Here is a 210,897-nt window from a genome sequence, read left to right on the forward strand (position 1 = left end):
TCTACAAGTCCCATTATCGCTGGTCACAGGGGCATTCGGCTGTCACGACCCGCCCAATCGGCCGGCGGATCCAGGCTCAGCTGGGCATGGTCTGCTCGGGGTGCAGGAGCGGGCACGGCTGCTGGGTGGGGACGCGCGCCACGGCGCGATCGACGGGGACTTCGAGGTGGAAGCATGGATGCCATGGTGACCAGCGCGGCGGGCGGGACCGCGAGCCCCGCGGTGCGGGTGCTCCTGGTGGACGACGAGGCCCTGATGCGCGCCGGTCTCCGCCTGATGATCGACGGCGCACACGGCATCGCAGTGGTCGGCGAGGCGGCCGACGGCGCCGCGGCGCTCGAGCAGGTCCGCTCCCTGACTCCCGATGTGGTGCTGATGGACATCCGCATGCCCCGCATGACCGGCCTCGAAGCCCTGCGGGCTCTGCAGCAGGAGGATGCCGCCCCGCGGGTGGTCATGCTGACGGCCTTCGACACCGACGACTTCCTGCTGGAGGCGCTGCGGGCCGGCGCCGTGTCCTTCCTGCTCAAGGACGCCCCACCCGAGGAGGTGGTCCGCGCAGTGCTCGATGCCGCCGCCGAGCGCCCGCGCTTCTCCCCCGAGGTGCTCTCGCGGCTCGTGCGCCTCGCCTCCGCCGACTCCCCCGGCGGCTCCGGCTCGGTCAGGGGTGCGGCCGACGGGCAGGCCGACGGGCGGGCCGACGGGGCGACGCCCGGGGTGTCACCCGCGCCCACAGGCATCACCGGACGCGAATGGGAGGTGGCCCACCTGGTGGCTCGCGGCCTCCCCAACCAGGAGATCGGCGAGACGCTGTTCATGTCGGTCGCGACGGTGAAGACCCACCTGGGCAGGCTCTATCACAAGCTGCGGGTCACCAATCGGGTGCAGCTGGCGATCCGGGTGCTCGAGCTGGGCGGCTGACTCGCACGCCTCGGCGCGTCGGTGGGAGCCCCGGGGGCGGCGGCGCGACGGGCGGGGCGATCGACCTGCAGCGCTCCGCCCGGCCGCGATCAGTCCTCGGGCAGTGCCGCGAAGTTCGCCTTCGCGTCGTTGTACCAGCCCAGGGACTGTTTGGGGTGCATCCACCGAGACCGCATCTCCTGACGCGCCGCGCGATGGGTCTCGTCGCCGGCCTTGACCGCCGCCCGGAGATGCTTGTCCTGAGCGTGGATGACCTCGTCGGCGGTCTCGCCGCGGTGGCCGAGGTCGCAGGGGCCGCCGAGCTGCTGGCAGGTCATGGTCTTCATGGTGTCGTCCTTCCGTGGTGCGGTTGCTGTCACTGCGTTGACGCACGCCGTGCCGGGAGTGTGACCGCGGCACGTGCTCTCGTCGCGCCGACGCTCTCAGCGCTGCCGAGGGCCGTCACGGCGCACCACCCGCTCCATCACCTCGGGGTCGGCGCGGAAGTCGATGCGCGTCACGCGCCCCTCTACCACGGTGAGATCGAACAGGACCTTCGCCGTGCCTCGGTGGAACCAGGCGGAGGCGGCACGACCATCGATGCCGACGGGCAGGGCGGCCTTCGCCGCGCCGTTGAAGAAGCTCGCCACCTCCTCGCGACCGTCGAGCGCGGCCGGGGTGCCGGCCTCGATGGCCTGCGCATCAGCACGGACCACGGCGTCGGGGGCGAGCAGCTCCAGCAGGCGCCTGAAGTCCCCCTCGCGGGCGGCGGTCATGAATGCATCGACCACCTCCCAGTCGGCGAGCGCGTCCTCGGGCCGCGACTGGGCGATCTTCGCTCGGGCGCGGGAGGCGAGCTTCCGGGCGGCCTCCGGGGTGGTGTCCAGGGCGGCGGCGATGGTGGTGAACTCGAAGCCGAAGCTGTCGTGCATCACGAAGGCTACGCGCTGGTTCGGGCTCAGCCGGTCCAGCACCAGCTGCAGGGCGATACCCACGGTGTCTGCCAGCTCCACATCCTCCGCCGGATCGGGGGCGGTCTCGGCCACCTCGATCTCGGCCTCCGGCACGGGGGTGCGGCGGCGCAGCCGATCCAGGCACAGACGCGTGGTGACGGTGGTCAGCCAGGCAGGGAGGCTCTCGATGTCCTGCTCGGCGGCATCCAGCCGCAGCCAGGCCTGCTGGATGATGTCCTGGGCCTCGACCGGATCGCCGAGCACCCGGGTGGCGAGCGCGATCAGACGCGGTCGTTCCTGCTGGAGCTGCTGGGCGCGCTGCTCTTTGCGCCGGCCTGCGCCTGCCGGGTCATGGGGTGGGTTCGTGGTCATGGGATCGTCCTTCCCGGTGCGCCGACGGCCCGGGCGACCGACGGCTCCTGCCCTGTCGACGCAGCCGACGATCAGAACGTGACGAGCGTGCGCTGGATCCCGCTCCCGGTCACGGGACCTCTGCCTCGATCACCCCCATCATGCTCCAGCACCCGTCCGGGCCTGGTGGTCGCGGCGGCCACGAGCACCCGCACCGAGCTCATGCCCGGGCTCTGGCTCGAGCGCAGAGGCGTTCCCGCGGGAACGCCTCTGCTCGCGCCGTGACCGGGCTGACGCACGAGACGGAGCACCCGTCGGAGCCGACGATCAGGCGAGGCTCAGCACGGCCGCGAGCCCCACCAGCAGCGTGGCCAGGAACAGGTACACCACCCAGCGCGGGATGCCGCCGGGCTTCGCCGTCACGTTGGTGATGTAGATGCCGGCGACAGAGGCGACCCCGAGAGCCGCCGCGAGCAGGATCAGGGCGACGCTGAGGGTGCTCATCGCTCGTCTCCCGAGACGTGCAGCGTGTGCGACATCCGTGGACCTCTTCCGCATGGGTGCCGCGGGCACCGGATGAATACATTGATGAGGACTCCGGCGCAGCGCATGCGGAGACCCTCAATCCGGTCTACGTGTGCCATGACCTGGATATTCCCTCGATAGTGCCGTCTCCACCCCAGTAGGGCCGACGTCACAGCGCCGACGAGGCGGTCTACCGCCCGGCCACCAGCTGAAAGGCGTCAGTCACCGAGGTGCTTGCGGATCGCGCGGATCACCCGGTTGACGATCGGGATGCCGATGAACAGGAAGATCCACCAGGGACCGAAACCACCGATGCCGCCGGAGCCGCCGAAGACCCGCACGGCGATGACCCCGAAGATCACGATCATGAGGAACGGAACCACCCCGCCGAGCAGTCGAGAGAGGGTCGAACGGCCGCTGCCGGAACTCTCACTGCCCTGACCGGTGAAGGCCGACGACCACGGCGAGTCCTCGTCCCCACCCGACGGGAGCGGCCTGTCCCCGGCGCGGTCACCGAAGCGGGGCGCCATCTGCCCCGCGGCGTGCGGATCTCTGCGTCCTCCGAAGTCCGAGTCGCTGTCACCGACGTCCGAGCCGGACCGCTGGTCATCGGACCCGAAGTCGGAGGACCAGCTGCCGGAGCCCGGCGAGTCCGCACCGCCGCCGTCCTCGCCGCCCAGCCAGGACGGGTCCCCACCCGGCCCGTGGTCATCGTTCCCCCCTCGATTCCTCATGTGGTCATGGTAGGCGCACCCACGCGAGAGCTCGGCTCGCCCCGCCGGCCCGATCGGCCACCCCCCTTCCACACCGTCCGGCACGGGCGTAACGTGGAATGCACAGCGTCGAGCGGAGGCTCCGCTTCGCCGCCGTGCACGCCGGTGCGATCATCGCGCCGGCAGCCCCATCGAAGCTCCTGCACGGAGCACACGATCGGAGGAACAGCGATGACCATCGACGGACCTGTGGACCCACCCCTGACCCGAGCGAGCGAGGATCCCGCGCGCGCTCCCGTGCGGTGGGCCGCGATCGTGTGCGGGATCTTCTTCCTCGTCATCGGCTTCGCCGGGTTCGTCCCGGGCGTGACGATGAACTTCAACGGGATAGAGATGGCCCATCGCTCCGAGGCGATGCTGCTGGGCATCTTCCAGGTGTCCGTGCTGCACAACGTCATCCACCTGCTCCTCGGCCTGGCCGGTCTCGCACTGTCGAGGTTCTCGCACTCGGCGCGGCGGTACCTGCTGATCGGCGGCGGGATCTCCGCGGTGCTGTGGATCTTCGGTCTGCTGGTCACCCCGGGCTCGACGACCAACTTCCTGCCGCTGAACACCGCCGATGACTGGGCGTACTTCGCCGTGGCGATCACCATGATCGGACTGTCGTTCCTCCCTCGCGATACCTGACCCGCCCCAGCAGGGGCCGATCGGCGTCGCCGCACGTCGGTCGTTGACCGGTGGCATGCTCCGGCCGCAGCCCGGTGCCATCGGTTCGCTCACCATCGCGTGCGCGGTGCCGATCGGCGCGATATGATGTTTTCATCATGCCACTATCTCGGAGTCAGCGTCCCCTCTACGAGGTCAAGGCCAACCTCTTCAAGGGCCTCGCCCACCCCTACCGGATCCGGATCCTCGAACTGCTCGCCGATGCCGAGGAGGTCTCCGTCGCCTCCCTCCAGGCCGAGACGGAGCTGGAGGCCTCCCACCTCTCCCAGCACCTGTCCGTGCTGCGCCGCCACCACCTGGTGGCCTCCGAGCGCCGGGCGAGCCACGTCTACTACCGCCTGGCCGATCCGCGCATCCGCGAGCTGCTGGCCGTCGCCCGCGCCCTGCTGCTGACCATGCTCGACGAGGACCGCGACCGCCTGGACACCGCACGGAACCTCCCCCAGATCGCCGGGGGGAGCCGGTGACCGCACCCCGCACCTCGGGCACTCCCCCGTCGACCGCCCCCTCGATGACTCAGCGCCTGCGTTCGGCCATGGCGCGCTCCCGCGACCTGTGGCCCGCCCGCGAGGACTACCGCCTGCTGCCGAAGACGTGGCGGAAGGATCTCGTGGCCGGCGTGACCGTGGGCATCGTCGCGCTGCCGCTCGCGCTCGGCTTCGGCGTCAGCTCAGGACTGACCGCGGAGCAGGGGCTGGTCACGGCGATCGTCGCCGGCCTCCTCGCCGCAGTGTTCGGCGGCTCGAACGTGCAAGTCTCGGGGCCGACGGGCGCCATGGTGGTGGTGCTGGTACCGATCGTCGCCAACTACGGCGCGGCGGCGATCGCCGCCGTGACCCTGCTGGCCGGGCTGATGGTGATGGCCACCGGCCTGCTGCGGCTGGGGAAGGTGGTCTCGATCATCCCCTGGCCGGTGATCGAGGGGTTCACCCTCGGCATCGCCTGCATCATCTTCATGCAGCAGGTCCCGCTGATCACCTCCGCGGATCCGGCCGCGCCGGGTGAGCTGAGCTCGAATGCGCTCATCGCCGCCGTGCAGTCGCTGGCCGTGGCCGATCTCGCGCACCTTGGCTGGGCCCTGGGTGCGGTCGCGATCGTGGCCGCCTCGATGCTGATCGCCCCGCGGATCCACCCCTCGATCCCCGGCTCCCTGATCGGGATCGCCCTGGTCGCGGTGCTCGCCGCGCTGGTGCCGACGCCCCTGGCCACGATCGGGGCGATCCCCGCCTCGCTCCCCGCCCCCTCGGTGCCCACGATCGACCCGGCGCTGCTGGGGGTGCTGCTGCCGGCCGCGGCGACCGTGGCCGCGCTGGCCGCGATCGAGTCGCTGCTCTCGGCGCGGGTGGCCGGTTCCATGTCCGACACCGGCGCCTTCGACCCGGACCGGGAGCTGGTGGGCCAGGGCATCGCCTCCGTCGGCGCCGCCCTGTTCGGGGGCATGCCCGCCACCGGTGCGATCGCCCGCACCTCCGTCTCACTGCGGGCCGGAGCCCGCACCCGAGCCGCCTCGATCGTCCACGCCCTGGTGCTGCTGGCGGTGGTCTACGTCGCGGCCGGGCCGGTGGGGATGATCCCGCTGGCGGCGCTCGCGGGCGTGCTGTTCATGACCGCGATCCGGATGGTGCGCCTGGCCACCGTGCGCTCGATCGTGACCTCGACCCGCTCCGACGCCTGGATCTTCACCATCACCGCCCTGGTGACGGTCTCCTTCGACCTGATCATCGCCGTGCTGATCGGGGTGGCCTTGGCGGCGATCGTCGCCCTGCGCGGCGCGGCCCGCACCACCGGGGTGAGCTTGGAGCCGATCCGCGCCGAGCAACCCAGCCCGCTGGACGAGTCGATCACGGCGATCCGCTTCCAGGGACCGCTGTTCTTCGTCTCCGCCGAGCGGGTGCTCGAGACGGTGATGGGGGTGGGCTCGGTGAGTGTGGTGATCCTCCGGCTGGCCCGGCTGGAGCGGGTCGACGCCACCGGCGCCCAGGTGCTCGCCCAGATCGTGCGCGCTCTCGAGCGGCGCGGCATCACCGTGCTGATCAAGGGGGTGCAGGACAGTCACAGCTCGCTGTTCCGCCAGGTGGGGGTGCTGGCCGCGCTGCGTCACCACAAGCACCTGTTCGTGGACTTCGACAGCGCCCTCGAGCATGCCCGCTCGCACGTGGAGCGGGAGCGTGGAAGGGGGCCGATCGATCCTCGAGTTCGCCCGGGCGAAGGCCGGAGCCTGCCGGGGCGGTGACGACGATCGATCACTCTGGCCTCGAGGCCGACAAGTGCGCACTGCAGACCGATGGGGTCGACTCGCACCGGTCTCCAGCGCGCATCTGCCCTCCGTGCGGGAGCAGCGGCGGGCGTTGAGCCGCTGAGCACCCTCTTGCCGGGCGCGGTGATCAGGGCCAGGCTGGGAGGGTGAGCACCCCGGCCGCGCCGCCCGCCACGCTCGAGTTCGTCAGCGTGGCGCACGGTGCGGTGCCCGGCGTGTGCAGCGGGTCGACGTATCGGGCTCGCGGCCTGGAGCCGGGAGTGCATCGCGGTCTCCCGAGCACCACCCTCACCATGATCTTCAGCCTGGACGGCCCAGTGGTGGGCGCACAGGACGTCGCCGCCGGCACAGCGCCCCTGTCACTCCGTGCAGACCTCGTCCTGGCCGGCGTGCACACCGCGCCGGTGCTGATCGAGCAGCCCGCGCATCAGGAGGGCCTCCAGCTGCAGCTCGATCCGCTCGCCGCCAGGGCGTTGTTCGGAGTGCGCGCCGCTGATCTCGTCGGCGGGTTCGACGGCACCGAGGTGCTGGGCCGCGCCGGGCAGGACCTGTGGGAACAGGTCGGGGAGGCCGCTGCGGGGCCGGAGCGCCTGACGCGTATCTCCCGTGACTTCCGCGCCCGGTGCGCCGCCGCGCCGGCCGGTGCCGAGCAGATCCGCCCGGAGCTCGCCGAGGCGTGGCATCTGGTGCTCGCCTCCCGCGGCCGGATCACCGTGGAGGCCCTCGCTCACCAGGTGCTGCTCTCCCCACGACAGCTCCGCGCCGAGTTCACCCACGAGTTCGGGATCGGCCCCAAGAGCGCAGCCCGCCTCGCCCGCTTCGAGGCAGCTCTGGAGAAGATCGCCGGTACCGTCCACGCCGGACGCACCCCGGATCTGGCGGGCATCGCCGCCACGACCGGTTACGCGGACCACGCCCACCTGACCCGGGAATTCGGTCGGTTCGCGGGCACCGCCCCCAGCGAGTGGATTCGGGAAGAGCGCCGAAACCTTCAAGCGGGTGGCCACGGCACGGCGGAGGATTGAGCCATGGACACCACGAGCAGCCCCGGCACCACGCCCCACCCCGCGCCCCGCATCGGCGTTTTCCCCGCCTTCCAGGCCCACGACGCTCGCGCCGAGATCCGCTTCCTGTGCGACGTGCTCGGATTCGTCGAGACCCTGGTGGTCCCCGGCGAGGGCGAGACCGTCGCGCACGCCCAGCTGGACTGGCCCGGCGGCGGCGCGGTCATGCTCGGCACCCACAAGCCCGCCGGGGAGTACCAGCGCGAGCCCGGCACGCTCGGCGCCTACCTGGTCATCGACGACGCCGGCCTCGACGCCCTGGTCGAGCGGGCGCGGCGCTCCGGGGCCCGGATCGTGCAGCCGCTGCGCGCGCCGGCGCACGGGGGTCGTGACGTCACGATCGCCTCCCCGGAGGGGAACCTGTGGAGCATCGGCACCTATCCGGGCGAGCCTGCCGCCACCACGTCCTGACCGACTCTCCCGAGCGGTGTGCCCGAACCCATAAGTCTGGCTTGCCACCTGCGCCTACCATGGAGGCATGGATCCTCGTCGCCTGCTCATCTTCCGCACCGTGGTGCGCAACGGCTCGATCGGCGCCGGCGCCCGTGAGCTGGGCTGGACCCAGCCTGCGGTCTCCCAGCACCTCGCGGCGCTCGAGAAGGAGGTGGGCACGCAGCTGCTGCTGCGCTCCTCCGCCGGGATCACCCCCACCGAGGCGGGCGGTCGCCTGGCCGCGCATGCCGAGGCGATCGCGGCTCAGCTGCACGCCGCGGAGGAGGAGCTCGCGGACATCACCGCTCTGCGCCGCGGCACGGTGAAGTTCGGAACCTTCCCGTCGGCCGCGGCGATGCTGCTGCCGCCGGTGCTGAACCGACTCTCGGAGACGGCGCCGGAGCTGGACGTCACCTTCTCCGAGCTCGAGCCGCCGGATGCGGTCATTGCGCTGCGCGAGGGCGAGCTCGATCTCGCCCTGGTGTTCCGCTACCCCCACTCCGACATCGGGGACGAGGGCACTCTGGAGTGGACGCCGCTGATGGAGGACCGCGTGATGGCGGTGCTGCCGCGCGACCATCCGCGGGCCGCGGATCCCGATCTCACCCTCGGCGACCTCGCGAAGGACCCCTGGATCGCCGGCTGCGAGCGCTGCCGCGCGAACCTGATCTCCAGCGCGCGCCGGGCCGGCTTCTCCCCGCAGGTGCGCCACTCGACCGACGACACGATCGTGGTCCAGCAGCTGGTCCTGCACGGTGGTGGGGTGGCACTGATGCCGGAGACCGCCCTGGAGGCGGCGCCGTCGGCCGATGTGGTGGTGCGGGCGATCCCCGATCTGGACAACCGGATGATCGGCCTGCTGAACCGGCGCGGCGCGCTGGCCATCCCGGCGGTGGGCGCGCTGCGCGATGCGCTGGTGGCCGAGACCACCGAGCGCCTGGCCACGGCGGTGATGATCTGAGCACCGACGAGCCGAGCACGGGCGGCCACAGCTCGCGACCCGTACGGGTCCCGGCGCGGGCCTGGTTACGGCCCGCCCTGCTGCTGGTGGGCGGGCTGCTGCTGGCCGGGGTGCTGATCCTGGCCGAGCAGTGGATCGGCGCCGTGGCGGTCGCCCTGTTCTCGGTGTTCATGGCGTACTGGACCAGTCCGCTGCGCGCCGGCGAGCACACGCCCCTGGCCGCCGCCCTGGAACGGCGCGAGATGGGCACCGCGATCGTGCTGTGGGCGCCGGGCGATCCGCGCTCCTCTCGGCTCCAGGTCGCGTTCCGCTCGCCACGCGAGGACGTGGTGTGGGTGAACGTGCACCGCGACGCGCAGGCGCAGCAGCTGTTGGCCGAGCACGGCGGGGCGGAGGCGCTGCCGCTGGTGCTGGTCGGCGAGGCGGCCCGGCCCCGCGCCACGGCGGGCGAGCTGATGGAGCTGCAGGAGGCCGAGCGGCGCGAGGCCTGAGCCCGGGGTGCCCGCTCAGGCGCCCGGCAGCTCCCCGATCGCCACGCTCCACTCGCGCGCGTCGCGGTCGACGATGATGCGCTCGCGCTTGAAGGGGTCGCCGTCGAGCTTCGCGAGCGCGTCCTCTGCGGAGTCCGCGACGACGATCAGCAGTGCGCCCGGTTCGCCGTCCAGCGCGCCGGCGAGCAGCAGGGTCCCCTCCCGGCGCAGCTCGGAGAGGTGCTCGCGATGCTCGGGCCGGAAGGTGGCGACGCGCTGCGCATCGTCGGTGTAGGTGTACTGGACGGCGAAGATGGCCACGGTCTCTCCCGGAGATGGTCGGAGGCCGACGAGGTGGTGTCGGCCGGTGCTGACCGGTCCATCGTGCCGCATGCAGGGCGCCTCCCGTCGGGCATTCCGGGGAAGGGCGCGGCGGCATACGCACCGAAGGATGGCCCGGACGACAACCGCAGCACTCTTCCGTAATTCCGTATTTACGGATATATTTGCGCCATGGATCCGGACACCGCCTCCTCCCCACAGGATCCCCATGCCCGGCTGGAGGCGCTCGAGGCACGGGTGGCAGCACTGGAGTCCGCCGACACCGCGGCGGAGCAGACCGCACGCTCGGCCCCGCCGCGCCCGCCTGCCGCGGCGAGCGCGGCCGCGACCGCTCCCGAGCAGTCCTCCCCGGAGCCCGTCGAGGATCCGTTCTGGGCGCTGACCTCGCTGAAGGAGCACTGCCCCGCCCCCGGCGCGGTGGTCTTCGCCGGGGCCGTGGACGTGGGTGCCGGGCATCTCGAGTACCAGTGGGGCCGACCCACCGAGCACCTGCTGGCGTCGGACTGGGCCGAGCATGCGGAGACGGTCGCGGCGCTCGGCCACCCCCTGCGCCTGGCGCTGCTGCGCCGCCTGCTGGACGGCGAGCACACCGTCGCCCAGCTCGTGGACGCACTGGAGCTGGCCTCGACGGGCGTCGCCTACCACCACCTCTCCGCACTGCAGGGCGGAGGCTGGGTGACCACGCCGCGCCGCGGCAGCTGGGCACTGGCCACGCCGCGCGTGGTGCCCCTGCTCGCCATCATCACCGCCCTGGAGAAGGGGTGACCATGCCCCCTGAACGACCCGCTGAGGGCACTGGCACCTCGTCCCCCTCTGACATGCCCGAGAACTCCGCTGCGAGCGGCGCACCGGGCTCACGACCGACCAGTCGGCGCACTGTCCTGACCGTCGGCATCCCCGCCGTCGTCGGGATCCTCGGACTGTCCGCGCTGACCAATCCCCGCCCCGCGAGTCTCGGAGACCCCAGGGGAGAACAGCAGCTGACCGAAGCTCTCGCCCCACATCTGGCCGGGCACCGTCGAGTGGCCATCGCCCACCTCGACGGCACTGGCGAGGCGCGCTTCGCCGGCTTCGGGGCCGGGCCGACCGACGAGTTCGAGATCGGCTCGGTCTCCAAGACCTTCACCGGCGCCCTGCTGGCCGAAGCCGTCGACCGCGACGAGGTCACGACGTCCACCACCGTCGTCGAGGTGCTCGGCGAGGAGGCGCAGGAAAGCGAGATCGCCGACGTCACCTTCGCCGAGCTCGCCACCCACACCTCGGGACTGCCGCGCCTCGCCCCCGCAACCTTCGCCGGCTCGATCCTGGCGAACTTCCTGCGGAAGGACCCGTATGCGGGACGCGACGCAGACCAGGTGTTCGCCGACGCGCTCGGCAGCAGCCCCTCCGGGCGGGGAAGCTACGCGTACTCGAACCTCGGCGTCGCACTGCAGGGCCAGCTGCTCGCCCGGGCGGCCGGGACCGACTATGCGTCGCTGCTGACCCAGCGGATCCTCGAACCGCTGGGACTGGGTGGGACCTACGCCCCGATCACCGCCGAGCACCTGCGGGGAACGGCCACTCGCGGCCATGGCGGGAGCGGCCTGCCGCAGGCCCCGTGGACCATGAACGGCAGCGCCCCGGCGGGCGGCATCCGCTCCACCGCAGCGGATCTCGCCACCTACCTGACCGGGACCCTCGACGGCTCGGCCCCGGGCGCGGCCGCCGCCTCCGAGATCCTGGTCGAATCCAGCGCGACCCGGCGCCACGGCATGAACTGGTTCCACGAGGACTTCGGCGACGGCACCTGGCACGTCCACCACAACGGGATGACCGGCGGCTTCGCCGCCTTCGTGGGCTTCACGCCGGCGACCGGCAGGGGGATCGTGATCCTCACCGACACCGCCCGCAGCGTGGATGCGCTCGCGGTGGACGTCCTCACCGGGGAGGTGGTCCTGTGACGAACCTGCTGGGTCTGCTGCCGCTGTTGTCCGCGCTGGTGCTGTCCATCGTGCTGCTGACGTCCGTGGTGGCCCTCTTCCGGCGTCATCAGCATCCGTGGCGGATCTTCCAGCGCGCCATCGGTGGCGCGAGCATCCTCGCGATCCTCGGGGTGATCGGGATCGTCCCGGCTGCGCTGTGGTGGCTGCCGTGGCTGCTCACCCTCGCGCTCACCGCGGGCGTCGTGGTCGCGTGTCGGCGCCTGCTGGTGCGGACTCCTCCCACCGAGCCGACCAGGCGGGAGGCCGCGCACCTCACCTCCCCCGGCCTGCTGAACCTCGGGATCGAGGTGGCCCTCTACCTCGCGCTGCTGGTGATCGCGCTGGTCGCGGGCTGAGCCCGCGGATCCTCGGTGCCGGCGGTGCGTCGCGGCGGCTCTCCGCTCAGCCGCGCAGCGGCAGCCAGTCCAGCACGTCCTGGATGCCCTGGTCCCAGAAGTCCCAGGTGTGCGGTCCCAGAAGTCCCAGGTGTGCGCGCCCGGGCGCAGCCGGGAGGTGAGCTCCACGCCGTGCTGCCAAGCGGCGTCGAGGAACCCTCGGTTCATGCCCAGCAGCTGGTCCTCGGTGCCGCAGTCCAGGAACAGGGCCGGCAGCGCTGCGGGATCGGCAGCGGCCAGCAGGCCGCACAGGTCGTCCTCGGTACCGGTGAGATCGCGTCCCGCCCAGATCCGCTCGGCGAGATGGCCGGTGTTCAGCTCCAGGCTCAGCGACGAGGGATCCAGCGCCCCGGAGAGGCTCGCGGCGGCGGCGAAGCGCTCCGGATGGTGCAGCGCCAGCTTGAACGCCCCGAAGCCGCCCATCGACAGGCCCGCGACGAAGGTGTCCTCCCGGGCGGTGGAGACGCGGAAGGTGCGGGCGATCAGCTGCGGCAGCTCCTCGGCGACGAAGGTCCAGTACGCCTCCCCCACCGCCTCGTCGGCGTAGAAGGAGCGGCGCACCTCGGGCATCACCACCGCGATGCCCTTCTCGGTCGCGTACCGTTCGATCGAGGTGCGCCGTTCCCAGATGGTGCAGTCATCGCTGAGCCCGTGCAGCAGGTAGAGCACGGGCACCCCACGGTCCTCGCGCTCGGGATCGGCCCCGCGGGCGGTCCCGTCCATCCCGATGCCGGCCGCGGCCTGCGGCATCAGCACCACCATCGAGGTGCCCATGCCGAGGGATTCGGCGAAGAAGTCGGTGCGCAGGCGGATCATCGGTCATCGCTCCTGGGTCGGTCGGCGTCGGCGTGCGGGAGGTGCCGTGCCCATTGAACACTCCCCCGCCTACGATGACCGCATGAGCATCTCCGCCCCCACACCGTCCTGGATCCGCGACGCGATCTGCTGGCAGGTCTATCCGCTGGGCTTCTGCGGCGCGCCGCGCGTCCGTGAGGACCTCGGCGGCGAGGGCTACGGCGGGGCCGACGGGGAGAACGTCGTCCATCGCCTGCCGCGGTTGCAGGGCTGGCTCGACCACCTGGTGTCCCTCGGCGCGAACGTGCTGCTGCTGAACCCGGTCTTCGACTCCGTGTCCCACGGCTACGACACCCTCGAGCACCGTCGGCTGGACCCGCGCCTCGGCGACGACGACGATTTCGATGCGCTCGTCGAGGCCTGCCACGCACGCGGGATCCGGGTGGTGCTCGACGGGGTGTTCAACCACGTCTCGGATCGCCACCCGGTGGCGCGCCGCGCCCTCGCCGCCGGTCCCGGCACGGCCGACGGGGACCGGATCCGTTGGTCCGGCAGCAGCCCCTACGGCTTCGAGGGCAACGCCGACCTCCTCGAGATCGACCTGGCCGACGCCGTCATCCAGGACCGCGTCGTGGAGATCATGACCCGCTGGCTGGAGCGCGGGGCCGACGGCTGGCGGCTGGATGCGATGTATGCCGCCGGCGCTGAGGCCTGGGCCCCGATCCTCGAGCGCGTGCGGGCCGCGCATCCCGAGGCCTGGATCCTCGGCGAGGTCATCCACGGCGACTACCCGGGCTTCGCGGACGCCTCGGGCGCGCACTCGATCACTCAGTACGAGCTGTGGAAGGCGATCTGGTCGGGCCTGACCGAGCACAACCTCTTCGAGCTCGCCCACGCCCTGGGCCGCCACCAGGACTTCCTCGACGCCGCGGGGGGCGCGCACCCGCAGACCTTCGTGGGCAACCACGACACCACGCGCATCGCCTCCCAGCTCGCCGACGGCCGCGACCTCGCCGCCGCCATCGCCCTGCTCGCCCTGCTGCCCGGCATCCCCACGATCTACGCCGGGGACGAGTTCGGCGCCACCGGGGTCAAGGAGGAGCGGGCCCGCGGCGATGACGCGATCCGCCCCTGGTTCCCCGGCAGCCCGGGCGAAGTGATCGACGCCGCCGCCTCCGCCGACAGCGGCCCGGGCGGCCCCGACCACCTCACCCTGCTCAAGCCCGAGTCCGCCGAGCGGATCCTCGAGGTGCACCGCCGTATGTTCTCGCTGCGCCGCCGGGAGCCATGGCTCGCGACCGCAACGGTGCGCGTTGACGAGGACTCACTGGAGAACACCTGGGCCCATATCGTGCTCACCCCGCGCAATGGGGGCAGCGGAGCTGACGGAGCCGCAGGGACCGACGAAGGCGCCGGGGCCGGTGACGGTGCCGCGCCCGCGCCGCTCACCCTGGTGCTGAACCTCGGCGACGAGGCCCGACCCGCCCCCGGCGAGGTGCTAGAGACGGTCAGCGGCGCCGGCATGCTCGACGGCGTCGGCCCCGCCGGCCCGGGCGAGGTGCCCGCGCACGGCATCGCCGTGGTGCGGTGAGCAGCCTCTGCGCGCACCACGCACGCACGTCCCCGCACCGCCGTGCCACACATGACCTCATCCGCGAGGGAGGCGTCTCGCTCGGCGAGCACAGGACCCGATCATCCGGGACGACGCAGCACTCCAGCGACCACCCATCGACCCGACGTAGGCTCGGAGCATGAGCACTGCGATCAAGCCCGCTGAATCCGTGAACACCGCCCCCGTCGTCGCCCTCGGGCTGGTCGGCGGCTGGCTGACCGCCCGCGAGACCGGCATCCGCCCCCTCGGCGGTGTGGTGCTCGCGGCCGCCGGGCTGTACGCGGGCCGCACCTGGCTGGCCCGCCGTGGCCCGGCCACCACCGCCGTGCTCGGCGCGACCTACGTGGTCGGCTTCGGCCTCTCCCACCCCCTGGCGAAGAAGCTCGGCGCGTGGCCCGCGGTGGTCACGGTGGCCGCCGTGGCCGCCGGCGCTGCCGCCGTGCTCTCCGACGCCGCCTACGGCGAGTGGATCCCGGGTGAGCCCGAAGACTGAGCCCGTGAACGATGACGTGGTGTCGGCGGCTGCGACCGCGGTGGAGCTGCCCGGACGCTGAGGGTGCCCACCCCATGCCAGGTGCCGCTACGACGCACCCATAACGGCACCTGGCATGGGGTGGAGCCACAGAGGGGCCGCTGGCAGAAGGGCCGCTGCAGGGCGCGGTGCGGCGGGCCGGAGCTGAGTGCGCGACGGCACGATGGCCGCCGCGGCAGCGACAATGCTGCGGGGCGCAGGGCGCAGGGCGCAGGTTGCGGGGCGCAGGTTGCGGGGCGCAGGCCGCAGCGCCGCGGGGCGCGAAACGCGGGAATGCGCTTATCCGCTATCGGTGCGCGAGATAGTTGACTACGCTAAGCCATCGACCCCGACCGTCGGGGCCTCCCGCACCCACCGAGGTTCTCTCTCCCCATGCTCGGCACCATGCGCCGCCTCTGGACGACTGTTCGCCCCATCCGTTTCCGCCTCTACCTGGGCCTGCTCAGCGCCATGATCGCGTCGATCGTGGCCCTGATGATCCCGCAGGTCCTCGAGTTCATCGTCAACCGCCTGGGCACCGACGCGACCGCCGCCACCATCTGGACCGGTGGGGCGATCGTGCTGGGCCTCGGCATCGTCGAGGCCTCGCTGATCTGGCTGCGCCGCACCTTCGCGGTCGCGCCCTCGACCACCGTCGAGAAGCAGATCCGCGTGAGCTTCTACAGGAAGGTCCAGCACCTGCCGGTCACCTTCCATGACGGCTGGGGCTCCGGCCAGCTGCTCTCGCGCATGATGAGCGACATCAGCCAGATCCGCCGCTGGATCGCCTTCGGCATGATCATGGCCGTCACCAACGTGGTCACCATCTCCGTGGGCATGGCCCTGCTGATCCGCTCCTCGGCGACCCTGGCGCTGATCTTCTTCCTCGCCGCGGTGCCGGTGGTCTTCATCGCCTACCGCTTCCACCGCGGCTACTCGGTGCTCTCGCGCCAGTCCCAGGATCAGAACGGCGACCTGGCCACCACGATCGAGCAGTCGGTGCAGGGCATCCGCGTGCTGAAGGCCTTCGGCCGCGGCCCGTCGGCGCTGGAGGGCTTCACCGAGCAGGCCGAGGAGCTGCGCCGCACCGAGGTGCGCAAGGCCACCGCAATCGCCCGCTTCGACATGTTCATGTTCATGCTCCCCGAGCTCGCGCTCGGGATCGCGCTGCTGGTGGGACTGCACCTGACCGCTGCGGGAGACATCTCCACCGGCCAGCTCGCCTCCTACTTCGCGACCGCCACCCTGGTGGTGGGGCCGGTGCGGATGCTCGGCATGCTGCTGGGGCAGGCCGTGAACGCGACCACCGCCCTGGACCGTCACTTCGAGGTGATGGACTTCGGGAACACCATCGCCACACCCGAATCGCCGGCGCCCGCCGACCCCTCGGCCGCGACCGGTGCGGTGCGCCTGGAAGATGTGCACTTCCGCTACGAGGACGCACCCGCTCACGTCCCGGACGTGATCGACGGGGCGAGCCTCGAGATCCGCCCCGGCGAGACCATGGCGCTGGTGGGGGTGACCGGCAGCGGCAAGTCCACTCTGCTGCAGCTGGTGCCGCGGCTGTACGACGTCGCCTCCGGCACCATCACCATCGACGGGGTCGACATCCGCGACATGGACCTCACCGATCTGCGCACCCTCACCGCGGTCGCCTTCGAGGACGCCACCCTGTTCTCCGACTCGGTGCGGGAGAACGTGCTGCTGGGCGCCGACCGCACGCTGTCCGCAGAGCAGGCCGAGGAGCTGCTGCACCTCGCGCTGCGCACCGCGGACGCCACCTTCGCCCTCGAGCTGCCCGACGGGGTCGACACCCGCATCGGCGAGGAGGGCATGAGCCTCTCCGGCGGGCAGCGCCAGCGCCTGGCCCTGGCCCGCTCGATCGCCGCCAAGCCCGCCGTGCTGCTGCTGGACGATCCGCTCTCGGCCCTGGACACCAAGACGGAGGAGACCGTCACCGGGCGGCTGCGGGAGGTGCTCGCGGGCACCACCACCCTGATCGTCGCCCACCGCAGCTCGACCGTGGCGCTGGCGGACCGGGTCGCGCTGCTGGACGGCGGGCGGGTGGTCGACGTCGGCACCCACACCGAGCTGATGGCGAGCTCCGCCCGCTACCGCTGGGTGATCGCCCACCAGGAGGAGGAGCGGCGCCGCGACCAGAACATCGAGACCCTCACCGGCGAGCTCGAGCTCCGCGCGATCCAGGAGGAGGGCCGATGAGCACCCCCACGGTGAAGCACCCGCAGCCGGGCCAGAACGATCCCGAGCACCAGACCTACTCCGACGCCGAGAACACGCTCTCCCGCCAGCGCTCCTTCGCGCTGCTGGGTGAGCTGATCTCCCCGGTCAAGGGACAGTTCGTGCTGATGGCGATCATGGTCGTCATCGCGCAGCTGGCCGTCGTGGCCGGCCCCGCGATCATCGCCTGGGGCATCGACCACGGCCTGCCCTCCCTGATGGCCGGGGACTCCGGCCCCGCGTTCCAGGCCGCAGCACTGGCAGTCGCCGCCGCGATCGTCGGCGGCGTGCTGACCTACGGGTACGTGCGCCAGTCGGTGGTGGTCGGCCAGAAGATGCTGCTGGCGCTGCGGCGCAAGGTCTTCCGCTTCACCCAGCAGCAGGACCTCGAGTTCCACGAGTCCTACACCTCCGGCCGGATCGTCTCCCGCCAGACCTCCGACATGGAGGCGCTGCGAGAGCTGCTCGACTCGGGCGTGAACGTCATGGTGGGCGCCTCGCTGTCGATGGTGTTCACGATCGTGCTGATCGTGACCATGGATCCGGTCACCGGCCTGGTGATGCTGGCGATGCTGGTCCCCTGCGTGGTGCTGACGATCTGGTTCCAGAAGCGCTCCCGCATCGAGTACCGCGCGATCCGCACCCATTCGGCGCGGCTGATCGTCCACTTCGTCGAGGCGATGGCCGGGATCCGTGCGGTCAAGGCCTTCCGCAAGGAGGACCGCAACCAGGCCGAGTTCGATCAGCTCGCCCAGGACTACCGCGACGCCTCGATGCGCTCGATCAACGTCTTCGGCATCTATCAGCCGGCGCTGCGTGTGCTCGCCAACATCACCATCGCCGCAGTGCTGGTGGTGGGCGGTTTCCGGGTGCTGGGCGGCGATCTGCAGGTGGGTGTGCTGGTGGCACTGGTGCTGTACTCGCGGCGCTTCTTCCAGCCGGTCGACGAGATCGCGAACTTCTACAACGCCTTCCAGTCCGCCGTCTCGGCGCTGGAGAAGATCGCGAGCCTCCTGGCCGTGCAGCCGCATGTGCAGGAGCCGGTGAGCCCGATCTCGCTGCCCACCTCGAACGGCCAGGTGGACTTCGAGCAGGTCGCCTTCCGCTACACCGAGGACGGTCCGCTGGTGCTGCAGCCGATGGATCTGCACATCCCCGCCGGTCAGACGATCGCCCTGGTGGGCCAGACCGGGGCCGGGAAGTCCACGGTCGCCAAGCTCATCGCCCGCTTCTACGACACCACCGAGGGTCGGGTGACGCTGGACGGCGTGGACCTGCGGGACATCTCGATGCAGGACCTGAGTCGCAACATCGTCATGGTCACCCAGGAGGCGTACCTGTTCTCCGGCACCGTCGCGGACAACATCGCCCTCGGCAAGCCCGGCGCGAGCCGTGAGGAGATCGAAGCCGCCGCCGGTGCCATCGGGGCCGACGAGTTCATCGAGAAGCTCCCCTTTGGCTACGACACCGATGTGAGCAAGCGCGGCGGGAGGGTCAGCGCCGGGCAGCGGCAGCTGATCTCCTTCGCCCGCGCCTTCCTCGCCGATCCGCGGGTGCTGATCCTCGACGAGGCCACCAGCTCGCTGGACATCCCCTCCGAGCGGATGGTGCAGGAGGGGCTCACGAAGCTGCTCGGCCACCGCACCTCGCTGATCATCGCCCACCGCCTGACCACCGTGATGATCGCGGACCGGGTGCTGGTGGTGCACGGCGGCGAGGTCGTCGAGGACGGCTCCCCCACCGAGCTCGTCGCTCAGGGAGGCCGCTTCGCCGCGCTGTACCAGGCGTGGCAGGACTCGATGTGAGCAGGCGGTGACCCTCTCCACGCCGGACCCGGCGCCCCGCATGCGGGCGGCCTTCCTGCGTGCACTGGGAGGGCCGGAGCAGATCGAGGTGGGCGAGCTCCCCCTCCCCCGTCCAGGGGCCGGTCAGGTGCTGCTGGCCGTCCGGGCCAGCAGCCTCGATCCGGTCGACGCCCTGGTCCGCAGCGGCGCCTTCCCCACCGGGACCCCCTTCCCCTTCGTTCTCGGCCGTGACGCGGTGGGCACCGTGGTCGATGCCGGCGCCGGGGCGGAGGATCTGCTGGGCCGACGGATGGCCACCTCGTCCCTCGGCCATGACGGGCGCCAGGGCGCGTGGGCGGGCTTCACTCTCGTGGAGAGGGAGCGCGCCTATCCCGTGCCGGAGGATGTCGAGGAGGAGACGCTCGTCGCCGCCCTCCACCCGGCCTCGACCGCGCATCTGGCCCTGCACCGCCACGGTCGGCTCGCCCCCGGCCAGACCGTGCTGGTCGGCGGGGGCGGCGGGAACGTGGGCGGCGCCCTGGTCGCGGAGGCCGTCCGCGCCGGGGCGCAGGTGGTGGCGACCGCACGGGAGCGCGATGCCGCTGGGGTGCGTGCCCTCGGCGCGGACCGGTCATCCGTCGGCGCTTGCCCCGGCGCCGGCACGGTCACCACCGTGGACCACACCGCCGCCGACGCCCCCGAGCAGCTGCGGACGCTGCTGGCGGACCGGACGGATCTCGTCGTCGACACCTCGGGCAGGCTCGACCCGGAGCTCGTCGCGGATCTCATGGCCGTGCGCGGCCGCATCGTGGTCATCACCGCACCACCGAGCCCGCCCCGTATCCCGCTGGCCCGGCTCTACACCCGGGACGTGTCCCTGCACGGCTTCGTCATCTCGCGCGCCACCGTCGACGAGCTCGCCGACGCGGCCCGGGGGACGGTGCGCCTGCTGCAGGAGACGCCGTGGCGGCCGCGCCTCGCCGAGAACAGGGACCTGGATGCGGCGCGCTCCCTGCACGAGAGGCTCGATGCGGGCGGCATCGAGGGCCGGGTCGTGATGCGGATCCGCGCGTGAGCGCGTGCGGGCGAGCGCGTGAGGGCGAGCCCGGCCTCACGACGCCCCGGGAGCGACAGAGGGCCCGCCTGCGGACAGTCACGCGAGCAGCGGCACGGACACGCAGGGACGGCGCGGCCAGCAGCACGAGCGGCCGCGTGGGACCAGAAGTCATCCACTGGCGCCGAGCCAGCATGCGGCCGCGTACACAGGGGCGCATGCTGGCGCAGCGCCGGTCGATGCACGACGCCCCGCGCACATCTGCCCTCGCCCGCCTGGCCCTCAGGCGCCCAGCAGCGCTCGCAGTTCCGCGGTGAGGCCCTCGACCTGCACGGGCACGCCGGGCCTGCGGAACGTCCCGGGCGTGGCCAGGAACCGTTGCTCGCAGGTCGTCGGCCCCGGCAGGGTGGACATCTGGGTGCCGTCCTCGACATACCCGCAGGCGCGGGAGACGCCGAAGGATGCCTCGTTGCCGAGAGCCGCCGCGGACTCCGCCCGCTGCGCCCCCAGGTGGTCGAAGGCGAGCACCAGCATCGCCTGGCGCATCAGCGTCCCGAATCCCTGGCCGTGGGCGTCGAGGGTGAGCCAGGAGCCCGAGGTGACGGTGCGCCGTTCGGCGAAGCGCACGGCTGCGATGTCCTGGCAGCCGATCAGGCGGCCGTCGGCCCAGATTCCCAGCGGCAGGGTCCAGTCGCCCGGGGACACCGCGCTGCGCAGGCGCCACTGGAAGCTCAGTGCGTTGCGCACGCGCACCTCGGGCTCTGCCCGGTACCACCCGAACACGGACGGGGACCCCGGGTCCGCGAAGATCGGGCGGTGCAACAGTGCAGCGTACTCGGGCAGATCCGCATCGGTGAGGGGGCGCAGGGTGAGATCGCCGGCCCGCAGCACCAGGCCGAAGGGCGGGTGGAGGATCGTGAGGTCGGGGAGATCGGTCACCGGCACAGGGTAGAGGCTCACGGTGCTCCTGACCTCCCCACTCTCCGCCCTCGGCGCTCTCCCAGGGATCTCGCGTCCCTGGAGGTCCCTAGGCTGTCCTCATGACGACCGACCTGCTGCTGACCGGATTCGAGCCCTTCGACGGGGCGGCGGTGAACGAGTCCTGGGAGGCGGTGCGCCGCGCGACGTCGCTGCTGCGGTCTGCGGGGGTTGCGGTGGAGGTCCTCGAGCTGCCGGTCGAGTTCGGCCGGGCCGGGAACCTGCTCACCGCGGCGGTGCGGAAGCATCGGCCGTCGCTGGTGGTCGCCGTCGGTCTCGCCGCGGGCCGCACGGGCATCACCCCGGAGCGGGTCGCGGTCAACGTGCGCGATGCACGGATCCCCGACAACGCCGGCGCGAGCCCGGTGGACGAGCAGGTCGTCGCGGGCGGCCCGGTGGGCTACTTCAGCACCCTCCCGATCAAGGCGATGGTGGCCGCGCTAGACGGGGTCCCTGGCTCGGTGTCCCAGACCGCCGGCACCTACGTGTGCAACGACGTCTTCTATGCGCTCCAGCATCTGCTGGCGAGGGACGGCGGGCTCGCCGGGATCCGGGGCGGCTTCGTCCACGTCCCCGCGGCCGACGCCCTCGACACCGCCACCACGGGCCGTGGCCTCGCCCGGATGATCGAGGTGGCACTGCGCACCGAGGTCGATGCCTCGCGCGCGGGCGGCGCCGAGCACTGAACGACACCGGGTGTCAATCGGCCCGGCCAGATCGGGACCGTCTCCCTCCGAACGGTGTGCACAGCCGGTGCATCACGGCATCCGTCGGCCGGAAAATGGCGTTCGTCGACCCTGCAGAAAGTGTTGTCCACAGGGTTTTCCACAGCCGTGGACGAATGACAGACATGTAGTTCCGCAGGTGCAGCGGAGAACCCGGGCGTGTCGCCGTCCCTGCCGGCGGAGGCGGACGCCGTCACTCCGCGCTGCCGGGCCGCTGTCGCACGAGCCCACCACGATTCGCATCACTGCAGGTCATGAAGTTGTTGCTGAGCGGTAGTCGAGAACTCGTCGGCCCGGTGTGGCAGCGTTTCCGCAGGTTGCACAGCACGGGTCGCCGCGGTGAGCATGCGCACTCCGGCGGGCGGACCCCGAACTGTCCCCACCGTCCGTCCACAACCGTTCCCCGGTTATCCACTGCAAGATCGTGAAATCCCCAACGGTCCGCAGAGTTATCCCCAATGTTGTCCACAACTGGGGAAAACCACAGCCATGTAGTTCCCCGGTCACCGCACGGGAGGGGCCCGGCCCGTGTTAGAGGGGCCCGTGCTGGAGAGGCCCATTGCGGAGCGGGCCGAGGCCGCCTGCTGGCCGCCCCGGCCCGTCCGGTGCTCGTTCTGCGCCCGCTGCCGGACGCGGGGCTCACTGCCCCAGCACCAGCAGCGTCTTGACCGCGATCACCACCACGCACAGCAGCACCGCGGCCACGACCACCGCCGAGTGCACGAGGGCGGAGCGGCGTGCCAGCGCCTGCCGATCCGTGCCGGGACCGGCCTTGGGTCGCAGGGCGAACATCCCGGCGGTCACCGCGGCGCCGAGCGCCAGGCCGCCCAGGTGCCCCTGCCAGGAGATGCCCGGGACGGTGAAGGTGATGACGAGGTTCAGCCCGATCAGGACGAGGATCTGCATGGTCTGCCCGCCCAGGTGGCGGTTGACGATGAACATGGCGGCGAACAGGCCGAACACGCCGCCGCTGGCCCCGAGGGTGCCGGTGTACCAGGACTGCTCGAGCGAGTTCGCGATCAGGTACACGGCGGTGTGCCCGCCGAGCATCGAGACCAGGTAGACCGCGGAGAACCGGACGCGACCGAGCACCTGCTCGAGGTACCTCCCCACGATCCACAGCGCATACATGTTCAGCCCCAGGTGCAGGATCCCGCCGTGCAGGAAGCCGGCGGTGACGAAGGTCCACGGCATCGCCACCGCGCGGAAGGGCACGAACAGCCCCAGCTGCACGACGAGCTGCGGGACGACCGTCTGCCCGAGGTACCCCAGCACGCACAGGCCGATCAGGGTGTAGGTGACGTACGGGGCGCTCTGGCCGATGCGGGCCCCCATCGCGTTCCGCGGCCGCGTGGAGGCCTGCTGCCGGGAGATCTCCCGCTCGCAGTCCACGCAGAGCACCCCCACCGAGGTGGGGCGCTGGCAGTCCGGGCAGGCCGGGCGCTCGCAGCGCTTGCAGCGCACGTAGCTCACCCGGTCGGGGTGCCGCGGGCACACCGGTGGGGCCTGCGGGTCCGGATTGTCCTCGGCGCTGTAGCCGTAGCTGGGTCGTTCCATGCCCTCATTCCACCACGTGGGCCTGGGCCGTCCCCGAGCGGCGCGGCGGCACCCCGCACGGCGGCGCCCCGGACGGCGGCGTCAGGCCGCGGTGTACGGAAAGGCCGCGAAGAGCTTCTCGAACCGGCGGCGCTGCGCGGGGCTCACCTCTCGCAGCTCCTGAAGCACCAGCGTCCGCCTCCCCGCCGTGCCCCTGCGGCTCCAGAGCCCCACCACCTCGCCGCGGCGCAGCGCCGACCGCTTGAACACCCCGTTGTTGCCGGGGACCAGGGCACGGTGCCGCTCGGGGTCCATCAGGTAGAGCCGGTCGCGGTAGCCGAGCACCAGCTCGTCGAAGCCGGGCAGCAGCAGCTCGCGCATCGTCTCCTTCTCCGCCGCGGCATATTCCTCGGCCAGCCCCGGCCGCCACCACAGCCGCTCGCCGTCCCCTCCGCGGGCCGTCTCGGCGGTGGCGTGGAGGCGGCCGTCCCGGTCCGCGTATCCGCTCTCCAGCTGGGAGGAGACCAGCGGCAGCGCGGCGCGGATCGTCCTCAGCGGAAGCTTCGACCACCAGGCGAGATCCCGCTCCCCCACCGGGCCGTGGCTGATGAGGTACCGCCGGGCGAGCTCGGCCGCGGCGGCGGTCCGCTCCCCGTTGAAGGCACCCTCGAGGCCGCTGCCGGCGGGCAGCCAGGTCTCCGCGAGCACCACCGCGGTCTCCCCGTCGCGCCAGGGGCCGTAGGCGGCGATGCCGGCGGAGATCAGCTCGGACAGCAGGTGGTAGCCGCGACCGCGGTCGGTGCGGATCCCGGCCGCCTCCCAGGCCGCCATCAGCTCCTGGCGCAGCACCCCGCGGCCCTCCCCTGGCACCGACTGCTCCGCGGCGATCTCCTCGAGCACCCGCTGCGCCCGCTGCACGTGGTGGTCCTCCAGCTCGAGCTGCCCGCGCCGGGAGATCGCGGCCCGCAGCGGAGCGGCGGCGCAGAGCTCGGTGAGCCAGGCCAGCGAGTCGGCGGCGACGGCGAAGACGGTGCCGCGCATCGGATAGCCGCGCACCACCTCCCCGCGGTCGAAGGCGGCGAGCACCGCCGCCAGATCACCCCCGGTGCGCAGGGCGAGGGAGGCCATCACCCCCGCCACGTCCTGCCCCTGGTGCGCGCCGAAGGCCCGCGCCGCCGCAGCGGGGTCCGGGAAGCGGGGCTCTCCCACCAGGCCCTGGGCGAGGATCCGGGCGCCGGCGAGGTGTCGCTCAGTCATGGATCGAGCGTACCGGCGGCCGCCCGGACGAGCCGCGGATCCATCGAACGGTTGATCCCTTCGCGCGGCGATCTCCATAGCGTGGAAGCACCCCCACCAGGGGACCGTCAACCGTCCGCCACCAGCGGTCATCTCGCGAAGGAACCACAGTGCCTGCACCCACGCCCGTCACTCATCGCCCCCGGCCCGGCCACCTCGCCGGCGCTGGGTCATCGGCCGACTCCACCGCCCCCACCGGGGTCGTCGGTCGCGTCGGCGAGCGGATCGCCGCGGCGCTCACCGGCCGCCGCTCCGCCTGGGTGATGCTCGCGGTGTGCATCGCGCTGCTCCTGGCCATGGCCGGTGGCCTGCGCGGCGCCGGTCCCGCCGCCGGCATGGATGCAGTGCCGGAGACCTCCGAGTCCTCCCGCGCCGCGGCGATCGCCGACACCATGGAGGGCGCCCGCTTTCAGCCGGTGTTCGCCGTGGTCACCCGCGAGGACGGCGGCGCCCTGACCGAGGAGGACACCGCCGCGATCGAGACGCTGCGCTCCGATCTCGCCGAGGTCTCCGGACGCGAGGCGATCGGCCCCATGCCCGCCGCGGACGGCGCGGCGGACCTGGTCATGACCACGGTCGACTCCGAGGCGGACAACGACGCGATCGACGCGATGATCACGGACCTGCGGGCCGCGGCCGACGACTTTGCACCCGAGGACCTCACGGTATCCGTCACCGGCGGCCCCGCCGTCGGCTCCGACATCCGCGGCGCCTTCTCCGGCGCGAACTTCACCCTGCTCGCGGTGACCATCGCCGTGGTGGCCGTGCTGCTGCTGCTCACCTACCGCTCCCCGATCCTGTGGCTGATCCCGTTGTCGATCGTCGCCCTCGCGGACGGCGCCGCCGGCGCGCTCACCTCGATGCTCGGCGAACAGCTGTCCCTCGCCTTCGACGCGGGCGTGATCAGCGTGCTGGTCTTCGGTGCGGGCACCAACTACGCCCTGCTGCTGATCTCCCGCTACCGCGAGGAGCTGCACCGCCACGACGACCATCGCACCGCGCTGGCCACCGCCTGGGTCCGCACGGCGCCGGCGATCATCGCCTCCAACGTCACCGTGGTGCTGGCGCTGATGACCCTGCTGGCCGCGGTCATGCCCGCCACCCGGGGGCTCGGCATCGCCGCCGCGGCCGGCCTGCTGGTGGCCCTGGTCGCCGTGCTGTTCCCGCTCACCGCGCTGCTCGCGGTGGTCGGCCGCAGGGTGTTCTGGCCCTTCGTGCCGCGAGCCGCGGATACCGCGGATGCCGCCACCGGCCGGGACGACGCCGAGCACGGGCCGTTCGCGGCCGTCGCCCGCACCGTCACCCGCCGTCCCGTCGCGGCCGCCGTGGTCTCGGTGCTGCTGATGGCGGTGCTGGCCACCGGTCTGCTCGGCACCCGGGTCGGACTCGCGCAGGATGAGCAGTTCGCCTCCGCCAACGAGTCCTCCACCGGCTTCGCCGCGATGGCCGAGCACTACGGAGCCGGCGAGAGCGCCCCGCACCAGATCGTGGTGCGCGAGGACACCGACAGCACTGTGGAGGCGGCGATCGCTGTTGCCGAGGCGGTGCCCGGCATCGACCGCGTCTCCGTCTCCGGCACCACGCCGGACGGCTGGGCCGTACTCTCCGCCGTCGGCACCGCCCAGCCCGAATCGCCGGAGGCGTTCGAGGAGGCCGAGGGGCTGCGCACGGCCCTGCACTCCCTGGCGCGCGCCGATGCCCTGGTGGGCGGCACCACCGCGAGCGCCCTGGACGTGCGCGCCGACTCCACCCGCGACCTGCTGGTGGTGGCGCCGATGATCCTCGGCGTGGTGCTGATCGTGCTGATGGTGCTGCTGCGGGCGGTCGTCGCGCCGCTGGTGCTGCTGACCGTGAACGTCGCCAGCTCGGTCGCCGCGATCGGGCTGGGGCTGTGGACCGGCCGGCTGCTGCTGGACATCCCGGCACTGGATGTGACGGTGCCGCTGCTGGCCTTCCTGTTCCTGGTCGCCCTCGGCGTGGACTACACGATCTTCCTGGTCCACCGCGCCCGCCACGAAGCCGCGACGCACGGCACCACCCAGGGCATGGTGCGGGCCGTCGGCTCCACCGGCGTGGTCATCACCAGCGCGGGCGTGGTGCTGGCCGCGGTGTTCGCGGCGCTGGGGGTGCTGCCCCTGGTGGTGCTCGGCCAGCTGGGCCTGATCGTGGGGCTGGGCGTGCTGCTGGACACCCTGCTGGTGCGCACCGTGCTGGTGCCGGCGCTGTTCGCCCTGATCGGGGACCGCATGTGGTGGCCCTCCCGTCCGGCGCGGCGCTGAGGGGCGCCCGGGCCGCGGCACCCGTCACCGGCGGGTGCCGCGGCCCGACTCCGTCGGGAGACGCGAGAGCGCCGCCGGTGCCCCGCAGCCGGCCGGGGCCGGGACTGCCAGGGCGCCGACGGCGCACCACGTCGATGAGCGCTCACGAGCGCTCGAGGATCACTTCTCGATGGTCACCGAGGTGATGACGACGTCCTCGAGCGGACGGTCGCGCATATCGGTCTTGACGGCCTCGATGGCGTCGACGACCTTCTTGGAGTCCTCGTCGGCGACCTCGCCGAACACGGTGTGCTTACCCTGCAGGTGCGGGGTGGGGCCCACGGTGATGAAGAACTGCGATCCGTTGGTGCCGGAGGGCTGGCCGGTCAGCGCATTGCGGCGCTTGCCGGCGTTGGCCATCGCGAGCACGTAGGGCTCGTTGAAGTTCTTCTCGGAGATCTCGTCATCGAAGGTGAAGCCGGGGCCGCCGGTGCCGGTGCCCAGCGGGTCGCCGCCCTGGAGCATGAAGCCCGAGATGATGCGGTGGAAGATGACGCCGTCGTAGAACGGACGGGTGACCTTCTCGCCGGTCTCCGGGTCGGAGAACTCCTTGGAGCCCTCGGCGAGACCCACGAAGTTCTCGACGGTCTTGGGAGCGTGGTGCGGGAACAGCTCGAGGCGGATGTCCCCATGGTTGGTGTGAAGAGTTGCGAACATGCGGTCATCTTCCCATATCGGCCCCTGCGGGCGTCCCGACCGACCGGACGGGCGTGGGCTCCTTCTCATCGACTGTGAGCCCGGATACGCGCTCGCGTTAGAGTTGTGCCACACGGGTCCGTGGCGGTGTCCACCTGCCACGGCCCAGGGACCACCGTCGGCCCGACCCGACGGACTCGATCGAAAGGGGATTCCCATGGCGTTGACGACCAAGCGGGAGGCCAAGAAGGCCAAGAAGCAGGCTGAGAAGACGGTCGACGCGGCCGGCGCGACCGCGCTGCGGGCCGAGAAGGCCGTCGAGGAGCTGCAGAAGCTCGCCGCCACGGTGGGCCCCGTGGTCTCCGAGGGTGCGCGCGAGGCTCGCAGCCGGGCCACCGAGCTGTACGGCCAGTACGCCCCGGAGGCCCAGCAGCGCCTCCGGGAGCAGTCGGACAAGCTCCGCGAGCACTCCGACAAGTTCGCCGCGAACCTCAGCCCTCGCGCCGACAAGCTCCGCTCCGACGTGCAGGACGACTACCTCCCGCGCGCCCGCAAGACGGTGGAGACCTCCGGCACCGTGCTGAAGGCCGCCGTCGACGCGGCGCGCAAGGAGCTCGAGAAGGGCCAGGGCGACATCCGCTCCGCCGTCCTCGAGCCGACGCCGCAGCCGAAGAAGAAGGGCCGCGCCGGCAAGGTGCTGCTCGTCCTGGGCCTGGCCGCCGCCGGTGCCGCCGCGGGCTACATCGCCTGGCAGAAGACCCGTCCGGTCGAGGACCCGTGGGCCCCGCCCGCGGACTTCGCCCGGGCGCACTACCCCGCGTCCGCCGCGGACGAGTCCGACTCCTCGACCGTCTCCGACACCGTCGGCTCGGCCGATGCCGGAGACGTGGCCTCGGCCCTGAAGGGTGAGGACCGCTCCTCCGACGTGGAGCCCAAGGAGGTCAAGGTCGACTCGGATCCCGAGGCCGCCGACGACGACGAGAAGCGCGGCAACCACCGCAGCGACTCCTGACTCCTCGCCTCGGCGCATCACGGAGCATTCCGTGCACGACGGCGCGGTGATCCCGTCCCCGGACGGTGATCGCCGCGCCGTCGTCATGCCCGGCCCCGCTCCGCTCGCACTGCGCACTCCGCGGCTCCATCTGACCCCGGTCGCGGAGCGAGAGCTCGAGGAGCTGCTGGCGCTGCATGCGGATCCGCGCGCCTTCGCCGAGGACCTCACCGAGCCGCTGACCGACCGCGCCCAGATGCGCTGGGTGCTCAGGAGGTGGCGCGAGAGCTGGGTCGAGCACGAAGTGGGCTACCTGTCGGTCCGTGCCCACCGGCCGTCCGCTGCGGCCGCGACCGACGAACTCCCGGCTGCCATGAGGTCGCCCGACGCCGCGATGCCCGGGGAGCTCGTGCCGCTGCCGGGCGGGCTGCTCGGCGTCGTGGGCCTCACCCCGCTGGCCGCGGAGGATCCGACGGTGCTCAGCGCCTACTGGCGGCTGTCTCCCGCAGCGACGGGACGCGGCGTGGCGAGCGAGGCGATGCGGGCGGTGCTCACCCACCCGCAGCTCGGCGGCCGCGCCGGCGGGAGCTGCGGTGGCGACAGGGGCGGCGGGCGCAGCGGAACCGAGATCGTCGCGGTGACGGCCGCCGCCAACCGGCCCTCCCTCGCCCTGGCCTGCCGGCTCGGCTTCGTCCCGGCGCCGCCGGAGCGCCCGGTGCCCGGAGGCCGCGCAGGCGATGTGCTGCTGGTGCTCGGGGGTTCCTAGACTGCACCGCATGCCTGCTGCCACCCCCTTCCGCGGCGCCGGCCGCTACGCCCCCTCCCCCAGCGGCGACCTGCATCTGGGGAACCTGCGCACCGCGATCCTCGCCTGGGTGCTGGCCCGGCGCAGCGGACGCGCCTTCCACCTGCGGGTCGAGGATCTCGACCGGGTGCGCGAAGGGGCCGAGCAGCGCCAGCTCGAGGACCTCGCCGCGCTCGGGATCGACTGGGACGGCGCGGTGGTCCGCCAGTCCGAGCGCGGACCGGCCCACGCCGCCGCGCTCCGCTCGCTGGACGCACAGGGCCGGATCTACGAGTGCTACTGCACCCGGCGGGAGATCCTCGAGGCGCCCAGCGCCCCGCATGCCCCGCCGGGCGCCTACCCCGGCACCTGCCGTGACCTCTCCCCCGCCGACAGGGAGCAGGGCCGGGCGCGGATGCGGGAGCTGCGCCGCGAGCCGGCGCTGCGGCTGCGCGCTGAGGTGCCGAGCTGGCAGGTGCACGACCTGTGGGCCGGGGAGGTGACCGGCACCGTCGATGATCTGGTGCTGCGCCGCGGGGACGGCGTGGTCGCCTACAACCTCGCCGTCGTCGTCGACGATGCGGCGGCCGGGGTGGATCAGGTGGTGCGGGCCGATGACCTGCTCAGCTCCGCCCCGCGGCAGGCGCATCTCGCCCACCTGCTGGGCCTGCCCGAGCCCGGGTACGCGCACGTGCCGCTCGCGGTGAGCACCGCAGGTGCCCGGCTCGCGAAGCGGGACGGCGCGGTGACGCTGCAGGACCGGCGCGAGCGCGGGGAGAGCACGGCGGCGGTCGTCGAGAGGATCGGGAGCTCGCTGGGACTGGAGGGCTGCCACAGCGCGCGCGACGTGCTCGAGCGCTGGGACCCGGCCACGCTCCCGCGGCACCCGTGGACGGTCGACCTGCCGGACTGATGCCGCGCGGCGCGGACCGCTCGCGGGGACCGGCTTCCCGGCGGGGCACGGCCTGGCCCCTCGTCTGTCGCGCCACACTTATTACCAACCAGTAACAACTTTCGATACACGGATGTATCGTGTGCGTCGTGATGTCACTCCTCCGTGCGCTCCTCACCGCCCTCACCACCGTCCTGGGCACGGCACGCGACGCCGTCTTCTCGGCCGCCCGTGCCGTGGCCGATGCGCTCGCCCGCGCCCTCGGAGCGACGGGCCGCGGGCTCTCCACCGTCGGCCGTGGAGCGCTCGCCCTGCTGCCCGGAGAGTGGAAGACGCCGATCGCGGCGCTGTTCGTGACCGGCCTGGCCCTGGTCCCGCTGATCTACTCCGGCAACATGACCTGGTCTTTCCTCGACCCGAGCCACAATCTCGACCAGATCACCGCCGCCGTGGTGAACGAGGACGAGGGTGCCACGGCCACCTCCCCGGACGGCGAGGAGACCAGCCTGGACATCGGCGCGGAGTTCACCGACACGCTGCTGGACCTGGACAAGGACTCGGTGTACCACTTCGTGGAGGTCTCCCCCGGCGAGGCCCGGCGCGGCCTCGCCGACGGCACCTACGGAGCGAGTGTCGAGATCCCCGCGGACTTCTCCGCGCACGTCGCCTCCCTCGGCGGGGACGCCGAGGAGGCGGCGCCCGCCCTGCTCACCGTGACCACCAACGACTCGGTCAACTACGTGGGCGGCAACTTCACCAAATCCGTGGGGACGGCGCTGACCGACTCACTGCGCGCGAGCGTGCTCGAGCAGTACCTGGGTCAGATCTACGTGGGCTTCACGACCATCCACGACGGCATCGGCGACGCCGTCGACGGGGCCGGCGAGCTGAGCGACGGCACCACCACCCTGCACGACGGCACCGGCGACCTGGTCGACGGCAGCACCGAGCTGGCCGAGGGCACGGAAGCGCTGGCAGACGGCAGCGCGGAGCTGGCCGACGGGGCGACCACCCTGCACTCCGGCAGCCTCGACCTGGTGGTGGGCCTGGACCAGCTCAGCACCGGGGCGGTCACCCTGCGCGACGGCACGGCAAGGCTCGATGCCGGTGCTCAGGAGCTCCGCACCGGGTTGGTGACCCTCGATGAGAACGGACAGCCGCTGCGCAGCGGGGCCCAGCAGCTCGCGGCCGGCACCTCGGAGCTCGCCACCGGGGCCGGCACCCTCGCCGACGGCGCCGGACAGGTCGCCGATGGCACCCAGCAGCTCGATCAGACGGTCTCCGCCGCGCAGGAGCGCGCCGAGGAGACCGGCGTGACCTCGGAGAGCGTCCGGCGCGTCAGCGAGGACCTCGTCACCGCGATCGACACCCTCGAGGGCGTCGCCGGGGATCTGCCGGGGCAGCTCGCCGACCCGGTCACCACCGCGGGCACCGTCTCCGAGGCCGCCACCACCCTCGACGAGACCGTGAGCGGCCTCGATGAGGCCGCGCAGGACCTCGACCGGGCCACCGCCGACCGCACCGAGGACGCCCGCGGGCTGCAGGACGGCGCCGCCACGATCGGGCAGGATGCCACCGCGCTGGATGCGGACGTGCAGACCGCGGACCAGGCCGCCACCACGGCCTCCGGGAGCGCCGCCACCAGCGAGGAGGGGGTGCGCGGATACACCGAACAGGTCGAGGATCTCGCTGCGCGCTGCGAGGACTCCGGCGCCGACGCCGCCTTCTGCGAGGAGCTCGCGACCACCTCGGACTCCTCCTCCCAGGTGCGCGGCGACGCCGAGCAGGCCTCCACCGATGCGGATGCCGCCGAGGCGGCCACAGGCACCGCCGCCGAGCGGTCCACCGAGATCGCCGGCACCGCCGCGGGCATGACCGGGTCCGCCCAGGCGATGCTCACCTACCTCGAGGGCCTCTCCGAGACCACCTCGGGCCTCGCCGAGGGAACCTCCTCGCTCGCCGAGAGCACCGGGAGCCTTGCCGAGAGCGCCTCGACCCTCGAGCAGGACCTCACCACCCTGCGCGACGACGCCATCACCGCCGCCCCCTCCCCCGCACCGAGCGCGAGCGCCTCGGATCTCGCCGCAGACCTGACCGAGCAGGCCCGCACCGCGGCCGAGGCCCTCCCCGAGGCCTATGCGACCCTCGAGCAGGGCGCGCAGGACATCCACCGCTTGAACTCCGGTGCCCAGCGGGTGTCCTCGGGTGCCTCCGAGCTCGCCGAGGCGAGCGGCACCGCGAGCGAGGGAGCGGGCGAGCTTGCCGACGGCGTCACCCGCTACACGGACGGGGTGGACACCGCCCGCGACGGCGCCGAGCAGCTGGCCGGCGGCACCGGTCAGCTCGTCGACGGCTCCCAGCAGCTGGCCGAGGGGACCGCCGAGGCCGGCGCCGGTGCGCAGCAGCTCGCGGATGGCGCCGGGCGGCTCGAGGACGGCGCCACGCAGCTGGAGGACGGCGCGACGCGGGTCGACGAGGGCGCGGAGGAGCTGGCCGAGGGCGCGGTCGCGCTCGATGACGGGGCGGGAGAGCTCGCCGACGGTGCGCAGGAGCTGCAGGACGGGCTCGCGGAGTCGCAGGACGAGGTGCCCGCCTACAGCGACGACGAGAGCGAGGCGCTCTCGGAGACCGCCGCGGAGCCGGTGCAGATGAGCCTCGAGCGCGCGCATGATCTGGGCCGCTTCGGCGAGGGCCTGGCCCCGCTGTTCCTCGCCATCAGCCTGTGGGTGGGCGGCATGGCGATCTTCCTGATGATGCCGCCGTTCTCCTCCCGGGCCGCCGCGGCCGGCGCAGGCCCCGTGGGGCTGCTGGCCGGCGGCCTGGCGCCCGCCCTGCTGCTGGGCCTGGTGCAGACCGCCATCGCGGTGGGCGCCCTGCACTGGCTGGTGGGCGTGAGGATGGACGACCTGCCGCTGATGATGGGGCTCGCGGCCCTGACCTCGATGGTGTTCGTGGCGCTGAACCACGGCTTCGGGGCCCTGTTCGGGCCGGTCGGGAAGTTCGTCGCCCTGGTGCTGATCGCCCTGCAGATCTCCGGTGCCGGGGGCACCTACCCGGTCGCGACCCTGCCGCGGTTCTTCCAGGCGATCCACCCGTACCTGCCGATGACCCACGCCGTGGATGCCTTCCGCGGTGCGATCGGCGGCGGCTGGATCGACCCCTCCGGCGCCCTGACCTGGCTGCTCGGCTGGCTCGTGCTCGGTCTCGCGCTCGGCCTGGCCGGCGCCGTGGCCCAGCACCGCCGCGCCCTCGCCGCCGGGCCCCTGGCAGGCGGCGCGGCCGCGGCCTGACCCCGCCCGCGGCTGCCGACCGCTTGCCGCCGTCGCCGGCCTGCCGCCGTCGCCCGCCTGCCGCCGTCGCCCGCCTGCCACCGTCGCCCGCACCGGGCCGTGCGGGGACCTGCCGCCGCACACCCCGTCCGCTCCCGTACGGGTCGGTGGTCGGTGACCGGCGCCAGGGCGAGGGCTATGCCGATATCGCCGTACATGTCGCCCTGACGCCAATACCCGACCAGAGGCCGACGTCCCGCACCGGAGTCTGCACCCGAGTCCGGGCCTGTACCTGCACCTCCACCTGCACCTGCACCTGCACCCGTACTCTGGCACGGGCCGGCACCTACAACCGCACCTGCACCCCAGCCTGGATCTGCACCTGCACCCGAGCCTCAGCCCGCGCCAGTTCTGCGGCCGGGCCCGAGCATGCACCGGTACCCGGGACCTGGATCCGAGCAGGTGAGCCTCTCCTCCCCAGCCCTGCGTCGTCCACAAGGACGATCCAACTCCCCCGTCCTCGCTGCGGCTCACCTGTACTGCTCTGATGAAGATTCCCGGAATCGCGCACCGCTCGGACCTCGCCGGGCTCGGCATCACCGATGCCGCTCGCCGGCGCCTCCTCCGCAAGGGACGGATCATGCGCGTCGGCGCCTGGTATGTCACCGGTGACGCCCCGGAGGAGATCGTGCTGCTGCTGCGACGAGGGGTGCGGCCCAGCTGCGTGACCGCGGCAGAGCATCACGGCCTCTGGGTGCCTCTGCACACGGGCCATCACGTGTACCGGCCGCGCGGCCTCGGGGTCGAGAAGCACGACCAAGGTCTTGCGGAACGCGGCCAGGATCTCATGGAGCACGACCAAGCTCTCGTGGAGCACGGCTCGGAGATGAGGAGCTGGCCGGACCAGGATCCGGTCGCCGAGCTGTCGCTGACCCTCGAGCACGCCGTGCGTTGCCTGTCCGTCCCGGATGCCGCGATCCTCCTCGAGTCCGCGCTGAACCGGCGGAGCATCTCGCGGCACGGGGTGCGGCGGGTTCTCGCCGCGCTTCCCGCCGCGCGTCGCGCGCAGCTGAACCGGGTCACCCCGCTCGCCGAGTCGGGGACCGAGACCGCGGTGAGATGGTGGCTGGAGTCGCTGCACGTACCGGTCACTCCCCAGGTGCAGATCCCCGGAGTGGGAAGGGTCGACCTGCAGCTCGGGGCGAGCTGGATCATCGAATGCGACAGCGTGCGCTTTCACGACAACCCCGAGCAGTACCACCGGGACCGCGCCCGTGACCTGCGCCTCCAGGCTCGACGCTACATGGTCACCCGACTCACCTGGGAGCAGGTCTTCCTCGACTGGGAGGAGACGAAGTCCCAGCTCCTGCAGATACTCCGCCGCCGCGACCACTGCCGCCCGATCGCAGGTTGATGGTCGAGGGCTGGCCCGCACGCGACATGTACGGCGATATCGGCATACTCATCGCTGTGACGCCAATACCCGACCGCCACCACGCCCAGCTGGCGGACGGGCAGGCGGGCAGGCCGGCAGGAGGACGGGCAGGCGGGCTGGCGCGCAAGCAGGGAAGGAGCTCGCGGGCTTGCGTCCGTACGGGTGCGCAGCCCTGGGAGGCGCGGTGCCGCCCCCAGTGCTCAGACCAGTGCGGGAACCGGCTCCGCCGGGCGAGCCGCCGAAGCGCGGGCCCCCTCCGGGCGGGCCCGGGACTCTCCCGTCCGGGTCTCTCCGGTCCAGGCCTCGCCGGCCCCGGCCTCACCGGTCACGGCCTCGCTGGCCCCGGACTGGTCGGTCGCGGCCGGGCGGGGCGCCGGCAGCGCGTCGGCGCGGCCGAGGGAGCGCAGCGTCCAGCCCGCTGCCCGCCAGTGCTGCGGGTCCAGCACGTTGCGGCCGTCGATCATGCGCGGGGCCGTGACCAGGGCAGCGGCGCGCGCGGGGTCGAGCTCGCGGTACTGGCTCCACTCGGTGAGCAGCACGGTCAGCTCTGCGCCCTGCAGCGCGGTGTCGAGATCGGGCTCGAGCTCGGCCAGCTCCTCCATGCGGGGCCGGGCGTTCTCGAGCCCCTCGGGATCGGTGACGGTGACCTCGGCGCCGGCGGCGCGCAGTCGCGTGGCGACATCGAGGGCCGGGGAGTCGCGCACGTCGTCGCTGTCGGGCTTGAAGGCGGCGCCGAGCACGGTGACCCGGCGACCGTGCAGGTCGCCGAGCAGCTCGCGGGCCAGCTCGACCACGCGCCCGCGGCGACGGTCATTGATGGCGTCGACCTCCCGCAGGAAGCCGAGCGCCTCCCCCACGCCGTGCTCCTCGGCGCTGGCGATGAAGGCGCGGAGGTCCTTGGGCAGGCAGCCGCCGCCGAAGCCGACGCCGGCGCGCAGGAACTTCGCCCCGATGCGGTCATCCATGCCGACCGCGCGGGCCACGTCGGTGACATCCGCCCCGGTGACCTCGCACATCTCGGAGACCGCGTTGATGAAGGAGATCTTCGTGGCGAGGAAGGCGTTGGCGGAGGTCTTGACCAGCTCGGCCGCCTCGTACCCCATCACCAGGCGGGGCGGCTGCTTCTCGAGGATGCGGGCGTAGACGCCATCGAGCATCTCGATCGCCTGCTCAGCGGCGGCGTCCTCGGGATCGTGCACGCCGTAGACCAGCCGGTCCGGGTCCAGGGTGTCCTGGACCGCGAATCCCTCCCGGAGGAACTCGGGGTTCCACACCAGCTGCACGCCGTCGAGGTGGGCGAGCCGCTCGCGGAGCAGGCGAGCGGTGCCGGCCGGGACCGTGGATTTGCCGACCACCAGGGTCGGGGCGCCGCTGCGGGACGGCAGCACCTCGGCGAGCGCGTCGACCGCGGTCTCGAGGTGGCTGAGGTCGGCGCCGAAGCCGTCGGCCCGCTGCGGGGTGCCGAGTCCGAGGAAATGCACCTCGGCGCCCGCGAGGTCGGCGTAGTCGGTGGTGAAGCGCAGCCGGCCGGTGGCCAGGCCGCGGGCCAGGATGTCCGCGAAGCCGGGTTCGTGGAAGGGCGGGATCCCGGCCTGGAGCGCGGCGACGCGCTCGGCGTCGATGTCCAGGCCGATGACCTCGTGGCCCAGCTCCGCCATGGAGGCGGCATGGACTGCGCCGAGGTATCCGACACCGATCACGGAGAGAGTGGTGGTGGTCATCGCGACATCGTCCTTTCGAGGTGGGCGGCGGGGCCGCTCAGCGAGGGGGATTCGTCCGCTACAGCGGAGCTGTGGTGGGGGTCGAGGGTGGCTGCGAGGGTCCGGGCCAGGTCGCGCCATCGCGGGCGGAAGGCGTAGACGCAGGCGAGGCGGGCGATGGTGCCGGATTCGTAGGCGGCGAGCGTCTCGGGACCGATGCCGCTGTGCAGGGCCGCCCGGTCGATCTCCTCACGCACCACCTCGGCCTGGTCCGGGGACCACAGGCCCTGCAGCTCGCGCCAGAGGGCGTGGGCGCGCAGGTTCCCGACGTCCAGGGCGGGGTCGCCGAGGGCAGCGGTGTCGACGTCCAGCAGCGCGGGAGGCTCTCCCGGCCGCCACAGGATCTGCTTGTCATGCAGGTCGCGGTGGATGAGCGAGGGCCGCTCGACCCCGTCGACGCGGGCGAGCTCGCGGTGGGCCGCGGCGACGGCCCGGCCGCGGGCCCGCGCACCGGCGGGATCCACGGCGTCGGCCCGCTCGCGCCAGGTGGTCAGCACCGCGGCCTCGGCCTCGGGCCCGTGCACCGTCTCGCGGATCGGAGCCGTCCCGTGCCCGTCGGCGCCCGCAGTCTCGAGACGGCCCCGGGAGGAGCGGACCGCGGCGGACCAGGCCTCCAGGGTCTCGCGCCAGGCGCGACGCCAGCTGCCGTCGGCGAGGGGCAGCCCCTCGTGCACCAGGTGACCGGGCAGCTCGGCGAAGGTGACCGTGTCGTCGTCGGCGGCGAGCACCCGCGCGGTGCGGAAGGGTCCGGCGAAGTCCTCGGCGCGGGCGATGGCCTCCAGCAGCCGTGCGGCGCGACCGGGCCGGACGATCTTCACGTACCGCACCGCGCCGCGCTCCTCGCCATGGCGCACCACGGCCCGTTTCCCGGGGCGGTGGGAGACGATGACGGCGCCGGGACGCGCGGCCAGCACCCGGGCCAGGCCCGGCAGGCGCGGATCGCTGCCGGCCTCGTACACGGTGATCCGACCGGTGGTGGCCTCCAGACGGGCCCCGCGCAGCGGCCCGTCCTCGCGGTCCGCGCGCTCCTCCACCAGCTCCAGCGGCAGGCCGCGGCCGTCGTCCGCCCAGGCGCGGCGCACCGTCAGGACGGTGCCGTCATGCTCGATCCGGGCCGGGACCAGCGGGGCCTGCTCCGCCTCGCGGAGGGCGGGGGCGGGTCCGTCGGCGGCGCGGTCCGGGGCCGGCAGCGGCAGGCGCTCGGGACGCTCCAGCACCGCCTCGGCGAGCGTGAGGCGAGCCTCGACGGCGGGCAGCCAGTCCGAGCCGTATCGCCGCATGGGGTCCAGGGCGGCGGCGAGCAGGGCGCGCGCGGTCCAGGCCGCGAGCTCCTCCGCGGCGGGCAGGGTGCGGTGGCGGGCGTATCCGCCCAGGAACGCGGTGGCCTGCTCCTCGACCCCGGCGAGCAGGCAGGAGGCGAGCCAGGAGCCGAGGTCGGCGCCGGCCGGGCCGAGGCCCGAGCGGTCCAGGTCCACGACCCGCAGCGGCAGGCGGCCATGTCCGGGCACCGCGGTCTCGTCGACGGACAGCAGCACCTGATCGGGGGAGAGATCGCCATGGATCAGCACCTGCGGACCGTCGGCCGGCAGCACGGTGCGCAGGCGCGTGACGAGGTGCTCGATCTGCTGCGCCCGGTGCGGGAGCAGGTCGGCGAGGTCCGCGCTGGTCCCGGAAATCGGGCTGCCGATGCGCGCCGCGGGCAGGGGTCGCCCGGTGACGTCGGCCGCGTGGAGGCGGGCGATGATCCCGCCGAGGCGGGTGGCCGCGGGCATGGACAGCGGGTGGGGGGCGAGCGCGGCGAGGTCCCCGTGGCCCCAGCGCTCGCCGACGAGCACGGCGGAGCGACCGCGCCAGCGGTGCTGCTCGAGGGTGGGCAGCCCCAGCTCGCGCCAGTGGCCGACGACCTGCAGCAGTCCGTCCAGCGGGCGGGAGGCGACGCGGAGCACCTCGCCGGTGCCGGGCAGGAGGAGCACCGCGTGGCGGCCGGGATTGTAGCTCAGCACCCGCGGAGCCGTGCCGCTCTTGTGGCGGCGCAGCACCCGCTCGATCTCTCCGCCCAGCCGGGGATCGCTGTCGATCCCGCCGCTGAGCAGGAACGGACCGTCCCCGTCGGCGGACTCCGCGGCCTGCGCAGAGGCCTGCGCAGAGGCCTGCTCAATAGGGTGCTCGAAGGGGTGCTCGAGCAGCTCGACGCCGTGGCGGGCGGCGCGGGAGAGGAGGTTATGACGCTTGTCGGCGGAGGCGATCAGCTGCACCCAGCCGACGTCCTCGAGGGGCCGGCCGGTCGTCCCCTCGGCGGATCCTGCGGCGCGGTGAGCGACCAGCACCGAGGCGCTGGGCTTGATCCGCACCCGGTCCGGGGTGACCTCGCGGCCCAGCAGCGCGGAGAGCCGGGCGGGATCCAGCACCTGCTCGGCGCCGGGGAGGCGGGAGTGGTCCACCAGCAGCCCCAACGGGGTGTCGTGGGGGTGCACGGACTGCACGGTCGCGGTCATCGGAGGGCCTCCTGGGAGGTCGGGGCGGACGGCACGGGGGCGGTGGGCGCCGAGGGTGCCGACGGGGCGGTGGGCGCTGAGGAGACGGGCGACGGGGCGACGGGCGATACCGGTGCCGGGTCCTCCTCGTCGCTGCGCTGCTCGATCATCCAGCGCGAGTAGCGGGAGTCCGGGTCGGCGGCGAGCTGGGCGGGGGTGCCGTCCTCGAGGATCCGGCCCTCCTCCAGCCACAGCACCCGGTCGAGCCCGGCCACGGTGGTGGCGTCATGGGTGATCGAGATGGTGGTGCGGGAGCGGGCCAGCTCACGGAGCGACTCGTTGACCTGGGCCTTGGCGGCCGGGTCGAGGCCCGTGGTGGCCTCGTCGAGCACGACCACGGGGGCGCGGCGGATCATCGCCCGGGCGATCGCGATGCGCTGGCGCTGCCCTCCGGAGAGGGTGTCGCCGCGGTTGCCGAGGACGGTGTCGTACCCCTCGGGCAGCCCCATGATGAAGTCATGGGCGCCGGCGCGGCGGGCGGCCTCCTCGATCTCGGCGAGGCTCGCCTCCCTCCTGCCGAAGCGGATGTTCTCGCGCACCGACTCGGTGAACAGCACCGATTCCTGCGGGAGGATCGCGACCTGGCGGCGCAGATCCTCGAGGCTCACCGACCGGGTGTCGTAGCCGCCCACCCGGATCCGGCCCTGCTGCGGCTCGTTCAGGCGCAGCAGGTAGGAGACCAGGGTGGACTTCCCCCCGCCGGAGGGGCCGAGGATCCCGACGTGCTGACCGGCCGGGATGTGCAGCGACAGGTTCTCGAACAGCGGGCGGCCGTGTCCGTCCTGAGAGGTGAGGGAGGAGAACTCGACGGTGCCGCGCACGTGCCGCATCTGCACCGGGATCGGGGGATCGACGATCTCGATCTCCTCGTCCAGGAGGTCGGCGATGCGCTCCCCGGAGGCGGAGGCGCGGGCGATGCGGCCGGTGTACTTGGCCATGTCCCGCAGCGGCTTCATGGCGATCTTCAGGTAGGTCAGGAACAGCACCATGTCGCCGGGGCTCATCACGCCGCGCAGCACCTGCAGGCTGCCCACCACCAGCACCGCGCCCTGGGCGAGGCCCACCAGCACGTCGGTCGCGCGCTCGAGTCCGGCGGCCAGCTTCTTGGCCCGGATCCCGGCCTTCATGGCCTTCTCGTTGCCGCCGGCGAACTCATGGGCGACGGTCTTCTCCAGGCCGTAGGACTGGACCACCCGGATCGCGCCGAGCGCTTCGGCGGCGGCGCCGACCAGGGATCCCTCACCCTTGCGGGTGCTGCGGGAGGCATGCACGATCTTCGGGGAGGAGCGGCGCGAGAGCAGCAGGTAGGCCAGGCCCGTGAGGATCACGATCCCGGACAGGAACGGATCCAGGAGCACCATCACCACCAGCAGCGCCACCAGGGTGATGATGTTCCCGATCAGCGGCAGGCCGGCGGTGACCGCGACGTCCTGGAGCCGGCCCACGTCGCCCACCAGGCGCTGGGAGGTGTCGCCGATGGAGGCGCGGGAGTGGTAGCGCAGGGACAGCGCCTGGACGTGGTCGAAGACGCGGGTGCGCAGCTCGGTGGCGATCCGCGCCCCGACCTTCGCGAAGGACACGGTGGCCAGGTAGTTCGAGGCGGCACGGCCGCCGATGATGACGGCGAGCCCGAGGGCGGCGGCGATCACGGTCTGCTCGATGTTCAGCCCCAACGGCGAGGCGTCCGAGGGCAGGTCCGCGCCGAGCGCGGAGGTCACGGCATCGACCGCGTACTTCAGCGGCCAGGGCTCGAGCACCCGGAAGGCGACATCGAGCAGCAGAGCGCTCATTCCCACCAGGCACAGCAGCAGATGGCGCGGCAGGTGCGGGCGGATGATGCGCAGGGTGCGGCGCAGGGCCGAGGGGTCCAGCCGCTCCTTCCTCGGCACCGCCGAGCGGCCCCGCAGGAGGCGCCGACGGGGCTGCGGCGCTCCGGCCTCGCCGCTCCCGCGCTCGGCTCTGCGGGTCCGTCGCCGGCGGAGGAGGTGCGCGACCATCAGGCCACCGCCTCGGTCGGGGCGCCGCTGCTGAGGCGGCCCAGCAGCTGCCGGCAGCGGCTGCGCCAGTCGTGCTCGGCCAAGGCGCTCTCGCGAGCGCTCACGGCGAGGTGGGCGCGGCGGCCGGGATCGGCGGCCAGCTCGTCGAGGGCGGTCGCGAGCTCCTGCACATCGCCCGGCTCGACCAGCATTCCCAGCGTGCCGTTGCCGAGCAGCTCCGGGATGCTGCCGATCGCGGAGGCGACCGTGGGCAGGCCGGCGGCGAGGTACTCGTAGACCTTCAGCGGGGAGAAGTAGTGCTCCCCCGCCGGGTACGGAGCGGCGGCGATGTCGAGGCCGTGGAGGACGCCGGGGACCTGTGCGGGCGCGACGGCGCCGCGGAAGCGGACCCGATCGGCGATCCGGAGCTCGGCGGCGAGCCGCTCGAGCTCGCTCTGCTGGGGCCCGGTCCCGCAGATGTCCAGGCGCAGGCGCTCCTCGGTGCGGGCGAGCGCGCGCAGCAGCAGGTCGGTGCCGTGCCAGGGCTTGAGAGTGCCGACGAAGCCGACGGTCACCGGGGCGTCCGGTGCCGGTGCGGCGAGCGGCCGCGGGGCGGGGGTGATGCGCGTGGTGTTGACGCCGTTGGGGGTGAGGACCACCCGTCCCGGAGCGGCGCCCGCCTCGCGGGTCCACTGCGCGACGGCCTCGCTCACGCAGGAGACGACGCTCGCGCCGTGCAGCTGGCGGCGGGTGGCCGCGAGCGCGCCCTCCTCGTCGGTGAGGCTGCGGTGCTCACGCTGCTCGGCGATCAGCGGTGCGTTGACCTCGAGGATCGAGGGGATCGTTCGGCTGCCGGGATCCGTCGGGGCCGAGAGGCGGGCGGCGGTGTCGGAGAACAGCGAGTAGCGCTCGTAGACCAGGTCGAAGCCGCCGGCGGCGATCTCCCGGGCGATCTCGGCCGCGGCCGCGGCGACGGCCTGCTCCCGCTCGGCGGGCGTGCCCGACCGAAGGCGGTGGCGGTGCACCTCGAGGTCGACGAGATCGGCGGGGACGTCCTGGTCGGTGCGGGTGCAGAACACGATGACCTCGTGGCCCTCGGCGCGCAGTGCCCGGATCACCTCCTGGACGTGCACGGAGGCCCCCTTGGTGCCGAAGACTCCGATGCCGGGGTCGAGCAGGGCGTAGGCGATCCTCATGACAGGCTCCTTCCGGTGGGTGCCGCGGGCTCCGCGAGCGAGGGGGAGGCGGCGGGCGACAGCAGCTGCGTCGTGCTCGGGCGCGGCGTCGGCGCGGCCTCCGGCACCGCCTCGAGCGGCTGGGTGAGGATGTTGCGGTGCGCGGAGCGGGCGACCAGCTCGCGCAGGTGACGGGCCTGCAGGCGGGAGCCGTACTGCGCGACGACCAGCTCGCGCGCCGCGTCGGTGAGGGCGAGCCGGTCGGTGGCGGGGTCCAGCGCCTCACGGACTGCCTCGACCAGCGCCGGGGTGTCGCCGCTGGGGACCAGCCAGCCGGTGCGGCCCTCCAGGATCACCTCGCCGACGGCGGTGACGGAGGCGGCGACGCAGGGGATGCCGGTGGCCATCGCCTCCAGCAGCACCGTGGGCAGTCCGTCGGCGTTGCCGTCGGCCCCGATCACGAAGGGCGCGACGAAGAGGTCGGCCTCCTCCAGCAGGCGGCGCACCTCCTCCTGGGTGCGCGGGCCCAGCAGGTGCACCTGCTGCTGGAGGCCGAGCTCGGTGATGCGGGCGGCGAGGTGCTCGCGCAGCGGGCCGTCGCCGACGATCTCGGCGCGGACCTCCCGGCCCTCCTCGCGGAGCTCGCGGACCACGTCGATCAGCTGGTCGAAGCCCTTCTTCTCGACCAGGCGGCCCACCCCCAGCAGCACCGGCACCGCGGGCAGGGCGCCGCGGCGCCGATAGGGGAAGCGCTCGAGCTCGAGGCCGTTGCGCACCAGCTCCAGGCGGGCGGTGTCGCGGGCGCCGAACCGGGAGCGCAGGTGCTCGCGGTTGTACTCGCTGATGGTGACGGCGTGGTCGGCGTCGCGCAGCTTGCGGGCGAGATCGGCGGGCTGGACGTCGTGGTGGAAGATGTCCTTGGCGTGGGCGGTGAAGGAGTACGGCAGCTCGGTGAGCAGGCTCGCGAGCCGGGCGACGGTGGTGGCCAGCGAGGCGAAGTGGGCGTGCAGGTGCGTGACCCCGTGCTCGCGGGCCAGCATCGCCACGGCGAGCGCCTGCTCGGCCTCGTCGACCCCGGCGGCCACCAGCTCGTGGAGCTGCGCGGACATGCCGCGGGCGAGCTCGGGATCGGTCATCGCCGCCGCCCAGAGCTCCCAGAGGCGGCGCGGGCTGGAGGAGCGGCCCACCTGGATCACGGGGGCCTGCACCCGGGCGAGCTCGGGGTGGAAGCGGGCGTCGGTCGGGGGTCGCAGGGAGAAGATCACGATCTCCTCGCCGGCGGCCTCGCGGGCCAGGATCTCCGAGACGATGAACGTCTCCGAGAAGCGGGGGTACATCTTCAGCACGTAGGCGAGACGTGGTGGTCGGTCAGCCGACATGGCGGGACACCTCCGGGTGGGCGGGGACGGATGCGGGCAGCAGCTCGGCGGCGAGCCGGGCGACGACTCCCAGGCCGTCGAGATCGATGTGAGAGCGGTCGGTGCGGTCGGTGACCGAGCGTCGCCACCAGGCGGTGAGGTCCGCGGCGGTGAGGTTCTCGGGATCGCAGGTCTCGACCGCGCCGACGGCGGCGAGGGCCCGGGCCCGGCGGGGCTGCTCCTGGCGGCGGCGGTGCCGGGGCACCACCAGGGCGGGAGTGTCAGTCGCCATCACCTCGGCGATCGTGTTGTAGCCGCCCATGCAGACCACGGAGGCGGCCTCGGCGATCAGCTCGGGCACGTCGGGAGCGCTGCGCAGCACGGTGGTGGCCCCGTCCGTGCCCGTCGCCCGGTCCGCGGTCTCGGCCAGCTCGCGGATCTCCTCGATCTCCTGCGCAGGCATCTGGGGCCCGGTGATCAGCAGGTGCCGGTGACCGGCGGGGAGGCGGGCGGTCGCGGCGAGACGGGCCGGCTCCGCCCCGTCGGAGCCGCCGCCCAGCACGGTCAGCACGTACGGCCGGGGCGGCGTCGGGGAGCTGCGCTCGGGACTGAGGGGACGGGCGGCGGGGCGGCCGTGGGAGAGGTAGCCCGTCAGAGTGGCTTTCCGTGCCAGCGGCGGCGGCAGCTCCCCCGTCCGGCACGGGTCGTAGACCTGCGGGTCGCCGTAGACCCAGACCGCGTCGAGAAAGGAGGCCACGAGCTCGGCGCCGCCCAGGGCGTCCCATTCGGCGGCCGCCGCACGGGGGGTGTCGAGCACCTCGCGCATTCCCAGCACCGTGGCGGTGCCTCGGGAGCGGAGGTTCGCGAGCACCGGCCGCAGCTCGCCGTCGATGCCGAAGGGATGACGGTCGGCGATGAACAGGTCCGGGTCCAGCGCGGTCAGGACGGCGTCGATGGTGGCGCTGCGCAGGTCCCGCAGGGCGTCGCCCTCGAGGCCGAGGTGGCGCGCGCGGTAGCCGTCGCGGGTGCGGGTCATGCCCGGCAGCACCAGCCAGTCCCAGCCCTCGGGGAGGGGGTCGCGGCCGGCATCGGGGTGGCCGGCGATCAGCAGCCCGCCGACGCTGCCGCCGGTCAGTGGCGGCAGCTGCTCCGCCAGCGCATGGGCGAGGGCGCGGTTGCGCCGGGAATGCCCCAGACCCACGGAGTCGTGGGAATACAGCGCGATCGTGGTGTCCATCGGGCTCTCCTGGTCGTTCGGTGACGATCAGCAGGCTCCCAAGCGGCGATGAGGTGAGGATGAACCGCTGATGAGGACGCTCTCATCGGCTCGTCCCGCCCGTGGCCGCGGCGACGCGCAGCTCATGCGGGGCCGGGTCCCGGTCCGGGTCCGGGTCCGGGTCCGGGTCCGGGTCCGGGTCCGGGTCCGGGTCCGGGTCCGGGGCATGGTCCGGTCCGGGGCATGGTCCGGTCCGGGGCATGGTCGGGGACTGGCGTCACCGCGACAGGTACGGAGATATCGGCATACCCATCTCCCTGGAGCCAGTTCCCGACCAGGCTCTCGGAACAAGCCGCTCGACGCCGCGCTCGCGGGTGGCCGGTGGCGAACACCCGGGCCCGGCCACCCGGGCCCTGCATCGGGTGGTGCAGGCGCTCGGCGAAGCACGCACGATCGATGCCGCCACCGCCCTCTTCATGGAGCTCCGGCGTGGCTTCGTCACCGGCACCGTGGCCCCTCAAGGGTGCAGCTGCACGAAGCCCAGGGCTCGTCCTCTCCGACCGCCGGTCAGCGTGCCAGCTGCTGCGCGCGGGCCAGGATCGCCTCGCGCGACGGCACGTCGGAGGCGACGCCCCGGATCACGCCGGCCATCGCGATCGCGGCGTCATCCAGCAGGCGGTAGCCCTCCGCGGAGTCGGCGTGCTCGGCGAACTCCCGGGTGTGCAGGGCACCGCCGGCACCGGTGATGCCGACGAAGGGGTGCAGCGAGGGCACCCGCCGGGACACGTTGCCCATGTCGGTCGAGGCCGAGGTGATCCCGAGCGAGCCGTTCAGCGGCCGACCGCGCCGTCGCATCGCCGCATTCCAGGCGGCGCCCAGCACCTCGTCCTGGAGCAGCGGCTCGTAGACGGGCTCGCTGCTCGTGATCTCGAGGGTGGTGCCGGTGGCGAGGGCCGCGCCCTCGAAGCAGGCGATCAGTTGCCGGCGCAACTCCTCGAACTCCGGCATGGTCAGCGCGCGGCACTCGAAGTCGATCACCGCAGTCTCGGGGACGATGTTGGTGACCCCGGACTGCTGGGGCACCAGCGCGAGCCGCGGGCCGTCCCGGATCCGCTGGCGCAGCAGACCCGCCGCGACCTGGGCGACCACGGCGGCGTCGTTGGCGTTGATCCCGTCGGCAAGATTCGCGGCGGCGTGGGCGCCGCGTCCGGTGAAGGTGGCGCGCCAGCGGCCGACGGCCTGGCTGGTGGAGCCGAGCACGTCGTAGGTGTCGGTGTGCGGGGTGGGGTGGCTCATCAGGGACAGGTGCACGCCGTCGAAGACGCCGCGGTCCAGCAGCAGCTGCTTGCCGGCGCCGTGCTCCTCCCCGGGGGTGCCGATGACCTGGAGCGTCACGTCGAGGTCGCTGAGCTGCTCGGCGAGCGCCAGTGCCGCGCCGAGCGAGGCGCCGGCGATCAGGTTGTGGCCGCAGCCGTGGCCGATGCCGGGCAGGGCGTCGTACTCGACGCACAGCGAGGCGACCAGGGAGCCGGTGCCGAGGGTGGCGCGGAAGGCGGTGGGCAGCTCGGCGATGCCGCGCTCGAGGGTGAAGCCGGCGCTCTCCAGCAGGTCCGCGCAGCGGTCGTGGGCGCGCTGTTCCTCGAAGGCGGTCTCGGGGTCGGCGTGGATCGCGCGGGCCAGGGCGTGCACCTCCTCGCGGCGCGAGGCGTAGGCGGTGAGAAGGACGGCGTCATCGGTCACGGCATGATCCTGCCATGGTGCCCGGCGGCGGTGCCCCCATCCCGTGCGGCCGCGAGTCCCGCACAGCCGCGAGCGCGCAGCGGCGGGCGCGGGGCCGCTCAGTCGCCGGAGCGCAGCAGCGGCGGCATCAACGAGGTGCCGCCCGCGGCGCGGTACAGGCGGGCGGGACGACCTCCGGTCGGGGCGGCGTGCCGGTCCAGCTCCGCCAGGAAGCCCTCGGTACGGGTGGCCTTGCGGTGGAAGTTGCCCGCGTCCAGGGTGGTGCCCAAGACGCTCTCGTAGACCCCGCGCAGCTGGGAGATGGTGAACTCCTCGGGCAGGAAGGTCGTGGCGAGGGTGGTGTACTCGAGCTTGCTGCGGGCGCGCTCGACGGCGCATTCCAGCACGGTGGCGTGGTCGAAGGCGAGCGCCACCTCGGCGAGCTCCTCGAGCGGCCACCAGCGGGCGTCGGCCACGTCCTCGCCGCGGCGCGGGTCGGGCAGATCCGCACCGAGCGCCATGAAGGCGACCGAGACCACATGGCCGCGCGGGTCACGGCCGGGGGTGCCGAAGGTCCGCACCTGCTCGAGGTGCACGGCGCCGCTGCCCAGCGAGGCCTCGTCGGCGAGCACCCGATAAGCGGCCCCGTCGAGGTCCTCACCGAGCTGGACGAAACCGCCGGGCAGGGCCCAGGCACCGCGGTGGGGCTCGTCCTCGCGCTGGATCAGCAGCACGTTCAGGGCGCCTTCCCGGAGGGTCAGGACGGTGAGGTCGACAGCGACGTGGATCTCTGATGAGGAGGTGGCCATGTGTCCAGAGTAGGCACAGTTCTCGTCATCCTGACTCCATCTGCAAGGCGGCTCACACGTCACCGCACGCTCGCAGCACGTCGCTCAGACTCCACCCGACCCACTGCGCTCCTACCGCTCGCACGCTCGCAGCACGTCGCTCAGTTCTCGAGCCAGCGGCCCCACTTGTCGGGGCGGTGCTCCGCCTCGACGATGCGCACGGTCCCGGAGGTGGAGCGCATGACGATGGACTCCGTGAAGATGCGGTGGTGCTGGTAGCGCACCCCCTTCAGCAGATCTCCGTCGGTGATGCCGGTGGCCGCGAAGTAGCAGTTGTCGGAGGTCACGAGGTCGTCCGTGGTGAGCACCCGGTCGAGGTCGTGACCGGCGTCCAGAGCCTTCTGCTTCTCGGCGTCGTCGGTGGGAGCGAGCCGCCCCTGCAGCATGCCGCCGGTGGCCTTGACCGCGCAGGCGGCGATGATGCCCTCCGGGGTGCCGCCGGTGCCCAGCAGCATGTCCACCCCGGAGCCGCGGGCCGCCGCGATCGCGCCGGCCACGTCCCCGTCCATGATGAACTTGACCCGGGCCCCGGCCGCCCGGATCTCCTGGACCAGGGGCTCGTGACGGGGACGTTCGAGCACGCACACCGTGACCTGGTTGACGGGCTTTTCCAGCGCCTTGGCCACCAGCTTGATGTTCTGCTCGACCGGCAGGCGCAGGTCCACGTACTCCGCCGCCTCGGGCCCCACCACCATCTTCTCCATGTAGAACACGGCCGAGGGGTCGTACATGCTCCCCTTCTCCGCGACCGCGAGGACGGCCAGGGCGTTGTTGTAGCCCAGTGCGGTGAGGCGGGTGCCGTCGATCGGGTCCACCGCGACGTCGACGTCGGGGCCGCTGCCGTCCCCCACGGACTCGCCGTTGAACAGCATCGGGGCCTCGTCCTTCTCCCCCTCGCCGATCACCACGGTGCCGTCCATCCGGACGGTGTCCATGAAGGAGCGCATCGCATCGACCGCGGCGCCGTCGGCCCGGTTCTTGTCACCGGTGCCCACCCAGCGGCCGCCGGCGATGGCGGCGGCCTCGGTGACGCGGACCAGTTCGAGCGCGAGGTTGCGGTCGGGGGCGGTGGTGGCAGAGGTGGTCATATGGGGGCTCCCTCGGTGCGTGGACATGGATGGAGTCGCGGACCGGGACCTGCCGAGTCGACAGGCCGATCGTTGCCTGACGTGCACCTGTGACTGTACCCGCCCGTGCGCCTGCCCCGCCCGGTGGGGGAAGGGGGCGGGACTGTCGCCCGGACGGGGTCAGGCCGTGACCGTGGTCCGCTCACCGGCCTCGTGGCTGCGCTCGGTGACCGCTGCGCGCAGTGCGACGAAGAGGGCGACCAGGCCGACGGTGAGCACGATGTGTCCCAGCCCTGCGATGTCGGGGATCGCGGCCGAGGTGGTGGCCGGGCCCTGCCCGTCCAGGGTGAGGACACCACGCACGGCCTGCATCACCACGGTGACCAGCAGCCCGATGTTGTAGGTCCAGTAGAAGACGGTGAAGGAGCGGCTCCCGCTGAGGGAGAAGACCGCATCCAGGGCGAGCACGAGAAGGAACACCAGCATTCCCAGCGCCAGGAGGTGCGTATGGAGGGTGCTGAGCTGGGAGTCGACGCCGAGGGTGTCGGTGGCCCTGGTGTACTCGCGGTAGAAGAGGCCCGAGACGAGACCGAGGATCATATAGGCGAAGGCGGTGCGGAGAAGTCTGTTCATGCCATCCAGCGCAGGAATCGCGGCAGGTCACGTGATCCCCCGAAAGGTCGATCCGGGCTCGTCCGTCCGGCCGTCCGCCCCGGTGCTCGGCGTGCGCCGGCACTGCTGGCCGGCCGCCCCACGAACGGCTCAGGTCTGGCTGCGCAGGTGCCACGTCCAGAACCCCAGGCCCAGCAGGGCGAAGCACAGTGAGGCGAGCGCGAAGCTCACCAGTGTGCCGCTCACCAGCGGCGCGATCAGCCCGGCGAGCAGAGCGTTGAGCACCAGCGAGAAGAAGGTGCCCAAGGAGGCGGCGGCTCCGCGCTGACGCGGGAACAGATCCAGCACCTCGAGCTGGATGGGGGCGAACACGAGCGAGACGGCGAAGGCGATGAGCAGCGGCCCGATCACCGCCGGGAGCAGAGCGAGGGACAGCTCTCCGGGAGGACCTGGCACGAAGGAGACCAGCACCAGGTTCACCGCGGTCGCGGCGACCACTGCGAAGAACCCGACGGTGATCAGCCGGCTGCGCCGTACCCGCTCGGCGACCCGACCCACCAGCCAGGACCCGCTCATCAGACCCACGATCAGCGGCACGAACAGCACCCAGAAATCCTGCTCCCCCATTCCCAGCAGTCGCACCACGAAGAGCGACGCGCCGGCGATGAACAGGAACTGCGCGGCGAAGCCGAAGGCGGTGGCGGCGGCGATCCGCAGCATCACGGGGGACCGTCCCACCTGCACCAGCGACCCCAGCAGGGAGCGGATCCGCAGGGGGGTGCGGTCCTCGGGCGGCAGCGTCTCCGGCAGCGCCATGGTCAGCACCAGCACCAGGATGCCGTACAGGCCCACGCCCGCGAACGCCCATCGCCAATCGCCCAGCAGCAGCAGCCAGCCGCCGATGACCGGGGCGATCGCCGGGGCGAGGGCGAAGATCATCATCACGCGGGCCATCAGGCGCTGCGCCTCGGGCCCCTCGAACAGGTCGCGGATCACGACACGGGAGACGATCGTGGCGGCGCCGGCGCTCATCCCCTGCAGCACCCGCAGCAGCACCAGGGAGCCCAGGCTCGGCGCGATGATGCTGCCGAACATGCCGATCAGGTAGATGACCAGGCCGCCGATCATCACCTTCTTGCGTCCCAGGGCGTCCGAGAGCGGGCCGTGGAAGACCGACATCACGGCGAAGGCGGCGAGATAGACGGAGACCAGCTGCTGCAGGGCGACCTCGTCGGCCCCGAACTCCGCCCCGATGCGGGTGAAGGCCGGGAAGATCGAGTCGATCGAGAAGGGCCCCAGCATCGCCAGCGCGGCGAGGGTCAGGGTGAGGCGCGCACCGGCGCGGCCCTGGCGCGTCGGGGTGCTCGCGGCGGGCGAGAGGGACGAGGGGGCGTTCACCCGGCCCACTGTAGGCAGAGGGCCGGGGGTCGTCACGCCGTCCACGGCGGGCATAGGCTCGACCGTGAGCGTTCGCACGCCGCAGTGCGGCGTCCGCGACCCGCGGCCGTCGTCGACGAGCTCCTGTCGGCCCGGCACCCGCCCGCCCCCGACCGATTCGAGGCCATGCCATGAAGCAGTTCACCATGCCGCACACGCAGATCACCGCGCCGAACGTGGTGCTGGGACTGATGCGCATCGCGGAGAAGTCCGATGAGGAGATCCGCACCCTGGTCCGCGCCGCACGTGAGGCCGGCATCGATTTCTTCGACCACGCCGACATCTACGGCGACACCACCCACCGCTGCGAGGAGCGCTTCGCCGAGGCGATGCAGCTGACCTCCTCCGAGCGGGAGCAGGTCACGATCCAGTCCAAGGCAGGGATCGTCACCGACGGGCCGTACTACGACTACTCCTACGACCACCTGATCCGCTCGGTGGAAGGGTCGCTGCGTGCACTGGGCACCGACTACCTCGACATTCTGCTGCTGCATCGCCCCGACGCCCTCGTGGAGCCCGAGGAGGTGGCCCGGGCGTTCGATGAGCTGCAGGCGGCCGGGAAGGTGAAGCACTTCGGAGTCTCCAACCACACCCCGCGCCAGATCGAGCTGCTGCAGAAGCATCTGGATCAGCCGATCGTGGCGAACCAGCTGCAGCTGTCGATCACGCACTCGACGTTCATCGCCCAGGGCGTGAGTGCCAATATGCAGGGGCCCGATCAGGCGATCGTCCGCGATGGCGGCGGGATCCTCGACTTCTGCCGGCTGCACGACATCACCGTCCAGGCCTGGTCCCCGTTCCAGGCGAGGTTCTTCGACGGCGTGTTCCTGGGCCATCCCGAGTTCGCCGAGCTGAACGCCGTGATCGACCGGCTGGCGGCGAAGTACGACGTCACCCCGGAAGGGATCGCGACCACATGGATCACCCGCCATCCCGCGCAGATGCAGGTGGTGCTCGGCACCACCACCCCGCAGCGGGTCAGCGACTCCGCGGCCGGCTCGGAGGTGCCGCTGACCCGCGCCGAGTGGTACGAGCTGTTCCGGGCTGCGGGCTGGCTCGTTCCCTGAGCCACGGGGCTCGGACGGGCATCGCCGCTCGGGGGGCCCGCAGCGCATCGATGCGGAGCCTCCCCGGCGGCGGGATGCAGAAGTCCCCGGGACCCGACGCAGGGCGACGGTTCCCGAGGACTTCTGCCCGCGAGCATCCGCCGACGGTGAGGCCGGCGGGAGGGCCGGATCAGATGATCGGCAGGCCCTCCTCGCGGGACTTCTTGATGTCCTTGGCGAAGCCTCGGACGATCGTGAACAGGACACCGAACACGATCACCGGCCACATCAGCACGTAGGCGGTCAGCAGAGCGGTCATGGAGCGTCTCCTCTCAGGAGGTCAGGGGATCAGCGGTCGGAGCCGGGAGCGGCGACGGCGCGGTCATCGTCCTCGCCGGTCTCCGCCGCACCGGTCTCGTCCGCGGTGGGGGTCTCGTCGTCGAAGTCGCCGGTCACCTTGCGGATCACCGAGAAGTCGAAGTCCTGCGTCGAGCGGACGCTCAGCAGGTAGCAGACCAGGAACGAGACCGCGTAGGCGACCAGCGAGCCGGAAAGGGTCTCGTAGTCGCGCAGGAAGCCGAACCCGAAGGGCAGCACCGCGGCGGTCGCGACGATGCCGACGATCACGGCCGGGCGCAGCCCGAAGAAGCCGAAGGCCATGATGCCGAGCACCACGCCGACGCCGACGATCGCCAGCAGCTCGACCACCAGCGCCCAGGCGCCGGTCAGCGGGATCAGCTGGAAGCGCACCGGCAGGAAGACGACCAGGGCGGCGACCACGGCGACGGAGAACGCCAGGTTCGTGACCTTCTTCCAGTAGAAGGACGCGATGACCGGGAACACCAGGCAGCCCCACAGGGCGCCGACGAACACCAGCAGATCCAGGATGTTGAACCTCGCGGTGGCGAAGTACAGGGCGAGCCCGGTGGCCACGATCATCGTGACCCGGCCGATCAGCACCATCAGCTTGGGATTCACGTTCTTGCGTCCCACGGACTGGCCGTAGATGTCGGTCATGACGATCGAGCTGAGTGCGGAGAGATCGGAATCCGCCGTCGAGGACAGCGAGCCGATGATCATGATGAACGCGAGCGCCACCAGAGCCACGGGCAGGTAGGTGCCGACCATCTGCGGCATCAGGTTGTTGATGTCGCCACCGGCGGGCTCGATGCCCAGGTACAGCGCCATCACGCCGAGCATGCCCACGCCGATCACGGTCGCGCCGTAACCGACGGTGGCGGTGATGAAGGTGGGCTTGATGAGGTCCTCGCGCACCGCGAACAGGCGCTGGGCGATGGTCTGGTTGCCGATCGCGTAGGCGAGCACCGCGGCGATGTAGGGAGCGCCCTGGTTGAAGAACGCGTCGGAGGAGAAGAAGCTCTCCTGCTGCGGGGTGACGTTGCCGGTGGCGACTCCCTCGGCGAACATCGAGGGTCCGCCGGCGAGGAAGAACACCGCCGGGATGATGATCACGGCCGCGCCGAGCATCGCCAGGACCTGCGCGAAGTCCGTCAGGACGGAGGCGCGGAAACCCGACCACAGGGTGTACAGCAGCACACCGCCGGCGATGATCAGGATGCCGGCGCCGAAGTTGAGCGGGGAGAGCATCGCGATGATCGCGCCGCCCGCGATGAAGTTCGAGGTCAGGGAGATGACCGAACCGAGCACGTTGGAGCCGGCGAGCATCAGCTGCGAGGAGCGGCCGTGACGGGCGTACATGACCTCGGCCAGGGTGTGGGCGCGGGGCGCGACGGCACGGATCCGCTTGCCGAAGGGGTAGATGAACAGGATCATCAGCGCACCCCAGAGGCCGTAGTGGATGGGGCCGGAGACGCCATAGGTGTATCCGGCGGTCACCGAGGCGTACATCGAGGACGCCCAGATCCAGGTGGCGGTCATCGAGGCGGCGGAGACGCCGAAACCGATCTTGTTCCCCGCGGTCATGTAGTCGTCGGCGTTCTCCTTCTTGCGGGAGATCGCGACGGACATCCACATCGTGCCCCCGTAGAACAGGAGCAGGAGCAGGATGACTCCGATGATTCCGAGCTGGACGATCTCCCCTGAAGGCGCGGGCGGCACTGGTACTTCCTTTCGTCGCGGACAAACCGATCACCTGCGTCCGGCTCTCCGCGAGGTGCGCAGCGCATGCTGGACCCCGGGCGGGCCCTGCGGCGGGCAGACCGGCACTCAGCTCCCGGCGTGCTGTCCGGTCGTCGTCGACCCGGACGGTGCCTGGCACCTGCTCCGGGGACGGGACAGCGGCCGCAGCTCCTCGCCCCCTCCGGGGCGGTCCGCGGCTCGGTCGCACATGGAGCCGCATAGATACTCGCACACTCCTCGCGACATAGCCACCTGCGGAGTAACGTCGCGATAACCATTGCAGGTCGGAACGCATAAATTGATTGTCGGACAAACCGAATCCGAGTAGACCTGCGCCATCTATGCATGAAAATGCACCGTGTCGGGTGCCCGTGCTCGAGCGGCAGCTCTCGCCCACTCTTCGAGCTCACCCCATCGCCCGCACTCGTCGCCCGGTCCCCGCCGCCGGTGACCTCCAGCAGAGCATCACGCGGCATCCCGTGGCCGCTGCGTCGGCTCCGCGCGTACAGTGACGCTCGTCGAGCAGACCGCATCGCGGCGGACGGGAACCAGGAGGGCGAGGATGACCAGGCGGATCGGGCTGATCGGCTGCGGGGATGTCTCCGTCGTCCACATCGAGGCGATCCGGGACATCGAGGACCTCGAGCTGGTGGGGGTGGCGGACACCGATCCGCAGGCGCTGTCCCGCGCCATGGCGGCGACCGGGGTGCCCGGCTTCGCCGGCGCCCAGGAGCTGATCGACGCCGTCGGTCCGGATGCCGTGCACGTCACCACGCCTCATGACCAGCACGTCGGCCCCTCGCTGGCCGCTCTCGCGGCCGGGGTGCACGTGCTGCAGGAGAAGCCGCTCGCGCACACCCTCGAGGAGGGCCGGCGCCTGGTCGAGGCGCTGGAGAGCACGAGCACCTCGCCCGGCGCCCCGAAGGTGGGGATCTGCTTCCAGAACCGCTACAACCTGGCCAGCCAGCGCCTGCACCAGCTGCTGGGCTCCGGCGAGCTCGGCGCGGTGCGCGGGGCCTGGGCCTCGGTGGTGTGGACCCGCAGCGCCGACTACTACCGGGCCAAGCCCTGGCGCGGCACCTGGGCGAGCTCCGGCGGCGGACTGCTGATCAACCAGGCCATCCACACCCTGGACCTGGTGCAATGGCTGCTGGGCGGGGTGGAGCGCACCGACGGGCACGTGGCGACCCGCAAGTACGGCGAGGTCATCGAGGTCGAGGACACCGCCGAGCTGCTGCTGCACCATCCCGGCGGCATCACCACCTCGTTCTTCGCCACCCTCACCGCCCCGCAGCACCGCCCGGTGGAGATCGAGCTGGACTGCGAGAGGGCGTACGTGACGCTGCGCGGCGGCACCGACGGCGGGCTCACGATCCGCTGGGCCGACGGCCGGGTTGAGACCCTCGCCGAACGCTCGGTGACCTCCGGGGGCCGCTCCTACTGGGGCGTCTCCCACGAACTGCTGATCCGCGACTTCTACGAGCGCCTGGACGATCCGGAGCCGTTCTGGATCGGGCCCGGTGAGGCGATGGCCTCGCTGGAGATCCTGAAGGACGCATACCGGCTCAGCGGGGTGGGTCCCCGGGGCTGAGGTCGCGATCGACTCCGGGCAGACGAGGGCTCGAGCTGGACTACTCTTGGCGCGTGCTGCGCTCAGATTTCCTCCGCCTCACCATCGGATCCGTGGGGGCTGCAGTGACCGTGGCCGCCTGCTCCCCCCAGGACGGCTCCCCTCCGGAAGAGCCCTCGTCGGAAGAGCCCTCACCGGACACCGTGCCGCCCTCGGCCGACCCCGGCCCGCAGTGGCCCGATCCCGGCAAGGTCGACCCGGCTGCCATCACCGGCCTGAGCACGTACACCGTCAGCGACAACGACCATCAGTTCCACGCCGTGGTGCCGCAGCTGGCGGGCCATGACGTCGCCAATCTGTCCTTCCGGCGGATCGCGGACGACCAGGCCGAGGACTACCTGGCGAACATGGCCACGGATCCCGACGCCGACGCGGTGGCGACGCCGTGGATGTCGTTGACGTGGTCCGCGACGGCCGCCTCGGCGACGATCCTCGGCATCGTGGTGGAGTGCAGCTTCAACCCCGGGGCGAGCACCGGCACCTGGCGACAGAGCCTCTGGTACGACCTCGAGGCACGGCAGATGCTGCCGACGCACGATCTGTTCGGCACAGATGCCGTGGCGGAGATCGTCGAGGCGGCGGGCACCGCTCTGCGCGACGCCGGCATCGACCCGGATACCGAGGCCGTGGACAGCCTCATCACCGACGGGGACGTCCTCGTCGCCTTCACCTCCCGGGGGAGCTGCTGCTGGGATTCGACTCGCACACGGTGGCGGAGGGCGCCGTCGGCGCTCCGGCCGTCGCCCTGGCGGACCCTCTCGCGCGGGGATGGCTCTCCGGCCGCGGCGACGCAGCCCTCGCGGCCTCTCTCGAGCCCGCGCCGGGCGCCGTCCCGGACGCACCGGCGGCCCCGGAGCCCCCGGGGGACTGCACCGGGGAGCGCTGCCTGGCGCTCACCTTCGACGACGGCCCCTCTCCGGAGACCACCCCGCGACTGCTGGACATCCTGGCCGAGCACCAGGTGCGCGCCACCTTCTTCGTACTCGGCAGCCAGGCCCGGGCGTTCCCGGAGATCCTCGCCCGCCAGATCGCAGAGGGCCATGAGGTGGCCAACCACAGCTGGAGCCACCCCGACCTCACCTCCCTGTCGGAGGACGCGCTGCGCGAGGAGGTGGTGCGCACCAACGAGGCGATCGAGGAGGTCACCGGCTCCTCCCCCACCCTGCTGCGCCCGCCCTACGGCGCCACCGGACCGACGGTGGCGCGCGTCGCCGCCGACCTCGAGATGGTGCAGGCGATGTGGGACGTCGACACGCGGGACTGGGAGCATCACGACCCCGCCAGGACGCTCGCCGCGGTCGGCGACGCCTCGGCCGGGTCGATGATCCTGATGCATGACATCCATGCCACCACGGTCGATGCCGTCGAGGACGTGATCATGGCCCTCCGCGGCGAGGGTTTCGGCTTCGCGACCGTCAGCTCCCTGCTGGGTGACGTCACCGCGGGAGCGGCCTACCGCGCGGCCACCTGACTCTGCGCGTCGCGGTGCGGGGCGCGGGGCGGTGGAGCGGCCCCGCCTCACGCGGAGCCGCGGCGAAGGGGGCGCTCAGCTCCAGCTCTCGGTGCGCTCCTTCAGCTCCCGGTACGCCGCGAGCACCTCGGGCGTCGGCTCCGCGCCGATGGTGCGGGAGCCGCTGATGCTCCAGGTGGGCGGCTCCTCGGCCCCGGAGAGCGCCCAGGCGGCCTGACGGGCGGCGCCGAGGGCCACGTACTCCCCCTCCGGGGCGATGGTCACCTCGCGGCCGAAGATGGCCGGGGCCAGCTGCTGGACGGCCTGGCTGCGGGCGGCGCCGCCGATCAGGGTGATGCGGGCGGCGGCGGTGCCGGTGCGGTCCTCGAGCGCGGTGATGCCGTCGGCCAGGGAGCACAGCAGGCCCTCGACGTAGGCGCGGGCCACGTCCTCACGGGTAGTGGCGGTGCTCATCCCGGTGAGGGTGGCGCGGGCATCGGGACGGTTCGGGGTGCGCTCGCCGTCGAAGTAGGGCAGCAGCGTCACCCCGTGCGCGCCGGGCACGCTCGCGAGCGCCAGCTGCGCCATCTCCTCGTGGGAGACACCGAGCAGCGCGCGGCCGGCCTCGAGGATGCGGGCGGCATTGATGGTGGTGGTCATCGGCAGGAAGCGGCCGGTGGCATCGGCGAACCCGGTGACCGCGCCGGTGGCATCGTTGGGGCGGGTGGGACTGACCATCGCGCACACCCCGGAGGTGCCGATCGAGACGGAGACATCGCCTTCGCTCAGGGACAGGCCGAGAGCGGCGCCCATGTTGTCGCCGGTGCCGGCCGCGATCGCGGCGCCGCCCGGGGTGCGGGCCATGACCTCCTGGGGCGAGCCGGGCAGGCGGGGCAGCTCGAGCGAGCGGCCCAGCGCGAGCTCGACCAGCGCGGGCTTCCACTCCTCGGTGGCGGTGGAGTAGTACGCGGTGCCGGAGGCGTCACCACGATCGGTGAAGGCGGTGGTGCCCTGCTCGGCGAGGTGGAGGGAGATGAAGTCGTGCGGGAGCAGCACGCGCGCGGCCCGCAGGGCGTTCTCGGGCTCCTCGTCCCGCACCCAGCGCAGCTTGGGGGCGGTGAAGGAGGCGACCATCAGGCTGCCGATCTCGGCGACGCTCGCCTCGGGCCCGCCCATCTCCTCGATCAGCGCCTGGGCCTGCGGGGCGGAGCGGGTGTCGTTCCACAGCAGGGCGTCGCGCACCACCTCACCCTGCGCGTCCAGCAGCACCATGCCGTGCTGCTGACCGCCAACGGCCACCGCCTCCGCCCGCTCCAGCAGCGGGCCCGCGGCCTCGTCGACCGCGGAGAGCCAGGCGCGGGGGTCGACCTCGGTGCCGTCGGGATGGGCGGCGCGGCGCTCCTCGAGGACCTCACCGGAGGCCGCGTCGACGAGGAGGGCCTTGGTGGCCTGGGTGGAGGAGTCGATACCGAGCACCGTGGTGGTCATCTGGGATCCTTTGAGGGTCGGAGGGTCGAGCAGGTCACCGTCTCCAGTCACCGTATCCAGTGGCGTCGAGTGAGCCGCTCTGCCGCATCCACTGGCGCCGAGTGAACCACTCTGCCGCATCCACTGGCGCCCTGCCAGCACACGACCCGAATAGACGGGACGCATGCTGGCTCAGCGCCAGTGGATGCAATCCGCCACCACGAAGGGACCGGGCAGCGCGGTCAGGCCCCGCGCCGCCCCGTGGCTCAGCCCCGCTCGTGGCTCAGGCGCGGAAGCCCAGCAGGTGCTGCATGGCCAGCTGCTGCAGGCGCACGAAGCCGAAGTTGCGCTCGCCGGCCCTGTCCGCATCGAAGTCCTCGAAGGTGGAGCGGTCCGCGAGCAGGTCCTCGAGGCTCTCTCCCTCGGCGAGGGTGGGCTGGGCGAGCTCCTCGATGCCGGAGTACGTCAGCGCCTCCTGGACCTCGGGGTCCTGACGGAACGCCACGGCGCGCTCCTTGAGCATCAGGTACATCTCCATGTTCGCCGCGGCGGCGTCGTACTGGCCCGTCTCGTGCTCGGTGCGCGAGGGCTTGAAGTCGAAGTGACGGGCACCGTCATAGGCGCCGGGCTTGGAGGGGAAGCCGTTCTCGAGCAGGTCGACGGTGAAGAAAGCACTGATCAGGTCGCCATGGCCGAACACCAGGTCCTGGTCGTACATCGGGCCGTGCTGGCCGTTGAGGTCGATGTGGAACAGCTTCTCGCTCCACAGCGCCTGGGCGAGGCCGTGGGTAAAGTTCAGGGTCGCCATCTGCTCGTGGCCGGTCTCGGGGTTGATGCCCACGATGTCGCCGTGCTCGAGCTGCTCGATGAAGGCCAGCGCGTGGCCCACGGTGGGCAGGAAGATGTTGCCGCGGGGCTCGTTCGGCTTCGGCTCGAGGCCGATGCGCAGGTCGTAGCCCTTGTCCTTGATGTACCCGGCCACGGTGTCCAGGCCCTCGCGGTAGCGCTCGAGCGCGGCGAAGAGGTCCTTGGAGCCGTCGTACTCCGAGCCCTCACGGCCGCCCCACATCACGAAGGTGCTCGCGCCGAGCTCGGCGGCGAGGTCCACGTTCGCGAGCACCTTGCGCAGGCCGAAGCGGCGCACGTCGCGGTCGTTCGAGGTGAAGGCACCGTCCTTGAAGACGGGGTGGGCGAAGGTGTCGGTGGTGACCATCTCGATCACCAGGCCGGTCTCGTCGGTGACCTTCGTCAGCTGGTCGATGATCCCCTGGCGCTCTGCGGGGGTCGCATCGAAGGGGATCACGTCGTTGTCGTGGAAGGTGAAGCCCCAGGCGCCGAGCTCGGAGAGCGTGCGGAGGTGGGTGCTCAGCTCGAGCGGCGGGCGGGTCGCGGCGCCGAACTGGTCCTGGGCCTGCCAGCCGGTGGTCCACAGGCCGAAGGAGAACTTGTCGTCACGGGTGGGGGTGGGGGCAGTCATCGGAGTGCTCCTTCATCGTCGATCGGCATCTGCCGCTGTTAGTAAGGTACCGTAACTAACAGGGGTGTGCCACGCTTCTCGCGGGGCAGGGCTGGATCATCGGCACCGCCCGGCCGAGCGCGAGGAAGCCGAGGAAGGGGTCCGGATGCAGTCCACACATCTGCGTGAGCACAACCTGTCCGCGATCCTCATCGCCCTGGCGGCGGCCTCCGCGACCTCCACCCCCACCTCCCGCGCCGGGCTCGCCACGCTCACCGGCCTCACCAAGCCCACGGTCTCCACGCTGATCGAGGAGCTGGTGGAGGCCGAGCTCGTCGAGGAAGGCTCTCCGCTCTCCCTGGGCGCCGGTCGACCGATGGTGCCGCTGACCCCCGCTCGCGGAACCCTGCTCGCGATCGGCCTGGAGATCGCCGCCGACCACGTCGCCTGCCTCGGGATCGATCTGGCAGGCCGGGTGCTCGGCCACCGCATCGAGCACCTCAAGGTCACCGCGGCCTCCGCCACGGAGGCGATCGACCTCGCCGCCGAGCTGGTCGGCGAGGTGCGCACGATGGCCGGCGACCCACCGGTGGTCGAGGTGGTCGTCGCCGTCCCCGGCCGCATCGCCCCGGACGACGGCCGGGTGCTCTCGGCCCCGAACCTGGACTGGACCGAGGTGCCGCTGGTCGGCCGACTGCTCGAGCATCCGCAGCTCGCCGGCCTGACGGTGCGGGCCCAGAACGACAACCGCCTCTCGGTCCTCACCGAGATCGACCAGCGACCGGGCGAGTCCTTCATCTATCTGCGCGGTTCGACCGGCATCGGCGGCGCGGTCGTGATCGACGGGGCGCTGATGACCGGCGCCCACGGCTGGGCCGGGGAGTTCGGACACACCGTCATCGAGCCCGGAGGCGCCCTGTGCCGCTGCGGCCGCCGCGGCTGCCTCGAGGCCTACGTCTCCTATCACGCACTGCGCGAGCGCGCCGGGCTCGGCGACGACACCCTCATCGAGGACCTGGTCGACGCGCTCGCCCTGACCCGGGACCGGACTGAGGTGATCGGCCTGATCGGGCGCTCGCTCGGGCTCGCGATCGCCAACGCCCTGAACATCCTGGACCTGACCACCGTGGTGCTCTCGGGATACCTGGCCCCCATCGCGAAGGAGCTGGAGCCGGTGGTGCGCGAGACCGTGGAGCGCCATGCACTGGCCGTGGAGGCCGGCCCGGTGCGCATCGAGAGGTCCGACGGCCTCACCGACCCGGCCCTGCGCGGCGCGGCGCGGGCCGCGCTGCAGTCGGTGTTCAGCGATCCGGGGGCATGGATCGGGCGGGGGCCGTCGACCACTCGTCGAGGTCGGGGAACAGCTTCCGATGCCTCCTGATCCGACCTCCAGAATCCTGACAAGCGCACCCTGCCCCTGGCACCGTGGAGCTGACAGCGCGAGTACGCCCCGACGTGCCGGTGGTCATGACCGCCGGCTCCGGCACGTGACATCGACAGCACCCCGATCTATGCCTGACCCGGACTGACCCACCCACTCTCCGAGGAGTCGTGAGACCCGCAATGACCACCCCCTCCACGTCCCCCCGCCCGCTGCGCATCGGCATGGTCGGCTACGGCTTCATGGGCGCCGCCCACTCCCATGCCTGGCGCACCGCCCACCGCTTCTTCGAGCTGCCGCTGACGCCGGTGCTGGCGACCCTCGCCGGACGCACCGAGGCCACCCTGGTCGCGGCCGCAGAGCGCTACGGGTTCGCGCAGACCACCACCCGTTGGCAGGATCTCGTCGAGGATCCCGAGATCGATGTCATCGACATCTGCACCCCCGGTGACACGCACGTCGAGATCGCGGTGGCCGCGCTCGCGGCCGGCAAGCACGTGCTGTGCGAGAAGCCGCTGGCCAATTCCGTGGAGGAGTCCGAGCAGATGACCGCGGCCGCGATCGCGGCCCGAGAGCGGAGCCCGCACGGCGCCAGATCGATGTGCGGCTTCTCCTACCGCCGCACCCCGGCGCTGGCCTATGCGCGCCAGCTCGTCGCCGAGGGCGCCGTGGGCGAGATCCGGCAGGTCCGCGCCCAGTACCTGCAGGACTGGCTCTCCGACGCCGACGCCCCGATGACCTGGCGCCTGGACCGGGACAAGGCCGGATCCGGGGCGCTCGGCGACATCGGCGCCCACATCGTCGACCTCACCCAGTGGATCACCGGCCAGCAGATCGCTGCGGTCTCCGGCACCTTGCAGACCGTGGTCCCCACCCGCCCCGCGGCCGGTGCCGCGCAGGGCCTCGGCGGCACGGGCGATGCCTCCGGGGAGCGCCGCGACGTGACGGTGGACGATCTCGCCCTGTTCACCGCCCGCTTCGAGACCGGGGTGCTCGGCTCCTTCGAGGCCACCCGCATGGCGCAGGGACGCAAGAACGCGATGCGCGTGGAGATCAACGGCTCGGCCGGCTCGATCGCCTTCGACTTCGAGCGGATGAACGAGCTGGAGGTCTACGACGCCACCGCCCCGGCGGGCCGGCAGGGCTTCACCCGCATCCTCGCCACCGAGCCCGAGCACCCCTACGCGGGGCACTGGTGGCCCACCGGCCACGGGCTGGGCTACGAGCACACCTTCACCCACCAGATCGCCGATCTCGTCACGGCGATCGGCGAGGGCACCGACCCCTCGCCCTCCTTCGAGGAGGCGCTGCAGGTCCAGCGCGTCCTGGCCGCGGTCGAGGCCAGCGCGGGCGATGGCAGCAGCTGGAGGAGCACTGATCCCGGGACCACCCCGGAGAGCACCCGATGACCACCCCGCGCACCTGCCTCGTCGTCCGCGGCGGCTGGGACGGGCACCAGCCCGTCGAGGCCACCGACCTGTTCATCCCGTTCCTGAAGGAGAACGGGTTCACGGTGCGGATCGAGGACTCCCCCGCGCTCTACGCCGACGCCGAGTACATGGCCACGGTCGATCTGATCCTGCAGTGCAACACCATGAACACCATCGAGCGGCCCCAGTTCGAGGGTCTCCGCGCCGCGATCGAGGCGGGCACGGGCATGGCCGGCTGGCACGGCGGCATCGCCGACTCCTATCGCAACGAATCCGACTACCTCACCCTCATCGGCGGCCAGTTCGGCTGCCATCCGGGCAAGCATCCCGAGGAGCGCACAGGCGAGCAGGCCGACAACTACGTCCCCTACACGGTGAACCTGCTGTCCGCCGCCGCCGAGCACCCCATCACCGCGGGGATCGGTGACTTCGACCTGGTCACCGAGCAGTACTGGGTGCTGTCCGACGACTACATCGACGTGCTGGCCACCACCACCCAGAAGGTGCGGGAGTGGGATCCGTGGCATCGGGAGGTGACCTCGCCGGCGCTGTGGACCCGCCAGTGGGGCGAGGGGCGGATCTTCGTCTCCACCCCGGGCCACCGGGTCGAGGTGCTCGAGGATCCGTCCGTGCGCACCGTGATCGAGCGCGGCCTGCTGTGGGCCGCCCGCGGCTCCGGACAGCCCTACGGCGATCATGGTCCGCGCACCGCCGCCTCCGCTGCCACCGCTGAAGGGGTGACCCGATGAAGGTCGGCATGATCGGCTGCGGCGTCATCTCCCGGCAGTACCTGGCGAGCTTCGACCAGCTGCCGGGCGTGCAGCTGGTGGCCGTCGCGGATCTGGACCCCGCCCGCGCCGCGGCCGCCGCCGAGGGCCGGGACGGGGTGCGCCCGCTGAGCGTCGACGAGCTCATCGCCGACCCCGAGGTGGACACGGTCCTGAACCTCACCATCCCCGCGGCGCACGCCGACGTGGACCTGCGCGCGATCGCGGCGGGCAAGAACGTGTACTCGGAGAAGCCGTTCGCGGTCACCACGCAGGAGGGCGCCGAGGTGCTGGTCGCGGCCCAGGCCGCGGGCGTGCTCGTCGGCTCCGCGCCGGACACGGTGCTCGGCACCGGCACCCAGACCGCCCGCGCGGCGATCGACGAGGGCCTGATCGGCTCCCCGATCGCGGCGACCGCGACCATGGTCACGCCCGGCCACGAGCGCTGGCATCCGCAGCCGGACTTCTACTACGCGCCCGGCGGCGGCCCGCTGCTGGACATGGGCCCCTACTACCTCCATGCCCTGATCACCCTGCTGGGCCCGGTCACCTCGGTGATCGGTGCGGCCAGCCGCACCCGCGAGACGCGCACCATCGGCTCCGGACCCCGCGCCGGGGAGGACATCCCGGTCAGCACCGACACCCACGTCACCGGGGTGCTGGTGCACGAATCCGGGGTGCTGTCCACCCTGGTGATGAGCTTCGACGCGGTCGCCACCTCGGCGCACCCGATCGAGATCCACGGCACCGAGGGCACCCTCGCGGTCCCCGATCCCAACCACTTCTCCGGCGACGTGACGGTGCACCGCCTGGGCGGAGAGGGGTGGGAGCCAGTGCCGACGGCCGGCGGCTACGAGGAGGCCGGGCGCGGCATCGGCCTGCACGACATGGCGGTGCGCGGCCCGGAGCTGCGGGCCAGCGGCGAGCTGGGCCAGCACGCGCTCGAGGTGATGAACGCGGTGCTCGAGTCCGCGCACAGCGGTGCCCGGATCGAGATCGCGAGCCACGTGGCCCGGCCCGAGGCCGTGGCGCGGGAGGACGTGCGCGCGAGGGCCTGAGGTCGCCAGGGGCGAGGCGGAGGCTGGCGGGGCCGGGGCTGGCGAGGCCGAGGCTGGCGAGGCACGCGGGCCGGGCCGGCCCGGCCCCGGCTCTGCAGATGCGCGCTGGCGACTCATCAGAGCCCTCCGGATGAGTCGTCAGCGCGCATCTGCCGCGCCCGGGTCCCGTGGGACGGGAAGCCCGGGGTGGCGGGCGGTGCCGGCGGCGGACGATGCCGGCGGCGAGCCCGGGCGCGCCCTGGCCACCGGCTCGCAGCGGCGTCAGAGGTTCCCGATGACGGGGACCAGCAGGATCTTCACCACGATGGAGAAGGCGAACAGCGTGGCGTAGGCGGCCTCGATGCGTTCGTCGGCCTTCCGGGCGTTGGCGGCCTCGAGCACTGCCGGCTGTCCGAGAAAGCCCGCCACCGCGCCTGCCGCCCGCGGGGCGGAGAGGTCCAGCACCCAGCGTCCGGCGATCACCAGGGCGAGGCAGCTGAGCGCGGCGACCACGACGGAGAGCAGCGCCGCCCGCCAGGCATCCGGGGAGGCCAGCATCACGGCGACCGCCGGCCCGGCGGTGAGGCCCAGCCCGGCGAGGAACAGCAGCAGCCCCAGCTGGCGCAGCGTGCTGTTGGCGCTGCCCGGCAGCGCCCACACCACGGGGCCGGTGCGGCGCAGGGCGCCCAGGACCATGCCCACCAGCAGCGGGCCGGCGGCCGGACCCAGGGAGAAGCTGCCGCCGCCGGGCATCGGCAGGCTGAGCAGGCCGAGTGCGACACCGAGCAGCAGGCCGAGGCCGAGGGAGAGCACGTCGAGCTCCCCGACCTGACGGTCCGAGTCGCCGAGGAAGGCGTGGACGGCGTCGAGCTGCTCGCGCTCCACCGCCACGGCCAGCCGGTCCCCGGGCTCGAGGATCAGGTCGTCCCGGGCCAGCAGTTCGAGGTCGCCGCGCCGCACCCGGGTGACCAGCGCGCCGAAGCGCACCGGGAGATTCAGCTCGGCGATGGACCGGGAGGCGAGGTCGGGGTTGGAGACGGTGAGGCGGGTGAATTCCACCAGCGAGCGGTCGTGGGCGATGTGCCGGTCGCTGCTCTCACCGAGTGCCGCGGTGACCGCCTCGACCTGCTCGGGCATGCCGACGGCGACCACCTCGTCCCCGGCCAGGAGGTCCTCCCCCGGCACGATCACCCGCACCCGGCCCTCGCGTCGCAGGTAGGAGAAGCGCACCTGCTGCTGGTGCCACTGGGGGACGTCGCGGAGGTTCACCGAGCGCTGCACGCGCACGGTGGTCGAGGCCAGGCTGGTGCCGGCCAGGGCCGCGGTGTCCTTCCGGCCCGGCCAGGTGCGGCTGACGATGCTCGAGACCAGCACGATCCCGACGATCACGCCGATCGGGTAGCCGAAGGCGTAGCCCACCGACGGGCCGGAGGTGCCGGTGAGGCGGGAGGCGGCGTCGAGGGCCGGGGCGGCGGTGAGCGCCCCGGTGAACAGACCCAGCGACAGGTCCCGGGCCAGGCCCAGCGCCTCGCCGAGCAGCAGGGTGAGCACGGCGGCGAGGATCGTGCTGAGCGTGGCCGCGGCGAGCAGCGGCAGCTGACGGTGCAGGGTGCCGAAGAAGGCGGCCCCGGCGGAGATCCCGACGGTGTAGACGAACAGCGCCAGTCCCAGGGTCTGGACGATCTCCATGCCCGCGCCGAGGTGCGGGGCGATCGCGGAAAGGGCCAGGCCGGTGAACAGGGCGCCGGCGGCCCCGAGCCGGATGCGGCCGAAGGGGATCGCCCCCAGCACGGCGCCGGTGGCGACGACCAGGAACAGCGTGAGGAGCGGGCTCCCCTCGAGGGCGTCGATCACGGTGAACCTTTCCCGCGCCCGCGGCGGAGCACCGGGTCGGCAGGCGGTGTGCGCGGGCACCGCTGTGTGGACTGCCCCCCACGATAGCCCCGGCCCGAGGCGCCCATGCAGTGGAGTTGTGCGAGGTCACGACGGGCGTGGCGAGGGTGCCCGCGACTCGTCGGGCGAGGGTCGGCCGAAGGACAGCGGCAGCATCTGCCCGCGGGCGCCGAGGGCGTCCAGCTCTGCGCGCTCGGCCTCGGTCGCCGTGCGGCGACCGGTCGCGATCCGCAGCGCGTCGGCATCCGTCCAGGCTGCTGGCAGGCGGAGCCGCAGCCGCCGCTCCACCATGTCCCGCGCAGCGGCCAGGCCTGCGGCGGGCGGGCCGTCCACGGGGTCCACGGGGGGCTCGACGCTCGCCTGCTCCGCCGCCCCGTGGTGGGCGACGAGGTCGAGGTGGTGCAGCGTCCATTCGAGCACCACGGCGCTGAGGTAGTCGCGCACGGTGAGGGTCATGGCCCGGGTGGCGACGGGCAGGTCGGGGTGGGCGAGCAGCGCGGCGCGGCCGGCGGCGGCGCCCACCTCTTCGAGGTGGCCGCGCAGCAGGGCGGGGTCCTCGTAGGCGGCGGCCAGGCGCACGGTGAGCGCGTCCAGCGGGTCGCTCCCCGCATGCAGGGTGGGGCGCGGGGTCCAGTAGCTGAGGGCGTCGGCGGTGGGCGCGGTCTCGGCCGGGGTGGAGAGCGTGATCAGCACGTCCTGCGCGTCGAGAACGAGGTGGCAGAGCAGGTCACGCACCAACCAGCCCCGGCAGCCGGAGGGGCGGGCGTGGGCGGTGTCCGGAAGCCCGGTGGCGACGGTGCGCAGCGCCGTCCAGCTGAGGGTGAAGAGGTCCACGCAGGCACGGTAGCAACTGGCAACATCCGGCACTGCCCTGCCGTCGGCAGCCGGGTGCAGGAGACTGCTGGGCAGTGCATCGAGGGGACCTGGGTGCCCAGTCCGCGATGGCGCGGCCGCCTGCGGAGGCGCCCGCGCCGTCTCTCTCCTGCGCCGCATGATGTCTTCGCCCGTTCCCTGTTCACTCTGATCGGCCCCGATCACCTGCTGGAAGGACCCTCATGGCTGTCTCCGAAGGAGCCGACTACGCCCCGGACTCGATGCCGCAGCCGGTCGTGGCGCCCGGCGAGTTCGTCTTCGCCGCGATGCACCTCGACCACGGCCACATCGGGGGCATGACCCAGGGGCTGCTCGACGCCGGCGGCACCCTGACCTGGGTCTACGACCCCCAGCCCGAGCGCGCCGCTGCCTTCCAGGAGAAGTTCCCGCAGGTCAGGATCGCCTCGAGCGAGGAGGAGGTGCTCTCTGATCCCGCAGTGCAGCTGGTCGCCGCCGCGGCGGTACCGGTGGATCGTGCGCCGCTGGGCATCCGCGTGATGGAGGCCGGCAAGGACTACTTCACCGATAAGACCCCGCTGATCTCCCGCGAGCAGCTCGCCGAGGCGAAGGCCGCGGTGGAGCGCACCGGCCGGAAGTACGCCGTCTACTACTCCGAGCGGATCCACGTCGAGGCGGCGGTGCTGGCCGGTCAGCTCATCGAGCGCGGCGCGATCGGGAAGGTCCTCCAGGTCCAGGGCATGGGCCCGCATCGCATGGGTGATCCCGCCACCCGTCCGGACTGGTTCTTCGAGCGCGCCAGCTACGGCGGGATCCTCACCGATATCGGCAGCCACAACTTCGAGCAGATGCTCGCCTTCACCGGCTCCGACGACGCCGAGATCCTCTCCAGCTCGATCGGCAACTTCGGCAACCCCGAGCATCCCGAGCTCGACGACTACGGCGATGCGCACATCGCCCTGTCCTCCGGGGCGACCGGTTTCGTGCGCGTGGACTGGTTCACCCCGGCCGGCCTGCGCACCTGGGGCGACGGCCGCACCTTCATCCTCGGCACCGAGGGCTACCTCGAGCTGCGCAAGTACCTCGACGTCACCACCGACAACGGCGGTGGCCAGGTGATCCTGGTCGACGGCGAGGGCGAGCACCGCCTGAACGCCACCGGCGAGGTCGGGTATCCCTTCTTCGGCCAGCTGATCCTGGACGTGCTGCACCGCACCGAGAACTCGATGACCCAGGCGCACGTCTTCAAGGCCGTGGAGCTGGCGCTCATCGCCCAGGAACAGGCCCGGGAGCTCACCGGACGCACCGGCTGAGCAGGTCCCGCGCCGTCACAGCCCCAGCACGGCCGTCGCGATCGTGAAGTAGATGATCAGGCCGGTGGCGTCGCAGAAGGTGGAGATGAAGGGGTTGGAGAACACCGCAGGATCCGCGCCGACCTTCTTCGCGACCAGCGGCATCAGCCCGCCCACGATCGCGGCCATGGTGCAGATGGACAGCAGGGTCGTCCCCATCACCACGCCGATCGCCACGCCGTAGACGAGCCCGGCCACGAGGAACCCGAGGGAGCCCAGCACCACGCCGAGCACCATGCCCACGCGCAGCTCCCGCCACACCACGCGCGGCAGGTCGCGCACCCGCACCTCGCCCACCGCGAGCGCGCGGGTGACGGTGGTCGCCGCCTGGTTGCCGGTGTTGCCACCGGTGCCGGTCAGCAGCGGGATGAACAGGGCCAGGATCACGACCTGATCGAGCTTGTCCTCGAAGACCTCGAGCACCTGCACGGTGAGGATCGCCGAGACCGCGAGCACCAGCAGCCAGACGATGCGGCTGCGCACCACCCGCAGGATCGGGGTGGAGAGATAGGAGCGCGGCAGGGGCTCGGAGCCGCCGGTGCGGGCGGTGTCCTCATGGTCCTCCTTCTCGAGGATGCCGACGGCATCGTCGACGGTCAGGATGCCCACCAGGCGGTCCTCGCCGTCCACGATCGGCATCGCCAGGAGCTTGGCGGCGGAGAAGCGTCGTGCGACCAGCTCACGGTCATCGGTGGCGACGGCGTGGACCGCCGGATGGGCGATCTCGCTGATGATGCTGTCCTCATCGGCCACGAACAGCCGCCGCAGCCCCACCACGCCGAGCAGCACGCGGGAGTCATCGACGACGGGCAGCAGATAGATCGTCTCCGGCCCCTCGGCGTGGACGCGCACATGGGCGAGCGCCTCGCGGACGCTCATCCCGGGGCTCAGCGTGAGCACCTCGGGGGACATGTACCGGCCGATCGCACGGCGGGGGTAGCCGAGGACCACCGTGGTCATCGCGCGCTCGTCGGCGTCCAGTCCGTGCATCAGCCGTTCGGCGACCTCCGCCGGCAGCTCGTCGAACAGGGAGGCGCGGTCATCGGGGTCGAGATCGCCGATGATGTCGGCGACCTGCTGTGTGCGCAGCGCCGAGATCAGCTCGGCCTGGTACGACGCCGGCAGCGCCTCGAAGACGGCGAGCGCGCTCCCCGTGCCGAGCACCCGGAACAGCATCGCCGCCTCGGTCGGCGTGCGGGCCTCGACCAGATAGACCAGCTCGGGCACCGGCAGCCTCTGCGCCTCTCGGGCGAGCTGCTCGAGCTCGGCCTCGCTCTGGGGATCGCTGCGCAGCAGTGCCTGGACGGTCTCGGTGGTCTCGCGGGTACTGGTCACCGTCTCATTGTGGCCGACGGGGCCGCTGCGGGCACGCGGGCCCGCCGCCGGGACGACCGCTGGGTCGATGGAGCCCTCGCCCGCCGATCCGAGGACGGCACGGGCGACCGACGGGTCACACCCGCGTTGCGATGGTTAGCAATGCTCACTATAGTCGGCGGCATGTCGACCCCTCCCCCGGCCCCCGATGCGCCTGCCGAGCTCCCGCAGCACCTGGCGCTGGTGTGCTCCCAGTTCTCCCGACTGGCCGCACGACGCTCCGCGGTCGGGGTCGGGACCGTGTCCTGGCGCGTGGTCGCCACGATCGAGCGGCACGGACCGCTGCGCCTGAGCGAGATCGCGGACCGCGAGCGGGTCTCCCGCCCCACGGCCACCACCGTGATCAAGCGTCTGGAGGAGGAAGGGCTCGTGGGGCGCACCCCGGACCCCACCGACTCCCGTTCCTCGCTGATCAGCACCACCTCCCAGGGCTCCGCCCAGCTCGCCGCCTGGCGGGAGCAGCTGGCCCACGGGGTGGGCGGGCTGCTCGACCAGCTCCCCGCCGAGGACTTCGCAGCCCTCGAGCGGGCCGCCGAGATCCTGTCGCGCCTCGTCGACGCCCACGACGGGTAGCAGGCTCGCGCCCCGGCCCGGACCCCGCCGGTCCCGCCCGGGCGCCTGCACCGTCTCGTCCTCCCCTCTCCTCATCCCGCCACCCCATCACGCACGAAGGGCACCACGCATGACCTCACAGCTCACCGACTCCTCCCCGCAGAGCGGTCCGGCCCGACCGCCGGCCGCCGCGCCGAGCACCCCGAAGAACCCCGCCCCCTCTCTGCGCGAGGCGTTCCGTCAGCCGACGTCGGTGTGGGCCATCGCCTTCGCCGCAACCGTGTCCTTCATGGGCATCGGCCTGGTGGACCCGATCCTGCCCGCGATCAGCAGCCAGCTGGATGCCACCCCGTCCCAGGCGATGCTGCTGTTCACCAGCTACCTGTTCATCACCGCGATCGCCATGTTCTTCACCAGCTGGTTCGCCTCGAAGGTGGGCGTCAAGCGCACCCTGCTGGTGGGTCTGCTGCTGGTGGTGGTCTTCGCAGCGCTGGCCGCCGGCGCCGGGAGCGTCGAGCAGATCATCGGGCTGCGGGCCGGCTGGGGCCTGGGCAATGCCCTGTTCATCTCCACCGCGCTGGCGGCGATCGTCGGTGCCACCACCGGTCCGAGTGCCGGCGCGATCATCCTCTACGAGACCGCGCTCGGCATCGGTCTGGCCGTCGGCCCGCTGCTCGGCGGTCTGCTCGGCGCCGTCTCCTGGCGCGCCCCCTTCGCGGGCACCGCGGTGCTCATGGGCATCGGCGTGCTGGCGATCATCGTGCTGCTGCGCACAGAGGCGAAGCCCGCGCACGTCTCCCCGCTGGCCGCACTGCGCGCCCTGGACCACCCGGCGCTGCGCACCCTGGCGCTCACGGCGGTCTTCTACAACTTCGCGTTCTTCACCCTGCTGGCCTACTCGCCGTTCCCGCTGGAGGCGGCCGCGGCCGCGCACGGGATGGAGTTCGGGGCGCTCGGCATCGGCGGCGTGTTCTTCGGCTGGGGCACGGGGCTCGCGATCACCTCGGTGTTCGTCGCGCCGCTGCTCACCCGTCGCCTGGGGCTGATCCCCACACTGGTGACCACGCTGGGGCTGCTCACGGTGCTGATGGTGGTGATGAGCCTCGCCCACTCCTCGATGACCGGCCTGATCGTGCTGATCGTGATCGGCGGGCTCCTGCTGGGCATCATGAACACCGCCCTCACCGAGACGGTCATGGAGGCCACCGATCTCCCGCGCGGCGTCGCGAGCTCTGCCTACTCGGGCGTGCGTTTCCTGGGCGGTGCCATCGCCCCGGCCGTGGCCGGCCCGCTCGCCGCAGCGACCACCGTCGGCGCCCCGTACGCGCTGGCTGCGGGGGCGCTGGTGCTGTCGATCCTGATGCTGCTCCTGGGGCGGAAGCACCTGGCCGCCGTCGGCTCGCACGAGGAGCTGACCGAGGTCGAGGAGGCCGAGGCGATCACCGCCGGCGACGAGGTCTGAGCCGCCGCTCGGAGCCGCCCGGTCGGCGGCGTAGCCCTGGGCCCCGCGGGAGTTCGCGGCGGCGCGGAGGATCCCGGTGTCCGGGTCGCGCATCACGCAGGAGAGCCTCCCCAGCGACCAGTCCCCGGCGCGGACCACCTCGTGGCCGCGTGCCTCCAGGGCGGCGATGACCTCCTCGCCCAGACGGTCCTCGACCACCGCTCGGCCCGGGGACCAGGTGCGGGGCCAGAAGGAGCCGGGCATCGAGAGGGTGTGCAGGGCCGGGGCATCGATCGCCTGCTGGAGCTCGAGCCCGCCCACCAGCACCCGTAGCAGGAACAGCAGCTGCCACTGATCCTGCTGGTCACCGCCCGGGGAGCCGCAGGCGAGGACGGGCTCCCCATCGCGGAGCACGAGGGTGGGGGTGAGCGTGGTGCGCGGTCGCCGGCCCGGTCGCAGGGCCGACGGCATCCGCTCGTCCAGCCACATCATCTGCAGGCGGGTGCCGAGGCAGAAGCCGAGGCCGGGGATGGCGGGCGAGGACTGCAGCCAGCCGCCGGAGGGAGTGGCGCTGATGAGGTTGCCCCACCGGTCCACCACGTCCAGATGGCAGGTGTCCCCGCGCGCCTCCCCCGTCGCCCGGACCGTCGGCTCCCCGGAGCCGCCGTGGTCGATGGGGCCGCCGCTGAGCCGGGCGTGCTCCTCGTCGGTCAGCAGCGGCGGCAGGGCCGAGGGGTCGCCAGTGAGCGGGCTCGGGCGGAACCGGTGGGAGGCCTCCTCGGTGAGCAGGGCGCGGCGGGCGGCGAGATGCTCCGGGGACAGCAGCTGCTCGAGGTCGACGTCCGCGTCCCCGAAGTGGACGTCGCGGTCGGCGAGCGCCAGCTTGAGGGTCTCGAGGATGGTGTGGGCGCCGTGCTCGGTGGAGGGGTCGAGCTGCTGGTCCGGGAGGCCGTCGAGGATGCCGAGGGCCTCGAGCAGGGCGGGGCCCTGCCCCCAGGCGGCAGTCTTGGCGACCGTCCAGCCGCGGAAGGCGAGGGTGGCCGCGGGCTCGAAGCGGGCCACGGCCCCAGCCAGATCCTCCCCGGTCAGCACCCCGGCGTGGTCGGCGCCGTCGGAGTGGCGGTGCGGGGTGCGCACGAACTCGGCGATGGCGCGGGCGACGGGGCCGGTGCGCCAGCGCTCCCGGGCGGCGGCGATCCGCGCCGCGCGGCCGTCCCGGGCGGTGGGCCCGTCGGCGATGTCGTCGGCGGCGGCGTCGCGAACGCCGTCGCCGGCGGTGACCAGGTCCCGCAGCACGGCCGCGTACTCGGGGTTGCGCAGCAGCTCGCCGGGCCGCGGGGGCGCACCGTCCGGCATCCACAGCGCGGCGGAGCTCGGCCAGTGCTCGGTGAAGGTCCGCGCGACCGTCTCGATCTGGGCGCTGACCCGGGCGAGCACCGGATGCCCGTTCTCTGCGCAGTCGATCGCGTAGGCCAGGACGTCCGCGAGCTCCCAGGTCCCCTTCTCCTCGAGCACCAGCAGCCAGGCGTCCACCGCGTGGGGCACTGCGGCGGCGAGGGCACCGGTGCCGGGCACGGCGGTGAGCCCCTGCGCACGGAAGTGCTCGATTCTCGCGCCGGCCGGGGCGGGGCCCTGCCCCATCACCACCACGGGGGTGGGGTCCTCGGCGGTCGCCAGGAGCGCGGTCATGTCGCCGCCGGGGCCGTTCAGGTGCGGTTCGACCACGTGCAGCACGAAGGCGCCCGCGGTGGCGGCGTCGAAGGCGTTCCCGCCGCGCTCGAGCACGCTCTGCATGCAGGCCGTCGCGATCCAGTGGGTCGAGGCGGACATCCCGAAGGTGCCCTCGAGGGTGGGCCGGGTGGTCGGTCCGGGCGGGACCACGAACGCGGTGGTGGGGTCGGTGCTCACTGGGCGAGCGCCGCATACGCCTCGGACAGGGACATGTACTGGCTGTCCCAGACGTCCATACCGGGGATGTCACCCCCGGTCACGGCGCCGGTGAGGCGATCCAGGTACCACTCCCAGCCCGGGCCGACGTACGCCAGCATCTCGCGGGGGACGTCATGGTGGCGCAGGACGATCCGCGTCGCCTCGTGCCCGTCGGTGTCGACATCGGTGTCGGTACCGGTGCCGGTGACCGGTTCCAGCTCGAGGCTCAGCCGCCAGGTGTCCTCCCCCATCGAGGAGCTGACCGTCAGCAGGCGCTCCGGTTCGCAGGCGTGGATCGTGAACTCCGCAGCCACGGCCTGGCCGGGCTCGGCGGTCATGGTGACCTGGACGGCGCCGGTGGCGGGGTCGCCGGTGAAGGTCCCGTACCAAGTGGCCAGGAGCGAGGAGCGGCTGAGGTGCTCCCAGAGCGAGCGGGCAGGGGCGGGGACCGTGCGCGTGAGCGCGAGCTCGCGGCCGGTCGCGTCGAGGGATCCGGTGATCGTCATCTGCTCAGTGTGCCTCGGTGACCGTGCTGTCCCGCCGCCGGAGGCGCAGCGTGTCGAGCACGCCGCCCACCACGCTGCCGATCACCAGGGCGACCAGCGCTGCGATGAGGACGGCGGTGAGCGGGGGCTGCGGCAGGTCGATCTCCGCGGCCTCGCGCAGCACGAGCGCCAGCACTCCCACCCCGAGGAGCACGGCGGAGACGATGCCGGCCGCCGCCACCCCGAGCTGCAGGGCCCGCACCCGGCCGGCGCCGGCGACCAGGAAGCCCACGATCGCCACCAGCGCGACCGCTTCGATGACCACGGCGGCGATCAGCACCAGCAGCGAGGAGCTGAGGCCGAGGACCGCGCGCAGAGCGTCCGCCGGCACCGCGAGAGCGATCAGCACGCAGGCGGCGATGCCCAAGAGCGTGGAGAGCCAGGTGCCGTCGTCCTGCACGATCACCAGCACCGCGGCCGCGATCGCGAGCGCCAGGCCCAGCAGCATGCCGATGCTCAGCAGCACCGTGACGGTCCCGGGCACCGCGATGAACAGTCCCGCCGCGGCGAGCAGCACGCCGATCAGCAGGCCGATCCCCATCCCCAGACCGGCCCGGCTCCAGGTGCGCCGGGGACCGGAGATGGCGGCACCGGCGAGGACGAAGGCGATCGGGACGGAAATCAGCACGGCGGTCAGCGCGCTCGCGAGGAGCTCGGCGGGGACCAGGTCGAAGGACATGGTCATATCGTGCCCCCTGCGCCCCCGGGGCGGGGAGGTGTTCACCGAATCGGGATCTGCTCGGGACCCTGCGCGGGCATCTCGCCGCCCCTCACCCCCGATGCGCCCACAGGTCGCGCTGCAGCGCGATCTCGGCGAGGTGGTGGATGAGCTCGCGATTGATGTGGGCGACGAGCGTGGCGCGGGAGTGCTTCGCCCACGGCCCCTCCGCCTCGCCGGCGGCGACCTGCAGGTCCTCGGCGCCCCAGGCGCGCACGCCGGTGATCCAGCGCTCGTACTCGGCATCGAACTGGGCGAGCGTCTCCCTCGCGGTCGGGGCGTAGTCCCAGCTCATGTAGTCCGCGGGCGGACCGCCGAGGTGGTTATGGCTGCGCATCGCGAGCAGGCCCACGATGATGTGGCCGAATCGCCAGGCGATCGTGGTCAGGGGCGCGGGGTCGGGTGCGGGGATCTCGACGTCGATCGCCATCGCGCCGGAGCCGCCCTGGACCGGGGTGGGTGGCTGCTCGCCGTCCGGCGTCCGCGGATGCGCCGTCCAGGCACGGCCGGCACCGGAGGGGTCGAAGAAGTACTCCTCGTCGCTGAGCCCCTCGAGCCGGGGGCGCAGCTGCTCGCGGACGTGCAGCTCGATCTGGTCGACCAGCACGGTGGGCAGGTCGCCCCCGAGGCCGCGACTCTGGTGGTTCTGGGTCGTCTCGTTGCTGGTCATGTGGTTCTCCTCGAACGGTGGTGCGGGTCGGGTCGGGGATGTGCGCTCACCAGCCGGGCGGCGGCCAGGCCTGCCCGGCCACGAGGGCGTTGAGCTCGTAGGCGCCCTTGCCGTCGAGGGACTCGCGCAGGATGTCCGCGTGGCCGGCCCGGCGGAGCTCCTCGGCGAGCGAGTCGGCGGTGTCCTCCGTGCGCAGGGCCTCGGGGGCGATGGTGCCCTCGGCCTGGGGCTGCTGCGGGGCGCGGGCGGGAGCGGGGGGCGCCGCCGGAGCGGCGGTGTGGGTCTCGGCGGTCAGGAAGGGCATCGTGCTCGTCTCCTCGGTGCGGACCGCCGCGTACTGCGCGGCCCTTCTGGGTGGTCGAGACCCACTGCTCGCGCCTGAGCGGACAGGTCCTGTCCGCGAAGTGGGGCAGAGTACGTCCATGAGCGATGTGACCACGAGAGCGCTGCGGCTGCTGGCCCTGCTGCAGTCGCGGGCGGTATGGACCGGGCCGGAACTCGCCGCCGAGATGGGTGTGAGCACGCGGACCGTGCGTCGTGACGTGGACCGGTTGCGGGAGCTGGGCTATCCGGTGCTCACCTCGGCGGGACACGGCGGCGGCTACCAGCTCGGCGCGGGCCAGGCGCTGCCGCCGCTGCTGCTGAGCTCGAGCGAGGCGGTCGCAGTGGCGGTGGGGCTGCGGCTGGCGGCCTCCTCCGGCGTGGACGGACTGGACGAGGAAGCGCTGCGGGCGCTCGCCGCGCTGGACCGGATCCTGCCGGCGCCGGTGCGCACCGAGGTCGGCGCGATCACCGAGGCGATGGGGGTGATCTCCCGGCCCGCCACCGGCATCCGCTCCGAGGTGCTGATGACGCTGGCGACCGCGGTGCGGGACGGGGTCCGGGTGCGGGTCGACTATCAGCGGGCCGACGGTGAACGGTCAGAACGACGCCTGGAACCGCACCGGGTGCTGTCGATGGAGGGCCGCTGGTACCTGTTCGCCTGGGACCTGGTCCGTGAGGACTGGCGCACCTTCCGGCTGGACCGCATGCACGCGGTCCGCGCCTCGACCTTCACCATCACCGAGCGGCCCACCCCGGACATCGAGGCCGCGGTGCAAGAGTCGATCGCCGTGGGCGGCTACCCGCAGTCGGCGACGGTGCGGATCCTGGCCCCGTTCGAGGAGGTCGCCCCACAGGTCCCGGCGCGGGCGGCGACGGTCACGGCCGACGGGCCCGACGCCTGCCTCCTGCGCGCCGGGACCGCGGAGCTGCAGTGGATCGCGATGCACCTGGCCTGGATCGGCGCCCCGATCGAGGTGATCGACCCGCCCGAGCTGCTGACCGTGATCGAGCAGCTGGGCCGGTGGGCCGGCCGGGCCCGACCATGCCCCGGGTGACCATGCCCGAACGTTCAGGCTCTTGCGTATCCGCAATTCCGTGAGCCCCGCACCGTCCCTCCTTCCCAGATCACCAGCAAGTTCAGATCACCAGCAGGCTGAGCGCGGCAGCGACGGTGAGCACGAGGATGAGGTTCTCGAACACCTTCTGCGGGATGCGCCGGGCCACCTTCGCGCCGACGAACGCGCCGAGCAGCACGACGGGCACCAGCATCGCGTCCATCACCAGGGTGTCGCGGGTGATCAGGCCCAGGCCCGCCGAGAACGGCACCTTGAACAGGTTGACGATCGCGAAGTACCAGGCGGAGGTGCCCAGAAACGTCAGCACCGGCATCCGCATCGCATAGAAGTACAGCGACATCACGGGACCGGCGGCGTTGGCGACCATGGTGGTGAATCCGCCCAGCAAGCCGTAGCCCATGCCCTGCGCGGTGGCCGCGGCACCGGGCTGGGAGCCCACCGCGACGGGGGCCTGCTCCTCGCCGGCACGGGCCGCGGCTGCTGCGCGGCGGCGGGTGAGGTGCCGGCGCCACAGGGTGAGGATCACCAGGGCCAGCAGGATGACGCCGATGGTCAGGCGCACCCCCTCGCCGTCCACCCGCGCGAAGTAGAACGCCCCGATCACCACACCGATCATCGCGCTGGGCAGCAGGCGCAGCAGGGTGCGCCAATCCGGTTCGCGCCGGTAGACCCACAGCGCGGTCATGTCGCCCACGATCAGCAGGAGCAGCAGGGCGGCGGTGGATTCCTTGGCCGGCATGGCCAGCGCGAAGATGCCCACGGCGATGGTGCCGGCCCCGGGAAGGGCGGTCTTGGAGAAGCCGACGATCAGCGCGCCGAGGACCACCAGCAGCCAGGGGCCGGCGCCCAGAGCGGGGATGAGCGCGGCGAGATCGGGCATGGTCAGTGAACCTATCAGCGGCCCGTCGGCCCTGTGCAGCTGTCCGAGGCAACGGAGGCGGACGTGCATCGCTAACAGATGGGCGGCGGTGCCCGACGCGCATCCACAATCACAGCGATGCATCTGTACCGCGCGGTCTCTACCCCTACGCTGGCCGAACACCTTCGATTGGCGCCCGACTCACCAACGAGGTGAGGAGCCGCTCTGACTACAGAGGCGAGACCTGATGACAGTGGGGGAATGGCTGCGGGACACTGCTGACGGCATCGCGCACCTCGTGGGCCTACTGGAGCCATTCGCCCCGTACGCGACAGCCGTCGTGGCATTCGTCGCTGCGGCGATCGCTCTGTTCAATCTCCACCACCGGCGACAAGCTGACAGCCGAGCCGAGTGGTGGCGTCGTGTCGAATACGCGATGGATCTGACTCGAGAAGAAGACAAGGTGGGGCGGAACACGGGAATGCAGCTCCTCAATCATCTGCTCGACGACGAGCGATGGGACGAAGCTGACGTGAAGATGCTCTCGGATGCGAACGAGATTCTGATCAGCGAGCTCGTCGACAAGTTGACGCTCGCCGCCGCCGAGCCGAGGCCCCCTACCGGTCCACGAGGGATGTTCCGTAGACTCTGGTATCAGACCACCCGAAGGAGGTCACGATGAGCATTGACAATCCGCCGCGGCGCGCCCGCACTCGGAAGCCGTACACAGTCGTCATGAAGTCCCGCGACAACCAGCGGGTGCTCGTGCGTGATCCTTTGGATGTGCAGTTCCTCGAGCTCGCAGATGCTTTTCAGATGAAGGCCCGGGCGATCACCGAAGAGGCGCCCGAGGACCGACGCCCCGAGAACGCCGCTCGCTGACCCGCGCCTCCCACGAGCCCTCGTGGGAGGCGCGGCCTCGGCTCACCCGATCCAGGCGGTCTCCACCTCTTCCCCGTCGACGGCGGCGCGGGCGGCACCGATGACCAGGGCCATCGCGGCGGCGCCGGGGTCGATGACACCCTTGGCCACGTCCCCGACATAGCTGGCGCGGCCGCGACGCGCCGTGGTCTCCGCCGTGGCCCGGGCGGCCTCGACCGCGGCCTTCTCCGCGCCGGCGAGCGCCTCGCCCGCCGGCGTGCCCGATTCGACCGCCGTGCGCAGCGCGGTCACGGCCGGGTCGAGGGCGTCGACCATGGTCTTGTCCCCCACCTCTGCCTCGCCGTACTTCTGGATGGTGGCCTGCCCGGCCGCGAGCGCCTCGGCGAACTGGGCGAGGGTGGGCTCGCCGTCGTCGGCGGCCTTGGCGAGGTCGCGGAAGAACATGCCGAACAGGGGCCCGCTGGTGCCGCCCACCCCGAGCCAGCCCATGTACATCGTGGTCCCCCACTGGCGGTAGGTGGCGGGGTCGTCGGTCTCGATGTTCGAGGTGGCGAGCTTCAGGGCGGTGCGGACGTTGGTGCCGAAGTCGCCGTCGCCGGCGCGGCGGTCGAGGTCGCCGAGCGCGTCGGCGGCGCCGCCGAGGTGCTTCTGCACGCCGCGGAGGAAGTCGCGGCCGAAGCCGTCGGGCAGGGTCTCATTGCTGGTCATCTCGGTCTCCTCACCAGGTCAGGGCAGGGGTGCGGACGGGCGCGTCCCAGAGTCGGGCCTGCTCGTCGTCCAGCGGCATCAGGGTGATCGAGATGCCGTGCATGTCGAGGCTGGTCACGTAGGAGCCGACCAGGGAGCGCGCGATCGACACCCCCGCATCGGCCAGGTGGTGGTGCAGGGAGCGGGCCACCAGGTTCAGCTCGAGCGGGTAGGTGCCGCCGAGCCCGTTGACGATCGCGAGCACCTCGTCGCCGCGGTGCAGGTCGAGCTCGGCCCGCAGCGGTTCCAGCAGCAGCTCGGTGAGGCCATCGGCGTCGCGGAAGGGGACGCGGTCCGGGCCGCGTTCGCCATGGATGCCCACGCCCAGCTCGATCTCGTCGTCCTCGAGGGTGAACTGGGGCTCGCTGTCGCCGGGGTGGGTCCCGGCGGAGAGGGCCAGGCTCATGGTGCGGGCGCGGCCGGCGGCGCGGCGGCCGATGGCGGCGACCTCCTGCAGGCTCGCCCCGGCCTCGGCGGCGGCGCCGCACAGCTTCTCGACGATGACGGTGGCGGCGGTGCCGCGGCGGCCGGGCCCGTCCTGGTCCCCGGTGTCGGTGGCGAGGTCGTCGTCCACCAGCACCATCTCGGTCTCGACAGCGTCGTCGCCGCTGATCTCCCCGGCGATGCGGAAGTTCAGCACGTCGCCGGTGTAGTTCTTGACGATCTGGACCACGCCGCGGCCCGCGTCGGCCGCCTTGGTGGCCTCGAGCACCTGCAGGGCGGTGGGGCTGGCGAAGACGGCGCCGGCGACCGCCACGTCGAGCATGCCGGTGCCCACGAACCCGGCGTGCAGCGGCTCGTGGCCGGAGCCGCCGCCGGAGACCAGGCCCACCTTGTCGGTGGCGGGGCGGCGACGGGTGATGAAGCGGTGCTCCTGGTGGAGGTCGAGCATCAGCGGATGGCTGAGCATGAGCCCTTCGAGGGCCTCGGGGACCAGGTCCTCGGGGTTGTTGACGATGCTGCGACGCATGGTGGTGCGCTCCTTCCGGGCGGGGCCGATGCCCCCACGCTATCCCGCTGTGAGCCGCGCCGCAGAGGGTCGGCGGAGGATCGCGTACGGTGCGAGCCATGCGCCTGCTCCTCCTCCGCCATGGTCAGACCCCCAGCAACGTCGAGGGGATCCTCGATGCCGGCTATCCCGGGCCCGGCCTGACCGCACTGGGCCACGCCCAGGCCGCGGCGATCCCGGAGGCGCTGCAGCACGAGGACATCGCCGCGGTGCACGTCTCCCGACTGCTGCGCACCCACGAGACCGCAGCCCCGCTGGCGGCGGCGCGGAGGATGAGTCCGCTGATCACCGCCGGTCTGGAGGAGATCAGCGCCGGGCAGCTCGAGCTGCGCCGGGACGCGGAGGCCGTCGCCGCCTACCGGGACAACCATTCCCGCTGGAGCGCGGGCGAGTTCACCGACGGGGTGCCGGGCGGGGAGAGCGGCGAGCAGTTCTGGGCGCGGTTCGCCGGGGCGCTGGCGCACATCGCCGCGCTGCATGCGGAGGATGCGACGGTGGCGGTGGTCAGCCACGGCGCCGCGATCCGCGTGTTCGCCGCGGTGGTGACCGGGCTCGGCGCCGCCTCCCTCGAGGACCGGCCGCTGTTCAACACCGGCATGGTCACCCTCACCGGGCATCCCGAGGAGGGCTGGCAGCTGGAGGACTGGGTGAGCACGCCGATCGGCGGCGCCCATCTGCTCCACGGCACGGCGCACGACGTCACCGCGGACCAGCACGCCGACGCGGCCGTCTGAACCTCTGCCCGGCGAGACGCGAAGGAGCGCACCTCATGTCAGATCTGCTCGGGAGCACGGGCTTCATGTTCATCGCCCTGCCGGCCCTCTTCGCGGTGGTCGCGCTGGTCATCCTCGGCACCGGGGTGCGGGACCTGGTGCGGGGCGGCCGGCTCGCCTCCCAGGGGATGCCGGTGCGGGGCGTGGTGCGGGAGACCTACGTGCGCACCTACGGCCACAACGACTCCCGACGCCCCCACCGCGTGGAGACCATCGACTTCACCACCTCCACCGGGCAGAGGGTGCGCAGCACCCCTGCGGTCGCCGACATCGGCATGGTGGACCGCTCCGGGGAGGAGGTCGTGGTGCTCTACGACCGCGACCGTCCCGACCGCTTCATCGCCCCGAAGAACGGGCGCCACCTCTCTCCGGCGAAACCGCTGATCAAGATCGCGATCTGCGTCGCGGCCCTGGTGTTCCTGCTGTTCTTCGCGGGAACGGCCGCGGGGATGAGCAGGATGCTGCCCTGAGGACACCGGGAGGCCGTCACGCCGTCGGCCACTCCAGCCGTGGGGTGTCCGGGCCCTCGTAGGGGGCGTCCCCGTACTGGGTCTGCAGCTCGGCGGTGAGGGTGCGCAGCTGTTCGAGGATCTGCGTATACGCAACGTCGTGAGCGACGTTGACCATCTCCTGCGGGTCCTCGACCAGGTCGTACAGCTCGTCCTCGACCGGCATCACGCGGTCGGAGGAGCCGGGGGTGCCCAGGCCGTCGTTGTAGTAGCGGATGTACTTGTGGGTGGGGGTGCGCACGCCGTAGTGGGCGGGGGCGTGGTGCTCGGGGTCGTCGTGCTCCCAGTAGCGGTAGTAGACCGCCTGGCGCCAGTCCTGGACCTGCTCGCCGCGCAGCTGGGGAAGGAAGCTGCGGCCCTGCTGCGCGGGCAGGGCCGAGGGGTCCTCGCCGGCGGCCTCGAGCAGGGTCGCGGCGAAGTCCACGTTGGAGACGATGTCGGTGACGCGGGAGCCGGCGGCGACCTGTGCGGGCCAGCGCACCAGCATCGGCATGGTCAGCGACTCGTCCAGCATCAGGCGCTTGTCGAACCAGCCGTGGTCGCCGAGGAAGAACCCCTGGTCGGAGGTGTAGATGACGATCGTGTTCTCGGCCAGGCCGTTCTCGTCGAGGTGGTCGAGGATCTCGCCCACGGAGTCGTCGACCGCCTGCACACAGCGCAGGTAGTCGCGCATGAAGCGCTGGTACTTCCACGAGGATCTGGCACGGCGCGAGTCCTCGCCCTCCCCTTCGAGCTCGGGCGGCAGCGCATCCTTGTAATCGCTCTCGCGCAGGTCGTCCAGCTGCATGGCCACCTCGCGCACCACCTGGGCGCGGGAGGCGTGGTCATCCCCCATGGTCTCCGGCTCCGGGATGGTGCCCGCCTCGTACCTCCCCTCGTAGCGGGGGTGCGGGATCCAGGGCCGATGCGGGGCCTTGTGGTGGACCAGCAGGCAGAAGGGCCGCTCGGGATCGCGCTGGTCCAGGAAGTCCAGGCTCTGCCGGGTGACGATGTCGGTGGCGTAGCCGGGGAGCTGCTCCTCGCCGTCCGGCCCGATCATCACCGGGTCCACGTATGCGCCCTGGTCGGGGTAGATCCGCCAGTCGTCGAAGCCGCGGGGCCGGGAGCGCTCGGAGCGGCCCAGGTGCCATTTGCCGTACAGCGCCGTCCGGTAGCCGCGCTCCTGCAGCACCTCGGGGAAGGTGCGCACCCGGTAGTCGAACTCGGAGTAGATCGACGGGGCCCGGTTGACGTGGCTGTAGGTGCCGCTGAGGATCGAGGCGCGCGAGGGGGTGCAGATGGCGTTGGTGCAGTACACCGCGTCCATCCGCGCGCCCTCCTCGGCGAGCCGGTCCAGGTGCGGGGTGGTGTTGACCCGGCTGCCGTAGGCGGAGATCGAGTGGGCGGCGTGGTCGTCGCTCATCACGAACACGATGTTGGGACGGGTCATCGGGAGGTGCTCCTGGGCGGGTCGGGGTTCGGTGAGTCCGGCGGGCCCGGTGCGACCGAGGGGATGGTGCCGCTTCGGCCGGCGGGGCCGGCTCACCAGCGCGGGTGGATCGTCTCGCGCAGCAGCTCATCGTAGGTCTGGTGCACGGCGGCGTCGAAGCGCTCGAGCACGGTCTCCTGCTCGGGGGTGGGGGCGCTGCCGGCGGCGGCGTTGCGGCGGGCCTGCTCACCGCTGCTGGCGCCGGGGATGGCGGCGGTGACGCCGGACTGCGCGAGGATCCAGCGCAGGCTCGCCTCGGCGAGCGGCATCGCCCCGTCCAGGGCCTGCTCGAGCCGGGCCACGGCGGTCAGGCCGGTCTCGTACTCCACGCCGGAGAACGTCTCGCCCTGGTCGAAGGCCTCGCCGTGGCGGTTGAAGCGGCGGTGGTCGTTCGCGGCGAAGGTGGTGCCCGGGGAGAATTTGCCGGTGAGCAGTCCGGAGGCCAGCGGGACGCGGGCGATGATCGCCACGCCCTTCTCCGCGGCCGCGGGCAGCACCTGGTCCAGGGGCTTGAGGCGGAAAGGGTTCAGGATGAGCTGGATCGAGGCCAGGTGCTCGCGCTCGAGGCTGAGCAGCGCCTCCTGGCAGGTCTCGACGCTGACGCCCCAGGCAGCGATCTTCTTCTCCTCGGCGAGTGCGTCGAGCACGTCGAACACGCGGTCCTCGCGGTAGATCGCCGGCGGCGGGCAGTGCAGCTGCACCAGGTCCAGGGTGTCCATGGCGAGGTTCTGCCGCGAGCGCTCCACCCAGGCGCGCAGGTTCTGCTCGGTGAAGGTCTCCGGGGCGAACGGATCCGCGCGGCGGGAGGCTTTGGTCGCGATGAACGGCGCCCGCGCTCCCCCGGCTTCGGCGAGCCGGGTGCGCATCGCACCCACCAGCCGCTCGCTGCGGCCATCACCGTAGACGTCGGCGGTGTCGAAGAAGGCCACGCCCGCCTCGAGCGCGGCGTCGAGCACCGCGCGCGCGGACTCGTCCATGACCTCGCCCCAGTCAGCACCGATCTGCCAGCAGCCCTGCCCGATCACGGACAGCGGGCGGTTCAGACGGGACGGGGTGCGGTGCTGCATGGACATCATCGACCTTGCCTCTCTGCGGCCGCCCGGGGCTAGGCAGCGCTGCTCCCAGTCTCCCAGATGCCGCTCTGCACGGGCCGGGAGGCCTGGCGCCGGCGCGGGCCCCGGGCGTACACCGCGGTGCGGGCTCCTGCGCCTCAGGAACGGTCCCGCTCCACCCCCGCGAAGGCCCGGAGCGCGCGCAGCGCCGACACGATCGCGACGACATCGACGACCTCCTGCAGCAGTGCACCCGCCACGGCGGGCAGAAAGCCGAAGGCGGCGATGAGCATCAGGCCCACCGAGATGATGATGCCCATCCAGATCGACTGCAGCGCGATGTGCACGGTGCGGCGCGAGACGTGGGCGACATCGGCCACCCGCGCGATGTCGTTCGAGGTGATGACCGCCGCCGCCGATTCGCTCGCGACGGTCGAGCCTCTGCCCGCCATGGCGATGCCCACGTCGGCGGCGGCCAGCACGGGGGCATCGTTGATGCCGTCGCCGACCATGAGCACGGGCCGCGGCCGGAGGGCCCGGACGATCTCGACCTTGGTCTGCGGTGTGGCCTCGGCGTGGACCGTCCGGATGCCCACCATCTGCGCGACCGACTCAGCGGTCGGGGCGACGTCCCCGGTGACCATCGCGATCTCCGCCACCCCGGCGGTCCGGAGGCGGGCGATGGTCGCGGCAGCATGAGGACGGATCGGGTCGGAGACGATGAGGACGCCGGCCAGCTCGTCATCGACCGACACGTACACAGCAGTCTCCCCGGCGCCCAGGGCGGGGCGATCGAGCGGTCCGGCCACCTCCTCGATGAATGCGGGCTTCCCGACCCGCACCACGGTGCCGCCGGCCAGCGAGGCGCGCACCCCGTGGGTCGCGACCTCCTCCGCGTCCGTCACCTCGGGCAGGGCGAGCTGCTGCGCGCTGGCTGCCGCGACGATCGCGTCGGCGAAGACATGCACGGAGTACTGCTCCGCGGCGGCCGCGAGCCGCAGCGTCTCGTCGGCGGTGCGGGAGCCCGTGCGGACCTCCACCACGTCGGCCGTGCCCTGCGTGAGGGTGCCCGTCTTGTCGAAGGCGGCGGAGCGGACCCGGGCGAGCGTCTCCAGGACACCGCCGTCCTTGATGATGACGTTCAGCCGGGCGGCGGAGCTCATGCCGCCCATGAACGCGACCGGGGCGGCGATGAGCAGCGGGCAGGGCGTCGCCACCACGAGCACCTCGGCGAATCGCACCGGGTCCCCGCTGAGGAACCAGGCGAGGCCGGCGATGAGCAGCGACACCACCGTGAACGGCACCGCATACCGGTCGGCGAGACGCACCATCGGTGCGCGGGATCCCACCGCCTCCTCGACCAGTCGCACGATCGAGGCGTAGTGCGACTCGGCCGCCACCTTCTGCGCGCGCATCGTGAAGCTCGCGGTGCTGTTCACGGTGCCCGAGAGGACCTGGTCGCCTGCCTGATAGCTCGCGGGCAGCGGCTCCCCGGTGACCGAGGATTCATCGATCGTCGCGTGCTGCGACAGCAGCACGCCGTCGACGGGGAGGATCTCCGAGGAGCGCACCAGCAGCTCGTCGCCGACCAGGACCTCGTCGACCCCGATGCTCTCGACCTGCCCGGTGCCGGGGTGGATGCGCTGCGCGAAGGCCGGCGCGCGGTTCATCAGCTGGTCCAGCTCGCGGCTCGCACGGCGCGCGGCGAGGTCCTCCAGGGCTTCGCCGCCGGTGAGCATCAGCGCGATGATGAGCCCCGCGACGTACTCCTGCACCGCCAGGGTGGCGATCATGGCGATGACCGCGAGGATGTCGAGCCCCCAGTGCCCACGCAGCAGATCCCGCGCCATCTCGATCGCGGTCACGACGATCACGACGCCGAGCACCAGGTACGCGATGACGGCGAGGGCCGCGGACTGGCCCGTCGCCCACAGGATCACCCCGGCAGCCAGCCCGGCGATCACGAAGAGCAGCAACGCGCGGTCGCGGAGATGCTCCACCACCGGTGAGGGCGCGGAGCGTGCGGCGGTGGCGCGCGTGGTGGTGGCCTGGTCCGGCACTGCTGCACCCCGTTCTTGGCTCTTCGCGGTTCGTGGTGAATGACCCTGTTGTGGGCTAACCGGGCGGATCAGTAGAGTGCAAGAAATCTGCCCGAAGCCCTCGAGAAGCAGAGCCGGTCTCGAAACGTCGATACTGCCGTTCTAACAACGACTGGTCGGGGCGCTCCTTTTTCGCCGAGGGAAGCACGCTCAACTTGTTTCCGTCGAGTCCCTTTAAACCGAATTCTAGCATCGGCCCATCAACCTCACTCAGCACATCTCCCCTCACCCCGATCTTGTAATCGGGCGAAATTCCAATGATTCCCGCGTCGTATGCTGCATGATGGATTTTGCACAGCGCCAATCCGTTACGCACCGCCGCCACCCCGGCCGGATCAGCATCGGGAACGATATGCGCGGCATCCAGTAGAGCCGAGTGTCGTAGCGTGCAAATTGAACACCTGGTGCCGTACGCCTGCATCACAAGTCCCCGAAAAACAGGTTGGTGCAGACGACGACGCGTCTCCTGCAGTACATAACGCTTTGTCACCTCGTCGACGTCCCGCCCCGTCGACTCAATGTTCTGAAGCCCGTCAGTGGCCACGACAAACTGCTGCTGCTCTCGTTCTTCGGCCACAATGTAGACCGGATATATCGGCTTGTACACCCCCTGCGCGACACCCCAGAACCAGATTAGGGGCCGCTTCTGTTCCATCGCAGCACGGAGACCCCGGTTCGTGTATTTCTCGGGATTGTCGCCATCCCATTTGTACCGCATGAAACCATCGCTTCCCAGGCGATCGTCGTAAGGGCGCTCCTGACCTGGCGCTCGATAGGTGGTCGTGATGGAGAACGCACTGTCCATTCCTGCCGGCTTCCGAATGCCGAGCTGACGATCTCTCAGCGGGAATTTTTCGCCGCGGAAGCGAAAGTCGCCGAGATCCTCGTACGAAATTGCGTCGAGCCCATCGCTTGTCCATGCCGCGAGCCACTCCATCGCTTCCTCGCGAAGCGCCACCTCGTCAGCATCGGACCACATGTTCCGATAATCGCACATCGCGACGTTTGGCGAGTACGAAGCTGGTTACCGACTCGTCGGCACTCGTACCACCCCGAACCCCACCACCCCTACCACCGGCAGTATCACCCACCACCAGGTCACGCCGCTCTCCCCGACCACGCCCACCGAGGCCATCACGGCGAGCCCCGCGACGATGGTGACGGCAGCCAGGATCGGCTTCCACATCGCCGGCGCGGGTCTGTCGTCGGCCCGCGGGTCCTCGAACCGGCCCAGCACCAGCACCACCGCCCCGGTGAGTGCCGGCAGCACCAGCGCCCACAGCGGCCGGGTCGCCCACCACACTCCGGTGAGCGGTTCCGGCAACAGCGCCCGGGCATCGAGAGCCAGCAGCAGGTGCGCGAGTCCCACCATCACGGTGAGGTGCCACAGGAACCAGGTCATGATCCGCTGGTTCACCAGCACGGTCACGAACCACAGCCGGGGCCTCATCAGCAGCGCGGTGAGCGGCTTCTCGAGGGAGAGCACCAGGCCGGCCTGCATCATCCCCAGGAACGCCATGGTGATGCGGGTGGGGCTGGAGTTGGAGATGTCATCAGCGGCGGAGGTGATCATCGAGACCGGGTACGGCCCCACGCTCACCAGCAGCATCAGCCCGACCAGTCCGATCCCGGCGAGCAGCAGGCGCCGTCCGGCACCGGCGAGGCGGCCGTCCAGCCAGGCGTAACCGAACTGGTGGAACGCGGCCCAGACCAGCAGATAGTTCGGGTAGCCCAGCAGCGGCTGGTCCGTCACGAGGCTCACCGCGTCCACGATGCCGGCGAGCGCGAGCGCACCGATGATCGACCACCATCCGTACCTCTCCCACAGCAGCAGGCAGGGTGGGGCCACCAGGATCACCATCAGGTAGGCGGCGAGGAACCAGGTGGGGATCAGCGCCATCTGGGAGGCGAGCTGCACCGTGGCGTGCGGCGCTCCGGCGGCGACGGCGACCACCCCGATCACCAGCCAGGCCAGCAGCAGCGGGATCAGCGGGATCCCGAGCCGTCGCAGCCTCGTGCGCAGCCACTGGGCGTAGCCGACGTCCTTGCGGCGGGCGGAGCGCCAGGAGAGGGCGTTGGAGTAGCCGCCCACCAGGAAGAAGATCGGCATCACCTGGAACACCCAGGTCAGCGGGTGGATCCAGACGGCGCCGTCGAGGACGCCGTGGGGCTGGATACCGCCGTCGGCGTCGACCCCGATGATCGTCCAGTGCCCGAGCACCACCACGGTGATCGCGGCAGCGCGCAGGAAGTCGACCACACGGTTCCGGCTGGCAGGGGTGGCGGCATCGACCTTCTCGGCGCGGCTCAGGCGGGTGCTCGTCATCGACCTGTCCCCTCGTCAGTGCCCCGACCTGTCCCGGTCGGGACGGGGTCGCTGGCTGTGACCGCAATCTACCGGAGCGGCGCGACCGGCACGCACCCCTGGCGCCGCTGTGCCATCTGGGCAAGAGCGCTTCCGCGCCGGGGCGGGATCTGCCAGGCTCGCCGCATGTCAGCACCTCATCATGCAGAGCACGGCCATGCCGACCCCGCCAAGACCCTCTCCCCCAGCGAGTACTGGGAGCAGCGGTACTCCGGCCGGGAGCCGATCTGGTCCGGGAAGGTCAACGAGACCATGGCGTCCGTCGTCCGTGACCTCACCCCGGGCGCGGCGCTCGATCTCGGCTGCGGGGAGGGCGGGGACGTGCTGTGGCTGGCCGAGCAGGGCTGGCAGGCACTGGGCCTGGACATCTCCGCCACCGCCGTCGGCCGCGCCCGCGCTTCCGCCGCGGCTCGTGGCCTCGAGACCGCCACCTTCACCGCCACGGACCTCAGCGCCTGGGAGCCGGAGCTGCGCAGCCTCGACCTGGTCACTGCCTCGTTCTTCCAGTCCAGCGTGGCGCTGGACCGCACCGCGATCCTCCGCAGGGCCGCCTCCGCGCTGCGCCCGGGCGGGCACCTGGTGGTCACCTCCCACGCCGCACCGCCCTCCTGGGCCTCCGATCATCCCGCGAGGATGGTCAGCATCGACGAGGAGGTCGAGCAGCTCGCCCGGCCCGCCGAGGACTGGGACGTGGTCACCGCCGAGGAGCGGCCGCGCCCCGCGCTCGACCCCGAGGGGCATGCGGGCGAGCACCTGGACGCGCTGTTGGTGCTGCGCCGGCGCTGACAGCACCGGGCGGCCACTGACCGCGTCGGCGCCTGCCCCCATCAGAGCCCGTTCAGCCCTGCGCGGCGAGCACCTGCCGGTACCACTCGAAGGCGGCCTGCGGATCGTCCACCGTGGTGCCGTCCACACCGATCACCACGGCGTGGGCCATCTGCTCGGCGGTGCGCAGCGGCCAGCCGTGCACGCGCCGGCCTGCGGCGTGCTGGGCCGCGACCGCCTCGGCGGTGAGGCCCTCCCAGCCGCAGAGCAGTGCCGAGGCACCGGTGCGCTCGAGCAGCGCGTCCAGGCCCTCGGGGTGCTTCTCCGTCACCGGCAGGCGGTGCACGATCATGCCGCGCGGGATCTGCGGCAGCAGCTCGCGCGCCTGCACCAGAGCGTCGGCATGGAAACTGGTCAGGCGCATGCGCCGGACCACCTCGGGGCGGGTCTCGAGGAATCCGGCCAGCAGCGGTACCACCGCCGGGTCCTTGATCTCCACCTCCAGGTTCGCCGTGGTGGCCGCACACACCTCCTCGAAGGTGTGCAGGCGGTGCCCGTCCCGCAGCGGCACCTGCTGGAGCTCCTCCAGGGTCCTGTCGGCGACGGGGCCGAGGCCGCGGCCGTCCTCGTCGGCCGCGAGACGGTCCAGGGTCGCATCGTGGATCACCACGAGGCGGTCGTCGGCGCTTCGGCGGAGGTCCAGCTCGAGCTCCTGGCACCCCAGCTGTTCTGCGCGCTGGAACGAGGCGAGCGTGTTCTCGAGCGCGTGGGTCATGGCGCCGCGGTGCCCCACGATCGTCAGCTCGCCGCTGGTGGTGTCCGGCCCGGTGTCGGTGCTCCTCATGGGCGCCATCCTCTCAGGCCTGCCCTTGCGCGGCTCGTCTCTTCGTAGCCCGGGGCCGGAGCCCCACCCGGCCTCCGGAGATCTGCCTCAGAGGCTGACGAGCGCGACCACTACGAAGGTCAGCACCAGCGAGAGGGCGACGGCCAGGTTGCTGCGCCAGGTGGGGGCCTGCTCGCCGGCGTCGGCATTCGCCGGGACCACCGGAATCTGTCCGGTCTCGGCTGCGGCCTGCAGTTCGTGGCCGACGGTGACGTCATGACGCGAATCCATACGGGGGTCCCTCCTTCTCACAGTGGTAGGAGCACATCGCACAGGCCTGATCGCGGCCTGATCAGACGCGGTTTCCTCGCGCGCCTTCTGTGCTCATGACAAGAGTAGAGCCGCTGGTGACCCCCTGAATAGAGCGATGACCCAGTGGTCACCGGAATCACATTCCCCCTCGGGGCAGCGGCCGGATCGGGGCGCCCGGTCACGGCGGCGGGCCCGTACGGTGACCTGCATGCTCGATCCGCAGTGGTGGCCGCTGGGCCTGGCCGCACTGGCCGTCCTGGCCGGGGCGGTCTCCGTGCGCACCACCGGGATGGGCTTCGCGCTGCTGTCCTCCCCGTTCCTGGTGATGGCGCTGGGTCCCGTCGAGGGCATCCTGGTCACCAATGTGTGCGGGATCGTCGCCGCGCTGCTGAACCTCCTCGTGATCCACCGGGACCTGGACTGGCGACGCGCCGCGAGAGTGGTGCCGGCCGGGATCGTGGGCACCATCCCCGGGGCGCTGCTGGTGCTGTGGCTGCCGGCGCCGGTGCTCGCGATCGCGATCAGCCTGCTGGTGATCGCGGGCCTGCTGTTCACCATCGTGTCGCGGTCGCTGCAGGTGCCGAACTCCTTCTGGGTGGGCGCAGGCGGCGGCTTCGCCTCGGGAGTGATGACCGTGACCGCCGGCGTGGGCGGGCCGGGCCTGGTGGTCTATGCGCTGGCCACCCAGTGGGAGCACCGGAGCTTCGCCGCCACCGCCCAGCTGCACTTCGCCGTGCTCGGCGTGGCAGCGCTGCTCGCGAAGGGGGCGCTGCCCACGCTGCCGGTGGGCGGCTGGGCGCTGCTGCTGGGAATGCTGGTGGTGGGGCTGATCGGCGGCACGGCGCTCGCGCGCAGGGTGCACGGGTCCCGGGCGATGCGCGGGGTGATCGTGATCGCGATGGCCGGAGCGACCCTCTCGCTCATCCAGGGTCTCGCGCAGCTGTGAGCCGCTGACCGGCCCTGCCCCTCGCACACCGGACACGAGGCCCGTTCCGGAGCGATCATCACCGCCGGATCGTCGGCCCCCACCGCCGATCCCGCAGCTCCCGCCCGTGTGAGCCTCGTGCCGGCGCCTCTCCCCCGGGGAGAGTCCCGCACCCGCCACCTGGAATCTACGGGCCCCTGACCAGGAGCGCGATGGGGCGAACTGCCTGGGGAGAAGTCCCCGGGGAGAACTCCCCATCCAGATCCGTCCCGGTTTCCGCCCGTCCGCCCATGGTGGTGCAGCGCACCGGGGTCTAGAATTCACCACCCCGCCACGATGCTCGTGGAGGTCGCGCGCCGGGGTGAGCAGACCCCGCTCCACGGTGACCGAGGAGGCCCTGTGCGCCCGCTCGTGACGACCCAGAACATCACCGCCGACGGCTCGATCGAGATGCTCGATGACTGGTTCGACCCCACCGACTCCCCCGCCGATCAGCACGCGATCCTGCAGCGGGACAGCGCCGCCTGCGACGCGATCCTGCTGGGCCGGCAGACCTTCGAGGACTTCCGCGGCTATTGGCCGGCCCGGACCGACGACGCCACCGGCATCACCGACGAGCTGAACCAGCTGACCAAGTACGTGGTCACCTCGACCATGACCGACCCGGCCTGGGAAAATTCCACGCTGCTGAGGGGCGACCCGGTCGAAGCAGTGCGCGACCTGACGCAGGGCGAGGGCGCGGAGATCTCGCTGACCGGCTCGATCACCCTGTGCCATGCCCTGATCGCGGCCGGGCTGGTGGACGAGTACCGGCTGTGGACCTATCCCTACGTGCAGGGTCGCGGGCGTCGGCTGTTCCCGGACGGCCACCGTGAGCGGCTCGAGCTGCTCGAGCACCGCGCCTTCTCCTCCGGCGTCACCTACACCCGCTGGGCGCCCAGGAAGGATTGACATGACCACCTCCGCCCTCCCACCCGTCACCGATCCCGCGACCTGGCGGCGCGAACTGGACGCGCTCGCAGCCCTCTACGGACCAGGAGCCCGCTCATGAGCACCGGACCCGCCCCCTCCCACGACGCCGCCGCACCGGTCCCGGGCCGGGACCACTACATCGTCTCGCGCACCGTCGCCGCCTCCCCGGCGGAGGTGTTCGCGCTGCTCACCGATCCGTCGCGGCACTCCGAGACCGAGCCGACCGACTGGGTGCGCGCCTCTTTGGAGGCGGACCCCGCGCCGCTGACGGAGGTCGACCAGATCTTCGGCATCGAGATGTTCCATGAGAACGCCGGCGGCCGCTACGACATGCACAACCGTGTGATCGCCCTCGAACCCGAGCGCACCATCGCCTGGCAGCCCGGTCAGTACGGGCCCGACGGCACCTGGGGCGGCGGCGGCTGGACCTGGCGGTACGACCTCGCGCCCATTGGTGAGGGCACCCGCGTCACGGTGACCTACGACTGGCGGGCGGTGCCGCAGGAGCTGCGGGAGGAGTTCGGCCTGCCGCCCTTCCCGCCGAGCTTCCTCGAGGAGGGGCTCGCCGCACTGGAGAAGGCGGTGGTCACCGGATAGCCCGGCACACGGCGGCCCCGCCCGTTGACGACTGAACTGTCGGTGGCCGCGGAGCCGTTCCGCCTCGCGACAACCCTGCCGCCCCGGTGTCACCCCGGTGTCGCCCGGAGCCGCCCCGGTGTCACCCAAGATCCTGTCGAGCCGTGGGAAGTGTGCGGTAAGAAGCCCTGTGCTGCACATTTCCTACGCCTCGGCCCCCGGGATTCACCAGGTCGGGCGCGCTGCCCCCGGGCCCCGGGGACGAGGGCCCCGGGGGCGAGAGACGCGGGGACGGCCGCTCCGTCCCGTCAGCTCTGCGCGCCCCCTGCCGCCTCCGGGCGCCGCGAGAGCCGGGAGGCCAGCAACGGGAACACCAGCACCGTGATCGCCCCGCCGGTGACCATCGCCGAGGCCACGGTGACCGAGATCAGTCCCGAGCTCGAGGCGATCTGGGTGACCGCGACGATGATCGGCAGCCCGGTCGCGGCGTACAGACCCAGCGCCACCTTCTCCCGCGGGGTCTCCAGGCCCGACCCGGAGGAGCTCCACAGCTCGCGCGCGAGCACCGGGAGGCCCCGCACCACCACGATCATGCCCACGAACCCCAGCAGCAGCGGCCAGACACCGAGCACGGCGAGGACGTCGATGCTCATCCCGCTGGTGAGGAAGAAGACCGGGATCAGCAGGCCGAAACCCATCACCTCCACCTTGTGCATGATCTCCCCGACGTGCTGCGGTGCGCCGCCGCGCAGCGCGGTGTGCAGCAGCAGACCGGCGGCGAAGGCTCCGAGGGCGACGTCGAGCTCCAGCACCGCCGTCAGCAGCATCAGCGAGATCATCACCCACACCGTGATCCGCACGATGGTCTGCATCGTCGAGTCGGAGGCGGCGGCGAAGGCCCGGCCCAGCAGCGGCACCTTGCGGAAGAGCCGCGCGGGGACGGCCACGATCACCACCGCCAGCACCGCGAACAGCACCAGCACGGCCGCCGCCTGGAGGGTGGCGCGCGTGGTCAGCAGCAGCGACATCGCGATCACGGGCAGCAGCTCGCCGTAGGCGCCGTGGATCATGGTCGCCGTGCCCAGCGGGGCCTCCAGGGCGCCGGAGTCCTTGAGGATCGGCAGCAGGGTGCCCAGCGCCGTGGAGGTCGCGGCGATGCCGAGCACGGCGGCGATCTGCCAGTCACCCCCGGCGATCAGCAGCCCCGCGCCCACGCCGAGGCTCACGCAGAGCAGCCAGGTCAGGGCGGCGCTGCGCCCCGCCCGGCTGCGCATGTCGGAGGTGTTCACCTCGAAGCCCGCCAGCAGGAACAGGAACCCGAGCCCGAGCTCGCGCAGGAAGGCGACGGCCTGGGTGCTCTCGGCGAGGGCCAGCGCGTGGGGCCCGATCACCATGCCCAGCACCAGCAGCCACACCACGTCCGGGATGGTGCGGCGGGTCGCCAGGGCGAGAATGGGGGCGAGCACCGCCGCTGCGGCGATCCACCACATCGACTGCAGGTTCTCGATGAGGATCGTGGACTCGTGCATGGGCGAAGACTACGTGCCGCCGTCGAGTTCGAGGAGACGAAGCGGAGAGTTGGATACGGTGGGGGCATGTCCGTCTCAGAGCTCTCCACCAGCGCCCAGAACTACCTCAAGGCGGTCTGGAGCCTGGCGGAATGGTCGAAGGAACCGGTCACGACCTCCGCCATCGCCGAACGGGTGGGGGTGCGGCTGTCCACGGTCTCGGACGCGGTGCGGAAGCTCGCCGAGCAGGGTCTGCTCGAGCACACCCGGTACGGCGCGATCGGGCTGAGCGCGGAAGGGCGCGCGCACGCGCTGTCGATGGTGCGCCGTCACCGGCTGATCGAGACATTCCTGGTGGAGACCCTCGGCTATGGCTGGGAGGAGGTCCACGACGAGGCCGAGCATCTCGAGCACGCCGTCTCCGACCTGCTGGTGGACCGGATCGATGCCCTCCTGGGCCACCCCGCGCGCGACCCGCACGGTGATCCGATCCCCACCGCCGCCGGTGAGGTGGAGCTCCCCGATGCCCGCCTGCTGACCGAGGTCCCGGCCGGGAGCTCGGCGGTCGTCGAGCGCATCTCCGATGCCGACCCCCGGCTGCTGTCCTTCTGCGCCGAGCAGGGCATCACCGTCGGCGCGGGCCTCGAGGTGGCCGCCGGCCCGGCGTTCTCCGACTCCGTGGAGGTCTCGGTGCCCGGGGCCTCGACCCGGGTGCCGCTGGGGCGCTCGGCGACGGATGCGATCTGGGTGAGCACCCCTGCCTGAGGCAGTTCCCGGGCTCAGGGGCGCGGTGCCGCCGGGATCTGTGTCCCGCCCCTCGCCTCGGCGACTCCAGCCCGGCCGGCCGGGTGGTGCGTGCCGAGCGCGCCGGCCGCGTCCGTCGGCTCGCCGCCGGCCGGCGGCCCGTCGGTGCCCATCGGCTCGTCGGTGCGAGCGCCCGCCCCGCCCGTCCCCCGGCTGCGGCGGCGCCGGGCGAGCAGCAGGCGCGGCAGGACCCCGTAGCGCGGGGCGAGCAGGTAGACCAGCGTGAAGATGGCGCCCTGGACGAGGACGATGAGCCCCCCGGAGGAGGCATCGACCCAGTAGCTGAGGAAGATGCCCGTCACCGAGGCGAGCACGGAGATCGTCGGCGCGATCAGCAGCATCCGCCCGAAGCGGTCGGTGAGCAGGTGCGCGGTGGCACCGGGGATGATCAGCATCGCCACCACCAGCACCACGCCCACGATCTGCAGCGCGACCACGGCGGTCACCGCCAGCAGGCCCAGCAGCAGCGCCCCCAGCCGGCGCGGGGAGAGCCCGATCGCCTGGGCGTGGGTGGGGTCGAAGGCGTAGAGGGTGAGATCGCGCCGTTTGAGCACAAGGGCCACGAAGGCGACCCCGGCGAGCACGCCGATCTGGAGCAGATCACCGGAGGAGACGCCCAGGACGTTGCCGAACAGGATGTGGCCGAGGTCGGTATGGCTGGGCGTGACCGAGATCAGCACCAGGCCGAGGGCGAACAGGGTGGTGAACACGATCCCGATCGCGGCGTCCTCCTTGATCCGGCTGGTGCCGCGGAGGGTCCCGATGAGCGCCACGGCGAGCATCCCGAAGACGATCGCCCCGACCGCGAAGGGCACCCCGACGATGTAGGAGAGCACCACGCCGGGCAGCACGGCGTGCGAGACGGCGTCGCCCATCAGCGACCAGCCCACCAGCACCAGCCAGCACGACAGCAGCGCGCACACGATCGCCGCGGCGACCGTCGCGGCCAGCGCCCGCACCATGAACTCGTACTGCAGGGGCTCCAGGAGCAGATCGAGCGGGTTCACCGTGCCTCCTCGCGGGTCAGCGGGTCCAGGCCGAACGCACGGCCCAGCATCTGCGGTGCGAGCGCCTCGGCGACGTCGCCGTGGAACAGGACGCGGCGCCGCAGCAGGATCGCGGAGTCGGCGAGCTGGGGCAGGGCGTGCAGGTCATGGCTGGAGACCAGGACGGTGCAGTCAGCGGCGGCGAGCTCGCGCAGCAGAGAGACGATCGTGGCCTCGCTGCGCTTGTCGACGCCGGCGAACGGTTCGTCCAGCAGCAGGATGGAGGCGCCCTGGGCCAGGCCCCGCGCGACGAACGCCCGCTTCTTCTGCCCCCCGGAGAGCTGGCCGATCTGGCGATCGGCGAGGTCGGTGAGCTCGACGCGGTCGAGCGCGGCGGCGACGGCCTCGTGATCGACGTGGCGCGGCCGCCGGGTCAGGCCCTGATGCCCGTATCGGCCCATCATCACCACATCGCGCACGCCGACGGGGAAGGTCCAGTCCACGTCCTCGCTCTGCGGCACGTACCCCACCAGGCCGCGGCGGCGGGCACGGGCCGGATCGCTCCCGTCCATCAGCACGCCCCCGGCGCTCGGGGTGACCATGCCCATGAGGGACTTGAACAGGGTCGACTTCCCCGAGCCGTTCATCCCGACCAGGCCGGTCACCTCGCCGGAGCGGATCTGGAGATCCACCTCCTCCACGGCGGTGACCGCGCCGTAGCGCACGGTCAGCCCGCTGATCTCGATGCTCATGCCGCCGCCTGCTCGCCGGTGAGGCCCGTGACGATGACGTCCGCATCGTGGCGGAGCAGCTCGAGATAGGTGGGCACCGGGCCGTCCGCCTCGGAGAGGGAGTCGACGTAGAGGGTCCCGCCGAAGCGGGCGTCGGTCGCCTCGACGACCTGCCGCATCGGCTTGTCCGAGACGGTGGACTCGCAGAACACCGCGGGGATCCCCTGGGCGCGCACGGTTTCGATGACACCGGCGATCTGCTGCGGGGTGGCCTGCTGCTCGGCGTTGACCGGCCAGAGGTAGTGCTCCTCCAGCCCGACGTCCCGCGCGAGATAGGAGAACGCCCCCTCGCAGGTCACCAGGGCCCGCTCGGTCTCGGGGAGGGTCTCGATCTCCGCGATGAGGTCGTTCTGGATCGCGCGCAGCTCGCGCTGGTACTCGGCGGCGTTGTCCGCGTACTCCTGCGCATGCTCGGGATCGAGGTCGCTGAAGGCCGCCACCATGTTGTCCACGTAGATCTCGACGTTCTGCGGGCTCATCCAGGCGTGGGGATTCGGGGTGCCGGCGTAGGCGTCGCCGGTGATGTCGAGGACCTCGATGCCCTCGGAGACCACCGCGTGGGGTACCTCGGCGGAGTCGACGAACTGCGCGAACCACGCTTCGAGGTGCAGCCCGTTGTCCAGGATCAGATCCGCCTCCGAGGCCTTGGCGACGTCGCGGGGAGTCGGCTCGTAGCCGTGGATCTCGGCGCCGATCTTCGTGATCGACTCGATCTCCAGGTGCTCACCGGCGACGTTCTGGGCGATGTCCTGCAGCACGGTGAAGGTGGTGAGCACGGTGGGCACATCCCGGTCGCCGCTCGCCGAGGGCGCGGCGCCGCCGCAGCCGGCCAGTGCCAGCAGCGCTACCACCGCTGCCGCGATCGCTCTGCGCGCCCTCACCCTTCGGTGACCCGTCACCACAGCTTCCTCCCGTCGCTCCATTGGAGTTCGGTGCACCGAACTTCACAGAGCATACCCCTCCGCCCGCGTCGCGACCACTCCCGCCGGGAGCCGTGTCCGAGGAGGAGCCTCGGCGCGGGTGAGGTCGAGTCGTGGGTTCCGTGCCCCACAGCACCTCATGGCGCACAGAAGCTACGACTCGCTCGGAGAAGGGAGAGGGGGAAGGCGGAAGGGCGAGGGGAGGAGGAACGGGGGAGGGGGAGGGAGCTCCCTTCCGGACCAGGGAGCGGGAGCCGCGGCGGGCCGGTGGGTCCGCTCGGCTCGGTGATGCTCAGCGCGGCGGCGCTTCGCGCCGTACCGCGCGACTCAGTGCTTCCCGGCGTCCGAGCGCAGCGCGAAGGTCCCCTGGGCGCGGCGTCGGCCCTGGACGGGATGATCGGGGACGAGGGCGTCCAGGAAGCGGTACCCGCTGCGGGTGTAGGCGGCGCGCAGGTCACCGCCCTCGGCGGCGTCGCTCATGCAGCGCCACCAGTCGGTGATGTCGCCCCAGCCGGGAGCGGCGAGGGAGCCGCCGAACTGCTGGACGGCCAGGGCCGAGCACAGGGAGGCGAAGCGCAGTCGCTCCTCGAGCGGCCAGGAGGCGAGGGTGCCCAGCACCATCGCCGCGGCGAACACGTCCCCGGCGCCGGTGGTGTCGATCGCGGTGACCGGGACGGCGGGGCAGTACGCCTCTTCCCCCGTGCTGGAGTCGATCGCGTAGGAGCCGTGGGCACTGTCGGTCACCACGGCGAGCGGCACCTTCTCGGCGAGCGCGCGCACCGCCTTGTCGGGGCTGTCGGTGCGGGTGTAGGCCATCGCCTCGAGGGCGTTGGGGGTGAAGGCGTGGCAGTGGGTGAGCGGGGCGAGGTCGGCGGGGTCCCAGCGGCCGGTCTCGTCGAAGCCGATGTCGGCGAAGACCAGCGAGCCGCGCTGGGCGAGCTGCGCCCACCAGGAGGTCTCCCCCGCCAGGTCCACCACGGCGGCCCGGGCGGCGGGCGCGGCGGCGATGAGGGTGGAGAGCGGTTCGGGCAGGTCGTGGCCGTGGGTGGCCATCGCCCGGTCGCCCTCGGCGGCGATGGAGACGGTCAGCGCCGAGTGGAAGTCGTCGAAGCGGCGCGAGGCGGAGAGGTCGATGCCCTCCTCGTGCGCCATGGTGTGCCACATCCAGTCGGCGTAGGCGTCGTCCCCGAACCCGGCGACCAGTCCGGTGCGCAGCCCCAGCCGGGCGGCGGCGGTGGCGAGGTTCGCGATCCCGCCGGGGCTGGAGCCCATGCCCCTGGACCACAGCTCCTCCCCGGGCCGGGGCAGGCGCTCCATGCCGGTGAAGACGATGTCGAAGAACACCGTGCCCGAGAGCAGCACGTCCAGCGGCGGGTCGGCGGGGGTGCGCTGGGCGGCCAGCGGGTCCCAGTCCTGGCAGCCTGCGGCCTCACGGGGCGCCGGGGTCGAGGCACCGACGGGGCGAGCGGGATCGACGGGCTGGGCAGTGGGCTGGCCGGTGGGCTGGGGGGACATCACTTGGCGACTCCTTCGAGCATTCCGCGGATGAAATGGCGCTGCAGGAACAGGAACAGGATCACGGTGGGCAGAGCGACGATCACCGCGCCCGCGGCGAGCAGTGCGGTCTCGGCGGTGTACTGGCCCTGGAAGTTCGCCAGCCCCAGCGGAGCGGTGCGCAGCTTGCCGCCGGGCGCCATGATCAGCGCGATGAGGAATTCGTTCCAGGTCCACATGAACACCAGCACCAGCATCGTCACGATCGCGGGCCGGGAGGCGGGCACCAGGATCCTCACCAGGGCCTGCAGCGGACCCGCGCCGTCCAGCGCGGCGGCCTCGAGGAAGCTGGTGGGCAGCGCCCGGAACTGCGCCCGCAGCCAGAAGGTCCCGAAGGCGATCGACTGCGCCACCTGCGGCATCGCGATCGCGACGTAGGTGTCGGTCAGGCCCAGGGCGCGCAGGTCGAAGAACAGCGGGATGATCGTCGCCTCGGCAGGGATCATCATCCCCACCAGGAACAGATAGAACAGCGGCGTGGCACCGCGGAAGCGCATGGTGCCGAAGGCGTAGCCGGCACCGATCGCGAGAACCGTCGCCAGGCTCACCACGATCGCGGCGACCACCACGGAGTTCCCCAGCGATCTGCCGAACCCGCCCACGGTCCAGGCCTCGACGAAGTTCGAGAGGTAGAACCCGTCGGGCTGCCCCAGCGGCGCGGACACGGAGGTGACGAGGATGGTGAGCACCGGACCCAGCGCGAACAGCGCGAAGGCCCCCAGGACCACGTAGTTCATCATCGTCTCGGCGCGGGAGACCCTCATGACTCACGCTCGCCGATGCGGGTCACGCCCACGTTGATCACGAAGATCAGCGCCGTCAGCACGATCGCGACCGCCGAGGCGGAGCCCACCTCGCGCAGGTCGAAGGCTCGGAAGTAGACCTCGTAGCTGGGCACGGTGGTGGAGTTGCCGGGCCCGCCGGAGGTGGTCAGGTAGACCAGGTCGAAGGTCTTCAGCGCCGCGATGATCGTCAGCACCAGCGCGACGGTGATCTCGCCGCGCACCGCCGGCAGGGTGATCGCGAAGAACTCCCGCACCGCACCCGCCCCGTCCAGACGAGCGGCCTCGAACAGCTCGGCGGGGATGCGGCTCATGCCCGAGAGCATCAGCAGCATCACCAGCCCCATCTCCACCCAGGTGCCGATGAACCCCACCGCGGCCAGTGCCGTGCCGGGATCCCCCAGCCAGCCGTGGGTCAGCGCATCGAGCCCCACCATCCCCAGCAGCGTGTTCAGCAGGCCGCTGGGCGAGTAGATCTGCCGCCATGCCACCGCGACCACCACCAGGGCGATCACCTGCGGCAGGAAGATCACGGCGCGGAAGAAGCCCATCCCCCGCACCTGCCCGCGTCGCAGGATCGCCGCCAGCACCAGGCCCACCGCCAGCGGGATCACCGCGTAGAAGACGATCAGCACCAGGGCGTTGCCGATCGCGGCCAGGAAGTCCGCATCCCCGGCCAGGTCCACGTAGTTGCTCAGCCCCACGAAGGTGGAGGCGCCGAATCCCTTCCACTCGAACAGGGAGAACTGCGCCGCCCGCCCCAGCGGGTACAGCGCGAACGCGCCGTAGACCAGGAAGGCCGGGAGGATGAACAGGTACGGGGTCAGCGAGCCGCGGGCGACTGCGGAAGGCCTTCTGCGACCGGAGCCGGGCATGGCTCCCGGCGAGGTGGCAAATCTGCCACCTCGGCTCGCCATCGGCCCGTCGGCGACAGCATCCCCCGACCTACCGGACGCCATGGGGTCAGGATCCCTCGGTGAACGCGCCGTAGTCCTCCTGCAGTGCCTCCGCGGCGCCGGCGGCATCGATCCGGCCGCCGATGAGCTCCTGCAGGGTGGCTCCGGCGGTCTCGGCGAAGGTCGGGGTCGCGTAGTCGAGGTAGGGCAGCAGGGTGCCCTCGGTGGTGACCGCGTCGAACGCCTCGTAGATGTCCTTGTTCACGCCGGAGGCCGGGGCGAGTTCAGCGGTGCGGTTCACCGGCATGCCGCCGTTCTCGGCGATCATCGCCATCGCGTCATCGCTGGTGATGAAGTCGATGTAGGCGGCGGCCGCGGCCGCGTTCTTCGCCGCGGCGGGGATCGAGAAGGGGATGCCGGTGCCGCCGGTGGTGGCGACCTTCGAATCGGCCCCGGGCGGTGGGGCCATGAAGCGCAGGTCCTCGCCCATCACGGCCTCCATATCGGGCCCGAGCCAGTTGCCGCCGATCAGCAGCACGCCCTCGCCCTCGGTGAACAGCGGCCAGGCGTCGTCGTAGGCGAGCCCGTTCGGGGACTCCCCCAGCGCGCCGCTGGTGCCCCATTCACCGAACCGGCTGAGGGCGGCGAGGTTGTCCTCGCTGGTCCAGTCCGCGCCGGCGTTGCCCATGCCGAGGGTGACGATCCTCTGGGCGTCCACGAAGTTGGCCTGCAGCGGTCCGAAGACGTGCAGGGCCGGCCACTGGTCGAGGTTGCCCAGCATGATCGGCCTCTCGCCGGCCTCCGCTGCGGCATCGACCAGCAAGAACAGCTCCTCCCAGGTGGCCGGGGCCTGCAGCCCGAGCGCGTCGAGCTTCGTCTGGGAGTAGAAGATCCCGCAGACCTCGCCGGTCTGGGCGAGGCCGTAGAGGTTGCCCTCACCGAAGGTGACGCCGTCGCTGGAGTACTGCATCTTGCTCAGCACGCTGGGGCTGAAGCGGTCCATCCAGCCGTAGGCCTCGGCGTAGCCGGTGAGATCGGTGAGCAGTCCATCGGCCACGAAGGTGCCCATGTCACCGCGGGCGTTGTTGACCTGGAGCACGTCGGGGACGTCGTTGCCGGACAGGGCCAGGCCCGTCTGCTGCTGGAGGTCGTCGAAGGACTGCGCGTTGCGGTCGATCGTGACGTTGGGGAACTTCTCCTGGAAGCTGCCGATCAGCGCCTCGATCGCGTCGTTCTGCGCGCCGCGCACCTCCTGGTCCCACACCACCAGGGTGAGGTCGCCGAGGGAGGCGATATCGGTCTCGACCTCATCGGCCGCAGGGGCGGTCTGCCCGCCGCCACCGGTCTCGGAGCCGGGGGCGCAGGCCGCCAGGGCGCCAAGGCCGCCGAGCGCGGCCGTCGCACCGAGGAAGTTCCGTCGAAGCATGATGTCCTCCTGAAGGGGTCCGCGGATCCGCGCCTCGCTGCCGCCGTCTCCGCCACCAGCAGATGTGGTGCGAGACACCATGGTGACACGATCTGCTCGTCCTTGCACGCTTCTGCTCGAAGATGCATGGAGATGCTCGCTCGGTGCTACGGTAGCGCCATGCTGAGTGAAGAGCGTCACCAGGCGATCTCCTCGGCCCTGCGCCGCAGCGGGGCCGTCACGGTCGCCGTCCTCAGCGCTCAGCTCGAGGTCTCCGAGGCAACCATCCGTCGTGACCTCGACCTCCTCGCGAAGGCCGGTGCGCTGCGGCGAGTGCGGGGCGGAGCGACCGATGCGCGCGGCTCCGTGCGCCCGGAGGCGGATCTGCGCTCCTTCGCCGACGTCGCCGGCACCGCGACCGCCGCCAAGCAGTCGATCGCGGCGCGCGCCTGCGCCGAGGTGCGGGACGGCGAGGTGATCGCCCTGGACATCGGCACCACCGTCGCGGCGATGTGCCCGCTGCTGGCGGAGCGCTCCCTCACCGTGGTCACCGCGTCACTCGCGGTGGTGCGGTCCCTCGCCGCCGCGCCCGGCATCGACATCATGATCCTCGGCGGTCTGCTGCGCCCCAACTACGACTCGATGGTCGGGACCCTCACCGAGTCCGCGCTCGGCCAGGTGCGCGTGGACCGCGCCTTCCTCGGCGCCGCCGGGGTGCGGCCCGACGGCGCCGTGCTCGATTCCACCCCCAGCGAGGTGCCGATCAAACGCGGCCTGCTCGATGTCGCCGCCGCCACCTATCTGCTCGCCGACCACGAGAAGTTCCCCGGCTCGGGCTTCCTGGAGATCGCGCCGCTGTCCCGCTTCACCGCCCTGATCACCGACCGCCCACCACTGCCCGTCGCCATCGCGCTCCCCGAGGGGGAGGACGTGGAGGTGCTGCTGCCATGAAGGAAGTGCCGCTGCCATGAAGCTCACCATCCTGGGAGGCGGAGGCTTCCGCGTCCCGCTCGTGTACGAAGCGGTGGCCACCGCCGCCACCGGACTCGCCGTGGACGAGGTGGCCCTGTACGACGTCGACCCCGCGCGCCTACGCACCATCAGCGCCGTGATCGAGGGGATCGCCGAGCGCCTGCGCGCCGAGGGGCATCGTGCGACACTGCCCCGACTCACCGCCACCACGGATCTGCGCGAGGCCGTGACCGGGGCGGACTTCGTGTTCTCCGCGGTGCGGGTGGGCGGCGCCGAGGCCCGCACCGTCGACGAACGGGTGGCGCTCGGCCTGGGCCTGCTGGGCCAGGAGACCATCGGTCCCGGCGGTCTCGCCTTTGCGCTGCGCACGATCCCCGTCGCCCTGGACATCGCCCGGACCATCGCCGAGCGCGCCCCCGAGGCCTGGGTCATCAACTTCACCAACCCCGCCGGGATCGTCACCGAGGCGATGCGCACCGTTCTCGGGGACCGGGTGGTGGGCATCTGCGACACCCCGATCGGGTTGGTGCGACGGGTGGGCCGACTGCTGGGTGTGGACCTGGTCGCCGGCGAGCGCGGCGCGAGCTTCGACTACGTGGGCCTGAACCATCTGGGCTGGCTGCGTTCGGTGAGAGTCGACGGCACCGATCGCCTGCCCGGGCTGCTCGCCGATGACGCCGCCCTCGAGGAGATCGAGGAGGCCCGGCTGATCGGCAAGGACTGGGTGCGCGCCGACGGGGCGCTGCCGAACGAGTACCTCTTCTACTACCTGCACACCTCCGCCGCGATCGAGCGGATCACCGGCGCCGCGACGACGCGGGGCGAGTTCCTCGCGAAGCAGCAGGGGGACTTCTACCTCGCGGCGGCGGAGGCCGGGGCCACCGGGGCCACCGACTTCGACGCTCAGCACCCCTCCGCCCCCGAACACCGTGCCGAACGCAGCAGCCGATCCGACGGCGCCGACCCCGACCGCTGCTGCACCTCGCCGCTCCAGCTGTGGCGCTCCACCCTCCACGAGCGCGAGGCCACCTACATGGCCGAGTCCCGGGACGAGGAGCGGCGCGAGGAGGATATCGCCGGCGGCGGCTACCAGGAGGTGGCGCTGCGGCTGATGACCGCGATCGCCACCGGCCGCAGCGAGCGGATGATCCTGGACGTGGGCAACGCCCCCGCCGGCAGCGACGCCCCGCCCGAGCAGCGGATCGTGCCCGAACTGCCGGCCGATGCGGTGCTCGAGGTGCTGTGCCTGGTCGACGGCGAGGGCGTGCACCCGCAGCCTGTGGCCCCGGTGGAACTGGGCCGGCTGGGCATGATGGGCACGCTGCGCGCGGCCGAGCGGAAGATCCTCGAGGCCGCCCTCACCGGGTCCCGGGAGGCGGCCTGGCAGGGCTTCTCGGCCCACCCGCTGGTGAGCTCACCGGTGCTGGGCCAGCAGCTGCTGGAGGGCTACATCGCCGGGCACCCGCAGATCGCGGCCCTGCTCGGCGAGGGCTGAGCTCCGGGGCAGGACCGAGCACCGCCCGGATCCCGCGGCACCCGCCTCGGGGCAGGCGGCGCCGCGGCCGAGCCGTCGGCTCAGAAGCCTGGATTCGCCGGGTCGGGGCCGATCCGTCCGTCGGCGCTGTCCAGGGCGTTGATCTTCTCGATCTCCTCGGCGGTGAGCTCGAGGCGCGCCGCGGCGAAGTTCGAGACGATCCGTTCGGGCGTGACCGACTTCGGGATCACGACGTTCCCGATGGCCAGGTGCCAGGCGATGATCACCTGGCCGGCGTCGGCGCCGTGGGCCTCCGCGATGGCGGTGATCACCGGGTCCCGCAGGATGTCACCGCCCTGCCCCAGCGGGGACCAGGCCTCGGTGAGGATGTCCCTGCCGGCATGGAAGGCCCGTAGCTCGCGCTGCTGGAACGCGGGATGCAGCTCGATCTGGTGCATCACCGGCACCACCCCGGTCTCGGCGATGATCTCCTCGAGCTGGGCGATCGGGAAGTTCGAGACACCGATGGACCGTGCCTTGCCCTGCTTCTGCAGCTCGATGAGCGCCTTCCAGGACTCGAGGTACGTCCCCCGCTGCGGGCTCGCCCAGTGGATGAGGTAGAGATCCACGTAGTCCGTCCCGAGCTTGTCGAGGGAGGTCTCCAGCGCCTCCTGCGCGGCGTCGAACCCCTGGTCCTCATTGGCCAGCTTGGTGGTGATGAACAGGTCCTCGCGCGGGATGCCGGCGGCCTTCACGGCCCGGCCCACGCCGCCCTCGTTCTGGTAGCCGGCCGCAGTGTCGAGGTGGCGGTAGCCGGCCTGGATCGCCTGGACGACGACGTCCGCCGCGACCTCGTCCTCGACCTGCCAGACGCCGTAGCCGAGCTGGGGGACGGATGCGCCGTCGTGGAACGGGAGAGCGGGAACTAAGGTCATTCGTGGGCCTCCTCGATAGGCATGTGCTCATTCACCCTACGACCGTGCTCTCCGGCGCGACAGACCTCGTCCATCCGGTAGGGCGCCCCGCCGGCCGGCACGGAGCCGTCATGGCGGACCGCCGGGCCGATTCGTCGTCGGGCCCGATACGGTGGCGAGGGCATCGCGCAGGCGCCGCGCACCAGCGCCCCCATCGCCCGCTGCCGGGCGGACCTCGCCGCCGAGCCGGCACTGCGGTGATCGCTTCGACCCCCAGACCGAACTCCGTCCCGAAACGAGCGTGACCCGTGAGCCTCACCCTGGTGCTGACCCTCATCGCCCTGGTGCTGGTCTGCGCGGTCATCCAGCGGGTCGCCGGGATGGGGCTGGGCATCGTCTTCGCCCCGTACGCCGTGGTGCTGATCGGCGCGCACGAGGGCATCATGCTGGCGAACTTCCTGGGCGGGCTCATGCCGATCGTGATGCTGCCGCGGATCTGGTCGCAGATCGAATGGCGCAAGGTGCTCTGGTTGGGACTGCCCGCCATCGCGGTGATGCCCGGCGCGGCCTGGCTCTCCACGATCTCGCCGCCCGCCCCGCTGTACCTGGTGGTGGCGTCGCTGGTGCTGCTGAGCCTGGTGATCTCGGTGCTCCTGGCCCGCGTGAACACCACGGTGGACGGGCGGTCCACACAGGTCGCCACGGGGATCGGGATCGGGCTGGGCACCGTGCTCGGCGGCGTCGGCGGCCCGGCCGCGACGGTCTACGCGGTGCTCTCGCGGTGGCCGGCGCTGCCGATGGTGGCGACGCTGCAGCCGCTGTGGATCCTGGTCTCCTGGGTCTCCTTCGGCTCGAAGCTGGCGTGGGACGACGGCCAGCTGCCCGAGCTGCCCTGGTGGGTGTGGGTCGCGATGCTCGCGGCCGTGGTGGTCTCCGTCGGCCTCGGGGAGCTGGTGCAGAAGCGGATGCGCGAGAGCGGCATCCATCGCCTGGTGATCGTGCTCGGCTTCGTCGGCGCGGCCCTGTCGCTGTGGACCGGGCTGCGACTGCTGCTGAGCTGAGCTCGGCGCGCACCGCCACCCGTCACCGCAGCGGCAGCGTCACCACGGCGACCGCCCGCTCCCCCGGCTCCGGCCGCAGCGTCACCGGACCCTCGCCGGGCACCTGCGCGATCTGGCGCACGGCTGCGGAGACCGGCGGATCCAGCTCCACCGGCCCGGCCGCAGGGTCCAGCAGCAGGGCGTACAGCGCCCGCTGCCCAGCGGCCGTCTCCCCGAGGGTGAAGCGCACCCCCTCGGGCGGGGTCGCGACCGCCTCGTGGAACCAGGGCCGGGTGGCGTAGATCGCCTCGCCGTGCGTGGCGAGCCACTCCCCCAGCTGCTCGAGGGCCGTGGCCTGCAGCGGCGGGATCGACCCGTCGGCGCGGGGGCCGACGTTGAGCAGCAGGTTCCCGTTCTTGGAGACGACGTCCACCAGCAGCCGGATCAGCTCCGTGCCGTCCAGCGCGTGCTCGGCGGATTCATCGGCGTTGTATCCGAAGGAGAGGCCCAGGCCGCGGATGGATTCGAAGACCTCGGCCTGCACGGCGGCGATGTCCTGGTACTCGCGGGTGAGCACGCCGTGCACGGGCACGCCCCAGCGGTCGTTGACCATGCCGTCCGGCATTGCGGCCAGGTGCTCGCGGAAGAGCTGCTGCAGGGAGTCGGGACCGTCGTACTTGCCGGCATCGGGCCAGTCGATGTCGTTCCACAGCAGGTCCGGGGCGAAGCGGTCGATCAGCTCCCGCAGCTGGTCAGCGGCGAACTCGGCGAAGGCGGGGTCGTTGCGCCGCAGCGCGAACAGCTCCTCGTTCGAGGTCAGCGGCGGGAAGTCGGAGACATGCCAGTCGTGGGCGCCGGAAAAGTAGAGCCCCAGGCGCAGCCCGGCCTCGCGCGCTGCGGCGGCGAACTCGGCGATCAGGTCACGGCCCGGACCGCGCCGCGCCGCGGTGAAGGGGGTTGTCGCGGAGCCCCAGAGGCAGAAGCCGTCGTGGTGCTTGGTGGTGGGGACGAGGTAGCGGGCCCCGGCGCGCACCGCGAGGTCGACGATCTGCGCGGGACTTCCTTCGGCGGGGTGCCAGTCGTCGGCGAAGTCCTCATAGGCATGGCCCACGCCGAAGCGCTGCTCGTGCCGCTGCTTCGTGGGGCCGTCCAGGCGCACGGTGTTCGCGTACCACTCGGCGTACTGGTGGCGGGCGTAGGCGTTCTCGGCGGTGACATCGCTGCGGTCCAGCACGTCCGCCCAGGCCGGGACCGAGTACAGGCCCCAGTGCACGAAGATCCCGAGCTTGGCGTCGCGGTACCAGTCCGGGACGGTGAGCTCGGGGTAGGCGGTGGCGGGGGCGGCGTCGGCCGGTCCGTGGCGGTCGTCGAAGCTGATCATGGGAGGCTCCCTCGGGGACGGGCCTGCTGTCCGTCTGCGGTCTCGTCGCCCGCCGCGGTGGGGGCGGTCCTCGTCCGCGGGGGCGGCGACCATGGCGGCAGCGGCTCCCGGGTGCGAAGATGTCGCCCACGTTATCAATCGCTTAAGTTCCGGGAGCTCCCATGCCTGCCACGACGCAGCCCATCCCTGCGCCCCCGCGTCTGGGCCTCGCCGGCATCGCCATCGAGTCCTCCACGTTCACGCCGTACCGCTCCGGAGCTGACGACTTCGAGGTGCGCCGCGGCACTATGGAGATCCTGGACCGCTACCCCTTCGAGCCGCCGACCGCCGACTACGTCGGTATCCTCCACGCCCGCGCCCTGCCCGGCGGGCAGCTGGACCGCGAGGTGTACGAGGGCTGGAAGGCGGAGATCGTCGAGGGCCTCGCGGCCGCGATGGCAGAGGCGCCGCTGGACGGCTTCTTCTTCGACATCCACGGCGCGATGAGCGTGGTGGGCCTGGACGACGCCGAGGGCGACCTGATCACCGCGATCCGCGCCGTGATCGGCCCCGAGGTCGTGGTGGGCACCGCGATGGACCTGCACGGCAATGTCTCGCACACTCTGTTCGAGGCCTGTGACCTGCTCACCTGCTACCGCCACGCCCCGCACATCGACGCCTGGGAGACCCGCGAGCGCGGGCTGCGGGACCTGGTCGAGGCCGCCGCCCGGGTGCGGGACGGCGGGCCGCGCCCCCACAAGGCGCTGGTGCACGTGCCGATCCTGCTGCCCGGGGAGAAGACCTCCACCCGCATCGAGCCCGCGAAGTCGCTGTACGCCCGGATCCCGGAGCTGACCGAGCGGCCCGGCGTGACCGACGTGTCCTACTGGATCGGCTTCGCCTGGGCGGACCAGCCCCGCTGCCAGGCCGCGATCGTCGCCTTCGGGGACGAGGCCGAGGCGGTCGCGGCCGCCGCCAAGGAGCTCGCCACCGCCGTGTGGGAGAAGCGGCACGAGTTCGAGTTCGTCGCCCCCACCGGCACCTTCGAGGACTGTCTCGACCAGGCGATCGCCTCGAGCGCGCGCCCGTTCTGGATCTCCGACTCCGGGGACAACCCGGGCGCCGGCGGCGCCGACGACACCACGCACGCCCTGGCTCAGCTGGCTGCTCGCGAGGAGATCCGTGCTGATCAGGTGAGCGCGCTGATGGTCTCGCTGGTGGACCCGGCCACGACCGATGCCGCCTGGGAGGCGGGTGTGGGCGGTCGGCTCACGGCCCGGGTGGGCGGGAAGATCGACGCCCGGGAGCCCGGCCCGGTGCCGCTGGCCGTCGAGGTCGCGGCGCTCGATGAGTCCGCGACGACGGGGCGCTCCGCCGCCCTGCGCGTGCTCGAGGCGGATCCGTCGGCCGGCCCCTCGACGGATCCGACCGTTCTCGCCGCGGCCCGACCGACCGGGCTCACCGTCGTGGTCACCGCGCGCCGCTCCCAGTGGGCGACCGCGTCGATGTTCGTGCGGCTCGGGCTGTCGATGACCGGCTTCGACGTGGTCACCGTGAAGATGGGCTACCTCGAGCCCGAGCAGTACGCGGCCGCCGCGGACTGGCTGCTGGCGCTGACCCCGGGCGGGGTGGACCAGGACCTGCTGCGGCTGGGCCACTCGCGGATCCCCCGCCCGATGATCCCCTTCGATGCCGAGATCCCGGCGCCGACGGCGGCCGATGTGGTGATCGGCGGCGGGGCGTAGACGCAGCCGGTTCCCCGCCGCGTCACGCCGGCGCTCGGACCTCTAGTCTCCGGCGGGCGGCGCCGAGTCCGTGATCCCGGAGTCACGGGAGCGCTGTGCCAGGGCGTTGACCAGGCCGGCGGCGCCGGCGGCATCGTCCACGGTGATCGCGACATCGCTGTGGCCCTCGCGGCGGAGGAGGATCCCGGGGCCGCGCCGCAGCACGAGGCCGATGCCGTGACGGGAGCGGCGGTACCCCCATCCGCCCCACTGCAGAGGGTCGATGTCGACGGGCTCTGCCACGCTCACGGCCTCCAGTGCGTAGGTGTGCCGTGGCCACCGCTGCGGCCCCCAGGACACCCGGACTCCGCTGCGATCGGCACGCACCGTGAGCTGGTGGGCCGCGATGAGCACGAGGCCGACGACGAGCACGGGCACCCCGGCGGCCGGAGCGGTGAACAGGAGCCCACCACCGAGGGCCACCAGGATGACGCCGATCAGCAGGAGGGGCAGCGAGCGCGCCCGGCCCATCCAGACGGCACGCTCCCCCGGCGTCAGGTCGAGCACCGGGACGCCGCCGGCGCCGGCCGCCTCCAGAGCGCCAGGGCGGGGCAGCACAGCATGCAGCAGAAGCGCCGGCAGCACCGGGCCGACCGTGACCAGCACCAGCAGCCACATCGGCAGCACCGCCTCGTGCGGGTCGCCGGAGTCGGCGGCTGCCACCATGGCGCTGATCGCCATCCCGCAGAACAGCCAGGCCAGGAACCCCACCACGAGGGTGGTCGAGGATCTGGCGCGGTCAGCCCGACCGGTCCACACGATCACGGCACCGAAACCCCCGGCAATGGCGCTGACCAGCAGCAGCACCCCGAGGAAGAGGGCACGGGGCAGAGTTTCGTCCACCGCGCCGCGCAGGCCCCAGTGCGAGGGCATCGGATCGGGCAGACGGCCCCACAGGATCAGGATCGCGATCAGGGTGAGCACGGGGGCCAGCAACAGCACCCCGGCGCAGAGATGGGCGCGCCACGGAGCGTCGGCGGTGGTGCGGGGTGATGAGGTCATGGTCAGGCCCTCCTGATCCGGTCAGCGAGCTGGTCGCGGTCGATCCCCAGGCGAGCGGCCAGCTCCATCAGTCCGGTGATGGCGGAGGTCAGCTGCGCCTCGTCACGGAGCACCGCCCGGTCCCCCGAGCGGATCTGCGCGCCCCGGCCGCGGCGCACCTCGACCAGTCCCTCCTCGCGCAGCTGGGAATAGCCGCGGAGCACCGTATGCATGTTCACGTCCAGTCCCTCGGCCAGCTCACGAGCGGCGGGAAGCCGATCCCCGGGCGAGAGCCGACCCTCGATGAGGGCGCGGCGCACCTGCGCCGCGATCTGGTCGGCCAACCCCTGCGAACTGGCCGGATCGATCCTGAACAACATGTTCGTATCGTACTAGAACAAGCCGTCCGGTCAAGATCTCGGCGCAGACCCGAGCCCCCTCAGGAATCCACCAACGTGACCTCGAAGGAGTAGCGCGAGGCGCGGTAGACGTGGAAGCCGTACTCGACCACGGAGCCGTCGTTGGCGAAGGACTTCCGCTCCATGGTCAGCAGCGCCGCGCCCAGCTCCTCGTCCAGCAGCTCGGCGTGCTCCTCGTCGGCGACGGTCGCACCGATCCGTTCATGGGCGAGGACGGTGGTGATCCCGGCCTCGCGCAGGCAGGCATAGAGGCCGTTGGCGGCGAGCGCCGCTCGGGTGGGGGCGATCCGCTCGGGGATGGTATTGCGCATGACGGCCAGCGGCTCGTCGTCGGCAAAGCGCACCCGGATCAGGTCCAGCACCTGCTCCCCCGGTGCCAGCTGCAGGCGGTCCACGGCCTCCGGGGACGGGCGCCCGATCCGGTATTCGACGATCTCGGTGCGGGGCGCCTTCCCGGCGGTGCGCAGGTCGTCGTACAGGGAGGTCAGCGCGACCTGCCGGTTCACCGGCGCCTGGATCACCTGGGTGCCCACGCCGCGCTTGCGCACCAGCATGCCCTTGTCCACCAGCTCCTGGATCCCCTGGCGCACCGTCGGCCGGGAGAGGCCCAGCCGCTTCGCGAGCGTCAGCTCGTTCTCCAGCCGGCTGCCGGGACCGAGCACGCCGCTGCGGATCGCATCCTCGATGCCGCCGGCGAGCTGCAGGTACAGCGGGGTGGAGCGGTCACGGTCGATCGCGAGGTCGAGGGTGATCGGGCCGTTCGCGGCAGGGGCGGCGTCGGCGGCAGCGGTGGGACTGTCAGCGCTCATCACGTGCTCCCTCGGGTCCGGGACGCTGGAGCAGGCTCACCTCGACGGCGCCGTCGGCCGTGAGGGACTGCTCGGCCGCCTCGCAGACGGCCGCGGCGACGTACCCGTCCCAGGCGGTCGCCGAGCGGGGGGCGACGAGGGAGCCGTCGGCCACGGCCGCGATCCAGGCCTGGACCTCGGCGTCGTAGGCGGCGGCGAAGCGGGGCCGGAAGTCGGCCGGGACGGTACCGCCCCAGCGTCGACCGGCCTGCTGGGTGGTGACCAGCCCGGTCTCCTGGCCGATGGTCGCGGCGCCCTTCGAGCCGACCAGCTCGGTGCGCACCTCGTAGCCGGAGCGCGTGCTCACATACAGCTCATCGGTGACCAGCGTGCCGGAGGCGGTGCGCAGCAGCAGCAGCATCGGGTCGCTGAGGCCTTCTGGGGCGTGCTCCGTGCTGCGGCCGGTGATCGTCTGCACCGAGACCACCGGCTCCTCGAGGAAGAAGGAGATCGCATCGATCTCGTGGACGGCCGAGTCGTAGACCATGTGCACGTTCGTGAAGCCGGGCAGCACGTCGGCGTTGCGGTGCTTGCAGTTCAGCAGCAGCGGGGTGCCCAGCTCCCCGGCCTCGAGCGCGTCCTTCAGCTCGCCGTAGCCGGTATCGAAGCGGCGCATGAAGCCCAGCGAGACCGAGGCGCGGCCGGACTCGTGCTCGGCGCGGACCAGGTCGTAGGCATCCGCGGGGTTCATCGCCAGCGGCTTCTCGCACAGCACGGGCTTGCCCGCGGCGATGCAGGCCAGCACCTGCTCGCGGTGGAACTGGCCGGGGCTGGCGATCAGCACGGCGTCGACGTCGTCGGCCGCGATCACCTCCTCGGGGGTGTCCACGACGCGAGCGCCGGGAGCGGCCTGGGCGACCGTCTCGGCGGTCTCGCGCAGGTAGTCGCTGACCACGCTGACGCGGGCGCCCTTGGTCCGGCGGGAGAGGCGCTCGACGTGGTCGGCGCCCATCCGGCCCACGCCGATCACGCCGACGCGGATGTCCTGCGGAGCTGCGGCGGGGGCAGTGCTCTGCGGCGTGCTGGGCGGGGTGTCCTGCGGTGCGTTCATCGGGCCTCTCCTGCGAGTCGGGGGTCGATCCCGGCGTCGTCCCAGGTGCCGCGCACCCAGGTCTGCTCGGGATGGTCGGTGATGTGCCAGGCCCGCTCGGCCTCCGGGCCGGCCATCACGTTGAGGTAGTACATGTCGTGGCCGGGGGCGGCGGCGCAGGGGCCGTGCCAGCCGTGCGGCACCAGCACGGCATCGCCGCTGCGCACCTCGGTGAGCACGTCGATGGGCTTGTCGTCCCCGCTCGAGGTGGTCTGGTGGACGCCGAAGCCGGGGCCGCCGTCGGGGGCGGGCTGGATCTCGTAGTAGTAGATCTCCTCGAGCATCGATTCCGGGTGCTCGGGATCCTCGCTGGTCTCGTCGTGCTTGTGGGCCGGGTAGCTGGACCAGTTGCCGCCGGGGGTGATGACCTCGCAGGCGATGAGGCTGTCCATCGCGTCGAAGGCCCCGACGGTGCCGAAGTTGCGGACCTTCCGGGTCATGTTCCCGCCGCCGCGGATCTCGACGGGCACGTCCTCGGCGCGGATCAGGGCGACCGGGTGGGCGCCGGTGGCCACGGCCGTGGCCAGGGCGAACCGGCCACCGCCGGGAGAGACGATGGTGAGCTGCGAGCCGACGGGCACGTAGAGCACGTCGGTCGCCGAGGCGAAGACGTCCGCGCGGCCGCGCAGCGTGTGGGTGCGGCCGTCGACGGAGACCTCGCAGCCGCCGCTGAGCGGCACGACCATCACCTCGACGCCGTTCGCGGTGACCACCTCGCTGCCGCCGGGCTCGAGGGCGAGCACGCGCAGGCCGGTGTGGACCCAGCCCTCCCGCGCGCCGGGGTCGATGATCGTCTCGTAGGGGCCGCGGCCGGTGGAGCCGGCGGGCAGATGGAATTCGGAGCTGGTGGGCATGGGGGCTCTCCTTCTCGAGGTGAGGTCGCGGGGCGGGGCTCAGCGGAGCATGTCGACCGAGGCGCGCACCGCCGCGGTGACGTCGTCCCCGGCCGGGTACAGCAGGGTGCGGCCGACGACCAGTCCGCGCACGTTGGGTCGGTCCAGGGCCCGCTTCCAGGTGGCGCGCAGGGCGACGGGATCGTCGTCGGTGGGGTCGCCGCCGAGGATCAGGGTGGGCAGGGTGGTGGCATCCATGACGCGCTCCATATCGTCCACCGCGGGCAGCTTCAGCCAGGTGAACGCGCTGGTGGCACCCAGCCCCTGGGCGATGTGGATGGATTTGATGACGGCCTCCGGAGAGAGGTCGTTCATGACCTTCGTGCCCGGCCCGCCGGGCCGTCCCGACAGGAACGGCTCGACCATCGCGATCAGCTCGTGGCGGGCGAGGTCGGTGACAGCGTGCGCGCTGGCCTCGAGGATGAAGGAGGTGCGATCGTCCTCCAGGTCGATGCGGGTGAGCATCTTGCCGCCGTCGAAGCCGGCCGCCCGGATCGAGGCGGCGTCATAGGCGGTGAAGCGGTCCTCGATCTCCCAGGACCCGCCCTGCAGGCCGCCGCGGTTCATCGAGGCGAACACGATCTTGTCCTCGAGCGCACCCATGACCAGCAGGTCCTCGAGGATGTCGGCGGTGCCGAGCACCCCGTCCACCCCGGGCACCGCGAGCGCCTCGCGCAGGCGGTCCAGCAGCTCGGTGCGGCTGGCCATCGCCTGGCCGCGGGGGCCGACGCCGAGGGCGCCGCGCGCGGGATGGTCGGCGGCGATGATCATCATCCTGCCGTCGGTGTCGGCGACCGTGCGGCGCCGACGGGTCGCGGCGAGGCGGGCGAACCGGCCCGGATCCTCGATCCGCACCCGTGTGACGTCCTCGTAGGTGGAGACGAACTCCGCGGCGGGCGTCGTGGACGGTGCCGTGTTCACGGCATCGGGGGCGGCGGTCTGCGAGGCGGCGGCGCTCATGCCCGCTCCCCTGCCGGCTCGATGACGCCGCGGCCGCGCAGCGCGCCGAGCATCTCCTCGACGGTCCGTCCGTGGTTGGGGTCGCCGCCCGCGATGAGCAGGTCGATCTCCTCGCCGGTGGGCATCGCGGTGGAGCACTCCAGGCGGCTGGTGACGATCGCCCCGGCCGCGTTGCAGCGGGTCAGGATGGTCTCGAGGTCCTGCCCGGCCAGCAGGCCGTGGCACAGGGAGCCGCCGAAGCTGTCCCCGGCGCCGAGGCCGTTGATCACCTGGATCAGGTTCGGGGCGACGACCACGTGCTCATCGCGGGTCTTGCCGAGCACGCCCCTCGGGCCCTGCTTGACGATCGCGATCTCGACGCCCGCCTCGAGCAGCGCATCGGCCGCCCGTTCGGGTTCGGTCTCGCCGACGGCGACCTCGCACTCCTCCGTGTTGCCCACGGCGACCGTCGTGTGCTGCAGCGCCTCGCGGTACTGCGCGCGGGCCTCCTCGGGGCTGGACCAGAACATCGGCCGATAGTCGAGGTCGAAGACGGTGTGCGCGGTGCGGCCGCGGGCCTCGAGCGCGGCGAGGTGGGCGGAGCGGCTGGGCTCCTCCGACAGGCCGGTGCCGGAGAACCAGAACAGCGGCACCTCCCGGATCGCGGCGAGGTCCAGGTGCTCGGGCGCGACCTGGAGGTCCGGGGCGCTGGGCTGACGGTAGAAGTACAGCGGGAAGTCATCCGGCGGGAAGATCTCGCACAGCGTGATCGGGGTGTTGAGCTGGTCGTTCTTCACCACGAAGCGTCCGGAGACGCCGAGCCGCTCCATCTCCTTGACCACAAAGCGACCGAAGGGATCGTCCCCCACACCGGTGATCACGGCCGGGGTGTGCCCGAGCCGCGCCGCGGCGACCGCGACATTGGTGGGGCTGCCGCCGAGGAACTTGCCGAAGCTGTGGATGTCCTCGAGCCCCTTGTCGATCTCCAAGGGGTAGATGTCCACGCCGCTGCGACCGAAGGTGATGATGTCGAGATCTGCTGCCATGGGTCTCCCTGCCTCTCTGCGTCGAAAACCTGGACCGATGCCGCTCGCAGCCGGCGCAGTGCACGACGGTCACGACGCTGCAGTGCGTGCTCAGCACCCTGTGCGGCAGTGCACAGTGCGCCGCTCCATGCATCCATGCTCCCACGCTCGCGTTCTCTTGTACAGACAAATGCTGGACATTGCTGACCATTGCGCGGAGAGGCGGCGCGGGACAGTCGCACCCCTGTCCGGCTCGAGGCGCTCGTCACGACGCAGGACACCATGCAACGACCGCCACGACCAGGATGAACATCGGTGACGACGGGTCCCGATATTGTCTTGACATGCGCAGCTCGTCGGGCCATGCTGGAGCATGATGACTTCACCGTTGAGCAGACCGTGCCCGGCGGTGCCATCCACACCCGCCCCTGCGCGGCGGGCCTGCACAACGGAGGCAGCATGAGCGAGAACTCCCCGGCCCCCGTCGGGAGCGACCGCCGCACCGGCACCGCATCCGTCGGGACCGTCCGGCTCACCGTCGCCCAGGCGCTGGTGCGGTTCCTGACCGTCCAGTACGCCGAGCGGGACGGGAGCCGGGAACGCTTCATCCCGGGCACCTTCGGCATCTTCGGCCACGGGAACGTCGCCGGCCTCGGCCAGGCGCTGCTGCAGAACGCGCAGGATCCGGCCGACGGCGAAGCGCCGATGCCCTTCCACATGGCCCGCAACGAGCAGAACATGGTGCACACGGCCGTCGCCTATGCGCGCACGAAGAACCGCCTGCAGGCCTTCGCCTGCACCGCCTCGATCGGCCCGGGCTCCACGAACATGCTCACCGGCGCCGCGCTGGCGACCGTGGACCGCATCCCGGTGCTGCTGCTGCCCAGCGACATCTTCGCCACCCGCACCGTGGACCCGGTGCTCCAGCAGCTGGAGTGCGAGACCGCCGGCGACGTCTCCGTCAACGACGCCTTCCGGCCCGTCTCGCGCTTTTTCGACCGCATCTCCCGCCCCGAGCAGCTGATCCCGGCGGCCCTCCAGGCGATGCGGGTGCTCACCGATCCGGCCGAGACCGGCGCGGTGACCCTCTCGCTGCCGCAGGACGTGCAGGCCGAGGCCTTCGACTGGCCGCTGGAGTTCTTCCGCGAGCGCACCTGGCACGTGGCCCGCCCCGTCCCCGAGCCCGCCGCCCTCGAGCGCGCCGCCGAGGTCATCCGCTCCGCGAGGAAGCCCGTGCTGATCGCCGGCGGCGGCGCGATCTACTCCGAGGCGAGCACGGCCCTGGAGGCCTTCACGGATGCGACCTCGATCCCGGTGCTGGACACCCAGGCCGGCAAGGGGGCGCTCAGCGCCGACCATCCGCTGTGCATCGGCGGCGTCGGCGCGACCGGCAACAACGCCGCCAACGAGCTGGCGGCCGAGGCCGACGTGGTGATCGGCGTGGGCACCCGCTACACGGACTTCACCACCGGTTCCCACACCGCCTTCCGCCACCCCGAGGTGCGGTTCGTGAACCTCAACGTGAAAGCCTTCGACGCCGCCAAGCACTCCGCGAGCATGGTCGTCAGCGACGCCCGCGCCGGCCTGGACGCCCTGCGCGAGGCGCTCGCGGGCCACCGGGCACCAGCCGAGCATGCCGAGCACGCCCGTGCGCTGCGCACGCAGTGGGAGACGCTCATCGAGCCCTGCTTCGCCCCGCACGATCAGGAGCTGCCGGCCCAGACCGAGATCTTCGGCGCGCTGAACGAGCTGATGGGCGATGAGGACATCGTCATCAACGCCGCCGGGTCCATGCCCGGTGACCTGCAGGCGCTGTGGAAGGCCCGCTCGCCGCTGCAGTACCACCTCGAGTACGGCTACTCGTGCATGGGCTACGAGCTGCCGGCCTCGCTCGGCGCGAAGCTGGCCTCCCCCGGCTCCGAGGTGGTCGCGATCATCGGTGACGGCACCTTCCAGATGGCCCCGCAGGAGATCGCGACGATCGTCGCCGAGCGGGTGAAGGTGATCCTGGTGATCCTGCAGAACCACGGCTGGTCCTCGATCGGCTCGCTGTCCGAATCTCACGGCAGCCAGCGCTTCGGCACGAAGTACCGCATGCGCGACGAGGACTCCGGCCTGCTGGACGGCGGGCTGGTGCCGCTGGACATCCCGGCGAACATCCGCTCCTACGGCATCGAGGTGCAGGAGGTCTCGGACACCGCGGCCTTCCGGGAGGCGTACCGCCGCGCGGCGGCCTCCGCCGAGGCGACCGCGATCGTGGTGAACACGAACCTGTACGGCCCGAACCCTCCCGGCAACAGCTGGTGGGACGTGCCGGTCTCGGAGGTCTCCACCCTCGAGTCCACGCAGAGCGCCCGCACCGCCTACGAGAGCCGGCGGTCCTCGCAGCATCACTACCTCTGAGCCGCCCCTCGATCGCCCGGCCCCCTGGCCTGCCGGCTCCGCGGCCGTACCTCAGCCGGCCGGATCTCCGGCAGCACGCACGACAGCACCTTTCGACCGACCCGCAAGGAGAGCACCCATGGGATACGACGTCCAGCACTGGATCGACGGCCACGAAGAGACCGGCGGCGGCTCCACCCAGCCGATCATGGACCCCGCCACCGGCGCCGAGATCGGCACCCTGCACCTGGGCGATGAGTCCACGGCGGACCGCGCCGTGCAGGTCGCCGCGGCCGCGCAGAAGGAGTGGGCGAAGGTCTCGCTGGCCCGTCGCACGCAGATCCTCTACCGCATGCGCGAGCTGATGATCGAGCACACGGGCGAGATCGCCCAGGTGATCTCCCGCGAGCACGGCAAGACCATCGGTGACGCGACGGGGGAGATCGCCCGCGGGCTGGAGACCCTCGAGTTCGCCACCGCCATCACCCAGGACCTCAAGGGCGGGTTCTCCCAGAACGTCTCCACCGGGGTCGACGCCCATACCCTGCGCCAGCCGCTCGGCGTGACCGTCGGGATCACCCCGTTCAACTTCCCGGCCATGGTGCCCTTCTGGATGCACCCGGTCGCGATCGCGACCGGCAACGCGTTCATCCTCAAACCCTCCGAGCGCGACCCGTCGGCCTCGAACATCGTCGCCCGGCTCTACCAGGAGGCGGGCCTGCCGGACGGCGTCTTCCAGGTGGTCCATGGCGGCAAGACCGTGGTCGACGCGCTGTCCAGCCACGAGGGCGTCTCCGCGGTGTCCTTCGTGGGCTCCACCCCGATCGCCCAGCACGTCCACCGCGTCGCCTCCGCGGCCGGAAAGCGGGTCCAGGCGCTCGGCGGCGCGAACAACCACGCCGTGGTGATGCCGGATGCGAGCATCGAGTTCGCCGCCTCGCAGGTCGCCTCCGGCGCCTTCGGCTCTGCCGGCGAGCGCTGCATGGCCGTCCCGGTCGCGGTCACCGTGGGCGACGCCCATGAGGCCTTCATGACGGCGATCAGGGCCGAGGCTACGAGGCTCGTGGTGGGCCCGGGCGATGATCCGAAGACGGACATGCCGCCGGTGATCACCCCCGAGGCCCGCGAGCGCGTGATCCGGATGACCGACGAGGCCGAGCAGGCCGGCGCCACCATCGTGGTGGACGGCCGTGGACTGGTCGTGGACGGCCACGAGAACGGCAACTTCGTGGGCCCGACCGTCATCACCGATCTTGCCGCCGATCACCCCACCTACACCGAGGAGGTCTTCGGACCGGTGCTGGTGGTCATGCACGTGAACAACTTCGACGAAGCGATCGAGCTGGTCAACGCCTCACCCTTCGGCAACGGCACCGCGATCTTCACCGATTCCGGCCACTACGCGCGCCGCTTCGAGGACGAGATCCAGGTGGGCATGATCGGCATCAACGTGCCGATCCCGACCCCGGTGGGCTACTACTCCTTCGGCGGCTGGAACGACTCGCTGTTCGGCGAGCACCACGCCCACGGCCCCGAGGGCGTCAGCTTCTACACCCGCCAGAAGGCCGTCACCACCCGCTGGCCCGCCCAGAACGAGAGCGTCGAGAGCTCGATGAGCTTCCCGACCCACGACTGACCACGCCGTCCGGCGCCGCGCGTCCTCGGGGAGGGTCACGCCGACGGGCGCCGCGCGTCCTCGGGGATTGTCAGGATCCGAACCAGTTCTCACCCCGAAATGGTTCGGAACCTGACGATCCCCGTCGGCCACGGGGCAGCGCTCCCCGCCAGCCCCGGGGGCAGCGCCCGGTGCCGTCCCTCAGTTCGCCAGACTCTTGAAGGAGCACAGATATGACCACCACCGCCGGATCCCCGGACTCGACCGCCCGCATCGACCGCTCCCGCAACCCCGATGCCCCGTTCGACAAGCTCACCGTCGGGGTGTGCCCCGACCAGTGGGGCGTGTGGTTCCCCGAGGACGAGCAGCAGATCCCCTGGCGCACCGCGCTCGGCGAGATGGCCGAGGCCGGCTTCTCCGTGATGGAGACCGGCCCCTGGGGATACTTCCCGCAGGACGCGAAGCAGCTGCAGTCCGTCATGGACGAGCACGGCTTCCGGGTCGTCGCCGGCACCGGCTGGGGCATCCTGCACAAGGAGGAGGCCTGGCCGGAGACCGAGCGGACCTTCCGCGCGATCGCCGAGACCCATGCGGCCGTCGGCGCGGAGTACATGGTGCATCTGCCGCCGATGTACCGCGACGAGAAGACCTGGGAGTTCACGGATGACCGCGAGCTCACCGGCGAGGCGTGGAAGCGGTACGTCACCCACGCCAACGAGCTGGGCCGGATCATGAAGGACGACTACGGGCTCACGATGGTGCTGCACCCCCACGGGGACAGCCACATCGAGACCCCCGAGGAGATCGCCCGCGTCTTCGAGGCGACCGACCCCGAGCTGGTCTCGTTCTGCCTGGACACCGGGCACATCATCTACGGCGGCGGTGACCCGGTGCAGATGATCGAGGAGTACCCCGAGCGGATCGGCTACGTGCACATCAAGGCCTTCGACCCGGACCTCACGCGCGAGGCCCATGAGAAGGACTGGCCCTTCGGGGAGGCCGTGGCCAAGGGCGCCTCGGTGTGCCCGCCGAAGGGGCTGCCGGACATGCGGGAGCTGGTCACGAAGCTCACCACCCTGGACCGGGAGCTCTACGTGATCTGCGAGCAGGACCTCTACCCCTGCGATCCGGGCCTGCCGCTGCCCAATGCGATCGCCACCCGCGAGTTCCTGGCCGAGTGCGGCCTGGGCGTGAAGTGAGCAGCGGGCGCAGTGCCGGGCCGATCCACTCCGCGCCGGCTGCCCGCGAGATCGGCATCGGCCTGGTGGGCCTGGGCTGGATGGGGCGCCTGCACGCCTCCTCCTACCCGCGCCTGCCCTCCCGCTTCCCCGAGCTCGGGATCCGTCCCCGTCTGGTGGTGGCCGCGGATCCGGTCCCGGAGAACCAGGAGGCCGCGGTGGAGCAGTTCGGGTTCGAGCGGGCGGTGGCGAGCATCGAGGAGGTGCTCGCCGACCCCGAGGTCGAGGCGGTCTCGATCTGCGCGCCGAACGTCCTGCACCGCGACGTCGCGGTCGCCGCGGCCCGGGCCGGGAAGCCCTTCTGGATCGAGAAGCCGATGGGCGTCTCCGCCGCGCAGTCCCGCGAGATCCACGACGCCGCGGCCGCCGCCCGGGGCGGGTCCGGGGTCGCGACCGCCGTCGGCTTCAACTACCGCCACGCCCCGGCCGTCGCCCATCTGCGCACGATGATCGCCGAGGGGCGGCTGGGCCGGATCACGAACGTGCGCTGCTGGCTGATCGCCGACTACGCCTCCTCCCCCGACGGCCCGCTGACCTGGCGGTACGACCGGGACAAGGGCGGCAGCGGCGTGATCGGAGACCTCCTCTCGCACGGTGCGGACCTGGTCCAGCACGTCACCGGGCAGCGCCTGACCGAGGTCACCGCCACCTCCGACACCTTCATCACCGAACGCCCGATCCCCACGAAGGTCGGGGTGGGCCACGGCGGCTTCGAGATCGGTGAGGAGCGCGGCCCGGTCCAGAACGAGGACTGGGTGGCAGCGCTCGGCGCCCTCTCCGGTGGTGCGCACGCCACCCTCGAGTCCTCCCGGGTGGCGTGCGGTCACCGCAGCGACTACGCGCTGGAGGTGTTCGGCACCGAGGGCTCGGCCCGCTGGTCCTTCACCCGGATGAACGAGTTCGAGGTGATGATCGGCCAGGGCGGCACCGAGCACGGCTACACCACCGTCCTGGCCGCTGCTGGCCATGGCGACTACGCCCGCTTCCAACCCGGCCCCGGCATCCCCATGAGCTTCGACGACCTCAAGACCATCGAGGCCGCGGCGTTCCTCTCCGACGTCGCCCATGGCACGCGCCTCGCCCCGAGCGCGGCCGACGGGCTCAGCGCGGCAGAGATCTGCGAGGCGGTGGTGCGGTCGGCCTCATCGCGAGCCTGGGAGAGCGTGCCGCAGAGCTGAGGTACATGGCGCCTCGGAGCCCCCACCCAGGTGGCCCGGGGAGTTCGAGACGCTCCATCACCTCGAGGTCCTCGCCGTCAGGGCAGAGCGAGCAGCGCCTGTACGGCGGCGTGGTCGGAGGGGAAGCGACCCTCGTCGCCGCTGGAGACGTTGATCGCCGCGCGCACCGTGGTGATGTCCTCCGAGGCGAGGATCCAGTCGATGCGTTCACCGTCCTCGACGGGTGCCCCATAATCGGGGAAGGTACCCCAGGCCGGGGTGAGCCGCGCTTCCGCGGTGTCCCAGGTGTCGACGGTCGGTCCGTCGGTGACCAGAGTGGTGTACGCACCGGAGCCGTGGGCGGCCGCGTTGAAGTCTCCGGTGACGATGGCGGGCAGCGAGTCTCCGGCGAGGAGGTCGGTCAGGGCCCGGGCGCTCCTGCGCCGGGCGGACTCGGACTCGTGGTCGAAATGGGTGTTCAGCACGGTCAGCTCACGATGCGTGGCGATATCGCGCAGCTGGACCCGGACCACGATGCGGGGGACGGTGTGACCCCAGGTCGTCGAGCCGATCATCCCCGGTGTGTCCGAGAGCCAGAACTGGTCCCAGGAGAGCGCCTCGAAGCGCTCTGCGTCATAGAAGATCGCGGCATGCTCGCCGTGGCTGCCGCCCTCGCGGCCGTAGCCGATGCGGCGATGACCCGGCAGAGCCTCCTCGATCGCGGAGAGCTGGCCGTACAGGGCCTCCTGGACACCCAGCACCGTGGGCTGTTCACGCGCGAGCAGACCGATGAGCGCCGGCCGACGCTCCGGCCAATGGTCGGCGTCCCCGGGCCGGGTGCCCTCACCACCGGAGCGGTCACAGCGGATGTTGAGGCTCATCACGTGAACCAGTTCGGCGGTCGTGGGTCCGATCAGGATCGGCGAGGGTCGGGACATGAGCTGCTCCTGGGTGAGGTCGGGGGCGGGGTCACAGTCGGCCGTGCAGTGCGCCGAGCGAGGTGATCACGCAGTCGGCCGGCAAGGTCGGGTCCCCGCAGCCGATGACCGCCGCGCCGGCGGCACGGGCTGCGGCGACACCCGCCCGGGAGTCCTCGAGGACGACGGTCCGGGCCGGGTCCGCGCCCAGCAGTTCCGCGGCCCGGAGAAAACCCTCCGGGTCAGGCTTGCCCCGGCGGACGTCCTCGATCGTCACCAGCACGTCGATCATCGCTCCGAGCGGGCCGGCCGCGAGGACCGGCGCGATCATGGCGCGCAGGGTGCCGGTGGCGATCGCCGGCCTCAGCCCGAGGTCGTGGAGGGCGCGGACGACCTCGACGTGGGACCCGGGGATGCGGGGCCGTTCGCGGCAGTGCCGGCCGTACTCCCCGGCGACCGCGTCCAGCAGCCCGTCCCGGCGCCCGGTGACGGCGCGTGCCCGGAGCAGGTGCTCGGCGATGTCGATCTCGCTGAGCCCCAACAGGTCCGCGTACTCCGTGGGCCCGAGGGGTGGCAGGCCGAGGTGCTCGAGGGCGGCGCCGTAGCAGGGCTCGAGCAGGTCCTCGTCGAGGCTCAGGGTGCCGTTGAAGTCGAGCAGGACGGCCTCGGCGTCCCGGAGCAGGGCGACGGCGTGCGCCACGCCGGAGCCCTCACCACTCATGGGTCAGATCCCTGGTGGGGCCGACGGAGGGGATGTCTCGCTGCACCCCGACCTCGTGCCCGGCGTCCCAGCTGCCGCGGGTGACACCGATCAGCTCCAGCAGCAGGGGGGCGACGTCCTCGCTGTGCAGGGCAGGAACCCCTGCGGCCCGCTGCCTCGTCCATGCCTGGGAGCCGTCCGGTCCCACCCGGTGCAGGAGCAGGAACGAACGGCGCACATCCTCCTCGTCCTCCCCGTGGCCGCCCTCGGGCTTGTGCCCGTGGTCCGTGACGACGGCGATCAGCCATTCCTCGCCCAGCTGCTCGTAGCGCTCGCTGACCGCCTTGACCAGGTATCGCACATGCTCGTCGACCGCGGTGATCGCCGCCCGGTACTGCGAGGAGGCGGCTCCATGGGCATGACCGGCCTCGTCGGCCCCCTCGAAGTAGACGAAGGCCGCATCGGGCCCTTCATGGTTGAGCACCCAGGCGGCTCGGGTGCGCACCTGCACGTCCGCGCTGGCGCAGCCGCGCGAGAAGTCCGTGGCGGCCATCAGCTGGTGCTGCCCGCCCAGCTGCTGGTCGACCCTCTGGTGGATCACCGGCCCCGCGCTCCCGGCCGCGACCAGCGCATCCCAGGTCGAGGCGGCGAAGGTGCGGGCCGACGGGTCGGCGAAGAACACCTGTGAGAGCAGGTCCGGGGTGCGGGCGAGCCGGTGGCCGACGAACTCGTTCCACCACACGTTGTTCTGCTCGTGCGTGGTGCCCGTGAGGAGGGAGGCCCAGCCGGGCCCGGAGTCGGTGGGCGGGGTCATCCAGACCGGCAGCACGGCGCCGCCCTTGAGCAGACGCGCCAGGGTGGGCGCCGCCGGGGCATCGCCCGGTGCGGGCATCTGCGGTGGGTCGGCGGGACGGGGTTCCGCGGCGAAGCGCGGGTCCGCGGGTCCGTCCGGACGGTCGAAGCCCTCGTGCAGGGCGAGTGCGGTGGGGAGGGCGACGTCGATGCGCACGCCGTCCAGGCCGATCAGCAGGAGTTTCATGAGACGACCTCCGGGGTCAGACGCAGCGAGAGGATCTGGAAGGGGTGCAGGGCGAGGGGGATGCCCGTCCCCTCGGCGAGAGCTCCGGGGTGCAGATCCACCTGTGGATGCTCGAGGGGCTCGTCCAGGGGGTCGACCTCCCGCGCCCGCCGCACGGCGAATCCGGGACGGAGGGTGGTGCGCGTGCGGACGCCGCGCCCCTCGTAGAGGCGCACGATCACGTCCCCGGAGCCGTCGTGGGCCGGGAGCACCGCCTCGACATGCACGCCCGGATCCTCGATCAGGGCCAGGGTGCAGGCTCGTGCAGGCGCTGTGGTGACGCGCAGCGGCTGGCTCAGGGCGTAGCCGGCATGCGCCGCCGCGACGGGATCGGGGTCGACCAGCAGCGAGTACCGCAGACGGCGTCGGCTGCGGTCCGCGCGCGGGTCGGGCCAGTTCGGGCTCCGCATGAGGCTCAGCCGCACCAGGGTGCCGGTTCCGTCGTCCCCGTACCAGGGCATCGCGTCGTAGCCGTAGGTGGAGTCGGTGACCAGCGCCGCCCCCTCGCCGGGCCCGGCGGCGAGCACCCAGCGGTGCATCACCGTCTCGAATCTCGCGAACTCCCAGGAGGTGTTCTCGTGCAGTTCCCGGGCGACGTGCCCGAACTGGGTCTCGGCGAGCGTGCGCTCCGCCCGGACGGCGAGAGGGAATGCGGCCTTGAGCAGCGTCTCCCGTTCGTGCCAGTCCACATCGAGGGAAACGTCGATCTGCGGCCGCTCCGCATCCAGGCTGATCGTCATGGTCGCAGGCGACTCCCCGAGGACCCGCTGGACGCGGACGCTCGCGCGCAGCGGGCCGTCCTCGAGGACCTGGAGGGCCGGCACCTGCGCGGGGACGAGCGCGCGGCGGTTCCCGCGGTAGTGGCGATCGATGTCCCATGCGTCGAACTCGTTGGGGACGTCCTCGAACAGCTGGAGCTCGTTGCCGCGGGCTCCTGGGGCGAGGACCTCGCGGTCGTGCTCCCGGTCGTGGATGCGGCGCAGGGCGCCGTCGGGGTCGATGTGGACCTCGAGGCGGGAGTTGCGCAGGATCGCGCCGCCGGCGCCGTCCTCGGCGGCGGTCGCGTGGTCCCGCGGTGTGGCGATCACCTGCTCGAGCGGGGTGAGCGAGGAGGCGGGCACCTCCACCAGCTGGGTGGTCCCGCCGAGCTCGATCACCTCGCGGCGCGGGTGAGGGCCGGGGTTCAGCAGCCCGACCGCCTCGGGGCCGACGGCGGCGAGCAGCGCCAGGCCCTCCTCGGTGAGTCTCGCGGTCTCGCGGAGGATCTCCGCATGGTCGGCCCGCGCGTCCCGGTGGACCCACGCGATCGAGCTGCCGGGGAGGATGTCGTGGAACTGCAGCAGCAGGGTCCGCTTCCAGAGGGCGTCGACCGCGGACCGGTCCAGCGCGCCGAGCCCGTCCAGGCCCACCATCGTCCAGACCAGTTCGAGCTCGCGCAGGGAGTGCTCGGCACGGCGGTTGCCCTGCTTCATCTCCAGCTGCGAGGTGAAGATGCCACGGTGGAACTCGAGGTAGAGCTCCCCACGGTAGGTCGGCGCCGCCTCGGCGTACTCCGCCCGTGCGGCGTCGAAGAACGCATCGGGGTCGCCCATGCGCAGCCGCGGCGAGCCCTCGAGGTCCTCCCGCCGGCGGGCCCGTTCGAGCATGTCCGCGGTGGGGCCCCCGCCGCCGTCGCCGTAGCCGAACGGGATCACCTGATGGCTCGCCCGTCCCTTCTCGTGGAAGGTGCGCTCGGCATGGGCGATCTCGTCTGCCGTGAGCATCGAGTCGTAGCATTCCACCGGCGGGAAATGGGTGAACAGACGCGTCCCGTCGAGCCCCTCCCACCAGAAGGTGGAGTGCGGGTGCTGGTTGGTGCGGTTCCAGGAGATCTTCTGGGTCAGGAAGCCGTCCATCCCGAGCTGGCGTGCGATCTGCGGCAGCGCGGCGGAGTACCCGAAGGAGTCCGGCAGCCACAGCGTGCGCGAGCGGATCCCGAACTCGGACTCGAAGTATCGGGTGCCGTAGATGAACTGGCGCAGGAGCGCCTCCCCGCCGGGCATCGTCGCATCGGACTCGACCCACATGCCGCCGGCCGGGAACCACCGTCCGTCGGCGATGGCCGAGCGCACCCGCTCGAAGACGTCCGGCTGGTGCTCCTGGAGCCATTCGTACTGCTGGGCGCTGGTGGCGGTGAAGGTGAGCTCCGGGTACTCCTGCATCAGCGCTGTGACGTTGGAGAAGGTCCGCGCCACCTTCCGGACGGTTTCCCTGACCGGCCACAGCCAGGCGGAGTCGATGTGGGCGTGTCCGATCGTGGTGATCCGCAGCGCCGAGGCGGCGGCGGGGGCGGCCAGGGCCGGGGCGAGCACCTCGCGGGCCGCGGCGGCGGTGCCGGGGACATCGTGGAGGTCGAGAGCATCGATCGCGTCGTCGAGGGCGCTGAGGATCCGGGCCCGGCGGACCGAGTCCTGTCCCAGCTCGCCGGCGAGCCCACGCAGCACGTCGACATCGTGCCAGAGCCCCCAGACGGTCTGGTCGCGCACCACCCAGCGGGCGCTGCGGAGCCAGTAGAGCGGGTCCTGCGGAGCGGTGAGACGGTCCCCGAGCTCGGTCGGCTCTGTCCCGCGCTCCATCATGTCGGGGTTCGCCGCGGCCTCGAGGTGGAACCGGACCTCGTCCCCGGCAGTCGCGCGCACGATCACCGAGCGGTTGCGGGAGTTGACGGCCTTCAACGGTGCCATGGCGGCATCGAAGAGGAGGCCCTCGCACTGATTGCCGGGCCAGTCGTCCTTGAAGCCGAGGTCGACCTCGAGGCGCAGCACGTCGTCCTGCCCGACGGCGGGGACGATGCCCTCGAGTCGGAACCACGTGGTGGACCAGGGCGCGCCCCAGGGGTTGGGCAGCGTGACGGGGACGTGGTCCTGGGCAGGGACCACACCGGGCGGGACCGGTTCGCCGTCGCCCGGCACCACCCAGGAGCTCACGGAGAGCGGGCCGAGGTCGCGCTGGAGCGCAGGGAAGATGCGCTCGCGCTGGGCTCTGTCGACGCGTGCGAGGATCCGGGTGTCGTCCTGGAACACGGTGGCCTCCTGGTCAGCGCAGGGCGACGAGCTCGGGGAACTCGGCGCGAGAGAGTTCGAACGCGCGCCGGGCGACGCCGACGCCGTCGACCAGCGGGTGCAGGGCGAGCGCCTCGATCGCGAGGTCGCGGCGCGACTCCGTCACCGCGCGGATGACGGTGCGCTCGACGTGCTTGACGGTCTGCACCAGCCCGCGGGCGTGCGCGGGCAGCGGGGAGACGGGGAGCGGTCGCGGTCCCGCGGCGTCCACCAGGCAGGGCACCTCGATCACCGCGTCCTCCGGGAGGTGCTCCAGGGTGCCTCGGTTGGCGACGTTGAGCACCAGCTGTGCCGGACGATCATGCGCGATGGCATGCATGATCGCGAGGGCCACCCGGTCGTAGCCGCCGGCCTCGAGGTCCTCCTCGTCGCGCTCGGCCACCCCGGCCGCCTCGCGGTTCGACGCCATGTAGGTCTCCTCACGACGCTGGCGCGTGCGCTCCCACAGCAGAGCCGCCTCCGCGGGCACGATTCCGTCGGCGGCTCGATAGAAGCCGTCCTGCTGCTGCTCCAGGAAGACGCCGCGGGTGGCCTCGCTGCGTCCGTCGGCTTCCACCGTCTCGCGCGCGAAGTAGTAGTAGTGGAGGTACTCATTGGGGATGCTTCCCAGGGTCCGCAGCCACTCAGCGCCGAACAGCCTCCCCTCCTCGAAGCTCTCGAGGAGGTCGGGACGCTCGAGCAGTCGGGGCAGCACGTCCTCGCCGCGCACCTGCAGACCCTGCAGCCAGCCGAGATGGTTGAGGCCGACGTAGTCGAGCCTCACGTCCCCGCCGCCGACGCCGACGTCACGGGTCGTGCCCGCCGGGACATGACCCGCGGCCTCCAGGCTTCCGAGCACCCGCCGGGCGAGCCCGATCGGAGAGTCGCAGATCCCGATCACCCGGTCGCCCAAGATCTCCCGACTGGCCTCGGTGATGATCCCGGCCGGGTTGGTGAAGTTGATGAGCCATGCCTCGGGGTTCACCTCGGCCAGGGTGCGTGCGATGTCCAGCGCAACCGGCAGTCCGCGCAAGGCATAGCTGATGCCGCCGAAACCGGTGGTCTCTTGTCCGAGGATCCCCAGCTCGCGCGCGATCCTCTCGTCTGCAGCACGTCCCTTGGTGCCCCCCACACGGATGGCGGAGAACACGAAGTCGGCACCCCGCACGGCGTCAGCGAGCTCGGAGCAGAGCACGACCCGCGGCGCATCGGGTACGGCCTCGGCCATCGCGACGAGGATCTTCTCCATCGCAGCCAGGCGCGCCCCGTCGGTGTCGTGCAGGCGCACCTGGGTGACGCGGCCGTCGGTGCGATCGGCCAGCAGGGTGCGGAAGACCAGGGGGACGCGGAAGCCGCCTCCCCCGAGCAGGGCGAGGATCATGGGATGAGGACCTCCGTCGAAGCGGCGGCGCAGAGGCGCGCGAGCGCCGTGGGCAGGGGGCGGTCGATGACGAGCCGGTTCACGGACGCCAGCTCGAGGGCGGTGTACGCACCGATCCCGGGGATCTTCGAGGAGTCGGCGAGCACGGTGGTCTCGCCGCTGCACTCGGCGGCGGCCTGCTTGATGACGGCCTGTCGGGCATCATTGTCGCGGACGACGCCGAGGTCGGTGATACCGGCACAGCCCAGGAAAGCGCGGTCGATGTGGAGTTCGCGAAGCTCCTGCTGAACGCTGCGTCCCTGCGTGCAGCGGTACTCGCGGTTGTACTCGCCGCCGAGGACCACGAGGTTGCCGCGCTGCGAAGCGGACAGCACATCCACCACGCCGAGAGAATTGGTGACCACGGTCAGCGGGCGACCCACCAGACAGCCGGCCAGCTCGTAGGTGGTGGTGCCGACGTCCAGGAAGAGGGTCTCGCCATCCGCCACCAGCGCGGCGGCCGCGCGGGCGAGAGTCCGCTTGACGGCGGAGTTCCTGGCCAACACTTCGTGGAACAGCTCGTCGACCTCCGGGGGCTCCGCGGCGGGCAGGGTCTCCTCCGGCACGGCACCGGGCGCGGGATCCTCCTCATCCTCGTGCTCCGGAAGCCTCGCGCCTCCGTGGACGCGCTCGACGCGCCCCTCGGCGACCAGATCATCGAGGTCCCGCCGGGCGGTCGCCCCGGAGACGCCGAGGATGTCGACAATCTCGTGGGTGGAGACGACCTTCTGCTCGTGCAGCATGGATTCGATCGCATCGAGGCGGGCAACTCTGATCACACGGAACACGGTATCCCCGCCCACCCCTCAAAGCAACACTTCCGCTCATTCGTGATCACCTAAGACCACAGGCAACAGTTCAGGTCCAGTTCAGGTCCCATTAACTGATCACCCTTGACCATCCGTAATCATCTGCGCACAATAGGCGTCATCTTCTCGGGTCACAGTGGTGTGGCACGAGCCGACGAGGAACGGAATCCGGATGCACCCCTCACCGACCCGGACAGCGGCCAGGCACCTCCCAGCCGCGCCGCCGAGCGTCGACCTGCTCGCGGTAGGCCAGCTCTTCCTCGACGTGCTCTACGGGGTGCTCCCCGCGGCACCGAGCCCCGGCCAGGAGGTCTTCACCGACAGAGCCGCGCTCCTGCCCGGGGGGATAGCGAACTTCGCCGCGGCCGGCTCGGCGCTCGGGGCCCGCACCGCCATCGCCGCCCGCATCGGCAACGGCCCCATCAGCCGGATCACCCGCGCGCTGCTCGAGGACTCCGGCATCGACACCACGCGCCTGCTGGTCGACCCCGGTTGGGATCTCCAGATCACCTCGGCCCTCCCCTACGCAGGTGATCGGGCCCTGGTCACCGGCGGGTCCGCTCCCGCGATCGCAGCGGCCGCAGCCCCCGACCCACACGGCGCCGCCTCCATTGCCCTGCATCTGGGGCCGGAGGAGATGCCCTGGCTCGCCGCCTCCGACGCCCGGATCTGGGCTGACGTCGGCTGGGATGCGAGCGGAGCCTGGGACCCCGGCCTGCTGCGTCACCTCGAGCACTGCGAGGGCTTCCTCCCCAATGCCGACGAGGCGATGGCCTATACCCGGACCGACTCCCCCTCGGCCGCCGCGCATCGTCTCGCCGAGAGGGTGCCGATCGTCGTCGTCACCCGCGGGGCCGAGGGTGCGCTCGGGATCGACGCCCGGTCGGGGCTCGAGGTCGACGTGGGTGCGCCAGCGCTCGGCCCGGTGGACCCCACCGGTGCCGGCGACACCTTCGGCGCTGCCCTGATCGTGCTCCTCGATCGGGGGCTGGGCTTCCGTGATGCGCTGGAGGCTGCGTGCCTTGCCGCCTCCGCTCGGGCTGCGGGGCTGGCCGGCCCGGGCATCACCCCGGGCCCGTCACAGCTGGCGGCTCTCGCCCGGCAGCACCGGCTGGGATGCACCGGAGCCCTCGAGGCGCTCGCCGCAACGTTCGTATCCGACGACTGACCTTCCTCACCTCCCAATAAACCTGCTGCAACAGTCTCGAAGGAGAGTTCCATGATCCGTACCCCACTCACCCGCCGCACTGCCCTGGGCCTGGGCGCCGCTACCGGCTCACTCACCCTGCTCTCCGCCTGCTCGACCAGCACCGGCGGGGGCGCCACCGGCGAGGGGGCCACGTTGTGGTACTGGCCGGAGGGCTTCGCGGACGAGATCGTCGAGGACATCCGCACCACCTTCCCCGACGCCGACTTCGAGCAGACCATCCAGGGCGGCGACTTCAAACAGAAGCTCCAGACCACTTTGCAGGCGGGCTCCGGGCTGCCGAACCTCACCGGAATCAAGGGCGAGGACATCGCACACTTCGCCGAGGTCCCCGACTTCTTCGTCGACCTCAACACCCTGGGTGCCGAGGAGCACAAAGTCGACTACGTCGCCTGGAAGTGGGAGCAGGCGACGACCCAGGACGGTCGTCAGCTGGGCATCCCGATCGACATCGGACCGACCGCCCTGTTCTACCGCTTCGACATCTTCGAGCAGCACGGGCTCCCGTCCACCCCGGAGGATCTCGCTGCGGCCGTGCGCGAGTGGGAGTCGCTGTTCGATCTCGGAAAGCAGCTCAACGCTGCCGATCCCGACACCTACATCATCCGCAACCTCTCCGCGGTCTTCGACATCGCCTGGCGCCAGTCCGGTTCGGCCTTCATCGACCAGGACGGTGTCTTCATCGGCGCTGACGAGCACATCCGCAAGGCCTGGGACCTCTCGATCACCGCTCATGATGCCGGGATCAACGCCGCGCTCGAGTCGAACACGCCCGACGTCGCCGCGGCGGTCGCGGCCGGGAAGCTCCCCGCGGACTTCGGAGCCTCCTGGCACCTGGCGGACCTGATCGTCGACGCCCCCGACACCTCCGGCCAGTGGCATGTGTGCGAGCATCCCGGGGACGCCACCAACCTCGGCGGTTCGTTCCTCGGGATCCCCGCCGGCTCCGAGAATCACGAGCAGTCCTTCGAGATCATCCTGCGCCTGCTGAATGCCGAGAACCTCGCCATCGAGTACACCCACTCGGGAAACTTCCCCGCGAACACCGGGGCCTGGGGCTCGCCGGAGCTGAGCGGTGAGGTCGAGTTCCTGGGCGGCCAGGTGGCGGCGGAGGTCTTCGCGCGAGCCGCCGAGTACGTGCGACCCCTCTATGAGGACGCTCGGGACGGCATCGTCAACGGGCCCTACTACGCAGAGCTCGCCCTCGTCGAGGCCAGCGGCAAGGACCCGGAGACGGCCTGGAAGGATGCGGTCTCCGAGGCCGAGCGGCTGGCGGAGCAGAACGGCGTCACGGTCTCCTGACGATGTCCACCTCGCTCACCCAGAAGCTCACCGCCACCGACGCCCCGCCTGCGCCCGGCCCACGCGGGCGGGGGCAGGAGCGACGCACGGACCCGGACACCATCACCCTCGGTTCTCGCCGCGCCCGTCCCGCGTACGTGGCGCTGGCACCGTACTTCCTGCTCTTCGCCACATTCAGCGCACTTCCCATCGGGTTCACCATGTTCCTCGCCTTCACCGACTGGCGCGGGATCGGCGAGTGGAACATGGTGGGCCTGACGAACTTCGGCTATCTGCTCGAGGACCCGCTGTTCTGGAAAGCACTGAGCAACACGCTCATCCTCTGGGTGATGGCGACGGTCCCGTGCCTCACACTCGCGACCCTGGTGGCCCTGGGGCTGAACTCCGCAGTGCGCTTCTCGACCGTCTACCGAGTCGCCTACCTGGTCCCGAACATCACCTCGCTGGTGGCGATGGGCATCCTGTTCAGCTCGATCTTCTCCTCGAACTTCGGCATCATGAACGCGCTGCTGAACTCCGCCGGGCTGGAGTCCGTGCGATGGCTGCAGTCGGAATGGGGCATCAAGGTTGCGATCTCCACCCTCACGGCCTGGAGTTTCGTCGGCTACAACGCGATGATCATCCTCGCCGGCCTGCAGTCGGTGGAGAAGCAGGTCTACGAGGCCGCACAGCTCGATGGAGCGGGTCCGGTGAGAACCTTCTTCACCATCACCCTGCCCATGCTGCGGCCGATCATCATGTTCATCACGATCATGTCGACCATCGGTTCGCTGCAGAGCTTCACCGAGGCGCAGGTGATGACGTCCTCACAGGGCGGCGGATCCGCGAGCGCCGGTGGGGTCGGCAATTCCGGGCTGACGCTGGTGCTGTACTTCTACTCGGTAGCCTTCCAGGAGAACCGCTACGGGTACGGCGCGACCATCGCGTGGGGCGTGATGGTCATCGTCATCCTCTTCACGCTCATCAACTGGTTCGCCACGAGGGAGCGTTCTCGATGACCACCACGACCCCTCCCGACCCCGCTCCTGCCACCGGTCCCGTCACCGAGGTGACGTCTTCCCGACCGCGCCGACGCCGACCCCCTGCTCGTCGCACCGCCGGCCGCCTGCTGCGCCATCTGCTGCTGTCAGCCGGTGCGCTGGTCTCGTTCTTCCCGTTCTACTGGATGTTCGTGCTGTCCACGCACCGCTCGGCCGCCATCTACGAGTTCCCGCCACCGTTGCTGCCCGGCAACAGGTTCCGGGAGAACTTCGAAGCGGTGATGAGCACGATCAACGTGTGGGCCGCCATGGCGAACACGTTCCTGGTCGCGACCACGGTGACGTTCTTCGTCCTGCTCATCGACTCGCTCGCCGCCTTCGCGTTCGCAAAGTTCAGCTTTCCCGGCAAGCGGATCCTCTTCCTGGTGGTGATGCTGACGTTCCTGCTGCCCTCACAGCTGGCCACCATCCCGCAGTTCGTCATCATGACCGAGCTCGGATGGGTGGGCGAGCTCAAGGCCGTCATCGTGCCGTCCCTGGCAGGAGCCTTCGGGGTGTTCTGGCTGCGGCAGTTCTTCCAGAACTCGGTGCGAGTCGAGCTGGTCGAGGCAGCCACGATCGACGGCTGCGGGTTCTTCCGCCAGTACCTGCACGTGGCACTGCCCTCAGCCCGTCCGGCGCTCGCGTTCCTGGGGATCTTCACCTTCATCGGCTCGTGGAACGACTTCATGTGGCCACTGATCGTGCTGAACGACCCCAGTCGTCTGACGCTCCAAGTGGCGCTGTCCCAGCTGCAGACCACCCATGGCACGGACTACGGGATGCTGATGATGAGCGCCCTGATCGCCGTGGTCCCGCTGATCATCGTTTTCTTCATCGGTGCGAAGCAGTTCATCGACGGGATCACCGAGGGCGCGCTGAAGTAGGAGACGTCGAAGCGCTCAGTCCCGATGGAGTGGCGCGTGGCCGATCGGCTCTCGTCGACACCACGTGGAATGCTTCATCGCCGCCGACATCAACCGGTGACGCCGGCACCCTTGGCGGTCCCTGATCGCGATGCGCACCCTCATCACGCGCCCGAGGAACCTTCGGCCGATGCCCAGTCCCTCGCGATAGCCTTTCAGCACGCCCAGGACGAGGCGTCTGCACGACGCCGGGCTCGGTGGCAGCAACGCACCTGCCCAGCATCTCCACGCAGAGGCCCTCGTCACCGTCTCGGGGAGGACTGCGGGAACCAGTGAGCGCACAGCACGATCCGTCGGCCGAGCAGCCGACCAGCGGGACCAACCGGTTCCCGGATCCTTTCGCGCCCGCACCCACGACGCCGGCAAGCGCCGCTGCCCCGACCTCCTCCCCCGGCGACCAGGACCTGCCGTGGAAGGCGACCGCCGAGCGCCGCGACCTGTGGGGCCCGCTCCAGCAGCCGCTGCAGGGCACGGTCCGGCCCCCGACCTCGAAGGCCGTCGGCCGGCCGCGGCGCTCGCCGCTGGTGCGCTTCGGCGCGCCGGTGCTGCTGGGCGGGCTCGCCGCGGTGCTCACCCTCGTGGTCGGGCTCGGCACCGGGCTGGCCGGTCCGCTGCTGGCCCTCGCCGCGGCGGCCGGCGTCGGGGTGGTGACCCTCGGCGGCAGCGGCGCCCTCCTGAACGCTCCGCGTCGTGACCGGGCTGAGCGCCCCGTGCTGGACGCCTCGGTGCCGGACCGCACCCGCGCCGTGCTCTCGACGATCCTGGAGGCCGATGCCACCACTCGCGAGCAGATCGGAACGCTGCGCCCGCAGGCGAGCAGCACCCCGTCGGCCGCGACCGTGCTGGAGGACGTCGAGGCCCTGGTGACTCGGATCGAGGCACTGGTCGCCACCGAGCAGCTGCAGTCGCTGCGGCCCTCGGCCGGTGAGGTGACGATGCTCGAGGGGATCGCCTGCCGCTACGTGCCCGATCTGGTCGGGGCCGCGAGCGACACCCTCGGCTTCCTGCAGACCTTCGAGGGCTCCGCGCGGCAGGAGGCGCTGGAGAACCTCGAGAGCATCGGCCGGCAGCTCAGCGTGCTGTCCGAGGGGGTCGAGCAGATCGAGGCCGACCTGGTCGGCGGCGTCTCCCGCTCCCTCGAGGTGCACGCCGAGTTCCTGCGCGCCCGCTTCGCCGACCAGCACCTGAACCCGATCATCGACGTGTAGCCGCGCCCAGCATCTCCCCGACCCTCCCTGAACTCCCCTGAACATTCCCACCTGACACCGCCCAGGAGGCACTGATGAACAAGCTCGAGCCCCCCACACCCGACCAGGAGATCACCCCGGCCGAGCCGGTCGCACCGCTCGAGGACGACCAGGCCGGCGACATGCTCCCGGAGCTGCCCCCCGAGCAGCAGCAGGAGCTCGAGCAGCGCGCCGACGCCTGGGTCGAGCAGGTCGCCCAGCTGAACCCCCACTCCCAGGAGTACACCGCCCAGGTCAACGCGCTCGGCGCGGTCGCCCGGCGCACCTTCGAGCGCACCAGCCAGACCTCCTCCCGCTTCATGGAGCAGTCGCTGCGGGAGTCCAAGGAGAAGGGCACTGCGCAGGAGTCGGTCGCGCAGTCCCTCTCCGAGCTGCGCACCACCATGGAGGATCTCGCTCCGAAGGACGAGACCTTCGCCGAGAAGGCGCTGAGCTGGCTGCCGGGCCGCAACGTCGCCAAGCGCTACTTCCGCGGCTTCGAGTCCAATCAGGACCAGCTCGACCAGGTGCTGGGCGCGCTCAGCCGCGGCCAGGAGATGCTGCAGAAGGACAACGCCGAGCTGTCGGTGGAGCGTCGGGCGCTGTGGGAGGATCTCGCCTCCCTGAAGAAGGCCTCCTACCTGCTGAGCCTGCTCGATGACCGGGCGGTGCGCCGGGCCGAGCAGACCCGCGCCGAGGGGAAGGCCGCCGAGGCCGATGCGCTGGAGCGGGACGTGCTGTTCGCCGTGCGGCAGCGGCGCCAGGACGTGGCCACCCAGATCGCGGTCACCGTCCAGGCCTACCTGTCGATGGGGCTCATCGAGGACAACAACACCAAGCTCCAGCAGGGGGTGGAGCGGGCACGGACCACCACCGTCACCGCGTTGCGCACCGCGGTGATCACCGCCCAGGCGCTGGAGAACCAGAAGATCGTGCTGGACCAGATCGACGCGGTCAACCGCACCACCGACAACCTCATCTCCCGCACCTCGCAGATGCTGGCGGACAACTCGGTGAAGATCCAGGAGCAGGCCGCGACCTCGGGCGTCTCCGAGGAGACGCTGCAGAAGGCCTTCGAGAACCTGTTCACCACGATGGACGGGATCGATGCCTTCCGCACCCAGGCCAACCAGAACTTCCTCACCACGGTGACGAACCTGGAGCAGCAGGTCCAGCGTGCCCAGCCCTACCTGGAGCGGATGCAGAACGAGCAGCCCGAGCACGAGCAGATCGAGCAGGCCAGTGCGATGGACCTGCTCGAGATCGAGGACCGGCGATGAGCACCTCTCCCGCCCCGACGACGGCCGGGGTGCCCTGATGGCCTCCGCGGTCACCGATCGGGCGATCAGCGCGATCAAGCAGATGGTGGTGGACGGGACGCTGAAGCCCGGCGACCGGCTCCCCACCGAGGCCGAGCTGTCCGAACGGATCGGGGTCTCCCGCAACTCGCTGCGTGAAGCGGTCAAGGCGCTGTCCGTGATCCGGGTGCTCGATGTGCGCCAGGGTGATGGCACCTATGTGACGGCCCTCGAGCCGGAGCAGCTGCTGGAGTCCCTCGCCTTCGTGCTGGACCTCCACCAGGACTCCAGCTATGTAGAGATCATCGAGATCCGGCGTCTGCTGGAGCCGGCCGCGGTCGAGCAGGCGTGCCCGCACCTGACCGATGACGATTTCGCGAAGCTCGAGCAGACGATGGCTGACCTCGACGACAGCTCCACCATCGAGGAGCTGGTCGAGGCGGATATCGCCTTCCACCACCTGATCAACGACCGCTGCCCCAACGACTACCTCAGCTCGCTGCTGGACAGCCTCGCGAGCTCCACCGCCCGGGCCCGGGTGTGGCGCGGGCTGACCGACGACTCCGCGGTCGAGCGCACCCTGGCCGAGCACCGCCGGATCCTGGACGCGCTGGCGGCCCGCCGCCCGGACCTCGCCCGCACCTATGCGGCGGCGCATGTCGCCGGCGTGGAGTCCTGGCTGCTGCAGAAGGGTGAGCCGCCGGCCGGGTGAGCCCTACGAGACGTCCGGCCACCCTGTGGTCAGGTATGCCTCGACAGCCCGGTGACGGAATGTGTAGGGCTTGCCGCGCCGGATGATGCCGCGGATCGAGTCCAGTCGCTGCGACGTGGGCCCGGCGGCAGACCCTCGCTCCAGACCCATGCTCGTCGCGATCGCCGTGAGTGTCCGCTCCTTCGGATCCAAGGCCGCCATCTCCTCGAGGAACTCGCGTTCACGTCGAGGGAGCCGAGCGAGAATGCGTTCGACATGCGCGGTCGCCTCGGAGCGGGCCACCTCCCAGCCAGCGATCACCTGCGCGCGGGTGATCAGATCGCCGGTGCCGGCGTACCAGGCCTGCTGGCCGGCGAGCTGGAACAGGAACGGTTCCCCACGGGACAGGTCGACGATCGCCGCCTGCGCAGCGGGCTCCATGAAGATCCGTGTGGTCCCGGTCATGTCGTCGGGGATCTCCCATCCGTCGACGATGAACGGCTGGAGCGCACTCGTGAGGTCGTCGTCGTCGATCGGTCCGAGGGTCGTCGTCTGGAACCTTCTGGCGAACGTGGCTCCCGTGCGGGCACCGGCCATGTCGGCGAATTCCGGCAGTCCGGTGAGGTAGACGGCGATCGGCAGGGCGCGCTGGATGACCACTCCGCCCGGCACCGCGACCGCCTCCTCGAAGGTCAATGCGTCTCCCAGGGCGATGAGCAGCTGAGACAAAGCCTCCTCGGAGGCGATGTTCTGCATCTCGTCGATGTGGATCAGCGCGATGACGTCCCCGCGCTTCATCGCGGCGCGACCGATCTCGACCAGCAGCTCGGTGAGGGTCGTGTACGGTTCCGGCCCGGGCTGGTCGCGCAGTGTGAGGGAGACGCCTACGGCTGCGACCATCTCGACACGCCCGAGGAGCTGGCTGATGCTCCTCTCGCGTGCAGTCGGCAGCCCCGCCTGGCGGGCGACCTCGAGCAGAGCCTGGGCCACCTTCTTCAATGGGTCAGCCCCGGACGGGATGCGCAGCTGAGGCGTCACCCAGTCGCCCCGGGCAGTGGCATCAGCGGCAATTCGGCGCACGAGGGAGGATTTTCCTAGGCCCGCTTCGCCGAGGATCGTTCGACCTCGCTCCGGCAGACCGGCGAGCCGTCGCGGACGCAGCACATCGCGCCAGTCGCTGAGCTGAGCGGTGCGACCGGCCCACACCTGCGGGACCGTGTCGGACCCAGGGCTGAACGGCGAGTCAAGAGGCGTACGCATGCTGATAACTTTATCAACGATGGCCTGGATTGGTAACTTTATCAAGACTGAGAGTCGTTGATAAAGTTACCATTGCTGCGCCGGGTCGCCAGATCCAGCAAGTCCATGGGGGTCACACGACCGAAGGCACGCCCCCGAGCCGCCGATAGACCCGCGCCGCGGTCCCGTGCGTGAGGGCGCGGACGTCGGCCGGCGGCCAGCTGCGCACGTGGGCGAGCAGGGGCGCGAATCCGCTGCCGAGGTCCAGGTGCTGCGGAGCGATCGGCCAGTCCGAGCCGATCATCAGGCGCTCCGCACCGAACAGCGCGAGTGCGAGGTCCGCCGCGGCGGCGAAATCACCGTTGCCGCTGGTCGCGAGGCCGGAGACCTTCGCGACGACGTTCGGGCAGGCCGCGATCTCCTCGAGCTGCTGCGTCCAGCGCGACATCGCCTCGGCATCGCCGAGCGGCGGTTTGCCCAGATGGTCCAGCACCACGGTGAGGCCGGGGTGGCAGCGGGCCACGCGCACCACCTGCGCCATGTGGCGCTCGAAGGCGTCAGGGACATCCAGCGGGAGACCGGCCGCAGCGAGCATCTCGAGCGCCCGGCCGACCTCGGGGCGGTCCAGGAACCCCGGATCGGGTTCGTCATGGACCAGGTGACGCACGCCGACGAGGTGGTCGGTGCGCCGGGGATCGGCGAGCGCGGCGCGCACAGCGTCCGGATCCGTCAGCGGCAGCCAGCCCACGACGTCGGCGCGAGCGATCCCGGTGCCGGTCCGCTGCGCATGCTCCTCGATCCCGCGGGCGGTGCGCTGCAGGTGAGCGGTGTCCTCGGCGGTGTCGTCGGCCTGGACCAGCACCACCCGGGTGACCCCGAGCTCCTCCAGCGCACCGCGCACGTCGTCGATGCCGACGGTGCGGCGCAGCGGCTGAGGGGCCCCGGCGAGCCAGGCGTAGGGGCTCTCGGCGAGGTCCCACAGATGCAGGTGGGCGTCGGTGACCGGCTCAGCGGCCACCGTCGGCACCCTCCGTGCTCCCGGCATCCCCGCTGCGCGCGGCCTGCTCGGTGCGCTGTACGTCCTCCCAGGCCGCAGCCGGGATCTCGACGCCCATCCGCTCGGCGTTGGAGCGCACGTGCTCCGCGGTGCGCATCCCGAGGACCACCGAGCGCACAGCGGGATGGCGCAGCGGGAACTGGACGGCGAGGTCCGGGAGGGTGACCCCGTGCCGCTCGGCGATGCCGGCGAGCTCGCGGGCCCGCTCGATCATCGCGGCGGGGGCCTGGTCGTACTCGTAGGTGGCGTCATCGGCGACCCGGTGCCGGGCCAGCAGCCCGGAGTTGAACACGGAGACCGCGACGATCCCGACCCCGTGATCCGTGCAGGCCGCGAGCAGCTCGGCGGCGGCGTCCTGCTCGAGCAGGGTGTACCGGCCCGAGAGCATGACCAGGTCGATCAGTCCGGTGCGGACCGCGCGGGTGAGCACGTCGGCATCCTTGGAGCCGACGCCGACGGCGCGGACCAGCCCCTCCTCGCGCATCCCGGCCAGCGCCGGCAGTCCCTCGGTGAAGGCCTGCTCCGTCGGCCCCTCCTCCGGGTCGTGCGCGAACAGGATGTCCACCGAGTCCAGACCCAGGCGTCCGAGGGATTCGGCGTGGGAGCGGCGCACCCCGGCCTCGGAGAAGTCCCATTGCCGCACGTGGTCGTCCGGCACGGCGAAGCCGTCGGCCAGGTCGTCCCCGGTGCCGGGGCCGGGCAGCAGCAGGCGCCCCACCTTGGTGGAGACCAGGTACTCCTGCCGGGGGTAGCCGGCCAGGCGCCGGCCGAGGCGGCGCTCGCTGGTGCCGATCCCGTAGTGCGGGGCGGTGTCGAAGTAGCGGATCCCGGCATCCCAGGCGGCGCGCACCGCACCGTCCGCCTCCTGGTCGGTGGTGGCCCGGTAGAGGTTGCCGAGCTGGGCGGCGCCGAAGCCGAGCGGCGGCAGCTCGAGCGGCCCACCGGCGGGCGCGGCGGCCGACGGATCGGCGGCGCTCATGCCGTCACCCCGGGTGCCTGCGTCGGCAGGGACCACACCGGCCGGATCCCGGAGTCGTCCCCGCCGTAGTCGTCGACCACCTCGAGGAACTGGTTGATGTGCTGCTGCCAGCGCTGGTTCGCCGGATCGGCGGCGAGCTGCCGGCGCATCGCGGCGTAGTCCTCGACCTCGACCAGGTGGAAGATGTCGCGGCCGTCGCGCCAGATCCGCCAGGCGTGCACGCCCGCGGCGCGCAGCGAGGCATCGAGCTCGTCGGGGATGCGGGCGTGCTCGCGGTCGTAGTCCGCCTCGCGGCCCTCGGCGATGCGGGTGTGCAGGGCGATCTGTTCCATGCCGGGATCCTCTCAGCGGGTGGCGGAGGGTTCCAGGGGCGCGCGCTGGGCACCCTCTGCGCCCTGCGGGTCCTGCTCGTCGGCCCAGACGGGACCGTCCGGGAACAGATGGTCCTGGATCGAGGCGTCGAGCATGCGGGCCCCGTTGCCGGGCTCCTCGGGCGCCCTGTAGGCACCGCTGACGATCCGCACGGGCACCTCGAAGTGCTCATGGAGGTGGTCCACGAACTCGATCCGGCGCCGCTCGTCGTCGCCGCCGATCGCGACCGCGTCCAGGAAGGCCACGTGCTGGACCATCTCGCACAGCCCCACTCCCCCGGCGTGGGGGCACACGGGCACGTCGAACTTGGCGGCGAGCAGCAGGATCGCGAGGTTCTCGTTGATCCCGGCCACCCGGGTGGCGTCCGCCTGGAGCACGTCGATGGCGCCGGCCTGCAGCAGCTGCTTGAACAGCACCCGGTTCGCGCCCTGCTCGCCGGTGGCGATGCGCACGGGCGTGACCGCCTCGCGGATCGCGGCGTGGGCGAGGACGTCATCGGGGTAGGTGGGCTCCTCGACCCAGTACGGGTCGTGCGAGGCCAGGGCGCGGATCGCCTCGATCGCCTCGGCGGTGCCCCAGCGCTGGTTGGCGTCGATCGCGATCGGGAAGCCGGGGCCCATCTCCTCGCGGGCGATCCGCAGGCGGCGCTCGTCGTCGGCGGCGTCGGCGCCCACCTTGAGCTTGACCATCTCGAAGCCGTCCTCGCGGGCCTCGCGCAGCAGCCGCACCAGCTTCTCGTCGCTGTAGCCGAGCCAGCCGGGGGTGGTGGTGTAGGCGGGCACGCCCGTCTCGCGCAGCGCGGCGATCCGCTGCTCCTTGCCCTCGGCGCCGCGGCGCAGGATCTCCAGCGCCTCCTCGCGGGTCAGCGCGTCCTCGAGATAGCGCAGGTCCACCAGCTCCAGCAGCTCCTCGGGGCTGAGCGAGGCGAGGGTGAGCCACAGCGGCCGGCCCTCGCGGCGAGCGCGCAGGTCCCACAGGGCGTTGATGACGGCGCCGATCGCCATGGTCATCACGCCCTTCTCCGGACCCAGCCAGCGCAGCTGCGAGTCGTAGGTGAGCTCGCGGTACATCCCGCCGAGATCGGCGAGGACCTCCTCGACCTCCCGCCCCACCAGGTGCGGGGCCAGCACGGAGATCGCGGCGCTCTGCACGTCGTTGCCGCGGCCGATGGTGAACACCAGCGCGGTCCCCGCATCGTCGGCGTCGGTGCGCACGGTGAGGTAGGCCGCCGAGTAGTCCGGATCGGGGTTCATCGCGTCCGAGCCGTCGAGGCTGCGGCTGGTGGGGAAGCGGACGTCCTGCACGTCCAGGGCGGTGAAGGTGCTCATCGGGTCTCTCCCTGGGCGGGCTGCGGGGCCGGGACGAAGGTGGTGCGCTGGGTGCCGAGCTGCTCGATGCCGATCTCGACCACGTCGCCGGCCGCGAGGTACGGGAAGCGGCCGGACAGGGCCACGCCCTGCGGGGTGCCGGTGTTGATCACGTCGCCGGGCGAGAGCACCATGTACTGCGAGAGGTGCTGGACGATCCGGGCGACGCTGAAGATCATGTCTGCGGTGGTGGAGTCCTGGCGGGCCTCGCCGTTCACGGCGGACCACAGCCGCAGCGCCTGGGGGTCGACCTCGTCGGCCGGGACCAGGCCGGGTCCCAGCGGATTGAAGCCGCGGGAGTTCTTGCCCTTGGACCACTGGCCCCCCGACTCGGCCAGCTGGAAGTCCCGCTCGGAGAGGTCGTGGCTGGTCACGTACCCGGCGATGACGTCGAGCGCGGCCTGCTCATCGGGCAGATAGGCGGCCTCGGTGCCGATCACCACGCCGAGCTCGACCTCCCAGTCGACCTTCTCGGCGCCGGGCGGGATCTCGACGTCGTCGTGCGGGCCGACGACGGTGTTGGGGTGCTTGTGGAACAGGATCGGCACCGCGGGCGGCTCCGCGCCGGACTCCGCGGCGTGCTCGGCGTAGTTCTGGCCGATGCACAGCACCGCCATGGGGCGCGCGATCGGGGCGCCGATGCGCTCCTGCTCGGCATCGTCCCAGACCGGCAGCTCCCCGGCCGAGAGTGCCTCGCGCACCCGGGCGATCCCGCCGCCGGCAAGGAAGTCCCCGTCGATCTCGGCGGTCAGCGGTGCGAGACGATAGGTCACCCCCTCGGAGACGGCAGCCGGCTTCTCCTGGCCCACCGGGCCCAGACGTCGCAGTTCCACAAACACTCCGTTCACGATCGGGCAGAGGATCATTCGATGCCGACGAGCACCCGGTCTTCGTCGATCCGCCTTATCATCCTATCTCTGAAGGTCTACATGCAACCCCCTGTGGCATCGAGTCCACCCGATCGGCCGCGATCGCCACGCGGGCCGAGCAAGAGCACTGCACTGGAAGAGCACCTTGTGCCTCGACTTGCCTAAACCCGCAGCCCTCGATATGTTCCATGCGCTACCAAAATCATCGGACCACTAACGGTGGGCCTGTGATTCACTCAATGAGGAGCACTGCGAGGAGCCGCTTGTGAAGCCGTCACCCACCCGGGTCACCACCGTGGACGAGTCGAAGGACGAGAAGCACACCTTCCTGCACCGCGGCATGCGCCTGCCGTTCATCCTGATCGTCTCCTGCTTCGCGGCATGGGGCGTGCTCAACAACATGACCGACCCCCTGGTCTCGGTCTTCAGCTCGGTCTTCTCCATGGGCGCTTTCCAGTCCTCGCTGGTGCAGTTCGCCTTCTACGGGGCCTACTGCGTCCTCGCGATCCCAGCCGCCTGGATCAACTCCCGGCTCGGCTACAAGGGCGGAGTGCTCACGGGCCTGCTGCTGGCCTCGGCCGGCGGATTCCTCTTCTTCCCCGCCTCGCAGATCATGACCTACGGGATGTTCCTGGCGGCCCTGTTCACCCTGGCCGCCGGCCTGTCCATCCTGGAGACCTCCGCCAACCCCTACGTGATGGCCATGGGGCCGCAGCCCACCGCCACACGTCGCCTGAACTTCGCGCAGGCCTTCAACCCGGTGGGCTCGAACCTCGGCGTGCTGCTGGCAGCGATGCTGATCCTCCCCCACGTGAACCCCTCCAGTGCCGAGGAGCGCGCCGCCCTCCCCCAGGCCGAGCTGGAATCGATCAGATCCGCCGAGCTGCAGGCCGTGATGGGCCCGTACATCGGCGTGGCCGTGGCCCTGGTGCTCATCGCCATCGCCATCGCCACGGTCCGCGTCCCCCGGAACCCGGCATTGATGGCGGACTCCCGGGACAGCACCAAGGGGCTGTCCGGATCCCGGCTCTCGCGCCTGCTGAAGAACCGCCGCTACTCCTTCGGGGTCGTCGCGCAGTTCTTCAACATCGCTGCGCAGACGTGCATCTGGACCTTCACCCTGCACTACGTGATGGAGACCCTGGGTGTCGACGACGCCCAAGCCGGCTATTGGCTGCAGGCCTCGCTGGTGGTCTTCCTGATCTCGCGCTTCGTGATGGTCGGGCTGATGGGCCGCTTCGACGCCCGCAAGCTGATGCTCCTGATGTGCGTGCTCGGCGTAGGACTCTCCGTGCTGGCGGTCATCACCGGGAACATCATCGGCGCCGTCGCGATCGTCCTGCTCAGCGCGTGCATCTCCCTGCTGTTCCCGACCATCTACGGCATCGCCCTGGAGGGACTGGGCAAGGACACCAAATACGGCGCCGCCGGCCTGGTCATGGCGATCGTCGGAGGTGCGCTGGTGCCGCTGCTCCAGGGCCGGGTGATCGACATCAGCTCCGCCCAGGTCAGCTACCTCGTGGTGGCCTTCTGCTTCGCCGTCGTCGCCGCCTACGGGATCTACGTGCTGCGCACCCCGAGCCCGGTGGCGGCGAGCGACGCCTCCCACTGACACCCGTGCGGACGCCGGCCCGGTGACGACAGGTTGCCGCATCGTGTCGTGCCATCGCCCTGCAAGACCACAGACCCGACGAGGAGAACACCCCATGACCCCCACACCGGACCTCGAGTTCGCCGGACTCAAAGCCCTGGTCACCGGAGGCGGCGCCGGCATCGGCGCCGCCACGCTCCGGGCACTCCAGGCCCGCGGCGCGACGACCGCCGCCCTCGACCTCGATCCCTCGGGAGCTCCCCAAGGCGCCCTGCAGATCCAGGTGGACCTCACCGACGCTGCCGCGGTGAAGGCCGCCGTGGACCGGGCCGCCACGGAGCTCGGCGGACTCGACATCGTGATCAACAACGCCGGCATCGGCGCCCAGGGCCAGATCGATGCCAACGACGACGCCGAATGGGCACGCGTCCTCGACGTCAACGTCATCTCCGTCGCGCGCGTGACGACCGCCGCTCTCCCCCACCTGCGCCGCTCCGATGCCGCCGCCGTGGTCAACACCGCCTCCATCGCTTCCATGCTGGGACTGCCCGAACGCGTCCTGTACTCCGCCTCCAAGGGCGCCGTGCAGGCAATGACCCTGGCGATGGCCGCGGACTGGGTCGGCGAGGGCATCCGCGTGAACGCCGTGGTCCCCGGCACCGCCAACACCCCCTGGATCGGCCGTCTGCTGGCGAAGGCCGACGACCCGGTCGCCGAGCGCGCGGCCCTCGACGCCCGCCAGCCCCACGGTCGCCTGGTCGAGCCCGAGGAGGTCGCTGAGGCGCACTGCTACCTCGCCTCCCCGCGCAACCGCTCCACGACCGGCGTCCTGCTGCCGATCGACGGCGGCATGACGAACCTGCGCACCCGGTCCTGACCCGGGAGCCCCGCGGCCTTCCCGTACCCCTCGGTGAACAGCCCGTCGGGTCAGCGGGCTGCGTGGTTGAGCGTGTCGACGACGTCGGCCAGGGCCTGCGCTCCGCCCACATTGCCGGGGAAGACGACGTAGGGCATGCCCATGACCTCTATCGGAGCCTCTTGGGCCGAGAACAGCGAGACCTGGCCGGGCCAGAACTGACCCACCACCTGGGCGCGACGGATCCCCAGCCCGCCTGCGGCGACCTCGTGGGAGGTGATCCCACCCTTGGCGACGACCCAGGCGGGGCGGGCGGTACGAACCCGTCGGACGATCTCGACCACGGCGTCGGAGACGCTGCGGGCGATCGCGAGGGACTCCGCGGGATCGTCGGTGCGCACCAGATCGCGGCTGGTGAAGAGCACGCAGTCGCTGCGGGTGAGGTTGTCCCGCAGCGTCCCGACGATCTCCGTGAGGTGCTGCTCGCGGCGGTCGTCCAGGAGAGAGGGGACATCGATCTCGACCTCGGCGAGGGTGCCGCGCTCTTGCACGGCCCGCAGCTGGGTGGTGGTCAGGCCCACGTGAGAGCCGACAACCACCAGTCCGTGGTCGAGCCGCCCCTCGGGGATCACGATCGCGTCCGCATCGATCACACGGGCACCCGACCGGCCGGTCAGCGAGCGCACGAAGGAGGGGGCGCACCGGGTGACGAAGGTCCGCCCCTCCCCCTCGAGCTCGACCATCGCCGTAGAAACTAGCTCCAGGTCCGAATACTCCGTGGCGTTGACGACCACCCAGGTGCGTTCGCGGGCACCGGAGAGTATCTCCCGCACCCGGTCGCGGCCACCGGAGCGGATGTCCTCCAAGGAGATGCTGAGGATGCCTGCGGCATCGAGCGTGCCCCCGGAGCGTTCGGCAAGGAACTCGCGCAGGTCGGAGTGGGAGTAGCCGAAGGTGGCGTCGCGGGCGAAGTCCGTCTCGGCGACCTGGACCGCCTGCCCGTCGACCATTGCGTAGTGGATGTCGCCCTTGGTGAAGCGCCCCGCCTCGATCATCGCCGGGCACAGCACGAAAGCATCGACCTCGACCCCATGAGCGGCGAGCTCCTCCGCGATAGCGACCGGCTCGGCGATCACGTGACCGCGCAGAGTGGAGTCCGAGCGAGAGACCACGTGCAGTCCCTCGGTCGGGATGCCACCGGTGAGCACGCCGGCGACGATTCGGCGGTTCAGCTTTGTCGCCGCCTCCTCGGCCAGGGCCCGGGAGTTGGTCAGTACGAAGCAGGCGGTGCCGGGCTCGGCAAGCACCTCGACCGGAATCGCCGGGTCCTCGTCGAAGGCGACGGCGATGTCGTCCACGCACTGCGATCCAGTGGGGTCGTCGTCGAGGACGAGCAGACGGCGAGCGGACGGCTCATGCATCGTCAGAGGCCTCAGTAATCGGATGGGAAGGGCGTGCGGGCGGAGCCGAGCTCGACGAGGAGCCGGGACCACTTCGCGGAGGCCTCGTAGCGACAGCTGACCAGTGCGGCAGCAGACTCCGCGTCATAGTCCCCGAGCAGGCCCCTCCTATGGCACCTTCAGGGTTCACGCGGAGGGCCCATCTGCCAAGGCAGAGGCGAGCACCTGCCGGATGTAGTGCACGTTCTCGGCGATAACGCCGAGCGAATCGGAGCCGTAGTGCTCACAGCAGAACGGCCCGGTGTAGCCGAGCTCGAGGGCACGACGGATCGCGCTGCGGTAGTTGATGTAGCCGTATTTCAGAGGCATCGGATCGCTCGAATAGGCGCCGGTCGCGGCGTCGTAGTCGCGGGTGTAGTTCTTGATGTGCCAGAAGTTCGAGTGCGGCAGGACCTTCTCGAACATCTCGTCCCACGGCTCCACCTCACGGTGCAGCCGGACAAGGTTGCCGAGATCGGGGTTCAGACCGACGGCCGCGTGCCCGACGTCCTCGATGAACGACACAGCCTCATCGGCGGTGCCGACGTAGGTGTCCTCGTACATCTCCAGGCTCAGCTGCACGCCGTGCGATGCTGCGGCGTCACCGAGCTCGCGGACCCGTTCTATGGCCAGGTCGCGCAGCGCCGGGTCGTCCACGTGCCCGTCCTCGAGCCAGAACCAGATCGCCTTCGCCTGCTTCTCGGTGAGAGCCTGCATGAAGCCGGCGTTCACGACGGTGACGCCGAAGCTCGGAGCGAGTTCGATGAAGCGGTGCGCATCGGCGAGGTTCTGCTCCCCCCGCTCGACGTCGACCACGGAGTTGCGAGTCATGGAGATCGAGGCGAGTGACATCCCCTCGCCGTCGAGCACGCGGCGGAACTCCTCGACCCGCTCATCACTGAGCTTCGCGAGTGGGAGCCAGGCATCGGTGGGATCCACCTGGTCTACTCCGAGGTCCTTGACCTGGCGGAGCTGGGAGGCCCAGACAGAGGACGACGCCTCCAATGTCGGTGTGCCGTCGGAGGTGGAGTTGCCGAACGCGAGCATGTTGGCCCCGATCGGCCAGTTCTCTGCGGTGTGCATGAGGTCCCTTCACGGTGAGCAGCTGGGCTGCGTGATCTCGAAAGATCGGAATCGGGCGAAGAAGTGGTCGAGTTGCATCGGAAGACGGCGTGCGTTGCCGTGGTGGAGTCCACTGTCCGCTGGGGTCGGACGGCAGTCCGTCGGCTCAGAGGGAAAGGGAACGCTTCGCCTCGCGAACGCGGTTCCTGCGACCTTTGATCGAGGTGACCAGCGGCGGCACGATGAAGGCCAGAATCGCGAACACCATGAAGAATGCCGACAACGGGCGCTCGAAGACGATGAGCAGATTGCCGTGCCCCATCGACGAGGTCTGGACCAGGGTGCGCTCGAGCATCGGCCCGAGGACCAGTCCGAGAACCAGTGGAGCAGCCGGGAAGTCGTAGCGCTTCATGAAGTACCCGAGCACCCCCGCGAAGAACACCACCCAGACGGCGAAGAAATTGTTGCCCACGGCATAGGCACCCACCAGGCTCAGGACGAGGATGATCGGGTAGAGGTAGCTGTAGGGAATGCGCAGCACCTGCGCGAAGACGGGGGCGAGCGGCAGGTTCAACAGCAGCAACATCAGATTCCCGAAGAAGAACGAGACCAGCAGACCCCACACGAGATCCGGCTGCTGCTCGAACAGCATCGGCCCGGGTTGAAGCCCGAAGATCACGAAAGCGCCGAGCAGGATCGCGGTGGTGCCGGAGCCCGGGATGCCCAGAGCAAGCGTCGGGATGAAACTCGCGTTCGCTGCGGCATTGTTGGACGCCTCGGGAGCCGCGACGCCTTCGACCGTCCCCGTGCCGAGGTTCTTGCGGTGCTTTCCCACACGCCCTTCGAGGCCATAGGACATGAATGAGGCGAGGGTCGCGCCGGCGCCCGGCAGGACACCCAGAGCGGTACCGAGGAAGGTTCCTCTGAGAGCCGGAGCGAGTATTCGCTTGGCTTCGTCCTTCTTCAGCATCAGGTCACGGAATCCCGCACGGATCGGCTTCTCGCCACCACGGTGAATCTGGTGCAGGACCTCACCGAGGGCGAAGATGCCGATCATCACCGCGACGAATTCGAGACCGCCGAGCAGGTTGGTGCTGCCGAAGGAGAAGCGTGCGGTCGTGAATCCAGCGGCGATCCCGACCATCGACAGCAGCAGGCCGACCGCGGCCATGATGATGCCCCTCAGCATGTTCTCACCGGCGAAGGTGACGATGGTGGCCATGCCGAGCAGGATGATCGCCAGCGTCTCCGGTGGGCCGAAGTTCAACGCCCACGAGGCGACCGGGGCGGCGAGCGCCAGCAGCACCATCAGCGAGATGATCGCAGCAATGAACGAGGAGATCGCAGAGATCGCCAAGGCGGCCCCGGCCCGACCGTTCCGGGCCATCTGGTAACCGTCCAGAGTGAGCACTACGGAGGACGAGTCGCCGGGTGTGGAGATCAGGATGGAGCTGGTCGAGGCACCGTACTGGCTGCCGTAGTAGATGCCAGCCAGCATGATGAGTGCTGTCACCGGCTCCATGGTCAGGGTGACGGGCAGCAGGATCGCGACGCCGGTGGCCGAACCGAGACCGGGCATCATGCCGATCAGCGTTCCCAGCACCACGCCGATGGCGCACCACAGGAGGTTCTCCGGGCTGACCGCGGTCTCGAGCCCGAGCATCAGATTGTCGATCATCGAGGGCTCCTCACAGAATTCCGAGCAAGCCCTGGGGTAGCGGAACCCCGAGCATCTGGACGAAGATCAGATACGCCATGAGCAGTACCACGGCGGATGTGAGCAGGGACGGGACCGGCGGCTTCTTCTCGACGAAGTTAATGATGGCGAACATCATCAGAGCCATCGAGAGAAGCATGCCGATCAGCTGTGTGAGCACCATGGCCGCCAGCAGGATCACGAAGATCAACGGCACGGTGCGACGTCGCTGTGCGGCTGTCCGCCCGAAGGTGTCACGCTGCTCGCCGCCGGGGCCTTCTCCCTCGGCCTCGGGATCGGTGCGCGCGGCGCGCTGCGCGGCGGCGGCCTCGGCGGAGAGCTCTTCGGCCACCCCGCCGAGACCAGCCGTCGACTGCCCCTTCGGGGCGAGGTAGAGGCGACCGATCTCGGCCACCGCGGCCACCAGGATGAACCCCCCGGTCAGGACAGGCATGAAGCCCGGCCCGATCAGACCGTCATCACGGAAGAACCCGTATCCGAGCCCCATGAGCACCGCCACGAGACCCAGCATTGCGAGCAGGCCGGTGCCGACGACGTCGCTCGTCTTCGGCGCCGGCCTCCCTCGGGGCGTCTCGATCGAGGACTCAGTCATGACTCTCCGGTTCAGTTTCCGAGCACGGAGTCGACGTCAGCCGCGTACTCCTCGAGGTAGGCGACGAATTCGTCGCCGTACGCGGTGGCCGGCTGAAGCATGTTCGACTCGATGAATTCGGTGTAGCCATCGGTCCGCTCGTACTCCTTGGCCTTCTCGATCCAGTACTCGCGCGCGGCATCATCGATCCCACCGGGGGCGATGAAGCCGCGCCACTGGGCGAAGGTGACGTCCACTCCCTCTTCCGCCCCGGTGGGGATGTCCGCGAGCAGCTCGTACTCATAGCGCTCCGGCGCGAGAGCGCACAGTGCGCGAACATCTCCGGACTCGAGCTGCCCGGAGAGTTCACCGGGGCTCGAGGCTGCCACCTGCACGTGGCCACCCATGAGCGCAGCGAGCACCTCGGACGTGGACTCGAAGGTCACGCGTTCCAGGGCGATGTCCTGTTCCTGCTCGATGAGGCTCCAGGCGATGTGGTCGGGTCCGGTCGCGCCGGAGACCGCCGCCGTGAGCTTCTCGCTCTTGGCGGCGTCGATCAGCTCGGAGATCGACTGGAACGGGGAGTCGGCTGCCACCACCACGATGTTGAAGTCCTCGCCCACCTTCATGATCGGCGTGAAACTCTCGTAACTGAAGTCCACATCCTGCACGATCGGGAGAGTGATGAGTGCGGTCTCTGAGGCGAGGAGCACGGTGCCGTCACCCTCGGCGTTCACGAGGTCCGTATAGCCGACGGCTCCGGAGCCGCCTACCCGGTTCTCGACGGTGATGGTGGCACCCGTGACCTCTTCGAGCCCGGTGGCGATCGCCCGGCCTGCGATGTCCGAGCCGCCTCCGGCGGAGAACGGCACGATCATGGTGACGCGGCTACCCGGGTCGAATTCACCGCTATCAGCGGTGCCGCCGGCACCGTCCGAGCACGCGGCAAGGGCCAGACCGAGGGAGCCCACGGCGCCTGCGGTGAGAAGTGAACGTCGCTTCATGATTGATCTCCTCATTGAGATGGTCGGCCATCCGTAGCCGGCCTTGTGGGGGTGCGGCCCCGATTGAGTGGGGCGCACATCGTCAGATTACCGTAGATCCTATTGGATCGTGGACTTGAAGGTGTCGATCCGGCAACGGCCGGTTGCGGTGCCAACAGCGTGCAGGGCGGGGCGGGGCGGGGGCACCGGCCAGCGACCGTGAGCCCCTGGATCGCGCATGTCGCAGTCGGTCGTACCGACGCAACGTCGCCGGAGGATCCGGTCAGGCGGAACGGGACTCGGCAGTCTGGGCGCCCAGGTCCACCGAGATGTCGAACGCCCGCTGGCTGGGGCCGAGATGGGCCTTGTTCTGTCCGACGATCTCGTAGGCGGTGCCGTGGGCCGGGGTCGCGATCGGCACCGGCAGCCCACCCTGTACGGTCACACCTTTGTCGAAGCCGAGGAGCTTCACCGCGATCTGACCCTGATCGTGGTACATCGTGACCACGCCGTCGAACTCGCCGTCGCGGGCTTTGATGAACAGGGTGTCGCTCGGGTATGGGCCCTTGACATCGATGCCGTCGACGCTCCGCGCGAGCTCGACGCCCGGGGCGATGTGGTCGATCTCTTCGCGACCGAACTGGCCGTTCTCGCCGGCGTGCGGGTTCAGCGCGGCCACGGCGATGCGGGGCTCTGCGACGCCGGTACCGAGCACCACCTGATTCAGCAGGTGGATCGCCTGCCGAACACGACCGGCGCTGATGTGCTGAGCGACCTGGGAGATCGGGATGTGGGAGGTGACGCGGGATGTCGTCAGATTCGGCACGAAGTTCAGCTCGCTGGTGAAGCCGTCGAAGGAGAGCTCCTTGGCGAACCAGCGCAGCTCATCCTCCTCGTCCATTCCGGCGAGGTGGAGCGAGGTCTTGTTCAACGGTAGGAACATGATCGAATCGACCTGGCCATCCTTGAACATCCCCAGCGCCTTCTCGAGGTCCTGCATGACACGGGTCCCCGCATCGACAGAGATCTGCGCGCTCGGGACCTCGATGTCCTGGCGGTCGGAACCGACCAGATGCACCGCTCCGGTGGTGGGTTCGGCGGCGGTCGGCACGGAGACGCCGGCGTCAGAGCAGGCACGTTCGAACTCGTCCCGGGACACCAGGGCGAGGATCTGCGCCCTTTCCAGATTGCCGGGTTCGGCAAGCAAGCGCACAGCGAGCTCGGGGCCGATGCCCGAGAAGTCTCCGAATGTCAGAGCAATACGGGGGGCAGTACGGGGCATCGTCGTCCTCTTCCGTTGTCGTTCCCGAGTTTGGGTGAAGGGCGCATCGCCCTCACCGATCGATTCGGCATCCAATAGGATATGGCTTCATCCTAAGCTGTGGTGGAGGACTGTCAACGAGTTCCAGCCGCGTCTCTACCCCGGGAGCCTTGGCGGCATGCGCTCTGCACTCGCTCGTATCTTTGGAGGCCCTACCAGCGGCAGATGCCCGCTGCGGAGCCGAATTAGCAGGCAGGAGACGGTGGACGAACGCTCACCGGACCGTCGGTCTCAATCTGATGGCCCGCCCCGCCCCCAGGTTGTGCACGAGCCAGCTGCGACGCCCGCTGGAGGGGCCGCGATGACGCGCGGGCCTGAGCTCGGGGCGAGCAGTGAGCCGAGGCTCCGTAGTCGACCGGAAGTGCTCCTCGAGCCGACCATGGGCAGCAAGTCGGGAGAGCTCGAGGTAGGGCTGTACTGAATGCTCAAACGTGCACCCCGGTGCTACGGTGAGCGTCCCGAACGTGGTCGGCACCTCGCCGAGGGTCGGGGTAGAAGGAGACGATCATGGACGTCGGTCCGCTCACGCACTTCCAGCTCGCGCATGTCGCGCGAGAGCACTACGTCCAGGGAAAATCTCGGGTGAAGATCGCCGAGGAGACTGGCCTGAGCCGCTTCAAGGTCGGCCGGATGCTCGAGGAGGCTGTCGCACAAGGGGTCATCCGCTTCGAGATTGTCAGCACCCCGGGAATCGACCTTGAGCTGTCGATGCTGCTCAAGCAGCGGTACAGTCTCGACCACGCCATCGCCGTGGAGCTCCCAGTGGACACGGATGTGGAGGCGGCGACCTCCCTCGGCACCGTCGCAGCGACCCTGATCGAGGATCTCGTGGGCCCGGAGGACATCCTCGGGCTCACGTCGGGGCGCACGCTCAACGTCATGGCACGTCAGCTGCGCAGCCTGCCCTGCAGGGCCGTGGTGCAGCTCGCCGGAGTCGCGGGCCCCATCCAAGAGAGCGGCCTGGAGGTGATCCGCCGTCTCGCGAACCTTCCCGAGGTACAACCGTGGCCGATCTATGCCTCACTGATCATGAGCGATGCCCAGACAGCACGTGGGGTATTGCGCGAACCGGGTATCAGCTCGGCCGTGGAGATGTTCGACGAGGTGACCGTGGCATTGTGCGCCATCGGCTCCTGGGCACCGCCGAACTCCCTGATGATGGTTAATCCGGCCATCACCGAAGTGGACCGGGCCCGGTTGTTGCGCCAGGGCGTCGTCGCCGAGATCGCCGCGACCACACTCACCGACCAAGGGCAGGTGGTCCGCGACCTCGAAGATCGCAGCATCGCGATACGCGAGCACCAGCTGCGCGCGATTCCAGCCCGGATCGGCGTGGCCGGCGGACCATCGAAGACGAGGGCGATCCGCGCCGTGCTGGCCTCGGAACTGCTCACGGGGATCGTGACGGACGCGTTCACCGCAGGCCGCCTGCTGGCGGGGTGAGCGTGCGCCCCAGTCGGGTCGTGGGAGTGGACTCCTCGACCCAGAGCACGAAGGTGGTGGTCGTCGATGCGCTGAGCGGTGATCTCGTCCACTCCTCAACGGCTCCGCACCCAGAGGGGACCGAGGTGTGGCCGCAGCGGTGGTGGGACGCTCTGCGATTGGCGGGCGGGCGGATACTCGCCCAGGAGCGAGCGCTCAGCATCACCTCGCAGCAGCACAGCACGATCCTTCTCGGTCGGCAGGGTGAGGTGCTGCGGCCTGCGATTCTCTGGAATGATCTTCGCGCCATGGAGTCCGGTGCCGCTCTCGTCCGCGAACTGGGCCGAGATCGATGGCTGCGCGGTCCGGGCCTGCTGCCGGACTCAGCGCACCCGGTGAGCAGACTGCGTTGGCTGCGTGAGCACGAGCCCGATCTCGCTGCCCGTGTCGAAACCGTGCTGCTCCCGCACGACTGGCTGACCTGGTCGCTCCTGGGTCGACGGGAGGTGCCGTCCACTGATCGCTCCGATGCCTCGTCCACCGGGTATTGGTCGATCGTCGACGGCGACTACGACGCCGAGCTGATCCGGCACAGCCTCGGCCGGGAGGTGCTGACCCCTGAGGTCCTTGACCCGTTCGCCCCTGCGGGGATGACTGCCGAGGGCGTGCTCGTGGGGGCCGGCTGCGGGGACAACGCGGCCACGCACCTCGCCCTGGCCAGCGAGAGCGGGGACATGGTGATCTCCGTCGGGACGAGCGCGACCGTCTCCATGCGCACCGCGTCCCCGATCGCCGACCCGACCGGCCGGATCGACTCCATGGCCGATGCGCGCTCCGGCGCCATCCCCATCATTACCATGCTGAACGGCGCTCGGATAATCATCGCGACGGCGAACATGCTCGGTATCTCCCCGGCGCGACTGGACAAGCTCGCGGCGCGCGCCGAGCCCACGGCCGGAGGCCTCGTTATGCTTCCCTACCTCGACGGTGAGCGAAACCCGCCGAGGCACGCAGGAGCCGGCGCGCTGCTGGGCCTCTCCCGCGGGGCGCTCACACCGGAGTCGGTCGCGCGAGCCAGCGTCCTCGGACTAGCCTGCGCGATTGCGGATGCCGTCGACGACCTCTCGAGTGTGGCCGGAGAGCCTCGGCGGATCCTCCTCGTTGGAGGCGGTGCGCGTTCTCGAGCTCTTCGACAGGCGATCGCGGACCTCACGGCGCGGACGATCCACGTCGCCCCGGAGAGGGAGCATGCCGCGTTCGGTGCGGCGCGACAGGCAGCGTGGATGCTGACCGGCGTCATGCCGCGCTGGCCCCTCATCCTCACGCCGCATCGCCCCGGCCTGGGCAGCGGGACCTGGGCCGGCGACGTCCGGTCCGCTCACCGAGCCGCCGGGCTCGGCGCCCCAGCGACACTCGACTGACCCGGCCGGCCCTGCGCGGGGCTCTGAGGTGTCGTCGACCGCCAGGAGCCGACCGCGCCTCACGTTGGAGCTCGCATGAGCGACCTCGAACACAGAATACAGGACTGCTCACTTGAGCAGGGGTGCTTGCAGAATGTGTCGTGGCTGTTCTAGCGTGGCACCCACGTCGCAGTAGAAGCGACCTCGAGCGAAGGAGCTGAGCGTGTCGCAAACCGTGATGGATGCCGAGTTGGACGCAGCGATGCTGCGGTGCACGGGGATCGCGATGTCCTTCGGCGGCATCCCGGTACTGAAGGAGATCGATCTCCACCTCGAGCCGGGCAGCGTGACCGCCCTGGCCGGTGAGAACGGCGCGGGGAAGTCCACGCTCATGAAGATCGCATCGGGCCAATACAGGCCGGACGCGGGCTCCGTGACCGTCCGCGACCAGGTCCTGACCGCCGGGAGCACACGGGCCGCCAATGACCTCGGCGTCGCGATCGTCCCCCAGGAGCTGGCCTCGATCCCGGAGCTGACGGTGTACGAGAACCTCTACATCGGGCACGAAGTGCGCAATCGCCTCGGCCTGCTGGATCGCCGAGCCATGATCGATGGCGCCAGGGAATCGCTCGCGGAATTCGGGCTCGATCTAGACCCCACCCTGCAGATGGGTCCGCTGCCCGTCGGCGTCCGCCAGATCATCGAGATCATCAAAGCCAGCGGCCGCGGCGCCCGCGTGCTCCTCCTGGACGAGCCCACCAGCGCGATCGCCGAGCGCGAGGTCGCCCAACTGGAGAAGGTCGTGCGCGGCCTCCGCGACCGGGGCGTAGCCATCCTCTTTACCACCCACAAGATGGAGGAGATGCGCAACATGGCCGATCGCGTGATCGTGTTGCGCGACGGTCGGCTCATCACGGACTCCGCGATCACGCAGATCACCGACGACGAGATCGTCACGGCAATGATCGGCCGAAAGCTCGAGAACCTCTTCCCGGCACGGCCGGGGCACCAGACCGAAGAGGTCTTGGCGGTGCAGGATCTCGCCATCAAGGCAGAGACCGCACCGATCTCGTTCACCGTCCGCCGCGGTGAGATCCTCGGCCTCGCCGGGCTCGTCGGCGCCGGCAGGACAGAGCTGATTGAGAGCATCTACGGTGCGCGCCGGCCTGTCACCGGCCAGGTGAGTATCGGTGGTCGGACGCTACGACCCGGCAGCCCGCGCCACTCCATTGGCCAGCACCTGGCGATCGTCCCGGAGGATCGCAAGGGCGCCGGTGCCGTGCTGCCGATGAGCATCGTGGACAACGCTACCCTGCCCCGTATCGCCGCCTTCTCCCGGTTCGGGCTGCTCCTGGAGGGCCGACGACGCTCCACGATCGCCTCTGCCATGGAGTCGGTGCGGCTGAAGTCCACGGGCCTCGGGCAGAGCTTAGAGCACCTCTCCGGCGGGAACCAGCAAAAGGTGGTGCTCGGCCGCTGGCTGACCGGCACCGTCGATGTGCTTCTACTGGACGAGCCCACGCGTGGCGTCGACGTCGGCGCGCGCAGCGAGATCTACCGGATCATCGTCGAGCTCGCCGCTCAGGGGATGGCCGTGGTCATGGCCTCGAGCGACATGCCCGAGATCCTCGCCCTCTCCCACCGCGCCCTGGTCATGCGGGACCTGGGCGTGGCCGACGAACTCTCCCGGGATGAGCTAGACGACTCCGACGTGCAGGAGACCATCTTCCGTCTCGCCTCCGGGATCGACGGATCCCCGGCCACCGACACCACCTCCACCGACACGACTTCCCCTGAGGAGAACCAGCGATGACGAACGACACTGCGGTCGAGACCCCGACCCGCTCCGCTGGAGGCCTGGCGACCCTCGTCCGAGACTTCCTCGTGCGCCACATCATGATCGTGGTGATGCTGGGGATCGTGGCGTTCTTCGCCTACCGCAGCGCCCGCTTCGCCACCCCCGACAACCTGCTGACGATCCTCGTCGCGGCGGCGCCCTTCGCGCTCATCGCGCTCGGGCAGACCCTGGTGATCCTCACCGGCGGCATCGACCTGTCCGTTGGCAGCGTGATCGCCGCCAGCGCGATGGCCGCCGCCTGGTCCGCCAAGAACTTCGGCGACAACCCGATCATCCCGCTGATCGCCGCTGTGCTGGCCGGATTGCTGGCGGGTGCGATCAACGGCGTCGTGGTCAGCAAGCTGAACGTGCCACCGTTCATCGCGACGCTCGGCATGCTCACCCTCGCCTCCGGCGTCGCCTACGTGATCGGCGGTGGCGCCCCGATCAACGGCCTCCCGGCCTCGTTCGGCATGTGGGCGAACACCGGAATCGGTGGACTGACCATCCCCGTGATCCTCATGATCGTGGCGATCGTCGGCTTCGCGCTCCTCATGCGCCGCACCACCTACGGCCTGCGCGTGTACGCGGTCGGAGGTAACCGCCTCGCCGCGGAGATCGCCGGGGTGCGCTCGCGCGGGATCCTCTTCAGCGTCTACGCGATCAGTGGCCTGCTCGCTGGGATCTCCGGGCTCATGCTCTCCTCACGCGTGATCGCCGGCGCTCCGAACCTGGGGCGCGGCTACGAGCTGGACGCGATCGCCGCCGTGGTGATCGGCGGGGCCAGCCTGATGGGCGGGCGAGGCACCATCTGGGGCACTGCGATCGGTCTGCTGCTCATCCAGACCATTAATAACGGACTCGACCTGCTGCTCGTTCCGGCCTATTGGCAGGACGTCATCAAGGGCGTGATCATCGTTGCCGCCGTCGCCGCCGACGTCTGGTCGAATTCCCGCAACCGTTCCTGACCGTCCCTCCACCCCTCCCCGCAATACCCCCGTCGAAGGAGACACCATGAAACGCAGGACCTTCACCACGCTCATGCTCGCCGCGGTGCCCGCCGCCGCGACCCTCGCCACTACCGGCTGCGGAGCTGGCGATCCGAGCGGTGCAAGCTCGAACTCCATCACCATAGGCGTAACGGTGTACGACATGTCCTCGTTCATTACCCAGGGCAAGGAGGGGATGGAAGCCTATGCCGCCGCCCGCGACATCGACTTGCAGTGGAACTCGGCCGGCGGCGACGTTTCCGCCCAGGCCAGCCAGGTCGATCAGTACATCAACGCCCAGGTTGACGCGATCATCATCGTCCCCGTCCAGGCCGACTCCCTCGGCCCGCAGGTCGACGCGGCCAAAGCTGCGGGGATCCCGGTCATTGCAGTGAACACTGCACTGTCGGGTGTGGAGCTCGATGCGAGCGTCCAACCAGATGACGTCGCCGCTGGCGAGCAGGAGGCCACGCAGATGGTCGAGGCGCTCGAAGGGAAGGGCGCCGTGGTGATCCTCGAGGGACCGCTGGGTTCTTCGCCACAGATCGACCGCGGCCAGGGGATCGAGAACATCCTCGCCGAGAACCCCGACATCGAGGTGCTCACCAAGGACACCGCGAACTGGAAGCGCGACGAGGCCGTCAACCAGATGAAGAACTGGATCTCGGCCTTCGGGGACAAGATCACCGGCGTGATCTCACAGAACGACGACATGGCGCTCGGCGCAATCCAAGCCCTCCGCGAGGCGGGAATGGAGGGTCTCCCGGTGGTGGGGATCGACGGCATCGAGGACGGGCTGGAGGCAGTGAAGGCCGGCGACATGATCGGCACCTCGCTGCAGCACGGCACCGTCGAGCTCGCCGCTGGGCTCGCCGTCGCCGCCGGTATCGTGCGTGGCGAGGACGTTCCCACCGAACCCGTCTACACGATGCCGGCGGTCACCTCCGAGAACGTCGAGGCTGTCATGGAGAACGTGGTGACCGAGCGCGAGGCCTTCCTAGATGGGCTCCCGGACCTCATCGACGAGAACCTCGCGGCCGGGAACGTCGCCTATGAGGGCCTGCCCGGGCAGGAGCGGTGAGCAGACCATGACCACCGTGCACAATGACCCGGCGGATTTCGCCAACCAGCAGCTTGACGGCTTCGCCTCGCTCTACGCCGACCGCTTGCGCGCCGTGCCCGGCGGCGTGGTCAGCCACCGCGGTCCGAAGCCACTCGTCGCCGTAGTAGTGGGCGGCGGCTCCGGCCACTACCCGGCCTTCGCGGGCCTGGTGGGACCTGGCTTCGCGGCCGGAGCTGTGGTGGGCAACATCTTCACCTCGCCGTCGGCCGTGCAGGTCTACTCGGTTGCCAAGGCAGCCGATCAGGGGCGCGGCGTGATTCTCACCTTCGGTAACTACGCGGGGGATGTGATGAACTTCGGCATCGCCGCGGAGCGGCTGCGTCGCGAGGGCATCGACACCCGGATCGTGCTGGCTACCGATGAAGTCGCGTCCTCCGCCGTGGAGGAGGAGCGGCGCGGGATCGCTGGCGACTTTGTGGTATTCAAGGCACTCGGCGCGGCAGCTGCCACCGGGGTGGATATCGACGTTGTGGAACAGACAGGGCACGCCGCGAACGCTGCGACGCGCACCTTCGGGGTTGCGTTCTCTGGATGCACCATGCCGGGGGCCGACACCCCCCTGTTCACGGCTCCCGACAGGATGATGGGGGTGGGCTTGGGCATTCACTGCGAGCCCGGGATCCGCGACGCGCCACGCACCTCCGCCGCGAAGCTCGCCGCACTGCTGGTGGAGGGGGCCCTCGCGGCTCGGCCCAGCACGGACTCGAACCGGGTGGCCGTGATCGTGAACGGGCTGGGCACCACCAAGCACGAAGGACTTTTCCTGCTGTGGGGCGAAGTGCGCCAGCTGCTGAAGGCGCAGGGGTTCGCCCCCGTCCAACCCGAGGTGGGTGAGATCGTCACTAGCCTCGACATGGGCGGCTGTTCCCTGACCCTCACCTGGCTCGATACTGACCTCGAGCAGTGGTGGTGTGCGGATGCCTACACCCCTGGCTACCGAAAGCAGGCCGCTCCATTCGCCGCGCTGACGCCGGTGGAGGTCGGCACCTCCTCCGACGTCCAGGCGCAGGCACCGCAACCCTCCGCAGACGGGGCACGTATCGCCGAGCACATCTTCTCGGGGTTCGAGCAGATGCCCGGGGATCTCCAGGAGCGCGAGAAGGAACTGGGCCGGATCGACGTCGTCGCCTGGGACGGCGACCACGGGCGCGGCATGGTCAAGGGCGCTACCGCCGCCTCACGCACTGCGGGCTCGCTCACGGGCACTGGGCCTGCCTGGCTGCTGACAGGAGCCGGCAGGGCATGGGCGGCTGAAGCCGGCGGCACCTCCGGAGTGCTGTGGGGTTCCGGCCTCGAGGTGGCCGGGGACGCCTTGGGCGATGAGCGGGAGACCTATTCGAGCCGCCACGCCGCCGACGCGGTGAGCGCCTTCGTGGCGGCGATCCAGGACCTGGGCTGCGCGGAGATCGGAGACAAAACCATGGTCGACGCGGCCCTCCCGTTTCAGCGAACGCTACGCGAGTCCGTGCGGGCGGGTTCCAGTCTTACCGAGGCTTGGGCACCGGCAGCTGGTGCCGCGCGCCGCGGACGCGACAGCGGAGCTGCTGCCGCGCAAGGGCCGGGCGCGCCCGCTCGGGGAGAAGAGCATCGGCACCCCGGACGCCGGGGCTCAGTCGTTCGCGCTGCTCGTCACAGCACTCGTCAAAAACCTGCGCGAGCGGGGGCAGGAAACCGTCCACGACGGAGGAGCTGCCCGTGACGCAGGAGATGACGTCTGAGCGGCCGGGATCATCCCACCGCACCCCGAAACCAACGATCGAGAGAAGGAATGAGCATGGAGCGCACATTCGAAGGCAGAATCGCCGTCATCACCGGAGCCGCGAGCGGCATCGGAGCCACAGTCGCTGAGCACTTCGCCGCGCGCGGTGCCCGGATCGTGGGCGTGGACCTCAACGAGGCGGTGACGTCCATCCCCGCGGATTTGCCGGGGGAGGGGCACCACGGCATCGTCGCGGACCTCACCGACCCCACCGCCGCCACTCGGGTGATCGACGAAGCGGTCGAGGCCGTCGGCACGCCTCACATCCTGGTGAATTCCGCCGGGGTCGCCCTGCTGGATCCGGCCGTGGACGTCCCCGCCGAGCGCTGGCAGCTGACCCTGGACGTCAACCTCAGCGGCACGTTCTACATGGCGCAGGCGGCCGGGCGGAAAATGCTTGAAGCCGGGTATGGCCGCATCATCAACCTCGCCTCGCAGGCTGCGGTGGTGGGGCTGGACCAGCACGTCGCCTACTGCGCCAGCAAGGCCGCGGTAGTGGGGCTGACCCACGTGCTCTCCCTCGAATGGGCCCGGCAGGGCGTGACGATCAACGCCGTGTCCCCGACGGTGGTGGAGACCCCGCTGGGCAAGGCGGCCTGGGCCGGGGAACGTGGCAAGAAGGCGAAGGCCGAGATTCCGGTGGGCCGTTTTGCCCAGCCCGAGGAGGTCGCGGGCCTGATCGCCTACCTCGCCGGCGACAGCGCCGCCATGATCAGCGGGAGCAACTACCTCATGGATGGGGGATTCACGACTGTGTGAGTTTGCCGCACGCATGGACCAGGAGCCGCCGAGCGGCGGAGCGAGGGCGCCGCCCCCAGGAGTGACTCGGGGCGGCCACCCCTCATCCTGTCTTACCCGGTCCGCGCGCAACCTTCCCCCGAAAACTGGTCTCCGGACCCAAGAGTGCGCGGAAATACAGGTGCGTGGGGGCGCCGGACTCAGACGCTATAAGGGTCGCAGGTCGCCGAGTCGGGTCTTGTGTCCAGGGCCCCGCTACAAGAACACATGGAACACCCTGGCCGATAAACAGATCCGTGAGTCTCGTCGCTTCCTGACCGAACCTCCTTCATTCCTATAGGATCCATCCCGAGTCGAGTCTCTTCGGAGGCAGGCCCACCCACGACTACTCGCCGTCGGTTCCCCGTGCGGCACCCTCGGAGGAAAACACGATGACGTACCTCTTCAACGATCCGGCCGACTTCGCGACCGACGCCGTCGCGGGCCTCGCCGCCGCCCACCCCGACCACGTCGCGGTCGTGCACGGCGGCGTGGTGCGCGCGACCGAGACCCCCGCCGGACAGCCCGCCCTGGTGATCGGCGGCGGCTCCGGCCACTACCCCGCCTTCGCCGGCTGGGTCGGCCCCGGCATGGGCCACGGCGCCCCCTGCGGGAACATCTTCTCCTCGCCCTCGGCCTCACAGGTCTACTCCGTGGCCCGCAATGCCGAGAACGGCGGCGGGGTGGTCCTGGGCTTCGGCAACTACGCCGGGGACGTGCTGCACTTCGGCGCCGCCGCGGAGAAGCTGCGCGCCGAGGGCATCGACGTGCGGATCGTCAAGGTCAGCGACGACATCGTCTCCAACACCCCCGAGAACCATCGCGACCGCCGCGGCATCGCCGGTGACCTGCCGGTGTTCAAGATCGCCGGCGCCGCGATCGAGGCCGGCGCCGACTTGGACACGGCCGAGCGGATCGCCTGGAAGGCCAACGATTCCACCCGCTCCTTCGGCGTCGCCTTCGACGGTCCCACGCTGCCCGGCGCGCCCGAGACGCTGTTCCATGTCGAGGACGGCCAGATGGGCGTGGGTCTGGGCATCCACGGCGAGCCGGGCGTGCGCGACGAGCCGCTCGGCACCGCCGACGAGATCGCGACGATCCTTGTCGAGGGGGTCCTCGCCGAGCAGCCCGAGCGCACCGAGGGCGGCTACCGGGGTCGCGCCGCGGTGCTTGTGAACGGCCTGGGCACGGTGAAGTACGAAGAGCTCTTCATCGTCTACGCGAAGGTCGCCGCGCTGCTCGCGGAGGCGGGCATCACCCCGGTGCGCCCCGAGGTGGGCGAGCTGGTGACCAGCCTGGACATGGCCGGGCTGTCCCTGACCCTGGTGTTCCTGGACGAGGAGCTCGAGCAGCACTGGCTCGCTCCGGTGGACACCCCCGCTTTCCACCGAGGCGCGATGGCGCAGGTCGAGCGCCACCGCCGCACCTCCTTCTGGGAGGCCGGCGCCGATGAGACGCCCGCCTCGAGCGAGCAGTCCCGCGCGGCGGCCGGGAAGATCGTCGGTGTCCTGGAGCTTTTCGAAGCCGTCTGCGCCCGCGAGGAGGCCGAGCTGGGCCGGATCGACGCGATCGCCGGCGACGGGGACCACGGCCAGGGCATGGCCTACGGCACCAAGGGTGCCGCGGCCGCGGCACAGGAGGCCCTCGAGGCCGGGGCCGGGGCCCGCACCCTGCTGGTCCGGGCCGGTGAGGCCTGGTCGGAGTCCGCCGGCGGCACCTCCGGCGCGCTCTGGGGAGCGGCCCTGATCGCCGCCGGCAGCGTGTTCGATGACCAGGCCGGCGCAGCGCCCCGCACGATCGTGGACGCGGTCGAGGCCGGGATCGATGCCGTCCAGCGGCTCGGCGGCGCGACGGTCGGCGACAAGACCATGGTGGACGCCGCGGCACCTTTCCGGGAGACTCTGGAGTCGACCTTCACCGGAGACAACGCCGCCGAGGCGATCCTGGAGGCCGCGGCGGTCGCTCGCGACGCGGCCGACGCCACTGCGGACATCACCGCGTCCCTGGGACGCTCCCGTGTGCTGGGCGAGAAGTCGATCGGCACCCCCGACCCCGGCGCGATCTCCTTCTCGATCCTGATGAAGGAGCTCGGGCAGCACCTGTCCTGAATGCCACGACCACCGCACCACCCACGACCGCTGCATCCCCTGCGAGCAGCGCGACCACCACTACGAAGGAGGAGCTCATGGCTCTGAAGATCATCGTCGGCGGCGACAATGCCGGCTACGGCTACAAGGAAGAGTTCAAGACCCTGCTCGAGGCGGACGACCGCGTCGAGTCGGTCGTCGACGTCGGCGTGGGCAGCGCCGAGGACGGCACCTACTACCCGAACATCGCGGTCGCCGCGGCAGAGAAGGTCGCCGCTGGCGAGGCGGACCGGGCCCTGCTGATCTGCGGCACCGGCCTGGGCGTCGCGATCGCAGCGAACAAGGTCCCCGGCGTCCGCGCCGTGACCGCCCACGACCTCTACTCCGTCCAGCGTTCCGTGCTCTCGAACAACGCACAGGTGCTCACCATGGGCCAGCGCGTGATCGGACTGGAGGCCGCCAAGGAGCTGGTCAAGGTGTGGCTGGACCTCGAGTTCGACCCGACCTCGTCCTCCGCCGCGAAGGTCGACGCGATCTGCGCCTACGACAGCTCGCTCGAGCAGGCCTGAGACCAGGGCCCGGCGCACGGACCGACCGCAACACCACCGCGGCACGGGATCGTCAGGTTCCGAACCATTCCCAGAGCTGTTCTGGAACGGAATCTGACGATCCCGCGTCGTACAGCCCCGCGACGCGGGACGAAGGAGAGACATGAGCACCCTGTGGGTGGGCACCAGCTGGAAGATGACCAAGACCCTCGCCGAGGCGCGGGCCTGGGCCGAAGGCCTGCGTGATCATCTCGCCGGAGCGGGGCCCACCGGCGTGCAGCCCTTCGTGATCCCGTCCTTCACCGCCACCACCACCGTGGCCGGCATCCTCGGCGAGGACTCCCCCGCCCTGCTGGGCGTGCAGAACGCCCACTGGGAGGATGCCGGGGCGTGGACCGGGGAGGTCTCCGTGCCGCAGGCGAAGGATGCCGGCGCCCGGATCATCGAGATCGGTCACTCCGAGCGCCGGGAGCACTTCGGCGAGACCGTGGAGCACACCCGTTTGAAGGTCGTCGCCGCCCTGCGCCACGGCCTGACCCCGCTGCTGTGCATCGGGGAGAGCGCGAAGGTGAACGAGGCCGGGGGCTCGGCCGAGTTCATCCTGGGCCAGGCTCGCGGCGCCCTCACCGGGCTCTCCGACCAGGAGCTGTCCCGTGTGCTGATCGCCTACGAGCCGATCTGGGCGATCGGCGAGAAAGGCCGACCCGCCACCGTTCCTGAGCTCATCGACCCCTTCGCGGCGCTGGGCGCGGTGTACTCCGGGAGGGTCGCCGGGCTGCTCTACGGAGGCTCGGTGAATCTCGACAACGCCGCCGAGCTGCTCGGCATCGAACACGTGACCGGACTGTTCGTGGGCCGCACCGCCTGGCAGCTGGACGGCTACCTCGAGCTGCTGCAGATCGCACGGGCGCATGCGGAGTCAGGGCAGGTCGAAGGATAGCCCGGACGCATCCCGGAGGTTGCCCGTTCGCTGGAGGTCGGGAGTCGAGGACATCCTCGGCGGAGGCCGGCGAAGACCTTCCGCCGTCTCCCTCGGCTTCTGCCGGGAGGTCCTCGGATGCCCATGAATGCTCAGAACCGCCCACCACGGCGGCGGCCGGTGCGACGGACCGGCATGCCCCCGCGCCCCGACCCACCGATCGTCGGGCTCCCGGAACCCCGGGTCCAGGTCCCGCGACGCACCGCATCATGTGCGCCGGGTCAGGCCCGATGCGTCTGGGACGCAGGACCACCGGCATCCCCGCCGCGACCCGCACGATTCTCGGGATGGTCCTCAATGACTCCCGCCAGCTGAGAGATCAGTCCCGGTGAGTCGTCAGGACGACGCCACCGCCCCAGCGGCACTCTCCGCCTCCCCCATCTGCTCCGCGACGTGCTCGGGCTTCTCCTCGGCCACAGCGAGTGAGCGCTGCAGCACTGCATCGAGGTGCTCGATCAGAGCCTGCACGGCGCCGTCCTGGTGGTGGCGACGAACTTTCTCGAGGATCCGTCCGTGCTCTTCATGCGCCTCATGGACGTCGAGCGCCGGCGAGCCGCCGGCCCAGGTCTGACGCATGCGATGCGTGTGCGATCGCAGGGTCTCGACCATCTTCGCGAGGTAACGGTTGTCCGCGTGGTCGAACAGGAGCTGGTGGAAGCCCCAGTCCGCACGGAAATGCTCCTGCAGCAGTTCGTAGGTGACCTCATCGGTTGCTCCGATGCGATCGATGACCTCTCCGTGCCGGGTGTGGGCCGCCTCTAGCTCCCCGAGCAGGAGATCAACATTCTCGAAGGCACGGTTCAGTGCCGCCGTCTCCACTGCCTTGCGGGCATCGAGCAATTCTGTCATCTGAGCCGCATCGAGCATCGGAGCGACGACGTAACCTCGAAGGGCCACATACTCGACGAGTCCAGAGCGCTCCAGGGAAACCATCGCCTCACGCACCGGGGTCGGAGAGACCTCGAGATCCCGGGCAAGGCCGTCGATGCTGAGGCGAGCTCCGGGCATCCATCGCGCCTCGAGCAGTCTCTTGAGGATCAGCTCCTCGACCTCAGCACGCAGGACCTGTCGTCGCACAGCCATCTGTCCACTCCCCTCTCGGCTCGGGTCGTCACTCTTCCCTGACGTGACCCGCAGGCACTGCACCCATTGGCATCCTATAGGAAGTTGCCCAACGAGTCCCCTCGGCGCCGCGTGAGCCGCCCCTCATCCTGTGTCCACGTTCGGGACCGCCCAGCTGCTCGGTGATGATTCCGAGCTGCACCCCGGTGGAGCCCTCCCCCACCTCGAGGATGCGCGAGTCGCGGCAGCAGCGTGCCACCACGTTCTCGTTCATGAAGCCGTCGTCGCCCCAGATCTGGCATGCGTCGCCGCCGACGACGACGTGCCGACCCCTCCCGAGGGTCTTCCCGCACCGGGTGCGCACCAGCAGCCGAGCACTCCTCGGGGCGCTGGCGCCGCGTGCCGGACGATGGCGCGGGTCAGGCGGCGTCGGGATCGGGCTGGTGGACGCCGAAGACATTGTTCTCGGTGTCGTGGAAGTAGCCCTGCCAGGCCATTCCGGGCAGTGCGTACTTGGGCAGCGCCTCGGTGCCGCCGGCGGCGAGGATCCTCGCCGCGGTGGCGTCGAAGTCGTCGACGCCCATGGTGAGGACGCCGCCCATCACCGGGCCGCCGACCTCGGGGTTGGACCCGCCCGGACGGCCCAGGACGGCACCGTCGATGCCTTGCCCGGTGCCGGTGGTGACACCGAAGTAGGGGGCGCCGGCGAACTCGGACCAGTCCTCGGAGGTCCATCCGAACACGGCGGAGTAGAAGGCGAGGGCGCGCTGCGGATCCGCCGCCTGGATCTCGAAGTGGACCGGTCGGCCCGAAGGGCGCCGCATCGCGGACTCATCGGCGGAGGTGCTCTGCGCGGCCTCGCCCGAGGTCCCTTCGGCCGTGGGGTGGTTCTCGGACATGGCGGGTCCTCTCCGTCGCTGGGCCGCGCTGCTGACCGGCCCTGAGATCAGCGTAGACCCGTGGGCGCGGCGCGTCAGCAGTTCTCGCGCATCTCCTCGGAGCTGCCCGCACCCGGGTCGGGCCCCGCCCAGCCCCTCACAGGTCCGCCAGCACCCCCGCCGGGTGCTCGAAGCAGTCCGCCACGAAGCGGAGGAAGCCGCCGGCGGTCCCGCCATCGCAGATGCGGTGGTCGAAGACCAGCGAGAGCTGCATGATCTGACGCAGCCGCAGTTCGCCGTCCACGCCCCAGCCGCGCTCGACGATGCGGCCCATGCCGAGCATCGCGGCCTGGCCCTGCGGGATGATCGCGGCCGAGCCGTCCACCCCGAACACCCCGTAGTTGTTCACGGTGAAGGTCCCGCCGGTCAGGTCCTGCGCGGTGGCCTCGCCCGAGCGTGCCAGCTCGGTGAGCCGTCGCAGCGCGTCCTGCAGCTGCCGGGTGGTCATGGTGTGGGCGCCGCGCAGCGAGGGGACCACCAGGCCGCGGTCGGTCTGGACCGCGACGGCGAGGTTGATGCCGTCGAAAGAGACGATCTGCTGTGCCCCCTCGGCATCCTCCTCGAAGCGCTGCGCGAGCTGCGGGTACCGGGTGAGCCCGGCCAGGGCGAAGCGGGAGGCGAAGGCCAGCAGGCCGGGCGCTTTGCCGTCCCGGGCGGCGAGGTCGGCGCGCAGCTCCTGCAGCGGCGTCACATCGACATCCACCCAGACGGTCGCCTCCGGGATCTCGCGGCGGGAGCGGGACACGGCGGCGGCGGTCGCCTTGCGCATCCCGGTGACCTTCTCGGTCCCGACGATCCGGAGGCCGGTGCCCTCGTCGACCTCGGAGCTCGACTGCGCCTGACCGGCTGCGGGGCCCGCAGTCGCGGGACTTTCCGCTGCGGCGGTGACATCCGCCCGCATGATCAGACCGGTCGGGCCGGTCCCGCGCACGGCGGTGAGGTCCACGCCTTGCTCGCGGGCCAGCCGTCGCACCAGCGGGTTGATCACCCGGGGCGCCTGCGCCGGTGGGTCCTCGGACGCCACCGGGGCGACCGCGGGCACGGTCGGCGCAGGCGCTGCCAGCGCGGGCGCTGTCGCGGCCGCCTCCGCTCCGCCGCGCTTCCGCGGCCGGCGGCGGCGCTGTGACGAGGCGGTCGTGGTGCCGTAGCCGACCAGGACCTGTCCGGACCCCTCGCCCGCGGCCTCGTTCTCGGCCTCCTCATCGGCGCCGTCGCGCGCACCGTCACCGGCACCGGTGGGCGCGTCGCCGAGGCCGTCCTCGACGGAGATCAGCGGTGCGCCGACGGCGAGCGCCGTATCGGCCTCGGCGTGCAGGGTCGTCACGGTGCCGGCGAACGGGCAGGGCACCTCGACGGCGGCCTTGGCGGTCTCGACCTCGACGATGGGCTGGTCCACGGCCACGGTGTCCCCCGCGGCCACCAGCCACTGGACGATCTCGGCCTCGGTCAGTCCCTCCCCCAGATCCGGGAGTGCGAAGGTGCGGATGGTCATCTCAGTCCTCCCACTGCAGGTCGTCGACGGCGTCGAGGATCCGGTCCACGCCGGGCAGGAAGTGGTGCTCGAGCTTGGGCGGCGGATAGGGGATGTCGAAGCCGGTCACCCGCAGCACGGGGCCGCGCAGCGAGTGGAAGCAGCGCTCCTGGATGCGGGCGGCGATCTCCCCGGCCACCGAGCCGAAGCCGGTCTCCTCGGAGACGACGAGCGCGCGCCCGGTCCGGCGCACGGAGGCCACGACCGCGGCGTCGTCGAAGGGGACGATCGTGCGCGCGTCGATCACCTCGAGGGATCGCCCCTCCTCCTCAGCGGCTGCCGCCGCTGCCAGGACTGCCGGGAGCGAGGGGCCGTAGGCGACCAGCGTGGCGTCCGCGCCGCTGCGGGCGATGGTGGCGCCTCCCGCCTCCAGCGCTGTGCGCGGATCGCCCTCGGCGTCGGCGTCGCCGCTCGTGCTCGTCGCGCCGGCGCCGGCGCCGGCGTCGTACCGGGCCCGCAGGGCGGCGAGGTCCACCTGGTCCTTGGAGAAGTAGAGCTTCTTCGGCTCCAGGAAGACGACCGGGTCGTCCGAATCGATGGCCGCCCGCAGCAGCAGGTAGGCATCGGCGACGGTGGCCGGGGTGACGACCTTGAGCCCGGGGGTGTGGGCGTAGTACGCCTCGGAGGAGTCGCTGTGGTGCTCCACCCCGCCGATCCCGCCGGCGTACGGGATCCGGATGACCAGCGACATCGCCAGCGCGCCGCGGGTGCGGTTGCGCATCTTCGCGATGTGGGAGACGACCTGCTGGAAGGCGGGGTAGGCGAAGGCGTCGAACTGCATCTCGATCACGGGACGCATCCCGCCCATCGCCATCCCCACGGCCGTCCCGGCGATCCCGGACTCGGCCAGCGGGGTGTCGAAGCAGCGGTCCACGCCGAAGCGCTCGGCCAGGCCGTCGGTGACGCGGAAGACCCCGCCGAGGGTGCCGACGTCCTCGCCGAACACGAGCACGCCGGGATCGGCCGTCAGCGCGTCCGCCAGCGCGGCGTTGAGCGCGGCGGCCATCGTGACCGGCGTCGTGGTCTCGGCGGTGGTGCTCATCATGCCTCCTCGCGGGCGAGCTCGTCCGCCAGCTGTGCCGACTGCTCGACCAGCTGCGGGGTGGGGACGGTATAGACGTGGGCGAAGAGCTCCTGCGGGTCCAGCTCCTGCTCGGCGTTCATGCCCTCGCGCAGCTCGGCGGCGGCCTGCTCGGCCGCTGCCTGGACCTCGGCCTGGAGATCGTCGGTGAGCAGCCCGCGGTCGCTCAGGTAGGTGCGCATCCGAGTGACCGGGTCGAGGGTCCGCCAGTGCGAGGCCTCCTCGTCGGTGCGGTACCGGGTGGCGTCGTCCGCATTGGTGTGCGCCTCGATCCGGTACGTCAGCGCCTCGATGAGCAGGGGACCGGACCCTCCGCGGGTCAGGCGCACCGCGCGCTCGAACACGGCGAGCAGAGCGACGAGGTCGTTCCCGTCCACCCGCTCACCGGCCATCCCGTAGCCGACGGCCTTGTGCGCCAGCGAGGGGGCGGCGGTCTGCCGCTCCAGCGGGACCGAGATCGCGTACTGGTTGTTCTGCACGAAGAAGATCACGGGCAGGTGGAAGACGGCGGCGAAGTTCAGGGCCTCGTGGAAGTCGCCCTCGCTGGTGGCACCGTCGCCGCAGAGAGCGACCACCACGGTGTCCTCCCCGCGCAGCCGCGCCGCGTGCGCCACGCCCACGCCGTGCAGCAGCTGGGTGGTCAGCGGGGTGGACTCGATGCCCACCCGGTGTTCGCGGGGGTCGTAGCCGCTGTGCCAGTCGCCGCGGAACAGCGTCATGGCCTCCTCGGGCGGCACGCCGCGCGAGATCACCGCGACGGCATCGCGGTAGGTGGGGAACAGCCAGTCCTGCGGCTCCAGGTGCGCCGAGGCGGCCACCTGGCAGGCCTCCTGGCCAAAGCTCGAGGGGTAGACGGCCATCCGGCCCTGGCGCACCAGCGCCGAGTTCTGATCGTTCAGCCGTCGCCCGGTGACCAGGCGGCGGTATGCCGCCAGCAGGTCCTCGTCCGCCGGCAGGGGGTAGTCGTGCCCCGGCTCCGGGTCCTCGCCCGCGGAGCGGCAGATGCGCCCGTCGGGTCCGACGATCCGGATCAGGTGCCGCGCGGGGAGCATGTAGTCCTCCGGCGTGATGCCGAAGCTGCGGGCCGCCGCCTCCACCCGGTCCGTCGGCTGCTCCGGGCCGGTAGTGGGCTCCGCGGGGCCGCCGACGGCTCCGTCGCCGCTGCCGGCGGTCTCGTCGGTGCCGCGTCGCATCCTGTCGCGCACGTCGTCGCTCATCGTTCCTCCCACGCCGCTGTGGTTCGTCCCGCCGGGACAGACAGTCCGCGGGCATTCCGTATCTGGAACCCTGCCACCCATGGCCAGTTCGCACATCTGGTCCGGCGGATCTGTGGACGAATTGACCCCGGGTGCGTAGTCTGGCGACGATCCGACGCGGTGGTCGTGGCGTCGGTGCCGCGCCTTCTCGGGCGCGTCCCCCCACCCCGGGGCCCCACCACGCACGACCATCACGCCGCACCAGGGAGGTCTGCCCATGGAGAGAGATCCCGCGCGTCTCGATGAGCTCGACGAGCGCCTCCTGGAGGAGCTGGTCCGGGACGGGCGGCAGTCGGTGACGGCACTGGCAAAGTCGCTCCACATCTCCCGCGCCCACGCCTATGCACGCATCGGGCGGTTGCAGGACGAGGAGGTCATCACACGGTTCAGCGCGGTGGTCGACCCCGTCCGCGCCGGGATGCGCACCTCCGCGTACGTCACCCTGAAGCTGCGCCAGCACAGCTGGCGGGACGTGAAGGAAGCGCTCAGGGGGATCCCGGAGATCTATCACGTGTCCCTGGTGGGCGGGAACTTCGACGTGCTGCTGCTGGTGCGGGCCCGTGACAACCTGGACCTGCGGCGGGTCGTCTTCGACTTCATCCAGCCGCTGCCGGGCGTGCTGGACACGCAGACCTTCGTGATCTTCGAGGATGCGGACACCCGGTGACGGCACCGGGCCGCTGACCGGCGTCGTCCGACCTCAGGACGCCGACGTCAGGACTTCGACGTCAGGACTCCGAGGGCGCCGCCGCGGGGCCGCGGAAGACGGGCGCACGCTTCTGCTGGAAGGCGGCGAACCCCTCGGCGTAGTCGGCGGAGGCGCAGAGCTCGGCCTGCGCCCGGTTCTCGGCGGCCATCGACTCCCACAGCCCGAGACGCTGATCCCGGATCTGGCCCACCAGCTCCTTCGAGGCCAGGAAGGCCCCGGTGGCCCCGGAGGCGACCTTCGTGGTGATCGCGCGGGTCTGCTCGAGCAGGGACTCCGCCGGCATCGCGCGGGCGAACAGCCCTCCCGCCACGGCCTCCGCACCGCTCATCAGCTCCGCCGTATAGATCAGGTCCAGGGCGCGATGCGGTCCCAGGCGCTCGGTGAACAGCCAGTGCCCTCCCGAATCGAGGGTGGCGCCGAGGTTCGCGAACGGGGACCCGATCTTGGCGTCCTCGGCGACGTAGACGACATCCGTGGCGATCGCCAGGCCCAGGCCGACGCCCAGGCAGGCACCGTGGACGGCGGCGAAGGTGGGGGCGGGGAAGGCGGTCATGGACTGCAGCAGCGGCTGGACCCGGCCGTCGAGATATCCGGAGACGTCGTCCTCGGCCGGGTCGACCCCGGAGATGTCCCTCCCGGCGCAGAAGCCGCGCCCCTCGCCGCGCAGCAGCAGTGCCCGCACCTCACCGCGCCGGGCGGCATCGGCGGCCTCGTCGTAGACCTGCGCGAGCTCGTCGATCCCGGCGATGTCGAGGGAGTTGAGCGTCTTCGGTGCGGCGAGGACCACCTCGGCGACGCCGTCGGTGATGGTCAGCTCGATCATGTCTCTCCTGGAGGTCGTCGTTCCTACACGTCGTAGTCGACGCGGACGGCGTCGGTCGTCGGATGGGACTGGCAGGTCAGCACGTAGCCGCGCTCGATCTCCTCGGGCTCGAGGGCGAAGTTCTCCGACATCTCGACCTCGCCCTCGATCAGCTTGGCGCGACAGGTGCCGCAGACCCCGCCGGCGCAGGCGAAGGGGACGTCCTGGCGGACCCGCAGGGCGGCGTTGAGCACGGTCTCGCGGGCCGCGCGGGGCGAGGCGACCTCGCCCTCCAGGCCGTCGAGCCGGAAGGAGATCTGCACGTTGTCGCCGGTGTCGTCGACCTCGACGGGACGCCCCACCTGCCCGCCGGGGGTGTTCTCCCGGCCGGTGGTGAACAGCTCGTAGCGCACCCTCTCGGCCTCGACGCCGAGCTCCTCCAGCTCGTCGCGCACCAGCTGGACCATCTCGAACGGACCGCAGAGGAACCATTCGTCGACCGTCTCCGCGCGGAGCGTGCGGGTGAGCAGGGTGGAGAGCTTCTCGGCATCGATGCGGCCGGACAGCAGCGGGGAGATCCGCTGCTCGCGGGTGAGGACATGGTGGAGGCCGAACCGGTCCGGGTAGCGGTCCTTGAGGTCGGCGAGCTCCTCGAGGAACATGACGTCCATCGCCGCCCGGTTGGAGTAGACCAGGTCGAAGCGCACGGCGCTGTCCGCGGCCAGCACCGTCCGGGCGATCGCCATGATCGGGGTGATGCCGGAGCCGGCGGCGACGGCCACGAAGGTGTGCTCGCGCGTGGTGTCGATACTCTCGGGATCGTTGAGACCGGTCATCCGGTGCTTGGAGATGAAGGCACCGGAGGGGCTCATCACGTCGATCCGGTCGCCGACCGACAGCTCGTCGTTCGCCCAGGTGGAGAAGAGCCCGCCGAGGTCGCGCTTGATGGCGATCTCCAGGCGGCCGCGGCGGGGCTCGGTGCAGATCGAGTAGCTGCGGCGGAGCTCCTGGACCTCGCCGTCGGCGTTCGGGATCTCCTTGCGCAGGGCGACGTACTGCCCGGCCGCGTAGTCGTACTCATCGGCGAGCTCCTCGGGCACGGTGAAGCCGACCTCCACGGAGTCCGCGGTGAGCCGCCGCACCGAGGAGACCTCGAGCGGGTGGAAGACGGCGCGGCGACGGCCGAGGGGCTCGCCGGTGCCGGGATGCTCCGCCGCCGCGTCGGTCACCGACCCGGGCGCGCTCATGCGAGGACCTTGAAGTAGTCGAAGGGCTCCAGGCAGTCGCGGCAGGAGTAGAGGGCCTTGCACGAGGTGGAGCCGAAGCGTGCGAGCTCCCGGGTGCGCAGCGAGTGGCACAGCGGGCACTTCACGCTCATGCCGACGGTGACCGGACCGCGATGGCCGGTGCCCGTCGGCGGGGCGATGCCGTACTCCTCGAGCTTGGCCTTACCCTCCTCGGTCATCCAGTCCGTGGTCCACGCGGGGGACAGCACCGTCTCGACCCGGACGTGCTCGTACCCCTCGCGGGAGAACTCCGTGACCAGGTCCTGGCGGATCGCGTCCAGGGCGGGGCAGCCGGAGTAGGTGGGCGTGATGGTGACGACCACCGTGCCGTGCTCGTCCTCGGCGACCGAGCGCAGGATCCCCAGGTCCGCGATCGAGAGGACCGGGATCTCGGGGTCGGCGACGCGGGAGGCGATGTCGTGCAGGACGGCGGAGCGTGGTGCTGTCGTGATCATGATGTCTCCTCGGGGGTGCTCACCAGGTGGCGCCGGGGTGCTTGCGGGCCAGCGACTGCATCTCGGCCAGCAGGAAGCCCAGGTGCTCGGAATGCTCCCCGCTGCGGCCGGCGCACCAGGCGGCGGCCACCTGCGGGACCTCGAGTCCGGCCTCCGCCAGGATCTCCTGCACCCGGGCCTCCCACTCCCCGCGCAGGCTCGAGGGGCGCACGGCGATCGATGCGAGCTCGTCGTGCAGCGGTTCGTCGCCGAAGGGCTCCTCGGTGTAGGGCCATAGCCGCTCCAGGGCGCGGCGCATGCGGCGCGCGGACTCCTCGGTGCCGCGGCCCAGGCGCAGGGTCCACAGGCGGGCGTGCTCGAGGTGGTAGTCGACCTCCTTGATCGCCTTGGCAGCGATGGCGGAGAGGGTGGCGTCCTCGGAGTCCACCAGCCGCGAGTACAGCAGATGCTGATAGACGGACATCAGCAGCTGGCGCACGATCGTCACCGCGAAGTCGCCGTTGGGCTGCTCGACGAGGTGCAGGCAGCGGAACTCCTCCTCCTCGCGGAAGTAGGCGAGATCGTCCTCGGTGCGGCCGTCGAACAGGCCCGCGTAGGTCAGGAAGGAGCGGGCGTGGCCGAGCTGGTCCAGGGCGATGTTGCCCAGGGCCACGTCCTCCTCCAGCTCGGGGGCGCGCGAGATCCAGTGGGACAGTCGCTGGGCCAGGATCAGGGCGTCGTCGCCCAGGCGCAGGGCGTAGGCGGCCACGTTCTCGTCCGCGGGGACCTCGCCCTGCTGGGCGATGTCCTCGGGGCGCAGCGCGTTGCCCGGGGTGATGCGGGTCGCGGAGGCGGTGGCATCGCCCGAGCTCTCCATGGACGGGGTGCTGGTCGAGGTGGTCACAGGTGCTTCACCCCCTGGCTCTTCGTGTAATAGGTGGCGTGGCGGTAGTCCTTGCCCTTCGCCGACTCGAACATCGGGCCCTTCGCATCGGGATCCGAGGTGGTGATGTCGCTGGAGCGGACCACCCAGAGGGAGACCCCTTCGTTCCGACGGGTGTACAGGTCACGGGCGTTCTGGACGGCCATCTCGGAGTCCGGGGCGTGCAGCGATCCGGCGTGGACGTGGGAGAGGCCGCGCGAGGAGCGCACGAACACCTCCCAGAGCGGCCATCCGGCGGAGGCGGGGATCTGCTCGGTCATGATCACGCCACCTCGTCCATCTCGTCATCGGCCTGGCTGCGGGCGTAGGCCGCGGCGGCCTCGCGCACCCAGGCGCCGTCCTCGTGCGCGTCGCGGCGACGGGCCATCCGCTGTGCGTTGCAGGGACCGCCGCCCTTGATCACGCGCATGAACTCGTCCCAGTCCAGGTCCTGGTGGACCCACTGGCCCGACTCCTCGTCGAAGCGCAGCTCCGGATCCGGGAGGGTGAGGCCGAGGGCCTCGGCCTGCTCGACGATCATCCCGACGAAGCGCTGGCGCAGTTCGTCATTGCTGAAGCGCTTGATGTTCCAGGCCATGGACTGCTGCGAGTTCGGGGAGTCGGCATCCGGCGGGCCGAACATCATCAGGGCCGGCGCGTAGAAGCGGTCCACCGCATCCTGCGCCATCTGCTTCTGCGCAGGGCTGCCGTGGGCGAGCTCGTACAGGATCTCCCAGCCCTGCCGCTGGTGGAAGGACTCCTCCTTGCAGATGCGGACCATGGCCCGGCCGTAGGGCGCGTAGGAGGCGCGGCACAGCGGCACCTGGTTGACGATGGCGGCACCGTCGACGAGCCAGCCGATGGCGCCCATGTCGGCCCAGCTGCGGGCCGGGTAGTTGAAGATCGAGGAGTACTTCGCCGAGCCGTAGATGAGCTGGTCGGTGAGCTCGTCGCGGCTCGTGCCGAGGGTCTCCGTGGCGGAGTACAGGTACAGGCCGTGGCCGGCCTCGTCCTGCACCTTCGCCATCAGGATCGACTTGCGCTTCAGGCTGGGGGCGCGCGTGATCCAGTTCGCCTCGGGCTGCATGCCGATGATCTCGGAATGGGCGTGCTGGGACATCTGGCGCGTGAGGCTCCTGCGGTAGTCCGCGGGCATCCAGTCGCGCGGCTCGACCCGGGAGTCCTCGGCGATGAGCTCCTCGAACGCGTCCCGGCCGGCCACCTCCTCCGGGGACAGGACACCGGTCGCGCCGGCGCTGCTCTGCTCGGCCATCGTCTCCTCCTTGATACGGGCGCTGCGCGTTGCGGGCGCTGCGGACGATCAGCGCCCGGGCCGTCGCGCCCGCTATGCTGACTGATCGTTCGGTCAGTAACCCTACGGAGTCCGCGGGGCTCCGTCAACCGCACCCCCGGACTTGACGGGGATCACCTCGTGCGATTCCCTAATGAACGTTCAGTATGCCCAATCGCAGTCGACGACGACTTCCCGGAGGACACGTGACCGACACCGCCGATGCCACCCGCGAGCGGGCCCGCCACCACGAGATGCTGGCCGGGGATCGCACCTCCGACTGGTTGGGCATCGAGGTCCAGGAGGTCTCCGACGGCCATGCCGTCATCACCATGATGCTGCGCCCCGAGATGCTCAACGGCTTCGGGATCGCCCACGGGGGGATGATCTTCTCCCTGGCCGACACCGCGTTCGCGATGGCCTGCAATCCTGCCCGCAGCTCCCCGGACACGGTGACCGTGGCCGCCGGGGCCGATATCAACTTCCTGGGACAGGGCGTGGCGGGGAGCCTGCTGACCGCGGTCGCCGACCGTCGCCAGCAGGCCGGCCGCAGCGGCATCTACGACGTCCAGGTCCACCAGAGACTGGCGGACGGCAGCACCGACGTCATCGCCGAGTTCCGGGGCCGCTCCCGGACCGTGCGCCGTCCCTGACGCCGCGACGCCCCTCCTCCCACTCCTGACCGGAAGGTTCCCCCATGACCCACGCTCCCGCCTCCCCGACGCCGACCAGCCCGATGGATCCAGAGCTCACCATGAGCCGCGACCAGATCGAGGCCCTGCAGCTCGAGCGCCTGCGGTCCACGATCGCGCGCGCCTACGCCAAGGTGCCGCTGTACCGCGAGAAGTACGATGCCGCAGGCGTCCACCCGGATGATCTCCAGGAGCTCTCCGACCTCGCGAAGTTCCCCTTCACCGACAAGGAGGACCTGCGCCGCTCCTACCCGTTCGGGATGTTCGCCGTCCCGCAGCAGGAGGTGGCCCGCATCCACGCCTCCTCCGGGACCACCGGCCGGGCGACCGTGGTCGGCTACACCCGCCAGGACCTGGACGACTGGGCGAAGCTCGGCGCCCGCTGCCTGCACGCCTCCGGGGTGCAGCCGGGATGGAAGGTGCACAACGCCTACGGGTACGGTCTGTTCACCGGCGGTCTGGGGGCCCATGACGCCGCCGAGCGCCTGGGCACCACGGTGATCCCGATGTCCGGGGGGCAGACGGACAAGCAGATCACCCTGATCCGTGATTTCGAGCCGGACGCGATCCTGTGCACTCCCACCTATCTGCTGACCATCGGGGACGCCATGAGGCGCCAGGGGATCGATCCGCGCACCACCTCGCTGAAGGTCGGGGTCCTGGGCGCCGAGCCCTGGACCGAGGAGATGCGCGCCGAGCTCGAGGAGATGTTCGACATCGATGCCTGCGACATCTACGGGCTCTCCGAGGTGATGGGGCCCGGGGTGGCGGGCGAGTCGATCCTCACCAAGGACGGCAATCACGTCTGGGAGGACCATTTCCGCCCCGAGATCATCGACCCCTTCGACGAGAACGTGCTGGCGGACGGGGAGCCCGGGGAGCTCGTCTTCACCGCGCTGACCAAGCAGGCCCTGCCCATCATCCGCTACCGCACCCATGATCTGTCCACGCTGCACCCGGGCAGCGCCTACCCGGGCCACCGCCGGATGGGACGCATCTCGGGGCGGTCCGACGACATGATCATCCTGCGCGGTGTGAACCTCTTCCCCAGCCAGATCGAGGAGATCGCGCTGACCGTCGCCGGACTCTCCCCGCACTTCCAGCTGGAGCTGACGCGTCCGGACCGGATGGACCAGCTCGCGGTGCGGATCGAACGGCGCGAGGAATGCTCGGGCGAACGTGCCCGGGAGGCCGCTGCCGAGCTGGGCGCGCGGATCAAGAAGGGCATCGGATCCAGCTGCCGCGTCGAGGTGGTCGACCCGGGCGTCCTGCCCCGGTCGGTCGGTAAGCTGAAGCGGATACACGACCTGCGCGGCCTCTGAGCCCCGCGCCCCCTGCCCCGAGGAGAACCGAGTGCCGTCGACCCCCACCCCTGTGGGAGCGTCCCGCCAGGGGCGTCCCGGCTATGACCAGGAGTCGGTGCTCGCTCTCTCCGTCCGGGTGTTCAATCGGCACGGCTACGACGCGACGTCGATGGGCATGCTGGCGGGAGAGCTGGGGGTCAGCAAATCGGCGATCTACCACCACGTGCAGTCCAAGGAGCACCTGCTGCGGCTGGCCCTGGACGAGGCCCTGGTCCCGCTCGAGGCGCTGACGGAGGACGACTCCATCCGCACCGGGCCGGTGGCGGAGCGGCTCGAGCACATGCTGCGCGCCACCGTGCGGGTGCTGATCGATCGGCAGCCGTACGTGACGCTCCTGCTGCGTCTGCGGGGGAACACCGCCGTCGAGCGGGACGCCCTGCGCCGTCGCCGCGAGATCGACCTGATGGCCGCCGAGCTCGTCGGCCGGGCCCAGCAGGAGGGCGTGCTGCGGGAGGACGTCGATGCCCGCACCAGCACCCGACTGCTGTTCGGGATGATCAGCTCGATGGCCGAGTGGTTCCGGACAGACGGCCCCGTCCCCGCCGCGCAGGTGGAGGACCTGGTGGTCGCGATGGCGCTGGACGGGCTGCGCGCGCGGTCGCTGTAGCGTCCCGCTCCGTGCGCTGTGCGCGGCAGGGCCGAGGGCATCGCCGGTGGCCCCGGACGCGCCGGTGCGCCTCCGTGCGCCGGTGCCCTCAGGCGCGCAGCCGGTCCCCGGCGGGCGCCGCGATCAGCTCGGTGACATCCCGGGCCGCGACCTGCTCGAGGGCGGCCGGTGCCCAGGACGGGTTGCGGTCCTTGTCCACCAGCAGCGCCCGCACGCCCTCGCGGAAGTTCGGACCGCGGACCAGGTGGTGGGCGAGGCGGAGATCCGTCTCCAGCACCTCGTGCACGGATCCGGCCTCGCGAGCGCCCCGCACGTGGGCGAGGGCGATCTTCACGGAGGTGGGGCACTTCGTCAGGATCGTCTCCGCCGCCGCGACCGCCTCCGGGTCCCCGTCGGCCCGCAGGGCGGCGACGATCTCCTCCGCGCTCTCGTGCGCGTAGCAGGACTCGATCCAGCGGCGCTGCTCGGCGAGCGGGGCCGGGGGTGCCTGCTCGGCGACCGCGGCGATGGCGTCATCGGCCGGGACGGTCTCCAGCGCCCGCGCCAGCTCCTCCAGACGGGCGGCGGGCACGAAGTGGTCGGCGATGTCGAACGCCAGGGCATCCGCGCCGGTGATGTGAGAGCCGGTGAGCGCCATGTGCAGCCCGGCACCGAACGGCGCGCGCCCCAGCAGATGCGCTCCGCCCACGTCCGGGAAGAAGCCGATGCCGGTCTCCGGCATCCCCAGGCGCGTCCGCTCGGTGACGATGCGGTGCGAGCCGTGGCCGGAGATCCCCAGCCCGCCGCCGAGCACGATGCCGTCCATGAACGCGACATAGGGCTTGGGGTAGTCGGCGATCATCGCGTTCATCGCGTACTCGGCCGCGAACAGCCCGTCGCACTCCGCGTAGCGGCCCTCGACCATCGCACCGTGGACGGAGCGGACGTCCCCGCCGGCGCAGAGCCCCTTCTCCCCCGCCCCGGTCAGCAGCACCGTGGCCACCGAGTCGTCCTCGCACCAGGCGTCCAGCTGGGCGCGGACGGTGTCGATCATGCCCCGGTTCAGGGCGTTCAGGGCCCGGGGGCGGTGCAGGACCAGCTCCGCCAGCTGCCCGGAGCGGCGGATCAGGACCTCGTCGTCGGCGACGATCTCAGGCGTCCCAGCCGGCATAGGTCGTGCTCTCCTTCTCCACCAGCGTCAGCACGTCGTAGGTGGCGACGACCTCGCCGTCCTGGTTGTGGATCACGGCGTCCCAGCGGACCTCGCCGTGCTCATCGGTCACGCGCGGGGTGATGCGCTTGGCGGTCAGGGTGATGCGGATCGAGTCGCCGGCCGCCACCGGGGTGAGGAAACGCAGGTTCTCCAGCCCGTAGTTGGCCAGCACCGGCCCCGGGGCAGGGTCGACGAAGAGCCCGGCGCCCCAGGACACCAGCAGGTATCCGTGCGCGACGATCCCGGGGAAGAACGGGTTCGCCGCGGCCGCCTCCGGGTTCGTGTGCGCATAGAAGGTGTCGCCGGTGGTCTGCGCGAAGGCGCTGATCTCCTCCGCGGAGACCGCCCGCAGCCCCGAGGCGACGCCGTCGCCGAGCCGCAGCTCGGCGAGGGACTTGCGGAAGGGGTGGGTCTCCTCGGCGCTCCCGCCGAACTCCGCGTCCCCCGCCAGGCGCTGGGCGGCCCCGGTGTGCCAGAGACCGGTGACCGCGGTGAGGAGATCGGGCGAGCCCTGGACCGCGGTGCGCTGCATGTGGTGCTTCACCGCCCGAATGCCGCCGAGCTCCTCGCCCCCGCCGGCACGGCCCGGGCCGCCGTGCACGAGCTGCGGCATGGCCGAGCCGTGTCCGGTCGAGGAGCGGGCGGTGTCGCGGTCGAGGAGGTGGACGCGCCCGTGGTGGCCGGCGATCCCGACCGTGAGCTCGCGCGCGGTGTCCGGGTCGTGGGTGCAGACGGTGGCGACCAGCGAGCCGCCGCCGCGGGCGGCGAGGCGCACGGCGTCGTCCAGGCCGCGATAGCCCAGCACGGAGGTGACGGGGCCGAAGGCCTCGCGGGAGTGCACGGCCTCGGCCTCGGGGTCCTCCCAGGTCAGCACGATCGGTGCCAGGAAGGCACCCTCGTCGGCGGTGGCCTCCTCCCCCGACAGGGTGCGCACCACGGGGGTCTCGAGCGCGCCGTGGGCGATCCGGCCGCCGGCGGCGAGCATGTCCTCGACAGCGCCGCGCACGTCACGCAGCTGATCGCGCGAGGCCAGGGCGCCCATGGTGACGCCCGCGGCGCGGGGGTCGCCGAGCACGACCTTGTCCCGGATCCGTCGACCGAGGGCGGCGGTCACGGCCTCCCGCTGCGCCTCGGGGACGATCACGCGGCGGATCGCGGTGCACTTCTGGCCCGCCTTGACGGTCATCTCGGTGACCACGGCGCGGATGAAGGCCTCGAACTCCGGCGTGCCCTCGCTGGCGTCGGGGCCCAGCACCGCGGCGTTGAGCGAATCCGCCTCGGCGGTGAAGCGCACGCCGCCGTGCACCACGTGCGGGTGCGAGCGCAGCGCGCCGGCGGTGTCCGCCGACCCGGTGAAGGAGAGCATGTCGCGATGGTCCAGGACGTCCAGCAGGCCTCGTGCCGAGCCGGAGATCAGCTGCAGCGAGCCGTCCGGCAGCAGGCCGGACTCGACCATCATCCGCACCGCCGCCGCGGTGATGTAGCCGGTGGGGGTCGCGGGCTTGACGATGGTGGGGACCCCGGCGATGAAGGCGGGCGCGAACTTCTCCAGCATCCCCCAGACCGGGAAGTTGAAGGCGTTGATCTGCGCGGCCACGCCCGGGATGCGGGTCAGCACGTGACCGCCCAGGAAGGAGCCGTCCGCGGAGAGCTGCTCGACGGGGCCCTCGGTGACCACGTTCGAGTTCGGCAGTTCGCGGCGGCCCTTGGAGGAGTAGGTGAACAGGGTGCCGATGCCGCCGTCGACGTCCACCAGGTTGTCCTTGGTGGTGACGCCGGAGCTGAAGGTGATCTCGTACAGCTCCTCGCGCCGGCCGAAGAGGTGCTTGGCGAGCTCCTTCAGGCGCAGCGCCCGTTCGTGGAGGGACATCTCCCCCAGCGTGCGGCGCCCCACGGTGCGGGCGTGCTCGACGACCTCACCGAGATCCAGGCCCTCGGCGCCGAAGCGGGCGACCGGCTCCCCCGTGCTGGCATCGGCCACGACGGCCAGTCGGGAGTCCTCCGCGGGGAGCCACCAGCCGTCGCGGACGTAGCTCGGGACCACGGGCGCGCCCACGGCGTCGGGGGCGGCAGCGGTCGGCATGCTGGTCTGTGTACTCATCCGGCTGGTACCTTTCTGAACGTTCGGTCAGCACAGGGACCATAGCAAACACAGTGGCTCGGGTCACGCCCGTCACCACGGGAGGAGCAGGACATGGACGCGGACGCCGCCACGGACGACATCTGGACGATCACCCTGGGAGAGCTCGACGAGAAGATGGGGGTGCGCATCCTCGAGGAGTCCCTCGAGAAGGTGGTGGCCACCATGCCGGTCGAGGGCAATCGGCAGTCGCTGGGCCGCCTGCACGGCGGGGCCTCCCTCGCCGCAGGGGAGGCCGTCGGCTCCTGGGCCGCGGTCAAGCATGCCTCCACGATGGGCAAGGTCGCCGTCGGCGTCGACGTCTCCGCGACCCATCACCGGGGCGCCCGGGACGGGATGGTCACCCTGACCGCCACCCCGCTGCATCTGGGGCGGCGGATCGCCACGCACCAGGTCGTGATCGAGCACGAGTCGGGCAAGCGCCTGTGCACGCTGCGGATCACCAGCATGCTCATCGATCCCGAGCACGGCTGAGCCCGCCGGCCCTCAGCTCCAGCCGAAGAACCCGCTGCCCGATTTGCGGCCGAGCTCGCCGCGGGCGACCTTGTCGCGCAGCAGCTGCGGCGGCTCGAAGCGGGGCCCGAGGGTGGAGGCGAGGTGCTCGGCGATCCCCAGCCGCACATCGAGCCCGACGAGGTCGGTGGTGCGCAGCGGACCCGTCGGGTGCCGATAGCCGAGCACCATGGCGTTGTCGATGTCCTCGGGCGCGGCGACGCCCTCCTCCACCATGCGGATGGCCTCCAGGGCGATCGCCACCCCGAGGCGCGAGGAGGCGAAGCCGGGCGCATCCCGGACCACGACGGCGATCTTCCCGAGCGCTTCGGTCCACGCCCGGGCGGCGTCCACGAGCTCCGCACCGGTGCGCTCCCCCACCACCACCTCGATCAGGTCGGAAGCGGGGACGGGGTTGAAGAAGTGCAGGCCCAGGAAGTTCTCCGGGCGCTGCAGCGCTGACGCCAGGTCGGTCACAGACAGCGAAGAGGTGTTCGAGGCCAGGACGGCGTCGGGGCGCAGGTGGCTCTCCGCGCGCTGCAGGGCGGCGACCTTCAGCGCGCGGTCCTCGGGCACCGCCTCGACCACCAGGCGGCGGTCCGCGAAGTCCGCGGCGTCCACGGAGACCCGCAGCCGGGCGAGGGCTCCCTCGACGGAGCCCGCGAGCAGTCCGCGCTCCTGCGAGGCGTGCGTGGAGCGGGTGACGCGCTCCCGGGCCGCCGCAGCCGCCGCGGCGTCCCGCTCGACGACGAGGACGTCGGCACCGCCGAGCAGGAAGGCGTGCGCGATGCCGGCACCCATGCGGCCACCGCCGAGGACGCCGACCGTTCCCGGCAGGGAGGCGGCCGACGGAGAGGGGGACGGAGCGGTCATCGTGCCTTCTTCCGGTCGAGGAATGCCTGCATGCGGTCGAACTTGGCGTCGGAGTCGAAGAGCATCCCCTGGGCCAGGGTGTCGATCACGGGATGCGCCTCGCGCGGGGCGTGGAAGACCTGCTTGGACAGGCGCACGGCCAGCGGGTCCTGTGCGGCGATCCGATCGGCGAGCGCGTCGGCCGCGGGGAGCAGCTCGACGGGGTCGACCAGCTCGGTGATCAGGCCGATGCGCAGGCAGTCCTCGCCGGTGAGGATCCTGCCGGCCAGCAGGATCTCCTTGGCCGTCGGCTCCCCGACGAGCTCGGCGAGGCGCCACATCGCGCCGGCGGCGGCGATGATGCCGAGCCCGGTCTCCGGGTTGCCCATCCGCAGCTGCGGGGTGCCGAGCCGGAAGTCGGCCGCATAGGCGAGCTCCGCGCCGCCGCCCAGGGCGTGACCGTCGAGGGCGGCGATGACCGGCATCGGCAGTGCGGCGATGCGTTCGAAGGCGGTCGAGTTGATGCCCGCGAGCGCATCGTCGCGACGCCGCTCACGCAGCTGGGAGATGTCCGCCCCGGAGGCGAAGACGCCCTTCGCCCCGCTCTGCGGATCGGCCGGAGTGCCGGCCAGGACCAGGATCTTGGGAGTGCGTTCGAGATGGGCGCAGACGGCGTGGAGCTCGTCGACCATGGTCTGATCGATCGCGTTCTTCACCGCCGGCCGGTCCAGCCGGGCCAGCAGCCGGTCCTCGCGCTCCTCGAGCCGCAGGGCGGTGAAGCCCGCCGGGTCCAGCGCGGGACGGTGCGGGGCGTCGCTGCTCATCAGACGGCCTCCACCAGCATCGCGGACCCCTGGCCGACGCCGACGCACATCGTGGCCAGGCCGAGGTCGCCGGGACCCGCCTCCCGCTCCAGCCGCCCCAGCAGGGTCAGCGCGATGCGGGAGCCGGAGGAGCCCAGCGGATGACCGAGGGCGATGGCACCACCGTCGTTGTTCACGGTGGCGGGGTCGAGCCCGAGCTCCCGCATGCTCGCCAGGGACTGCGAGGCGAAGGCCTCGTTGAGCTCGACGGCCGCGAGATCCTCCACCGCCCGCCCGGTGCGCTCGAGCACCTTCCGGGTGGAGGGGACCGGACCCATGCCCATGATCTCGGGCGCCAGCCCGGCGGAGGCACCGGCGAGCACCCGGGCACGGGGCCGCAGGCCGAGCTTCTCGATCGCCGCCTCCGAGGCGACCACGATGGCGGAGGCGCCGTCGTTGAGGGAGGAGGCGTTGCCGGCGGTGACCACGGAGCCGCCGGGCACCACCGGGCGCAGCCCGGCGAGCACCTCGGGCGTGGAGCCGGGTCGCGGCCCCTCGTCGTCACCGACCACGGTCTCGCGACCCTTGCGGTCGGTCACGGTGACCGGGGCGATCTCCGCGGTGAAGCGACCTGCGTCGATCGCGGCCAGGGCCCGCTGATGGGAGCGGGCGGCGAAGGCGTCGCAGTCCTCGCGGCTGGTCCCGTAGCGGCGGGCGACCTCCTCGGCGGTCTCGGGCATGGAGTAGGTGGCCTTCCCGTCCCGGGAGTACTGCCCGGAGAGGAACGCGGGGTTGGTGAAGCGCCAGCCGATCGAGGTGTCGAACACCGCCCCGGGCCCGGCGAAGGGCTTCGCGGGCTTCTCCATCACCCAGGGGGCGCGGGACATGGACTCCACGCCGCCGGCGACGACGAGGTCGGCGTCCCCGGCGCGGATCATCTGCGAGGCCATGAGGATCGCGCTCATGCCGGAGGCGCACAGACGGTTCACCGTGATGCCGGGGACCGCGTCCGGATATCCGCTCAGCAGCCAGGCCATGCGGGCCACATTGCGGTTCTCCTCGCCGGCGCCGTTGGCGTTGCCGAGGATCACCTCGTCGACCGCGCCGGGGTCGATGCCGGCGCGCTCGACGGCGGCGCGCACGACCAGTGCGGCCAGATCGTCCGGGCGCACGGAGGACAGGGCGCCGCCGTAGCGCCCGACGGGCGTGCGCGCCCCGCCCACCAGGAATGCTTCTGACACGTCGGGTCCTCCGTCCTCGGCCGACGACACGGACCGATGCCGCCATCGCTTACCGACCGTTCATTCACTTCGTGCGCCCAGAGTCCCATCCCGGGGCAGGTCGGTCAAACGAGCGCGCGGGACTTGCGGGATCGCACCGCCCATGTCCTACACTCCGATATCGACCGAACGTTCGGTCATGCCCCCAGGGTCCCGTGCATCGAGGCGCGAGACCTCCGACGCCGCGACAGGAGCGTCCGATGAGTACCCGCGACAACGATGTTGCCCCTGCCCCGAGACGGAGTGCCGAAGAGAGGAAGGTGCTGGCCAGCACCCTGGTAGGCACCACCATCGAGTGGTACGACTACTTCATCTATGCCCAGGCGGCCGCCTTCGTGCTGGCGCCGCTGTACTTCGGCCCGGTGGCCGACGACAACCCCGGCCTCGCCCAGGTCATCTCCTGGGCCTCGCTGGGCATCAGCTTCCTGTTCCGTCCGCTCGGCGCCGTCGTCGCCGGTCATCTCGGTGACCGGCTCGGCCGCAAGATGGTCCTGGTCATCACGCTGGTGGGGATGGGCGGTGCCACCGCCCTGATCGGCCTGCTGCCCACCTACGCGACCATCGGCATCTGGGCACCGATCATCCTCATCCTGCTGCGCGTCGTGCAGGGCTTCTCCGCCGGCGGCGAATGGGGCGGCGCGGCCCTGATGTCCGTCGAGCACGCTCCGCGCAACAAGCGCAGCGCCTTCGGCTCCTACCCGCAGATCGGCGTGCCGATCGGCATGCTGCTGGCCACGGCCTTCATGACCATCCTGACCAGCTCGATGAGCGCCGAGGCCTTCCAGACCTGGGGCTGGCGGATCCCGTTCATCTCCTCCGCGGTGCTGATCCTGATCGGCTACATCATCCGTCGCGCCGTCGAGGAGTCGCCCGTCTTCAAGGAGATGCAGCTGCGGAAGAAGGAATCCGCCGCCCCGCTGCGCGTCCTGCTGCGCGACCACAAGAAGAACGTCATCCTCGCGGCGCTGATCTTCGCGGCCAACAACGCGGCCGGCTACCTGGTGATCGCCTTCTTCGCCTCGTACGGGTCCAACGTGCTGGACATGTCCCGCACCTCGACGCTGATCGCGAGCTTCATCGGCGGCGTCAGCTGGCTGGTCTTCACGATGTTCGGCGGGTGGATCGGCGACAGGATCGGCAAGATCCTCACCTTCCAGATCGGCTACGGGATCATCATCCTGTGGGCCATCCCCATGTGGTTCCTGCTGGACACCGCCTCCCTGCCCCTGTTCACCCTGGCGATCGTGCTGCTGACCGTCGGTCTGGGCCCGTCCTACGGCCCGCAGTCGGCGCTGTACGCCGAGATGTTCCCGGCCCGGGTCCGCTACTCGGGGGTGTCCATCGGCTACGCCCTCGGCTCCATCGTCGGCGGCGCCTTCGCGCCGATGATCGCGCAGCTGCTGCTGAACCGGACCGGATCCGGGTGGACGATCGGTGTCTACATCGCGGTGCTCGGGCTGATCTCGTTCATCGCCGTGTCGATGGTGCCCAAGTCGATCGAGGGCAAGGACCTCCACGTCGAGGACGCCGAGCGGGAGTACCTGGAGGAGCATCCGGAGGACGCCGCCCTCGCCGCGGAGGTCAAGCGCGGCCAGTGAGCCGCACCGGGTCGGGGGATAGCCCCCAGCCGCTTCCCGGAGCCGCGCGATACCCTGGAAGCCGTCGATGGCGAGGAGCCGAGGCCACCCTCGCGGAGACCGGCGGAGACAGTCCGTCGTCGCCCTCAGCTCCCGCCGAGAGGTCCGCGGATGCCCATGAATGCTCAGAACCGACCGCCACGGCAGCAGCCGGTGCGACGGACCGGCATGCCTCCGCACCCCGACCCCTCCGCCCGGCGGGCCTCGGCAGCCCCCCGGGTCCCGGTCCCGCGACGCGCCGCACCGTGGGCACCGGGGCAGCGCCCGCTGGAGGGGAAGGTCCACGCCCCGTTCTCGAGGGCGGTCGTGCCGCGCCGACGCCGTGGTCGCTGGCTCACCCACGGCGTGCCGAGCGTGCTCGCCGGCGTGATCGGTCTCAGCAGCTTCGTCACCCTCGGGGTGAGCAGCCTGGTGGGCGGTGCCGGACTGCTCGGCCCGCTGCTGGCCGGGCTCGGGATCGCCGCCGTCGTCGGGGGCGGCAGCGCGTACCTGCTGCGCAACCGCGCACCGCGCCCGGTGCGTCTGGGACGCAGCACCACCGAGATCCCCGCCGCGACCCGCACGATGCTCGAGAAGGTCGTCAAGGACTCGCGCCAGCAGCGGCGACGGCTGCAGCGGATGCAGCGCCGGGCCCGCGGCTCGACGGTCTCGCAGATCCTGCACCGCGCCGAGACGCTGCTGCTGCGGATCGATGCCGTGCTGGATTCCGCGGCCATCCAGTCGCGCCGCGCCTCGGACGGCGACGTGATGCTGCTGGAGGGGATGGCCGACCGCTATGTCCCGGACCTCGTCGATGCCCTCGAGGACACCGTCGGCTTCCTCGATCCCACCACCACCGAGGAGGCGCGGGAGCGGGCGATCGAGAACCTGCACCGCATCGATGAGCAGCTGACCGTGCTCGCAGGCAGCATCGATCGGTTGGAGAACGACATCGTCGCCGGCGTCACCCGCAGCCTGGACGTGCACTCGGAGTTCCTCCGGGCACGCTTCCCCGAGCCCTCGAGCGACCCCTTCATCGACCGCTGAGCGGCCGCGGCGTCTCGACGCCGCGGCCCGCGGACGCCCTCACCCGGTCAGCGCGTTCGGGAACCCGAGATGCTTGGCGATGATCCCGAGCTGCACCTCGGTGGAGCCCTCCCCCACCTCGAGGATGCGCGAGTCGCGGTAGTGGCGGGCCACCACGTTCTCGTTCATGAAGCCGTTGCCGCCCCAGATCTGGCAGGCGTCGCGGGCGTTGGCGACGGCGGCCTCGCTGCTGACCAGCTTGGCGATGGAGGCCTCGTTGCTGAAGGGCATCCCGGCATCCAGGCGGCGCGCGGCCTCGTGCACGACGGCGCGGGCGGCCGCGGTGCGGGACTGCATGCGGGCGATGGTGAAGGCGATGTGCTGGTTCTCGCCGAGGGTCCTCCCGAACACCACCCGCTGCTGGGCGTAGTCCACGGCCTGTTCGACACAGCCCTGGGCGGCGCCCACGCACAGCGCGCCCAGCGCCACCCGGCCCTGGTCGAGGATGGTGAGGAAGTTGGAGAAGCCGCGGCCCTGCTCCCCCAGCAGGTTCTCCTCGGGCACGCGCACGTCCTCGAGCAGCAGCGGGTGGGTGTCGGAGGTGTGCCAGCCCACCTTGTCGTAGCCGGGCAGGACGGTGAACCCGGGGGTGTCGGTGGGGACGATGATGCTGGTCAGCTCCGGGGTGCTGGACCCGTCGCTGCGCCGACGCTGCCCGGTGACGGCGGTGACGGTCACCAGGGAGGTGATGGGGGTGCCGGAGTTGGTGATGAACTGCTTGGTCCCGTCGATCACCCACCGGCCGTCCTCGAGCCGCGCGGTGGTGCGGGTGCCGCCGGCATCCGAGCCCGCGTCCGCCTCGGTGAGCCCGAAGCCGGCGAGCTCCTCACCGCGGGCCAGGGCCGGCAGGTAGCGCTCCTTCTGGGCGTCGGTGCCGAAGGTCAGGATCGGCATCGCGCCGAGGCCCAGTCCGGCCTCGAGGGTGACGGCGATGGACTGGTCCACCCTGGCCAGCTGCTCCACCGCGAGGCACAGCGAGAGGTAGTCCCTGCCCTGCCCGCCGTACTCGCGCGAGATCGGCAGCCCGAACAGTCCCAGCTGTCCCATCTGGGCGATGATCTCCATCGGCAGGCGCCGCTCGGTGTCGTACTCATAGCTGGCGGGGGCGACGACCTCGTCGGCGAACTCGCGGACCTGCGCGGCCAGGCGCTGGTGCTCCTCGCTCAGCATGTCGGTGCCGGGCGGGGGCGTGGGGGTGGTGCTCACAGAGGTCTCCTTCTCGGGGGCTGCGGTGCTCATGAGTCCTGCGCGGGGCGGTGCTGATCACGACGGTGCTGATCAGGGCTGTGCGGGGCCGGGGCCTGCGGGTCGAGGGCGCTCGCGAGGCCGCGGGTGGCCAGCGAGCGGGCATGGCGCAGGATCGGTCCGTCGACCATGCGTCCCTCGTGCTCGAACACTCCGGTGCCGTGCCGTTCGGCGGCGGCGAGGATCCCGCGGGCCCAGGCGGCCTCGGCGGGACTCGGCGCATAGGCGGCCCGGACGGCGGCGGCCTGGGCGGGATGGATGCAGGCGGTGGCGGTGAAGCCGCTGGCCGCGGCGTCCTCGGCCTCGGCGCGCCAGCCGTCCTCGTCGGAGAGGTCGGTGTGGATCGCGTCGATCGCGCTGCGGCCGTGGGCGCGGGCGGCCAGCAGCACGCTGGAGCGGGCCTGGCGGACCACGTCGCGGTAGCTGCCGTCGGCGTGGCGGGAGGAGGTGCCGCCGAGGGAGGCGATGAGGTCCTCCCCGCCCCACATCAGCGCGGCCACGTCCGGGTGGGCGGCCAGCGTGGGGGCGGCGAGGATGCCGCGAGCCGTCTCGCACAGCGCCACCACCCGCACGCCGGGCAGGGCGCCGACGAGCCGGTCCACGGCGGAGAGGCTGCTCGCCTTGGGCAGCATCACCCAGCGGGGGCGGCGCGCGCTCAGTGCTCGCAGGTCCGCGTCGACGTCGGGCCCGTCGGGGGCGTTGACCCGGATGATGGTGCGCGCCGGGTCCAGCTGGTGGGCGGCGACGGCCTCGCGAGCGGCACGCTTGTGCTCCGGGGCGACGGCGTCCTCGAGATCGAGGATCACGGCGTCGGCCCGCTCCGCGGCCTTGGCGAAGCGGTCGGGCCGATCGCCGGGGCAGAACAGCAGGGAGGGGCCCAGCGGGAAGGTCTCGTGGCCCTCGCCCGGGTGGGCGTCCGGAGCGCCGTGCCGCTCGCGGCAGGTGACCCGGCTGCCGGGTGTCAGGTGCTCGTGCGTCATGGTCATGGGATCTCCTGGTCGGGCGTGGGTCGGTAGTGCATGAGAGTGGTGCGGGCGGCGCGGACCACGACCTCGCCGTGCTGGTCGCGGCCGGTGTGGACGAGGGAGACGACCGCCTGACCGGGCCGGGAGCCGGAGGCGCGGACACCGAGCACGGTGGTCTCGCTGTAGAGCGTGTCGCCGTGGTGCAGCGGGCGGGGGAAGGAGATCTCCCCGAAGCCGAGGTTCGCCACCAGGGTGCCCTGGGTGATCTGGGCGACCGAGGCACCGACGACGGTCGCGAGGGTGAGCATCGAGTTCACCAGGCGCTGCCCGAACTCGGTGGTCTCGCTCCAGGCGGCATCGAGGTGGAGGGCCTGCGGGTTCATCGTCATGGTGGAGAACAGGACGTTGTCCGCCTCGCTGATGGTGCGGCCGGGCCGGTGCGCGTAGGTCGCACCGATCTGCAGCTCATCGGCGTACATCCCGCGCTGGACGATGCGGGGACCGTCGGGGAGGTCCGGGGCGGAGGGGCCCGCCCCGGACCGGGGGCCCACGGCCGATTCGTGGACCGAATCCGCACCGGGGCCGGGCACCGGCTGGTGGCCGGGGGCCGGCTCGTGGACCGAGTCGGCGCCGGGACCGGGCACGGGATCATGACCGGGGGCCGGCTCGTGGACGGAATCAGCGCCGGGACCGGGGACGGGTCCGTGGGTGTGGGCGTGGTCGGTCATGAGCGGGCCTCCTGCGGGGTGAGTGGGGCGGACAGGTGCGTGGGGGCCGGGTCCCGGCCGGCGGCGGATGCGGGATCGGGCGCCTCGGCAGGCGCACCGTCGTCCGGGGCGTCCGCGGACTCCTCGGACAGCACCTGGGCGACCTCCTCGCCGCGGGCCACCCGGTGCCCGGCCCCGACGTGCAGGCGCACGATGCCGTCGCCGGGGGCGCGGAGGGTGTGCTCCATCTTCATCGCCTCGACCACCAGCACCGGCTCCCCGGCGACGACCCGGTCCCCGTCGGCCACCAGCACGGTGGTGACGGTGCCGGGCATCGGCGAGTCGAGCGTCGGTGCCGTCCCCTGTCCGGTGGCGCTGTGGAGGCGGCGGTGCAGGGTCAGCTCGCGGTCCTCGCCCGGCAGCCCGATCCATACCGCCTCCTCGGCGGTGTGATGGGTCAGCGGGAGCCGGCAGCCGTCGACGGTGACGGCGCCGGCGTGCAGGGCGAGATCGACCTCGACCTCGCCGAGGCGGGCCCGGGCGCGGCCCGGGGTACCGGTCAGCACGATCTCCTGCGGCTGGCCGTCGTGCCGCTCGAGGCGCACCAGGAACGGTGCGGCCCGCCCGAGCCGCCAGCCGGAGGGGCGGTGCCAGAGGTCGTCGGGCCGGGAGCGGGCCACCTGGTCCCAGTGCAGCAGGGCCGCGACGGCGAGCGTCTGCGCGGTGGCCGGGGGCGGGGTGAGCTCCGGCAGGCGGCGCTGGATCAGTCCCGTGTCCAGGTCGCCGCGGGCCACCTCCTCCAGGGCGAGCAGGGAGCGCAGGAAGCCGGTGTTGGTGACCACGCCGAGCACATGCGTGGCGGCGAGGGCCCGGTCCAGGGCGGCGAGCGCCTGGGTGCGGGTGGGGGCATGGGCGATCACCTTGGCGAGCATCGGGTCGTAGCTGCTGGAGACGGTGGTGCCGAGCTCCAAGGCGTGGTCGACGCGCACGTGCTCCGGCAGGGCGAGGGCCAGCACCGTACCGCCGGTGGGCAGGAACCCTGCGGCCGCGTCCTCGGCGTAGACGCGGGCCTCGATCGCGTGGCCCTCCAGGTGCACCTGGTCCTGGGTCAGCGACAGCGGCCGGCCGTCGGCGATGCGGAGCTGCTCGGCGACCAGGTCGATCCCGGTGACGGCCTCGGTGACGGCGTGCTCGACCTGCAGCCGGGTGTTCATCTCGAGGAAGAAGGGCTCTTCGGGGGCGCTGCCGTCGACGATGAACTCGACGGTGCCGGCACCGCGGTAGTCCACCGCGCGGGCGGCGGCGACCGCGGCCTGCCCGAAGCGCTCGCGCTGCGCGGGGGTGAGGGAGGGGCTGGGCGCCTCCTCGATCACCTTCTGGTGACGGCGCTGCAGCGAGCATTCGCGCTCGCCCAGGTGGATCACGTTGCCGTGGCTGTCGGCGAGGACCTGCACCTCGATATGGCGGGGCGCGGTGATCAACCGCTCGAGGAAGAGGGTGTCGTCACCGAAGGCCCCGGCGGCCTCGCGGCGGGCGGCGGCGAGCGCGGCCGGCAGCTCCTCCGCCGTGGTGACCTCGTGCATCCCCTTGCCGCCGCCGCCGGCGGCGGGCTTGACCAGCACCGGGAAGCCGATCTCGGCGGCACCGGCGATCAGGGCGGCGTCGTCCAGCCCGGGATCGGCGATGCCGGGCACGACGGGCACGTCGCGGGCGGTGACCGCGGCGCGGGCGGCGATCTTGTCGCCCATGGTCTCGATCGCGGCGGCCGAGGGGCCGATGAACACCAGTCCGGCCTCATCGCAGGCGCGGGCGAAGTCGGCGCGCTCGGCGAGGAAGCCGTAGCCGGGGTGGACGGCGTGGGCCCCGGTGGCCCGCGCGGCGGCGATGATCTCGGCGCCGTCGAGGTAGGAGCTGAGGCGCACGGCCCGGTCGGCGGCAGCCACATGGGCGGCGCCGGCGTCCTCGTCGGTGTGCACGGCGATGCCTCTCAGGCCCAGCCGGTGCAGGGTGCGGAGGATCCGCATCGCGATCTCGCCGCGGTTGGCGATCAGGACAGCGTCGATCATCAGTACCTCACATCCGGAAGACGCCGTGGCTGGGCTCGGCCAGCGGGGCGCGGGAGACGACGTCCAGGGCCAGGCCCAGCACGGTGCGGGTGTCGGCGGGCTCGATGACCCCGTCGTCCCAGAGCCGGGCGGTGGAGTAGTAGGGGCTGCCCTGGGACTCGTACTCCTCGATGATGGGGCGCGTGAACTCGGCTTCCTCCTGCTCGCTCCAGGTGCCGCCGCCCGCCTCGATCCGGTCGCGCTTGACCGTGGCGAGCACGGCGGCGGCCTGCGCACCGCCCATCACGGACACCCGCGCGTTCGGCCACAGCCACAGGAACCGCGGCGAGTAGGCGCGGCCGCACATCGAGTAGGTGCCCGCGCCGAAGGAGCCGCCGATGACGACGGTGAGCTTGGGGACCCGGGCGCAGGCGACGGCGGTGACCATCTTCGCGCCGTCCTTGGCGATGCCGCCGCGCTCGTACTCGGCCCCCACCATGAACCCGGCGATGTTCTGCAGGAACACCAGCGGGATCGCGCGCTGATCGCAGAGCTCGACGAAGTGGGCGCCCTTGAGCGCGGACTCGCTGAACAGCACCCCGTTGTTGGCGACGATGCCGACGGGGTGGCCGTGGATCCGGGCGAAGCCGGTGACCAGGGTGGTGCCGTAGGTGGGTTTGAACTCCGAGAACTCGCCGGCGTCCACGACCCTGGCGATCACCTCGTGCACGTCGTACGGGGTGGACAGATCCGCCGGCACGGCCTCGCCCATGGTCGCCGGGTCCACGGCGGGCTCGCGGGACTCGCGGCGGGGCAGGACGGGGTCGGGGTCGGGGAGGGTGTCGACGATGTCGCGGAGGATCGACAGGGCGTGCTCATCGTCCTCGGCGAGGTGGTCGGCGACGCCGGAGACCTCGGTGTGCATCACCCCGCCGCCGAGGTCCTCGGCGCTGACCTCCTCGCCGGTGGCCGCCTTCACCAGCGGCGGTCCGCCCAGGAAGATCGTGCCCTGCTCGCGGACGATGACGGTCTGGTCGCTCATCGCCGGCACGTAGGCGCCGCCCGCGGTGGAGGAGCCCATCACGGCGGAGATCTGCGCGATCCCCGCGGCGCTCATCCGGGCCTGGTGGTAGAAGATCCGCCCGAAGTGGTCGCGGTCGGGGAACACCTCGTCCTGCATCGGCAGGTAGGCGCCGCCGGAATCCACCAGGTACACGCAGGGCAGGCGGTTCTCCTGCGCGATCTCCTGGGCCCGCAGGTGCTTCTTCACGGTCATCGGGAAATAGGTGCCTCCCTTGACGGTGGCGTCGTTGGCGAGGACCAGGCAGTGCCGTCCCTGGATCATCCCGACCCCGGCGACCACCCCGGCGCCCGGGGCGGCCCCGTCGTACATCCCCTCCGCCGCCAGCGGCGCGATCTCCAGGAAGGGCGTGCCCGGATCGAGCAGCCGGTCGATGCGCTCACGGGCCAGCAGCTTGCCGCGCGCGCGGTGCTTCTGCCGAGCGGAGGCCGAGCCGCCGTCGGCCGCGACGGACAGACGCCGCCGCAGCTCGGCGACCAGGGATTCCATCGCCGCGGCGCGGTCGGCGGCGGCATCGTCCGCAGCGACGGCGGTGCGCAGTACGTCCATGGACTACCTCGTCAGCAGGATCGCGGGGTCGGACAGGACGTCGGCGACGTCCATCAGGAACCGGGAGGCCTCCGCGCCGTCGAGCACCCGGTGGTCGAAGGAGACGGTGAGGGTGACGACGGTGCGCAGGGCCACCTCCCCATGATGCTCCCAGGGCTGGGTGCGCAGGGCCCCGATCGCCAGGATGATGCTCTGACCGGGGTTGAGGATCGGTACCCCGCCCTCGACACCGAAGACGCCGACGTTGGTGACGGTGAGCGTCGAGCCGGTCAGCTCCGCGGGGGTGAGGGAGCCCTCGCGGGCCTTCCCGGCCTGCTCGGCGATCTGCTCGGTGAGGCTCGCACCCTCCAGGGAGTCCGCATCGGGGACGGTGGCGACCACCAGTCCCCGCTCGGTGGCCACGGCCACGCCGAGGGAGACCTGCTCGAACAGCTCGATCTCCCCGGCCTCGGCGTCGAAGCGGGCGTTGGCCGCGGGGGTCCGGGCAGCGGCCGGGACGATCGCCCGGCACACCGCGGCCAGGAAGGACGTCCTCCGTCCGTCCCGGTCGGGGCGGCGCAGCCGCTCGAGGGTGTCGGTGACGTCGAGGGTGGTGTGCACCGAGGCGTGCGGGGCCGTGAAGGCGGAGTCGGCCATGGCGCGAGCGGTCTCGCGGCGCAGTCCCGTGACGGGTCGGCGGGTGGAGGCCGGCCCGCGACTGCTCCCGGCACCGTCCTGCGCGGCGGCACCACCGGGGGCGCTGGTCCCACCCTGCGCGCAGGCGTCGACGTCGGTGCGGAGGATCCTGCCGCCGGGTCCCGTCCCGTGCACCTCAGTCAGGTCCACGCCCAGGTCACGGGCGTGGCGGCGCACCGGGGGCATGGCTCTCGGGGTGGGGTGGGCGGCCTCCTGCGCGCTGCGGCCCACGTACGGGACGGTCTCGAAGGAGCGCGGCCGGCGGCGAGGCCGTCCGGTGCCGGGCAGCATGGGCCCGTACCCGACCAGCACCTGCTGGCGCTGCGGAGCCCCGGAGAACCCGGCCGCCTCGGCAGACGCCGGAGACGCCGCGGACTCGGCCGGTGCAGGCGACTCGGCCGACGCCGGTGACGCCGCGGACTCGGCCGGTGCAGGCGGCTCGGCAGACGCCGGAGACGCCGCGGACTCGGCCGGTGCAGGCGGCTCGGCCGACGCCGGTGACGCCGCGGACTCGGCCGGTGCAGGCGACTCGGCAGACGCCGGTGACGCCGCGGACTCGGCCGGTGCGGGTGACCCGGCGGGCGCCGCACCGGCCTCCTCGAGACCGATCAGGGGCGCGCCGACGGCGAGGGTCTCCCCCTCCGTGGCGTACAGGGCGGTGATGCGCCCGGCCCGCGGACTGGGCAGCTCGACCAGCGCCTTGGCGGTCTCCACCTCTGCGATCGCCTGGTTCCGGGTGACCTCGTCACCCACGGCGATGTTCCAGGTCACGATCGTCGCCTCGGTGAGGCCCTCTCCAAGGTCCGGGAGCATGAAGTCACTCATCAGGCGGCCTCCCTCGAATTGCGTCGACCCAGGGTGCGATCCACTGCGTCGAGGATCCGGTCGATGCCGGGCAGGTAGTGGTCCTCCAGAGCACCCGGCGGGTAGGGGATGTCGAAGCCGGTCACCCGTTCGGGGGCGGCCTCCAGGTGGGCGAAGCAGTCCTCGATGGCGGAGGTGATCACCTCGGAGGAGACCGAGACGTTGCCGGGCGCCTCGTGGGCGACCACCAGGCGACCGGTGCGGCGCACGCTCGCGGCGACCGTGTCCCGGTCCAGCGGGGACAGGGAGCGCAGGTCGATGACCTCGAGGTCGATGCCGTCGTCCTCCGCGGCGACCGCCGCCTCCAGCGCGGTGACCACCAACGGCCCGTAGGCGACGAGGGTCGCGTCCCTGCCGGTGCGCAGGACCCGGGCGGAAGAGAGATCGGCGGTCACCGAGGTGTCGACCTCGCCCTTGGACCAGTAGCGGCGCTTGGGCTCGAGCACCATCACCGGGTCGTCGCACTCGATCGCGGCGCGCATCGTGGAGTAGGCGTCCTGGGGGTCGGCGACGGTGACCACCCGCAGGCCGGGGGTGTGCGCGAAGTACGCCTCGGGACTCTCCGAGTGGTGCTCGACGGCACCGATGCCGCCGCCGAAGGGGATCCGGATGGTCAGCGGCATCCGCACCGCGCCGCTGGTGCGGTAGTGGAGACGGGCGACCTGGGCGACGATCTGGTCGAAGCCGGGGTAGACGAAGCCGTCGAACTGGATCTCGGACACCGGGCGCATTCCGCGGTAGGCCATGCCCACGGAGGTGCCGATGATCCCGGACTCCGCCAGCGGCGAGTCGATCACACGGGAGGCGCCGAAGCGCTCCTGCAGCCCGTCGGTGATGCGGAAGACGCCGCCGAGGGTGCCGATGTCCTCGCCGATGAGCACCACGTTCTCATCGGCCTCGAGGGAGTCGCGCAGGGCGGCGTTCACTGCGGCGGCCATGGTCATGGTGGTGCTCATGCCGATGCCCCCTCCGTCTGCTCCGGGGCCAGCGAGTCGGTGAAGGCGCGGAACTGCTCCCGCTGCCGCAGCAGGCCCGGATGCTCGGTGGCCAGCACGTTCTCGAACATGCTCTCCGGTGCCGGACGGGGCAGTGCGGCCACCGCCTCCTGCATGGCGGTGGTGGCCTCCCCGCTGCGCTGCTCCGCCTCGGTGCGCAGGTCATCGACGGAGGCGCCGAGCTGCTCGAGATGCCGCTCCAGCCGCCCCACCGGGCAGCGCCGACGCCAGTGCTCGAGCTCCTTCTCCTCTCGGTAGCGGGTGGGGTCGTCGCTGGTGGTGTGGGGCCCGAGGCGGTAGGTGACGGCCTCGATGAACATCGGCCCCTTGCCGGCGCGGATGTGCTGGGCGGCGAGCAGGCTGGCCGCCCGGACGGCGAGCACGTCGTTGCCGTCGACCCGGAGGGAGGGGATGCCGAATCCGGTGGGCCGCAGGGCGATCGGGACGGTGGCCTGCACGTCGACCGGCTCGGAGATCGCGTAGTGGTTGTTCTGGCAGAAGAAGAGCACCGGCGCGCGGAACGACGCCGCGAAGACCATCGCCTCGTTCGTGTCCCCTTGGCTGAGGGCGCCGTCACCGAAGCAGGCGACGGCGAGGTCGTCCTTGCCCTGCGCCTGGGTGGCCATCGCATAGCCGACGGCGTGGTGGGTCTGCGCACCGATGATCACCTGCGGGGTGGCCATGTGGTGGGCGAAGGGGTCCCAGCCGGACAGGGTGGTGCCGCGCCAGACGGCGAGCATCTCGCCCGGGCCCACCCCCCGGCACCAGGCCAGGGCGTTCTCGCGGTACGAGGTGAACAGGAAGTCCGTGGTCGGCAGGGCCCGACCCAGACCGACCTGGGCGGCCTCCTGGCCGCGCAGCGGCGGCCACAGGCCCAGCTCGCCCTGCCGCTGCAGGGCGACGGCCTCGTCGTCGATCGCGCGCACCACGGCCATGTCCAGGTACAGGCTCGTCAGCAGCTCCAGGTCCACGTCATCCAACAGCGGGTCCAGGGTCGCATCGGGGCGTCGGGTGCCGTCCTCGCGGAGGACGTGCAGGGGCGTGTCGAGTCCAGCGACCAGGTCGTGGTCGGGAGCTGACGTGGTCGTCAACATTCGGACCTCCAGAATCCGCAGCGCCTGGTGAGCGCATGCGACGTCCGCACCGGGTGGGTGCCATGACGTCGTCGTCGTGACCCACGTTACGTCCGGAGTGCACAGCGCACAACGAATACCAAGAAATTTCAGCAGAATGCACACTCTGAGAGGCTCCGGTCCCGTAGAATTATGCAGTATGCACACCGTGGATGACACCGACCGTCGGCTTCTGCTGGCCATGACGGAGAACCCCCGCTCCACGATCGTCTCCCTCGCCGAGCGGTTGGGCCTGTCCCGCAACACCGTCCAGTCGCGTCTGGCCGCGCTCGAGGCCGGCCAGGCGCTGCAGGGCTACGACCGGCGCCTGCACGCCGCCTCGCTCGGCTATCCGCTCACCGCGTTCATGGAGACGCAGGTGGACCAGCCCCGGCTCGAGCAGGTGATCGCGCAGCTGCGGGAGATCCCCGAGGTGGTGCAGGTGCACGGGATGAGCGGTCTGCACGACATCCTGGTGCGCTGCGTGTGCCGCGACACCGATGACCTCTACCGGGTCAACAAGCTGGTGCTGGGCTGCGAGGGCGTGCTCCGCACCGACACCTCGCTGGCGATGGGCGAGCTGATCCCCTTCCGCCTGGCGCCGGTGCTCGAGCGCGACCTGCGCCGCTGAGCGACGCCGGGCAGCCCGATCAGCGCGAGCAGCGCGAGGCAGCCCTCCCGTGCGACCACTCCATGTGAGGTGCCGTCATGCGGAGGGGAAAGCGGCACCTGACATGGATCGGACCCTGGGCAGACAGGCCCTCAGGACCGCACCGTCGCCGCGGGAGTCCGGGTCGGAAGTCCGCACGCCGCGGGAGTCCGGGTCAGACCTCCGCGAGCGCCACCGGCTGGCCGGTGCGCACGGACTCCTGGGCGGCGGCGACCACGCGGACGGTGCGCAGCCCCGCCTCACCGGTGGGATCCACCGCCCGACCGTCCCGCACGGCCCCCAGGAAGGCGTCCAGCAGCAGGGCGTCCAGGTCGCTCCCGTAGGGCAGCCACTGCCCGGGCCCGCCCACGTGCTGGGCGAAGGCATCGATCTGCAGCTGACCGCCGGTGCCGAGGGCCTGCAGGCGCAGCCCGCCCCAGGTGGGGGCGTCCTCGGGCAGCGACCAGGAGCAGTCGATCGTCGCCACCACGCCCGAGTCGAAGGTGAGCGTGACCAGCCCGCCGGTCTCGGCGCCCTCCCCGGCCCGGTCGGCGTGCAGGATGCGGTTGGTGGTGGCGTGGACGGTCGCGGGCGGGCCGAGGACGGAGTCGAGGATCTCGGCGAGGTGGACGGTGTGATCCACCATCGCGCCGCCGCCGGCGAGCTCCACGTCGGTGAACCAGTCCCGGGCGGTGGGCAGCTTGCCGTTGTTGGTGCCGGTCAGGCCGATCACCTCACCGAGCGCGCCCTCGGCCACCGCGGTCCGCAGCGCCTGGACGGCGGGCGAGAAGTGCACCGGGAAGGCGGTCATCAGCACCACGCCGGCCTCGTGGCAGGCCGCCACCATCGCCTCGGCATCGGGCACGGAGGTGGCCAGCGGCTTCTCGCACAGCACGTGCACGCCGCGGCGGGCGGCCTCCAGCACGAGGTCCCTGTGGTGGGCGTTGGCGCTGGTGACCACGATCGCGTCCGGACCCTCGGGCCAGGCCTCCCAGGCATCGGCGTAGGAGGGGACCAGCCGCACCCCGCGCACATCGCCGTAGCCGTCCGGATCGGCGACCACCAGCTCCACGTCGGCGCGGGACTCGAGCAGGGCGGCATAGGAGCCGGCGTGGGTGTGGGCGCAGCTCATCAGGGCGACCTTGAGCGGCGCAGCGGGGTCGGTGGGTCGTGCGGTCAGCATGCGATGCTCCGTCCGGTGCGCAGGGACTCGAGGGCGGCGTGGGCGATCTCCACGGCCAGGGCGCCGTCGGCCGCCGCCACCCGGGCGGGAGCGCCTCCGGCACGCGCGGTCGCGAAGTCGACGATCTCGGCCGTGTAGGGGTCCCTCACCGCCGAGACGTCCGGCAGGAAGCCGTCCCCGGCGGCGTGGCGGGCGGAGGCGACGGTGTCGAACACGACCCCCGGATCCCCGGCGCTGTCGTACTGCAGCAGCCCCGCGTCCCCGGCGAGGTCGAAGGCATAGCGGAACTGCGTGCCCGGCGGGCCCCAGAAGCCGCGGCAATAGGAGAGCGCACCACAATGGTGGGTGAGGACCACATGCGCGGTGCGCACAGTGCTGTCCGTGGCGGCGATCGACTGCTGGGCAAAGACCCGCTGCACGGGCCCGGCCATCCACAGCGCCTGGTCGATGTCGTGGATCATCTGGTCCATGACGATGCCGCCGGAGAGCTCGTCGTCGGCGTACCAGGAGCGGTCCGGCAGGACGCCGGTGCGCTCGAAGCGCAGCACCGCGAGGGTGCCCACGGCGCCGGTGTCGATCGCCCGCTCAGCCGCGGCGTACTGGGGGAAGTAGCGCACCACATGCGCCGGGAACAGCAGCCTGCCGGCACGGTCGGCTTGGTCGACGAGCTCGCGGGCCTCCGCGGGATCCAGGGACAGCGGCTTCTCGCACAGCACGTCCCGGCCGGCATCCAGCGCGGCCCGCACGATCCCGGGATGGGAGGGGGTGGGGGTGCAGATGTCGACGACGTCCACCACGGCCAGCAGCTGCTGGAGGCTGTCGTGCGCGGTGGCGCCGGCCTCGGCCGCGAACTGCTGGGCCCCGGCCTCGCTGTGGCAGTGCAGCTCGGCGCCGACCTCGGCCCAGCCGGGCAGGTGGGCGCGGGCGATCCCGCCGGTGCCGACGATACCGACGCGCAGCGGACCCGGGGCGGCCGGCGAGGCGGGAGGTGGAGAGGTGGTCATGCGCGAGCGGTCCTTCCTCACTGAGGGCGCCGGCGCCCCGGTCGAGGCTGCCCGGCCGGCGACCACCGAGCGGTCGCGATGCCCTGCATGAGAGCACGCTACCAGCACCGACAATTTATGCAACCACCTTGTGGAATACGGCCCGGGCGCCGCACCGGGACGTATCGCCCACTACGCTTCCTCGCATGACCGCCTCCCCGGACCCGGCCGATCCCCGCACCCAGCGCGAGCGCATGCTCGCCGGCGAGTGGTACGTCTCCGACCAGGAGCTGAGCGCGCTCCAGCTCGCCGCCGCCCGCCTGGCCGACCGGTATCACCGGGCCTGGCTCGAGGACGCCCCGCAGGCCCGCGACCTGCTCGCCGAGCTGCTGGGCGGCCTCGGCGAGGGGACCGTGGTGCGGCCCCCGTTCGCGGTGGACTACGGCAGCAACGTCACCCTCGGCGCGCGCACCTTCGTGAACTATCACCTCACAGCCGCTGACGTCGCCCCGATCACCATCGGCGACGACTGCCAGATCGGTCCGAACGTCCAGCTGCTCACGCCGATCCATCCCACCGAGCCCCGGCCTCGGCGGGAGCGGTGGGAACGGGCCGCGCCGATCGTCATCGGGGACAACGTCTGGCTCGGCGGCGGAGTCACCGTGCTGCCGGGGGTGAGGATCGGGGACAACGCGGTGATCGGCGCCTCGGCCGTGGTGACGAGGGACGTGCCGGCGGGCGTGGTCGCCGTCGGGAATCCGGCCCGGGTGCTGCGCGAGGTCTGAGCCCGGCGTTCAGCCGGCGCTCGCCCCCGCCGCCTCGACGAGATCCGCCGCGAGCCGCTCCGCCGCCTCCTCGTCCAGGTCGTGCACGGTCATCCGCAGGTGACGGGAGGGTTCCGCACCGGGTGCGAGCCGGAATCCGTCCCCGGTGCGCACCAGCCAGCCCCGACGCCTCAGCTGCTCCGCGATCTCCCGCGCGGGGGCGGGGACCGGCACCCACAGGCTCATCCCGTCCCCGGCCTCCACCGGCAGTCCCTGTGCCGTGAGGCGGTCCGCGAAGGCGTGGTTGCGCGCGGCGTAGTGCGCTCCCGCCCTCTCGATGAGGGCCAGCGCCTCGGGATCGGTCATCACGGCGTGGGTGAGCCGTTGCAGCAGGTGGCTGACCCAGGTGGTGCCGGGGCTGAGCCGCAGGGCGAGCCGGCCGGCCGTGTCGGGGTCGGTGGCGGTGACGGCCAGGCACATGTCGGGGCCGACGAACTTCGAGACCGAGCGCAGCAGCGCCCAGCGCCGATTCCCCGGACCGATGATCGAGTGGAAGGGTCGCCGGGAGAGGAAGGAGAAGTAGTCGTCCTGGATCACCAGCACATAGGGATGGTCGGCGAGGACCTCGCGCAGCGCAGCGGCGCGGCGGGCGCTGAGCGAGGCGCCGGTGGGGTTCTGGGCCCGCGGGGTGCTCACCACCGCACGCACCCCCTGCTCGAGGGCCGCCCGGAGACCCTCGACGGTCATGCCCTCGGCGTCGACGGGGACCGGGACCGCGCGGTATCCGCCGAGGCGGGCGATCTGGATGCTGGCCAGGAAGCAGGGGTCCTCGAGCGCCACGGCGTCGTCGCGGATCAGCGCCTGGGACAGCAGCCGTTCCACGGCGTCGACGGCGCCGCTGGTCAGGGTGATGTGCAGGGCGGCGGGGTCTCCCGGGACGTCGGGGGCCATCCAGTCCCGTGCCCAGTGCTCGAGGTCGGGGTCGATGACGGGTTCCCCGTAGAGCACCGGGCGTCCGGCCGCGGCGGCCAGGCCCGGTGCGAGATCCGGGATCAGCCGCGGGTCGGGGTTGCCGGTGCCGAGGTCGCGCAGGGTGCCGGCGGCGGCGAAGCCCTCCTGCGCCAGGGGTGCGCGACGGGCGATCCGCGTGCCGCCGCGCCCCTGGGAGACCACCACCCCGGTGCGGGCGAGGCTGCGGTAGGCCGCCACGGCGGTGTTGCGGTTGACCCCGAGCTGCTCGGCGAGGGCTCGCACGGAGGGCAGGCTCTGCCCGGGGATCAGCTCCCCGCGGTCCACGAGGGCCCGCACGCTGTCGGCGATCTCCGCCGCGGTCCCGCCGCGGATCACCAGCTCTCCTCCGTGCTCATCCGCTCGAGTCTAGGCGGGCCGCGAGGATACCGGCCGCGGCGCGGACCACCCCTCGCCCCGCGACCCGTGCCGTGCTACGTTTTGGCCTAGGCCAATGTGGTGCAGGGAGGGTCGACGAGCCGGACGCTGGCGGCCCGCGCCGCGCGAGCGACGAGGACACCCCATGAATCCCACTGACAGCACCACCCCCGGCAGCACCACCGGCACCGGCACGGTCAAGCGCGGCCTCGCCGACATGATGAAGGGCGGCGTCATCATGGACGTCGTCACCGCCGAGCAGGCGAAGATCGCCGAGGACGCCGGCGCGGTCGCCGTGATGGCCCTCGAGCGGGTCCCGGCCGATATCCGTGCCCAGGGCGGCGTCTCCCGCATGAGCGACCCGGACATGATCGACGGAATCATCAACACTGTCTCGATCCCGGTGATGGCCAAGGCCCGCATCGGCCACTTCGTCGAGGCACAGGTGCTGCAGGAGCTGGGCGTGGACTACATCGACGAGTCCGAGGTGCTCTCCCCGGCAGACTACGTCCACCACATCGACAAGCACCGCTTCACCGTGCCCTTCGTGTGCGGCGCGACGAACCTCGGCGAGGCCCTGCGCCGCATCACCGAGGGCGCGGCGATGATCCGCTCCAAGGGCGAGGCGGGCACCGGCGACGTCTCCGAGGCCACCAAGCACATCCGCACCATCAACGCCGAGATCCGGGCGCTGGCCGCCAGGAGCGAGGACGAGCTGTATCTCGCGGCGAAGGAGCTGCAGGCCCCCTACGCCCTGGTCAAGGAGGTCGCCGAGGCCGGAGAGCTGCCCGTGGTGCTGTTCGTCGCGGGCGGTGTCGCCACCCCGGCGGATGCCGCGATGATGATGCAGCTGGGAGCCGACGGGGTCTTCGTCGGCTCCGGGATCTTCAAGTCCGGCAATCCGGCCGAGCGCGCCGCCGCGATCGTCCGAGCGACCACCTTCTTCGACGACCCCTCCGTGATCGCCGAGGTCTCCCGCGGGCTCGGCGAGGCGATGGTGGGCCTCAACGTCGCCGACCTCCCCGCCCCGCACCGCCTGGCCGAGCGCGGCTGGTGAGCGCCGGCGGCCCCGGGCCACGGATCGGGGTGCTCGCGCTGCAGGGCGATGTGCGCGAGCATGCCCGGCTGCTGGAGGAGCTCGGTGCCGTCGTCACGCTGGTGCGTCGGGCCTCGGAGCTCGTCGCGATCGATGCCCTGGTGCTGCCGGGCGGGGAGTCGGGGGTGATGGACCGCCTCGCCCGGATCACCGGCCTGCGCGGGCCGCTGCGGGAGGTGATCGCCGACGGGCTGCCGGTGCTGGGCACCTGCGCCGGACTGATCCTGCTGGCGGACCGGCTGCTCGATGGAACACCTGGTCAGGAGACCCTCGGCGGGCTCGACGTGACGGTGCGGCGCAATGCCTTCGGCAGTCAGTCCGACTCCTTCGAGACCGCTCTGGAGGTCCCCGCCCTGGGCCCGCCGGCGGTGCGCACCGCCTTCATCCGTGCTCCGCTGATCGAGCAGCTCGGGCCCCGGGCACGCGCGCTGGCCACCCTGCCCGACGGGCGGATCGTCGCCGCCGAGCAGGGCAGGGTGCAGGGTCTCGCCTTCCACCCCGAGGCGACCGGGGAGTCGCGGTTCCATCGGCGGCTCCTGGAGCAGGTGCGCTGCCGCTGAGCCGCAGCGGCTGCCTCACGGCTCCTGAGCCTCAGCCGCGCAGCAGCGGCGCGATCTCGTGGCCCCAGGCCTCCACGGCCGGCAGATCGCGGAAGTCGCCGGTCGGGGTGCGCATGGACGTCAGCAGCACGCGCTCGTGCACCGGGATCCGGTCCATCAGCACCCAGCCGGGGAAGTTCTTCACCGCCACCGGGGAGACGGGGAAGCGGGCGAGGAAGGTGTCGGTGGCCTTCTGCGTGCCGCCCTTGGCCGGGTCGGCGGCGGAGCCGGAGCAGGAGAAGAAGGCGAAGGGGCGCCCGGCGAGCTGTGCGCGGTGGGTCTGCGCCCAGGCGGCGGCGGGCTTCTCGATCGCCTCGATGCGCACCCCGGAGCCCAGCACCACCGCGTCGTAGCTGCTCGGGTCCGGGTCCTCCGCGATGTCGACGAGGTCCACCTCCAGCTCATCGGCGCGCAGCGCGGCGGCGAGGGTCTCGGCGAGGGTGCGGGTGGCTCCGGAGTGGGTCGCAAAGGCGACGAGCACGGTCATGGCCACATCCTGCCAGGGCTCGGCCCACGCCGGCGGGACCGAGGTCTCGCCGCTCAGACGGTTGGTCGGCGAAGGTCACGATCCGGGTGTCATGACCAGCCGGTCACTGGATAGCTCCCGAGCAGGAGCGGACAATGCACGTACACGGCCCTGGCCGACCCGGCCTTCGCCGACACCCTAGGAGGCAGCCGTGAAGAAGCGCATCCTCTCTCTCCTCGCCAGCATCGCCATGATGTGCGGTCTGGCCATGCTTGCGCCGGCCTCGGCCGTCGCCGCCCCGTACTGCGGCATCTACTGGGGCTCGCTCCCCGAATCCGTCTCGGGGATGTCCTCGGCCCAGATCGAGAACCTCCGCACCGGTCGGCACACCTGCTTCGACCGGCTCGTCGTCGATCTCGAGGGCGACGTCTCCGGATACTCGGTGAAATACGTCCCTCGCGTGACCGAGCTCGGCTCCGGCTTCGCCGTCCCGCTCCGCGGCGGCGCCGATCTGGAGGTCCTGGTCCTGGCCCCGGCGCACGACGCCGACTTCACTGCGACGTACTCCCCGCGCCACCGCTCGCACGCGGTGGACGTGACCGGCTATCGCACCTTCCGTCAGGTCGCCTTCAGCGGCACCTTCGAGGGACAGACCCTGATCGGTCTCGGCGTGCGCGCCCGACTCCCGATGCGGGTGTTCACCCTGGACGGTCCCGGCGACGGCTCCCGCCTGGTCATCGACGTGGCCCACCGCTGGTGAGTCCGCGCTCCGCGCGCACCATCGCTCGCCACCCCCGGACCGGCGGTCCCTTCCCGGACCGCCGGTCCGACCCTGTCCAGGTGCGGTGCTGCGGGGTACCGCGCAGGTCAGCGGATCAGGCGGCGGTCCCGGGCCTCCCGGATCGCGGCGGTGCGGCTGTCCACCCCGAGCTTGTCGTAGATGTGCACCAGGTGGGTCTTCACCGTCGATTCCGAGATGAACATCAGCTTCGCGACCTCGCGGTTGGTCGCTCCGGTGGCGAGCGCCTCGAGGATCTCGGTCTCCCGCGGGGACAGGGTGCTGTGCGGGTTGCTCATCCGCTGCACCAGGCGCTGCTGCACCTCGGGCGAGAGGACACTGCGACCTGCGGCGGCCTCCCCGACGGCGTCGATCAGTGCCTCCGTGGGCGAATCCTTGAGCACGTAGCCGGTCGCTCCGGCCTCGAGCGCGCCGACGATGTCCGCCTCCGCATCGAAGGTGGTCACAGCCAGCACCTGCACCCCGGGGTGCGCGGCGCGCAGGCGGCGGGTGGTCTCGATGCCACCGATGCCGTCGCCGAGGTTCAGGTCCATCAGCACCAGGTCCGGCGTCCCGCCGGGGCCGGCCGCGAGAGCGTCGAGCTCCTCCAGCGCCGCGGCGCCGGAGCCGACCTCGGCGACCACCTCGATACCGTCGTCGGCCTCCAGCAGGGCGCGCAGCCCGGCCCTGACCACGGGGTGGTCATCGACCATCATGATCCGGATGCTCGTCCTCGCCTCTGAGATGCTGCTCATGCGTCGGTCTCCTGGGTGAGGGTCGGCAGGGTGAGGCCGACGGTGGTGCCCTCCCCGGGGGCCGAATCGATCGCCACGCTGCCGCCGGCGCGGGAGAGGCGGGCGCGCAGCAGGTGCAGCCCGTCGCCGCCGTCGTGGTTGGTGGTGGGGGTGGAGGGATCGAAGCCGCGGCCGTCGTCCACCACGTCCAGGCTCACTCGTCCCGGCCACCAGGCAAGGGTCAGCACGCAGCGCCGGGCCTCGGCGTGCTGCTGCACGTTGGCCACCAGGGACTGGGCGGCGCGGTGGAGGGTCTCGACCTGGGCGGGGGCGAGCTCTCGCGGGGTCCCGTCGATCCGCAGCTCCCAGCGGGGGCTCTCCCCCAGCATCTCGGCGCGGGAGATCACGCCCCGCAGGGCCTGCTCGAGGGTGGTGCGGGGCGCGCGGTCGGCGAGGTCGCGCACCAGGCGGCGGGCGTCGGCGAGATTCTCGCGGGCGGTATCCTCGATGCGGGAGAAGGACTCGGCGGCCTCGGGATGGGCGTTCCGGGCACCGCGGCTGAGCAGCACGATGGAGTTCAGCCCCTGGGCGAGGGTGTCGTGGATATCGTGGGCGAGGCGCTGGCGCTCCTCGGCGATGCCCTTGCGACGCTCGGAGTCGGCGAGCTCGCTCTGAGCGGCGCGCAGCCGGGCGACCAGCTGCCGGTTCCGGTCGGCCTCGATCAGCAGCCGACGATAAACCGCATGGGCGATCAGCGAGAAGGCGGCACCGACCACCGGGCCCAGGACCTCGCCGATCTGGAGCGAGCCGGTCTCCTTCGACAGCAGCGGCGCCATCACGGCCCACAGCGTGACCCCTCCGAGGGCCAGAGGGCCCGCCACCCGCCCGAGCGCGAACAGCACCAGGAAGAACAGCGGGAACGCGATCCACACGAACGCCGACGAGACGACGGTGCTGGCCATCCACACGACGGTGAGGGCGAGCACCCAGCCGCGGGAGGGCAGCAGCAGATCGATCCGGTCGGAGCGGTCGGCCTCGCCCCGACGCAGCGCGGCCCGGGACGCGACCACGTAGATCCCGACCACCGCCGCGGTGGTGACCAGGACGAGCGGCAGTGGGACGCCGTCGGTGCCATGAGCACGCACGGCACCCATGCCCGGCAGCACGGCGAAGGCCACGTGCATCGCGCCGCTCAGGGTCCGGGCCAGGGCGGCGGCGGTCTCCCGGGGCGTCTCGGGGCCGAGATCGGGCTCGCCGGTGCCGAGTCCCTCGGGATCGCGGGGTCCGACGGGATCGCGGGGTCCGGTGGGGTCGCGCGGCCCGGCTGGGTCTGTCGAGGGATCGGAGGTCACGTCGCCACTCTAGGGGCGAGGCAGAGCACACGGCATCGTCCGAATGGTCGAGCAGATCCAGCCGTTGCGACCAGTCCCGATCCCGGACAGTGACAGGGACGGGCCGATGGTGCGACGGGCCGGCACTATTGCCGGCTCACCTCACCATCGACCCGTCCGGGACGCTCAGCGGCCCGTCCGCACCCGGCGCGCAGCGCGGCAGGAGGTCGGGACCGCAGCAGGAGCTCA

At 71.5% G+C, this 210,897-nt stretch carries 187 protein-coding genes and 5 pseudogenes; 82 read left to right on the forward strand and 110 right to left on the reverse strand.

Annotated features, from left to right (window positions below; translation table 11 throughout):
• Positions 1-174: 174 nt before the first annotated feature.
• Positions 175-921, forward strand: a complete 747-nt coding sequence (locus ACHUEU_RS05000) for a response regulator (protein WP_394214800.1) — start codon at positions 175-177, stop codon at positions 919-921.
• 89 nt (positions 922-1,010) lie between these two features.
• On the opposite strand, the gene ACHUEU_RS05005 is transcribed toward ACHUEU_RS05000, so the two are convergent.
• The 4 genes from ACHUEU_RS05005 to ACHUEU_RS05020 all read right to left on the reverse strand — a co-directional run bounded on the left by ACHUEU_RS05005 (position 1,011) and on the right by ACHUEU_RS05020 (position 3,463).
• The gene (locus ACHUEU_RS05005; RefSeq protein WP_394214801.1) at positions 1,011-1,247 is read right to left on the reverse strand and encodes a hypothetical protein; all 237 of its coding nucleotides are present in this window, start codon (positions 1,245-1,247) and stop codon (positions 1,011-1,013) included.
• 96 nt (positions 1,248-1,343) lie between these two features.
• Positions 1,344-2,225, reverse strand: a complete 882-nt coding sequence (locus ACHUEU_RS05010; protein ID WP_394214802.1) for a sigma-70 family RNA polymerase sigma factor — start codon at positions 2,223-2,225, stop codon at positions 1,344-1,346.
• Between the two features lie 306 nt (positions 2,226-2,531).
• On the reverse strand, positions 2,532-2,708 hold the full coding sequence (locus ACHUEU_RS05015; RefSeq protein WP_394214803.1) for a hypothetical protein: 177 nt from the start codon (positions 2,706-2,708) through the stop codon (positions 2,532-2,534).
• Positions 2,709-2,947: 239 nt separating this feature from the next.
• Positions 2,948-3,463 carry a hypothetical protein gene (locus tag ACHUEU_RS05020; RefSeq protein ID WP_394214804.1) on the reverse strand — a complete coding sequence of 172 codons (516 nt, stop codon included), beginning with the start codon at positions 3,461-3,463 and terminating at the stop codon, positions 2,948-2,950.
• Between the two features lie 210 nt (positions 3,464-3,673).
• Here ACHUEU_RS05020 and ACHUEU_RS05025 point away from each other — a divergent pair, with 210 nt between their 5' ends.
• From ACHUEU_RS05025 to ACHUEU_RS05055, 7 genes are all read left to right on the forward strand, one after another.
• The gene (locus ACHUEU_RS05025; protein ID WP_394214805.1) at positions 3,674-4,129 is read left to right on the forward strand and encodes a DUF4383 domain-containing protein; all 456 of its coding nucleotides are present in this window, start codon (positions 3,674-3,676) and stop codon (positions 4,127-4,129) included.
• A gap of 137 nt (positions 4,130-4,266) precedes the next feature.
• Positions 4,267-4,635, forward strand: coding sequence for an ArsR/SmtB family transcription factor (locus ACHUEU_RS05030; protein WP_394214806.1), 369 nt, complete (start codon positions 4,267-4,269; stop codon positions 4,633-4,635).
• Between the two features lie 44 nt (positions 4,636-4,679).
• Positions 4,680-6,401: a SulP family inorganic anion transporter gene (locus tag ACHUEU_RS05035; RefSeq protein WP_394214981.1), complete on the forward strand. Its 1,722-nt coding sequence runs from the start codon at positions 4,680-4,682 to the stop codon at positions 6,399-6,401.
• A gap of 170 nt (positions 6,402-6,571) precedes the next feature.
• On the forward strand, positions 6,572-7,450 hold the full coding sequence (locus ACHUEU_RS05040) for a helix-turn-helix domain-containing protein (RefSeq protein ID WP_394214807.1): 879 nt from the start codon (positions 6,572-6,574) through the stop codon (positions 7,448-7,450).
• Between the two features lie 3 nt (positions 7,451-7,453).
• Positions 7,454-7,900 carry a VOC family protein gene (locus tag ACHUEU_RS05045; protein WP_394214808.1) on the forward strand — a complete coding sequence of 149 codons (447 nt, stop codon included), beginning with the start codon at positions 7,454-7,456 and terminating at the stop codon, positions 7,898-7,900.
• 67 nt (positions 7,901-7,967) lie between these two features.
• Complete coding sequence (locus ACHUEU_RS05050; RefSeq protein ID WP_394214809.1) at positions 7,968-8,882, forward strand: LysR family transcriptional regulator; 915 nt, start codon at positions 7,968-7,970, stop codon at positions 8,880-8,882.
• Positions 8,883-8,968: 86 nt separating this feature from the next.
• Positions 8,969-9,373 carry a hypothetical protein gene (locus ACHUEU_RS05055; RefSeq protein ID WP_394214810.1) on the forward strand — a complete coding sequence of 135 codons (405 nt, stop codon included), beginning with the start codon at positions 8,969-8,971 and terminating at the stop codon, positions 9,371-9,373.
• A 15-nt stretch (positions 9,374-9,388) separates the two neighbouring features.
• Here ACHUEU_RS05055 and ACHUEU_RS05060 read toward each other — a convergent pair whose 3' ends face one another.
• Positions 9,389-9,673: a YciI family protein gene (locus tag ACHUEU_RS05060; RefSeq protein ID WP_394214811.1), complete on the reverse strand. Its 285-nt coding sequence runs from the start codon at positions 9,671-9,673 to the stop codon at positions 9,389-9,391.
• A gap of 192 nt (positions 9,674-9,865) precedes the next feature.
• Here ACHUEU_RS05060 and ACHUEU_RS05065 point away from each other — a divergent pair, with 192 nt between their 5' ends.
• Genes ACHUEU_RS05065 through ACHUEU_RS05075 form a run of 3 tightly spaced genes read left to right on the forward strand, consistent with a single transcriptional unit; the run spans position 9,866 to position 12,011 of the window.
• A complete protein-coding gene (locus ACHUEU_RS05065) occupies positions 9,866-10,459 on the forward strand; it encodes an ArsR/SmtB family transcription factor (protein ID WP_394214812.1) in 594 nt (197 codons plus the stop codon).
• A 53-nt stretch (positions 10,460-10,512) separates the two neighbouring features.
• Positions 10,513-11,634 carry a serine hydrolase domain-containing protein gene (locus ACHUEU_RS05070; RefSeq protein ID WP_394214813.1) on the forward strand — a complete coding sequence of 374 codons (1,122 nt, stop codon included), beginning with the start codon at positions 10,513-10,515 and terminating at the stop codon, positions 11,632-11,634.
• Positions 11,631-12,011, forward strand: coding sequence for a hypothetical protein (locus ACHUEU_RS05075; protein WP_394214990.1), 381 nt, complete (start codon positions 11,631-11,633; stop codon positions 12,009-12,011). The genes ACHUEU_RS05070 and ACHUEU_RS05075 overlap by 4 nt, the downstream gene beginning before the upstream one ends.
• A gap of 264 nt (positions 12,012-12,275) precedes the next feature.
• Here the strand turns inward: ACHUEU_RS05075 and ACHUEU_RS05080 are convergent.
• Positions 12,276-12,866, reverse strand: a pseudogene (locus ACHUEU_RS05080) (alpha/beta hydrolase); the annotation flags it as partial.
• An 82-nt stretch (positions 12,867-12,948) separates the two neighbouring features.
• On the opposite strand from ACHUEU_RS05080, the gene ACHUEU_RS05085 reads away from it, so the two are divergent.
• From ACHUEU_RS05085 to ACHUEU_RS05105, 5 genes are all read left to right on the forward strand, one after another.
• Positions 12,949-14,436 carry an alpha-amylase family glycosyl hydrolase gene (locus tag ACHUEU_RS05085; RefSeq protein ID WP_394214814.1) on the forward strand — a complete coding sequence of 496 codons (1,488 nt, stop codon included), beginning with the start codon at positions 12,949-12,951 and terminating at the stop codon, positions 14,434-14,436.
• 160 nt (positions 14,437-14,596) lie between these two features.
• Positions 14,597-14,950 (forward strand): hypothetical protein, encoded by a 354-nt coding sequence (locus ACHUEU_RS05090; RefSeq protein WP_394214815.1) that lies wholly within the window; start codon positions 14,597-14,599, stop codon positions 14,948-14,950.
• 411 nt (positions 14,951-15,361) lie between these two features.
• Positions 15,362-17,188 (forward strand): ABC transporter ATP-binding protein, encoded by a 1,827-nt coding sequence (locus ACHUEU_RS05095; protein ID WP_394214816.1) that lies wholly within the window; start codon positions 15,362-15,364, stop codon positions 17,186-17,188.
• Positions 17,185-19,011 carry an ABC transporter ATP-binding protein gene (locus ACHUEU_RS05100; RefSeq protein WP_394214817.1) on the forward strand — a complete coding sequence of 609 codons (1,827 nt, stop codon included), beginning with the start codon at positions 17,185-17,187 and terminating at the stop codon, positions 19,009-19,011. The genes ACHUEU_RS05095 and ACHUEU_RS05100 overlap by 4 nt, the downstream gene beginning before the upstream one ends.
• 7 nt (positions 19,012-19,018) lie before the next feature.
• Positions 19,019-20,065, forward strand: a complete 1,047-nt coding sequence (locus tag ACHUEU_RS05105) for a zinc-binding dehydrogenase (RefSeq protein ID WP_394214818.1) — start codon at positions 19,019-19,021, stop codon at positions 20,063-20,065.
• Positions 20,066-20,326: 261 nt separating this feature from the next.
• Here ACHUEU_RS05105 and ACHUEU_RS05110 read toward each other — a convergent pair whose 3' ends face one another.
• The gene (locus tag ACHUEU_RS05110; RefSeq protein WP_394214819.1) at positions 20,327-20,983 is read right to left on the reverse strand and encodes a GNAT family N-acetyltransferase; all 657 of its coding nucleotides are present in this window, start codon (positions 20,981-20,983) and stop codon (positions 20,327-20,329) included.
• 101 nt (positions 20,984-21,084) lie between these two features.
• On the opposite strand from ACHUEU_RS05110, the gene ACHUEU_RS05115 reads away from it, so the two are divergent.
• On the forward strand, positions 21,085-21,708 hold the full coding sequence (locus ACHUEU_RS05115; protein ID WP_394214820.1) for a pyroglutamyl-peptidase I: 624 nt from the start codon (positions 21,085-21,087) through the stop codon (positions 21,706-21,708).
• Between the two features lie 678 nt (positions 21,709-22,386).
• On the opposite strand, the gene ACHUEU_RS05120 is transcribed toward ACHUEU_RS05115, so the two are convergent.
• Both ACHUEU_RS05120 and ACHUEU_RS05125 read right to left on the reverse strand, forming a co-directional pair.
• The gene (locus ACHUEU_RS05120) at positions 22,387-23,304 is read right to left on the reverse strand and encodes a rhomboid family intramembrane serine protease (protein WP_394214821.1); all 918 of its coding nucleotides are present in this window, start codon (positions 23,302-23,304) and stop codon (positions 22,387-22,389) included.
• An 81-nt stretch (positions 23,305-23,385) separates the two neighbouring features.
• A complete protein-coding gene (locus tag ACHUEU_RS05125) occupies positions 23,386-24,540 on the reverse strand; it encodes a DNA glycosylase AlkZ-like family protein (protein WP_394214822.1) in 1,155 nt (384 codons plus the stop codon).
• A 149-nt stretch (positions 24,541-24,689) separates the two neighbouring features.
• Between ACHUEU_RS05125 and ACHUEU_RS05130 the strand changes: the two genes are divergently transcribed.
• The gene (locus ACHUEU_RS05130) at positions 24,690-26,858 is read left to right on the forward strand and encodes an MMPL family transporter (protein ID WP_394214823.1); all 2,169 of its coding nucleotides are present in this window, start codon (positions 24,690-24,692) and stop codon (positions 26,856-26,858) included.
• A 159-nt stretch (positions 26,859-27,017) separates the two neighbouring features.
• On the opposite strand, the gene ACHUEU_RS05135 is transcribed toward ACHUEU_RS05130, so the two are convergent.
• Positions 27,018-27,554 carry a peptidylprolyl isomerase gene (locus tag ACHUEU_RS05135; protein ID WP_394214824.1) on the reverse strand — a complete coding sequence of 179 codons (537 nt, stop codon included), beginning with the start codon at positions 27,552-27,554 and terminating at the stop codon, positions 27,018-27,020.
• 196 nt (positions 27,555-27,750) lie between these two features.
• On the opposite strand from ACHUEU_RS05135, the gene ACHUEU_RS05140 reads away from it, so the two are divergent.
• The 5 genes from ACHUEU_RS05140 (at position 27,751) to ACHUEU_RS05160 (ending at position 34,883) form a co-directional block, all read left to right on the forward strand.
• A complete protein-coding gene (locus ACHUEU_RS05140) occupies positions 27,751-28,545 on the forward strand; it encodes a hypothetical protein (RefSeq protein WP_394214825.1) in 795 nt (264 codons plus the stop codon).
• 31 nt (positions 28,546-28,576) lie between these two features.
• On the forward strand, positions 28,577-29,290 hold the full coding sequence (locus ACHUEU_RS05145) for a GNAT family N-acetyltransferase (RefSeq protein WP_394214826.1): 714 nt from the start codon (positions 28,577-28,579) through the stop codon (positions 29,288-29,290).
• A gap of 10 nt (positions 29,291-29,300) precedes the next feature.
• A complete protein-coding gene (gluQRS, locus tag ACHUEU_RS05150) occupies positions 29,301-30,221 on the forward strand; it encodes a tRNA glutamyl-Q(34) synthetase GluQRS (RefSeq protein WP_394214827.1) in 921 nt (306 codons plus the stop codon).
• A 131-nt stretch (positions 30,222-30,352) separates the two neighbouring features.
• The gene (locus tag ACHUEU_RS05155; RefSeq protein WP_394214828.1) at positions 30,353-33,490 is read left to right on the forward strand and encodes a YhgE/Pip family protein; all 3,138 of its coding nucleotides are present in this window, start codon (positions 30,353-30,355) and stop codon (positions 33,488-33,490) included.
• Between the two features lie 526 nt (positions 33,491-34,016).
• Complete coding sequence (locus ACHUEU_RS05160) at positions 34,017-34,883, forward strand: hypothetical protein (RefSeq protein ID WP_394214829.1); 867 nt, start codon at positions 34,017-34,019, stop codon at positions 34,881-34,883.
• Positions 34,884-35,104: 221 nt separating this feature from the next.
• Here the strand turns inward: ACHUEU_RS05160 and ACHUEU_RS05165 are convergent, their stop codons facing one another.
• From ACHUEU_RS05165 to ACHUEU_RS05215, 11 genes are all read right to left on the reverse strand, one after another.
• Entirely contained in the window at positions 35,105-36,625 is a 1,521-nt protein-coding gene (locus tag ACHUEU_RS05165) for a UDP-glucose dehydrogenase family protein (protein ID WP_394214830.1), read from the reverse strand.
• Positions 36,622-39,159, reverse strand: a complete 2,538-nt coding sequence (locus ACHUEU_RS05170; RefSeq protein ID WP_394214831.1) for a phosphotransferase — start codon at positions 39,157-39,159, stop codon at positions 36,622-36,624. The genes ACHUEU_RS05165 and ACHUEU_RS05170 overlap by 4 nt, the downstream gene beginning before the upstream one ends.
• Positions 39,156-41,195: an ABC transporter ATP-binding protein gene (locus tag ACHUEU_RS05175; protein ID WP_394214832.1), complete on the reverse strand. Its 2,040-nt coding sequence runs from the start codon at positions 41,193-41,195 to the stop codon at positions 39,156-39,158. Before ACHUEU_RS05175 ends, ACHUEU_RS05170 begins: the two co-directional genes overlap by 4 nt.
• Complete coding sequence (locus tag ACHUEU_RS05180) at positions 41,195-42,370, reverse strand: glycosyltransferase family 4 protein (protein ID WP_394214833.1); 1,176 nt, start codon at positions 42,368-42,370, stop codon at positions 41,195-41,197. The genes ACHUEU_RS05175 and ACHUEU_RS05180 overlap by 1 nt, the downstream gene beginning before the upstream one ends.
• On the reverse strand, positions 42,367-43,728 hold the full coding sequence (locus ACHUEU_RS05185; protein WP_394214834.1) for a glycosyltransferase family 4 protein: 1,362 nt from the start codon (positions 43,726-43,728) through the stop codon (positions 42,367-42,369). The genes ACHUEU_RS05180 and ACHUEU_RS05185 overlap by 4 nt, the downstream gene beginning before the upstream one ends.
• A complete protein-coding gene (locus ACHUEU_RS05190; protein ID WP_394214835.1) occupies positions 43,718-44,944 on the reverse strand; it encodes a glycosyltransferase family protein in 1,227 nt (408 codons plus the stop codon). Before ACHUEU_RS05190 ends, ACHUEU_RS05185 begins: the two co-directional genes overlap by 11 nt.
• 546 nt (positions 44,945-45,490) lie before the next feature.
• Positions 45,491-46,663, reverse strand: a complete 1,173-nt coding sequence (locus ACHUEU_RS05195) for an amidohydrolase (RefSeq protein ID WP_394214836.1) — start codon at positions 46,661-46,663, stop codon at positions 45,491-45,493.
• Between the two features lie 98 nt (positions 46,664-46,761).
• Positions 46,762-47,451 (reverse strand): NUDIX hydrolase, encoded by a 690-nt coding sequence (locus tag ACHUEU_RS05200; RefSeq protein WP_394214837.1) that lies wholly within the window; start codon positions 47,449-47,451, stop codon positions 46,762-46,764.
• 140 nt (positions 47,452-47,591) lie between these two features.
• On the reverse strand, positions 47,592-48,578 hold the full coding sequence (glpX, locus tag ACHUEU_RS05205; protein WP_394214838.1) for a class II fructose-bisphosphatase: 987 nt from the start codon (positions 48,576-48,578) through the stop codon (positions 47,592-47,594).
• A gap of 159 nt (positions 48,579-48,737) precedes the next feature.
• Entirely contained in the window at positions 48,738-49,190 is a 453-nt protein-coding gene (locus ACHUEU_RS05210; protein WP_394214839.1) for a DUF2871 domain-containing protein, read from the reverse strand.
• A 129-nt stretch (positions 49,191-49,319) separates the two neighbouring features.
• Entirely contained in the window at positions 49,320-50,567 is a 1,248-nt protein-coding gene (locus ACHUEU_RS05215) for a multidrug effflux MFS transporter (RefSeq protein ID WP_394214840.1), read from the reverse strand.
• A gap of 170 nt (positions 50,568-50,737) precedes the next feature.
• On the opposite strand from ACHUEU_RS05215, the gene ACHUEU_RS05220 reads away from it, so the two are divergent.
• Positions 50,738-51,673 (forward strand): aldo/keto reductase, encoded by a 936-nt coding sequence (locus ACHUEU_RS05220; protein ID WP_394214841.1) that lies wholly within the window; start codon positions 50,738-50,740, stop codon positions 51,671-51,673.
• A gap of 169 nt (positions 51,674-51,842) precedes the next feature.
• On the opposite strand, the gene ACHUEU_RS05225 is transcribed toward ACHUEU_RS05220, so the two are convergent.
• Positions 51,843-51,971: a putative transporter small subunit gene (locus tag ACHUEU_RS05225; protein WP_394214842.1), complete on the reverse strand. Its 129-nt coding sequence runs from the start codon at positions 51,969-51,971 to the stop codon at positions 51,843-51,845.
• 29 nt (positions 51,972-52,000) lie between these two features.
• Positions 52,001-53,647 (reverse strand): sodium:solute symporter family protein, encoded by a 1,647-nt coding sequence (locus ACHUEU_RS05230; protein ID WP_394214982.1) that lies wholly within the window; start codon positions 53,645-53,647, stop codon positions 52,001-52,003.
• Positions 53,648-54,314: 667 nt separating this feature from the next.
• Between ACHUEU_RS05230 and ACHUEU_RS05235 the strand changes: the two genes are divergently transcribed.
• A complete protein-coding gene (locus ACHUEU_RS05235) occupies positions 54,315-55,343 on the forward strand; it encodes a Gfo/Idh/MocA family protein (protein ID WP_394214843.1) in 1,029 nt (342 codons plus the stop codon).
• 373 nt (positions 55,344-55,716) lie between these two features.
• On the opposite strand, the gene ACHUEU_RS05240 is transcribed toward ACHUEU_RS05235, so the two are convergent.
• Positions 55,717-55,863, reverse strand: a complete 147-nt coding sequence (locus ACHUEU_RS05240) for a hypothetical protein (protein WP_394214844.1) — start codon at positions 55,861-55,863, stop codon at positions 55,717-55,719.
• A 228-nt stretch (positions 55,864-56,091) separates the two neighbouring features.
• Here ACHUEU_RS05240 and ACHUEU_RS05245 point away from each other — a divergent pair, with 228 nt between their 5' ends.
• On the forward strand, positions 56,092-56,853 hold the full coding sequence (locus ACHUEU_RS05245) for a polysaccharide deacetylase family protein (protein WP_394214845.1): 762 nt from the start codon (positions 56,092-56,094) through the stop codon (positions 56,851-56,853).
• A gap of 75 nt (positions 56,854-56,928) precedes the next feature.
• On the opposite strand, the gene xylB is transcribed toward ACHUEU_RS05245, so the two are convergent.
• Together xylB and xylA are read right to left on the reverse strand one after the other, a co-directional pair.
• Entirely contained in the window at positions 56,929-58,320 is a 1,392-nt protein-coding gene (xylB, locus tag ACHUEU_RS05250; RefSeq protein WP_394214846.1) for a xylulokinase, read from the reverse strand.
• A gap of 262 nt (positions 58,321-58,582) precedes the next feature.
• A complete protein-coding gene (gene xylA / locus ACHUEU_RS05255; protein WP_394214847.1) occupies positions 58,583-59,776 on the reverse strand; it encodes a xylose isomerase in 1,194 nt (397 codons plus the stop codon).
• A 145-nt stretch (positions 59,777-59,921) separates the two neighbouring features.
• On the opposite strand from xylA, the gene ACHUEU_RS05260 reads away from it, so the two are divergent.
• The 4 genes from ACHUEU_RS05260 to ACHUEU_RS05275 all read left to right on the forward strand — a co-directional run bounded on the left by ACHUEU_RS05260 (position 59,922) and on the right by ACHUEU_RS05275 (position 64,391).
• On the forward strand, positions 59,922-61,136 hold the full coding sequence (locus ACHUEU_RS05260; protein WP_394214848.1) for an ROK family protein: 1,215 nt from the start codon (positions 59,922-59,924) through the stop codon (positions 61,134-61,136).
• Positions 61,137-61,318: 182 nt separating this feature from the next.
• Complete coding sequence (locus ACHUEU_RS05265) at positions 61,319-62,545, forward strand: Gfo/Idh/MocA family protein (protein ID WP_394214849.1); 1,227 nt, start codon at positions 61,319-61,321, stop codon at positions 62,543-62,545.
• On the forward strand, positions 62,542-63,315 hold the full coding sequence (locus ACHUEU_RS05270) for a ThuA domain-containing protein (RefSeq protein WP_394214850.1): 774 nt from the start codon (positions 62,542-62,544) through the stop codon (positions 63,313-63,315). Before ACHUEU_RS05265 ends, ACHUEU_RS05270 begins: the two co-directional genes overlap by 4 nt.
• Positions 63,312-64,391 carry a Gfo/Idh/MocA family protein gene (locus ACHUEU_RS05275; protein ID WP_394214851.1) on the forward strand — a complete coding sequence of 360 codons (1,080 nt, stop codon included), beginning with the start codon at positions 63,312-63,314 and terminating at the stop codon, positions 64,389-64,391. The genes ACHUEU_RS05270 and ACHUEU_RS05275 overlap by 4 nt, the downstream gene beginning before the upstream one ends.
• 261 nt (positions 64,392-64,652) lie before the next feature.
• Here the strand turns inward: ACHUEU_RS05275 and ACHUEU_RS05280 are convergent, their stop codons facing one another.
• Both ACHUEU_RS05280 and ACHUEU_RS05285 read right to left on the reverse strand, forming a co-directional pair.
• Complete coding sequence (locus ACHUEU_RS05280; RefSeq protein WP_394214852.1) at positions 64,653-66,224, reverse strand: aspartate:alanine exchanger family transporter; 1,572 nt, start codon at positions 66,222-66,224, stop codon at positions 64,653-64,655.
• A gap of 126 nt (positions 66,225-66,350) precedes the next feature.
• Positions 66,351-67,097, reverse strand: coding sequence for a maleylpyruvate isomerase N-terminal domain-containing protein (locus tag ACHUEU_RS05285; RefSeq protein ID WP_394214853.1), 747 nt, complete (start codon positions 67,095-67,097; stop codon positions 66,351-66,353).
• A gap of 221 nt (positions 67,098-67,318) precedes the next feature.
• Here ACHUEU_RS05285 and ACHUEU_RS05290 point away from each other — a divergent pair, with 221 nt between their 5' ends.
• Positions 67,319-68,407, forward strand: a complete 1,089-nt coding sequence (locus ACHUEU_RS05290; RefSeq protein ID WP_394214854.1) for a Gfo/Idh/MocA family protein — start codon at positions 67,319-67,321, stop codon at positions 68,405-68,407.
• A gap of 15 nt (positions 68,408-68,422) precedes the next feature.
• Here ACHUEU_RS05290 and mgtE read toward each other — a convergent pair whose 3' ends face one another.
• Positions 68,423-69,781: a magnesium transporter gene (gene mgtE, locus ACHUEU_RS05295; RefSeq protein ID WP_394214855.1), complete on the reverse strand. Its 1,359-nt coding sequence runs from the start codon at positions 69,779-69,781 to the stop codon at positions 68,423-68,425.
• Between the two features lie 162 nt (positions 69,782-69,943).
• On the opposite strand from mgtE, the gene ACHUEU_RS05300 reads away from it, so the two are divergent.
• Both ACHUEU_RS05300 and ACHUEU_RS05305 read left to right on the forward strand, forming a co-directional pair.
• Positions 69,944-70,393, forward strand: coding sequence for a MarR family winged helix-turn-helix transcriptional regulator (locus ACHUEU_RS05300; RefSeq protein ID WP_394214856.1), 450 nt, complete (start codon positions 69,944-69,946; stop codon positions 70,391-70,393).
• 109 nt (positions 70,394-70,502) lie between these two features.
• The gene (locus tag ACHUEU_RS05305; protein ID WP_394214857.1) at positions 70,503-71,834 is read left to right on the forward strand and encodes an MFS transporter; all 1,332 of its coding nucleotides are present in this window, start codon (positions 70,503-70,505) and stop codon (positions 71,832-71,834) included.
• Positions 71,835-71,852: 18 nt separating this feature from the next.
• On the opposite strand, the pseudogene ACHUEU_RS05310 reads toward ACHUEU_RS05305, so the two are convergent.
• From ACHUEU_RS05310 to ACHUEU_RS05330, 5 genes and pseudogenes are all read right to left on the reverse strand, one after another.
• A pseudogene (locus ACHUEU_RS05310) lies at positions 71,853-73,643 on the reverse strand (gamma-glutamyltransferase family protein); the annotation flags it as partial.
• Positions 73,644-73,717: 74 nt separating this feature from the next.
• The gene (locus ACHUEU_RS05315; RefSeq protein WP_394214858.1) at positions 73,718-74,248 is read right to left on the reverse strand and encodes an SRPBCC domain-containing protein; all 531 of its coding nucleotides are present in this window, start codon (positions 74,246-74,248) and stop codon (positions 73,718-73,720) included.
• A 4-nt stretch (positions 74,249-74,252) separates the two neighbouring features.
• The gene (locus ACHUEU_RS05320) at positions 74,253-74,966 is read right to left on the reverse strand and encodes a hypothetical protein (RefSeq protein WP_394214859.1); all 714 of its coding nucleotides are present in this window, start codon (positions 74,964-74,966) and stop codon (positions 74,253-74,255) included.
• Positions 74,967-75,057: 91 nt separating this feature from the next.
• Entirely contained in the window at positions 75,058-75,675 is a 618-nt protein-coding gene (locus tag ACHUEU_RS05325; RefSeq protein WP_394214860.1) for a DinB family protein, read from the reverse strand.
• A 46-nt stretch (positions 75,676-75,721) separates the two neighbouring features.
• A complete protein-coding gene (locus ACHUEU_RS05330; protein WP_394214861.1) occupies positions 75,722-75,979 on the reverse strand; it encodes a hypothetical protein in 258 nt (85 codons plus the stop codon).
• A gap of 118 nt (positions 75,980-76,097) precedes the next feature.
• Between ACHUEU_RS05330 and ACHUEU_RS05335 the strand changes: the two genes are divergently transcribed.
• A complete protein-coding gene (locus ACHUEU_RS05335; protein ID WP_394214862.1) occupies positions 76,098-77,054 on the forward strand; it encodes a helix-turn-helix transcriptional regulator in 957 nt (318 codons plus the stop codon).
• Positions 77,055-77,136: 82 nt separating this feature from the next.
• Here ACHUEU_RS05335 and ACHUEU_RS05340 read toward each other — a convergent pair whose 3' ends face one another.
• Entirely contained in the window at positions 77,137-77,955 is an 819-nt protein-coding gene (locus ACHUEU_RS05340; RefSeq protein ID WP_394214863.1) for a sulfite exporter TauE/SafE family protein, read from the reverse strand.
• 226 nt (positions 77,956-78,181) lie between these two features.
• Here ACHUEU_RS05340 and ACHUEU_RS05345 point away from each other — a divergent pair, with 226 nt between their 5' ends.
• On the forward strand, positions 78,182-78,616 hold the full coding sequence (locus tag ACHUEU_RS05345; RefSeq protein ID WP_394214864.1) for a hypothetical protein: 435 nt from the start codon (positions 78,182-78,184) through the stop codon (positions 78,614-78,616).
• Positions 78,613-78,816, forward strand: coding sequence for a hypothetical protein (locus ACHUEU_RS05350; protein ID WP_394214865.1), 204 nt, complete (start codon positions 78,613-78,615; stop codon positions 78,814-78,816). Before ACHUEU_RS05345 ends, ACHUEU_RS05350 begins: the two co-directional genes overlap by 4 nt.
• Positions 78,817-78,858: 42 nt before the next feature.
• On the opposite strand, the gene ACHUEU_RS05355 is transcribed toward ACHUEU_RS05350, so the two are convergent.
• Positions 78,859-79,524 carry a DAK2 domain-containing protein gene (locus tag ACHUEU_RS05355; RefSeq protein ID WP_394214866.1) on the reverse strand — a complete coding sequence of 222 codons (666 nt, stop codon included), beginning with the start codon at positions 79,522-79,524 and terminating at the stop codon, positions 78,859-78,861.
• Positions 79,525-79,534: 10 nt separating this feature from the next.
• A complete protein-coding gene (locus tag ACHUEU_RS05360; protein WP_394214867.1) occupies positions 79,535-80,533 on the reverse strand; it encodes a dihydroxyacetone kinase subunit DhaK in 999 nt (332 codons plus the stop codon).
• A 98-nt stretch (positions 80,534-80,631) separates the two neighbouring features.
• Between ACHUEU_RS05360 and ACHUEU_RS05365 the strand changes: the two genes are divergently transcribed.
• Together ACHUEU_RS05365 and ACHUEU_RS05370 are read left to right on the forward strand one after the other, a co-directional pair.
• A complete protein-coding gene (locus tag ACHUEU_RS05365; RefSeq protein WP_394214868.1) occupies positions 80,632-81,306 on the forward strand; it encodes a histidine phosphatase family protein in 675 nt (224 codons plus the stop codon).
• A gap of 35 nt (positions 81,307-81,341) precedes the next feature.
• Positions 81,342-81,815 (forward strand): DUF3592 domain-containing protein, encoded by a 474-nt coding sequence (locus ACHUEU_RS05370; RefSeq protein WP_394214869.1) that lies wholly within the window; start codon positions 81,342-81,344, stop codon positions 81,813-81,815.
• Between the two features lie 16 nt (positions 81,816-81,831).
• On the opposite strand, the gene ACHUEU_RS05375 is transcribed toward ACHUEU_RS05370, so the two are convergent.
• The 5 genes from ACHUEU_RS05375 to ACHUEU_RS05395 form a co-directional block, all read right to left on the reverse strand.
• On the reverse strand, positions 81,832-83,283 hold the full coding sequence (locus ACHUEU_RS05375; protein ID WP_394214870.1) for a sulfatase family protein: 1,452 nt from the start codon (positions 83,281-83,283) through the stop codon (positions 81,832-81,834).
• A gap of 92 nt (positions 83,284-83,375) precedes the next feature.
• Positions 83,376-84,389, reverse strand: coding sequence for an aldo/keto reductase (locus ACHUEU_RS05380; protein ID WP_394214983.1), 1,014 nt, complete (start codon positions 84,387-84,389; stop codon positions 83,376-83,378).
• Between the two features lie 143 nt (positions 84,390-84,532).
• The gene (locus ACHUEU_RS05385; RefSeq protein ID WP_394214871.1) at positions 84,533-86,434 is read right to left on the reverse strand and encodes a heavy metal translocating P-type ATPase; all 1,902 of its coding nucleotides are present in this window, start codon (positions 86,432-86,434) and stop codon (positions 84,533-84,535) included.
• Positions 86,435-86,489: 55 nt separating this feature from the next.
• Complete coding sequence (locus tag ACHUEU_RS05390; RefSeq protein WP_394214872.1) at positions 86,490-87,452, reverse strand: HNH endonuclease; 963 nt, start codon at positions 87,450-87,452, stop codon at positions 86,490-86,492.
• 45 nt (positions 87,453-87,497) lie between these two features.
• Positions 87,498-88,799 carry an acyltransferase family protein gene (locus ACHUEU_RS05395; RefSeq protein ID WP_394214873.1) on the reverse strand — a complete coding sequence of 434 codons (1,302 nt, stop codon included), beginning with the start codon at positions 88,797-88,799 and terminating at the stop codon, positions 87,498-87,500.
• Positions 88,800-88,964: 165 nt separating this feature from the next.
• Between ACHUEU_RS05395 and ACHUEU_RS05400 the strand changes: the two genes are divergently transcribed.
• Positions 88,965-89,624, forward strand: a complete 660-nt coding sequence (locus tag ACHUEU_RS05400) for a class I SAM-dependent methyltransferase (protein WP_394214874.1) — start codon at positions 88,965-88,967, stop codon at positions 89,622-89,624.
• A gap of 52 nt (positions 89,625-89,676) precedes the next feature.
• On the opposite strand, the gene ACHUEU_RS05405 is transcribed toward ACHUEU_RS05400, so the two are convergent.
• Both ACHUEU_RS05405 and ACHUEU_RS05410 read right to left on the reverse strand, forming a co-directional pair.
• A complete protein-coding gene (locus ACHUEU_RS05405) occupies positions 89,677-90,447 on the reverse strand; it encodes a glycerophosphodiester phosphodiesterase (RefSeq protein WP_394214875.1) in 771 nt (256 codons plus the stop codon).
• 87 nt (positions 90,448-90,534) lie between these two features.
• The gene (locus tag ACHUEU_RS05410) at positions 90,535-90,717 is read right to left on the reverse strand and encodes a hypothetical protein (protein ID WP_394214876.1); all 183 of its coding nucleotides are present in this window, start codon (positions 90,715-90,717) and stop codon (positions 90,535-90,537) included.
• A 229-nt stretch (positions 90,718-90,946) separates the two neighbouring features.
• Here ACHUEU_RS05410 and ACHUEU_RS05415 point away from each other — a divergent pair, with 229 nt between their 5' ends.
• The 3 genes from ACHUEU_RS05415 to ACHUEU_RS05425 all read left to right on the forward strand — a co-directional run bounded on the left by ACHUEU_RS05415 (position 90,947) and on the right by ACHUEU_RS05425 (position 93,232).
• Positions 90,947-91,684, forward strand: a complete 738-nt coding sequence (locus tag ACHUEU_RS05415; RefSeq protein WP_394214877.1) for a TSUP family transporter — start codon at positions 90,947-90,949, stop codon at positions 91,682-91,684.
• 378 nt (positions 91,685-92,062) lie between these two features.
• Positions 92,063-92,614, forward strand: a complete 552-nt coding sequence (locus ACHUEU_RS05420) for a dihydrofolate reductase family protein (protein ID WP_394214878.1) — start codon at positions 92,063-92,065, stop codon at positions 92,612-92,614.
• A gap of 96 nt (positions 92,615-92,710) precedes the next feature.
• Positions 92,711-93,232, forward strand: coding sequence for an SRPBCC family protein (locus ACHUEU_RS05425; protein ID WP_394214879.1), 522 nt, complete (start codon positions 92,711-92,713; stop codon positions 93,230-93,232).
• A 287-nt stretch (positions 93,233-93,519) separates the two neighbouring features.
• Here the strand turns inward: ACHUEU_RS05425 and ACHUEU_RS05430 are convergent, their stop codons facing one another.
• Entirely contained in the window at positions 93,520-94,740 is a 1,221-nt protein-coding gene (locus ACHUEU_RS05430; protein ID WP_394214880.1) for a cation:proton antiporter, read from the reverse strand.
• Between the two features lie 66 nt (positions 94,741-94,806).
• On the opposite strand from ACHUEU_RS05430, the gene ACHUEU_RS05435 reads away from it, so the two are divergent.
• Positions 94,807-95,484 carry a metal-dependent transcriptional regulator gene (locus ACHUEU_RS05435; protein WP_394214881.1) on the forward strand — a complete coding sequence of 226 codons (678 nt, stop codon included), beginning with the start codon at positions 94,807-94,809 and terminating at the stop codon, positions 95,482-95,484.
• Between the two features lie 182 nt (positions 95,485-95,666).
• Here ACHUEU_RS05435 and ACHUEU_RS05440 read toward each other — a convergent pair.
• From ACHUEU_RS05440 to ACHUEU_RS05470, 7 genes and pseudogenes are all read right to left on the reverse strand, one after another.
• Positions 95,667-96,530: pseudogene (locus tag ACHUEU_RS05440) on the reverse strand (metal ABC transporter permease); the annotation flags it as partial.
• The gene (locus ACHUEU_RS05445; protein WP_394214882.1) at positions 96,527-97,261 is read right to left on the reverse strand and encodes a metal ABC transporter ATP-binding protein; all 735 of its coding nucleotides are present in this window, start codon (positions 97,259-97,261) and stop codon (positions 96,527-96,529) included. The gene ACHUEU_RS05445 and the pseudogene ACHUEU_RS05440, both read right to left, overlap by 4 nt.
• Positions 97,258-98,223, reverse strand: a complete 966-nt coding sequence (locus ACHUEU_RS05450; RefSeq protein ID WP_394214883.1) for a metal ABC transporter substrate-binding protein — start codon at positions 98,221-98,223, stop codon at positions 97,258-97,260. Before ACHUEU_RS05450 ends, ACHUEU_RS05445 begins: the two co-directional genes overlap by 4 nt.
• 324 nt (positions 98,224-98,547) lie before the next feature.
• Positions 98,548-99,735, reverse strand: a complete 1,188-nt coding sequence (locus tag ACHUEU_RS05455) for a carbohydrate kinase family protein (RefSeq protein WP_394214884.1) — start codon at positions 99,733-99,735, stop codon at positions 98,548-98,550.
• Positions 99,735-100,538, reverse strand: a complete 804-nt coding sequence (locus ACHUEU_RS05460; RefSeq protein ID WP_394214885.1) for a carbohydrate ABC transporter permease — start codon at positions 100,536-100,538, stop codon at positions 99,735-99,737. The genes ACHUEU_RS05455 and ACHUEU_RS05460 overlap by 1 nt, the downstream gene beginning before the upstream one ends.
• The gene (locus ACHUEU_RS05465; protein WP_394214887.1) at positions 100,535-101,431 is read right to left on the reverse strand and encodes a carbohydrate ABC transporter permease; all 897 of its coding nucleotides are present in this window, start codon (positions 101,429-101,431) and stop codon (positions 100,535-100,537) included. The genes ACHUEU_RS05460 and ACHUEU_RS05465 overlap by 4 nt, the downstream gene beginning before the upstream one ends.
• An 88-nt stretch (positions 101,432-101,519) precedes the next feature.
• Positions 101,520-102,878, reverse strand: coding sequence for an ABC transporter substrate-binding protein (locus ACHUEU_RS05470; protein WP_394214888.1), 1,359 nt, complete (start codon positions 102,876-102,878; stop codon positions 101,520-101,522).
• Between the two features lie 159 nt (positions 102,879-103,037).
• Here ACHUEU_RS05470 and ACHUEU_RS05475 point away from each other — a divergent pair, with 159 nt between their 5' ends.
• The gene (locus ACHUEU_RS05475) at positions 103,038-103,808 is read left to right on the forward strand and encodes a DeoR/GlpR family DNA-binding transcription regulator (protein WP_394214889.1); all 771 of its coding nucleotides are present in this window, start codon (positions 103,038-103,040) and stop codon (positions 103,806-103,808) included.
• A 16-nt stretch (positions 103,809-103,824) separates the two neighbouring features.
• Positions 103,825-105,324 carry a family 4 glycosyl hydrolase gene (locus ACHUEU_RS05480; protein WP_394214890.1) on the forward strand — a complete coding sequence of 500 codons (1,500 nt, stop codon included), beginning with the start codon at positions 103,825-103,827 and terminating at the stop codon, positions 105,322-105,324.
• Positions 105,325-105,404: 80 nt separating this feature from the next.
• Here the strand turns inward: ACHUEU_RS05480 and ACHUEU_RS05485 are convergent, their stop codons facing one another.
• Positions 105,405-106,238 carry an aldo/keto reductase gene (locus tag ACHUEU_RS05485; protein ID WP_394214891.1) on the reverse strand — a complete coding sequence of 278 codons (834 nt, stop codon included), beginning with the start codon at positions 106,236-106,238 and terminating at the stop codon, positions 105,405-105,407.
• A gap of 287 nt (positions 106,239-106,525) precedes the next feature.
• Between ACHUEU_RS05485 and ACHUEU_RS05490 the strand changes: the two genes are divergently transcribed.
• Positions 106,526-107,278 carry a TSUP family transporter gene (locus tag ACHUEU_RS05490; RefSeq protein WP_394214892.1) on the forward strand — a complete coding sequence of 251 codons (753 nt, stop codon included), beginning with the start codon at positions 106,526-106,528 and terminating at the stop codon, positions 107,276-107,278.
• Positions 107,279-107,300: 22 nt separating this feature from the next.
• Here ACHUEU_RS05490 and ACHUEU_RS05495 read toward each other — a convergent pair whose 3' ends face one another.
• Positions 107,301-108,638 carry an alpha-L-fucosidase gene (locus ACHUEU_RS05495; protein WP_394214893.1) on the reverse strand — a complete coding sequence of 446 codons (1,338 nt, stop codon included), beginning with the start codon at positions 108,636-108,638 and terminating at the stop codon, positions 107,301-107,303.
• 161 nt (positions 108,639-108,799) lie between these two features.
• Between ACHUEU_RS05495 and ACHUEU_RS05500 the strand changes: the two genes are divergently transcribed.
• The gene (locus tag ACHUEU_RS05500; protein WP_394214895.1) at positions 108,800-110,362 is read left to right on the forward strand and encodes a M81 family metallopeptidase; all 1,563 of its coding nucleotides are present in this window, start codon (positions 108,800-108,802) and stop codon (positions 110,360-110,362) included.
• A gap of 42 nt (positions 110,363-110,404) precedes the next feature.
• Here ACHUEU_RS05500 and ACHUEU_RS05505 read toward each other — a convergent pair whose 3' ends face one another.
• From ACHUEU_RS05505 to iolC, 7 genes are read right to left on the reverse strand one after another with little or no spacing between them, the layout of a single operon-like run.
• Complete coding sequence (locus ACHUEU_RS05505) at positions 110,405-111,403, reverse strand: DUF1648 domain-containing protein (RefSeq protein ID WP_394214896.1); 999 nt, start codon at positions 111,401-111,403, stop codon at positions 110,405-110,407.
• 2 nt (positions 111,404-111,405) lie between these two features.
• Entirely contained in the window at positions 111,406-111,762 is a 357-nt protein-coding gene (locus tag ACHUEU_RS05510; protein ID WP_394214897.1) for a GntR family transcriptional regulator, read from the reverse strand.
• A 59-nt stretch (positions 111,763-111,821) separates the two neighbouring features.
• The gene (locus tag ACHUEU_RS05515) at positions 111,822-112,610 is read right to left on the reverse strand and encodes a GntR family transcriptional regulator (protein WP_394214898.1); all 789 of its coding nucleotides are present in this window, start codon (positions 112,608-112,610) and stop codon (positions 111,822-111,824) included.
• On the reverse strand, positions 112,600-113,700 hold the full coding sequence (locus ACHUEU_RS05520) for a Gfo/Idh/MocA family protein (protein WP_394214899.1): 1,101 nt from the start codon (positions 113,698-113,700) through the stop codon (positions 112,600-112,602). The genes ACHUEU_RS05515 and ACHUEU_RS05520 overlap by 11 nt, the downstream gene beginning before the upstream one ends.
• On the reverse strand, positions 113,697-114,593 hold the full coding sequence (iolB, locus tag ACHUEU_RS05525) for a 5-deoxy-glucuronate isomerase (RefSeq protein WP_394214900.1): 897 nt from the start codon (positions 114,591-114,593) through the stop codon (positions 113,697-113,699). The genes ACHUEU_RS05520 and iolB overlap by 4 nt, the downstream gene beginning before the upstream one ends.
• A 39-nt stretch (positions 114,594-114,632) precedes the next feature.
• A complete protein-coding gene (locus ACHUEU_RS05530) occupies positions 114,633-115,592 on the reverse strand; it encodes a Cgl0159 family (beta/alpha)8-fold protein (protein WP_394214901.1) in 960 nt (319 codons plus the stop codon).
• A complete protein-coding gene (gene iolC, locus ACHUEU_RS05535) occupies positions 115,589-116,617 on the reverse strand; it encodes a 5-dehydro-2-deoxygluconokinase (RefSeq protein ID WP_394214902.1) in 1,029 nt (342 codons plus the stop codon). Before iolC ends, ACHUEU_RS05530 begins: the two co-directional genes overlap by 4 nt.
• Before the next feature lie 438 nt (positions 116,618-117,055).
• On the opposite strand from iolC, the gene iolD reads away from it, so the two are divergent.
• From iolD to ACHUEU_RS05555, 4 genes are all read left to right on the forward strand, one after another.
• The gene (gene iolD / locus ACHUEU_RS05540; RefSeq protein WP_394214903.1) at positions 117,056-118,999 is read left to right on the forward strand and encodes a 3D-(3,5/4)-trihydroxycyclohexane-1,2-dione acylhydrolase (decyclizing); all 1,944 of its coding nucleotides are present in this window, start codon (positions 117,056-117,058) and stop codon (positions 118,997-118,999) included.
• Between the two features lie 118 nt (positions 119,000-119,117).
• Positions 119,118-120,614 carry a CoA-acylating methylmalonate-semialdehyde dehydrogenase gene (locus ACHUEU_RS05545; RefSeq protein WP_394214904.1) on the forward strand — a complete coding sequence of 499 codons (1,497 nt, stop codon included), beginning with the start codon at positions 119,118-119,120 and terminating at the stop codon, positions 120,612-120,614.
• Positions 120,615-120,826: 212 nt separating this feature from the next.
• Positions 120,827-121,792: a TIM barrel protein gene (locus ACHUEU_RS05550; RefSeq protein WP_394214905.1), complete on the forward strand. Its 966-nt coding sequence runs from the start codon at positions 120,827-120,829 to the stop codon at positions 121,790-121,792.
• Positions 121,789-123,009 (forward strand): Gfo/Idh/MocA family protein, encoded by a 1,221-nt coding sequence (locus tag ACHUEU_RS05555; RefSeq protein ID WP_394214906.1) that lies wholly within the window; start codon positions 121,789-121,791, stop codon positions 123,007-123,009. Before ACHUEU_RS05550 ends, ACHUEU_RS05555 begins: the two co-directional genes overlap by 4 nt.
• Before the next feature lie 77 nt (positions 123,010-123,086).
• On the opposite strand, the gene ACHUEU_RS05560 is transcribed toward ACHUEU_RS05555, so the two are convergent.
• From ACHUEU_RS05560 to ACHUEU_RS05585, 6 genes are read right to left on the reverse strand one after another with little or no spacing between them, the layout of a single operon-like run.
• Complete coding sequence (locus ACHUEU_RS05560; RefSeq protein WP_394214907.1) at positions 123,087-123,926, reverse strand: endonuclease/exonuclease/phosphatase family protein; 840 nt, start codon at positions 123,924-123,926, stop codon at positions 123,087-123,089.
• A gap of 31 nt (positions 123,927-123,957) precedes the next feature.
• On the reverse strand, positions 123,958-124,626 hold the full coding sequence (locus ACHUEU_RS05565) for an HAD family hydrolase (RefSeq protein WP_394214908.1): 669 nt from the start codon (positions 124,624-124,626) through the stop codon (positions 123,958-123,960).
• Positions 124,616-125,644, reverse strand: a complete 1,029-nt coding sequence (locus ACHUEU_RS05570) for an alkaline phosphatase family protein (RefSeq protein WP_394214909.1) — start codon at positions 125,642-125,644, stop codon at positions 124,616-124,618. The genes ACHUEU_RS05565 and ACHUEU_RS05570 overlap by 11 nt, the downstream gene beginning before the upstream one ends.
• The gene (locus tag ACHUEU_RS05575; RefSeq protein WP_394214910.1) at positions 125,641-128,745 is read right to left on the reverse strand and encodes an alpha-mannosidase; all 3,105 of its coding nucleotides are present in this window, start codon (positions 128,743-128,745) and stop codon (positions 125,641-125,643) included. Before ACHUEU_RS05575 ends, ACHUEU_RS05570 begins: the two co-directional genes overlap by 4 nt.
• A 13-nt stretch (positions 128,746-128,758) precedes the next feature.
• A complete protein-coding gene (locus ACHUEU_RS05580; protein WP_394214911.1) occupies positions 128,759-130,144 on the reverse strand; it encodes a family 4 glycosyl hydrolase in 1,386 nt (461 codons plus the stop codon).
• On the reverse strand, positions 130,141-130,962 hold the full coding sequence (locus ACHUEU_RS05585; RefSeq protein WP_394214912.1) for a DeoR/GlpR family DNA-binding transcription regulator: 822 nt from the start codon (positions 130,960-130,962) through the stop codon (positions 130,141-130,143). The genes ACHUEU_RS05580 and ACHUEU_RS05585 overlap by 4 nt, the downstream gene beginning before the upstream one ends.
• A gap of 202 nt (positions 130,963-131,164) precedes the next feature.
• Between ACHUEU_RS05585 and ACHUEU_RS05590 the strand changes: the two genes are divergently transcribed.
• The 7 genes from ACHUEU_RS05590 to ACHUEU_RS05620 all read left to right on the forward strand — a co-directional run bounded on the left by ACHUEU_RS05590 (position 131,165) and on the right by ACHUEU_RS05620 (position 138,682).
• The gene (locus ACHUEU_RS05590) at positions 131,165-132,160 is read left to right on the forward strand and encodes a carbohydrate kinase family protein (RefSeq protein WP_394214913.1); all 996 of its coding nucleotides are present in this window, start codon (positions 131,165-131,167) and stop codon (positions 132,158-132,160) included.
• A 51-nt stretch (positions 132,161-132,211) separates the two neighbouring features.
• Positions 132,212-133,501 (forward strand): extracellular solute-binding protein, encoded by a 1,290-nt coding sequence (locus tag ACHUEU_RS05595; protein ID WP_394214914.1) that lies wholly within the window; start codon positions 132,212-132,214, stop codon positions 133,499-133,501.
• Positions 133,502-133,503: 2 nt separating this feature from the next.
• Positions 133,504-134,499 (forward strand): carbohydrate ABC transporter permease, encoded by a 996-nt coding sequence (locus ACHUEU_RS05600; protein ID WP_394214915.1) that lies wholly within the window; start codon positions 133,504-133,506, stop codon positions 134,497-134,499.
• The gene (locus ACHUEU_RS05605) at positions 134,496-135,407 is read left to right on the forward strand and encodes a carbohydrate ABC transporter permease (protein ID WP_394214916.1); all 912 of its coding nucleotides are present in this window, start codon (positions 134,496-134,498) and stop codon (positions 135,405-135,407) included. The genes ACHUEU_RS05600 and ACHUEU_RS05605 overlap by 4 nt, the downstream gene beginning before the upstream one ends.
• Positions 135,408-135,718: 311 nt before the next feature.
• Positions 135,719-136,654, forward strand: coding sequence for a hypothetical protein (locus ACHUEU_RS05610; protein WP_394214917.1), 936 nt, complete (start codon positions 135,719-135,721; stop codon positions 136,652-136,654).
• A 74-nt stretch (positions 136,655-136,728) separates the two neighbouring features.
• Entirely contained in the window at positions 136,729-137,952 is a 1,224-nt protein-coding gene (locus ACHUEU_RS05615) for a toxic anion resistance protein (RefSeq protein ID WP_394214918.1), read from the forward strand.
• A 37-nt stretch (positions 137,953-137,989) separates the two neighbouring features.
• A complete protein-coding gene (locus ACHUEU_RS05620) occupies positions 137,990-138,682 on the forward strand; it encodes a FadR/GntR family transcriptional regulator (protein ID WP_394214919.1) in 693 nt (230 codons plus the stop codon).
• 3 nt (positions 138,683-138,685) lie between these two features.
• On the opposite strand, the gene ACHUEU_RS05625 is transcribed toward ACHUEU_RS05620, so the two are convergent.
• From ACHUEU_RS05625 to ACHUEU_RS05650, 6 genes are all read right to left on the reverse strand, one after another.
• The gene (locus ACHUEU_RS05625; protein WP_394214920.1) at positions 138,686-139,921 is read right to left on the reverse strand and encodes an ATP-binding protein; all 1,236 of its coding nucleotides are present in this window, start codon (positions 139,919-139,921) and stop codon (positions 138,686-138,688) included.
• A gap of 112 nt (positions 139,922-140,033) precedes the next feature.
• Positions 140,034-140,918, reverse strand: a complete 885-nt coding sequence (locus ACHUEU_RS05630) for an amidohydrolase family protein (RefSeq protein WP_394214921.1) — start codon at positions 140,916-140,918, stop codon at positions 140,034-140,036.
• Positions 140,908-141,936 (reverse strand): aldo/keto reductase, encoded by a 1,029-nt coding sequence (locus ACHUEU_RS05635; RefSeq protein WP_394214922.1) that lies wholly within the window; start codon positions 141,934-141,936, stop codon positions 140,908-140,910. The genes ACHUEU_RS05630 and ACHUEU_RS05635 overlap by 11 nt, the downstream gene beginning before the upstream one ends.
• Complete coding sequence (locus ACHUEU_RS05640) at positions 141,933-142,268, reverse strand: L-rhamnose mutarotase (protein ID WP_394214923.1); 336 nt, start codon at positions 142,266-142,268, stop codon at positions 141,933-141,935. Before ACHUEU_RS05640 ends, ACHUEU_RS05635 begins: the two co-directional genes overlap by 4 nt.
• A gap of 12 nt (positions 142,269-142,280) precedes the next feature.
• Positions 142,281-143,636 (reverse strand): enolase C-terminal domain-like protein, encoded by a 1,356-nt coding sequence (locus ACHUEU_RS05645; protein WP_394214924.1) that lies wholly within the window; start codon positions 143,634-143,636, stop codon positions 142,281-142,283.
• Positions 143,633-144,508 (reverse strand): fumarylacetoacetate hydrolase family protein, encoded by an 876-nt coding sequence (locus ACHUEU_RS05650; protein ID WP_394214925.1) that lies wholly within the window; start codon positions 144,506-144,508, stop codon positions 143,633-143,635. Before ACHUEU_RS05650 ends, ACHUEU_RS05645 begins: the two co-directional genes overlap by 4 nt.
• Positions 144,509-144,809: 301 nt before the next feature.
• Between ACHUEU_RS05650 and fucP the strand changes: the two genes are divergently transcribed.
• A complete protein-coding gene (fucP, locus tag ACHUEU_RS05655; protein WP_394214926.1) occupies positions 144,810-146,156 on the forward strand; it encodes an L-fucose:H+ symporter permease in 1,347 nt (448 codons plus the stop codon).
• 94 nt (positions 146,157-146,250) lie between these two features.
• Positions 146,251-147,012, forward strand: a complete 762-nt coding sequence (locus ACHUEU_RS05660; protein ID WP_394214927.1) for an SDR family NAD(P)-dependent oxidoreductase — start codon at positions 146,251-146,253, stop codon at positions 147,010-147,012.
• 50 nt (positions 147,013-147,062) lie between these two features.
• Here the strand turns inward: ACHUEU_RS05660 and ACHUEU_RS05665 are convergent, their stop codons facing one another.
• From ACHUEU_RS05665 to ACHUEU_RS05690, 6 genes are all read right to left on the reverse strand, one after another.
• Positions 147,063-148,412, reverse strand: coding sequence for a four-carbon acid sugar kinase family protein (locus ACHUEU_RS05665; protein WP_394214928.1), 1,350 nt, complete (start codon positions 148,410-148,412; stop codon positions 147,063-147,065).
• Between the two features lie 165 nt (positions 148,413-148,577).
• Positions 148,578-149,513 carry a sugar phosphate isomerase/epimerase family protein gene (locus tag ACHUEU_RS05670; RefSeq protein WP_394214929.1) on the reverse strand — a complete coding sequence of 312 codons (936 nt, stop codon included), beginning with the start codon at positions 149,511-149,513 and terminating at the stop codon, positions 148,578-148,580.
• A 145-nt stretch (positions 149,514-149,658) separates the two neighbouring features.
• The gene (locus tag ACHUEU_RS05675; protein WP_394214930.1) at positions 149,659-151,170 is read right to left on the reverse strand and encodes a tripartite tricarboxylate transporter permease; all 1,512 of its coding nucleotides are present in this window, start codon (positions 151,168-151,170) and stop codon (positions 149,659-149,661) included.
• 10 nt (positions 151,171-151,180) lie between these two features.
• The gene (locus ACHUEU_RS05680) at positions 151,181-151,801 is read right to left on the reverse strand and encodes a tripartite tricarboxylate transporter TctB family protein (RefSeq protein ID WP_394214931.1); all 621 of its coding nucleotides are present in this window, start codon (positions 151,799-151,801) and stop codon (positions 151,181-151,183) included.
• 11 nt (positions 151,802-151,812) lie between these two features.
• Positions 151,813-152,784: a Bug family tripartite tricarboxylate transporter substrate binding protein gene (locus tag ACHUEU_RS05685; RefSeq protein WP_394214932.1), complete on the reverse strand. Its 972-nt coding sequence runs from the start codon at positions 152,782-152,784 to the stop codon at positions 151,813-151,815.
• 262 nt (positions 152,785-153,046) lie between these two features.
• Positions 153,047-154,045, reverse strand: coding sequence for a 4-hydroxythreonine-4-phosphate dehydrogenase PdxA (locus ACHUEU_RS05690; protein WP_394214933.1), 999 nt, complete (start codon positions 154,043-154,045; stop codon positions 153,047-153,049).
• Between the two features lie 546 nt (positions 154,046-154,591).
• Between ACHUEU_RS05690 and ACHUEU_RS05695 the strand changes: the two genes are divergently transcribed.
• From ACHUEU_RS05695 to ACHUEU_RS05740, 10 genes and pseudogenes are all read left to right on the forward strand, one after another.
• Positions 154,592-155,527, forward strand: a complete 936-nt coding sequence (locus ACHUEU_RS05695; protein WP_394214934.1) for a sugar-binding transcriptional regulator — start codon at positions 154,592-154,594, stop codon at positions 155,525-155,527.
• 26 nt (positions 155,528-155,553) lie between these two features.
• Positions 155,554-156,927, forward strand: coding sequence for a xylulokinase (locus ACHUEU_RS05700; protein WP_394214935.1), 1,374 nt, complete (start codon positions 155,554-155,556; stop codon positions 156,925-156,927).
• A 202-nt stretch (positions 156,928-157,129) separates the two neighbouring features.
• Entirely contained in the window at positions 157,130-158,719 is a 1,590-nt protein-coding gene (locus ACHUEU_RS05705) for a sugar ABC transporter ATP-binding protein (RefSeq protein WP_394214936.1), read from the forward strand.
• Positions 158,716-159,711 (forward strand): ABC transporter permease, encoded by a 996-nt coding sequence (locus tag ACHUEU_RS05710; RefSeq protein WP_394214937.1) that lies wholly within the window; start codon positions 158,716-158,718, stop codon positions 159,709-159,711. Before ACHUEU_RS05705 ends, ACHUEU_RS05710 begins: the two co-directional genes overlap by 4 nt.
• A gap of 46 nt (positions 159,712-159,757) precedes the next feature.
• A complete protein-coding gene (locus ACHUEU_RS05715; protein WP_394214938.1) occupies positions 159,758-160,813 on the forward strand; it encodes a substrate-binding domain-containing protein in 1,056 nt (351 codons plus the stop codon).
• Between the two features lie 7 nt (positions 160,814-160,820).
• A pseudogene (locus ACHUEU_RS05720) lies at positions 160,821-162,573 on the forward strand (dihydroxyacetone kinase family protein).
• A 56-nt stretch (positions 162,574-162,629) separates the two neighbouring features.
• Positions 162,630-163,373 (forward strand): GolD/DthD family dehydrogenase, encoded by a 744-nt coding sequence (locus tag ACHUEU_RS05725; RefSeq protein WP_394214939.1) that lies wholly within the window; start codon positions 162,630-162,632, stop codon positions 163,371-163,373.
• Positions 163,374-163,783: 410 nt separating this feature from the next.
• Complete coding sequence (locus ACHUEU_RS05730; RefSeq protein ID WP_394214940.1) at positions 163,784-165,499, forward strand: dihydroxyacetone kinase family protein; 1,716 nt, start codon at positions 163,784-163,786, stop codon at positions 165,497-165,499.
• Positions 165,500-165,576: 77 nt separating this feature from the next.
• Entirely contained in the window at positions 165,577-166,047 is a 471-nt protein-coding gene (locus ACHUEU_RS05735) for a ribose-5-phosphate isomerase (protein ID WP_394214941.1), read from the forward strand.
• A 142-nt stretch (positions 166,048-166,189) separates the two neighbouring features.
• Positions 166,190-166,966: a triose-phosphate isomerase gene (locus ACHUEU_RS05740; protein ID WP_394214942.1), complete on the forward strand. Its 777-nt coding sequence runs from the start codon at positions 166,190-166,192 to the stop codon at positions 166,964-166,966.
• Between the two features lie 375 nt (positions 166,967-167,341).
• On the opposite strand, the gene ACHUEU_RS05745 is transcribed toward ACHUEU_RS05740, so the two are convergent.
• The 6 genes and pseudogenes from ACHUEU_RS05745 to pdhA all read right to left on the reverse strand — a co-directional run bounded on the left by ACHUEU_RS05745 (position 167,342) and on the right by pdhA (position 172,834).
• Entirely contained in the window at positions 167,342-168,088 is a 747-nt protein-coding gene (locus ACHUEU_RS05745; protein WP_394214943.1) for a GntR family transcriptional regulator, read from the reverse strand.
• Between the two features lie 148 nt (positions 168,089-168,236).
• Positions 168,237-168,527: pseudogene (locus ACHUEU_RS05750) on the reverse strand (acyl-CoA dehydrogenase family protein); the annotation flags it as partial.
• Entirely contained in the window at positions 168,487-168,966 is a 480-nt protein-coding gene (locus ACHUEU_RS05755; RefSeq protein WP_394214944.1) for a VOC family protein, read from the reverse strand. The pseudogene ACHUEU_RS05750 and the gene ACHUEU_RS05755, both read right to left, overlap by 41 nt.
• A gap of 136 nt (positions 168,967-169,102) precedes the next feature.
• The gene (locus ACHUEU_RS05760) at positions 169,103-170,497 is read right to left on the reverse strand and encodes a dihydrolipoamide acetyltransferase family protein (protein ID WP_394214945.1); all 1,395 of its coding nucleotides are present in this window, start codon (positions 170,495-170,497) and stop codon (positions 169,103-169,105) included.
• 1 nt (position 170,498) lies between these two features.
• The gene (locus ACHUEU_RS05765; RefSeq protein ID WP_394214946.1) at positions 170,499-171,581 is read right to left on the reverse strand and encodes an alpha-ketoacid dehydrogenase subunit beta; all 1,083 of its coding nucleotides are present in this window, start codon (positions 171,579-171,581) and stop codon (positions 170,499-170,501) included.
• Complete coding sequence (gene pdhA, locus ACHUEU_RS05770; RefSeq protein WP_394214947.1) at positions 171,578-172,834, reverse strand: pyruvate dehydrogenase (acetyl-transferring) E1 component subunit alpha; 1,257 nt, start codon at positions 172,832-172,834, stop codon at positions 171,578-171,580. Before pdhA ends, ACHUEU_RS05765 begins: the two co-directional genes overlap by 4 nt.
• Positions 172,835-173,090: 256 nt before the next feature.
• Here pdhA and ACHUEU_RS05775 point away from each other — a divergent pair, with 256 nt between their 5' ends.
• On the forward strand, positions 173,091-173,540 hold the full coding sequence (locus ACHUEU_RS05775) for an Lrp/AsnC family transcriptional regulator (protein WP_394214948.1): 450 nt from the start codon (positions 173,091-173,093) through the stop codon (positions 173,538-173,540).
• A gap of 61 nt (positions 173,541-173,601) precedes the next feature.
• On the opposite strand, the gene ACHUEU_RS05780 is transcribed toward ACHUEU_RS05775, so the two are convergent.
• From ACHUEU_RS05780 to paaA, 6 genes are read right to left on the reverse strand one after another with little or no spacing between them, the layout of a single operon-like run.
• Positions 173,602-174,405, reverse strand: coding sequence for an enoyl-CoA hydratase/isomerase family protein (locus tag ACHUEU_RS05780; protein ID WP_394214949.1), 804 nt, complete (start codon positions 174,403-174,405; stop codon positions 173,602-173,604).
• A gap of 23 nt (positions 174,406-174,428) precedes the next feature.
• Positions 174,429-175,631: a 1,2-phenylacetyl-CoA epoxidase subunit PaaE gene (gene paaE, locus ACHUEU_RS05785; RefSeq protein WP_394214950.1), complete on the reverse strand. Its 1,203-nt coding sequence runs from the start codon at positions 175,629-175,631 to the stop codon at positions 174,429-174,431.
• Positions 175,628-176,125 carry a 1,2-phenylacetyl-CoA epoxidase subunit PaaD gene (gene paaD, locus ACHUEU_RS05790; RefSeq protein WP_394214951.1) on the reverse strand — a complete coding sequence of 166 codons (498 nt, stop codon included), beginning with the start codon at positions 176,123-176,125 and terminating at the stop codon, positions 175,628-175,630. The genes paaE and paaD overlap by 4 nt, the downstream gene beginning before the upstream one ends.
• A 19-nt stretch (positions 176,126-176,144) precedes the next feature.
• Entirely contained in the window at positions 176,145-176,981 is an 837-nt protein-coding gene (gene paaC / locus ACHUEU_RS05795) for a 1,2-phenylacetyl-CoA epoxidase subunit PaaC (RefSeq protein WP_394214984.1), read from the reverse strand.
• A 23-nt stretch (positions 176,982-177,004) separates the two neighbouring features.
• Positions 177,005-177,307, reverse strand: coding sequence for a 1,2-phenylacetyl-CoA epoxidase subunit PaaB (gene paaB / locus ACHUEU_RS05800; protein ID WP_394214952.1), 303 nt, complete (start codon positions 177,305-177,307; stop codon positions 177,005-177,007).
• A gap of 2 nt (positions 177,308-177,309) precedes the next feature.
• Positions 177,310-178,299, reverse strand: coding sequence for a 1,2-phenylacetyl-CoA epoxidase subunit PaaA (paaA, locus tag ACHUEU_RS05805; protein WP_394214953.1), 990 nt, complete (start codon positions 178,297-178,299; stop codon positions 177,310-177,312).
• Positions 178,300-178,571: 272 nt separating this feature from the next.
• On the opposite strand from paaA, the gene ACHUEU_RS05810 reads away from it, so the two are divergent.
• Genes ACHUEU_RS05810 through ACHUEU_RS05820 form a run of 3 tightly spaced genes read left to right on the forward strand, consistent with a single transcriptional unit; the run spans position 178,572 to position 180,980 of the window.
• Positions 178,572-178,970: a hotdog fold thioesterase gene (locus ACHUEU_RS05810; protein ID WP_394214985.1), complete on the forward strand. Its 399-nt coding sequence runs from the start codon at positions 178,572-178,574 to the stop codon at positions 178,968-178,970.
• 44 nt (positions 178,971-179,014) lie between these two features.
• Positions 179,015-180,331, forward strand: coding sequence for a phenylacetate--CoA ligase family protein (locus ACHUEU_RS05815; protein WP_394214955.1), 1,317 nt, complete (start codon positions 179,015-179,017; stop codon positions 180,329-180,331).
• Between the two features lie 31 nt (positions 180,332-180,362).
• Positions 180,363-180,980 (forward strand): TetR/AcrR family transcriptional regulator, encoded by a 618-nt coding sequence (locus ACHUEU_RS05820; RefSeq protein ID WP_394214956.1) that lies wholly within the window; start codon positions 180,363-180,365, stop codon positions 180,978-180,980.
• A gap of 88 nt (positions 180,981-181,068) precedes the next feature.
• On the opposite strand, the gene ACHUEU_RS05825 is transcribed toward ACHUEU_RS05820, so the two are convergent.
• Together ACHUEU_RS05825 and paaZ are read right to left on the reverse strand one after the other, a co-directional pair.
• On the reverse strand, positions 181,069-182,130 hold the full coding sequence (locus ACHUEU_RS05825) for a 3-hydroxyisobutyryl-CoA hydrolase (protein WP_394214957.1): 1,062 nt from the start codon (positions 182,128-182,130) through the stop codon (positions 181,069-181,071).
• Complete coding sequence (paaZ, locus tag ACHUEU_RS05830; RefSeq protein ID WP_394214958.1) at positions 182,111-184,255, reverse strand: phenylacetic acid degradation bifunctional protein PaaZ; 2,145 nt, start codon at positions 184,253-184,255, stop codon at positions 182,111-182,113. Before paaZ ends, ACHUEU_RS05825 begins: the two co-directional genes overlap by 20 nt.
• Positions 184,256-184,366: 111 nt before the next feature.
• Here paaZ and ACHUEU_RS05835 point away from each other — a divergent pair, with 111 nt between their 5' ends.
• Positions 184,367-184,786: a PaaI family thioesterase gene (locus ACHUEU_RS05835; protein WP_394214959.1), complete on the forward strand. Its 420-nt coding sequence runs from the start codon at positions 184,367-184,369 to the stop codon at positions 184,784-184,786.
• A 12-nt stretch (positions 184,787-184,798) separates the two neighbouring features.
• Here the strand turns inward: ACHUEU_RS05835 and ACHUEU_RS05840 are convergent, their stop codons facing one another.
• The 3 genes from ACHUEU_RS05840 to ACHUEU_RS05850 are packed head-to-tail and all read right to left on the reverse strand — an operon-like array spanning position 184,799 to position 187,700.
• Complete coding sequence (locus ACHUEU_RS05840; protein WP_394214960.1) at positions 184,799-185,677, reverse strand: 3-hydroxyacyl-CoA dehydrogenase family protein; 879 nt, start codon at positions 185,675-185,677, stop codon at positions 184,799-184,801.
• Positions 185,674-186,480, reverse strand: a complete 807-nt coding sequence (locus tag ACHUEU_RS05845) for an enoyl-CoA hydratase/isomerase family protein (RefSeq protein ID WP_394214961.1) — start codon at positions 186,478-186,480, stop codon at positions 185,674-185,676. The genes ACHUEU_RS05840 and ACHUEU_RS05845 overlap by 4 nt, the downstream gene beginning before the upstream one ends.
• Entirely contained in the window at positions 186,480-187,700 is a 1,221-nt protein-coding gene (locus ACHUEU_RS05850) for a thiolase family protein (RefSeq protein ID WP_394214962.1), read from the reverse strand. Before ACHUEU_RS05850 ends, ACHUEU_RS05845 begins: the two co-directional genes overlap by 1 nt.
• 239 nt (positions 187,701-187,939) lie before the next feature.
• On the opposite strand from ACHUEU_RS05850, the gene ACHUEU_RS05855 reads away from it, so the two are divergent.
• Together ACHUEU_RS05855 and ACHUEU_RS05860 are read left to right on the forward strand one after the other, a co-directional pair.
• Entirely contained in the window at positions 187,940-189,337 is a 1,398-nt protein-coding gene (locus tag ACHUEU_RS05855) for an MFS transporter (protein ID WP_394214963.1), read from the forward strand.
• A 207-nt stretch (positions 189,338-189,544) separates the two neighbouring features.
• The gene (locus tag ACHUEU_RS05860) at positions 189,545-190,402 is read left to right on the forward strand and encodes a hypothetical protein (RefSeq protein WP_394214964.1); all 858 of its coding nucleotides are present in this window, start codon (positions 189,545-189,547) and stop codon (positions 190,400-190,402) included.
• A gap of 39 nt (positions 190,403-190,441) precedes the next feature.
• Here the strand turns inward: ACHUEU_RS05860 and ACHUEU_RS05865 are convergent, their stop codons facing one another.
• The 8 genes from ACHUEU_RS05865 to ACHUEU_RS05900 all read right to left on the reverse strand — a co-directional run bounded on the left by ACHUEU_RS05865 (position 190,442) and on the right by ACHUEU_RS05900 (position 200,661).
• The gene (locus ACHUEU_RS05865; protein ID WP_394214986.1) at positions 190,442-191,611 is read right to left on the reverse strand and encodes an acyl-CoA dehydrogenase family protein; all 1,170 of its coding nucleotides are present in this window, start codon (positions 191,609-191,611) and stop codon (positions 190,442-190,444) included.
• Between the two features lie 65 nt (positions 191,612-191,676).
• Positions 191,677-192,672, reverse strand: a complete 996-nt coding sequence (locus ACHUEU_RS05870; RefSeq protein ID WP_394214965.1) for an HpcH/HpaI aldolase/citrate lyase family protein — start codon at positions 192,670-192,672, stop codon at positions 191,677-191,679.
• On the reverse strand, positions 192,669-193,130 hold the full coding sequence (locus ACHUEU_RS05875; protein ID WP_394214987.1) for a MaoC family dehydratase: 462 nt from the start codon (positions 193,128-193,130) through the stop codon (positions 192,669-192,671). The genes ACHUEU_RS05870 and ACHUEU_RS05875 overlap by 4 nt, the downstream gene beginning before the upstream one ends.
• A 245-nt stretch (positions 193,131-193,375) precedes the next feature.
• Positions 193,376-195,424 carry an acetyl/propionyl/methylcrotonyl-CoA carboxylase subunit alpha gene (locus tag ACHUEU_RS05880; protein ID WP_394214966.1) on the reverse strand — a complete coding sequence of 683 codons (2,049 nt, stop codon included), beginning with the start codon at positions 195,422-195,424 and terminating at the stop codon, positions 193,376-193,378.
• A gap of 7 nt (positions 195,425-195,431) precedes the next feature.
• Positions 195,432-197,033, reverse strand: a complete 1,602-nt coding sequence (locus ACHUEU_RS05885; RefSeq protein WP_394214967.1) for a carboxyl transferase domain-containing protein — start codon at positions 197,031-197,033, stop codon at positions 195,432-195,434.
• Between the two features lie 3 nt (positions 197,034-197,036).
• On the reverse strand, positions 197,037-198,533 hold the full coding sequence (locus tag ACHUEU_RS05890) for a dihydrolipoamide acetyltransferase family protein (RefSeq protein ID WP_394214968.1): 1,497 nt from the start codon (positions 198,531-198,533) through the stop codon (positions 197,037-197,039).
• On the reverse strand, positions 198,533-199,528 hold the full coding sequence (locus ACHUEU_RS05895; RefSeq protein WP_394214969.1) for an alpha-ketoacid dehydrogenase subunit beta: 996 nt from the start codon (positions 199,526-199,528) through the stop codon (positions 198,533-198,535). The genes ACHUEU_RS05890 and ACHUEU_RS05895 overlap by 1 nt, the downstream gene beginning before the upstream one ends.
• Positions 199,525-200,661: a thiamine pyrophosphate-dependent enzyme gene (locus tag ACHUEU_RS05900; RefSeq protein ID WP_394214970.1), complete on the reverse strand. Its 1,137-nt coding sequence runs from the start codon at positions 200,659-200,661 to the stop codon at positions 199,525-199,527. Before ACHUEU_RS05900 ends, ACHUEU_RS05895 begins: the two co-directional genes overlap by 4 nt.
• A gap of 178 nt (positions 200,662-200,839) precedes the next feature.
• Between ACHUEU_RS05900 and ACHUEU_RS05905 the strand changes: the two genes are divergently transcribed.
• Positions 200,840-201,310 (forward strand): Lrp/AsnC family transcriptional regulator, encoded by a 471-nt coding sequence (locus ACHUEU_RS05905; protein ID WP_394214971.1) that lies wholly within the window; start codon positions 200,840-200,842, stop codon positions 201,308-201,310.
• A 193-nt stretch (positions 201,311-201,503) separates the two neighbouring features.
• Here the strand turns inward: ACHUEU_RS05905 and ACHUEU_RS05910 are convergent, their stop codons facing one another.
• On the reverse strand, positions 201,504-202,511 hold the full coding sequence (locus ACHUEU_RS05910) for a Gfo/Idh/MocA family protein (protein WP_394214972.1): 1,008 nt from the start codon (positions 202,509-202,511) through the stop codon (positions 201,504-201,506).
• Positions 202,505-203,515 carry a Gfo/Idh/MocA family protein gene (locus ACHUEU_RS05915; protein WP_394214973.1) on the reverse strand — a complete coding sequence of 337 codons (1,011 nt, stop codon included), beginning with the start codon at positions 203,513-203,515 and terminating at the stop codon, positions 202,505-202,507. Before ACHUEU_RS05915 ends, ACHUEU_RS05910 begins: the two co-directional genes overlap by 7 nt.
• A 185-nt stretch (positions 203,516-203,700) precedes the next feature.
• On the opposite strand from ACHUEU_RS05915, the gene ACHUEU_RS05920 reads away from it, so the two are divergent.
• On the forward strand, positions 203,701-204,279 hold the full coding sequence (locus ACHUEU_RS05920; protein WP_394214974.1) for a sugar O-acetyltransferase: 579 nt from the start codon (positions 203,701-203,703) through the stop codon (positions 204,277-204,279).
• A 9-nt stretch (positions 204,280-204,288) separates the two neighbouring features.
• Here ACHUEU_RS05920 and ACHUEU_RS05925 read toward each other — a convergent pair whose 3' ends face one another.
• A complete protein-coding gene (locus ACHUEU_RS05925) occupies positions 204,289-205,608 on the reverse strand; it encodes an aminotransferase class I/II-fold pyridoxal phosphate-dependent enzyme (protein ID WP_394214988.1) in 1,320 nt (439 codons plus the stop codon).
• Positions 205,609-205,789: 181 nt separating this feature from the next.
• On the opposite strand from ACHUEU_RS05925, the gene pdxS reads away from it, so the two are divergent.
• Positions 205,790-206,701 (forward strand): pyridoxal 5'-phosphate synthase lyase subunit PdxS, encoded by a 912-nt coding sequence (gene pdxS, locus ACHUEU_RS05930; protein WP_394214975.1) that lies wholly within the window; start codon positions 205,790-205,792, stop codon positions 206,699-206,701.
• Positions 206,698-207,300, forward strand: a complete 603-nt coding sequence (pdxT, locus tag ACHUEU_RS05935; protein ID WP_394214976.1) for a pyridoxal 5'-phosphate synthase glutaminase subunit PdxT — start codon at positions 206,698-206,700, stop codon at positions 207,298-207,300. The genes pdxS and pdxT overlap by 4 nt, the downstream gene beginning before the upstream one ends.
• 31 nt (positions 207,301-207,331) lie before the next feature.
• On the opposite strand, the gene ACHUEU_RS05940 is transcribed toward pdxT, so the two are convergent.
• Positions 207,332-207,826 carry a flavodoxin domain-containing protein gene (locus ACHUEU_RS05940; RefSeq protein WP_394214977.1) on the reverse strand — a complete coding sequence of 165 codons (495 nt, stop codon included), beginning with the start codon at positions 207,824-207,826 and terminating at the stop codon, positions 207,332-207,334.
• 190 nt (positions 207,827-208,016) lie between these two features.
• On the opposite strand from ACHUEU_RS05940, the gene ACHUEU_RS05945 reads away from it, so the two are divergent.
• Complete coding sequence (locus tag ACHUEU_RS05945) at positions 208,017-208,565, forward strand: AMIN-like domain-containing (lipo)protein (protein WP_394214978.1); 549 nt, start codon at positions 208,017-208,019, stop codon at positions 208,563-208,565.
• 107 nt (positions 208,566-208,672) lie between these two features.
• On the opposite strand, the gene ACHUEU_RS05950 is transcribed toward ACHUEU_RS05945, so the two are convergent.
• Positions 208,673-209,338: a response regulator gene (locus ACHUEU_RS05950; protein ID WP_394214979.1), complete on the reverse strand. Its 666-nt coding sequence runs from the start codon at positions 209,336-209,338 to the stop codon at positions 208,673-208,675.
• Positions 209,335-210,669, reverse strand: coding sequence for a sensor histidine kinase (locus ACHUEU_RS05955; RefSeq protein ID WP_394214980.1), 1,335 nt, complete (start codon positions 210,667-210,669; stop codon positions 209,335-209,337). The genes ACHUEU_RS05950 and ACHUEU_RS05955 overlap by 4 nt, the downstream gene beginning before the upstream one ends.
• Between the last annotated feature and the right edge of the window lie 228 nt (positions 210,670-210,897).

Source organism: Brachybacterium vulturis (assembly GCF_043641765.1).
Classification (GTDB): domain Bacteria; phylum Actinomycetota; class Actinomycetes; order Actinomycetales; family Dermabacteraceae; genus Brachybacterium; species Brachybacterium vulturis_A.

Coding starts and splice junctions, on each gene's coding strand:
- ACHUEU_RS05000 (WP_394214800.1), top strand. CDS start 175: ATGGATGCCATGGTGACCAGCGCGGCGGGCGGGACCGCGAGCCCCGCG.
- ACHUEU_RS05005 (WP_394214801.1), bottom strand. CDS start 1,247: ATGAAGACCATGACCTGCCAGCAGCTCGGCGGCCCCTGCGACCTCGGC.
- ACHUEU_RS05010 (WP_394214802.1), bottom strand. CDS start 2,225: ATGACCACGAACCCACCCCATGACCCGGCAGGCGCAGGCCGGCGCAAA.
- ACHUEU_RS05015 (WP_394214803.1), bottom strand. CDS start 2,708: ATGAGCACCCTCAGCGTCGCCCTGATCCTGCTCGCGGCGGCTCTCGGG.
- ACHUEU_RS05020 (WP_394214804.1), bottom strand. CDS start 3,463: ATGAGGAATCGAGGGGGGAACGATGACCACGGGCCGGGTGGGGACCCG.
- ACHUEU_RS05025 (WP_394214805.1), top strand. CDS start 3,674: ATGACCATCGACGGACCTGTGGACCCACCCCTGACCCGAGCGAGCGAG.
- ACHUEU_RS05030 (WP_394214806.1), top strand. CDS start 4,267: ATGCCACTATCTCGGAGTCAGCGTCCCCTCTACGAGGTCAAGGCCAAC.
- ACHUEU_RS05035 (WP_394214981.1), top strand. CDS start 4,680: ATGACTCAGCGCCTGCGTTCGGCCATGGCGCGCTCCCGCGACCTGTGG.
- ACHUEU_RS05045 (WP_394214808.1), top strand. CDS start 7,454: ATGGACACCACGAGCAGCCCCGGCACCACGCCCCACCCCGCGCCCCGC.
- ACHUEU_RS05050 (WP_394214809.1), top strand. CDS start 7,968: ATGGATCCTCGTCGCCTGCTCATCTTCCGCACCGTGGTGCGCAACGGC.
- ACHUEU_RS05065 (WP_394214812.1), top strand. CDS start 9,866: ATGGATCCGGACACCGCCTCCTCCCCACAGGATCCCCATGCCCGGCTG.
- ACHUEU_RS05070 (WP_394214813.1), top strand. CDS start 10,513: ATGCCCGAGAACTCCGCTGCGAGCGGCGCACCGGGCTCACGACCGACC.
- ACHUEU_RS05085 (WP_394214814.1), top strand. CDS start 12,949: ATGAGCATCTCCGCCCCCACACCGTCCTGGATCCGCGACGCGATCTGC.
- ACHUEU_RS05090 (WP_394214815.1), top strand. CDS start 14,597: ATGAGCACTGCGATCAAGCCCGCTGAATCCGTGAACACCGCCCCCGTC.
- ACHUEU_RS05095 (WP_394214816.1), top strand. CDS start 15,362: ATGCTCGGCACCATGCGCCGCCTCTGGACGACTGTTCGCCCCATCCGT.
- ACHUEU_RS05100 (WP_394214817.1), top strand. CDS start 17,185: ATGAGCACCCCCACGGTGAAGCACCCGCAGCCGGGCCAGAACGATCCC.
- ACHUEU_RS05115 (WP_394214820.1), top strand. CDS start 21,085: ATGACGACCGACCTGCTGCTGACCGGATTCGAGCCCTTCGACGGGGCG.
- ACHUEU_RS05120 (WP_394214821.1), bottom strand. CDS start 23,304: ATGGAACGACCCAGCTACGGCTACAGCGCCGAGGACAATCCGGACCCG.
- ACHUEU_RS05125 (WP_394214822.1), bottom strand. CDS start 24,540: ATGACTGAGCGACACCTCGCCGGCGCCCGGATCCTCGCCCAGGGCCTG.
- ACHUEU_RS05135 (WP_394214824.1), bottom strand. CDS start 27,554: ATGTTCGCAACTCTTCACACCAACCATGGGGACATCCGCCTCGAGCTG.
- ACHUEU_RS05140 (WP_394214825.1), top strand. CDS start 27,751: ATGGCGTTGACGACCAAGCGGGAGGCCAAGAAGGCCAAGAAGCAGGCT.
- gluQRS (WP_394214827.1), top strand. CDS start 29,301: ATGCCTGCTGCCACCCCCTTCCGCGGCGCCGGCCGCTACGCCCCCTCC.
- ACHUEU_RS05155 (WP_394214828.1), top strand. CDS start 30,353: ATGTCACTCCTCCGTGCGCTCCTCACCGCCCTCACCACCGTCCTGGGC.
- ACHUEU_RS05160 (WP_394214829.1), top strand. CDS start 34,017: ATGAAGATTCCCGGAATCGCGCACCGCTCGGACCTCGCCGGGCTCGGC.
- ACHUEU_RS05165 (WP_394214830.1), bottom strand. CDS start 36,625: ATGACCACCACCACTCTCTCCGTGATCGGTGTCGGATACCTCGGCGCA.
- ACHUEU_RS05170 (WP_394214831.1), bottom strand. CDS start 39,159: ATGACCGCGACCGTGCAGTCCGTGCACCCCCACGACACCCCGTTGGGG.
- ACHUEU_RS05175 (WP_394214832.1), bottom strand. CDS start 41,195: ATGGTCGCGCACCTCCTCCGCCGGCGACGGACCCGCAGAGCCGAGCGC.
- ACHUEU_RS05180 (WP_394214833.1), bottom strand. CDS start 42,370: ATGAGGATCGCCTACGCCCTGCTCGACCCCGGCATCGGAGTCTTCGGC.
- ACHUEU_RS05185 (WP_394214834.1), bottom strand. CDS start 43,728: ATGTCGGCTGACCGACCACCACGTCTCGCCTACGTGCTGAAGATGTAC.
- ACHUEU_RS05190 (WP_394214835.1), bottom strand. CDS start 44,944: ATGGACACCACGATCGCGCTGTATTCCCACGACTCCGTGGGTCTGGGG.
- ACHUEU_RS05200 (WP_394214837.1), bottom strand. CDS start 47,451: ATGGCCACCTCCTCATCAGAGATCCACGTCGCTGTCGACCTCACCGTC.
- glpX (WP_394214838.1), bottom strand. CDS start 48,578: ATGACCACCTCTGCCACCACCGCCCCCGACCGCAACCTCGCGCTCGAA.
- ACHUEU_RS05210 (WP_394214839.1), bottom strand. CDS start 49,190: ATGAACAGACTTCTCCGCACCGCCTTCGCCTATATGATCCTCGGTCTC.
- ACHUEU_RS05220 (WP_394214841.1), top strand. CDS start 50,738: ATGAAGCAGTTCACCATGCCGCACACGCAGATCACCGCGCCGAACGTG.
- ACHUEU_RS05225 (WP_394214842.1), bottom strand. CDS start 51,971: ATGACCGCTCTGCTGACCGCCTACGTGCTGATGTGGCCGGTGATCGTG.
- ACHUEU_RS05230 (WP_394214982.1), bottom strand. CDS start 53,647: ATGTGGATGTCCGTCGCGATCTCCCGCAAGAAGGAGAACGCCGACGAC.
- ACHUEU_RS05235 (WP_394214843.1), top strand. CDS start 54,315: ATGACCAGGCGGATCGGGCTGATCGGCTGCGGGGATGTCTCCGTCGTC.
- xylB (WP_394214846.1), bottom strand. CDS start 58,320: ATGACCACCACGGTGCTCGGTATCGACTCCTCCACCCAGGCCACCAAG.
- xylA (WP_394214847.1), bottom strand. CDS start 59,776: ATGACTGCCCCCACCCCCACCCGTGACGACAAGTTCTCCTTCGGCCTG.
- ACHUEU_RS05260 (WP_394214848.1), top strand. CDS start 59,922: ATGCAGTCCACACATCTGCGTGAGCACAACCTGTCCGCGATCCTCATC.
- ACHUEU_RS05265 (WP_394214849.1), top strand. CDS start 61,319: ATGACCACCCCCTCCACGTCCCCCCGCCCGCTGCGCATCGGCATGGTC.
- ACHUEU_RS05270 (WP_394214850.1), top strand. CDS start 62,542: ATGACCACCCCGCGCACCTGCCTCGTCGTCCGCGGCGGCTGGGACGGG.
- ACHUEU_RS05275 (WP_394214851.1), top strand. CDS start 63,312: ATGAAGGTCGGCATGATCGGCTGCGGCGTCATCTCCCGGCAGTACCTG.
- ACHUEU_RS05290 (WP_394214854.1), top strand. CDS start 67,319: ATGGCTGTCTCCGAAGGAGCCGACTACGCCCCGGACTCGATGCCGCAG.
- ACHUEU_RS05300 (WP_394214856.1), top strand. CDS start 69,944: ATGTCGACCCCTCCCCCGGCCCCCGATGCGCCTGCCGAGCTCCCGCAG.
- ACHUEU_RS05305 (WP_394214857.1), top strand. CDS start 70,503: ATGACCTCACAGCTCACCGACTCCTCCCCGCAGAGCGGTCCGGCCCGA.
- ACHUEU_RS05315 (WP_394214858.1), bottom strand. CDS start 74,248: ATGACGATCACCGGATCCCTCGACGCGACCGGCCGCGAGCTCGCGCTC.
- ACHUEU_RS05320 (WP_394214859.1), bottom strand. CDS start 74,966: ATGTCCTTCGACCTGGTCCCCGCCGAGCTCCTCGCGAGCGCGCTGACC.
- ACHUEU_RS05325 (WP_394214860.1), bottom strand. CDS start 75,675: ATGACCAGCAACGAGACGACCCAGAACCACCAGAGTCGCGGCCTCGGG.
- ACHUEU_RS05330 (WP_394214861.1), bottom strand. CDS start 75,979: ATGCCCTTCCTGACCGCCGAGACCCACACCGCCGCTCCGGCGGCGCCC.
- ACHUEU_RS05335 (WP_394214862.1), top strand. CDS start 76,098: ATGAGCGATGTGACCACGAGAGCGCTGCGGCTGCTGGCCCTGCTGCAG.
- ACHUEU_RS05340 (WP_394214863.1), bottom strand. CDS start 77,955: ATGCCCGATCTCGCCGCGCTCATCCCCGCTCTGGGCGCCGGCCCCTGG.
- ACHUEU_RS05345 (WP_394214864.1), top strand. CDS start 78,182: ATGACAGTGGGGGAATGGCTGCGGGACACTGCTGACGGCATCGCGCAC.
- ACHUEU_RS05350 (WP_394214865.1), top strand. CDS start 78,613: ATGAGCATTGACAATCCGCCGCGGCGCGCCCGCACTCGGAAGCCGTAC.
- ACHUEU_RS05355 (WP_394214866.1), bottom strand. CDS start 79,524: ATGACCAGCAATGAGACCCTGCCCGACGGCTTCGGCCGCGACTTCCTC.
- ACHUEU_RS05360 (WP_394214867.1), bottom strand. CDS start 80,533: ATGCGTCGCAGCATCGTCAACAACCCCGAGGACCTGGTCCCCGAGGCC.
- ACHUEU_RS05365 (WP_394214868.1), top strand. CDS start 80,632: ATGCGCCTGCTCCTCCTCCGCCATGGTCAGACCCCCAGCAACGTCGAG.
- ACHUEU_RS05370 (WP_394214869.1), top strand. CDS start 81,342: ATGTCAGATCTGCTCGGGAGCACGGGCTTCATGTTCATCGCCCTGCCG.
- ACHUEU_RS05375 (WP_394214870.1), bottom strand. CDS start 83,283: ATGACCCGTCCCAACATCGTGTTCGTGATGAGCGACGACCACGCCGCC.
- ACHUEU_RS05380 (WP_394214983.1), bottom strand. CDS start 84,389: ATGCAGCACCGCACCCCGTCCCGTCTGAACCGCCCGCTGTCCGTGATC.
- ACHUEU_RS05390 (WP_394214872.1), bottom strand. CDS start 87,452: ATGTGGTCCGATGCTGACGAGGTGGCGCTTCGCGAGGAAGCGATGGAG.
- ACHUEU_RS05395 (WP_394214873.1), bottom strand. CDS start 88,799: ATGACGAGCACCCGCCTGAGCCGCGCCGAGAAGGTCGATGCCGCCACC.
- ACHUEU_RS05400 (WP_394214874.1), top strand. CDS start 88,965: ATGTCAGCACCTCATCATGCAGAGCACGGCCATGCCGACCCCGCCAAG.
- ACHUEU_RS05405 (WP_394214875.1), bottom strand. CDS start 90,447: ATGAGGAGCACCGACACCGGGCCGGACACCACCAGCGGCGAGCTGACG.
- ACHUEU_RS05410 (WP_394214876.1), bottom strand. CDS start 90,717: ATGGATTCGCGTCATGACGTCACCGTCGGCCACGAACTGCAGGCCGCA.
- ACHUEU_RS05415 (WP_394214877.1), top strand. CDS start 90,947: ATGCTCGATCCGCAGTGGTGGCCGCTGGGCCTGGCCGCACTGGCCGTC.
- ACHUEU_RS05425 (WP_394214879.1), top strand. CDS start 92,711: ATGAGCACCGGACCCGCCCCCTCCCACGACGCCGCCGCACCGGTCCCG.
- ACHUEU_RS05430 (WP_394214880.1), bottom strand. CDS start 94,740: ATGCACGAGTCCACGATCCTCATCGAGAACCTGCAGTCGATGTGGTGG.
- ACHUEU_RS05435 (WP_394214881.1), top strand. CDS start 94,807: ATGTCCGTCTCAGAGCTCTCCACCAGCGCCCAGAACTACCTCAAGGCG.
- ACHUEU_RS05445 (WP_394214882.1), bottom strand. CDS start 97,261: ATGAGCATCGAGATCAGCGGGCTGACCGTGCGCTACGGCGCGGTCACC.
- ACHUEU_RS05450 (WP_394214883.1), bottom strand. CDS start 98,223: ATGGAGCGACGGGAGGAAGCTGTGGTGACGGGTCACCGAAGGGTGAGG.
- ACHUEU_RS05455 (WP_394214884.1), bottom strand. CDS start 99,735: ATGTCCCCCCAGCCCACCGGCCAGCCCACTGCCCAGCCCGTCGATCCC.
- ACHUEU_RS05460 (WP_394214885.1), bottom strand. CDS start 100,538: ATGAGGGTCTCCCGCGCCGAGACGATGATGAACTACGTGGTCCTGGGG.
- ACHUEU_RS05465 (WP_394214887.1), bottom strand. CDS start 101,431: ATGCCCGGCTCCGGTCGCAGAAGGCCTTCCGCAGTCGCCCGCGGCTCG.
- ACHUEU_RS05470 (WP_394214888.1), bottom strand. CDS start 102,878: ATGCTTCGACGGAACTTCCTCGGTGCGACGGCCGCGCTCGGCGGCCTT.
- ACHUEU_RS05475 (WP_394214889.1), top strand. CDS start 103,038: ATGCTGAGTGAAGAGCGTCACCAGGCGATCTCCTCGGCCCTGCGCCGC.
- ACHUEU_RS05480 (WP_394214890.1), top strand. CDS start 103,825: ATGAAGCTCACCATCCTGGGAGGCGGAGGCTTCCGCGTCCCGCTCGTG.
- ACHUEU_RS05485 (WP_394214891.1), bottom strand. CDS start 106,238: ATGACCTTAGTTCCCGCTCTCCCGTTCCACGACGGCGCATCCGTCCCC.
- ACHUEU_RS05495 (WP_394214893.1), bottom strand. CDS start 108,638: ATGATCAGCTTCGACGACCGCCACGGACCGGCCGACGCCGCCCCCGCC.
- ACHUEU_RS05500 (WP_394214895.1), top strand. CDS start 108,800: ATGCCTGCCACGACGCAGCCCATCCCTGCGCCCCCGCGTCTGGGCCTC.
- ACHUEU_RS05505 (WP_394214896.1), bottom strand. CDS start 111,403: ATGACCTCATCACCCCGCACCACCGCCGACGCTCCGTGGCGCGCCCAT.
- ACHUEU_RS05510 (WP_394214897.1), bottom strand. CDS start 111,762: ATGTTGTTCAGGATCGATCCGGCCAGTTCGCAGGGGTTGGCCGACCAG.
- ACHUEU_RS05515 (WP_394214898.1), bottom strand. CDS start 112,610: ATGAGCGCTGACAGTCCCACCGCTGCCGCCGACGCCGCCCCTGCCGCG.
- ACHUEU_RS05520 (WP_394214899.1), bottom strand. CDS start 113,700: ATGAACGCACCGCAGGACACCCCGCCCAGCACGCCGCAGAGCACTGCC.
- iolB (WP_394214900.1), bottom strand. CDS start 114,593: ATGCCCACCAGCTCCGAATTCCATCTGCCCGCCGGCTCCACCGGCCGC.
- ACHUEU_RS05530 (WP_394214901.1), bottom strand. CDS start 115,592: ATGAGCGCCGCCGCCTCGCAGACCGCCGCCCCCGATGCCGTGAACACG.
- iolC (WP_394214902.1), bottom strand. CDS start 116,617: ATGGCAGCAGATCTCGACATCATCACCTTCGGTCGCAGCGGCGTGGAC.
- iolD (WP_394214903.1), top strand. CDS start 117,056: ATGAGCGAGAACTCCCCGGCCCCCGTCGGGAGCGACCGCCGCACCGGC.
- ACHUEU_RS05545 (WP_394214904.1), top strand. CDS start 119,118: ATGGGATACGACGTCCAGCACTGGATCGACGGCCACGAAGAGACCGGC.
- ACHUEU_RS05550 (WP_394214905.1), top strand. CDS start 120,827: ATGACCACCACCGCCGGATCCCCGGACTCGACCGCCCGCATCGACCGC.
- ACHUEU_RS05560 (WP_394214907.1), bottom strand. CDS start 123,926: ATGTCCCGACCCTCGCCGATCCTGATCGGACCCACGACCGCCGAACTG.
- ACHUEU_RS05565 (WP_394214908.1), bottom strand. CDS start 124,626: ATGAGTGGTGAGGGCTCCGGCGTGGCGCACGCCGTCGCCCTGCTCCGG.
- ACHUEU_RS05570 (WP_394214909.1), bottom strand. CDS start 125,644: ATGAAACTCCTGCTGATCGGCCTGGACGGCGTGCGCATCGACGTCGCC.
- ACHUEU_RS05580 (WP_394214911.1), bottom strand. CDS start 130,144: ATGATCCTCGCCCTGCTCGGGGGAGGCGGCTTCCGCGTCCCCCTGGTC.
- ACHUEU_RS05590 (WP_394214913.1), top strand. CDS start 131,165: ATGCACCCCTCACCGACCCGGACAGCGGCCAGGCACCTCCCAGCCGCG.
- ACHUEU_RS05595 (WP_394214914.1), top strand. CDS start 132,212: ATGATCCGTACCCCACTCACCCGCCGCACTGCCCTGGGCCTGGGCGCC.
- ACHUEU_RS05600 (WP_394214915.1), top strand. CDS start 133,504: ATGTCCACCTCGCTCACCCAGAAGCTCACCGCCACCGACGCCCCGCCT.
- ACHUEU_RS05605 (WP_394214916.1), top strand. CDS start 134,496: ATGACCACCACGACCCCTCCCGACCCCGCTCCTGCCACCGGTCCCGTC.
- ACHUEU_RS05615 (WP_394214918.1), top strand. CDS start 136,729: ATGAACAAGCTCGAGCCCCCCACACCCGACCAGGAGATCACCCCGGCC.
- ACHUEU_RS05620 (WP_394214919.1), top strand. CDS start 137,990: ATGGCCTCCGCGGTCACCGATCGGGCGATCAGCGCGATCAAGCAGATG.
- ACHUEU_RS05625 (WP_394214920.1), bottom strand. CDS start 139,921: ATGCGTACGCCTCTTGACTCGCCGTTCAGCCCTGGGTCCGACACGGTC.
- ACHUEU_RS05635 (WP_394214922.1), bottom strand. CDS start 141,936: ATGAGCGCCGCCGATCCGTCGGCCGCCGCGCCCGCCGGTGGGCCGCTC.
- ACHUEU_RS05640 (WP_394214923.1), bottom strand. CDS start 142,268: ATGGAACAGATCGCCCTGCACACCCGCATCGCCGAGGGCCGCGAGGCG.
- ACHUEU_RS05645 (WP_394214924.1), bottom strand. CDS start 143,636: ATGAGCACCTTCACCGCCCTGGACGTGCAGGACGTCCGCTTCCCCACC.
- ACHUEU_RS05660 (WP_394214927.1), top strand. CDS start 146,251: ATGACCCCCACACCGGACCTCGAGTTCGCCGGACTCAAAGCCCTGGTC.
- ACHUEU_RS05665 (WP_394214928.1), bottom strand. CDS start 148,412: ATGCATGAGCCGTCCGCTCGCCGTCTGCTCGTCCTCGACGACGACCCC.
- ACHUEU_RS05670 (WP_394214929.1), bottom strand. CDS start 149,513: ATGCACACCGCAGAGAACTGGCCGATCGGGGCCAACATGCTCGCGTTC.
- ACHUEU_RS05675 (WP_394214930.1), bottom strand. CDS start 151,170: ATGATCGACAATCTGATGCTCGGGCTCGAGACCGCGGTCAGCCCGGAG.
- ACHUEU_RS05680 (WP_394214931.1), bottom strand. CDS start 151,801: ATGACTGAGTCCTCGATCGAGACGCCCCGAGGGAGGCCGGCGCCGAAG.
- ACHUEU_RS05685 (WP_394214932.1), bottom strand. CDS start 152,784: ATGAAGCGACGTTCACTTCTCACCGCAGGCGCCGTGGGCTCCCTCGGT.
- ACHUEU_RS05690 (WP_394214933.1), bottom strand. CDS start 154,045: ATGCCCCGTACTGCCCCCCGTATTGCTCTGACATTCGGAGACTTCTCG.
- ACHUEU_RS05695 (WP_394214934.1), top strand. CDS start 154,592: ATGGACGTCGGTCCGCTCACGCACTTCCAGCTCGCGCATGTCGCGCGA.
- ACHUEU_RS05710 (WP_394214937.1), top strand. CDS start 158,716: ATGACGAACGACACTGCGGTCGAGACCCCGACCCGCTCCGCTGGAGGC.
- ACHUEU_RS05715 (WP_394214938.1), top strand. CDS start 159,758: ATGAAACGCAGGACCTTCACCACGCTCATGCTCGCCGCGGTGCCCGCC.
- ACHUEU_RS05725 (WP_394214939.1), top strand. CDS start 162,630: ATGGAGCGCACATTCGAAGGCAGAATCGCCGTCATCACCGGAGCCGCG.
- ACHUEU_RS05730 (WP_394214940.1), top strand. CDS start 163,784: ATGACGTACCTCTTCAACGATCCGGCCGACTTCGCGACCGACGCCGTC.
- ACHUEU_RS05735 (WP_394214941.1), top strand. CDS start 165,577: ATGGCTCTGAAGATCATCGTCGGCGGCGACAATGCCGGCTACGGCTAC.
- ACHUEU_RS05740 (WP_394214942.1), top strand. CDS start 166,190: ATGAGCACCCTGTGGGTGGGCACCAGCTGGAAGATGACCAAGACCCTC.
- ACHUEU_RS05745 (WP_394214943.1), bottom strand. CDS start 168,088: ATGGCTGTGCGACGACAGGTCCTGCGTGCTGAGGTCGAGGAGCTGATC.
- ACHUEU_RS05755 (WP_394214944.1), bottom strand. CDS start 168,966: ATGTCCGAGAACCACCCCACGGCCGAAGGGACCTCGGGCGAGGCCGCG.
- ACHUEU_RS05760 (WP_394214945.1), bottom strand. CDS start 170,497: ATGACCATCCGCACCTTCGCACTCCCGGATCTGGGGGAGGGACTGACC.
- ACHUEU_RS05765 (WP_394214946.1), bottom strand. CDS start 171,581: ATGATGAGCACCACCGCCGAGACCACGACGCCGGTCACGATGGCCGCC.
- pdhA (WP_394214947.1), bottom strand. CDS start 172,834: ATGAGCGACGACGTGCGCGACAGGATGCGACGCGGCACCGACGAGACC.
- ACHUEU_RS05775 (WP_394214948.1), top strand. CDS start 173,091: ATGGAGAGAGATCCCGCGCGTCTCGATGAGCTCGACGAGCGCCTCCTG.
- ACHUEU_RS05780 (WP_394214949.1), bottom strand. CDS start 174,405: ATGATCGAGCTGACCATCACCGACGGCGTCGCCGAGGTGGTCCTCGCC.
- paaE (WP_394214950.1), bottom strand. CDS start 175,631: ATGAGCGCGCCCGGGTCGGTGACCGACGCGGCGGCGGAGCATCCCGGC.
- paaD (WP_394214951.1), bottom strand. CDS start 176,125: ATGATCACGACAGCACCACGCTCCGCCGTCCTGCACGACATCGCCTCC.
- paaC (WP_394214984.1), bottom strand. CDS start 176,981: ATGGAGAGCTCGGGCGATGCCACCGCCTCCGCGACCCGCATCACCCCG.
- paaB (WP_394214952.1), bottom strand. CDS start 177,307: ATGACCGAGCAGATCCCCGCCTCCGCCGGATGGCCGCTCTGGGAGGTG.
- paaA (WP_394214953.1), bottom strand. CDS start 178,299: ATGGCCGAGCAGAGCAGCGCCGGCGCGACCGGTGTCCTGTCCCCGGAG.
- ACHUEU_RS05810 (WP_394214985.1), top strand. CDS start 178,572: ATGCTGGCCGGGGATCGCACCTCCGACTGGTTGGGCATCGAGGTCCAG.
- ACHUEU_RS05815 (WP_394214955.1), top strand. CDS start 179,015: ATGACCCACGCTCCCGCCTCCCCGACGCCGACCAGCCCGATGGATCCA.
- ACHUEU_RS05825 (WP_394214957.1), bottom strand. CDS start 182,130: ATGCCGGCTGGGACGCCTGAGATCGTCGCCGACGACGAGGTCCTGATC.
- paaZ (WP_394214958.1), bottom strand. CDS start 184,255: ATGCCGACCGCTGCCGCCCCCGACGCCGTGGGCGCGCCCGTGGTCCCG.
- ACHUEU_RS05835 (WP_394214959.1), top strand. CDS start 184,367: ATGGACGCGGACGCCGCCACGGACGACATCTGGACGATCACCCTGGGA.
- ACHUEU_RS05840 (WP_394214960.1), bottom strand. CDS start 185,677: ATGACCGCTCCGTCCCCCTCTCCGTCGGCCGCCTCCCTGCCGGGAACG.
- ACHUEU_RS05845 (WP_394214961.1), bottom strand. CDS start 186,480: ATGAGCAGCGACGCCCCGCACCGTCCCGCGCTGGACCCGGCGGGCTTC.
- ACHUEU_RS05855 (WP_394214963.1), top strand. CDS start 187,940: ATGAGTACCCGCGACAACGATGTTGCCCCTGCCCCGAGACGGAGTGCC.
- ACHUEU_RS05860 (WP_394214964.1), top strand. CDS start 189,545: ATGCCTCCGCACCCCGACCCCTCCGCCCGGCGGGCCTCGGCAGCCCCC.
- ACHUEU_RS05865 (WP_394214986.1), bottom strand. CDS start 191,611: ATGCTGAGCGAGGAGCACCAGCGCCTGGCCGCGCAGGTCCGCGAGTTC.
- ACHUEU_RS05870 (WP_394214965.1), bottom strand. CDS start 192,672: ATGACCATGACGCACGAGCACCTGACACCCGGCAGCCGGGTCACCTGC.
- ACHUEU_RS05875 (WP_394214987.1), bottom strand. CDS start 193,130: ATGTACGCCGATGAGCTGCAGATCGGTGCGACCTACGCGCACCGGCCC.
- ACHUEU_RS05880 (WP_394214966.1), bottom strand. CDS start 195,424: ATGATCGACGCTGTCCTGATCGCCAACCGCGGCGAGATCGCGATGCGG.
- ACHUEU_RS05885 (WP_394214967.1), bottom strand. CDS start 197,033: ATGGACGTACTGCGCACCGCCGTCGCTGCGGACGATGCCGCCGCCGAC.
- ACHUEU_RS05890 (WP_394214968.1), bottom strand. CDS start 198,533: ATGAGTGACTTCATGCTCCCGGACCTTGGAGAGGGCCTCACCGAGGCG.
- ACHUEU_RS05895 (WP_394214969.1), bottom strand. CDS start 199,528: ATGAGCACCACCATGACCATGGCCGCCGCAGTGAACGCCGCCCTGCGC.
- ACHUEU_RS05900 (WP_394214970.1), bottom strand. CDS start 200,661: ATGTTGACGACCACGTCAGCTCCCGACCACGACCTGGTCGCTGGACTC.
- ACHUEU_RS05905 (WP_394214971.1), top strand. CDS start 200,840: ATGCACACCGTGGATGACACCGACCGTCGGCTTCTGCTGGCCATGACG.
- ACHUEU_RS05910 (WP_394214972.1), bottom strand. CDS start 202,511: ATGCTGACCGCACGACCCACCGACCCCGCTGCGCCGCTCAAGGTCGCC.
- ACHUEU_RS05915 (WP_394214973.1), bottom strand. CDS start 203,515: ATGACCACCTCTCCACCTCCCGCCTCGCCGGCCGCCCCGGGTCCGCTG.
- ACHUEU_RS05920 (WP_394214974.1), top strand. CDS start 203,701: ATGACCGCCTCCCCGGACCCGGCCGATCCCCGCACCCAGCGCGAGCGC.
- pdxS (WP_394214975.1), top strand. CDS start 205,790: ATGAATCCCACTGACAGCACCACCCCCGGCAGCACCACCGGCACCGGC.
- ACHUEU_RS05940 (WP_394214977.1), bottom strand. CDS start 207,826: ATGACCGTGCTCGTCGCCTTTGCGACCCACTCCGGAGCCACCCGCACC.
- ACHUEU_RS05950 (WP_394214979.1), bottom strand. CDS start 209,338: ATGAGCAGCATCTCAGAGGCGAGGACGAGCATCCGGATCATGATGGTC.